Below are 223,799 nucleotides of genomic sequence, written 5' to 3'. Positions count from 1 at the left end.
CGCGATCGCGGACACCCTCCCCGGCATCCGCCTCACCGGCGCGCCCCGGCGGCTGCGGTCGGCCTGGCTGAACGGGATCAAGGAGCTGCGGGTGAGCTACGCGTGAGCCACGCGTAGCCGATCGCCGCTACTTGAACGGCACGTTGATACAGGCCACCCGGTTCCCGGCCATGCCCGCGTGCCCCGCCTGCGTGGCGGTGCCATGCTCGTGGATCACCACCGAGCGCGCCTCACCCGGCCTGAAGTGCCACTTCACCCAGGACTTGGCGCGGGCATCGCCACTGCTGTTGGTGGTGACGCCGAGCCACATCTCATTGTGCGGATTGGCGTACTTGGGGTTCGTGGACGGCTGCTTCGGGTCCTTCATGTTCTGGTAGTGCGGGCCGGACGAGTCGGGTTTGGTCCCGCACGGCCTGGTGTGCACGTGTATCCCGAAGTGGTGGTCCGGTGCGACCCCGCGCAGGGCCAGGAAGACGAACGTGCCGCGCGGCGGCATCCCGTGCTTCCCGTGCATCCCGTGCTCCTGCATCTCGTGGTGCCGCATCTCGCCGTGCCACTTCCCCGGGAGCCGCAGCTCCGCGACGAGCACCACGGCGCTCGTGGGCACGAGGGTCTTGTCGTACGTCACCGCGCCGCTGGTGCCCTGGGCCGCCGAGGCCGGCCGGAACCGCTCCAGGACGAACGCCGTGGGATTCGGCGAAGGGTCGTGCGTGTCGCTCGGCGCGGCGACCGTGGGCGAGATGACGGCCATCGATGCGGCCAGCGCTGCGGCGGCCGCCGTTACCAGGGACATCCTCAGATCCCTCCTTGGTCGGGACCCCCGAGACTTCCTGGCGTTTATACCGCTTTTCCCCACGCTAGACCGGTGCCCCGGACCCTTCAACGCGAGGCGTCGGCCCGTGCGGCGGCCTCCTTCTCATGGGGGACCTCCGCCACCTCGGACGTTTCTCCCGACGCCACGGCGCGCGGCCTTCGCACCAGCGCCCGGGCGCGCTCCCGTACGCCCCGGGCGCCCGCCGACAGCATCTCGGTGACCGGGCCGTTCGCCTCCTCGTCGGGCTTCCGGCCGACCCCGAGCAGCACGTACTGCAGACCGAATCCGGCCGCGACGACGGCCGCGCCGCCGACCGCGTCCAGCACGTAGTGGTTCGCCGTGCCGACGATCACCGCGACCGTGAGCAGCGGGTACAGCATGCCGAGGATCTTCATCCACAGGTACGGCGCCACCAGCGCGATGACCACCCCGCACCACAGCGACCAGCCGACGTGCAGCGACGGCATGGCCGCGTACTGGTTGGACAGCTTGGTGAGCGCGCCGAAGTCCGGATTGCTCAGGTCCTGCGGCCCGTGCGCCGTGTCGACGTACCCGAGGCCCATCAGCCGCGGCGGCGCCAGCGGGTAGAGCCAGAAGCCGACCAGCGCGAGCAGCGTCGCGAACGCGAGCGGGGTGCGGGCCCAGCGGTAGGTGGCCGGGCGGCGCAGATAGAGCCAGCCCAGCAGGGACAGCGGGATGAGGAAGTGGAAGGTGCTGTAGTACCAGTTCATGCCGTCCTTCAGCCACGGGGTGTCCGCGACCAGGCCGTTGAACCAGTGCTCGATGTCGATGTGCAGGAAGCTCTCGATGGACAGCACCTGGTGGCCGTGGCCCTCGGCGACGCTGCGCTCGTCCGGCGCGTGGGCGCGGATCCACGAGTACGCGAAGTAGCCCACGCGGATGAACATCAGCTCCAGCAGCAGGTTCGGCCGGGACAGCGGCCGCCGCACGAAGCGCAGCAGCGGCATCCAGGCGAAGCGGCCCCGGTGCGGCTCCTGGACCGGCGTCGGCTCCGGGCGGTCCCAGCGCGGGGAGGTCCGGGAGACGAACGGCACCAGACAGGCCGCGGCGAGGGCGGCCAGCAGCGGCGCGTTGTAACCGATGTGTCCGGCGATCTTGAGGTCGGGCAGCAGCGCGGTACGGCTCAGCGTCATCACCAGCACCACCAGCACCGGCCACACCAGCCGGTCGGAGGCCCGGCGGCCCACCCGGCCGACGACCGCGAGCAGGATCCAAAGCTGCTGGTACTGCCAGGAGGTGGGCGAGACCGCCAGCGCCACACAGCCGGTGATCGCCGCGGCCAGCAGCAGCTGCCCGTCCCGCGCGTACCGCACCGCGCGCCGCAGCCCGACGACCGCGACCGCCACCGCCAGGACGGCGAGCAGCGCCAGCTCGACCGGCCCCTCGAGCCCGATGCGCAGCAGCAGCCCGTGCAGCGACTGGTTGGCCAGGCTGTCGGCGGGCTCGCCGAGCCCGGCGCCGCCGAGGTGGTGGATCCAGTACGAGGACGAGTCGCGCGGCATGGCCGCCCAGGCCAGCGCGGTGCACGCGGCGAACGTCGCGCCCGCCAGCGCGGCCGAACGCCGCCGCCCCAGGAGCCACATGACGACGCCGAACAGCAGTAGCGCGGGCTGCAGGGCGGCGGCCACACCGATGAGGAAGCCCGCCTGCCGGCCGGAGGTGCGGGGCAGCACGGTGAGCACGACCAACAGCACCGGGATGATGCTGGTCTGACCGAGCGTGAAGGTGCTGCGGACCGGCAGGGACAGCGTCAGCAGGCACAGCGCCAGCGGCGCGGCCAGCAGCGAGGTGCGGCGGGAGACCGGCTTCGGCAGGGCGCGCGCGGCCGTCAGCCCGAGGACGACGACGAGCAGCAGGGTGCCGAACGTCCAGGCGACGCCCAGGCTCTGCTCGGCGGCCCGGGTCAGCGGCTTGAGCACCAGTCCGGAGAACGGGGTTCCGGTAAACGCGTCCCCGTCGTACAGTGAACCGCCCACATGGAGGACGCCCTGCTCGCCGATCCAGGTCTCCAGGTCGGTCAGCCGCTCGTCCGGGGGCAGCCGCAGCACCGCCGCGGCCTGCCGGGCGGCGAGGAGACCGGCCAGCAGCCAGAGGGCGCCGAGCACCATCATCGTCCGTGACGTCCGTGACGTCCGGGCCCCGAGGGCACCGGAGCCCGCCCCCGGTCCCGGGGCACCGCGCAGTCCGCTTCGCTCCCTGTTCGTCACGCCCTGCCGCTCCCCCACTCGCACTCTTCACCTGTTCGGAATGTTCGTGACCTTACTGAGCCTCATTACTCAGACGCTCCACATCCCCGCTTCACCTGACTGTCGGCCACGGTTGGCCGAAAGCTGACAGGCTTTGGCGGGAGTGCGTGTGTACGGAGGGAATCCGCACGGTCCCGGCCAATTTCATCAGGGCTGCGGGGTACGTCGCGAATCCTGATCGGCGGCGTGCTGGAACGTCCCCGGGGTGATACCGAAACACCGTACGAACCAGCGGTGGAAGTGGCTCTGGTCGGCGAACCCCGCCGCGGCCGCCGCCTCCGCCGCCGTACGTCCCGCCACCAGCAGCCCGCGCGCCTGACGCAGCCGCAGCTGGCGCTGGAAGTCACTCGGCGCCATCCCGTACTCCGCCCGGAACGCCCGGTACAGGGCGAACCGGCTGCACCCCGCCACCTCCGCCAGCCGCTCCGCCGAGATCTCCGTCGCGTACTCCTCCTCCAGCAGCTCCCGCGCCCGCCGCGCCGCCCACGCCTGCCCGCCGCCCCCGGACGGCAGCACCCTGCCCCGCACCGGGCGGGTGGCGCTGCGCCACACCATCGCGCCCACGGCCGCGGTCAGCCGCTCGTCGCGGACGAGCGGACCGGCGTCCCCGACCAGCGCGGTGTGCAGCCGTAACAGGGCGCGTCCCAGGACCGGATCGTCCAGCACGGGCTGGTCGAACAGCGGCAGCGGCACCCGCTCGTCCGCGCTGCCCCGCACATCCGACAGGACGCTGCGCACCTCATCGGGACCGATGTGCATGATGCGGTACTTGTAGCCGAGTTCGGCGGCCGCTTCCCCGTCATGCGGATCGTCCGGGTTGAACACCATCACCATCCCCGCCCCGCTGGTGCGCAGCGCGCCCCGGCAGCGGAAGCGCTGCGCGCCGATCTCGGTGACGGCGAAGGAATACGTGTCGTGGCTGTGCGGATGGAAGCGATGGCTGAAGAAGTGCGCGTGCATGGCCTCGACGGACCGCTCCGGGTCACGCCAGTACCGCGCCCAGTCCCCCGGCCCCCCGCCGCCCACCGCTCCTCCTCCACCCATCACCCCATTCTGCCGTCTCGCACCAGCGTTCAATACGGGGCCTCAGGCCGCGGGCGAAGGTGACGGCATGCGATTCGACACCAAGATCGCCGTCATCGTCCGGGACGACCTCGCCGACTGGCAGAAGCTGAACGTGACGGCCTTCCTCTCCAGCGGCCTCTCCCGCGCCACCGACGACATCGTCGGCAAGCCGTACGAAGACGCCTCGGGCAACACGTACCTCCCGATGTTCCGCGAACCGGTCATCGTCTACGCCGCCGACACCTCCGGCCTCTTCCGCGCCCACACCCGCGCCCTCACCCGCGGTCTCCCCACGGCCCTCTTCACGGAGGAGCTGTTCGGCACCGACAACGAGGACGACAACCGCGCCGCGATCCGCACCATCGAGGCCCCCGACCTCAACCTGGCCGGTCTCGCCCTCTACGGCCCGCGCGGCCAGGTGGACAAGGTGACGCGGGGCCTGCGGCCGCACCGGTGAACGGTCACCGAACGACCGAATTATTCGGACAATAGTTTCAAGGGTGAATGCGTGGCTCCGACGCGGCATTCGGGCCCGGGGGCTGGCACTCTGCTTCAGGTGCGATCGCCGTGGTGCACACGGCCGGTCGCCGGTGGCGCCGCGCAGGGGCGCGAGGTCCGGGGGCCGGGGGGGGCTGGCGTGGTAGTTGGGCACACCGTGGGCGACGCGTTCGCCGATCCCCCCGCCGCCTCGCCGCGTCACGTGGCGTGTGTGATGGACGGCAACGGCCGGTGGGCGGCCCAGCGGTCGCTGCCGCGTACGTCGGGTCACCGGGCGGCCGAGACGACCGTGATCGACGTCATCGAGGCGGCCCGGGCCGCGGGCGTGGAGTGGCTGAGCCTGTACGCCTTCTCCACCGAGAACTGGAGCCGGCCGAGTGCCGAGGTCGACTATCTGATGCGGTTGGTGCGCGGAGCGGTGCGCAAGCACGCGCCGCTGCTGCACGCGCGGGGGATCCGCTGCCGTTTCCTCGGGGTGAGCGACCCCAGGATCCCCCGGGCGCTGGCACGCGACTTCGCCGACCTGATGACACTGACCGGCGACAACCGGGGCATGACCTTGACCGTCGCGTTCGATCACGGCGGGCGGGGGGACATCGTCGCGGCCGCGCGGTCACTGATCCGCGCGGGGGTGGCGGCCGAGGCGGTGGACGAGCGGAGTTTCGCCGCCCATCTGCCCTTCCCCGACACCCCCGACGTGGATCTGGTCATCCGGACCTCCGGGGAACAGCGCATCTCCAACTTCATGCTCTGGCAGGTCGCCTACGCGGAATGGGTCTTCCCGGCAGTGCTCTGGCCCGACTTCCGCGCGCCGCACTTCCTCGAATGCCTGCACGCCTACCGGAAGCGCGATCGCCGCTTCGGTGGTGTGCTGCCCGAGCAGAACGGAGTCTTGTGATCGTGACCATCGAGGATGGCGGACACCCCGACAGCGCCCAGGAGCCCTCGTTCGGCGCGGGCTCGGCGTTCCAGGAATACCTCAACGATCCGCGCTGGGCGCTGGCCATGGTCCGGGCGACCGTGCTGGAGGCCGCGCACCCGCAGGTCGGCGCCGCGCTGATCGACAGCTCCACCTTCGTCGTCCACCCGTGGCGGCGGCTGCGCAACACCTTCCGCAGCCTGCAGCGCATGTTCGGTGACGACGAGCAGGTACGGCTCCGGGAGGCGGCACGGCTGAGCCGCCTCCACGCACGGCTCAGCGGAACCGACCCGCGAGGCCGGCCGTACAGCGCGATGGACCCCGCCGTACGGGCCTGGGTGGTGGCGACCATGTTCGAGAGCACCGTGACCATGTGCCGGCTGAGCGGACAGCCTCTCGAACAGCGCGCCATGGAGCGGCTGTACGCCGAGTTCCGGGCGTACCTGGCCGCCATGGGAGACGAGCCCGGCCATCTGCCGCCCGCCCTCTCCGAGTTCTGGCTCTACTACGACCACGTGGTGGCACAGGAGCTGGAGAACACCGAGGCGATGCGGATCATCCTCTACAAGCTGTTCGACCATCTGCCCGCCCCGGCCCTGCTGGGCGGGCTGCCCACGTTGTGGGCCACCGGACGGGCCGTCGTCGGCCCGCTCATCGGGGCGATCACCGTCGCCTCGCTCCCGGAGCCCTTCCGACGGAGTGCCGGGCTGCCCGAGATGCCCGGTGCCCAGACCCTGATGCAGGGGGCCTATCTGACCGTCGGCCTGGCCCGGTTCCTGCCGGACGGCTGGATCCGGGCCGACGCCATCGCCGACCTGCTGGCCCTCTCGCCCGACAGTGACGACCCGCGAGCCCGGGCGGTCACCGCCCTGCACGACAAGATGAGGCGGGCCGGTGCCCTGATCCGGCTCATCACGCCTCTCTCCCCGCAACCGGAACCCGTCCCCCGCACCAGCACCGAACGCAGTGCGGAGGAGTTCTTCCGCGAGGTACTCGACCAGACCGGCGACGGCTACCTGGACTGGCCGGACCTCGCCGCCATGGCCCGCGAACTGTCCACCCGCCTCGACCTGGAGGAGCCCGAGGAAACAAGGCTCTACGCCGCCTGCGCCGACTGGTGGCGCGAACTCCAGACGGCGCTGGACACCGACGGTGACGGCCGCGTCAGCGCCCACGAGTACGCCACGGCCGTCCCCTCCCTGGCCGGGCCCGCCCTGATCAAGGTCGCCGAGGTCCTCTTCGACGCCACGGACAAGGACGGCGACCAGCGCATCGACGCGGACGAATACCGGACGCTGTTCCAGACCGCGTTCCACCGCGACACCGTCGGCACCGGCCGTACCTACACGCGCGGCGCCTTCGTCGGGGACTTCCTGTCGTTCATGGCCGGCCGCCGGCGATCGACCGCCTACGACCCTCTGCTCGCCCAGGCGTGAGCCGCTCAGGCGACCCCGCCCTCGGTCGGGGATGAGGCAGGATGGGCCCATGAGTGTTGTCAAGATCAATGTGCTGACGGTCCCGGAGGAACAGCGGGAGGTCCTGGAGCAGCGCTTCGCCGCACGGGCCGGGACGGTCGAGAACTCCGACGGCTTCGAGTGGTTCGAACTGTTGCGTCCCGTTGAAGGGACTGACACCTACCTCGTCTACACCAGGTGGCGCAGCGAGGAGGACTTCCAGGCGTGGATGGAGGGCCCGATGAAGGCGGCGCACCAGCGCGGCGGCGAGGACGCCCCGAAGCAGAAGCCCGCCGCCTCCGGTTCCACGCTGTGGTCCTTCGAGGTCGTCCAGCAGACCGGACCCAAGCAAGGCTGACACTGGCCCTGCACACGTCGCGAGCCCTCTGAACCTCTACCAGAGGGCTCGCGGTGTCGCGTTGACCGCGATCAGGCGGCTGCGAGTCGCTGCTTGCCGAGTGGTTTCAGGTGTTCGATGCGGTCGGCGAGCTGGCGGGTGTAGCCGGCGATGGCCTCGGCGTTGAACACGCCGTCGCCCTCCCGCCAGTTGCCGCGGTCGTAACAGGGCGGCACGACGACACCGCCCTCGGACGCGCCGAGCCGCCGCACCAGCCGCTGCTCGCGCAGCGCGCCCGCCAGCTTGTAGCACCCGGGCACAGTGCCGTCGCGCGGCGGCCGGAGGCCGAGGTTGGACGGGGCATCGATGACGACAATGCGGCGCATCCGGCCATTCTGGCCGTGCGGTCCGGCACGCTTCAACGGCGCTGTCCGGATCTCATCGGTGAGGGTCAGGGCCCTGGTGCCGCGGAAGGGGCGGGTCATCTAGGGTCAGCTTGTGTACGGGAGTGTCAGCGAGAAGCCGGTGCCCGCCCGCGGGGACGGGCAGCGCATTCTGGTCGTGGACGATGAGTCCAGGATCGCCGAACTGCTCTCGACCACCCTGGAGCTGGCCGGGTATCAGGTCGGCACCGCGGCCACCGGGGGCGAGGCGCTGGACCGGGTGGGGCGGGAGCGGCCGGATCTGGTGATTCTGGATGTGATGCTGCCCGATCTGGACGGGTTCACGGTGTGCCGGCGGATGGTGGCCGCCGACGAGGACCATCCGCCGGTGCTCTTCCTCACCGCCCGCGACTCGCTGGATTCGCTGGTCACCGGGCTCGGCATCGGCGGGAACGACTACGTGACCAAGCCGTTCCGGATCGCCGAGGTGCTGGCCCGGGTGCAGGTGCTGCTGCGCGGGCGGCGGCGGAGGGCGCGGGAGGATGCGCCGCCGCGGTATGCGGATCTGGTGCTGGACGATACGACCCGGCAGGCCCGGCGGGGGCGCCGGGCGCTGGACCTGACGCCCGCCGAGTACCGGCTGTTGCGCTATCTGCTGGTCAACGCCGGGCGGGTGGTGTCCAAGGAGCAGATCGGTGAGCATCTGTGGTTCAAGGACCACCGGAGCTACGGGGACAACGCCATCGAGAAGCTGATCTCCCGGCTGCGGCACAAGGTCGACGAGGACGCCCCGGCGCTGATCCACACCCGTCGTGGCTTCGGCTACTGGCTCGGCCGGATCGCCGCCGTATGAATGACGGCATGAACGACGGCATGAGCGACGGCATGGACGACGACGAGCGCCGGCAGCGGATGGAGGTGCTGCTGCACGAGCTGCGCACCTCGCTGACGACCATCCGCGGCTGGGCCGAACTGCCGTTGCAGGGGCTCAGCGACGACCCCGAACTGATGGTGCGCGCCCTGCGGCGGATCCAGGACGAGGCCGACCATATGCACGAGGGGATCCAGCGGGTGTTTCCCCGCTCGGACGCCTCGTGGAAACGGTCGCCGCGCCTGGAGCCGGTGGATCTGCGGGACGTGGCCGACGAGGCGGTGGCGGACCTGGGGCTGCTCGATCCCGAACGCCCCATCACCCGCGAGAACTCCGGCCGCACGACCCTCGTCGCCGACCACCGGATGCTGCGGCACGCCGCCCGCAATCTGCTGGGCAACGCGCTGCAGCACACCCCCGCCGGGTCCCCGGTGACGGTGGCCGTGCGCGGTCCGGTGCGCGGGCCCGGCGGGGAGCCGCGGGTGGAGCTGTCGGTCGGCGACCAAGGGCCGGGCATGGACCCGCGGGCGATCGCCCGGCTGACCGGGCCGTGTCCCGAGGACGGCCGCGCCGAGCCGGGCGGTGGCCTCGGGCTCACCATCGTGCGGCTGGTGGTCGAACGGCACGGCGGCGAGGTGGCCGTGAGCAGCGGGCCCGGCCGCGGTACGACGGTCACTGTGGCCTTGCCCACAGTCAGCGTTTCGTCAGGCAACTGACCGGGCGGCGTCAGGTCGGGGAGGTTCGCTGGTCATCACGTCCCCGGTGCACACAGCTTCACGCTCCGCTCCTGTCGGAATCCCCCACCCGAGGAGAGACATGACCGAGACGCTGGCAGAGACCACGCCCCAGTCGGAAGAGCCGATTCCGGCGTATCCGATGCCGCGGGCATCCGGCTGCCCCTTCGACCCGCCGCCGACCGCGCAGGCGATGCACGCCGAACGGCCGGTCGCCAAGGTGCGGATGTGGGACGGCAGCACCCCGTGGCTGGTGACCGGGTACGCCGACGGGCGCGCCCTGCTCGCCGACCCGCGCGCCAGCTCCCAGTCCACGCTGCCCGGCTTTCCGCACCCGAACGCGGGCTTCCGCGAGAACGCCTCACGGCGGCGTTCCTTCATCGCCATGGACGATCCCGAGCACGCCCGGATCCGCCGGATGGTCACCGCCCCGTTCGCCATCAAGCGGGTCGAGGCGATGCGGCCCGCCATCCAGAAGATCACCGACGACCTGATCGACGCGATGCTGGCCGGGCCCACCCCGGCCGATCTGGTGCGCTCGCTCGCGCTGCCGCTGCCGTCCCTGGTGATCTGCACGCTGCTGGGGGTGCCGTACGAGGACCACGAGTTCTTCCAGGAGAAGAGCTCGCGCATGATCAACCGGCACTCGTCGGCCGAGGAGATGGTCGCCGCCAGCGACGCGCTGACCGACTATCTGGACGAGCTGATCGGCGTCAAACTCGCCGAGCCCGCCGACGACATGCTCTCCGAGCTGGCCGCCCGGGTCAGGTCCGGTGAGCTGCCCCGGCGCGACGCCGCCTCCATGGGCCTCCTGCTGCTGGTCGCCGGCCATGAGACCACGGCCAACATGATCGCCCTCGGCACCGTCGCGCTGCTGGAGAACCCCGATCAGCTCGCCGTCCTGCGGGAGACCGACGATCCGAAGGTCGTCGCGAAGGCGGTCGAGGAGCTGCTGCGCTACCTGACGATCGTGCACAACGGGCGCAGCCGGGTCGCGCTGGAGGACATCGAGATCGGCGGCGAGACCATCCGCGCCGGGGACGGCATCATCGTCTACACCGGCACCGGCAACCGGGACGCGGAGCTCTTCCCCGAGCCCGACCGGCTGGACATCGGCCGCGACGCCCGCCGCCACATGGCGTTCGGCTTCGGCGTCCACCAGTGCCTGGGCCAGCCGCTCGCCCGGGTGGAGTTGCAGGTCGTCTACGGCACGCTCTACCGCCGCATCCCCACCCTGCGGCTGGCGACCGGCGTCGACCAGCTGTCGTTCAAGCACGACGGCCTGGTGTACGGCGTCTACGAGTTGCCCGTCACATGGACGTCATGAGCACAGGAGTCGAAGGAGCCGAGGGAGTCACCATGCGTGTGGAAGTCGATGTTCCCAAGTGTGTCGCGTCCGGTCAGTGCGTGATGATCGCGCCCGATGTGTTCGACCAGCGGGACGAGGACGGGATGGTCGTGCTGCTGGACGACCGGCCCGGTGCCGAACTGCACGACGACGTACGGGAGTCCGCGATGATCTGCCCGGCGGCGGCGATCCGGGTGGTGGAGCAGGAGTGAGGCGTGTCGTCGTGGTCGGCGCCTCGGCCGCCGGGCTCGCGGCGGCGGAGACGCTGCGCCGGGCGGGGTACGACGGCACCGTCACCCTCGTCGGCGACGAACCGCACGCCCCGTACGACCGGCCGCCGCTGTCCAAGCAGATCCTCGGCGGGCAGTGGGACGCCGGACGGCTCCCGCTGCGCGGACGGGACGAGCTGGACGCGCTCGGGCTCGACCTGCGGCTCGGCGTCGCCGCGACCGGGCTCGACCCGGCCGGGCGTACGGTCGCGCTCGCCGATGGGTCCGAGGTGCCGTACGACGGGCTGGTCGTCGCCACCGGCGTACGGCCGCGCCGACTGCCCGGGGACGGGGGCGCGCATGTGCTGCGCACCCTGGACGACGCGCTGGGCTTGAGGGACCGGCTGACGGCGGGGACGCGGCTGGTGGTGGTCGGCGCCGGGTTCCTCGGCGCGGAGGCGGCCGCCGTCGCGCGCGGGCTGGGCGCGGCGGTGACCCTGCTGGAACCGGCGCCGGTGCCGCTGGCGCCGGCGGTCGGCGAGGACGTCGGCCGGGTGCTGTCCCGGGCGCACCTGGACCACGGGGTGGACCTGCGCACCGGGGTCACGGTGACCGAGGTGACCGGCGACGGGGTGCGGCTGGCTGACGGCGGCCGGGTCGCGGCGGACGAGGTGCTGGTCGCCGTCGGTTCCGTACCCAACACCGAGTGGCTGGAGGGCAGCGGTCTGACCTTGGGCAACGGGCTGGAGTGCGACGAGTTCAGCGCCGCCGCGCCCGGTGTCTACGGGGCGGGGGACGTTGCGTGCTGGCACAACCCGCTGTTCGGTACGGCCATGCGGATCGAGCACCGTACGAACGCCACCGAGCAGGGCATGGCGGCGGCCCGCAATCTGCTCGCCCCGGCGCCGGAGGCGCGGCGGCCGTATCAGCCGGTGCCGTACTTCTGGTCGGACCAGTACGGGATGCGGATCCAGGCGTACGGCCATCTGCGCGGCCATGAGGAGGTGGCCGTGGTGGAAGGATCCCTGGAAGAGGGGGGCGAGGGTGCGTTCCTCGCCGCGTACCGCCGCGGGGACCGGCTGACCGGGGTGCTGGCCGTGGGCATGTCGCCCCGGGTGCTGCGCGACTGGCGGCGGTCGATCGCCGCCGGGGCGCGGTGGGCGGACGCGGTGCGACGGGCCACGACACCGGCGTGACGACCCGCGGGCGGGGCCGGGCGCGGGTCAGACCGCGTCCGGTCCCCGCTCGCCCGTGCGTACGCGCACGAAGTCGTCGACCGGGACGGCCCACACCTTGCCGTCGCCGATCCGCCCGGTGCGGGCGGCGGTCACGATGGCGTCCATGACGGTGTCGGCCTCGGCGTCCTCCACGACCACCTCGATGCGCGCCTTGGGCACGTAGTCGATGCGGTATTCGGCGCCGCGGTAGACCTCGGTGTGGCCGCGCTGCCGTCCGAAGCCGCTGGCCTCGGTGACGGTGAGGCCCTGCACACCGATCTCCAGCAGCGCCGTCTTCACATCGTCCAGCTTGAACGGCTTGACGATCGCGGTGATCAGCTTCATGGGGTCGGGGTCCTGTCGGGGTGATGCGGCGGGCGATGGACGGCGTTCTGTGGCACGCCATGGCCCAGAACCCCGTGATCATAGGCGCTCTCGGCGTGGACGGCGAGGTCGAGTCCGGACCGTTCGTCCTCCTCGGCCGCCCGGAAGCCCATGGTCCGGTCGATGACCTTCCCGATGCCGTACGTCATGACGAACGCGTACGCGCCCACCGCCAGCACCGCCACGATCTGCTTGCCCAGCTGTCCCGCGCCGCCGCCGGACAGCAGCCCGGCCGGGCCGCCGGTCATGGCGGAGGTGGCGAACAGGCCGATCAGCACGGTGCCGACGATCCCGGCCACCAGGTGGACGCCGACGACGTCGAGCGAATCGTCGTAGCCGAAGCGGAACTTCCAGCTCACCGCGTACGAGCAGAGCACCCCGGCCGCGAGCCCGATCAGCAGCGCCCCGGCGACGCCCACGGAACCGCACGACGGGGTGATCGCGACCAGTCCGGCGACCGCGCCGGAGGCGGCGCCGAGGGTGGTGGCGTGGCCGTCGCGGACCTTCTCGACCACCAGCCAGCCCAGCAGCCCGGTGCAGCCCGCCGCCTGGGTGTTGATGAACGCGGCGGCCGCCATGCCGTTCGCGCCCAGCGCGGACCCGGCGTTGAAGCCGAACCATCCGAACCACAGCAGCCCGGCGCCGAGCAGCACCAGCGGCAGGTTGTGCGGCCGCATGGCCTCCTTCTTGAACCCGATCCGCGGCCCGAGCAGCAGCGCCAACGCCAGCCCGGAGGCCCCGCAGTTGACCTCCACGACGGTGCCGCCCGCGAAGTCCAGCGCCTGCAGCTTCTCCAGGATCCAGCCGCCCGGCGCGAACACCCAGTGCGCCACCGGAACGTATACGAGCAGCGTCCACACCGCGACGAACGCAACCCACGCCCCGAACCGGGCCCGGTCCGCGATCGCCCCGCTGATCAGCGCGGCCGTGATGATCGCGAAGGTGAGCTGGAAGGTGGCGTGGAGCAGCGTCGGCACATGCCCGGTCAGGTCCGTCGGCCCGATCCCGCGCATTCCCGCGTGCTCCAGCCCGCCGAGCAGCCCGGCGCCGCCGAGGTCCTTGCCGAAGGCGAGGCTGTAGCCGACGAGCAGCCAGACCACGGTGACGACGGCGATGGAGACGAAGCTCATCATCAGCATGTTCAGCGCGCTCTTCGCCCGCACCATGCCGCCGTAGAACAGGGCGAGCCCGGGTGTCATGAGCAGCACGAGCGCGGTGCTGGCCAGCAGCCACGCGGTGTCGCCGGCGTCGAATCCGGTCGGCATGTCGATATGTCACCTTCCCAGTCGGCATGGAATCGCATCGATGGGTGCTCGATGGCCACCAGGGAAGGTTCACGTCCGGTCGTTACCGCGTGCGTACGGACGTGTTTCCTCGATGTTTCGTGTTGCGTCGGCGTTTCCTCCCGCTCACCGCCTACGCGCTCCGGGTCCGCCGGGCGGCGATGCGGCCCGCCGCGACGTCCACGGCCAGGAACGCGGCCAGCGGAATGCCCAGCAGCGGCAGGTAGTAGCCCACCACGGCGACCCCGACGGCCGACGGGGCCAGGACGTATACCGGCACCTGCCGCCAGGCGCCGCGCGGCAGGGGGCGGCCGAAGGCGCCCGCGCGGCCGCGCTGCCACCACATGCGGTAGCCCCACACGACGAGCAGGATCAGGGAGAGGGCGAGCGCCGCCAGGGCGAGCTGGTTGACGATGCCGAAGAGGACGCCGGTGTGGAGGTCGATGCCCCACCGGCTCAGCTTGGCCAGCAGCGGGTAGTCGGCGAACCGCACGGTGTCGGTGACCTCGCCGGTGGCCGGGGCGACGGCGACCGCGTCCTGCTTCTCCGGCCAGCTGCGCTGGATCTGGCTGACCGTGTACGCGGCGCTCGGCCCTGACGGCGGCACGATCTCCACCGGGTCGCCGAGGCCCTTCGCCCGGGCGGCCCGCAGCACGGCGTCGTAGCCCACGTCGGTGGCGTGGTGCCCACCGTCCGAACCGCCCATGTCCATCCCCGGCATGGCGCCGTGGCCCGCGTGCTCACCGGTGAGCCCGGAGGCCACGGCCGGGGTGGACTGGCCGGCCGCGGCGCGCAGGTCGGTGACGTTCGCCCCGGCGTAGGTGGACCAGGTGAGCCCGGTGGCGGACAGGAAGAACAGCCCCGCCGCCACCCAGACGCCGACGCCGCCGTGCAGGGCGAGGGTGCGGCGGCGGCCGGTGGGGGTGGCGGAGCCGGCGGCGGGGGCGGTGGATTCGGCGGTGGCGCGGCGGTTACGGCGGCGGCGGGCGAACCAGAGCAGCAGCCCGCCACCGGTGATCACCCACAGCCAGCTGGCGGCGAGTTCGCTGTAGAGGCGGCCGCTCTCGCCGAGGTGCAGATCGCGGTGGAACTCGTCGATCCAGGTGCGCAGCGGCAGGGCGCCGGTGCTGCCGTACTGCTCCAGCGCGCCGCGCACCTTCGCGGTGTACGGGTCGACGAAGACGGCGCGGGTGTGGCCCTCCGCGACCCCCTTCACGCCGGACAGCAGCACCCGGGTGGTGCCGGTGTCGTCCGGCGACGGGCGCACCGCGCTGATCGTGCCCTCCGGGTGCGCCTGGCGGGCGGCGTCGATCTGCCGGGAGAGCGGCAGCTTGGTGTCACCGGCCGGGACGCGCAGCTCATGGTCGTACATGAGCTTCTCGGCCTGGTAGGAGCCCGCGTAGAGCAGTCCGGTGGTGGCCGCGATCAGCAGGAACGGGGCGACGAGGACTCCGGCGTAGAAGTGCAGCCGCAGCACCAGGGGGCGCAGCACGGACCAGGCCGAGCGCGCGGGGGCGTCCCGGTCGGCCACGTCGCCGTCGGCGCCGGGGCCGACGGCGGCCGGGGCGACGTGTTCGTCGGTGGACATGGCGGCCCTCCTGGTTCGGGGGTGGTGCGCGGCCTGCTCGTCCAGTAGTCGGGGCCGAGGGGGGTTGAGTTCCGGCGCGTTCTGTGGCCTGCGTCACATGGGTGCGCGTTTTATCAACTTGGGACGAGTTCACACCGTCATCCGAGGTGGATGGCACGATGACCGGCATGACACCCGGCCCGGCCCTCCGCACCACACGTGCCGCGATCTTCGCGGTGGTGTGCGTGGTGATGGCGGCCCTGGGCCATGCGGTGATGTCCGGCGGGACCGTGCCGGGATGGATGCTGGGCGCGGCGTTCCTCGCCACCGCCTCCGCGGCTTGGTGGCTGACGGGGCGCCAGCGCGGCGGCGCGGTCGTGACCGGGGCGACGGTGGGGGCGCAGATGGCGCTGCACCTGCTGTTCCACTTCTCGCAGTCCTCGCGGCTCGCCCAGGCACCCATGGGACACGGCGCGCACGGTGCGCACGGCGGCGGGGGCATGAGCGGCGGCCCCGGCATGAACGGCATGGATGGCATGGCCGGGATGGCCGACGCTCACATGGCGTCGGCGGCGGACGGCATCACCCCCGGCATGCTGCTGGCCCACGCGCTGGCCGCGCTGGTGTGCGGGCTGTGGCTGTGGTGCGGCGAGGCCGCCGCGTTCCGGCTGGGCCGCGCCCTCGCGGCCGCCGTCTTCGTACCGCTGCGCCTGGTCCTGCGGCTGCTCGGCGCGGACGCCCTGCCGCTGCCCACCCGCCGCCTTCCGTGGCGGCCGGGGGCGGGGCGGGCGCTGCGCGCGGCGCTGCTGCACTACGTGGTCGCCCGGAGAGGTCCCCCAGAGGGTCTGGTGCGCATCTGACCCGCCTGTCCCGACCGGTGACGGGCGGAAGCCCATCACTTCCGGAGGACATCAGGCGATGACCCCTGCCCTCGTACAGGATCGCCAGGATCGCGATCAGCAGATCACCGCATGGGCGCTGGCCGCCCGCGACGGCGACGCGGACGCGGTCGAACGCTTCATCCGCGCCACCCGTCTCGACGTCTGGCGCTTCGTCGTGCATCTGAGTGCCGATGTGCACGGCGCCGACGACCTGACCCAGGAGACGTATCTACGGGCGCTGGGCGGGCTGCCCCGCTTCGCCGGGCGCTCGTGCGCACGCACTTGGCTGCTGTCGATCGCCCGCCGCGCGGTCGCCGACCGCTACCGCGCCGCGGCGGTCCGCCCCCGCATCGCCGACACGACCGACTGGCGGACGGTCGCCGAACGGGCGCAGCCCGTCGGGCTGCCCGGCTTCGAGGAGGGCGTGGCCCTGCTCGACCTGCTGGCGACGCTGGACGCCCCGCGCCGCGAGGCGTTCATCCTGACCCAGCTCCTCGGGCTCCCCTACGCCGACGCCGCCTCGGCCACGGGCTGCCCGGTGGGGACCGTACGGTCCCGGGTGTCCCGCGCCCGCGAGCACATGACCGCGCTGCTGCGGATGGCTGACAACTGACCGCTGACAGCCATTCGCTGACCGCTGACCGCTGACAAATTTCACTATCTGTCATCTGCTTTGAGGAGTCTCGCTGATGTCAACCATGCGTACGACGCGCCGCCTCGGTGCCGTGAGCGCCGCCGCGATCGCCGCGACGATCGCCTTCGCCGGTCCCGCGTCCGCCCACGCGGAGGTCACCGCCTCCAACGCCCAGGCGCTGGCCAAGGACGTCGTCCTCACCTTCACGGGCGAGGCCGAGTCGGAGTCCGCCGGCTTCACCGAGGTGCGCGTCGTGCTGCCCGAAGGCATCGCCCCGGGGGATGTCACGCTGGACGAGGCGCCCAAGGGCTGGAAGATGAAGCCCACCAAGGACGGCTACACGATCAGCGGTCCGAAGCTGGCCGTGGGGACGAACGCCGTCCACAAGGTCAAGGTGCGGCAGTTGCCCGACGCGAAATCGCTGGCGTTCAAGACCATCGAGACCTACAGCGACGGCAAGGTCTCCCGGTGGATCGAACTGCCCGGCGACGGCCCGGAACCGGAGGAGCCCGCGCCGGTCCTCGACCTGAAGGCGGCGGCGGCCGGTTCCAAGCCGTCCAAGGCCCCCTCCTCGTCGGACGACGCCTCGGACAAGACGTCTGAGCAGGCGTCCGGCAAGGCGTCCGGCAAGACGGAGCAGAAGGCGGACGAGAAGAAGGACAGCAACGCGGGCGCCGCCACCGCGATCGGCATCAGCATCGGCGTCCTGATCGTCGCGGGCGCGGGCCTATGGGTGTTCAAACAGCGTCGCCAGGCCTGACGCAGCCCGTCAGCCGCTTGCCTCCGTCAGCTGCTTGTAGAAGAAGCTGCAGTCCTCCAGGGAGCCATCCGGGGCGGCGGCATAGTCGGGGACGATGCCGTAGCGGGCCCAGCCGTCGGCGAGGTAGACGTACTCGGCCTTGCTGCCGGTGACGGTGTCCAGCATCAGCAGGGTGACGTCGGCGGCGCGGGCGGCCGACTCCGCGGTGGCCAGCAGCGCCCGGGCCAGGCCCCGGCCACGGGCGGCGCGGTGAACGGCCAGCTTGAGGACCTCGGCGCGGTGCCGTCCGTTGGGCTTGCGGGCCAGGGCCAGGCTGATGGTGCCGACGATGCCGCCCGCGCTCTCCGGGGCTCGGCAGGCCCAGACGAGCAGGCTGCCGTCGGCCACCGCCGGGGCCTGGGCCTGCCACCATGCGGCGGCGTCGTCGTGGCCGAAGGGCGCGAGGAAGCCCATGGAGGCGCCGTCGTCGACGGCGTCGGCCAGGACCTCGGCGAGGCCCTTGACGCTGTCGGGGAACGTCTCGGCGGACAGGAGGTCTATCGGGGGCATGGCGTGCTTCCTCTCCCGGGACCGGCGGGCGGCGCGTCCGGCGCGGTGTCGTGACTGACCGCCGCATCATCGCAGGCACCGGCCGCGCGTGAGCGCGAGGAAGACCGCCGTCCGGAGCGGTGTCCGGGCGGCGGCCGGGAGGGGAGGCGGAGGGCTCAGACGTTGAGCAGCCGCTCCAGGACGTTGCGGTAGCCGCGCATGGCCAGGCGCAGTTCCTCCGTCTCCGCCCTGCTCGCGGTGTTCTCGTGCCAGGCGGCGCGGAGGGTGCGACGGCGTTCGGCGAGGAGATCGACCAGCCGGGCCGAGATCTCTTCGAGGAGAGCGTCCGCCTCTTCCACCGAGCCGCGCGGGGCGTCCACGAAGGCGCTGACCGCGTACCGCAGACGCTGGTTCAGCTTGTCGTGCTCGCTCGTCGGCAGGACGGGGAAGCTGGGGCCGTCCGGGGGACTCGGCTGCTCCATACCGCCGCCCATCGGCTCCCTGGGAGGCGGCACTTCGTGCTTCTCCAGGCCGTGCCGACGGTGGCCGTTGTTGTGCTCGGGGCCGTGGTCCGTCTCCAGGCCGTGGCTCCACTCCGGTCCGTTGTCCGTCATCGTGCACCGGCCTTCCCGATGTGCCAGACGTGGGCCTTCCGGCCGGTCCTGCCGACATGCCCGTGGTGCCCCTGGTGCCCGTCGGACGCGTGATGGGGCGGTTTCACGAGTTCCTCGAAGAAGGGCCGGGCGTGCACCACGGCCTCGCGCAGTTCCTCGGTGTCGGCCCGGCCCTCACGGGCGCGGGCGGCCGTGACGTGGAGCTGCCGGTAGCCCTGCACACAGTCCGCGTGGTGCACGGACAGGGCCGCGACCTGCTCCTCGTAGCGATCGGACGGATAGCCGCGGTCCCGCGCGAGGCGGGCGAGCAGCTGGTCCGCCCCGGCCACCGCGTACTCCGGGGACTCGATGAACTGCTCCTGGGTGCCCACCCATTCGGCCAGGTAGCGCTCGCGCAGCTCACCGGAGAGGGGTTCGGTCCTGAGGTCTCGGTATCGTCGCAGTCGTTCGTCGAGTTCGCGCTCCGCCGCCTTGGTGTCGCCCGCGTGCTCGGCGACGTTCAGGTCGTACTCGGGCCCGAAGTGGCGTCGCAGAGCATTTTTCCTGCCGCTCCCACGCGCACGTACGATGCCCGCGGCGAGCACGGTTGCCAGGACGACCGCAGCGGCAATCACGATGATGATCGCGCCAGTTGACATGGTCTGCTTCTGCCTTCCCGCAGGTGCCCCCCTGTTCGGGGGCTCTGCGACGCCGGGTAGCCCACTGTCCCCGCGCTCAAACTGGGTCATATTCCGATGCGATCGGAGACCGGCCGGTGCCAGGATGCCGGTCATGACCATCAGCCCGTCCTGGGACGTCGCCGCACGGCCCGTCAGCGACCCGGTCGCGGCCACGCTGCTGCGCGAGTACATGACCGACGTGGCCGACCGCTACTACCGGCTCCACGAGGGGCGCGACGCGACGTCCGAGGAGATCGAGCGGGCGCTGCGGGAGATGCCCAGCGACGACCTGGCCCCGCCGGACGGGGTGCTGCTGGTGGCGCGGCACGGCGGCGACGTGGCCGGGTGTGCGGGGCTGCGGCGGCGGGGCGACCACGTCGACCGCACCGCGGAGCTGAAGCGGGTGTTCCTGCGCCCCGGCAAGCGCGGGCTCGGCGGGGGCGCCGCGCTGCTCGCGGCCGTCGAGACGGCCGCGGACGAGCTGGGCGTCGTACGGATCGTGCTGGACACCCGGCGCGATCTGGTCGAGGCGCGGGCGCTGTACGCACGCCACGGCTACCGGGACGTACCGGCGTTCAGCGAGGGGCCGTACGCCGAAGTGTGGATGGCCAAGGACCTCATATGAGGGCCCCGGCCCCGGCAGGAAGCCCGTACGGCTCACCTCGCGCCCGGCGGCTCCCGGCGCCAGGGGCGCTCCTCGTCGGAACCGCACATCTCCCGCGACAGCTCCTCCACCAGCTCGACCAGATCCGTCGGCCGCTCCGGTGACCACCAGTCGCCCAGCAGCTCGGCCAGCGACCTCTCGCGCGCCCGGAAGAGGCGGTCCGCGACCTCCCGGCCCCTGGGGGTCAGGGTCAGGTCGAGCCCGTACCGCACGCCGAGCCCGCGTTCCTCGATCTGGCGCGCCGCGCCGGTGATGGCCCGCAGCGGTACGGGCGTGCGCTGGGCCAGGACGGCGGGTTCGACCGAGCCGTAGTGGCGGATGCGCAGCACCATCCAGCTGGCGGCCGGGAGCAGGTCGAGCCCGGCCCGCTCGGTGATGTCGACGTAGACCTTCCGGCGGCCCTCGCGGCTGCCCAGCAGCGACAGGGCCCGCGCGCATTCGTCGTACGAGGAGCGTTCGACGGGGTTGCTGGCCAGGACCTCGCTGGCCTCGGGCGCGGTGACGCCGCCGCGCAGCGGCTCCTCCCGCAGGAACCAGGCGAGGACGAAGGCGAGCAGCACGACCGGGACGCCGTACAGGAACACGTCGGTGATGGAGGTGGCGTACGCGTGCACCACCGCGGCCCGCTCGCCCTGTGGCAGCCGCCCGAGGGCGTGGTGGTCGGCGGCGAGCCCGGCGGGGGTGACGCCCGGCGGCAGCGACCGCCCGGCGAGCGCGTCGGCGATCTTGGGGGTGAGGTTGCCCGCGAAGATCGAGCCGAAGACGGACACGCCGAAGGAGGCACCGATGGAGCGGAAGAACGTCGCGCCGGAGGTGGCGACGCCGAGGTCCTGGTAGCTCACCGAGTTCTGCACGATCAGCACCAGCACCTGGATGACCAGTCCGAGCCCGCAGCCGAAGACGAAGAAGTAGGCGCTGGTCTCGACGACCCCGCTGGTCTCGCGCAGCTGGTGCAGGAGCAGCAGCCCGATGCCGGTGACGGCGGTGCCCAGGATCGGGAAGACCTTGTAGCGGCCGGTGCGGCTGACGAGTTCGCCGGAGACGGTGGAGCACAGCAGCATGCCGAGGACCATCGGCAGCATATGGACGCCGGAGAGGGTCGGCGAGACGCCCTGGACGACCTGGAGGAAAGTCGGCAGGTAGACCATGCTGCCGAACATCGCGAAGCCGACGACGAAGCCGATGACCGCGCAGAGCGTGAAGGTGCGGCTGTGGAAGAGCTTCAGCGGCAGCACCGGTTCGGCGGCCCGCCGCTCCACCCGCACGAAGGCGATCAGCAGGACGGCGCCGAGCGCCGCGAGCCCGAGGATCTGCCAGGAGCCCCAGCCGTAGGTGACGCCGCCGAGCGAGGCCATCAGCACCAGGGTGGCGGCCACTCCGGCGATGAGGCCGGTGCCGAGGTAGTCGATGGTGTGCGGCGTGCGGCGGACCGGGATGTGCAGGACGGAGGCGATGACGAGGAGCGCGACGATGCCCACGGGGAGGTTGATGTAGAACACCCAGCGCCAGCTGAGCTGGTCGACGAAGAGCCCGCCGAGCAGCGGCCCCAGCACGCTGGTGGCACTGAAGACGGCGCCGAAGAGCCCCTGGTAGCGGCCGCGTTCACGGGGCGGGACGATATCGCCGACGATGGCCATCGACAGCACGATCAGCCCGCCGCCGCCCAGCCCCTGGAGCCCGCGGAAGGCGATCAGCTGCCCCATGTTCTGGGCGAGCCCGCACAGCGCCGAACCGGCCAGGAAGACGACGATCGCGGCCTGGAAGAGCCGCTTGCGCCCGTACTGGTCGCCGAGCTTGCCCCACAGCGGGGTGGCGGCGGTGGAGGCGAGCAGATACGCGGTCACCACCCAGGACAGATGGTCCAGGCCGCCGAGGTCGCTGACGATGGTCGGCAGCGCGGTGGAGACGATGGTCTGGTCGAGCGCCGCGAGCAGCATGCCGAGCAGCAGCGCGCCGATGGCCACCAGGACCGTGCGCTTCGGCCGGCCCTCCTCGGGGCCCGGAACCACGGGGTCCGGGACCGAGGTCGGGCGGCCGGCGTCCTGCGTCATGACGACTCCTCGGACTCCTCGGCTGCTCGCCCTCCCATCCTCACCCCAACCCGTCCTTTATGCCCTGTTACGGTCGGCCGGGCCGGTTCGTCCGTGACGTACCCGGCACGCCTCCTGACGACGAACGCATGCGCGGAAGCCGATCAGATGCACATAATCGCTGCGGATTACAGGGAGGGAAAATTTCGTGACGGCAGATTCCTGCCCGCACTGCTATGCACCGATCCGCGCGAACGGCCGACCCAGCTGTGCGTGCGCCGAACGTGCCACCACCGCGGGCCCGGCGACGACGGGGCCCTTGACCGGCCCGGCAACCGGCCCGGCAACCGGCTCGGCGACCGGCGATACCAGTGCGCAGACCACCGATGACCACACCACCGACCCCCGGGCGGACGGCACCCCGCAGGCCGACGACCAGCCGGGCGCCGTCCGCCCGTACCTCAGGCTCTCCGGCGAAGGCGAAGGCAACGACGAAGGCGAGGGCGACGACACGACCGGAGCCCGCCCGCGCGACGTCGGACGGTTCTTCCGTAAAGCGCGGCGCGAAGCGGAACCCGGGCCGCGGCGCGGCCAGGAGCCCGCACCGCGATCCGGACCGGTGCCCGGCGGGGAGGCGGACGCCGCCGACGAGACCCAGGTGATCGACCGCATCGCGCCGATCACCCCGGTCGACCGCATCACCCCCGGCGGACCCGTCGACCGCACCCGGGTGATCGACCGCATCACCGCGGCGGGCCGCCGGGACAGCGGCGCCAGGAACGACGGACACGGCGACGGGGCCGGCAGCGAGAGCGTCAGCAGCGCCGACGGCGGTGGCGGCCGCCGTCGCAAGAGCCGCCGTAAGCCCGTCGCCACGGCGGTCGCGGGGGCCGCCGCGGTGGTCGTGGCCGGAACGCTGGCCTTCACCACCGGGCTGCTGGGCGGAAACAAGGACAGCAAGCCCAGCGACAGCGCGCTCACCGAGACACAGACCAGCGTCCCGGACGAACCGCCGACCGAGGACGCGGGCACCACCCCGTCCCGCGAGTCGTCGCCGAGCAAGAAGCCCAAGCCCACGCAGTCCCCCGCGAAGCCGCCGAGCACGAGCCGGGACCAGGACCGCGCGGCACCACCGGCGCCCCGCACGCCCGCGGCGCCGCCCACGACCCGCCCGACCCGCGCGCCGAAGCCGGACGAACCCAGCACACCGGACAAGACGCAGCGGCCGACCACGTCGCCGACCGAGGAGCCGCCGAAGAGCCCCGAACCCACCGGTCCGCCGGTACTGCGCGAGGGCGACAGCGGCGCCGAGGTCATCGAGCTGCAGAAGCGGCTGACCCAGCTGCTGCTGTTCATCGGCAACGCGGACGGCGAGTACGACGACGGGGTGAAGGACGCGGTCGCGTCGTACCAGGACCGGTACGACATCAAGGGGGACCCGGAAGGGGTCTACGGCGAGAACACCCGCCGCGACCTCGAATCCCGGACCGACGAGCCGTAGACCTGAAGGGGCCGCGCCGAAAGACACCCCCGGCCCCTGGCGTACGGGCGGGCCGCTTTGTATCGTGGAGGAACAAAGTGGTTCCGCCCGTTTTCCCTGACCGGCGGGCGGGACCGCTTGTGTTCTCTTCCGGCCTGCCCGTCCGCCGCGCCCTGGAGTCCCCATGCCGCTCACCGCCCGCGCCCTGCTGCTCGACATGGACGGCACGCTGGTGAACTCGGACGCCGTGGTCGAGCGCTACTGGCGGATCTGGGCCACCGAACAGGGACTGGACCCCGCCGACGTGCTCCCGGTGGTCCACGGCCGCCAGGCGCACGCCACCATGGCGGCGCTGCTGCCGGACCGGCCCATGGAGCGGAACCTGGCCGACAACCGGTGGATGCTCGAACGGGAGACCACCGACCTCGACGGCATCGTGCCGATCACCGGCGCGCCCGCCTTCATGGCCGCGCTCGCCGGTCTGCCGCACGCCCTGGTCACCTCCGCCGACGACGGCCTGGCCCGGGCCAGGATGGAGGCGGCCGGACTGCCGCTGCCCGCCGCCCTGGTGACGGCGGAGCGGGTCGGGGCGAGCAAGCCGGACCCGGAGGGCTTTCTGAAGGGCGCCGCCGAACTGGGCTTCGCGCCGGGGGACTGCGTGGTCTTCGAGGACTCGGAGGTCGGCATCGCGGCGGGCCGGGCGGCCGGGATGCGCGTGGTCGGCGTCGGCCCGCGGGCCGCGGCCCACGCGCCGGACGCCCACGTGACGGACCTGTCGCGGCTGCGGGTCGAGGCGCTGCCCGGCGAGGGCGGCCTGCGGCTGCACCTCGCGGACTGAGCGCCTCCCACACCCCTCGAAGGACCTCTCAGCGGCTCACGCCGCCACGGCCTCGTACAGGCTGAAGGCGCCCAGCGCCAGCATCACCAGCGCCGCGACCTTGGTGATCAGCCGCAGCGGTACGTGCTTCATCAGGGTGCGGCCGCCCAGGATGCCCAGTCCCGCGACCGCCCACAGCGCCAGCACCGCGCCCACGCCGACCGACAGCGGATCGTCGTAGCGGGCGGCGAGGTTGGCGGTCATGATCTGGGTGAGATCGCCGAACTCGGCGACCAGGATCAGCGAGAAGCCCGCCCCGGCGACCTTCCAGAAGGACTGGTCGGCGGGCTTGCTGACCTCCTCCTCCCCGTCGTCCTTCTTCAGCAGCAGGATCGCCGCGCCACCGAGGAAGAGCACACCGACGACCGCCTGCAGCAGGCGGTGCGGCAGCAGGCCGAGCACGCTGCCCGCCGCGATGGCGATCCCGACGTGGATGGCGAAGGCGGCGGCGACGCCGGCGAAGACGTACGAGGCGCGGTAGCGGGTGCCGAGCATCAGCCCGGCCAGGGCGGTCTTGTCGGGCAGCTCGGCGAGGAAGACGACGCCGAAGACCACGGCGGCGACGGTGAAGCTGAACACGGGCTGGATACCTCATAGGATCGGGCCGCACCGAGGGGCCCTTGGAGAGGGGTCGCTTCGGCACGGCAGCGTCGGACACTGCGGCCGAAGGTCTCGCTGGCGTACGCGGCCCACCTGACCGGCGGTGCCTCGTACGCTCCGGGCGCCGGCCCGCACCTCATGGGGCGGGCAGTATGTCGACGGTCCGGCGAGGAGCTACTCCCCTTCTGCTGCCGACCAGCCTACGGGACGCCTCCGCAGCGCCCTCCCCCGGGTCGCCACCCCGTCGCGCCGCCGGGGTGGAACAGCGGCACACGGCCCCGGAACGGCGGGCGACGGCGACGCCGGGGCGCACTCACCCACCCCTTCACTTCCTGAAGCCCCTTGCGTTGACATGACCGCGTCGCCACTCTGTTACCTGGCGCCTGCCCCACGTCCACCCGGCGCCACCACGATGGCCGCGTTGCCGTGGCCAACGACCCCCCACTCCTAGGGAGTTCGCATGTCGCACATGCACGATCGCCGACGCGTCTACGCGCGTCGCGCCGCCGTCTTCGGTGGCTTCGCCGGGCTGCTGGGCACGCTGGTGCTCAGCGGACCGACCGCCCAGGCGGCCCCGCCCACCCCGCCGAGCGCCGCCACCGCCCGCACCCAGCTGGCCGGGCTGACGGTGAAGGCCGAGGGGTCGTCCGACGGTTACAGCCGGGACAAGTTCCCGCACTGGATCACCCAGAGCGGCTCCTGCAACACCCGGGAGGTGGTCCTCAAGCGCGACGGTACGAACGTCCAGACCGACTCCAGCTGCGCGGCCACCAGCGGCACCTGGAAGTCCGCGTACGACGGCGAGACCTGGACCGCCGCCTCCGACGTGGACATCGACCACGTCATTCCGCTCTCCGAGGCGTGGAAGTCCGGCGCCAGCGGCTGGACCACCGCGCAGCGCCAGGCGCTCGCCAACGACCTGACCCACTCGCAGCTGATAGCCGTGACGGACAACGTCAACCAGGCCAAGGGCGACAAGGACCCGGCCAAGTGGCTGCCGCCGCTCGCCTCGTACCACTGCATGTACGCGCGCATGTGGGTCTCGGTGAAGTACACCTACAAGCTCACCGTCGACTCGGCGGAGAAGTCCGCGCTGAGCGGCATCCTGAACGGCTGCTGACCGGGCGGAACCGCGAAGCCGCCTCCGTCGTTCCGTACCGTACGACGCGTACGGTACGGACGCGGAGCGACGGAGGAGGGCCGGATGGCCGGGCTGCGCCTGGGACCACTGCTGCGGCACGTGGACTGGGAGACGGGGACGGACGCGACCGTCTGGGTGGAGGCCGACCGGCCCTGCGAGGCGGAGGTGCGCTGCGCCGACGGCGCGGGCGGCACGGCCCGCACCTGGCAGATCGCCGGGCATCACTACGCGCTGATCCCGGTCGGCGGGCTGCGGCCGGGCGCCGAGACGGCGTACCGGGTGCTGCTGGACGGCGAGCAGGTGTGGCCGCTGCCGGACTCCCGCTTCCCGGATTCCACGATCCGTACGCCGGACGTGTCCGGCCCCTCCAGCCCCGCGGAGCCCGTGCGGGTCGCCTTCGGCTCCTGCCGGTGGGCCGCGCCGCCGTCCGACGCCTCGCACGACCCGGTGGGCCCCGACGCCCTGGACACCCTCGCGCACACCCTGGCCACCTCGCCGGACGCCCCGCGCCCCGATGTGCTCGTGCTGCTGGGCGATCAGGTGTACGCGGACGAGACGTCCACCGAGACCCGCCGCTGGCTGGCCACCCGCCGCGATCTGTCGGAGCCGCCGGGCGACCAGGTCGCGGACTACGAGGAATACACGCGGCTGTACTACGAGTCCTGGCTCGACCCCGAGGTGCGGTGGCTGCTGTCCACCGTGCCCAGCTGCATGATCTTCGACGATCACGACGTCATAGACGACTGGAACACCAGCGAGGCGTGGCTGAACCGGATGCGCGCCACCCCGTGGTGGCGCGAGCGCATCCTGAGCGGCCTGATGTCGTACTGGGTGCACCAGCACCTGGGCAACCTCTCCCCCGCCGAACTCGCCGCCGACGGCCTGTACGCGGCGGTGCGGGACACCGAGGACGGTACGGAGGCGCTGCGGGCCTTCGCCGCCCGGGCCGACGCCGACCCCGCGTACACCCGGTGGAGCTACCGTCGCGACTTCGGTCCGGTGCGGCTGCTGATGGTCGACACGCGCGGCGCGCGGGTGCTGGGCGAGGGCACCCGGGCCATGGTGGAGGACAAGGAGCTGGCCTGGGTGCGGCAGCAGGCCCTGGAGGGGGCCGGGACGTACGACCACCTCCTGATCGGCACCTCCCTGCCCTGGCTGCTGCCGCACTTCGTGCACGACGTGGAGGCGTGGAACGCCTCGGTGTGCGGCGGCCGGCGCGGGGCGCGCTGGGCGCGCATCGGCGAGGACCTGCGGCAGCGCGGCGACCTGGAGCACTGGGCCGCCTTCCCCGAGTCCTTCGACGCCCTGACCGATGTGATCGCCGAGGTCGGGGAGGGGCCCGGCGCACCCGCCACGATCAGCGTCCTGTCGGGCGATGTGCACCACGCGTACATCGCCGAACCGGACTGGTCCCGCTGGCCGCGCCGCCCGGTCAGCGAGGTCCGCCAGCTGACCTGCTCCCCGGTGCACAACAGCATCCACGCCTCGATCCGCTTCGGGTTCCGCTTCGGCTGGAGCCGGGCGGGCCGCGCCCTGGGCCGCGTCTTCACCCGCCACGGCCGCGTCCCGGCGCCCCGGCTGAGCTGGCGGAAGACCGGCGGCCCCTGGTTCGGCAACCAGCTGATGACCCTGACGCTCCAGGGCAGGGCGGTGCGGCTGCGCCTGGACCAGGCCGTCCAGGCGGCCGGGGCCCCGGAGCCGCGTCTGACCACCCCGTTGCGGACGTCCTGGCCCGAGGGCGGACAGCTTCCGCCGGAGTGATACGGGACACAACGGAGGGGGACGTTCCGCTCCGCGGGTGGAAACCCCCGGGGTGACCGGCATGATGGGCGCGATCCTGCGTCACATCTGCCCCGGGAGTAACACCTTGGCCGGAGAGCCCCACGCCATAGCCATCGTCGGGGCCGGTCCCCGCGGCACCAGCGTGCTGGAGCGCCTCTGTGCCTCCGCGCCGGAGCTGACGCCGGGGACCCGGCTGACCGTGCACATCGTGGACCCCTCCCCGCCCGGCGCCGGGCGGGTGTGGCGGACCGCGCAGCCGGGCGAGTTGCTGATGAACACCGTCGCCTCGCAGGTGACCCTGTTCACCGACGAGAGCGTCGAGTGCGACGGGCCGATACGCACCGGGCCGAGCCTGTACGAATGGGCCACCGGCCACGGCGCCGGCGCCACCGCCCCTTCACCCGGGCCGGACGACTATCCGAGCCGCGCGCTCTACGGCCGCTACCTGGAGTGGGTGTTCGCCGAGGTCGTCCGCACCGCCCCGGCCACCGTCACCGTCCGCCCGCACCCGGCCCGCGCCATCGCCCTGGAGGAGGCGCCGGACGGCACCCAGACCCTGGCCCTCGACGACGGCACGCGCCTCGGCGGCCTGCGCGCCGTCGTCCTGGCCCAGGGCCATCTGCCCCGTACTCCCGACGAGACGGAGCGGCGGCTCGGCGCCCACGCGGCCCGGCACGGGCTGCGCTACTACCCGCCCGCCAACCCCGCCGATGTCGACTTGTCGCCCATCGCGCCCGGGGAGGCCGTACTGCTCCGCGGCCTCGGGCTCAACTTCTTCGACCATATGGCGCTGCTCACCGAGGGCCGCGGCGGTTCGTACACGGCCGCGGCCGAGGAACCGGAAGGGCTGGTCTACCACCCCTCGGGCCGTGAGCCACGGCTGTACGCGGGCTCCCGCCGCGGCATTCCGTACCACGCCCGCGGCGACAACGCGAAAGGTGCGCACGGCCGTCACACCCCGTTGCTGCTGACCCCGGACGTCCTCGAAGACTTCCGCAAGCGGGCGGACTCCGGCGATCCGCCGGACTTCCTCACCGAGGTGTGGCCGCTGGTGGCCAAGGAGGCCGAAACCGTCTACTACGAGGCCCTGCTGTCCCGCCAAGGCCCGGGCGCCCCGGCACGCTTCCGACGTCACTTTCTGGCCACTTCCCCCGGGTCCCCCGAAGAGGCCGCCGTCCTCCTGGAATTCGGCATTCCGGCAACCGGGCGGTGGTGCTGGGAGACGATCTCCCAGCCGCACCGCGAACAAAACTTCACCACGCGTGACGCCTTCCGGCGATGGCTGCTGACGTACGCGCGCGCGGACGCGGCCCACGCCCGGCTCGGCAATGTGACCGGTCCGGTCAAGGCCGCGCTCGACGTCCTGCGCGACCTCCGGAACGAGGTGCGGCTGATCGTCGACCACGCCGGGCTCTCCGGGGTCTCGCGCCGGGCTCATCTCGACCGCTGGTACACCCCGCTGAACGCGTTCCTGTCGATCGGCCCGCCGCGCCGCCGGATCGAGGAGATGGCCGCGCTGATCGAGGCGGGGGTGCTGGAGATCCTGGGTCCAGGTCTGGACGTCACGGCCAAAACACCTGATGGCTCGTCAGGTGGCCCCGGCTTCGCCGCCCGTTCGACCCGGGTCCCCGGCCCCCCGGTCGTCGCCCGGACGCTGATCGAGGCGCGGCTGCCGGAGCCGGATCTGCGCCGCACCGCCGACACGCTGCTGAGCGGACTGCTGCGCTCCGGGCAGTGCCGACCGCACCGGGTGGAGGGCTACGAGACGGGCGGACTGGACGTCACCCCGGCCCCCTTCCGGATCGTGGACGCGCAGGGGCGGCCGCATCCGCGCCGGTTCGCGATCGGAGTGCCGACGGAAGGCGTCCACTGGGTGACCGCGGCGGGGGCGCGCCCCGGCGTGAATTCGGTCACCCTGTGCGACACCGACGCGGTGGCGCGCGCCGTACTGCGCCTCGCGACGACGCCCGAGCCGCGCCGGAACATCGCCCCGATGTGCGCCGTGGGGCTCTGAGGAGCGGCCCCGACACGGCCCCGAAGGCCCGTACCGGGCCCCCACATTGGCAGGAACTTGAACTTGCAACAAAAGATGAGGGGAACCTAACCTGGCGTCCCGTTGTTTCTCCGTCCCCAGGAACAAAAGGAGCAATCCCCTCATGTCTCCCGACACCAATCCCCGCTCACTCGACGGCCTGCTGGACACCGGCAGGCCGTACGCCCTCTCCCTCTTCCGGATCGTCGTCGGCCTGCTCTTCTTCTGCCACGGCGCCTCGTCGCTGCTCGGCTGGATGGGCGGCGTGATGGGCACCGGCAAGACCATCGAGGCGGGCACCTGGCCCGGCTGGTATGCCGCGGTGATCCAGCTCGTCGGCGGCGCCCTGGTGATGCTCGGCCTCGGCACCCGCGTCGCCGCGTTCATCTCCTCCGGCTCGATGGCCTACGCGTACTTCCACGAGCACCAGCCGGAGAAGCTGTGGCCGCTCCAGAACGGCGGCGAGCCGGCGGCCATGTTCTGCTGGGCGTTCCTGCTCATCGTCTTCACCGGCCCGGGCCCCTGGGCGCTGGACCGGATCTTCGGCTCGTCCCGCGCGTCCTCCGCGGCGGCCGGACCGCAGCGTCAGCCGAGCGCGGTCTGACCGACGGGCACCACGTCACGATCCGCTCCGTGACGTGCCCGGACAGCACGAACGGTGAACGTGCCGTGAATCGCACCATGCGGGGCCACGTGCCCCGCATGGCGTGATTCGAACAGCATCGTCACCCCTTACCGGTATCCTCGATCGTCACAGGCGTACGCTGTATGGCTGTACAGGTCGCTCCCGCCCGCCCCGCGCGGACATGGACGCGGCGGCGGGGGAACGGGATCGGGAGAAGAACGTTGTTGGAACATTTGGGGTCGCTGACCAACACCCCATGGATCTACGCAGTCATCGCGGTCTCGGTCCTGCTCGATGTCTTCCTGCCCGTCCTGCCGAGCGGCTTCCTCGTCATCACGGCCGCCACCGCCGCCGCGGGCACCACCGTCGACCCGGTCGGCGTGGTGCGCCAGGCCGACGCGGCCGACTTCCCCGAGATGTTCGCGCTGCTGCTGTGCGCCGCCACCGCCTCCGTCCTCGGCGACATGGTCGCCTACCGGCTGGCCTGGCGCGGCAGCGACCGGCTCGACCGGGCCATCGCCCGCTCCCGCCGACTCACCTCCGCCCAGGAGAAGTTGGGCACCGCGGTGGTGCGCGGCGGCGGAGCACTCGTCGTCATAGCCCGCTTCGCCCCCGCCGGACGGTCGGTCGTCAGCCTGAGCGCGGGCGCGGCACACCGTCGGGTGACGGAATTCCTGCCCTGGTCGATGGTGGCCGGTCTGGCCTGGGCCGCGTACAGCGTGGCGCTCGGCTACGTCGGCGGCCAGTGGCTCGGCGCCAGCTGGCTGGGCACGGCGGTCTCGGTGCTCGCGCTGTTCGCCGCGGGCGCGGGCGCGGCGTATGTGATGCGGCGTCCGGCCGAGGACGAGGCCGGGCAGCTCGCGGTCGCCGCGGCGGGCCCGGTGCCCCCGGTCCCGTAGCGTACGCAAGGTTCCGTAGCGTCATGTCGGGGCCTGCCGGGCATCGCTGAGCGCCGCCGGACGCCGCTGATGCGTCGTCGGGCGCCGTTGTTGCGTCGATTACGGATCACCCGGGGATTGCCGTTACGGTCCTCCCCATGCGACCCACGCGTCCCATGCGTCCCATGCGTCACTTCGTCCCCCCGGTCCCGGCATGCTGAGCCGTGCGGCCGGGATGTTCGCGGCATTCGTCGCCGGTCTCGCGCTGGTCGTCGCTGCCATCCTCGTCGTACGGCAGATCATGACGCCCTCCGAGCCCGAGCTGCCCGTCATCCCGGACGCGCGGCGCCCGACCGTGGAGCGGGCGGCGAAGGTGTGCTCCCCGCTGAGCGTGCCGCTGCTGGCCGCGCAGATCCACGCGGAGAGCGGCTGGCGGCCGGACGCGGACTCCGGGCACGCCCAGGGCATCTCGCAGTTCGCCCCGGACACCTGGAAGGAGTGGGGACGGGACGGCAACGGCGACGGCAAGGCCGACGTCTGGGACCCCCGGGACGCCATCCCCTCCCAGGCGCACTACATGTGCCACCTGTACGACGTGGTCGAGCGGATCCCCGGCGACCGGACGCGGCTCGCCCTGGCCGCGTACAACGCGGGACCGGGCGCGGTGCTCCGGGCGCGCGGCATCCCGACCATCCACGAGACCCGCGGCTATGTGGACCGGATCGTGGGCACGCTGCTGCCCCAGTACCGGAAGAGCGAGGCGCGCTACCAGCGGAGCGAGGCGAAGCGCGACCGCGCCCGCACCGCCTCGCCGTCCGCCTCCGCCCCGCCCTCCCCCAAGGCTCCCTCGCCTCTGCCGGCACGGGTCCGCACGGACTACCCGGCAGCGGCTATGAAGTCCTCCACGGCCCGCACGAGTTCCAGCGGCGTCTCGTCGGCGGGATAGTGCCCCGCTGACGCCAGCTCGACCAGGTCGGCGTTGGCGTACCAGCGCAGCCAGGTCCGGCGCATCACCTCCGCGGTGAGCGCCGGATCATGGGCGCCGACCACCACCCGCACCGGCAGCTGGGAGCCGTCCACCTCCTCGTGGAAGTCCTCCAGCGCCCAGGAGTCCAGCCACGCCCGGAGCGCCTTGGCGTCGCTCTGCTCCAGCGAATGCCGCACCATCAGGTCGAGCCAGGCGTCCGGATGGCGGCTGCCGGTGGTGAGGTCGATGATCGCCCGTCGGCATTCGGGCCGGTCGGCGGCCGACGTGAACAGCTCCCACTGCTCACCCTCCATCGGCACCCCGCTCGCCGGTACGGGAGCCACCCCGACCAGCCGCCGGACGCGGTGCGGGGCCGCCGCCAGCACGCGCTGGACGACGGCGGCGCCCATCGAGTGCCCGAGCAGCGAGAACCGCTCCCACTCCAGATGGTCGGCGAGCGCGAGCAGATCCCGGCCCGCCTCGCTGGTGGTGTACGCGCCGGGGACGTCACGCGCCTCCCCGTAGCCGCGCAGATCGGGCAGTACGTAGGTGAACGCGCGCCGGTCGATGTGCGGCAGCATCGCGGCATAGGCGGCACGGTCCGAGAACCAGCCGTGCACCGCCATGACATGGTGCGGTCCTTCGCCGACGGTCTCATACGGTGGAACGAGGGGTGGAACAAGCGGTCCCATGGCACCTCCGGTCCCAGTCGAATGCGGACACGCGGCGCGCGCCCGCTGGTGGACAACGGTGGCGTCTCGCGCGGAAGTGGGCAAGCCCGGTGCGCATATGCGCTGGGCGTCATCCGTACGGGTCACCCATACGGCTCACCCTGACGGCTCACCCTGGTGGCTCACCCGTACGGCGGGCCGCCCGCGCCGGTCCGCGTGTCCGGTCGTGGCCGCCGGGCCGTCCGTAGTGTCATGGCCGCTGTGGTGGGCGACGAGCGCGGGTCCGACGACGAGGGCGGCAGCGGGACCACGCCTCCGCGCACCGCCGCCTTGCGCACCGCCGCCGTGATCATCGCCGTGGCCGCCGTGTACTACGCGGGCGCCAGGCTCGGTCTGCTGCAGGAGCTGGTACGCGGTCAGGTCACCCCGCTGTGGCCGCCGACCGGGATCGCGCTGACCTGCCTGCTCCTGCTGGGCCCGCGCAGCTGGCCCGGGATCACCCTCGGCGCCCTCGCGGTCAACGCCCCCATCGGCCCCGCGCCCCTCGCCGTCCTCGCGATCGTCGCGGGCAACACCCTGGCCCCGCTGTGCGCGTATCTGCTGCTGCGGCGAGCGGGCTTCCGTACGGAACTGAACCGGCTGCGGGACGCGCTGGCCCTGGTCTTCCTCGGCGCCCTGACCGGAATGCTGATCAGCTCCACGCTGGGCACCGCCGCCCTCGTCCTCGCGAACGCCCTCCCCGCGAGCGCCTTCTGGCCCACCTGGTCGGTGTGGTGGACCGGGGACGCGATGGGCGTCCTGGTGGTCACGCCCCTGCTGCTGGCCGCACGCCGGGCCCGCCTCCCGCGCGGCGTCACCCCGTACCGCCGGCTGGAGGCGGCCGCGCTGCCGCTGGGCACGGCGGCCGTCATGCTGGTGGCCACCCGTACGGCCGCCAGCCTGCTCTTCCTCGTCTTCCCCTTCCTCATCTGGGCGGCCCTGCGCTTCCAGCTCCCCGGCGCCGCGCCCTGCTCGCTCATCGTCACCGTCCTCGCGATCCAGGCCACGGCCGAGGGCGTCGGCCCCTTCGCGGGCCACTCGCTGCTGACCCGGATGGTCACCCTCCAGGCCTTCAACGGCTCCACGACCCTGACCGCGCTCCTCCTCGCGGCGATCATCGCCGAGCGCGACCACACGCGGCGGCAGATCGAGCAGGTGTGCGTCCAACTCGCCGAAACGGTGGTGCGGCTGAGCCCGGGCGAGCGGGAACCGGGCCGGTAGAAGCGGCATCTACGAGTCCGTACGCCTGCGTACGACTGCGTACGACTGCTACCGGTGCCGCGCACCCGGACCGCGAGGGGATCCATGACCACGAAGGCAACCCGCCACCTCTACCTCACCCGGCACGGCGAGGCGACCGAGGACGAGCGCGCGCTGACGGACAACGGCCGCCGCCAGGCCGTCCTGCTCGGCAAGCGGCTCCGGAACGTCCCCCTGACCACCATCCACCACGGCCCGCTCCCCCGCGCCGCCCAGACGGCACACCTGATCGCCGCCCAGCTCGACGGCGTCCCCACGCACGTGTGCGAGCCCGCCGGGGACTACGTCCCGCACACGCCGGAGCGCGACGAACTCCCGCCCGACTCCGCCGACGTGCTCCTCGACTTCGTCCACCGCGTACCGGCGGACGAGCGCGCCGAGGGCCCGCGGCTGGCCCACGAGGCTCTGGAGCGCTTCACGGGCCCGGCGCCCGGCGCCGAGGACCGCCACGAACTGGTCGTCACCCATGCCTTCCTCATCGGCTGGCTCGTCCGCGCCGCGCTCGACGCACCGCCATGGCGCTGGATGGGCCTCAACCACGACAACGCGGCCCTGACCGTCCTCCGCTACCGCCCGGGCTTCCCCGTCTCCCTGCACTGCTACAACGACACCTCCCACCTGCCGGCGTCTCAGCCGGACCGTACGGACCGGAGATGAGCCGGACGAAGGCCGGACCCGTGCTGTAGGGCCCGGCCTTCCGCATCCGAGTCACGTGCAGCCCAGCAACGTGAATAAGGACGGGAATCACGGTACGGCCACCCACCGACAGCCGCCGGAGCCTGTGGACAACCACCCCGACGGGTGCCGGTCGCCCTCCGCTCCAGCACGGCTCCACCGGCGCAGGGCACACTTGCTACGCCTGTTCGGCCCGCGCGCCCGCCTTCCGTTCCGCAATAATGAACACCCGGAGGTAGCCAGTGATCGCCGAGAGCAAGCACAAGGGTGATCCCGCCCCGATCAAGCCGTGGACGCCCCCGCCGCCTCCCCCGCCGGACGGCGATCAGCCGTCGAAACAGAGGTGAGGATCCGTTGACCGATCGGTGGCAGGAACGCCACACCGCACTCCTCGACACCCTCGCCGCGTCGGGGGCGTTGTCACCGGACTGGCGCGGCGCGTTCGAGGTCGTGCCGCGCCACCGATTCATCCCCGCGGACATCTGGGAGCAGAAGGCCACCTGCGTGCCGGTCACGACGGACGATGCCTGGTGGGACCTGGTCTACCGCGACGTACCGATCGTCACCCAGGTGGACGACGGACGGGGCGACGGCCCCGGGCTGGCGACCTCGTCCAACTCCATGCCCACCATGGTGGCCCGGATGCTCGGTGCGCTCGATGTCGCCGCCGGGCACCGCGTACTGGAGATCGGCACCGGCAGCGGGTGGAACGCGGCGCTGCTCGCCGAGCGACTCGGCAGCGCGAACGTCACCTCCGTCGAGGTCGACGAGGCGCTGGCGAAGAGGGCCGCGAAGGTCATCGAGGCGGCGGGTTACCGCCCCGACGTCGTATGGGGCGACGGTGGGCGCGGCTGGGAATCCGCGGCGCCCTACGACCGGATCATCGCCACCTGCGCGGTGCGCCGCATCCCCCACGCCTGGGTGCGGCAGACCACCGTGGGCGGGATCATCGTCGCGCCGCTGGCCGGGGATTTCTGGTCCGGAGCCCTGGTACGGCTCGAGACGACCGCGGGCGGCACGGCCCGCGGCCGGTTCATCGGAGGCGCCAGGTTCATGCCGATGCGCTCCGAACGCCCCCGACCGGACGCCCCCGTGGACAGCGGCACCGGCCGACGCGGCAGCCCCGGCCCACTCCCGCTGGACGCGCCGGCCGACCTGGGCTTCGCCCTCTTCGCGGGCGCGCGGCTGCCGGGCGTGGTCATGGCGGACGGGACGCAGGACGGTACGTACCAGGTGTGGCTCCACGACCGGGAGGGTTCGGCCGCCACCGTCAACGCCCAGGAGACGTGGCAGTACGGTCCCCGCGACCTGTGGCAGGAAGTCACGGCGGTATACGACGACTTCGTCGCCGCCGGAAGCCCGGGCGCCGACGTTTTCGCGCTGACGGTGACCTCCGAGGGCCAGCAGGTGTGGCTGCCCCCTGACTCACAGGGCCGCTGACAGTTCCTCGCGCAGCCCCTCCAGGGCGGTGTGGTCGTCTTCCGTACCGGTGTGCGGGGCGGTGAACCAGCGCGCGTACTCGTCGATCTCGGACAGCCGCCAGTCGAGCGCGAACAGCTCGACCATCGCGGGGTCGGCCTGCAGGCGGTCGCCCGCGCCCGCGGTGAGGAGGTCGGCGTAGTCCCGTTCGCGGGGCGCGAGGGCCAGCGACTCCCAGTCGACCAGCCGCAGCCCGTGGGCGGCCACGACCTGGTTGTCGTTGTGCGGCTCGCCGTGGGTCGGCACCCAGGAGTCCTGGTGGGCGAGGGCGAGGTCCGCGAGTTCGTGGTACCGGCGCGTCCATCGCGCGATCGCGTCAGCGTGGTCGGCGAGCGCGGTGCGGGCCTGCTCCGCCAGCGGCCCGGACGCCCAGGGCCGGGCGGTGCGGGTCCGCAGCGTGTCGGCGAACCCGGGGCCGACGCGCGGGGCCCACCGTGACAGGCCGTCCGGTGGCGCCGCGGCGTGCAATGCGGCCAGTGCGGCGAGGACCGCCCGGACGTGGCCGGGTTCGCGCGCCTCCTCCTCCGTCGGGGTCCGCCCCTCCAGCCACGGCGTCACGCTGAGCACCCCGGCCCCGACGTCGACCGTGAACCGCCCGGACCGGGCGGGCAACGGCGCGCACACCACGTGCAGCCCGGCCCCGGCCAGCGACGCGGCCCCCGCGTAGGCGGCCTCCAGCGACGCGGCGGTGTGTCGGGGCTCCAGTTGGTCCAGCGTGACGAACAGCGTCGTCCCACCACCGGCCACCTGCCAGTGGTGCGCGCCGAACCCCCAGGGCAGGTGGTCCACCTCGGCGGCCTCGGGCAGCCAGTGCGCGGCTACCGCGCGCGCGACCGCGTCGTCACTGATGAAAGAGGGACGGGAAAGCACAAGGTCTCACCCTAGAAACCGCGCGGGCCGCCGTCACCGGATTTTCGGCGGACGACGCCGGGACGGCGTGTGAGGCGGTCTTGCGAGTCACCCCACCACTCCCGAAACTGCTCGCCGAGGGGCACACCGGCAGGGGGAGAGACGCGATGGCGACACGACGAGGACGTAGACGAGCCTTACGCCGCAGGGCCTGGCCCACCGGCGCCGCACTCCTCTTCATCCTGGCCCTGAACTGGGACACGGTGTGGCCGTACGTCGTCGGCGTGACCCTCGTGGCACTGCTCGGTGGTACCGCCTGGTGGCTCCGTACGACGCACCGCACCACGGTCGCCGGACATCGCGCCTGGCAGGCCGAGGAGGAGAACAAGGCGCGCGAGCGCTCCATGTCCGAGGTCGACGCCATGACATGGCAGCGCTTCGAGCGATACGTCGCGGAGCTGTGCCGCCGCGACGGCTGCACCCAGGTCATCGTCTCCGGCAAGTCGGGCGACCTGGGCGCCGACGTCATCGGCCTGATGCCGGACGGCCGGCGGCTGGTGGTCCAGTGCAAGCACTACGCGCCGCACCGCACCGTATCGAGCGGGGACATGCAGAAGTTCCTGGGCACCGCGAAAGCCGAACACGGCGCGGACGTCGCGATCTTCGTCACCACGGCCACCTTCACCCGCGCGGCCCAGGCCCTCGCCACCAAGCACGACATCCTCGCCCTCCACCGCAACCTGCTCGGCGCCTGGGTCAGGGGCTCCACCCTGCAGTCCCTGATCCCCCTCAACGGCGCGGGCAGCGGCGGCCCGCCACGCGGACGCCGGGCGAGGTCACAAGCGTTTCGACGCTGAAGTTCGGCCCGGACGCCCCTCTGCTGAGGCATTGTCAGTGCAGACAGCACAACTTTAGGTTGGCGATCAGATGATGCCGACGAGACAAGGGCGAGGAGGAGTCCGATGCCATGAACAGACGAGGGCTGGACCGCGACGGAGTGATCGCACGCGAAGGCGCACTGGACCGAGTACCGGTAGCGTTCATCCCCATCGTCGATGCCGCACGCACTCATATCGCCGATACGTTCGATCCAACGCGCCTGCACAGCGCCTACCTCTATGGCAGCATCCCCCGCGGCACCGCCACACCCGGCGTCTCCGACCTCGACCTTCAGCTCGCCCTCGATGACGAGCCCACCGAAGCCGACCGCGCTGACGCCAAAACGATCGAGGCCACACTCGACCAGACCTTCCCCCAGATCGATGGCGTCGGAATCCTGCTGACGAGCACGCGGGTCCTGCTCAGCGATCTCGAACGTCACGACGCCGGATTCTTCATCGCCTGCCTCTGCACCCCGCTTCTCGGCCCCGACCTCGCGGAACAACTGCCCCGTTACCGCCCCACGGCCACCCTCGCGCGCGAAACCAACGGCGACCTCGCCCGCGTACTCCCTCGCTGGCGCGCCAAAGCCGCCGAAGCCGTCACGGACGCCGATCGCCGGACCCTCAGCCGTCTCGTCGGCCGTCGCCTCGTCCGCACGGGATTCACCCTGATCATGCCCCGGTGGGGTGGCTGGACCAGCGACCTCGACCAGTCCGCCGAACTCTTCGGCCGCTACTACCCCGAGCGCGTCGAACAGATGCGCATCGCCGCGTCCACCGGCCGCGCGCCCTCCCCCGACCCGGCGGTGCTCGGGATGCTCATCAACGACCTGGGTCCCTGGCTCGCAGCGGAATACACAGCCGTGCACGGCGAGAAAGCCCCACGACCCTGACGGCCCAGACCATGATTGCCTGAGTCGTTGTCCGTACTGGTGGAACAGCCCTAGGTTGGCGGGCAGACGATCCGACTGGGACAAGGACGAGGGGGACTCCGTAACACATGGCTCGCACTCGATGGCAACCGCCGGAGAGCCTCTTCAACGCCGCGAATCGTGTGGTCCGGCCGCTCCTCCGGTCCCGGCTGCATCCGCTCGTGAGCGGTCGGCTCATGCTGCTCACTTACGAGGGCGCCAAGTCCGGGCGCACCTACGCGATTCCGGTGGCCTACTACCGATGGGATCCGGACGAGGTGTGGGCGTTCGGCGCGCGGACCGGCTGGATGAGCAACTTCCGGTCCCCTCGCGCCGTACGTCTGCTGCTGCGTGGCCGCGACGTACGGGCCGAGGCCACGGCCGTCGAGGACCGGGAGCAAGTGGCACGCCTGCTGGAGGAACTCGTCCAGCGCAAGGGCCCCGGCGCGATCCGGGACCCGTACGCCGGGCTGCCCCGTGACCGTCACCCCTGGCACGAGGAGGCGCTGGCCGCGGCGGACCGGCTGCGCATCGCGCGCTTTCGCCTGTCGGCCAAGCCCTGAAGGTCCTCAGGCCCGGTCGAGGCGAAGCCGCTCAGCCCTCGGCAGCCCCGCCACCACCAAGTCGTACGAGTCCTCGATCAGCTCCCGGACCAGCTGGTCCGGAAGGTCGCCATCCACCGTGACCGTGTTCCAGTGGCGCTTGTTCATATGCCACCCCGGCACGATCAGCCCCGGGTGGTCACCCCGCAGCCGAATCGCGACCTCCGGCTCGCACTTCAGATTCACCGTGAGCGGACGCGCGTCCAGGGTCGACAGCGCGAATATCTTGCCGCACACCTTGAAGGCCGAGACCTCCGGCACCCGCGGGAAGGGAAACTCCTCCGCGGCCGCGTTGAAGGACACACAAAAGGACCGCAGCTGCTCGGGGGTCACTCCAGGTCTCCTCGATCTCGAATCTCAACGGATGGCCACGGTGACGGCCTCTGCCCCATCCTCCACCATGTGCATCCACGCATGGATGAGCCCTCAGCGAGCGGCCGTGCAGACTGCTCCGTATGGAGGTCATCGAGGTATTACCGAGCCTGCGCATGCTCCGCTTTCCCGTGGGGGCGGCCTATCTGTGGCGCGACGGCGACGAGCTGACCCTCATCGACACCGGGACGGCCGACTGCGCGGCGGAACTCGAAGGAGCGCTGGACGGTGTGTTGCGGCGGATCGTGCTGACGCATTGGCACGAGGACCACACCGGCTCGGCGGCCGAGTTGGCCGACCGGCACGGAGCGGAGGTGGTGGCGCATCGGCTGGAGGCTCCGGTGATCCGCGGAGAGGAGGTCGGGGCGCCACCGGTGCTGGAGGAGTTCGAGGTGCCGATCAAAGCGGCCCTCCCACCGCTGCCGCCCGCTCCGCCGTGCCGAGTGGACCGCGAGGTCGAGGACGGCGATGTGCTGCCGTTCGGCGGCGGGGCGGTGGTGGTCGCGGTGCCCGGACACACGGACGGCTCGATCGCACTCCACCTGCCCGGACCGAAGGTGCTGTTCACCGGCGACGCGGTCGCCAACGTCGGCCACACCATGCTGGGCGTCTTCAACACCGACCGCGCCCGGGCCATCGAGTCGCTGCACCGACTGGCCGAGCTCGACGCCGACACGGCGGCATTCGGCCACGGCGACCCGATCCCCCACGGCGCGGGGGCGGCCCTGCGAGGAGCGTCGGCCGCAGCCACGTGACGCTCGCGGAATCGGGAAACCCCAAGCCGGGCCCCTTCGGGCCGGGTGAGGGCACTCGTCGTGTCAAGGAAGCGCGACGGCCCTCACCGGATTGAGGGCCGATCGACCGTACCCGCCAGGGCCCCGGGGGTACCGTTCTGAGTGTCTAGGTCAGGACGGAGTTCAGCATGCCACCGAGCAATGAGGAACACATCGGCGCGCGGATCGCGGACTACCGGAAGCTGCGTCAACTCACACAGACCGCCCTCGCGCAACGAGCGTTCCTCTCCCGGGGCACGATCGCCAAGGTGGAACGGGGTCTGGCGCCGGCCACGCCCTCTGTCGTAGCGGCCGTCGCGCGAGTCCTCCAGGTCGACATCGCCGTACTCAACGGGCAGCCGTACATGTCCGAGTTGCAGCAGGATCATCTCGACCGTCTGATCTCCCCATTGTCCGAGGCGCTCGACATGTACGACCTCGGGCCGGACCCCCACGTCGTCCCCAGGCCCATCGACCAGGTAGAGAGCGACGTACGGGCGCTCTGCGACGGGGCCTCAGCCACCGAGTACAAGGTCATCGGCTCGAAGCTGCCTGGTCTGCTCGGCGAACTCACCACCATGGTCAGCCTCCTGTCGCCGGGTGAGGGCTACCGGCGCGCAGCGTCGTCGCTGAGCTGGTGCTACTGGGTCGCCTACGAGTTCGCCTACCGGGTCGGCTACCACGACCTGGCTTCCATCGCACTGGAACGGATGGGCTGGATGGCAGAGCAGGCACAGGACCCGCTGCTGCTCGCCATCCGCCTGAACAAACGGTCGAGCATGCTGCTCCGGCGAGGCAACAATCAGATGTCGCTGCAGGTCATCACCCGCGGCCACCGGCTCATCGACCAGGTCGAGCGGCCTGGATCCGTGGAGGCCCTGGCGGTGGCCGGAAGCCTGCACCTCGCGTCGGCCATCGCGGCCGCGCAAGCGCGCGACGCTGACGCCGTCACCGGATACATGGGCCTCGCCCGCGAGACGGCCAAGAAGATCGGCCGGGACGTGCCGGACGTCTACTGGTCGTCGTTCGGGCTGACCAACGTGCAGCACTTCGACGTCGCGACCAACGTGGAATTGGGCGAACTCGGCGAGGCAGTGAAGCTGTCGAAGAAGCTGCACTTCCCGGACACACATCCGCGGATGCGCGTCGGCCGGTACTACATCGAGATGGCCCGGGCCTACGCACAGATGGGGAAGACAGAACCTGCTGAGCGATTCCTGGTGCGGGCGCGCCGCGTCGCTCCGCAGCAGGCCCGGTATCACCCGCTCATGCGGGAGACGATCGGCGTCCTGGTGCGCCGTCAGCGGCGGGCGCCCGAGTCCCTGTCCTCGTTGGCTGCATGGGTCGGCATGTAGCACCTCCGAGGGGCGCCATTGTTCCGTATCCGGGAACACTGACGACCCCGAAAGTCGACACGATGTGACGGTAAGTGAACAGCACGTTGCATAGAGTCGACCATGACCACCAGAGCCGAGCAGTGGACACCGCCGAACGGGCCAGACCCCGAGGCCTTACCGACAGGCTGGTGGTGGGACGCCGTGCGGGTCGCGGAGGAGGTCGGCGAAGGCGCCCTCGACATCCTCGGCGATCAGTCTGGTGCCGTCACCAAGGACCGCTGCAACACCCTCGACTGGCTCATCGCACCCGGCACGGCAGCGTCCTGGAACCTGCGCGGAGTCGACGTCCTCACCCGAACCGAAGGCGTCGCCACCTACCTCGGCGTGCCCCCGGCAGACCGGCTGACCCGCCCCGGCTCGTACTGGCGGGTCCCGTTCACCCGCGGCCGGTACCTCACCGACCCGCACCTGCTGTACAAGGCACTGGTCAGCATCCTGCTCGCCGAGCCCGGTGAGGGCCAGGAGGGCGACCGGTGATGCCTCAGGTCTGCGCCCGCTGCCAGACGACCACCCGCGAGCCGGTCGTCGTCGCGATCGAGCACGGCGCCAGCGTCGGCGGCCGTACCCTGTACGCCTGCCCCGGCTGCGCGCCCACCTTCCCCAAGCAGCGCAACCCGTTCCCCGTCAGGCGGCAGCAATGACGACCCGCCAGCAGCTCGCCACGACCGCGGCCGACCTCGACCCGGCCACGCTCACCCGCGAACAATTTCCGCCCGAGCCGACGCCCTGGGGCCGGTTCCTCGACCACGCCATGGACTGCGCCGACTGCCGGGAGGGTGAGCGGTGCAGCCCCGGGGACGAGCTGCGCCACGCGGTGCGGGCGGTCCTCACCGCCGCAGCGCCATGACCAGGCAGACAAGCCCCCGCCCCGGACGCGCGCTTTCACGGCCAGCGACCGGGACGGAGACCGTGCACCACCCCACTCACGGAGAGGAAGGCACATGCGTGACATTACTGCGTTACTCGACCGGCTACAGCGGGCCGAGGTCATCGGGACCGTCCTGCGCAACAACCCCGGCATGGACGACGGACTGGCAGCGCGGATCGTCGACGAGGCGGTGAAGTTCGTCGCCGCCGCGGCGGGGGCGCACCAGCATCTCGCCCCGTCCCGGGTCGTGGATGAGGGGTGGCACGCGCTGATCCTGCACACCCGCACGTACCGCCAACTGTGCGAGCGCGTCGGCACCTTCGTCCACCACATCCCGGAGGCACCCGACCCGGAGCAGCGCGACCCCGATGCGCTGACGCGGACCCAGCAGCGCATTGCCGAGGCCGGGTTCCCCGTGGACGACGCGCTGTGGCTGGCGCCCACGGAACAGAGCATCCCGGTCGCGGCCCGCTGCCAGCACTCGGACGACGGCGGGCCGATCGTCATCATCCCCAAGCCCAAGGGCTGACGCGCGTAGGCTGCGGGCCGGAAAGGAGGACACCGATGGAGTGGATCGACCCGAAGTACGCCGAGCTGGTCGCGGCCATGCGACGGGCCGAGGCGGACGCCTCCGAACAGGATCCGTCCGAGGCCCGGCCGGTCCGGGGGTTCATCGTCCCCGACATTGGTCCCGGCCCGCGGCCGCGCTGAGCTGAGCCCCACCCAGCCCTGCCGACGGCGTCTGAATGTCAACTGCCCCGGACCATGATCGCTCCAGGGGCGTTGTTGATGTCAACAGCAGATGTCGAAGACCCCCAACCGACACCGGCTGGGGGTCTTCGCACTGGTGGGCGCAGACGGATTCGAACCGCCGACATCTGCCTTGTAAGGGCAGCGCTCTACCGCTGAGCTATGCGCCCTGGGAGAGCTGTCAGCCTACCTTGTTCGCGGGGTGCCGCCGCAATCCGGTTGCGGCGCCGGTCGTGGCGGCGGTCGTGGCGGGAAGAAGGCCGGCGACGCGAACCGTACCGACCTCTGTGTTCGTCCCTGGTGGGTGGGAGAATGACATTCGGGCCCGGGCGATCCATTGGGAGAGGGAAGTGGCGGCGACACCTGCGCGGCGGTGGTTCGGGGGACGCGGGGAGAGCCAGCGGGCGGAGGCGCAGGCGGCGAAGGATGCCGCGGCGGCCGCGTTCTATGAGCTGGACACCGCGCAGCGGGATCTGCGGATCTCGATAGAGACGATCACGGCGGTGGACGACTCCCCCGCTGCCCGCCGGGCCGCCGCCGACTTCGCGGCGCTCGGGCAGCGGATCGACCAGGTCAGCCATGACTACATCAGCGCGGTGGACGCGCACGACCTGGACCATGACGGTCTGGACGCGGCGGCCGCCGGGCGGGCGCGGGCGGAGCTGACCCGGGCCCGGGACGAGCTGCGGCGGACCAAGGCGGATCTGGACCGGTTCGGGCAGGGGCTGGGGCCGCTGCTGCAGCAGGCCGAGACGCAGCTCGCGCGGCTGGCGCCGGCGGTGGAGCGGGCGCGGCAGGCGCTGCTGGCGGCCACCAACGCGCTGGACGAGGTGCGCGGCTCCGGGCTGCGGGCGGACGATCTGGCGGCGCGGCTGGCGGCGCTGGCGCCCGAGCTGACCAAGCTCAACCAGGGCGCCGGGCAGCACGGCGTGCAGGAGACCATCCGGCGCGCGGACGATGTGCTGCGGCGGGCGGAAGCCGTTCGCGGGGAGGCGGAGCGGCTGCCGGAGCGGGCGGCCGAGATAGACCGGCGGCTGGTGTCGCTGCGGACCCGCGCCCAGGCGATCACCACCCGGGCCGCCGGGGTGGAGCCGGTCCTCAGCGAGCTGCGCCGCCGCTACAGCGCGGCCTGCTGGCAGGACCTGCAGTCGGTGCCCGGGCAGGCGGCGCGGGACGTGGCGCAGGCCGAGGCGAAGCTCGGCGAGGCGCGGACGGCGCGCGAGGAGCAGCGCTGGCCGGACGCCACGGCCCTGCTCAGTACGGTACGGGCGCTGCTGAACAGCACGGACGAGGCGGTGTCGGCGGCCGGGGACCGGTTGCGGCGGCTGGACGAGGTGTCGTTCAACCAGGACAAGGAGATCGAGCGCACCCGGTTCGCGATCCGCGACGCGCAGCGGCTGGCGATGGCCGGGCGCAGTACCCCCGACCCGCGCCACGCCCGCCCGCTGGACGACGCGGTGGGGCGGCTGGAGCGGGCGATCGCGGGGCTGGAGGGGCGGCACCCCGACTGGTGGCACTTCCTCACGGAGACGGAGGCGGTCCGGCAGACCGCCGCCCGGGTCGTGCAGGAGATCCGTGACGACCTCGGGGGCGGGCACTGAGGCCGGTCGCGGCGTACGGGCCGGGAATCGGGGACTGCGGGGTGGTCGGGGTGGTTATGCTCCTGACATGCCTCGCTACGAATACCGCTGCCGCGCCTGCGGGACCACCTTCGAGCTCAACCGGCCCATGGCCGAGTCCTCGGCACCCGCCTCGTGCCCGGACGGGCATGACGACACGGTGAAGCTGCTGTCGACCGTCGCCGTCATGGGCGGCTCGGCCTCCTCCTCGGCACCGGCGGCGCCCGCCGGCGGTGGGGGCGGATGTTGCGGTGGCGGGTGCTGCGGCTGATCCTGGGAGGTACGTCATGGGGGTGCGTAAAACGGCACGCACTCCCGCGTACCCACCGGGTACGGCCTCGCCGGTTAGGAGGCCGACATGGCTACCGGCCGTCCCTCCCCCATCGGTCCGCACCCCGCGGGTTCCGCGCGGCATTTTCCGGAGCGGATCGGCGGGCACACCAAGCTGGATGAGCATCTGCCGGTCGACCACAGCCTGAGCAGGGTCTACCGCCTCGGTGCGGGGCTGATGGGGCTGGTCCTGGTCGCCTTCGGCATCCTCGGCCTGACCGACAACATCGGGTTCTTCGACATCGGCGGCGCGACCGCCGCCGGGCTGAACACCAACGGCGCGCTGAGCGTGCTGTCCATCGCCATCGGGGCGCTGCTGTTCATCGGCATGGTCATCGGGGGCAACTTCGCCTCGACGCTCAACATGGTCCTCGGGCTGCTCTTCCTGCTGAGCGGATTCATCAATCTCGCGGTGCTGGAGACCAGCTTCAACTTCCTGGCCTTCCGGCTGCAGAACGTGCTGTTCAGCTTTGTGGTGGGCCTGATGCTGATGTGGTTCGGGATGTACGGGAGGGTCAGCAGCAAGCTGTCGCACGACAACCCGTACTGGATCTCCCGCCACCCCGAACAGGCCCAGCGCGAGGCCCGGGCGCGCGAGGTCATGGCCGCCCGGCGGCGGGCCGCGGAGGCGGGCGCGGGACAGTCCGTGGCCCCCGGCGAGCCCGCACGGCCCGGGGGCCCAGAGGGAAGGCCGCCCGGGAAGTGGGGGAAGCTGGACCGGGCGCCGGAGGACGCGGCCCCGTCCGGGCCACGCCGCCCCCACCGGCACTGGCCCCGCCGCCACCGCGCCGAGCGGTAGGCCGGCGGCGGCAAGCGGCAGGTCAGCGGCGGGCGACCGGTCAGCGACGGCGAGCCAGGGTCAGGCCATCGGCGATCGTCAGCATGACCGCCTCCATGCGGTCATCGGCCGCCACATGGTCGTTGAAGGACCTGATCGCGGCGCCGCCCCCGGTGGCTTCCGGGTCGACGACGGCCCCGCCGTAGAAGACGTTGTCCGCGACGATCAGCCCGCCCGGGTTCAGCCGCGGCACCAGCTCCTCCCAGTACGGGATGTAGTTGGCCTTGTCCGCGTCCAGGTAGGCGAGGTCGATGTGCGGCTCGGCGGGCATCGCGCGCAGGCTGTCCAGGGCGGGCGCGATCCGCAGGTCGATGCGGTCGGCGACGCCCGCCTTGGCCCACGCCTCCCGGCCGTACGCGGTCCACTCGTCCGATACGTCGAGGGCGACCAGCGTGCCGTCGGCGGGCAGGGCCCGCGCCATGGACAGCGCGGAGAAGCCGGTGAAGGTGCCGACCTCGACGATGTGACGGGCGCCGGTCAGCCGGACGAGGAACGCCAGCAGCGGCCCCTGCTCCTCGGCGGACTGCATCCCGGCGTACTGCGGCAGCTTCGCGTGCGTCACGTCGACCAGTTCGCGCTGCACGGGGTCGAGCGGCGGATTGTGGGCCAGCATGTAGCCGTACAGCTCGCTGGTGATCGGGGTGCTCTTGGTCTCGGCCATGATTCAGTCTCTCTCCATGCGGGTCCGGACCGCTCCCCTATTTCAGGTTCCCAGGTAGCGCAGTACCGCCAGCACGCGGCGGGAGTATCCCGAGCTGCCGGGCAGTTCGAGCTTGTCGAAGATCGCGTTGATGTGCTTCTCGACGGCGCTGCGCGAGACGTGCAGCCGCTGGGCGATCGTGGCGTTGGCGTGGCCCTGGGCCATCGCGTCGAGGACGTCGCGTTCGCGCGGGGTGAGCCGGGCGAGCGGGTCGGTGTGGGTGCTGCGGGACAGCAGCCGGCGGACGACCTCGGGGTCGAACGCGGCGCGGCCCGCGGCGACCCGCTCGAGGGCGTCGAGGAACTCGTCGACCTGGACGACCCGGTCCTTGAGGAGGTAGCCGACGCCCTCGCCCGGGCCGCTCAGCAGCTCGGTCGCGTACCGCTTCTCGACGTACTGCGACAGGACGAGCACGCCGATCGCCGGGTGCCGCCGCCGGATCTCCAGGGCGGCCCGCAGCCCCTCGTCGGTGTGGGTGGGCGGCATGCGGACGTCCACGACGACGGCGTCCACGTCCGGGGTCCGGTCCACGGCCGCGATCAGCGCGGTGCCGTCGCCGACCGCGGTCACCACCTCGTGGCCCTCGTCGGCGAGCAGCCGCACCAGGCCCTCGCGCAGCAGGGTCGAGTCGTCGGCGAGGATTACGCGCAAGGGGGCAGGCATGGCAGCTCCGCGGTGATGGTGGTGGGGCCGCCGGGCGGGCTGGCCACCCGGAGCCGGCCGTCGAGCGCGGCGGCCCGGCGCGCCAGGCCGAGCAGACCGCCGCCCGCCGGGTCGGCGCCTCCGGTGCCGTCGTCGGTGATCTGTACGCGGAGGGTGCCGGCAGGATCATGCGTCAGCGCGACGTCGATACGGGACGCGCCCGAGTGCTTGACCGCGTTCGTCACGGCCTCGGAGACGACGAAGTACGCGACCGTACGGACCGTCGTGCCCGGCTCCGCCGCCAGGCCGTACGCCAGCCGGACCGGGATCGCGGACCGTTCGGCCACCCCCTCCAGCGCCACCCGCAGCCCGGCCTCGTCCAGCGCGGCCGGGTAGACGCGCCACGCCACCTCGCGCAGGTCGCTGAGGGCCTGGCGGCTCTCCTCGTGGGCCTGGACGAGCAGGGCGTGCGCCCGCTCCGCGTCCTGGCTGCGGCGGGCCCGGCCCAGCAGCATGCCGAGCGCGACGAGCCGCTGCTGCACCCCGTCGTGCAGATCGCGTTCGATGCGCCGCCGCTCCTCGTCCACGGCGTCCACCACCCCGGCGCGGCTGGCGGCCAGCTCCTCGATCCGGTGGTGCAGGGCGTCCTGGGGGCTGGGGCCGAGCAGCTGCCGCGCGAGCAGCCCCTCCCAGGACGCGACCGCCACGACGCCCTCGGCGGCGAGGATGAACAGGACCACGCCGCCGATCCCGGTCGTGACCAGGTCGAACCAGTGGTCGCCGCCGAGCACCGGCACGCCCCACAGCAGCAGCGAGCCGAATCCGGCGCCGATCGCGGCCAGCGCCGGGACCACGCCGCCGAGCAGGCCCAGTGCCCAGCGCGTGGCGAGGTAGCGCAGCGCCTGCTCACCGCCGTAGTCGGGGGTGATCTCGGTGCCGAGGAAGCGGGCCAGCTTGCGGCGTTCCGCCTCGGTGAGCCACCGGGCGGTCGCCGTCAGCGGGCGCAGCGCGCGGGTGCGGGCGCGCGGCCGGGGGGTGACGCACAGCAGGACCAGCCCCGTGGCCACGGTGAACAGCAGCTCGGCCACGGCGGTGCCCGCGCCGATCAGCAGCCCGCCCACCAGCCGCAGCCCGCGCCGTAACCACGTCGACCGCGCCTTCCCCATGGACCGCAACGCTAGCCGTCACCGCCCACCCGCACACTGAGGATTTCCGCAGGGTGTGGGTGCGGTGCGGACCCGTACGACCGGGCGGGCCGCCTCATGGTCCGGCGGGGCGCCGATTCCTAGCGTTCCGTGGCATGACCGATCGCATCACCGACTGGGCCACCGGCCTCATGGACGCCCTCGGGGCGCCGGGCGCGGGCGCCGCCATCGCACTGGAGAACCTGTTCCCGCCGCTGCCCAGCGAGGTGATCCTGCCGCTCGCCGGGTTCGCGGCGGGTCAGGGGCGGATGAACCTGTACGCCGCGCTGCTGTGGACCACGGCCGGTTCGGTCCTCGGCGCGCTCGCCCTGTACGGGGTGGGCGCGCTGCTCGGCCGGGACCGGACCCGCGCGATCGCCGCGCGGCTGCCGCTCGTCAAGGCGGCCGATGTCGACCGGACCGAGCGGTGGTTCCAGCGGCACGGCACCAAGGCGGTCTTCTTCGGCCGCATGATCCCGATCTTCCGCAGCATGATCTCGGTACCGGCCGGCATCGAGCGGATGCCGGTCCCGGTCTTCCTCGCCCTCACCACCCTCGGCAGTCTGATCTGGAACGCGGTCTTCGTGCTGGCCGGTTACGCGCTCGGCGACAACTGGCACCGGGTGACGGACTACGTCTCGGTGTACTCCAGGGCCGTGCTGGGCGCCGCCGCGCTCGCGGGGCTCGGCTTCGCCGCCACCCGGTTCGTCAGGCTGATCAGCCCCGGCCGCGGGAAACGGCGCGGATGACCTCGCGGCGGGCCTTGGCCCAGTGGAGGGAGGCGTGTTCGGACAGGGCGCGGGCGATCGCCTCGCCCGCCGCGACGCCCTGTTCCTCGACGGCCGTGACGTGCGGTGCCGTCCAGCCCTCGGTGGCCAGTTCGCCGTGGCCGGGGCGCCAGGCGTGGTCGGCGGCTTCCAGCAGGTCGGCGTCGAGGAGCGAGTCGCCCGCGGTGAGCACCTCGTCCGCGCCGGTGCGGCGCTTGATCTCGGCGACGGCCGCGCTCTTGGTGAGCGGCTTCGGCACGGCGTAGATCTTGCGGCCCTGGAGCGAGACGGTCCAGCCGCGCGGTTCCGCCCACACCTCCAGCTCCTTGACGTACTCGTCGGGCAGCAGCTTCCGCTCGACGACGAGATACGCGAACAGGTCCTCCGCGACCCGCTCCTTGAGCAGCCAGGCCGGGTCGGCGGTGGCGGTGAGGTGGGCGCGGACCTCCTCCAGCGGGGCGCAGCAGTCGGCCAGGGCGCCGCGCACGCCGGCGTGCCACTCGGGGTCGGACTCGCCGTCGACGAGCAGATGGCCACCGTTCGCGCAGATCGCGAAGCGGGGGGCCGGGCCGGGGAGCCGTACGCGCCGGTACTGCTCGCGGGTACGGGTGGTCGTCGGTACGAAGACGGACGTACGGGCCAGCTCCGCCAGCAGCCCGGCCGCGGTCTCCGTCAGGTACGACAGCGGTTTGCCCTCGTACACCTCGACGCACAGCAGCCGGGGCGCCTCGGCATCGGGCATGGTGAGGCCGAGCGCCGCCGCCGAGTAGATCAGCGTACGGTCGAGATCACTTGCCACCAGAACGGTCATCGGGCCGCCTCCACCGCAACTGTCGATATGTTCATCTCGCCGCCACCGCCTTGCCGTCCGCGCCCGTGGCGCCTCGTGTGTAGCGCGGGTGGATCAGCCCCACGCAGGTGTACGGCAGGCCGTCGGTCTCCTCGACCGGCACCCCCCGCTGCTCGGCGAGCAGCCGTACGTGGTCCAGGTCCGCGCCCGCGCCCCGCTTGGCGAGGATCTTCCACGGGACACGGCGCAGCAGCACGCGCGTCGTCTCGCCGACGCCCGGTTTGACGAGGTTGACGTCGTGGATGCCGTACTCCTCACTGATCCGCTCGACGGCCCGCCACCCCTCCCAGGTCGGGGTGCGGTCGGCGGCGGCCAGCTCCTTCGCGTCGGCCGCCACGCCGTCGGCGACCTCCTCGAAGCGGGCCGTGATGGCGTCGAGGAAGGCGCCGGAGAGGTCCACGTCGGCCAGCTCGCGGTAGAACTTCGCGCCGTGGAAGTCGTCCGGCCCGACGAGGTCGGCGCGGAGCACGGTGCGCGATATCAGCCCGGAGACGGTGGAGTTGAGGCACGCGGAGGGGACGAGGAAGTCGTCGCGGGTGCCGTAGGTGTCCACGCAGCGGCCCGGGTCGGCGAGGACCGCGATCCGCGGGTCGAAGTCCGGGTACGGGGCGAGGGCGTCCGACAGCTCGCGGGTGATCGCGCCCTTGCCCGTCCAGCCGTCGACGAACACCACATCGGCCGGGTCGTGGTGGTCGGCCAGCCAGCGCAGCGCGGCGGTGTCGATGCCGCGGCCGCGCACGATGGAGACCGCGTAGTGCGGCAGGTCGAGACCGTGGGCGTGGCGCGCCCAGCTGCGCATCAGCACGCCGACGGGGGTACCGGCCCGGGCGAGCGAGACGAGGACGGGGCGCGGGGAGCGCTCGGCGAGCACGGTCTCGGTGACGGTGCCGACCGCGCGGGCGATCCGGCCCGCGGAGGCCGCGAGCGCGGCCCGGAACAGCTCCTGGTACGCCTCGCTGGGCTGGTACTCGACGGGCAGCGACTCGGCGTAGTGCGCGCCGCCGCTCTGGATGGCCTCCTCGCGCTCCTCGGTGGGGGCTTCGAGGGTGACGTGGGAGAAGTCCTGGAGCAGCCAGCCGACGTCGTCGGGGGCGTAGGACGAGAACGCTGGCCCGCGCAGGGGCTCGGGCGGCGGTTGGGGCATGGAGGCCTGCCGTTCGGGGGCGGGGGCGGGGACGGGAGCGGGGGCTGTGGGGGGCGGTACATGGGAGGGGACGACGGCCAGCAGCAGCCGGTCGGTATGCGCGGCCAGCCGCCCGAGCAGCCCGTCGGGCGCGTGCAGGGCGGGGGTGTCGGCGGCCGAGTCGACGACGGCGACGACCGCGTCGAAGCGGCGTGCGGGGTCGGCGCCGGGCGCCACGTTGTAGGCGTAGCGCGGCCCGGGGCCGTCGGCGGGGGCGTCATGGGCAGGGAAGGTGAGCGCGGTACGGATCGCGTAGCCGGGGTCGTCCACGGCCAGCACGGGCGACCGCGTGGTGGTCGAGAACCGCACCTCGGCCCCGTCGAGCACGTCGTCCAGCGCCCCGGCGAGCCGCAGCGGGGCGTACATCAGCTCCTCGAACCCGAGGACGAGCACGCGGCGGGGCGCGGCACCGGCGGCCCGGTCCGGCGCCCCGGGGGCCTCGGCGGTGTCCACCGCCGAGGCCGGTGCGGGCTCCGGCCCGGCGGGCGCGTGGGTCAGCGCCTCGGCGAGGCGTGACGCCATGGCCGGGAGCGCGGCCTCCAGGCGGGCGCGGTGGGCGGGGGTGAAGCCGTGCCGCCCGCCGTCCGGCAGGCCCGCGGGCCAGCCCAGCTCGACCCGGAGGACCTGCGGGCCGTCCGCGCCCGGGCCCCCGGCCGCCGCCGGGGCCGCCGCCGCTTCCGGCGGGGCCGGGGCGTGGGCGGCTACCAGGGCGCGGCCGCGGGGCAGGACGTCGGGCGGGAGGTGGACCGTGCCCGTCGCGGCGGAGACGAGGTCCACGCGGGCGCCCAGGTCGGAGGCGAAGGCGTCCAGGTGGGCGCGGTCCTCCGGGGAGCGCATGTCGACCAGGGCGACCACCACATAGCGGTCGCGGGGGAAGCGGCGGTGGAGGGCGGCGATGGTGTTGAGGACGGTACGGCCGGTCGAGAACTCGTCGTCCACCAGGACCAGCGGGCCGTCCGTGGCCAGCAGCCGGGGGTCTTCCGGGAGCAGCAGATGGGACGTGGCGTGGCTGTGCTCCTCCTCGAAGCCGCCCACCGTGGGCACACCCGCGACCGGGCGGCGGGTCGAGTGCAGATACGGGGCCAGGGCGAGCCCGTCCGCGACGCTGTGGCCGAGGCCGGTGGCCGTCTCGGCGTAGCCGAGGACGACGGCGCGGGCCGCCGCCTCGTCGCCCAGCAGGGCGCGCACCTCCTGGCCGAGCGCTACGCCCGCGCCGTGGACGGCGGCGGGTCGCTGGGGGACGTGCTTGCCGAGCACGTTCGATACGAGCAGATGCGCCCGCTTGGGGTTGCGCCGCAGGGCGAGGCCGAGCAGCGCGGGCAGCCGCCCGTCGCCGTCGAGCCGTACGCCGAGCCGGTCCGCGACCCACTGTCCCGACCACACCACGCTGTCTGCCTCGTTTCCACTCATAGGGGTCACGCCGTTCGTACGGTCCGCAGGCTCGCGGCCAGCAGCTCCACGAAGCTCACGTCCTCCCGGGCGACGCCGAAGACCTCGGCGCGCTGCAAGGTCCGCTCGGCCCAGGCCCGGTGGGGTTTCACCTCGTTCATCTTGTTGGTGTACGCGGAGCGCAGCACACCGCCCCCGCAGCGCTCGGGTTCGAGGATGTCCACCGCGTCGCTGAACTCCTCGTGGCTGACGACGGACAGGGCGTGCACCGGGGCGACATGGGTGGGGTGGATGCAGGTCTTGCCCTGCAGCCCGTTGGCCCGGTCCAGTTCGATCTCGCGGAGCAGCCCGTCCATGTCGTGCTCGATGAGCGCGGCGCGCAGCGATTCGGCGCGCCCGGAGAAGGGGCTGAGCCGCAACTGCGGTTTGAACATGCGCTCGTGCTGCTTGAAGTACTCCCACACCGGGCCGGTGACGGTGAATCCGGTGCCGTCGGCGCGGCCCAGCATGTTCACCACGTCGCCGATGACGGACGCGACGAGCTGGACGTCGTACGCGGTCATGTCGGGTGCCCGGCGCAGCCCGTACGCGGAGCACAGGTCGGTCACCCCGAGCCGCAGCGCCAGCACCCGCTCCCGGTATTTGTCGACGATCCGGCCGATCCCGGCGAGGGTTTCGGTGCGGGTTTCGCGGTGCATCAGCTCCGGCGACTCCAGGACCGGCATCGCATACAGCCGCCGGTTCCCCAACACCTCGGCCACCTCACGGTTTTCGGCCGATATCAGGGCCTCCAGGAACGGAACTCCGCGCTCCTCGGTGAACTTGGGCAGTACGAATCCGGACAGCAGCCGCACGGCCGGTCCGAGCCGCCGGACGAGGTCGACGATCTGCTCGGGAGCGCGGACCCGGATGAAGAGCAGCGGAAGTTCGGTGGCAACGCCGCGCCCGGCGAGATCGGCGAACTGCCGCACGAGGTTCTCCTCGGCGGCCGGCACCTCGGCGTCGTGGATCGAGTCCTCCAGGCACAGCACCATGGAGACAACGCCACGACCTGCCTGTTTGACGACGTCGTCGGCGAGGGCGGACCGGGTGGCGGGGCTGTAGAGGGTGGCGCCGAGCGCGACGGCGAGGGTCCGGGCCGGTGAGTCGACCGTGAATTCGACGGGCTGCTGATGGAAGAGGCGCGTCCGCGTCTCGTCCGGCAGATGTCCAAAATGCCGCATGTTTCTCCCCGCACTGCCGGTTCCCCACCCGGGCCACACGACCCTCGGGTGGCCGATTATCGTACGTCCGAGCCCGGGTCAAAAGTTCCCCAAGGCCGTGAAAATCACGTAACTCCTATGCGTCGCCCCGGTATCCGGCATGCCCGTCCCGCCACATCCCACCAGCACTTCCCCGCACCCCTGCGTTGTCCCCGCACCGGGCGGGAGGGCAGGATTACGGCCATGACGCACGCGATGCTGAAGGGATCGAACATCCCGCTCGAGGCCACGGCCATACGCGCGGTGCTGCGCTGGACCCCCGGCACGGACGTGCCGGACATCGACGCCTCGGCGCTGCTGCTGGGCGGGGACGACCGCGTGCGCTCGGACGAGGACTTCGTCTTCTACAACCAGCCGCGGCACCCCTCTGGCCTCGTCCGGCACCTGCCCAAGAAGCAGGCGCCCGAGGGACTGACGGACACCATCGAGGCCGATCTGACCGGGCTGGAGCCGGGGGTGCACCGGGTGGTGCTGGCGGCGTCGGCGGACGGCGGCACCTTCGGGCAGGTACGGGATCTGAGCCTGCTGCTGTACGACGCGTCGCCGTCGGCCGCCGAGGAGCCGCTGGCGATCTTCGCGGTGCTGCCGGAGACCGGCAAGGAGGCCGCGCTGATCTGCGGCGAGCTGTACCGCCGGGGAGACAGCTGGAAGTTCCGCGCGCTGGGGCAGGGCTATGAGTCCGGGCTGGTCGGGCTGGCCACGGAGTACGGCATCTCGGTGGACGACGGCGAGGGCGCCGACGCGGACCCGGACCGGAGCACCGGGCAGAGCACGGGCCAGGGCGGCGCGGAGGAGCCGGAGGCCATCGCCACGGCCGAGCCGGGCACCCCGCCGGCCCCGGCCCCGAGCCAGGCCGAGACGACCGCTCTGCCGCCGCCCCAGCCCGTGCCGCAGCCGGACCCCTGGGACCCGCAGGCGACCCAGCCGCTCGCCGCCGGCCAGGGCGCCACCCCGACCGGCGCGACGGGCGACGGCGACTACTACCTGCCGCCGCAACCGCCCGTACCGCCGCAGGCGCCGCCGCACGTCCCGGCACCGGCCTATCCGCAGCCGCCCGCCCAGCCCCCGGCGCAGCCCGCGTACGGATACCCGCAGCAGCCGTCGTACGGATACCCGCAGCCGCCCGCCTACGGCTATCCGCAGCAGGTGCAGCGGACCGGTCCGCCGCCCCCGCCGCCGCTTCCGATGCCGTTCCCGGACCCCAACTTCACCCTGCCGCCGCAGGGGCCGCAGTTCCAGAAGCGCTAGCGGCAACGGCCGGGGCCGCTCCTACACCTTCGACTTGTAGCCGCGGCCCCACTGGAGGCCCCACCCGTACAGCCGGTCCAGCTCCGCCTGGAAGCCGTACACGTACTTCACCTCGCGGCGGACGATGATCTCGCCCTTGACGTTCTCCAGCATCACCACGGCGCAGGAGCGGGCCTGCGGGGCCCGCTCGTCGAGCGCGATCTCCACCCGCGGACCGTTGCTGGGGTACAGCGTGACCATGCCGTGCGTACGGTCGAAGGCGGGGGTGCCGTCGTAGATGTAGACGAAGACGAGCAGACGCTTGATGTCGTCCTTGTGGTCCAGATTGATGTAGATCGTCTCGCCCATGCCGGAGCCGAACCGGTCATCCCCGCTGAGCTTGACGTACGGCGCCTCGTTGAGGTTGCCGAAGAAGTCGCCGAGCGGCTGGACCACGCCCTTGGCGCCGCTCTTCAGCTCGTACATGACGGCCAGGTCCAGGTCGACGTTGACCATGGCGGGCCCCTGGGCCTGCACCACCTGCGGCTTGAACATCTGCAGCGGGTGGCGCAGCAGGCTGGGCCCCTTGCTGTTGAAGTCCGAGGTGCGCATCTGCCAGGACAGGTTGATCCGCAGGTTGCCGCTGGCGGCGCCTTGTTTGGTCAGCGAGATGGTCTGGTGGCGCTTGGTCAGCTCGACCGCGCCGCTCGCGTCGCCGCTGTCGAACTCGCGCCACGCGGACCGCCCCCAGTTGCTCCAGAACGCCATCGTGCGCACCCCACCCTTCGTGGCTCCCACTGCCTCAAAGCCGCTCGACTACGACGGGGCGGCCGGGAGGTCGTACGACCTCGGCCGCCCCGCTGAGAGCGTTCCTCAAACGCCGGTGTGTCACACTCCGGCGGTCAGACTCCGGACGTGACTTCCGTCTTTTCCTCGGATCCGGCTCCGCCGCCCTGTGCATCCCGGCGGTTGCGGATGACCGAGGACCAGTACGAGGCGCCGATGAGGGCGACGCCCACCACGCCGGTGATGACCTCGTTGATCTCGTACTTGATGGTGATCAGCAGGATGGCGGCCAGCGCGCCGATGGCGTAGTGCGCGCCGTGCTCCAGGTAGACGTAGTCGTCCAGGGTGCCCTGGCGGACCAGGTAGACCGTCAGCGAACGGATGTACATCGCGCCGATGCCCAGACCCAGCGCCATCTCGAAGATGTCGTTGGTGATCGCGAAGGCGCCGATCACGCCGTCGAAGGAGAACGAGGCGTCGATGACCTCCAGGTAGAGGAACATGAAGAACGCGGCCTTGCCGGCCAGGCCGACCACCGTGGCGCCGCTGCTGCCGCGACCGCCGCCGTTCAGCTGGGCGGTCTCGGCGGGCTTCTTCTCGTCGGCCTCGTCGTCGTCCGCGCCGTCCTCGTCGTCGTCCTCTTCGAGCTTGTCCTCGAAGAATCCGGAGACCCCGTTGACGATCAAGTACGTCATCAGACCGGCGACCCCGGACAGCAGCACGGTCGCGCTCTTGTCGCCGCCGCCGTGCGCCACGTCGGTGGCGAAGGTGGTGGCGGTGATCAGCAGCACGGCCAGGGCGATGACGACCGAGAAGGTGTCCAGCTTGCCGAGCTTGGACAGCGGCTTCTCCAGCCAGCCCAGCCAGCGGATGTCGCGCTCCTCGAAGATGAAGTCGAGGAAGATCATCAGCAGGAACATCCCACCGAAGGCGGCGATCGCCGGGTGGGCGCCCGTCACCAGGTGTTCGTACTTGTCCTTGTCGTTGATCGCGAGGTTCACGGCCTCGATCGGACCCAGCTTCGCCGTGATGGCGACGATGACCACCGGGAAGACCAGACGCATGCCGAAGACGGCGATGAGAATACCGATGGTCAGGAAGATCTTCTGCCAGAAGGCATTCATCTTCCGCAGGATGCCCGCGTTGATGACCGCGTTGTCGAATGAGAGCGAGATCTCCAGGATCGAGAGGATCCCGACGATCGCGAGCCCCTTCCACCCCCAGAGGACGCCGGCCAAGGCCAGACCGATCACCGTGACGGCGAACGACCAACCAAAGGTTTTGAGGAGCACTGGCAACCCAATCCTTCTGCGTACGGTCTCCCCCGCGCCTTGTTACGCGGCTTTACGAAACGTTGACTCCGAAGTCTAGAGCGATACCCCGGAGGCCTGACGCGTACCCCTGCCCTACCGCACGGAACTTCCACTCGCCGTTGTACCGGTAGACCTCGCCGAAGATCATCGCGGTCTCGCCGGAGGCGTCCTCGGAGAGGTCGTAGCGGGCCAGCTCATTGCCGTCGGCCTGGTTCACCACGCGGATGAACGCGTTGCTGACCTGCCCGAACGTCTGGCGCCTGGCGTCGGCGTCATGGATCGAGACCGGGAAGACGATCTTGTCGACCCGCTCCGGGACCTTGGTGAGGTCGATCAGCAGCGACTCGTCGTCGCCGTCGCCCTCACCGGTGAGGTTGTCGCCGGTGTGCTCCACGGAGCCCTCGGGGCTCTTGAGGTTGTTGTAGAAGACGAAGTACTCATCGCCGAGCACCCGCCCGGACTCGCACAGCAGCGCGCTGGCGTCGAGGTCGAACGGTGCTCCGGTGGTGGAGCGCGCGTCCCAGCCCAGGCCGACGAGCACCTGGGTGAGATTCGGCGCGGCCTTGGAAAGGGAGACATTGCCTCCCTTGGCGAGCGTAACGCCCATGATCCTGGTCCCTCCCCGGGGTAGTGCGTGGTACGACGCGCATCCGGCGCCGCACTCCCGTCTGTGGACTACAGGGGTGCGGCGCCGGACGTGGCGGCCTCGGCGCGCCCGGCCGGCCGGCTCGGAGGATGTCCTGCCGGTCCGGCCGGGCTGCCGGGGCCGATTCAGACGTTGACGCCGAAGTCCTGCGCGATGCCACGCAGACCCGAGGCATAGCCCTGGCCGATGGCACGGAACTTCCACTCCGCCCCGTTCCGGTACAGCTCGCCGAAGACCATGGCGGTCTCGGTGGAGGCGTCCTCGGAGAGGTCGTAGCGGGCCAGCTCGTTGCCGTCGGCCTGGTTCACCACGCGGATGAATGCGTTGCGCACCTGGCCGAAGCTCTGCTGGCGGGTCTCGGCGTCGTAGATCGACACCGGGAAGACGATCTTGGCGACATCGGCCGGAACACCGGCCAGGTTCACCTTGATCTGCTCGTCATCGCCCTCGCCCTCACCGGTGATGTTGTCACCGGTGTGCTCGACGGAGCCGTCGGGGCTCTTGAGGTTGTTGAAGAACACGAAGTTCTGGTCGTTGGCGACCTTGCCCTCGGTGTTGGTGAGCAGGGCACTGGCGTCGAGGTCGAAGTCAGTGCCCGTGGTGGTACGGGCGTCCCAGCCCAGACCGACGACGACCGCGGTCAGGTTAGGGGCTTCCTTGGTCAGCGAGACGTTGCCGCCCTTGCTGAGGCTGACTCCCACGAGTCCTCCCAATAAGGTTCGTCAGGAGCACTGTGTGCCCCTATCTCCATGAGGTTCCCACCAGGATCAACGCGTCGATCCTAGTGAGCGGTTCCCGCCCGATACAGGCTTCCGGCTGCCCGATATCGGCTTCGCGTGCCCGTTACAGGCTTTCGAGGGCCTTGGCGTAGTCGTTCAGGTCCCGGGCGTCGGGCAGCCCGTTGACGACCGTCCAGCGGACCACGCCCTCCTTGTCGATCACGAACGTGCCGCGCACCGCGCAGCCCTTCTCCTCGTCGAAGACGCCGTAGGCGCGGCTGGCCTCGCCGTGCGGCCAGAAGTCCGACAGCAGCGGGTACTCCAGGCCCTCCTTCTCGGCGAAGACCCGCAGGCTGAAGGGCGAGTCGTTGGAGACGGCGAGCAGCTGCACATCGTCGTTGACGAACGTCGGCAGCTCATCGCGGAGCGCGCACAGCTCGCCGGTGCACACGCCGGTGAAGGCGAACGGGTAGAAGAGCAGCACGACGTTCTTCTCGCCGCGGAAGTCGGAGAGCCGGACCGACTCGCCGTGCTGATTCTTCAGCTCGAAGTCCGGGGCCTTCGTACCGACCTCTATGGCCATGGGAGCCATCCCTTCACATCAAAGAATCGACTGATCACGCCCACCCTACGCGCCGAGCCCCCCACCGAAAGGGAACGGCGGGGGGCTCGGTTGTGTAGGTCCTTCGGCCTCAGCGCTTGCCCGAACGGGCGGCCTTCGGAGTGACCAGGCGGCTGCCGGTCCAGTCCTTGCCCGCGTTGAAGCTCTTCGTCTGGGACAGGCCCGCGGTGGTCGCGGCCTCGTTGATGTCGCTCGGCTCGACATAGCCGTCACGGCCGGTCTTGGGCGTCAGCAGCCAGACCGGTGCGCCGTCGTCGATCATCTGGATGGCGTCCACCAGCGCGTCCGTCAGATCGCCGTCGTCCTCCCGGAACCACAGCACAACGGCGTCGGCCACATCGTCGTACTCCTCGTCGACGAGCTCCTGGCCGGTGATCTCCTCGATGGCCTCGCGGAGCTCCTGGTCGACATCGTCGTCGTAGCCGATCTCCTGGACCACCTGTTCGGGCTGAAAACCCAGCCTCGCGGCAGGGTTGGTCCGCTCCTCCGCGTGGTCCGCGGTCGCGCTCACGGATTGCCTCCTGTCATCTTTCATTCACTCTTCGGATCTGGGGACCCCGCGCGCGTACGCGAGGCATGGGGCGTAGTCCACACGGGCCGGGCGGATCGCGCAAGTACCCGGCCAGCGATCCCGCCCAAACGTTGACGTGTCGCCGCAACTCCCATCATGGAGGAACGACACGGAACGGCGCACCGCTGCCCGGATTACCCCGTTATGCCCAGCTTACGTGTGTGTATCGACACCCTACGCCGCCCGGAGCCGAACGGCCGTACGCAGGTGCCCCCGGACGTGGGCGTAAGGTTGCGATTTGGCCGTCGCGATGCCGACCGCACGCCGACCGGTACCGTCCGGCCCGGTGAGCGCCCCATCTCATCAGGTCTTGGTTACCCCTCGGTAGAGGTGACGTATCCCGCAACCGAGGTACACGATGGAGACCGGCGCGACAGCAGCAGAGCACGAATCCATGTGCGTGCACAGCACGACCGAAAAGCGAAGGAATAGCGTGGCTTCCGGATCCGATCGCAACCCGATCATCATTGGCGGCCTTCCCAGCCAGGTCCCGGATTTCGATCCCGAGGAAACCCAGGAATGGCTCGACTCGCTCGACGCAGCCGTCGATGAGCGAGGCCGGGAACGTGCCCGCTACCTGATGCTTCGCCTGATCGAGCGCGCCCGCGAGAAGCGGGTGGCCGTGCCCGAGATGCGCAGCACCGACTACGTCAACACCATCGCCACCAAGGACGAGCCGTTCTTCCCCGGCAACGAGGAGATCGAGCGCAAGATCCTGAACGCGACCCGCTGGAACGCGGCGGTGATGGTCTCCCGTGCCCAGCGCCCGGGCATCGGCGTCGGCGGCCACATCGCCACCTTCGCCTCGTCCGCCTCGCTGTACGACGTGGGCTTCAACCACTTCTTCCGCGGCAAGGACAAGGACAGCGGCGACCAGATCTTCTTCCAGGGGCACGCCTCCCCCGGTATCTACGCCCGTGCTTTCCTGCTCGACCGGCTGTCCGAGGACCACCTGGATGGATTCCGTCAGGAGAAGTCCAAGGCCGGTCACGCGCTGTCCAGCTATCCGCACCCGCGGTCGATGCCGGACTTCTGGGAGTTCCCGACCGTCTCGATGGGTCTCGGCCCGCTCGGCGCGATCTTCCAGGCGCGGATGAACCGCTACATGGAGGCGCGCGGCATCGCCGACACCTCCGACTCCCACGTCTGGGCGTTCCTCGGCGACGGTGAGATGGACGAGCCCGAGTCGCTGGGCCAGCTCTCCCTGGCCGCCCGCGAGGGCCTGGACAACCTGACCTTCGTCGTCAACTGCAACCTGCAGCGGCTCGACGGCCCGGTGCGCGGCAACGGCAAGATCATCCAGGAGCTGGAGTCGCAGTTCCGCGGCGCCGGGTGGAACGTGATCAAGCTGGTGTGGGACCGCAGCTGGGACCCGCTGCTCGCCCAGGACCGCGACGGCCTGCTGGTCAACAAGCTGAACACCACGCCGGACGGCCAGTTCCAGACGTACGCCACCGAGACCGGCGCGTACATCCGCGACCACTTCTTCGGTGACGACCAGCGGCTGCGCAAGATGGTCGAGCACATGACCGACGACCAGATCCTGCACCTGGGCCGCGGCGGTCATGACCACAAGAAGATCTACGCGGCGTACGCGGCGGCCAAGGCCCACAAGGGCCAGCCGACCGTGATCCTCGCCCAGACCGTCAAGGGCTGGACGCTCGGCCCGAACTTCGAGGGCCGCAACGCGACCCACCAGATGAAGAAGCTGACGGTCGACGACCTCAAGGGCTTCCGCGACCGGCTGCACCTGCCGATCCCGGACAAGGAGCTGGAGTCCGGCGTTCCGCCGTACTACCACCCGGGTCCGGACTCCGAGGAGCTCCAGTACATGCACGACCGCCGCAAGGCGCTGGGCGGCTACACGCCGACCCGCGTGGTGCGCGCGAAGCCGCTGCAGCTCCCCGGCGACAAGGCCTACGCGGCGGTCAAGAAGGGCTCCGGCCAGCAGCAGATCGCCACCACCATGGCCTTCGTCCGGCTGCTGAAGGACCTCATGCGGGACAAGGAGATCGGCAAGCGCTTCGTGCCGATCGCCCCCGACGAGTACCGCACCTTCGGCATGGACTCGCTCTTCCCGTCGGCCAAGATCTACAACCCGCTGGGCCAGCAGTACGAGTCCGTGGACCGCGAGCTGCTGCTCGCCTACAAGGAGTCGCCGACCGGGCAGATGCTGCACGACGGCATCTCCGAGGCGGGCTGCACGGCCTCGCTGATCGCGGCCGGTTCGGCGTACGCCACGCACGGCGAACCGCTGATCCCGGTCTATGTCTTCTACTCGATGTTCGGCTTCCAGCGCACGGGCGACCAGTTCTGGCAGATGGCCGACCAGCTCGCGCGCGGTTTCGTACTGGGCGCGACCGCCGGCCGTACGACGCTGACCGGTGAGGGACTCCAGCACGCGGACGGCCACTCCCAGCTGCTGGCCTCGACCAACCCGGCCGTCGTCGCGTACGACCCGGCGTTCGGCTTCGAGATCGCCCACATCGTGCAGGACGGTCTGCGCCGGATGTACGGCGAGAACAGTGAGGACGTCTTCTACTACCTCACCGTCTACAACGAGCCGATCAAGCACCCGGCCGAGCCCGAGAACGTCGACCGCGAGGGCATCCTCAAGGGCCTGTACCGCTTCAAGCAGGGCGAGTCGGGCACCCACCCGGCCCAGATCCTCGCCTCCGGCGTGGCGGTCCCGTGGGCCGTGGAGGCCCAGCGGATGCTGGCCGAGGACTGGGACGTCCGAGCCGACGTCTGGTCCGCCACCTCCTGGAACGAGCTGCGCCGCGACGCGGTGGAGGCCGAGGAGCACAACCTGCTCCACCCGGAGGAGGAGCAGCGCGTCCCCTTCGTCACCCGCAAGCTCAGCGACGTGGAGGGCCCGAAGGTCGCCGTGTCCGACTGGATGCGCGCCGTCCCGGACCAGATCGCCCGCTGGGTGCCGGGCACGTACCAGTCGCTCGGCGCCGACGGCTTCGGCTTCGCCGACACGCGCGGCGCGGCGCGGCGCTTCTTCCACATCGACGCCGAGTCGATCGTGCTGGGCGTGCTGACGGAGCTGGCGAAGGACGGCAAGATCGACCGCTCGGTGCTGAAGCAGGCCATCGACCGCTATCAGCTCCTGGACGTCACCGCGGCCGACCCGGGCCCCGCGGGCGGCGACGCGTAAGCGACACGCGACGGCGGTAAGCGAAGCGCCGGGCGAGCTGGTCCCCAGCCCGCCCGGCGCTTTCGTGTCCCTACCGCTCCCAGATCTTGAAGGCCCGGACCTGGTAGGCCGTTTCGGGGGCCCAGGAGCCGGTGGGGTAGGTGCGGAATTCGCCCGTCTCGGCGCACTCCGCGCTCTGGTACGCCGTCACCGGCCGCCCCGTGCGGTTGGCCAGGGACGCGGCCGAGGCGCCCCGCGGCAGGGGCACGCAGCTCTCGATGTCGGTGTCGGCGAGTTCATGGACCTGGCGCGCCCCCGTGAAGGCCGTCTTGTGCCAGAGGCACAGCTGCCCGGTGGCACAGCTCCCGAGCCGGGGCCCGGGCGCCGCGTCAGCGGAGGCAGAGGCGGAGGCAGAGGCAGAGGCGGAGACAGGGGCCAGGACACAGGCCAGGGCGAGGGTCGCCGTGGCGAGGACGGTCGTGCGCATGTGGATCACTCCCCGTGTGGAAATGCGGCAATACGAACGGGAGCCAGCCTGTAGGCCGGCTCCCGTCCCCACCACGGGGTCGATCAAGGTCCACCCGGATAGGGGGCTTGACCCTGAGGGGTCAGATGTGCACGCCCCCGCCGCCCGCTTCCGCGTTGTCCCCGCGCTTGGTGAGCACCGCGACCAGCGCCGCGGCCACCGAGACGATGGAGGCGACGGTGAAGGCGAGCCCCATCCCCGACACGAACGTGTCATGCGCGACGTTCGTGATCTTCCCGAGGATCTCCGGCGGGGTGCCCTTGGGCGCGGGCGTGATGCCGACCGCGACCGCGTCGGACGCCTTGGACGCCTGCTCCGGCTTCATGGGCGGCAGTCCGGCCTCGGCCCACTTGTCCGGCAGGGTGTCGTCCACCTTGCCCGCCATGATCGCGCCGAGAACGGCCGTACCGAGGCTGCCGCCGACCTGCATAGCGGCCTGCTGGAGACCGCCCGCGACACCGGCGTGCTCAAGGGGCGCGTTGCCGACGATGACCTCGGTGGCGCCGACCATCACGGGGCCGAGACCGAAGCCGAGGAGGGCGAACCACACGGACATCTCGAGCGTGCCGGTGCCGACCTCCAGCCGGGAGAGCCCGAACATGGCGACGGCGGTGAGCGCCATGGCCCCCACCAGCGGCACCCGCGGCCCGAGCTTGGTGATCAGCGCTCCGGCGATCGGCGAGGAGACGATCATCGTGGCGGTCAGCGGCAGCAGGTGCAGACCGCTGTTGACCGGCGTCATGCCGTGCACGTTCTGCAGGTAGAAGGTGACGAAGAACAGACCGCCCATGAAGCCGAAGGCCATGAGCACCATCAGCACGGTCCCGGCGCTCAGCGGCACCGAGCGGAAGATGGACAGCGGCAGCAGCGGCTCGCGGGTCTTGTTCTCCCAGAACACGAAGACGACGAAGAGGACGGCCGCCAGGCCGAGGAACCCGAGCGTCCTGGAGCTCCCCCACTGCCAGTCGCTGGCCTTGATGAGCGCCCAGATCAGGCAGAACATGGCGCCGGACAGCAGCACGATGCCGGGGATGTCGAAGGACCGCGGGGCGTTCTCGGCCCTGTGGTCCACGAGGAGGACCAGGCCGAGGACGAGGGCGAGGATGCCCACGGGCAGGTTGATGAAGAAGACGGACTGCCAGTTGACGTGCTCGACGAGCAGCCCGCCGACGATGGGTCCGGCGGCGGTGGAGGCGCCGATCACGGCGCCCCAGATGCCGATCGCCATGTTGAGTTTCTCGGCGGGGAACGTAGCGCGCAGCAGACCGAGCGCCGCGGGCATCAGCAGCGCTCCGCACAGGCCCTGCAGCACGCGGAAGCCCACGACGAGTGCCACATCGCTGGAGAAGCCGATGGCGGCGGAGGCGGCCGCGAAGCCGACGACGCCGATGAGGAAGGTCTGCCGGTGGCCGAAGCGGTCGCCCAGCTTGCCCGCGGTGATCAGCGCAACCGCGAGGGCCAGCAGATAGCCGTTGGTGATCCACTGGACGTCGGCGAGCGAGGCGCCGAGGTCCTTCTGGATGGCCGGGTTGGCGATGGCGACGATCGTGCCGTCGAGGGCGACCATCGTCACACCGATCGCGACGGTGAAGAGCGTCAGCCAGGGGTGGCCCCGCAGCCCCTTCGGGGGATCCGATATGGGAGGTTCCGGCGCCGTATCGGCGACGGTGGTCTCAGACGTCATGCTCGGAGGCTAATGTCAGCGTCTGACAATTGACAAACTGATTCATCAGCTGGTCTCTGTCGTATCGGCCACAGGTATGGTGGCCTGCCCAAACGCGACAGAAAGCGAGCACGAGAGGTGACAGCGGACGAGGCGGTGGCACCGCCACCGACCGGACTGCGCGAACGCAAGAAGCAGCGGACCCGCAGCGCGCTGGTGCGCTCGGCGCTGGACCTGTTCACCTGTCAGGGGTACGACCACACGACGGTGGACGAGATCGCGGAGTCGGTGGACGTCTCGCAGCGCACCTTCTTCCGCTACTTCGCCAACAAGGAGCAAGTGGCCTTCGCCACCCAGGACTCGGCGGAGTCGCACTTCTTCGCGGCGCTGTGCGCACGCCCCGCCCACGAGGCCCCGCTGGCCGCCCTGCGCAACGCGGTCCTCGACGCGTGGAGCACCATCGGGGACTCCATCGAGCAGCTGGTTCCGGCCGAACTCCACATGCGGATGTACCGGGTGATCGAGTCGACGCCCGCGCTGCTCGCCGTCCATCTGCGCCGCACCGCCGAGCTGGAGGAGCGGATCGCCTCGGAGATCGCCCGCCGCGAGGGCCTCGACGTCTCCGTGGATCCCCGGCCGCGACTGCTGACCGCGATGTTCGGCGGCGTGATCCAGATCGCGGGGAAGCTGTGGGGGGAGGGCGACGACGACTCCACGGACACCCTGCGGGACATCACCGCGTTTCACCTGGATCATGTGGGTCCGGCCCTCGCCGAGAACTGGCGCACCGACCAGTAAAGCCGACAAGCATCACTAAAGGCATCAAATCCGACATAAGTTTCCGTCAAAATCACGCTCTCAAACGTGATGTAAATCACGGTATTTGGCACCTGTGGGCGCGCTTCTCCTAGGGTGTCCCGCGGTGACTTCCTTCTCGGAGCTCGGTTCTCCCTCCCCCGGTTCCACCGCCTGGCGCGCTCTGCTCGCCCTGGCGGTGGTGTTCGTCCTGCTCGCCACCACCGGCTGGACGGCCATACGGAGCCACAGAGAAGGCACGGACCCGCTCTCCGTGTCGGTCAACGCCTGGCGCCACGGCTCCCTCGACGGTCACCGGCTGCCCGATCCGTACGCGTCGCCGCGCTTCCTGGGCCGCTGGCTGGACTCGCTCACCAAGACCCAGCGCGACCGCCTCGTCCACCGCTATCCGCTGGTCGTCGGCAACCTCAACGGCGCTCCGGCGCGGCTGCGCTATCGCGCCAACCGGATCGCGCTGACCCAGGCCCGGGACATCGAGCGCCGGCGGATGCACGACAACGAGCTGACCCCACTCGGACGCCATGACGCCGGGCGGCGGATGCACCGGTACGAGGACCTGCTGAGCGGGAAGCGGCAGATCCTCTCGTTCGACCCCGCGGGCGCCGGGCGGGCCGCCGAGGTCTTCGGCGACCTCACCCACGCCCGCCGCGTCTCGGTCGTGGTGCCCGGTGTGGACACCAACATCCTGACGTTCCAGAAGTCCGACCGCCCGTACACCGCCACCGTCGGCATGGCCCGCGCGCTCTACCACAACGAGCGCGCCGAGGCCCCGGGCACCCACACCGCCGTGATCGCCTGGGCCGACTACACCTCCCCGGCCGGCATCGGCATGGACGCGGCCACCGGCAAGCTCGCCGCCCAGGGCGCACTGCGGCTGCGCGCGCTGGTGGGCGCGCTGCCCGCACCGGCCCGCGTGTCGCTGATGTGCCACAGCTACGGCTCGGTGGTGTGCGGGGTCGCCGCCCGCGATCTGCCGTCCAAGGTCACCGACATCGCGGTGGCGGGCAGCCCCGGCATGCGCGCCGACCGCGCCTCGGAGCTGGGCAGCGGCCGCCGGGTGTGGGCGATGCGGGACTCCGGCGACTGGATCCAGGACATCCCGCACCTGGAGGTCGGCGGCCTCGGCCACGGCGCCGACCCGCTCTCCTCCGGCTTCGGGGCCCGCGTCCTGTCGGCCGCCGGGGCCCAGGGACACGCCGGGTACTTCACCCCCGGCACCACCAGCCTCGACAACTTCGCCCGGGTCGGGGTCGGCCGGGTCAAGACGGTGAGCTGTAGGGACGGTGCCGCGTGCACCGCGGGACTGAGCTGACCCGCCGATGAGCGCGCGACCAGCGGGCGGCGGGCATCCCAAATCCACGCACGGGCCTCGGGGAGGACGTTTGACGCGCGTAGCGCCCAAGGGGGGACGGGCGGGCCACCGCCGCATACGATGAGCCGCATGGGTGATGTGCTGGCCGGTTTTCAGACCGTCTGGGAGTTCGACACCGACTCCGTGCTCATCCGCTTCGAACGGGGGATCCGCACGCCGAAGCTGCTCCAGGCGCTCGGCGAACGGCACATCCCCTACGAAGCGCTGTCCGCGGTCGATCTCGCTCCCGGTAAACGCGGAACGGTGGTACTGCGCGCGGTGCCCAGACCCGGCGCCGATCCACTGATGGACGTCGCCGACGGGCAGCTGAAGGAGGGGTACGACCCGTACCGCCTGGTGCTGCCCGCCGAGCGCGCGTCCCTCGCCGAGTACTACGCCGAGGAGCTACGGGGCGCGCTCGGGCCCGGCGCGGGCACCGCCGCCGAGTCCCATCTGGTGGCGGCGCCCCCGGCGCCGCTGTCCTTCAAGGCGTACGACGGCAAGGCGTCCTTCGACGGCAAGGCGGTGTCCTTCCGCTGGTTCTGGACCGGCGCGTCCTCGGCGAAGTGGAAGGCCGGGGACCAGCGGTTCCGGATCGACGAGCTGGCCGGGGTGGAGTGGCGCTCGCCCGAGAACCGGGGCTCGGGCGGCGCCGCCGCGAAGGCGCCGGGCACGGCACCGGCGGAGGATCCGGAGGCGCCGGGACCGGACGCGGCGGGCAAGGGCACGACCGGGAAGGGTTCCGGCGCCAGGGGCTCGGCCCCCAAGAGCGGTGGCCACGGCCATCTGCGGCTGGTGCCGCGCGGCGCCGAGGACCACCCCGCGGGCCGACCCGACCACGATCCGGCCGCCGTGGTGTTCGGGATGGGGTACGGGCTCGTCCACGAGTCCCTGCCCTTCGCCGCCGCCGTACTGGAGGCCGTACGGGCGTCCGCCCCCGCGCCGAGCGCCGAGTGCTCCCCCGCGCCCGCCCGCGCCCCGGCCGCCCCGGCGCGCCGCGACCCGGCCGACATCGCCGACCGCATCCGCCACCTCGGCGAGCTGCACACGGCGGGGCTGCTGACGGACGAGGAGTTCAGCGCGAAGAAGGCCGAGCTGCTGGCGGAGCTGTAGCTCCATGGAGCGGTGGGCGGGTGCCGTGAAGGGGGGATGCGGGGCCGAACGAGCCCCTACCCAGGTATGAGCCGCAAATGGGCTCCCCGGTATGACGTACGCCAGGGGTGCCGACTCTACGCTGAGGCGACCATGTCCTCACCCTCGTCCGCCTCCCCGGCCACGGCATCCGTCGGTACCGCGTCCACCGCGTCCACCGCGCACGAGAGCCTGCCCGCGGCCGCCCGGCGGCAGGCGGGCGGCCTCGCCCGGGCCCTGGTGACCCCCAGCTATCCGGCGACCCCGCTGCTCGCGGGCTCCTCCCGGCGCTGGCGGCGGAGGGCGCCGTACGCCGTCGCGATGCTCCTCACCGCGATCCTGGTCCCGGTCGCCGCCCAACTCCTGTCCAACGACTACGGGGTGAGCGGCGGGCTCGCCACCCTGCTCGGGCTGGCCCAGACCACACCGCTGCTGCTGGCGGTCACCCGGCCCCTCCAGGCGTGGTGGCTCGTCTTCCTCGCCGATGTGACGACCGCGCTGGTGGTGCTGGGCACCTCCGACCTCCACCACCGCGTCTGGCCCTGGCAGCCGCCCGCCATCGTCGGCTATCTCTTCCTCCTCCTCGCCCTCGCGCTGCGCGAACCGCGCCGCACCCTGGTGGCGGTGTGGCTGGTCACCGGGGGCGCCGGGCTCTTCCTCGGCATGGTGTTCGAGACCAAGAGCGACGGCAGCAACGTGCTGCTGTTCGTGCTCAGCGGCGTGGTGCTGCTGGTCGGCGGCGCGCTGCGGGAGCGCGGCGACGTCCAGCGGCGGCTGGCGGAGCAGGAGACCATCAGCGAGGCCGAGCGGGCCCACCGCACGCTGCTGGAGGAGCGCGCCCGCATAGCCCGCGAACTGCACGACGTCGTCGCCCACCACATGTCGGTGATCACGGTCCAGGCGGACAGCGCCCCGTACCGGATCGGCGGGCTGCCGCCCGAGGCGGAGCGGGAGTTCGGCACCATCGCCGCCACCGCCCGCGAATCCCTCGCCGAGATGCGGCGGCTGCTGGGCGTGCTGCGCAGCGAGGAGACGCGCGGCGAGCGCACCCCGCAGCCGGGTCTGCGCCAGGTGCCGCAGCTGGTCGAGGCGACGGTACGGGCCGGGATACCCACCGAGCTGTCCATCGGCGACGACGTGGCGGGCCTCGGCGCGCTGCCGCAGGCCGTGGACCTGTCCGCGTACCGGATCGTGCAGGAGGCGCTGGCCAACGTCGTACGGCACGCCCCGGGCGCCGCCACCCGCGTCTCGGTCTCGACGGCCGAGGACGGCTCCGGGCTCACCCTCCTCATCGTCAACGGCCCCCCGGCCGAGGCCCCCGCCAGGCCCCTGGAGACCAGCGGCACCGGCCACGGTCTGGTGGGGATGGTCGAACGCGTCCGCCTCGTCGACGGCATGCTCGACACCGGCCCGCTGCCGGACGGCGGCTTCCGGGTGGCGGCCCGGCTCCCCCTCGTAGACCCGGACAGACCGGAAGAAACGGACTCATGACCATCCGAGTGATCATCGTCGACGACCAGGCCATGGTCCGGGCGGGCTTCGCCGCGCTGCTCGCCGCGCAGAGCGACATCGACGTGGTCGGCGAGGCCCCGGACGGACGCCAGGGGGTGGACGTCAGCCGCAACACCCACCCCGACGTCGTCCTCATGGACGTCCGCATGCCCGAGATGGACGGCCTGGAGGCCGCCCGCCGCCTCCTCGAACCACCCCGCGGCGTCACCCACCGCCCGAAGGTGCTCATGCTCACCACCTTCGACGTGGACGACTACGTCTACGAGGCCCTGCGCGCCGGCGCCAGCGGCTTCCTCCTCAAGGACGCCCCACCGGCCGACCTGATCTCGGCGGTCCGCGTCGTCGCCGCGGGCGAGGCCCTCCTCGCCCCCTCCGTCACCCGCCGCCTGATCGCCGAATTCGCCCGCCAGCGCCCGGCCCCCCGCCGCAACAGCTCCGAGCTGCGGCGCAGCGGCCTCACCCCGCGGGAGACCGAGGTCCTGGAGCTGATCGCGCGGGGCCTGTCCAACCAGGAGATAGCGGAGTCGCTGGTCCTCGCCGAACAGACGGTCAAAACCCACATAGGCCGGGTCCTGGCCAAACTCGGCCTCCGCGACCGCGCCCAAGCGGTGATCTTCGCGTACGAGTCGGGCCTGGTCACCCCGGGCAGCGGCTGACGCCGCCACCGCGTACGCCGCCCCAGGACGTGGCCCCGGCCGGTCTGCCGCCCTCCCGGCGGGGATGGGGGAGGATGATCCGCGCGGCGAGGTCATCGGGGGGAGCCGATCATGGGAATGTCCAGCTTCTGGGCGGTGGGCGCGCTCGCCGCGGAGGACATCGCGGAGCTGGCGCGGCGGGCGGCGCCGGCGATCGCGGCCGCGGCGGCCCGGCCGTCCGCGGTGGCGGCCTGGGGGCGCTGGGAGCGGGACGCCGCGCGGGGTGGCGGGGCGGTGCCGGTGTGGCGGCCCGACGGCTGCAACACCGAGGAGGCGCTGCGTCTGTACGACATGGTCAACGACTCCGCCTTCGACGCCATGGACTCGAACCACGAGCTGCACGTGATGGAGTGGTGGGACCGCTTCGATCCCGGCATCGAGCCGTACATCGCGTCCGTTCGCAAGGACAACCCGGTGGCGGCCCTCTTCCACGGCCTCGGCCCGGCCCGGGCGGCGGCGTTGCCGGGCTGGGCGGGTGATGTGGTGCTCACGTCCGACGAGGTACGCCGCCTGCTGCCCGCGGTCGAGGGGGCGCTCGCCGTGACGGGGGCGGAGCGCGCCCGGGTGCTGGCCCGGATCGACGACTGGCCGGGCGACAAGGAGCCCGAGGAACTCCTCGACGGGCCGCTGCGGGCGTGGCGGAACGCGGCCGGGGCCGGGGCGGGGCTGCTGGCGGCGCGCATCTGGTTCTGAGACCTCCGGCTCTCGGGGCCGGCGCGCGCGAGCCCCCGGGCACCCCCTACCCCGGTATGACACCCGACTTGGCACCGGAGGTTGACGCCCCGGCACCCGTCCGCTCCCTACCTTTCCCTCCGCCACCGACCGGAAGAGGGAACCCGCCGCCATGTCCCAGACGCTACGCACCAGGCACTACGCCCGGCGCCTGATCACAGCGGCGCTCACCATCACCGTCATGGCGGGAACGGCCGGCTGGACCGTGGCGCACGAGGAGCAGGCCATCACGGGGCCGCCGCCGGGGACCGGGCGGTGGCTGGCCGATCATTCGATGGGCGGGCGCGAGCTGCCGGACCCGGAGAGCACGTCGCCCGCCCGCATCGCCCGGTTCTTCGACGGGCTCGGCCACGCGCAGCGGCAGGCGCTGGTCATCCGGCACCCCGACGTCGTGGGCAACCTCGACGGGGCGCCGCCCGCGCTGCGTTACGCGGCCAACGCGCGGGCCCTCCGGGCGGCGCGGGACGCGGAGCGGAAGGCGGATCCGGACAGCGCGCTGGCCGAGCGGTACGACGCGCTGCTCGCGCCGGGGCGGCAGATCCTGGCCTTCGATCCGCGCGGGCGCGGACAGGTGGCCGAGGTGTTCGGGGACCTGGCGACGGCGCGGCGTACCGCGGTCGTCGTACCGGGGTCGGACATCGATCTGGCCACCTTCGACCGTACGCACGACCGTTACGGCGCCCCCGCCGGAATGGCGAAGTCGCTGCGGGCGCAGCTGGCCCGGGACGCGCCGGGGACCCGTACCGCCGTGGTGGCGTGGGTGGGGTACACCACCCCGGTCGGGCTCGGGCCGGACGCGGCGACCAGCCGGCTGGCGAAGGCCGGGGCGCCGCGGCTGGACCGCTTCCTGGCGGGGCTGGCGGTGACCACGGCGGGGACCGCCGACGCGCCGCCCACCGTGTTCTGCCACAGCTACGGCTCGGTCGTGTGCGGGGTGGCGGCGGCCGCGATGGACCGTACCCGGGTGTCCGACCTGGTGGCGTTGGGCAGCCCCGGCATGGGCGTGGACGACGCCGATGAGCTGGGCACGGAGGCGCGGGTGTGGGCGGCGCGGGACGGCTCCGACTGGATACGGCGGGTCACCGGCTACGACTTCATGGGGCTCGGCCACGGCGAGGACCCCACCGCCTCCGCCTTCGGCGCCCGCGTCGTGTCCGCCGACCACGCCCACGGCCACACCGGCTACTTCGCCCCGGGCACGGACTCGCTGCGCAACTTCGCGCGGATCGTCCTCGGGGACTTCGGCGCGGTGCGCTGCGGCCACCCCGCGCGGGACCAGGACTGCCGCCATGACCTCGTATGAGAGCAAGGCCCATGAAGCCTATTGAGGCGCCCGCCAGTTGCTCTCCGCCGGCCCCGGGCGGCCATCGGCGTAGATATTGATCTTGTAGTCGAGGATGTCGATCGTGCTCTCCAGCTCGGCGATCCGTTCCAGGACCTTCGCCCGGTGCGCGGTCAACAGTGCCTCCCGTTCGGCGAAGGTGTGCTCGCCCGCCCGTACCAACTCGGCGTAGTGGACCATGTCCGCCACCGGCATTCCTGTCAGCCGCAGCTTGCCGACGAGGTCGAGCCAGTCGAGGTCGCGGTTGGTGAAGCGGCGCTGGCCGGTGTGGGTGCGGTCCACGTGCGGCATCAGCCCGATCCGCTCGTACCAGCGCAGGGTGTGCGCCGTGAGCCCGGTGTGCTCGGCGACCTCGCTGATCGTGTACCGGTCCTGCCCGGTCGGCCGGGGATGCGGGCGGCGCCCCACGCACGCGCGCGGCCTCGCCTGCGCCGGAGCCCGTTCCAGGTCCTGCTCGATCACGGTCATGCTGATACACCCTCTCGCCGTCGCCGATGCGCGAAGCCCATCGACCATCTCAACGCTATGGGCTTCGAGTGCGCTCCAAGCAAGCGAAGATTTGGCGGAATCTTGGTCGGCGATAGGCTCGGGCCCCATGGAGAGCCTGCGGATGATCGAGAACTGGCCGGTCCCGACGGCGGCGGCCGCCGTCGTACGCGCGGACGGCACCATGGCCGGATCGTACGGTCCGGTCGGCCACAGATTCCCGCTGGCCTCGGTGACCAAGCCGCTCGCCGCGTACGCCGTGCTGGTCGCGGTCGAGGAGGGCGCGGTCGAGCTGGACGAGGCGGCCGGGCCCGAGGGCGCCACGGTGCGCCATCTGCTCGCCCACACCTCCGGGCTCGCCTTCGACGAGCACCGGACCGTGGCCGCGCCCGGCAACCGGCGGCTGTACTCCAACGCCGGGTTCGAGGTGCTCGGCGACCACATCGCCAAGGCGACGGACATCCCCTTCGGCGAATATCTGCGCCAGGCCGTCCTGGAGCCGCTGGGCATGACCGCGACCGAGCTGACCGGCTCGCCCGCCAAGGACGGCGTCTCGTCCGTCGACGACCTGGTCCGCTTCGCCGCCGAGCTGCAGGCGCCCCGGCTGCTGGCGGCCGAGACGGTGGCGGAGGCGACGTCCGTCGTGCATCCGGGGCTGACCGGGGTGCTGCCGGGTTACGGGCACCAGAAGCCGAACGACTGGGGTCTCGGCTTCGAGATACGCGACGGCAAGTCGCCGCACTGGACGGGGGCTTCGTCCTCGCCCCGCACCTTCGGCCATTTCGGCCAGTCCGGAACGTTCCTGTGGGTCGACCCGGACGCGCGGGCGGCGTGCGTCACCCTGACGGACCGGGCGTTCGGGCCGTGGGCGATCGAGGTCTGGCCCGCGCTGACCGACGCGATCCTGGCCGAGCTGGCCTGAGCCTCGGGAACGGGGCGGGGCCGGCGAAGAGCCCGCGCTAGCGCCGCGTCAGTCAAGGTTTGCCCGGTAGCGAGGCGTCCTGGTGCGGTCAGCTGCAAGGCGCCGGATCGGCCTCGTGGGGGCACCTCCCGGACGGAGTCTGGGGGCGGGCCTACTCGGTCGATTCGGCAACGCCGCAGATGGCCGTGCCAGGGCGGTGAGCGGGGTGAACCTTGGCTGACGCGGCGCTAGCCGTAGACCGGCTCCGCCCGCATCTCCCACACCAGCAGCTCCGCCGCCCCCACCCCACACGCCTCCAGGTCCCGCGCGTCCGTGACCCGGGCCGCGTCGCCCGCCGCGAGGGTTTCGCCGCCCACGCGCGCCTCGCCCCGCACCACATGCGCGTATACCCACGGCGCGTCCGGCAGCGCGGTGCGCTCGCCGTCGCCGAGGCGGCGTACGTGCAGCACCGCTTCGGCGCGGGACAGGGCGTACGGGGTGCCGTCGGCGATGCCGCGGACGACCTCGTACGCGGGCTCGGCGCCGACCGCGCCGGAGGCCAGCCACATCTGGACGAAGGTGAGCGGCGCCGCGGACTCGTTGCGCTCGCGGTGGCGCACGCCGCTGCCCGCGCTGAGCCGCTGGACGTCGCCGGGGCGGACCACGGTCCGGTGGCCGGTGGAGTCCTCGTGGGTGAGTTCGCCGTCGACGACCCAGGTCACGATCTCCAGATCGCGGTGGGGGTGTTCGGCGAAGCCCGCACCGGGGGCGAGGTGTTCCTCGTTGCAGGCGACGAGGAGCCCGAACCGCACGTTGTCCGGGTCGTAGTGTCCAGAGAAGGAAAAGGCGTGGCGCGTCTCGACGCCCGCTCCGTCCCCTCCCGGATACCGTGCTCCGGACCGCTGTACCCACATCATCCGGTCCACGGTAGTGCGCCCCGGACCGGCCCGCTCCTGCCCCCGTCCCTACCCCCGCGTAGCCTCCCGCCCCCAGCGTTCACCCTCCGATAAGGCAGTCTTGTCCTCGTGCCTGAACCAGCCGCGAATACCCCGCATCCGCACAGTGCCACCCTGCGCCGCCTGGAGAAGTCGTCCGGGAAGCTGGCCGCCGCCGCCATCACGCGCATGGACGAGCAGCTGCCGTGGTACCGGGCGATGCCACCGGAGAACCGCTCGTGGATCGGGCTGGTGGCGCAGGCGGGCATCGCGGCCTTCACGGAGTGGTTCCGGCATCCGGAGGCGCCGCAGGCGATCAGCACCGATGTGTTCGGTACGGCGCCGCGCGAGCTGACCCGGGCGATCACGCTGCGGCAGACGGTGGAGATGGTCCGTACGACCATCGAGGTCATGGAGTCGGCGATCGACGAGGTGGCGGCTCCCGGCGACGAGGCGGTGCTGCGCGAGGCGCTGCTGGTGTACGCGCGGGAGATCGCCTTCGCGACCGCCCAGGTGTACGCGCAGGCGGCCGAGGCGCGGGGCGCCTGGGACGCCCGGCTGGAGTCGCTGGTGGTGAACGCGGTGCTGTCCGGGGAGGCCGACGAGGGCGCGCTGTCCCGGGCGGCGGCGCTCGGCTGGAACTCGCCCGAGCATGTGTGCGTGGTGCTGGGAACGGCGCCCGACGGGGACAGCGAGCTGACCGTGGAGGCGATCCGGCGGGCCTCCCGCCACGCCAAGCTGCAGGTGCTCACCGGGGTGCTCGGCAACCGGCTGGTGGTGGTGGCGGGCGGCTCGGACAATCCGCTGCAGTCAGCGAAGGCCCTGATCGGGCCGTTCGCCTCGGGGCCGGTGGTGGCCGGTCCCGTGGTGTCGGACCTGCTGGCGGCGACCCGCTCGGCGGCGGCCGCCGCGGCCGGCCTGAAGGCGTGTACGGCCTGGCCGGACGCCCCGCGTCCGGTGCTGGCGGACGATCTGCTTCCGGAACGCGCGATGGCCGGGGACCCGGCCGCCCGTGCCCAGCTGGTGGAGGAGATCTACAGACCGCTGGAGGAAGCGGGCTCGGCCCTGCTGGAGACGCTGAGTGTGTACCTGGAGCAGGCGAGCAGTCTGGAAGGCGCCGCCCGGATGCTTTTTGTTCATCCCAACACCGTTCGCTACCGGCTACGACGTGTGACCGACGTCACCGGCTGGTCACCATCCGACGTCCGGTCGGCCTTCACGCTACGGATAGCCCTGATCCTCGGACGTCTTGCCGACGGGGACATATTTCCGTAGCTGTTTGTTGGACCCCAACAATTCCCTTGACCGTTCTTCGTCCTTGTCCTCACGGGCGGGCGGGACCACCCACAAGAGAGAGTGTGAGAGTGCTCGTACTCGTCGCTCCCGGCCAGGGCGCCCAAAAGCCCGGCTTCCTGACTCCCTGGCTCGACCTCCCCGGCGTCACCGAACGCCTGCGGTGGTGGTCGGCCGTGTCCGGCCTGGACCTGGTCCACTACGGGACCGAGGCCGATGAGGAGGAGATCCGCGACACCGCGGTGGCCCAGCCGCTGCTGGTGGCCGCCGGACTCGTCTCCGCCCAGGCGCTGTTCGCCGACGGCCAGCACCGCGTCCGGGACGTGGTCGGCGCCGCCGCGGGCCACAGCGTGGGCGAGATCACCGCGGCCGCCGCCACCGGTGTGCTCAGCCACGAGGCCGCCATGGTCCTGGTGCGCCACCGCGGTCTGGCGATGGCCGAGGCCGCGGGCCGCGCCGAGACCGGCATGGCCGCCATACTGGGTGGTGAGCAGGAGACCGTCGTCGCGCACCTCGACAAGCTCGGACTGACCCCGGCCAACGTCAACGGCGCCGGGCAGATCGTCGCCGCGGGCACCGCCGGGCAGCTGGCGGCGCTGGCCGAGGACAAGCCGGAGGGCGTGCGCCGCGTCGTTCCCCTGAAGGTGGCCGGGGCGTTCCACACCGACCACATGGCCCCGGCGGTGGCCACGCTGGAGAGCCTGGTCGCGGGCGTACCGATCGCCGATCCGGGTACCGCGTACGTCTCCAACCGGGACGGTGAGGTCGTGGCGTCCGGCGCCGAGGTGATCCAGCGCATGGTCGCCCAGGTGTCCAACCCGGTCCGCTGGGACCTGTGCATGGAGACGTTCCAGAAGCTGGGCGTCACCGCGATGATCGAGGTGGCGCCGGGCGGGACGCTCACCGGCATCGCCAAGCGGGCCCTGCCGGGCGTGGCGACCCTGGCACTCAAGACTCCGGACGACCTCGACGCGGCACGCGCGCTGATCGCCGAGCACGCCGTACCCGCCGCCGACACCCCGGCCGTATAGCCGAATAGGAGTTCCGAGAGCATGACCGCGAAGATCAGGCCCAGCAAGGGCGCCCCGTACGCGCGCATTCTCGGCGTCGGCGGCTACCGCCCCACCCGGGTGGTGCCGAACGAGGAGATCCTGAAGCACATCGACTCCTCGGACGAGTGGATCCGTTCCCGCTCGGGCATCGCCACCCGCCACTGGGCCGGTCCGGACGAGACGGTCGCCCAGATGTCCGTCGAGGCGGGCGGGAAGGCCATCGCCGACGCGGGGCTGACGCCCGAGCAGATCGGCGGCGTGATCGTCTCGACGGTCTCGCACCTGAAGCAGACCCCCGCGGTCGCCACCGAGATCGCCCATCTGCTGGGCACCGGCAAGCCCGCCGCGTTCGACATCTCCGCGGGCTGCGCGGGCTTCGGCTACGGGCTGACCCTGGCCAAGGGCATGGTCACCGATGGCACGGCGGACTACGTGCTGGTCATCGGCGTGGAGCGGCTTTCGGACCTGACCGACCTGGAGGACCGGGCGACGGCCTTCCTGTTCGGCGACGGCGCGGGCGCCGTGGTCGTCGGCCCGTCCAAGGAGCCCGCGATCGGCCCGACCGTCTGGGGCTCGGAGGGCGACAAGTCCGACACCATCGCCCAGACGCTGCCCTGGGACGTCTACCGCGACCACTCCGCCGAGGAGGTGCGCTTCCCGGCGCTGCGCCAGGAGGGCCAGGCGGTCTTCCGCTGGGCGGTGTACGAGATGGCGAAGGTCGCCCAGCAGGCCTTGGACGACGCGGGAGTCAGCGCGGACGACCTGGACGCGTTCATCCCCCACCAGGCCAACATGCGGATCATCGACTCGATGATCAAAACCCTCAAGCTGCCGGAGCACGTCACGGTCGCCCGTGACGTGGAGACCACCGGCAACACCTCCGCCGCCTCCATTCCGCTCGCCATGGAGCGGCTGTTGGCGACGGGGCAGGCGAAGAGCGGCGACACCGCGCTCGTCATCGGCTTCGGGGCGGGTCTCGTCTACGCAGCGACGGTCGTTACCCTCCCATAGGCTCTCTAGCCCAGATCCACGCAGCCCCGGACGAGTCGGGCGCTGCTCACCCATCGCAACACACCGAAGAAGGAGCGCCGCAATGGCCGCCACGCAGGAGCAGATCCTCGAAGGTCTCGCCGAGATCGTCAACGAGATCGCCGGTATCCCGGCCGAGGACGTCGCGCTGGACAAGTCCTTCACCGACGACCTGGACGTCGACTCGCTGTCCATGGTCGAGGTCGTCGTCGCCGCCGAAGAGCGCTTCGACGTGAAGATCCCGGACGACGACGTCAAGAACCTGAAGACCGTCGGCGACGCCGTCGACTACATCCTGAAGCACCAGGGCTGAGCGAAGCGTCTGTCGCCACCCGTGCGGTGGCGGAGGTCCAGCACCTGCTACGTAGGAGTGAAGAATTCCTGTGAACTCGACCAATCACACCGTGGTCGTCACCGGTGTTGGTGCCACGACGCCGCTGGGTGGCGACGCCTCATCGACCTGGGAAGCACTGCTCGCCGGTCGCTCCGGCATCAGCCTCATGGAGCAGGACTGGGCAGCCGACCTGCCGGTCCGGATCGCCGCGAGCATCGCGGTGGACCCCGGCACCGTCCTGCCCCGCCCGCAGGCGCGCAAGCTCGACCGGTCGGCTCAGTTCGCGCTGATCGCGGCCCGTGAGGCATGGGCCGACGCGGGCTTCACCGGCAAGGCCGGCGAGGACCCGGCGGTCGACCCGGACCGGCTGGGCGCGGTCGTCGCCTCCGGCATCGGCGGCGTGACGACCCTGCTCGACCAGTACGACGTGCTGCGCGAGAAGGGCGTCCGCAAGGTCTCCCCGCACACCGTGCCGATGCTGATGCCCAACGGCCCGGCGGCCAACGTCGGCCTGGAGGTCGGCGCCCGGGCCGGTGTGCACACCCCGGTCAGCGCGTGCGCGTCCGGCGCCGAGGCCATCGGCTACGCCATCGAGATGATCCGCAGCGGCCGCGCCGACGTGGTCGTCGCGGGCGGCACCGAGGCGTCCATCCACCCGCTGCCCATCGTCGCCTTCGGCAACATGATGGCGATGTCCAAGAACAACGACGACCCGCAGGGCGCCTCGCGTCCCTTCGACGTCAACCGCAACGGCTTCGTGATGGGCGAGGGCTCGGGCGTCATCGTCCTGGAGTCCGCGGAGCACGCCGCCGCGCGCGGTGCCCGGGTGTACGCGGAGGCCGTCGGCCAGGGCATCTCGGCCGACTCCCACCACATCACCCAGCCGGAGCCGTCCGGCAACGGCATCGCGCACGCGCTGCAGAACCTGCTGCAGAGCAGCGATCTGAAGCCCGCCGAGATCGCGCACATCAACGCGCACGCGACCTCGACGCCGCAGGGCGACGTGGCCGAGCTCAAGGCGCTGCGCAAGGTCTTCGGCGACGACGTGGACCACATGGCGATCTCCGCCACCAAGTCCATGACGGGACATCTGCTGGGCGGCACCGGCGGTGTGGAGACGGTGGCCAGCGTGCTCGCGCTGTACCACCGGACCGCCCCGCCGACGATCAACATCGACGAGCTGGACCCGGAGGCGGACGCGGACATCGTGCGCGGCGAGTCTCGGTCGCTGCCGGGCGAGGGCCCGATCGTGGCGCTGAACGACTCGTTCGGCTTCGGCGGCCACAACGTGGTGCTGGCCTTCCGCACCGTCTGAGGCGGCGATACGGGTGAAGGGCGTGCTTCCGGCTCCGGCCGGGGGCACGCCCTTCGCGTATCAGCCCTTGCCGCCGTGGGTGCTGTCGGTGCCGTCCGTGCTGTCGGTGCCGTCCGTGCCGTCGAAGCTGGCGAAGTACGAGGCGATCATGTCCTCGTCGCCGTGACCCTGCTCGACGGCGCGCCGGAACCGCTCCGCGCCCGCGGCCGCCAGGTCCATCCGTACGCCGGACCGCTCCCCCGCCTCGACGATCAGCCGGGCGTCCTTCTCCGCGGTCCTGGCCGCGAAGCTGGGTGCGAGGTCGCCGCTGCGCAACAGGCCCGCCTTGGCGTGCAGATAGCCGTTGTCCAGCGGTCCGCCCGCGATGGCGTCGAAGAAGCCCTGCGGCTCCACGCCGAGCCCCTCGGCGAGGGCGAGCGCTTCGGCGGTGCCGTGGGTGATGGCGAGGACCCAGCTGTTGATGACGAGCTTGAGCCGGGTGGCCGCGCCCTCCTCCCCGGTCTCGCCGACCCAGACCGTACGGCTGCCGATCGCGTCGAAGACCGGCGCCGCGGCGGTGCGGGCGGCGGGCGGACCGGCGGCGAGGACCACGAGCTGGCCGCTCTCGGCGGGCTGCTTGGTGCCCAGGACGGGCGAGTCGAGGAGGATCAGGTCCCGCTCGCGGGCGAACGCGGCGAGCGTGTCGAGCCCGTCGAGGCCCGCGGTGGTGGCCTGGGCCCACACCGTGCCGGGGCGCAAGGCCGGGGCGGCCTGGCGCATCGTCTCCAGGGCGGCCGGGCCGTCGTGCAGGATCGTCAGGACGACATCGGCGCCGTCCACGGACTGCGCGGGGGTGTCGGTGACGCGTACGCCGTCGGGCTCAAGCGGTTCGGCCTTGGCGCGGGTGCGGTTCCACGCGCGGACGTCGAGCCCGGCGCGGGCGAGGTTGCGCGCCATACCGGAGCCCATGATGCCGGTGCCGAGGACCGCGACGGAGGTTGCTGCCGGGAGTTGTTCGGTCATCCCGTCACGCTAGCGGGGTGTCTCCTGCGTCAGACGACCTGGTGCAGCCAGCGGACGGGGGCGCCCTCACCCGCGTAGCGGAACGGCTCCAGCTCGTCGTCCCACGGCTTGCCGAGCAACTTGGCGATCTCCGCCTGCAGATCGCCCTCGCCCCGGGCGGAGCGGGCCAGCGCGGCGCGCAGCCGGTCCTCGGGGATCAGGATGTCGCCGTGCATGCCGGTGACGGCGTGGAAGATGCCCAGTTCGGGGGTGGAGCTGTAGCGCTCGCCCTCGGCGGTGGCACAGGGCTCGGCGGTCACCTCGAAGCGCAGCAGATGCCAGCCGCGCAGCGCGGAGGCCAGCTTGGAGGCCGTGCCGACCTGGCCCTGCCAGGAGAACTCGGCGCGCCAGGTGCCGTTGGCGGCGGGCTGTTTGATCCAGTCGAGGGTGACGCGCACACCGAGTACGCCCGCGACGGCCCATTCGACGTGCGGGCACAGCGCGCGCGGAGCGGAGTGCACATACAGAACTCCACGTGTCGTCACCGGGGCCTCCTGTGCGGTTCGAGGTGCGCCTTCCCCAGCGGCCTCGCGCCCGTACCGGTCACGCCCGGGACAGCACACGACATTCTGCCCTAATGATCACCCTCGCACCAGTCCCGAGGTTACCTGCGGTGAAATTTTTCGGGCAGAATTCTCTAGAAAAGGGACAGGATGTGACGCAACGTAATGTGACGGTATCGCAACGCGCTTCATGGTGCTGGGCTGCGGCCCAACTGCCACAAGAAAAACGTACCGCGCGGACCGGCCACAGGAGTGACGTACCGTCGGTACCGGATAGATATCACCCAACAGTCGGAGGGGGAACAGCCATGCGGGCCAGCGCACCACGCCGGAAGCAGCGGACCACCGTGCGTACCGGTGTCGCCCTGCTCACGACGGCCGCGGTCATGAGCACGGCAGGCTGTTTCGACAGCTCCGACGACCCCTCCCGGAACGGGCCGAGCCGCGGCGGCAAGGGTCACGCCGAGGGCCCGGCGTGGAACACCCGCCCCAGCTCCATCGCCTCCCTGGGCGACTCCATCACCCGCGGCTTCGACGCCTGCTCGGTGCTCTCCGACTGCCCCAAGGTCTCCTGGTCCACCGGCACGAATGTGAACAGCCTCGCCCAGCGGCTGCGCTCGGGCGCGCGCAGCTGGAACTACGCCAAGACCGGCGCGCTCATGGCCGATCTGCCCGGCCAGATGCAGGCGGCGGCCACGCGCAAGCCGCAGCTGGTGACCGTGATGATCGGCTCCAACGACGCCTGCCGGGACTCGGTCGCCGCCATGACCCCCACCGACCAGTTCCGCTCCACCTTCGCCTCGGCCCTCACCCGGCTGCGCCGCGAGGTGCCGAAGACGCAGGTGTACGTCGCGAGCGTCCCGGATCTGAAGCGGCTGTGGTCGCAGGGGCGGAAGAACGTGCTGGGGCGGCAGATCTGGAAGCTGGGCATCTGCCCGTCGATGCTGAAGGACTCCGACGCGATGGACGCGGCCTCGACGGAGCGGCGGCAGCAGGTCGACAAGCGGGTGGACGACTACAACCGGGTGCTGAAGGACGTATGCGGGAAGGACCCGCTGTGCCGCTACGACGACGCGGTGCACAACTATCGCTTCACCGAGCGCGAGTTGAGCAAGTGGGACTGGTTCCACCCCAGCAAGGCGGGTCAGCAGCGGCTGGCCGCGATGGCCTACCGCCGCATCACCAGTCCCTAGACCCCCTCAGCCCCCTCTAGGACACGCTCACCGGTGCCGTGAGGCGGAGGTCGGCCACGCTGCGGCCCGCTTCCGCCGTGTACGGGCCCGGGATCAGCCGCCAGGCGCCCGCCGCCTCGTCCCAGATCTCCGCCGCGCGGCGCCGTACCGGGATCGCCACCTCCACGGTCTCCCCCGGTCCGGCCTCCGCGGCCGCGAAGCCCGCCAGGCACCGGGCGGGGCGGTCCTCGGAGCCGCCGGTCGGCGGGGCCAGATAGAGCTGCACCACTTCCCTGCCCGGCCGGGAGCCCACGTTCCGCACCCGGACCGTGACCGTGCCCAGATCGCCCGCCGCATCACCCGCCGCATCACCCGCGGGAGTGAAGGCCACCGCCTCGTACGCCCAGTCGGTGTACCCGAGGCCGTGCCCGAACCAGTACGCCGGAGCGGCGCCCTTCTGCCGCTCCCACGCCCGGTAGCCGATGAAGACGCCCTCGTCGTAGGAGAGTTGGCCGCCGCTGGGCGTCACCTGGCTCACCGGCGCGTCCGTCAGCCGGACCGGCCAGGTCGTCGGGAGGCGGCCGCCGGGCTCCTCGGCGCCGAGGAGGACGTCCGCGAGGGCGGCGCCCGCCTCCTGGCCCGGGAACCAGCCGAGGAGGACCGCGGCGACGTCCTCACGCCAGGGCATCTCCACGGGCGAGCCCGCGTTGACGACCACCACGGTCGGGGTGCCGGTGGCGGCGACGCGGCGCACCAGCTCGTCCTGACGGCCCGGCAGCCGCAGGTCCGTACGGTCGAAGCCCTCGCTCTCGACGCTCTCCGTGGTGGCGACCACGACCACGGCGGTGTCGGCCTCGGCGGCCGCGGCGACGGCCTCCTCGATCAGCTCCCGCGGATCGCGCTCCGGGGCGCGGTGCACCAAGCTGAAGCAGACGGCCTGCCAGTTCGCCTCGTCCGACTTGGCGACCGCGCTGGTGAGGCTGACCTCGACCGGTTCGCCCGCCGTCAGCTCGGCCTGCCCGCGCGGCACGGGCGAGCCGAAGAACGCCTCGAACGGGTCCTCGGCCTCCTCCATGGCCTGGTGCCCGTCGAACAGCACCTCATCGCCGACGACCAGCCGGAAGCCGCCGAGGCCCCGGGTGCCGAAGGAGTGCGCGCCGCTCTCGCGCGGGGTGAAGGTGCCGGTGACCTCGACGGTGTGCAGCTCCTCGTACGCGACCCCCTCGGGGAAGTCGCCGAGCCACTGCACTTGGCCGCTGGGCAGCCGGGACTCGCCCAGCACCCGCCCGTCCTCGTCCCGGACGACGGCGCGCAGCGCGAAGCCCTGCGCGGCGGGGGCGAGTTCGTCGGTGGGGTCGGCGCCCACGGCGTAGCCCAGCCGGACATCGGCGGGCAGCGCGGCGCGCAGCCCGTCCAGCGGGGAGACCACATGGTCGGGGAAGACCAGCGCCGAGCCGCCGCCGAGCACCCGGGCGTCCCGCGCGGCGGCGCCGATGAGCGCCAGGGACCGTATGCCGGAGGGCCCGCCGGGCCGCAGCGGCAGCACCGCCGCCTCGCCCTCCCCGGCCGGCTCGTTCCGCAGCAGCACGAAGGAGCGCCGGGCGATCTCGCGGGCGAGCGCGTCGCCGTCGACCGGCCCGGGCCGGTCGGCGGGGGCGACGGCGGGCTCCGCTCCGTCCAGGGCGCCGACCCGGGCGGCCAGGGTCAGCACCCGGCGCACCGCGTCGTCGACGTCCCGTTCGGCCACCCGGCCGTCGCGCACGGCGGCTGCCAGCGCCTCACCGTAGACGGTCTGCGGGCCGGGCATGGCGACGTCGAGCCCGCCCGTCAGGGCTCCGGCGGTGTCGCGGGCGGCCGTCCAGTCGGAGACGATGAAGCCGTCGAACCCCCACTCGCCGCGCAGCACGCCCTGCTGCAGGGCGCGGTGCTCGGTCATCGTGGCGCCGTTGACCCCGTTGTAGGCGGCCATCACACCCCACGGGCGGGCGTCCTTGACGATGGCTTCGAACGGCGCGAGATACAGCTCGCGCAACGCCCGCGCGCCCACCTGGTTGTCGACGGTGAAGCGCTCGGTCTCCGCGTCGTTGGCGACGAAGTGCTTGACGGTGGTGCCCACCCCGCCGTCCTGGACGCCGCGCACATAGCCGGTGCCGATCGCGCCGGTGAGATACGGATCCTCGCTGTACGCCTCGAAGTGGCGGCCGCCCAGCGGCGAACGGTGCAGATTGACGGTCGGGGCGAGCAGCACGTCCACCCCCTTGCGCCGGGCCTCCTGGGCCAGCAGCCGCCCCGCGCGGCGGGCCAGGGCGGGGTCCCAGGTGGCGGCGAGGGCGGTGGGGCTGGGCAGGGCGATGGAGGGGTCGTCGGCGGTCCAGTGGACGCCCCGGACGCCGATCGGGCCGTCCGACATCACCAGGGAGCGCAGGCCGATGGCGGGGACGGCGGGCAGGGACCACATGTCCTGCCCGGCGAGCAGCCGGGTCTTGGTCTCCAGATCGAGCGCGCCGAGCGCCTTCTCGACCACACCGCTCACGCCCGCACTGATCGCATCTGCCATGGCTCGGCCTCCTCAACGGGTCCGTCGTCGGGGCCATCCTGGACCCGTTTACCTGTATCCAGGTAGGCACCGTTATTGTTTCGTTATCAAATCTGCTCTACGGTACTCCCATGGAGAAGCTGGAGAAGCTGGGCGACGACGCGCCGACCCGGCGCGGGCAGGAGCGGCGCGCGGAGATCGTCCGCTGCGCCCTCGAAGTCATCGCCGAGCGCGGCTACCGGGGCGCCACCCTGAGCGCGGTGGCCGAGCGCGCCGGGCTCACCCAGCAGGGGCTGCTGCACTACTTCCCCACCAAGGACGCCCTGCTCATCGCCGTGCTGGCCGAGCGCGACCAGTGGGACACCGGCGCCGCGCGCCGCGACGGCGGCGGCGCCTGGCCGCTGGAACTGCTCGCCTCCCTGGTGGAGTACAACGCGATGCGTCCCGGCATCGTGCAGACCTTCTCCGCGCTGCTGGGCGAGAGCGTCACCGAGGACCACCCCGCGCGCGACTGGTTCACCCGCCGCTACGACCGGGTGCGCGCCGACATGGCGGACACCCTGCGCCGCGAGTGCGGCGACCGGCTGGCCGGCGGGCTCACCCCCGAGAGCGCCGCGCCACTGCTGGTCGCGGTGCTGGACGGGCTGCAGTTCCAGTGGCTGCACGATCCGGACGCGGTGGACATGCCCGCCCTCTTCCGCACCTTCGTCTCGCTGCTGCGGCAGGGAGACGATGAGGAGACGGCATAGCGTCAGCCGGCGGGAGCCGGGCAGGTGTACCGCTCCCCGGGCCCCCACTTCTTGCGGATGTCCGTCGCGGTGACCGCCCCGCACAGCAGCGCGGACCGCGGGGCTCCCTCGGGCGCGCCGTGCAGGATGGCCACCAGCTTGTCGGCGGTCAGCCGCCCGCCCCCGGCCACGCCATGGGCGTCGATCCGGCCGGTCGCCCCGTTGAAACCGCTGCTGCCCAGGCCCTGGTAGAGGACGGCCTGCACCAGCGCCCGGTCCAGCCGCCCGTCCCGCTTCCCGCTGCCCACCCAGGCCTCGTCGATGGCCTGGGACAGATAGCACAGGGCGTCCCAGGCCAGCGGGGAGTGCCCGTCGAGCCGCATCGCCCGGGCCAGCGCCCCGCGTTCGCGGCCGTACTGCGCGTCGTACGCCCGCAGATACGCCTGGGCGCTCTTCGCCCGGACGCGCGACGGCTCGCCGTGCGAGACGTAGTACAGGTTCAGCCCCTGGAAGATCGCCCAGGGATTCTGGCCCAGCAGCAGCGCGTTGGTGACGTCGTCGCCGCCGAGCACGCTGACGGCCGGGCAGCCGTCGGCCATCCGGCCGTACTCGGACAGGAAGGTGACGAACTGGCTGCCGCGGGCCGTCCAGACGACGCCCGTCGGCTCATCGCCGCCCGCCACCCGGCACACCCGCTCCGCGAAGTCCTCCATCGTGTCGTACGACCGCCCGGCCGGTCCGGTGGCGCCCCCGCCCGTCCCCAGCAGCAGCGTCTCGACCGGACCCGGCCGGTACTCGGCGCGGAACGAACGGGCCAGCCCGGCGCTGTACGGATCCTTCGGATCGGCGACCAGCATCACCCGGCGCGCCTTCACCGGGGCGCGGCCGGGCCGGGTCACCATCGCCGCCTCCCGCACGAACGCCGCCATGACCTGGGCGGCACGGGAGTCGACGGGCGCGAGCTGGTAGTAGTGCGGGCCCTGGGCGAGCAGGGAGTCGGCCGTGCCGGAGGTGCCGATCATGGGGATGCCGGCCGCGTCCAGCTTGCGGATCGCGGAGTAGGTGGAGCCGCGGCTCTGGCCGAGGCCGACGGCGCCGACGATCGACGGATCGCGCCGGGCCAGCTGGACGATGGAGTCGGCGACGGCCGGGGCGTCCTCGAAGAGATGGCCCGCGTTGGCCACCAGCACCCGCACCGGAACCCGGTCCTCCGAGGTCAGTGCCAGGGCGTTGACATGGGCCTGGGCGAGCGCGATCCCGCGCAGCTCGGGCAGGGTTCCGCCGCGCACCGGGTCGTCCGCGCCCGCGCCGCCGCTGAACGGGCCGATGTAGACGACGGTGCGGTAGCGCGGCGATGCCGCCTCGCGGCGGCGCATCGCGGCGTCGACCTCGCCGTTCTGCCGGTCTATCTGCCCCAGCACCTCACTGACCTGCCGCTCGTGGGTGCCCTGGGCGAACCGCTGGGTGCCCGTCGTCACCCCGACGCACTGGCCGTCCTTGCCCAGGAAGGTCTGGCCCGCGCAAGAGTCGTCGCCCCCGCCCCAGTAGGGCCGGTAGAGACCGCCGGCCACCAGCCCCAGCGTGATCAGCGCGATCAGCGCCACCCCGGCGATCTCGGTGCGCGGGCCCCAGCGGCGGGACGGCACGACCAGGGTGGGGCGGCGGCCGAGCCAGTACGACGCCCGCTCGTCGTCCTCCGGGCCCTCGCTCACCGGCACCACGATCCCGGTGGGCTGGCCCGCGCGCATGCCCTGCCGCTCGACCAGCTCCAGCTCGGCGCCCGCGTGGGCCAGGTCGGCCGCCTCGATGTCCGGGATGCGGGACGCCAGCGAACGCGCCCCCGCCGCGATCGCGATCACCGACGTACAGCGCAGATCCTCGACGGCGGAGCGCAGTTCGCGTAAGAAACGCTGCACCCGCGAGTCCAGCGCCCCGGCCTCCTCGAAGAGCAGCACGAACCGGGTGGTGCGGCGCATCCGCCACGGGTTGAAGCGGCGGCGGCGCACCGCCCCGTCCAGGTCGGCGAGCAGCGCGTGCATCAGCACCCGGTCCAGGCGCTCGGGGTCGCTGCCCTCGCCGCCGGGCACGTGGTCGAGCGCGGAGCGGAAGAAGTCGGTGGGCGGGGTGCCGCGCTGCAGCCGCGCCCACTCCGCGTACCAGCGGCGGTGGCGGCCGCGGCCGAGCATCCGGCGGGTGGCCCGGATGCCGAACAGCCGGCGAGGCAGGGTCTGGCACAGCGGCCCGGCCACGAAGTTCCACAGCAGCTCCGCGACCGAGCCGCCGCTGGCGTGGTCCCGGCCGCCGATCCGCCACAGCGTGTTGGCCGTGCGCGACCAGCGGCGGTGTTCGTCGTAGCAGTGGTTGCGCAGATCGCGGTGGCGGTGCTCGACGGGCCCGTCGATGGCCGGGGCCGTGACCACCGAGTGCAGCAGCCGGTAGCCCGGCAGCCGCAGCTGCCCGGTGTCCACCGGCATGGACTCGGCGAGCTGCAGCGCGATCTGCTCGAACAGCTCCAGCGGCGGCGGATCGGCGCCGGGCGGGAGCGCCGGTACGTACGCGTGCGGCGCCAGCACCTCGCTGCGGCCGCGCAGCCGCGACCGCAGCCCTCCCACGATCCTCCGGCCGGCCCGCCCGGCGCCCTCTTCCGTCAACAGCACCACCGGCACCCTGCTGCGGCTGCGCCGCTGCTGGATGACCAGCTTGTCGAACGCCTCGACGAAGCGCTCGACCCCGGGATACGCCGGGATGCGGTCCTGTGGGTCCCCCGTCGTCATCGTCCCCGTTCCCCCTCTCCTGCCCGCCCCGTGACAAAGGCGGTGGAAACGAGGGTTATCCCCCGCGGAGAAGGGGCTCATGCGCGGCGGCAGGGGGCGGGTCTCACATCTCGCGCGCCTCCAGCGTGATCGCACGCTCCCCCACGGCCGCGGTGCGCGGAAGCGGAACGAGCTGCTGGCGGACCTCGAGCCGCAGCAGGCTGCTCTCCACGTACGCCGGGCCCGGCACGAACCGCCCGGCCGATGGCTCCTCCACCGACCAGCGGTGCGTCAGCCCGTCACAGAGCGCCGCACCGCCCCCGATCCCCCGCCGCTCCTGGCCCTGGGTGAGCGTGACGAGGATGTCGGCGCGCGGGATGTCCACGCCGTCGCCCAGGCAGCGGTACGTCCCCGCCAGGGCGACGGTCCCGGTGCTGCCCACGTATCCGACGCGGTCCACGGTGACGTTGTCGCCCCACGGCAGCGGCAGGCTCCGCTGCCCCGTCTGCGGCATCCCGGGGAGCCCCGCGGCTCCGGCGGACGGCACGGCGGGGGACGGGGCCGCGTGGGCGGCGGGGGTGAGGGGGACGGCGATGAGCAGGCCGGTGACGGCACCGAGGAAGCGGCGACGGTTGCGCATGGGGTACGTACCTCCGTGAGCGGGGGGATTTCCCTGTGGGGGACGAAGTCCCTGTTACAGCTATCCGGCGCGCGATGCGGCCCGCGGGAACCTCACCCCCGGGCGGCGTGTCCGATACCGCTGGGCGGGTGCTCCCGCGACGGCGGGTTGACCGCCGCCCCGGTCAGCCGCCGGGCCCAGCGGGTGCAGTGCGTGCCCGCCAGGAGGAGGAAGGACGTGGGCAGGAAGACCGCGTCCGAGACGATCATCATGGCGGACAGGAAGGGGATGCCGAGGACGACGGCGATCGCCAGGTGCTCCAGCATCATCGCCGCCAGCAGGGCGTTCTTCAGCCGCCGGTAGCCGAGCAGGAAGGGGAAGGCCACCTGCACGATGACCGTCCCGTAGGTCAGCGCGAAGACCGCGAGCATGCTGTGGGTGAGCGGTCCCACGACGGCGGGCCACGGCATGAAGTAGTCCAGGTGGAGGGCGTAGTACAGCCCGCTGCCCTCCTGCCACCGGAGGCCCTGGACCTTGTACCAGCCCGCCGTCCCGTAGATGAAGCAGACCTGGACCGCGATCACCAGCATCGCGCAGTTGTGCAGCATCGCCGTGGCCGCGTCGAGCAGGTCGCGCGCCTGGCGCCCCCAGGACCACCGGTGCGCCGCGTACCACACGCCGTGGGCCGCCCAGAACGCCCACAGGACCGCCGCCCACGCGGTGTGCGGGAAGCCGTCGGACACCCACAGCAGCAGCACCCCGAGCGCCTGCCACAGCGCGACCCCGGCCCGGTCGTACACCGGTTTCCCGTGCCACCGGGCCCGGGCACGGCGGTATGCGTCGAGCGACCAGACCGCCCCGCAGCGGGTGAACGCCAGGTACAGGGCCATGACCCGCATCGCGTTGTCCCCGGCGTCACCCAGATAGGTGTTACGGCTCTCGATCGACAGCACCGCCACCAGGAACACCACGGACGTGCCCCGGGTACGCCAGCCCAGCATCAGCAGGAGGGCGGCCACGATCGCGCCGTGGTAGACGAGTTCGAACCACCAGTGGCCACCGGACCACAGCAGCACGCTGAACCGGTGGTCCTCCTCGATGACACGGGCCGCCATGTCCGGCGCCCAGGGGCTGCGGTCGCCGTACAGCAGCCGCCGGTTCGGCCACTCCCGTAGCAGGAAGGCGGCGGCGATGCCGCCGAGCCCGATGCGGAGCAGGGCGGCCTGGTAGGGGGCGTGGGTGCGGGCGGCGAAGGTGATCAGCCGGGCCAGTCGGTTCACTCACAGTCCCCTGTGGTCGTCGTCCGTCACCGGCCACCAGGGCAGGGTGCGGTGGGTGGTGTCGCGCCCGGGCGGGCGCGCGCTCCAGTGCGGAGGCGGGATGAGCGCGGACCGGCTGCGCATCTGCAGTGCGATGATCCGCTCGCCGTGGGCGCCCTGGCCGCTGTGCGCGAGGCGACTCAGAGCGATCCGCTTGAGGTATTCGGCGGCGAGCGCGCCCCGTGCGTCGGTCGGCGCCTCCCGCCGGTTGTGCGTGTCCCGGTAGAAGTCCCAGGCGCGGCGCAGCAGGTTCTGGTCCGCGTGGCTCGGCAGCAGGCTGTGCCGTACGCCCGCGATGTCCTGGGCCGTGAGGCTCGTCCACCGTCCCGTACGGCGCACCCCGGTTCCGCCCGCGGTCAGCGCCCGGGCCTCGACGCGGATGTTCGCCTGGAGCGGCTGGGGCGCGAACAGCTGCCAGTCCTGGGTGAATTCGGGGTAGACGTGCCCATCGATGGTGTGTGCGTACGCCCGCTGCACCGGACTTGGCGGCGCGATGCTCAGGAACACCAGGGCCAGGTGCCAGAGCGCCGCGCCGAGCAGCACGACGGCGGTCACCGCCAGCAGCGCGAGGGAGGGACCGGACCAGGTGTGACCGGGGTCGCCCGGCCCCTCCTCCAGCACGGGCGCCCGGGGCGCACAGACCCTGGCGGTCGCATGCCGCCCGGCGTCTCCGTCCCCGGGCCGCCCGGCAGGGGCCTTGGTGGGCTGTTCCATCATGCTCCGCTCACCGCGACCGGATACCGATGCCGCTATCCGCGGATGTTGAGGCAGTTCGCCCCGATGCCGCGAGGCGCGTTGGGAGCAGCCGCCGGGACGCTGAACGCGGCGAGGGACATGCCGCCGCCCCCGCTGCCGCTGCCGCCGCTGCTGCCGCTGGCCCCGCTACTGCTCCCACTGCTGCCACTACTCCCGCTGGCCCCGCTACTGCTCCCGCTACTCCCACTGCTGCCGCTGCTCCCACTACTCCCACTGCTGCCGCTGCTCCCACTACTCCCGCTACTCCCACTGCTGCCACTACTCCCGCTACTCCCACTGCTGCCGCTGCTCCCACTACTCCCGCTGCTCCCACTGCTGCCGCTGCTCCCACTACTCCCACTGCTCCCGCTGGTGCCCCCGGTGGCCAGGCCTCCGAATCGGCTGTCGCAGTCGTTGTCCTGCGTCGAGCCGCCACGGATGAAGGCGCGGAACAGGTCGCCGGGGTTCGGGCCCTGCTGCGCCCGAGTGGAATGGGTGCCACCGTCCTGATGGACGCCGCCGAAGGCGACAGCCGCCGCAACACACGCACTCAGGACGACCGTTCGCAGTACTCTCTTCATCTGACCGCCTCTCTCGATGAAACCTTCGCCGTCAGCGGCGCAGCCTGCCCGGGGGTGGAACGCGGTCGTGGCACCGACACGATCACGTCCGCCAAATGGCCCGTAGCAGAGAGGTCAGCGTTCGATAACCATTCGACGCAGGACCATTGACACCCCTGACGCCCGGTGATTACCGTCACGCCAGGATTTCGAACGAGTGACGAAATATCGAACACCGCGAAGGGTCAGAGCCTTGCGCATCACCGGAATCAGCACGCACGTCGTCGGCACCCCCTGGCGCAATCTCACCTACGTGCAGGTCCACACCGATGAGGGCATCACCGGCGTCGGCGAGACCCGCATGCTCGGCCACACCGATGCGCTCCTCGGCTATCTGCACGAGGCCGAGAAGAACCACATCGCCGGGTCGGACCCGTTCGCGGTGGAGGACCTGGTGCGCCGGATGAAGTACGGCGACTACGGCCGGGCGGGCGAGATCGTGATGTCCGGGATCGCCTGTGTCGAGATGGCCTGCTGGGACATCAAGGGCAAGGCGCTCGGGGTGCCGGTCTGGCAGCTGCTCGGCGGCAAGGTGACCGACAAGGTCAAGGCGTACGCGAACGGCTGGTACACGGTCGAGCGCACCCCCGAGGCGTTCCACAAGGCGGCCACCACGGTGGTCGAGCGCGGCTACCGGGCGCTGAAGCTGGACCCGTTCGGCACCGGCCACTTCGAGCTGGACCACGCCGAGACGCTGCATTCGATCTCGCTGGTCGAGGCGGTGCGGGACGCGATCGGGCCCGACGCGGAGCTGCTGGTGGAAATGCACGGGCGGTTCAGCCCGTCCACCGCCGTGCGCATCGCGGGCGAGCTGGAGCGGTTCCGGCCGTCGTGGCTGGAGGAGCCGGTGCCGCCGGAGAACCTGAAGGCGCTGGCGAAGGTCACGGAGAAGACGAACCTGCCGATCGCGACGGGTGAGCGCATCCACGACCGGATCGAGTTCCGCGAGCTGTTCGAGTCGCAGGCCGCCGACATCATCCAGCCGGACGTCGGCCACATCGGCGGCATCCTGGAGACCCGCAAGCTGGCCGCGACCGCCGAGACGCACTACGTGCTGGTCGCGCCGCACAACGTCGGCGGCTCGGTGCTGACCGCCGCCTCCCTCCAGGTCGCGGGCTGCACCCCGAACTTCAAGATCCTGGAGCACTTCAACGACTTCGCCGACGCGGAGATCAAGAAGGTGGTCAAGGGCGCGCCGCAGGTCGTGGACGGCTACTTCGAGCTGTCGCACGAGCCGGGCCTCGGCGTCGAGCTGGACACCGACGCGGCGGCCGAATTCCCGCAGCAGCAGGCCCGTTTCGACCTGTGGGCCGAGGGCTGGGAGAAGCGGGACCCGAAGGGCTTGAAGCGGTGACCGCGCTCGTCCTCGACGCGCCCGGCGCGTTCCACCTTGAGCAGACCGCCCCGGCCGAGGCCGGGCCCGGGGACGCGCTGGTGCGGGTCCACGCGTCCGGGATCTGCGGCAGCGACCGGGAGGTGTACGAGGGGAACCGGCCCGAGGGGTACGTGCGGTATCCCGTCACCCCCGGCCATGAGTGGTCCGGGACGGTCGAGGCGGTCGGCGCGGGCGTACCCGAAGCGCTCGTCGGCCGGAAGGTCGTCGGCGAGGGGTTCCGCAACTGCCAAGTGTGCGACCGCTGTCACGCCGGGGAGACCACGCTGTGCACGGCGGGGTACGAGGAGACCGGCTTCACCCAGCCGGGGGCGATGGCCACCACCCTGACCCTGCCCGCCCGGCTGCTGCACCCGCTGTCCGACGACGCCGATCTGACCGCGGCCGCCCTGCTGGAGCCCGCCGCGTGCATCGCCGCCGCCGCGCTCAAGGCCAACGCGCAGCCAGGCCAGCGGGTCGCGGTGGTGGGCACCGGGACGCTCGGCATGATCGCCGTGCAGTTCCTGGCCGCCGTCTCCCCCGCCGAGCTGCTGGTGGTCGGGACCCGGCCGGACCGGGAGCAACTGTCGCTGTCCTTCGGGGCCACGGCCTTCGTCACGAACGACCGGCTGGAGGACGTCCGGGGCGGCTTCGACATCGTTATCGAGACCGCCGGGTCCGCCCCCGCCGCCCGTACCTCCGCCGCCCTGCTGCGGCGCGGCGGCCGGCTGGTGCTCACCGGCATCCCGGCGGCGGGCACGGCGGACGGGCTCGACCCGACCGACCTGGTCGTCCGGCAGATCGAGGTGCAGACCGTGTTCGGGGCCGCGCCGGACGCGTGGGCGCACGCGGTGCGGGTCTTCGACGCGGGGCTGCTGACGCTGCTGCCCCTGGTGACGCACGAACTGCCGCTCACCGACTTCGCCACCGCCATCGAGCTGGTGGGGAGCGGTGATCCGAAGGTGGGCAAGGTGCTGCTGCGACCCGCGTGATCCCTTCCGAATCTCCCCCCGGGGAACACCTTCGCTCCCCGAAAACCTGAACGGTCCTCAAAGACGAGGGCTTCACCTAGTCCTTACGGCGATACAAGGAGCACCGTGACGACCGCCGCCTCAGCCCTTCCCTCCGGCCCCCGCCGTCCCGCCGACGCCGCCCTCGCCCCGCTCGGCCACGCGGCGCCCGCGCCCGACCCCGCCGACGCCTCCGCGCACTCCTTCCCCGACGGCGGCACCTGGCGCACCGAGATCCCGTCCGTCGAGGGCCCGGAGGCGCTGGCCACCGTGTTCAAGGAGGCCGGGCGGCTCGACGTACCGATCCACCGGATCAGCCAGGGCAGCGGCGTGTGGATGCTCACCGACGCCGAGATCACCGAGATGGTGGAGTCCTGCGCGGAGCGCAACGCCGAGCTGTGCCTGTTCACCGGGCCGCGCGGCACATGGGACATCGGCGGCGCCACCCGCTCCGACTCCGGTGGCGGCGGCCTGCGGGCCCGCGGCCACGACGCGGTCGCCGGATGCGTGGAGGACGCCCTGCGGGCCGCCTCGCTCGGGGTGAAGTGCCTGCTGGTCGCCGACGAGGGCGTGCTGTGGCTGCTGCACCAGCTGCGCGAGCGGGGGGAGTTGCCCGCGGACACCACCTTCAAGCTGTCCGCGCTGATCGGCCCGGTCAACCCGGCCTCGTTCGCGGTGTACGAGCAGCTGGGCGCCGACTCGATCAACATCCCCTCCGATCTGACGCTGGAACACCTCACCGAGATCCGCCGGGTCTCCCGCGCCCCGATGGACTTCTACATCGAGGCGCCGGACGACCTCGGGGGGTACGTACGGCTCTACGACGCGGCCGAGTTGATCCGCCGCGGCGCCCCCATCTATCTGAAATTCGGGCTCAGCAAGTCTCCGGGGATCTACCCCTACGGCGCGCAACTGCGGGACGTGGCGCTGAACAGCGCGCGCGAGCGGGTGCGCCGCGGCCGGCTCGTGCTCGATCTGCTCGCCCGGCTGGGCGCGGACGGCGGACTGTCGCCGCTGGGCTCCCGGTTGCCGGGTCCGCTGCGGCGCTTCCCCGTCACGGACGCGTCCGACGCCGCCACCGGCGCGGCACCCCAGAAGTCCTGAGCAATGACGCCCCAGGGAAGGACCCCATCACCATGCGTACGGTAAGAGGCGCACGAGTCGCGGCGATAGGCGCCGGCCTCCTCGCGCTCTCACTGACCGCCACGGCCTGTGGCCAGGAAGCGGTCGGTGGCAGTCGGTACAAGAGCAAGGAAAAGGGAGGGACGATCGGCATCGCGATGCCGACCAAGTCCTCCGAGCGGTGGATCACCGACGGCCGCAACGTGGCCAAGCAGTTCCAGGCGGCGGGCTACAAGACGGACCTGCAGTTCGGGGAGGACGACGTCCGCACCCAGGTCGCCCAGCTCGAAAACATGATCACCAAGGGTCACCGGCTGCTGGTGATCGCGCCGATCAACGGCGGAGCGCTCAACGACGTCCTGAAGCAGGCCCATGACGCCAACATCCCGGTGATCTCCTACGACCGGCTGCTCCTGGGCACGAAGAACGTCGACTACTACGCGACCTTCGACAACGAGAAGGTCGGCAGGCTCCAGGGCCAGTACATCGTCGACAAGCTGGGGCTGGCCAAGGGCCGCAAGGGCCCGTTCAACATCGAGCTGTTCGCCGGCTCCTCGGACGACAACAACACCCGGTACTTCTACAACGGCGCGATGAGCGTGCTCAAGCCGTACATGGACAAGGGCGAGCTGGTCGTCCGCTCCAAGCAGACCAGCCTCAACCAGCTCTACACCGAGAAGTGGAGCGGAAGCGCCGCCCAGGACCGCATGGAGGACCTGCTCAACAAGTCGTACAGCACCGACGACGTCGACGCCGTCCTCTCGCCGTACGACGGCATGTCCATCGGCATCCTGTCGGCGCTCAAGAGCGCCGGCTACGGCACGAAGGCCAAGCCGTTCCCGGTGGTGACCGGGCAGGACGCGGAGCTGGCCTCCGTGAAGTCCATCATCCGGGGCCAGCAGACGCAGACCATCTACAAGGACCTGCGCAAGCTGGCGAAGGCGACCGTGCAGATAGCCAAGGCGGAGCTGACCGGCGGCAAGGCCCCGATCAACGACACCAAGTCGTACGACAACGGCAAGAAGGTCGTGCCGACCTATCTGCTCAACCCGGTCAGCATCGACAAGTCCAACACCCAAGTGCTGGTGGACCAGGGTTACTACACCGCGTCACAGCTGAAGTAGGGCGGGGTACGGACTATGAGCACCATTCTCGAACTGCGCTCCATCACCAAGACCTTCCCCGGTGTCAAAGCCCTCTCCGACGTCAACCTCCGGGTGCGCGAAGGCGAGATCCACGCCCTGTGCGGGGAGAACGGCGCCGGCAAGTCCACCCTGATGAAGGTGGTCAGCGGCGTCCATCCGCACGGCAGCTACGAAGGCGAGATCCTCTTCGAGGGCGAGCCGTGCGCGTTCAAGGACATCCGCGCGAGCGAACAGCGCGGCATCGTCATCATCCACCAGGAACTCGCGCTGATCCCGTACCTGTCCATCGCCGAGAACATCTTCCTCGGCAATGAACACGCCACCCGCGGTCTGATCAGCTGGAACGAAACCCTCAAGCACGCCAACGCGCTGCTGAAGCGGGTGGGCCTGACGGATTCGCCGCAGACCCGGGTCACCGACATCGGCGTGGGCAAGCAGCAGCTCGTGGAGATCGCCAAGGCGCTCTCCAAGGAGGTGAAGCTGCTCATCCTGGACGAGCCGACCGCGGCGCTGAACGACGAGGACAGCGGCAAACTCCTGGATCTGCTGCTGGAGTTCAAGGCCCAGGGCATCTCCTCGATCATCATCTCCCACAAGCTGAACGAGATCCGCAGGGTCGCCGACTCCGTCACCATCCTGCGTGACGGCCAGACCATCGAGACCCTGTCGGTCCGGGAGACCCCGGAGTCCGAGCCGGAGGTCTCCGAGGACCGCATCATCCGCGGCATGGTCGGCCGCGACCTCGACCACCGCTTCCCCGAGCGCACCCCGTACGAGGGGAAGGACGCCTCCCAGGTGGCCATGGCCATCGAGGACTGGACCGTGCACCACCCCATCGACCAGCAGCGCAAGGTCGTGGACAGGGTGTCCCTGAACGTGCGGCGCGGCGAGATCGTGGGCATCGCCGGACTGATGGGCGCGGGCCGCACCGAGCTGGCCATGAGCGTGTTCGGCCGGACCTACGGGCGCTACGCGGGCGGCCGGGTCCTCCGCGACGGCCAGGAGGTCCGCACCCGTACCGTGCCGGAGGCGATCGACCACGGCATCGCGTACGTCACCGAGGACCGCAAGACTTTCGGCCTCAACCTCGAGGACACCATCAGCCGCAACGTCTCGCTCTCCTCGCTCGGCAAGGTGGCGCGCCGCGGTCTGGTCAACGAGCACGAGGAGTCCCGGGTCGCCGAGCGGTTCCGCAAGACGATGAACATCAAGGCACCCACGGTCTTCGAGCGGGTCGGCCGGCTCAGCGGCGGCAACCAGCAGAAGGTCGTGCTCAGTAAGTGGATCTTCGCAGGTCCCGAGGTGCTCATCCTCGACGAGCCGACCCGCGGCATCGACGTCGGGGCCAAGTACGAGATCTACACGGTCATCAACGACCTGGCGGCGCAGGGCAAGGCCGTCGTCTTCATCTCCTCCGAGCTGGGCGAGCTGCTGGGGATGTGCGACCGGATCTACACGATGGCGGCCGGACGGCTGACCGGAGAGGTGCCCCGGGCCGAGGCGACCCAGGAAGTACTGATGCGCCACATGACCAGGGACAGGGACAGAGGAGACGAAGGATGAGCACGGCCACCCAGAAGACCGAGAGCCCGGCCCCACCGCCGGCCGAGGGCTCCAAGAGCATCGGGACGCTGCTGCTCCAGGGCATGCGGACCAACATGCGGCAGTACGGGATGCTGGTCGCGCTCGCCCTGATCATCGTCATCTTCCAGATCTGGTCGGACGACATCCTGCTGCGGCCGGGCAACGTCACCAGCCTGGTGCAGCAGAACGGCTACATCCTCATCCTCGCGATCGGCATGATGATCGTGATCATCGCGGGGCACATCGACCTGTCGGTCGGATCACTCGTCGCCTTCGTCGGCGCGGCCGCCGGCGCGATGATGATCAAACACGATATGCCGTGGGGCCTCGCGGTCGTCCTCTGTCTGCTCCTCGGCGCCGCCGCCGGTGCGTGGCAGGGCTTCTGGATCGCGTACATCGGCATCCCGTCCTTCATCGTCACCCTGGCCGGAATGCTGGCCTTCCGCGGCGGCACCCAGATCCTGCTGGACGGGCAGTCCCTGTCGCCGTTCCCCGACAGCTTCGAGAAGCTGAGCACCGGGTTCATCCCGGAGATGGGCCCGTACACGCAGTACCACAACCCCACCATGGTGATCGGCCTCATCGTCTGCGCCGCCGCCGTCTGGCAGGAGTGGCGCGGCCGGCAGCAGCGGGCGGCCTATGAGCTGGACGTGGCGCCGCTCGGGCTGTTCTTCGTCAAGTGCGCCGCGATCGTGGCCGCCGTGATGGCCTTCACCATGACGCTGTCCAGCTGGCACGGGGCGCCGTACGGGCTGCTGATCCTGGCCGGCCTCTTCGTGATCTTCAGCTTCGTGATGCGCAACACCGTCATCGGGCGCCATGTGTACGCCCTCGGCGGCAACCAGCCGGCGGCCAAGCTGTCGGGTGTCCGGGACAAGCGCGTCACCTTCATGGTGTTCGTCAACATGGGCATCCTGTCCGCGCTCGCCGGTCTGGTCTTCGCCGCCCGGCTCGGCTCCGCCACCCCCAGCGCGGGCCTCAACTTCGAACTGGAGGCCATCGCCGCGGCGTTCATCGGCGGCGCGTCGGCCAGCGGCGGTGTCGGCACGGTGCTGGGCGCCATCATCGGTGGTCTGGTGCTCGGTGTGCTCAACAACGGCATGTCGCTGGTGGGCATCGGCACCGACTACCAGCAGGTCATCAAGGGACTGGTGCTGCTGGCGGCGGTCGGCTTCGACGTCTGGAACAAGCGCCGGGTCGGTTCGTAGTACGTCATCCAACTACTTCTTGTGGAGCCGCACATGACGCACCAAACGAGCACGAGCAGACGCACGGTCATCACTGCCGCCGCGGCCACCGCCGCGGTGGCGGCCACCGGGACCGGCACCGCCTTCGCGAAGAACCGATCCGACGGTGAGGGACACGGGGGACACGCGGTGAAGGAACACTTCGGCACGCTGGCCGACGGCACCGAGGTCGACCGCTGGACGATCGAGAACGGCCGCACCCGGCTGTCCGTACTGAGCTACGGGGGCGTCGTCCAGACCCTGGAGATCCCCGACCGGCACGGCCGCCGCGCCAACGTCTCGCTGGGCTTCTCCGACCTCGACTCCTACGTGGCCAGCAGCCCGTACTTCGGCGCCCTCATCGGCCGCTACGGCAACCGCATCGCCCGCGGCACGTTCACCCTCGACGGCGAGAAGTACCAGCTGCCGATCAACGACGGCCCCAACAGCCTGCACGGCGGCGACAAGGGCTTCGACAAGCGGGTCTGGTCCGTCGAGCCCTTCCGCAAGGGCTCGGGCGTCGGCCTCACCCTCCGCCGGGTCAGCCCCGACGGCGAGATGGGCTACCCCGGCACACTCACCGTGCGCGTCGACTACACCCTGACCGCGGAGGGCGACTTCCGCATCGACTACGAGGCCACCACCGACAAGGCCACCGTCGTCAACCTCACCAACCACACCTACTACAACCTGGCCGGGGAGGGCTCGGGGTCCATCTACGACCACCGCCTCCAGATCGCCGCGTCCCGCTACACCCCGGTCGACAAGACCCTCATCCCGACCGGCGAGCTGGCCAAGGTCGCCGGAACCCCGTTCGACTTCCGCCGCGCCAAGGACATCGGCCGGGACATCCGGGAGGCCCATCAGCAGGTGCTGTACGGGCAGGGCATCGACCACAACTTCGCGCTCGACAAGGGCCTCACCCGCCACCCCGAGCACATCGTGACGGTCACCGAGCCGGAGTCGGGCCGGGTGATGAAGATCGCGACGATCGAGCCGGGCGTGCAGTTCTACACGGGTAACTTCCTGACCGGCACCTTCGCCGGAACGTCCGGCCAGGTCTACCGGCAGGGCGACGGCTTCTGCCTGGAGACCCAGCACTTCCCGGACTCCCCCAACCAGCCCGGCTTCCCCTCCACCGTGCTCCGCCCGGGCCACACCTACCGCTCCACGACGGTGCACTCCTTCTCGACCCGCTGAGCCCCGGGTCCGCCTCACCTCCCGCTCCGTGCGAACCCGGGGCGGGAGGTTCGTCGTTTCCCCTCCCTTTCCGAGAGGCCCCGCATGCGACCGATACGCACGCTCCTCGCCCTGGCCCTGGCCACCCTCCCGCTGACCCAGACCGCCCCGGCAACCGCCCAGGACCGTGCCCCCACCGTCGAAGAACAGCGCCTCGACAAGGCCGTCCCCCAGGAGATCCTGCGCCGCAGCGGCTTCGACGACGTGGCGCCGGACTTCGCGCGCGACCTGGCGAACGTGCGGTCGTACGCGCAGGCCGAGCGGGTCGTCGCCCGTGAGGGCCGGGCGTTGTGGCGGCGTGCGGTGGACCGGGTGCAGGGGCGGGGGCCCGCCGGTGGCGATCTGAGCCGGGACGACGACCGCCCCCTGTACTGGGCACGGCTCGGGATGACCCGCGCCCTCGGCGAGTGGCGGCCGGGCTTCCCGCTGCCCGAGGCACGCCGCGCCGCGCTGCTCCAGTCCCTCGAACGCGGCTCCCGAGGGCAGGACTCCCTCGACCTCCCCGCGGGCAAGCACATCAAGCGCGTCGTCGTCACCGGCTTCGACCCGTTCCAGCTGGACGCCGACGTACGCCGCTCCAACCCCTCCGGCGCGGCGGCGCTCGCGCTGGACGGCACGACGATCCGTACGGCCGACGGCCCCACGCGCGTCGAGACGGCCGTCTTCCCCGTCCGCTGGGCGGACTTCGCCGACGGCACGGTCGAACGCACCCTGCTGCCGGTGTTCCGCCCCGGCCCGCGCCGGGTGGACGCCTTCATGACGGTGAGCCAGGGCCGGGTGGGCCGCTTCGACGTCGAGCGCACCAACGGCGCCTGGCGCGGCGGCGTCCCGGACAACGCCAACGTCTCCCGCACCGAGACCGTCCCCGTCCCGGCGGATGTGCCGACCCCGCAACCGCAGCCCCAGTGGACGACCACGACCCTGCCCTACCAGCGGATCGTCGCGGCGGACACCGGGCCCGTGCCCGTGTACGACAACACCAGCGTCACCGAGATCCCGGCGGGCGCCACCGCCCCGGTGGTCCGCCCCGACGGCCCGACGCCCGGCTCGACGGCCCGCGCGGGCGGTGGCGGCGACTACCTCTCCAACGAGATCGCCTACCGCGCCACCCTGCTGCGCGACGCCGTCGGCCTGAAGGTCCCGGGCGGCCATCTCCACACCCCGGTCCTCCAGTTCGGCCCGGACAACACCGACCCGTCGACGGGCCGGATCACCGACCCGGACTTCGTCCGCAACCGCCAGGCCATCACCGCCCAGGTCCGCACGGTGCTCACCGTGGTCGCGGCCACGGCGCCCCACTGACACCCGCAGGACGAGGGATGTCTCCAGTTTTCCGTGAGTACGGCAACCATTCACCTCCCGGAGCCCTCTCCCTGCACGACCCTTCGGCGTGACTCGATGGAGGATTTGTGCACAAAAGGACCAGAGGCGTGGTGGGCGTGGCCGTAGGCGCCGCCGTGACCGCCACCATGGCCGCCGCGGCCAATGCCGTGGCACCCGACGGGCCTGACCGGAACCAGTCCGCCACGGCCGCCGCCACGGCGGCGAAGACCCCGGGCGACATCGACCACGACGGCTACGCAGACCTCGGCGTGGGCGCGCCCGACGGCACCGTCTCCGGGAAATCCAAGGCGGGCTATGTGGGCGTGACCTACGGAGCCCGGGCCGGTGTCGACACATCTCGGCACAGCACGCTGTCGCAGGCCGGCACGGGGGTTCCCGGCACCCCCGAGGCGGGAGACCACTTCGGCTCGGCCGTCGTACGCGGCGATGTGGACGGCGACGGGTACACGGACCTGATCGTCGCCGCGAACTACGAGGCCATCGGTACCACCAAGCGGGCCGGTTCCGTCACGGTCGCCTTCGGCGCCGAGGGCGGCCTCTCCGGCGACGCCATCGCCTTCCACGCGCCGACCGCCACCGCCAACGGGCTGTTCGGCGACCGGATGGCCGTGGGCGACTACAACCACGACGGCCGTGACGACATCGCCATTTCCGACGGCGAAAAGGTGCAGCTCGTCAACGGCGCGGCAAACCTGCGCAAGACGGCCACCCCGAAGATGTCCAGCGTCACCCCGCCCGGCGGCGGAGTGGGCGTCGAGCACCTGTCCTCCGGCGACATCAACGGGGACGGCTACGCCGACCTGGTCACCGTCGCCTACCAGGACGACCCCGCCGACGAGGGCACGCTCGGCGTGCTGCCCGGCTCGTCCGGTGGCGTGAAGAGCACGCCGCTGGGCGAGGACGTCCCGCTGCCGTTCGCCTCGTACCGGGCCGTGGTGGGCGACATCAACGGCGACGGCAAGGACGACGTCCTCACGGACACCGGCTTCACCGACGGCCCGGACGACGCACGCCTGCGCACGTTCCCGGGCACCGCCTCCGGGCTCGACACCACCCACCCGGTGATCTGGAAGGGCAAGCATCAGGACGGCATCGCCTCCCGGCTCACCGACATCAACGGCGACGGCCACGACGACCTCGTGGTCGGCGACACCGGAGCCGAGGCCCCCGGCGGCTACAACGACGCCGGCGCCATCACCGTGCTCAAGGGCACCAAGGACTGGCTGACCGACGCGGGCGCGCAGACCTTCTCCCTCGACACCGAGGGCGTCCCCGGCTCCATGACCGGCGGCGACTGGTTCGGCGACGCCGTCGCACCGGCCGACTACAACGGCGACGGCAAGCCCGACCTGGCCATCGGAGTCCCCAACCGCACCGAGGGTGCGGGCGCGGTAGCCCTCTTGTACGCGGGCCCGGACGGCCTCACCGCCAAGGGCTCCGCCCTCATCGGCCCCCGTGACCTCGGCGCCCCGGCCACCGACGCCGCCTTCGGCAAGGAACTGTCCGACCCCGCGACGAAGTAACACCACGCCGCGGTCGGACACCGGCGGCCCGGCCCACCCGGACCGGGCCGCCCGCGCCGACGCCGCTACGAGCCGTTGAGGGCGTCCGCAGCGGTGTCGCCGCGGGTGGGGATCCGGTCCTCTCCCGTCAGGTCGCGGACCAGCAGGGTCGCGCCCGCAACCGCGCCCGGCATGAGGATGACGGAGACCAGGGGGACCAGGAAGAGCAGGGCGAGGGGGAGGCCGAAGCCCACGGTGAGGAGGCGGCGGCCGCGGAGCATGCGGCGGCGCTCCGCGAGCAGCACGCCGCGCCGCAGCAGCGCGACCGAGGTCAGCTCCTCGGCGAGGAAGAAGCCGGTCACGCAGAGGGCGAGGGCGGGGATCACGGTCTGGCCGACGACCGGGATGAAGCCGAGCGCGAAGAAGAGCACGCTCCACAGGGTGACGCGGATGAGCAGGGCGATGGCCTCGCGGAGGCCTGTCCACAGCTCCTGCCAGGTCGACAGGCCGGAGTCGGGGGCCTCGCCGCCCTCGGAGCGGTCGACTTCCTTGGAGAGGGATTCGTAGAAGGGCTGGCCGACCAGGAGCGTGACCGCGGTGAACGTGATCACCGCGAGGAAGAGGCAGGCGGCGGCGAAGAGGAGCGCGAGGGCGCCGCGGAAGACACCGAGCCAGGGTGAGGACCAGTCGTCGGCGAAGGGCGTGGCCCACGCGATGACGTCGTCGGTCCAGTAGAAGAGCACGACGAGCGCCGCCGCGTAGCCGACGAGGGTGATGAGGGCCGGGAGCATCCCGATCCCCCACCACCGTCCGTGCTGGGCCACCCAGCGTTGGCCCTTCACCAGATAGCCGATGCCCACTCCAAGATCGCGCATGGGCGAAAGCCTACTGGGCTACCGGGGCGCGTAGATGACGCCCATCTTGTCGATCTCCTCACCGGCGCGGCCGGTGAAGCCCACGATCTGCCAGCCGTCGGGAGCGGTGTAGGTGGCGGTGTCGGAGGTGGGCGTGCCGGTGGCCAGGGTGCGGCCCGTGTCGGTGGTGAAGGCGGCGGAGAAGAGGCGGGTGCGGCCGTCCTTCTGGCCCCGGGTGAGGGTGACGGAGGTGAGGTGTTCGGCGGGGCCGAGGGTGAGGGTGGCGGGGGTGCCGCCGCTGCCGCCGTGGCTGAGGGTCGTACCGTCGGACAGGGTCAGGGACACGCCGTCCAGGCGGGAGCCGCCGCGCAGGGTGAGGGTGCGGGGCGCGGGGGTGGCGGGCAGGTCGTCGGCGTCGTTGAAGGCGGTGCCGTGCGGCCCGCCGAACTGGTCCCCCGCGCGCAGCGTGGGGGCTGCCTTCCAGGAGAAGTCCACGGTGTGCGGGTAGTGGTCGGACAGCGGCTTGCGGTCGGCGTCGAGGAAGGCGGTGTTCTCGTTGTTGTAGCGGGTGGCGGTGAGGGAGAGGAGCGGGCCGGAGCGGTAGAGGACCTTGTCGACGACCTCGCAGGTGTTGGTGACGTTGTCCGGGTCGCACACGAGCGCGTCGGACCCGGCGGGCGGGGCCGAGCCGCCGCGGACGAGGTTCACCCAGGCGTCGGTGAGGCCGTTGCGGGTGGCGAGGTCGCGGATGTTGTCGGCGGCGCGGGTGTAGCGGGTGTTGGTGTCACCCATGACGAGCACCGCGTTGCCGGCCGAGTTGGCGGTGATGAAGTCGGAGAGCTGGGTGATGTTGGCGCGGCGGGCGGCGAGGTCGGGGTCGGTGGTCCCCGCGTTGGTGTGCACGTTGTACAGGTCCAGGTAGGCGCCTTCGGCGAGCCGCACCCGGGCCAGGGTGAAGCCCTTGGGGGTGAGGCAGTCGGTGCCGTTGCACTTGGTCCACTTGACCCGCTCGAAGTCGTCGTACGGCAGGTCGGAGAGGGTGTTGAGGCCGTCGCCGAAGGCCGCGCCACCGCTGGTGGGGGTGCGGTACGGGTGGTCGTCACCGGCGTAGAGCGCGGCGTGGTAGTTGAAGTCCTCCTGGACGTTGACGATGTCGTACGGGCCCAGGCGGGGCGAGATCAGCGGGGTGTTCTTCGCGGGGTGGCCGGAGGACAGGCCCTCGGGGAGTCCGGCCACGTTGTACGTCAGGACGTTGAACGAGCCGGAGGGGGCGGGGGCCACGGGGGCGGGCGCGCCGGTGTCCGCCGCGGCGGGAGTGGCGGCGAGCGTGCCCGCGCAGGTGGCGAGTGCCGCCGCGGCCGCGACGGCCAGGCGTCCGATGAGTCTCACGAACGTGTCCTCTCAGGGAGTGGTACGAGGGGTCGGAGCTTGCCGGTGCCCGATGTTGTCGGAGCCGTGGTCGGTGGTGTGGGAGTCGATGTCCACCCGGCCCGTGGTGGCGTCCGCGTCCTGCGCGGAGACCACGGACAGGCCCCCGAGCGCGAGGGTCGCGGCCACGCCCGCGGCGACGGCCGTCAGGCGACGCCGACGGTGGCCGGTGCCGGTGGTCGTGTCCGTCGTGAAGTGGTGGTCACCCACGGAGTTCATGAAGGAGCCCTCTCGGTCGGAGGATCCCCACCCGGAGGGGCAATCGCTTGCGGGAGCGCGCGGCAAGCAGGCAGGTCACTGGGCCGGTGGAGATCGTCAAAGGGGTGGCTCTGACGGTGGCGGAATGCGCTGCCCGGGCCCGGTGTGGTCAGGACCGCCCCAGCAGACGACAGCCATCACAGAAGAAGCTAGTAAGCGCTTGTCGGGGATGTCAACACCACTGGCCCATAAGGGAGTTGGCGATAAGAAGAGTTGACGCGCGGAGACTTTGCCGAACTGACAGGCGTCCCACAGAAACCGTCCCTACTTTCCGTGCCCATGACAGATTCATCTCCCGCCCCCATCGGGCGACGCAGAGTACTGATCGCCGGAAGCGCCGCCGCGGCGGCCATCGGAGTCGGCGCCGGGACCGCCGCCGCACGCCCCGAAACGACCGCCACCGGGGCCACCGCCCCGGCCCCGGCGGCCAATGCGATCTGCACGCTCACCAAGCAGCTGACCGAGGGCCCGTACTACCTCGACCACGCCCTCGTACGGGCCGATGTCGGCGAGGACAAGCCGGGCGTACCCCTGCAGCTCGCGCTCACCGTCGTCGACCGCGACACCTGCGCACCGCTGAACAAGGCGCTCGTGGAGATCTGGTACTGCGACGCGCTCGGCGAATACTCCGGCTTCGTCGGCAACAACGGCCACCAGGAGCCGGACAACGGGACGTTCCTGCGCGGCGGTGTGCTCACCGGCACCGACGGCGTGGCCAAGCTGACCGGCATCTACCCCGGCTGGTACCGCGGCCGCTGCGTTCACATCCACGTCAAGGTGCACACGGGCGTCACCCTCACCGCCGACGGCTCGTTCACCGGCGGCAACGAGATCCACACCGGTCAGCTCTTCTTCGACGAGAAGATCACCCAGGCGGTCGCCAAGGTGAGCCCGTATTCCACCAACACCGTCCCCCGTACCCCGCTGTCCTCGGACGGCATCTACGGCAACGGCGGCACCGCCGCCGGGCTGATGGCCGTGACGGCGCTCGGCAGCACACCCTCGGCCGGATACCGCGGCACCCTCACCCTGGGCATCGACTCGGACGCCTGACCGGCGCGGGGCGGCGGAGTCGTCACGCGCGTGGGTCGTGACGGCTCCGCCGCCGGGCGGGCCGGGCCCGCTACCGCGCCACCGCGTACGAGGAGCGCTCGGCGGCCGGGGACAGGCCGGTGGCGAAGGTGTCGACGGCCAGGGCCGTGCGCAGGCAGAGGGTCAGGGCGCGGGCCCGGGCGTGGGCGATGCCGTCCGGGGAGCGGTGGTCGGTGAGATCGGTGAGGCCGCCGCGCCGGGCCGACTCGTCGAAGGACGCCCGCAGGGTGGCGTCCGGGATCGGGGCGCCGCTGTCCAGGGCGTCGGCGAGGGCGGTCAGTCGGGCGTCGAAGAGGGCCGCGATCTCGGCGGCCTCCGGCACGGCGTCGGCCTCGCCGCGCGGCTGCGCGGCGTACAGCTGCGACGCGCACCGGCTCAGCTCCGCGATCGACCGCTGGATGGACTCGATCTCGGCGGCGCTCCAGCGGGCGCGGTGACCGCGCGGTTCGTGGCGGACCGCGGCGACCGCGGCCTCCAGCCGCTCGCGGGTGTGGCGGCTGCGGGAGCGCAGCGCGTCGATGTCCTCGTGCCGCACCACGCCCGGCTCGGTCAGCCCGCCGACCAGCACGTTCAGCAGCCGCCGCTGTACGTCCGTCCACGCGGCGACCAGCGAGGACAGCCGGTCGTGGTGGTACGTGGGCAGGACGACGAAGACGAGGAGCCCGATCATCGCGCCGAGGAGGGTGTCCGCGGGGCGGCCCCAGGCGATGAGGTCGGAGGCCTTGCCCAGCCGGGTGATGAGGACGACGAGCCAGGCGGTGATGAAGAAGTTCAGCACCAGCTGGCCGACGCGCAGGGTGAGGAAGACGCACAGGGCGAGCACCACCGCGGCGACGACCAGCCGGTCCGGGGTCCACCAGACGGGCCGCAGGGCGGCCCAGGCGGCGAGGCCGCCGAGGATCGAGCCGATGGGGCGGGCCCAGCCTCGGGCGAAGGTGTGCCCGTAGTCGGGGAACAGCACCAGCATGGTGGTGAGCGCCGCCCAGAATCCGTGGCCCGGCAGGCCGTGGCCCCAGAAGTCGCCGAGGGCGCGGCCCGCCGCCTCACCGGCCGTGGTGCCGATGGCGACGCGCAGGGCGTGCGGGAACAGCGGGTCGCCGGGGCGCGCCGCGGACCACAGCCGCCGGAACCCGGCGCGGGCGGGGTGTTCGGCGGGGAACAGGGCCAGGACGGGGTGCGTACCGCCGGAAGCCTCCGCGTCGGCCCACAGGCCGGCCAGCCGCCCGGCCTCCTCCAGTGACGGCAGCAGCTCCTCGGCGATCGGGCCGCGCCAGGTCTCCAGGGCCCGTGCGACGTCCGGTGCGAGGGGCTCCGGGCGGGAGGTGCGCAGGGCGCGCGCCACGGAGTCGAGCGCTTCGGCGATCTCCCCGCGGGGGGCCTTCGGGGTGTCGGAGACCAGCAGCAGGGCGCGCCGGATCCGTTCGGCCTCGACGAGCAGTCCGTAGAGCGGTGCCGCGCCGGAGCGGGCGAAGCGCGGCAGCAGATCAAGCGCCCTGCGGGCGGCGGTGAAGGGCGCCGGGGCGGGGTAGCCGCCGGTCCCCTCGGTCCGCGCGTACGCCGCCAGCGAGGCGTAGAGCGCGGCCAGCGCCTTGCGCTGCGCGGGGTGGCGCCGCCCGTACGGGGGCAGCAGCTGGGCGGCGAGGGTCAGGGCCGCGCCCGCGGCCATCCAGCGCACCATCACGAGCCCCGCCCCGACCGTGGCGGCGAGATCGGCGGTGATCAGGCAGCCGATGACGACGAGACAGGCGCGGATGCCGGGCGCCACGCCCAGCGCCCGCCACAGACCGGCCAGGTACGAGAGGACCGCGAGGACGATCAGGAAGTACCAGCCGGCCTGGTGCAGCCAGACACCGGCGAGGGCGGCGAGCGAGAAGCCCGCGCCGAACGCGAACGCGTTCACCGCCCGGTGCCGGACCGGCGCCAGCAGGGTGCCGATGCCGCAGATGAAGGTGCCCACCGACATCATGACCCAGGCCAGCGGATCGCCGGTCAGGGCGCCGAGCACCGCCGCGGCGATGACCGCCAGGACCGCGCGTGCGATCGCGGCGGGCTCCGAGGACACGCGTTCCATGGTCAGCGCGGCCCGGAAGCTGCGGCCGACCGCCGATGTCCACCCCTGTATCTCGTCCTGTATCTCGCGCACCGTACTCATATAGGTGCACTATACAAGTTAATTGCGGCCTACCCCAAACGGATCATGTTCCAGGACATCGGCTCCAGGGTGGCGCGCAGCACGCCGTCCGCGAGGGCCGTGCCCTGACCCGGATGCGGGGTGACGCGCTCGGGCTCGGCCAGGGTGTTGCGGGCCTCCGGGTCGGCGTCGGCCAGCACGCTGTGCTCGACGACCCGGGCGGGCGCCATCCCGTGCAGCGCCACCTCCAGCGGGAGCGGCCGGTGCTGGTCGCGGTTGACGGCGAAGACGGTGACCTCGCCGGTCTCCTCGTTCCGCACGGCCGTGGCGTGCAGCAGCGGCACCTCCCCGTACCGCGCCGTCTCGTGCGCGGGGCTGTCGACCGCGACCTGGAGCACCCGGCCGCGGCCGTACGCCGAGGCCTGGGCGAAGGGGAAGAAGGTGGTCTGGCGCCAGGCCGGGCCGCCCGGTTCGGTCAGGATCGGGGCGATGACGTTGACGAGCTGGGCGAGGCAGGCGACCGTCACGCGGTCGGCGTGGCGCAGCAGCGCGATGAGGAGCGAGCCGAAGACGACGGCGTCGGTGACGGAGTAGTTGTCCTCCAGCAGCCGCGGCGTCTCCTCCCAGTTGGGCGGCTCGGCGTTCGCGAAGCGGCTCTGGTACCAGACGTTCCACTCGTCGAAGGAGAGGTTGATCTTCTTCTTCGACTTCAGCCGGGCGCCCACGTGGTCGCAGGTCGCGACGACGTTCTCGATGAAGGACTCCATGTCGACGGCGGAGGCGAGGAAGGAGTCGCGGTCGCCGTCGTGCTCCTCGTAGTAGGCGTGCAGGGAGATGTAGTCGACCAGGTCGTAGGTGTGCTGCAGGACCGTGGCCTCCCAGGCGGCGAAGGTCGGCATGGCCTGGTTGGAGCTGCCGCAGGCGACGAGTTCGACATCCGGGTCGATCTGGCGCATGGCGCGGGCGGTCTCGGCGGCCAGCCGGCCGTACTCCTCCGCGGTCTTGTGGCCGGTCTGCCAGGGGCCGTCCATCTCGTTGCCCAGACACCACAGCCGGATGGCGTACGGGTCCTTGTCGCCATGGCCGGCGCGGCGGTCGGACAGGGCGGTGCCGGACGGGTGGTTGGCGTATTCCTGCAGCTCCAGGGCCTCGGCGACACCGCGGGTGCCGAGATTGAGCGCCATCATGGGCTCGCCGCCGACCTTGCGGACGAAGTCGACGTACTCGGAGATCCCGAAGCGGTTGGTCTCGGTCGAGCGCCACGCGAGGTCCAGGCGGCGGGGGCGCTCGTCGGCGGGGCCGGTGCCGTCCTCCCACTTGTAGCCGGAGACGAAGTTGCCGCCGGGGTAGCGCAGGGCGGTGACTCCGAGTTCACGGATCAGCGCGAGGACGTCGGTGCGCAGCCCGGCCTCGTCGGCGGCGGGGTGCCCGGGTTCGTAGATCCCGGTGTAGACGCAGCGGCCGAGGTGCTCGACGAACGAGCCGAAGAGACGGGGGTCGACGTCGCCGACGGCGAAGGCGGGGTCGAGGGTGAACCGGGCGGGGGCGGTCGACTGCATGGCGGCGCCTCTCTGCTGCTCTGTTCGATATGCTGTTCTGTTCGAAATACTGGATTGCGATCGCATATCCGAACGAGACGGTAAGAGCTGACCGCCCCGGCGTCAACGCCCCCGCCGGGCACGAGCGCGGTGTCTCAGTACGCGGCCGGCCAGCCGCCGCTCCAGCTCAGCAGGTTGACGCCGAGCTTGGCGGTGCCGTTGTCCTGGCCGTCGTAGTAGTGGTAGACGAGCAGGTCGCCGTCGCTGTCGCTCATGATCGACTGCCCGCCGGGGCCGATGTAGCGGCCGTGGGACTCCAGGACCGGGGAGCCGCCGTTGTTCATCATGTTCACCCCGTTCTTGTCGTAGTACGGCCCGGTGGGCTTGGTGGCGCGGCCGACCTTGATCTTGTACGTGGAGCCGGCGCCCGCGCAGCAGGTGTCGTAGGACGCGAACAGGTAGTAGTAGCCGTTGCGCTTGACGACGGACGGCCCCTCGACCGCCTTGGTGCCGGTGGGCCGGGAGGCGATGCCGTAGACGGTCTTGTCGCCCGTGTACTGCTTGCCGGTGCCCGGGTCGAGGCGGATCATCTTCAGCCCCGACCACCACGACCCGAAGGACAGCCACCACTTCCCGTCGTCGTCCACGAAGAGGTTCGGGTCGATGGCGTTGTAGTCGCTGCCGGCGGTCGTGGAGTGGACGATGCCGTAGTCGGTCCAGGTGCCGGCCCGGCCGCTGGCCGAAGTGGCTAAGCCGATGGCGGACTTGCTGGAGCCGAAGGACGAGACGGCGTAGTACATCAGGTACTTGCCGCCGTGGTACGAGATGTCCGGGGCCCAGGGGTCGTTGCCCGAGGAGTACGTCTTCCACCAGGACGGCGGGGAGTTGAAGGCGTTCCCGGAGCGGCTGAAGGCGATCCGGTCGGTGGAGGTGCGGGCCTCCAGCCCGCCGTGGGTGGAGTAGAGCAGATAGGTGCCGTCGGCGGCGCGGAGCATCGTCGGGTCGTGGACGGTGATGTCGCCCGTCACCCGGCCCGGGTTCGGATAGGCGGAGGCGCTGGCCGGGAGCAGGGCGAGCAGGAGTGCGGCGGGCAGGGCGAGCCATCTGGTGCGGTGACGCGTTGTCATGCGGCGGTTCTCCTTCGTGTCACGTCGTCGGTGCTCTGTTCTTGACGCTCACTCTTGACCGGGGTGGGGGCCGCCTCTAGCGTGCGGCCGACGTTACGGAAACGTTCCGGAAGTTTTCGGAGCCTGGGAAGGGAAGTTTTCGTGATCAAGACGGTCCGTACCGCTCTCGTCGGCGCGCTCGCCGCCGCCCTGATCCCTCTGGCCATGCCGTCCGCCGCCGCTGAGCAACCTTCCACCCCCGGCGCGGATTTCGGAAGACCCCTCCAGCCGATCGATGGCTTCGGTTTCTCGGAAGCCTTTCAGCGCGCCGATCTGATGCGGGGCGCGGGCGGGCTCACCCCCGAGCACCGGCGGGAGGTGCTGGACCTGCTGCTGAACCGGCGCACCGGCGCGGGGCTCAGCATCCTGCGGCTCGGCATCGGCTCGTCCTCGGACGAGGTCTACGACCACATGAAGTCCATCCAGCCCACCGACCCCGGCGGCCCGGACGCCCCGCCGGCTTACGAGTGGGACGGCAAGGACGGTGGCCAGGTGTGGCTGGCCAAGGAGGCGAAACGGTACGGCGTCCAGCGCTTCTACGCCGACGCCTGGAGCGCGCCCGGCTACATGAAGACGAACGGAACGGACGCGAACGGAGGCACGCTGAAGCCGGAATGGCGGCGCGCCTACGCCGACTACCTGGTGCAGTACGCGAAGTTCTACCGCCAGGAGGGCATCCGGATCACCGACCTCGGCTTCACCAACGAGCCGGATCTCACCACGTCCTACGCCTCCATGCGGTTCACGCCGAAGGAGGCGGCCGAGACCGTGAAGGCGCTCGGCCCGGCGGTCCGGCGCGCCGGGATCGGCCTGGTGTGCTGCGACGCGGCCGGATGGGACCAGCAGGCCGAGTACAGCGCGGCGATCGAGGCGGACCCGCAGGCGTCGCGGTACGTCGGCACGCACACCGGACACCCGTACGTCACGCCCTCGGACCAGCCGCTGCCGACGACCCGGCGCACCTGGATGTCCGAGTGGAGCCCCAACGGCACGACGTGGAACGAGGCGTGGGACGACGGCAGCAGCTATGACGGGCTCGCCGTCGCCGAGGCGATCCACACCACGCTCGCGGACGCGCGGGCGAGCGCGTACGTGTACTGGTTCGGCGCCTCGGTGGGGGCGACGCGGGGGCTGATCCAGCTCGACGGCGCGGACTACCACGTCTCCAAGCGGCTGTGGGCGCTCGCCGCGTACAGCCGCTTCGTACGGCCGGGAGCGGTGCGGGTGGCGGCGTCGGCCGGGGCCGCCGCGGCGGACGGCGTGAAGGTGACGGCCTTCCGGAACCGGGACGGGGGCCGGGTGCTGGAGATCCTGAACACCGGCCGGGAGACGGTCCGCACGGACTTCGCGGTGGGCGGCGGACGGGGGCACGGCGCGGTGTACCGGACGGACGAGACGCATTCGCTGAGCCGGGTCGGCGCGGCGGTGGTGCGGGGCGGCGCGCTGGATGCGGAGCTTCCGCCGCGCTCCCTGACCACGGTGGTCCTGCCGTGACGTGCTTCCCGGCCTGAAGTCCGGGAATTCCCCAGCGTTAGGCGTTCGTTAGCGGTGCGTCAGCACCCAGGCCGTAGGTTGGCCGCGTGAACTTCCAAGAGAAGCTTGAGGACGCCCGGCAACGTTTTTTCCCGATACGTCTTCCGGGGAGCAATAGCGGTGCCGGCCTCTGCGTTGATGAAGCGACCTTCCGCGAAGCGGTAACGGAGATATACGCCGACGTCTTCCCCGAACGGGATGCCTACCCGTACAACCCGAAATCCCCCGAACTCGTCCAGGAATACAGCAGGCTCCATGCGGAGCGCATCCTCATCGAGAACTCGGAAGGGAAGGTGGTGGGCTGGCTCAAGGGCCGGATGGAAGACCCCACCACCTTCTACCTGGGCACGAGCGGCCTCCTGCCGGAGTACCGCGTCCAGCGCCTCGCGGCCCTGGTCTACTCCAGGCTGCTGGAGTACCTGGAGGACCTGGGCTACGAGCGGGTGACGTCACAGCACCACCCGCACAATCGCGCCGCCATGATTCTCCAGCTCAAGTACGGCTTCGCCTTCGAGGGCATGAGCCTGGACGAGCGGTGGGGGCCGATGGTGAAGATGGTCTACTTCTTCGACAGGGACCGCCGTGCGGAATTCGAGAGGCGATTCGGGTTCGAGCAGTACCCGAAGGGGCCGTGATCCCGGCATGCCCCCGTTGCCGCTCGCCATCTCATCGAGGACACCGTGCACGTAACCTATCTGCTCGCCACCGGCAGCAACTCCATCTACGACGGAAAGCATGACCAAGGCGGCCGCTATCACACCTACGGTCAGCACAGCTTCGTCCTGGATCTGATCGGAGTCATGAGCAAGGACGGGCACGAGGTCCGTCTCGTGGTCGACGACCTCCGCAGATTCGCGCTCACCTCGCAGGTCCGGAAACTGGACTCCGTATCCGTGTCCGTGACGGACGAGATCGGCCCTTCGGACAAGACCGACCTTCTCCTGGTCGACGAGGTGTCCGACGAGATGCTGCGCATCTTCCCCGATGACATCCCCGCGTTCAGGATCGTCCATCACGCCGGCCGCCGCTCCTCGGACTACCTGGTGTCGCGCTGTTCGCGCTTCCTGTGCATGACGGAGAACGCTCTCGCCCTGCAACAGGCGTACCTGCCGCCGGGCCGGGCGGTACTCGCCCACCAGGGCGTGGACCTGGACCGCTTCCCCGCGACCCCGGACAAGAGCCGGGCGGCCCGACCGCGCGTCCTTGTCTACGGCCGGATGGATTCGGGGCGTGAGGCGGTCATGGGCAAGGTCATGGAGAACCTCGACCGGGAAAAGCTCCTCGTGTACGCGGCGGGTGACGGACCGGGGTTCTGGGACATCAGCGACGGCTTCGGCAGCGAGATCATCCTCATCAACCACGTGCCGTGCCATTCGATACCGAACCTGCTGGCCGAGATGGATGTCGTCATCTCACTCGGCCGAGGCGCGATGGAGGCCATGGCGACCGGCATACCCACCATCTGCGCGGGCTACGGCTACGCCGGTCTGATCACGGAGGACACCATAGGTTCCCTCCTGCGGTACAACCTCACCGGCGCGTACAGCGATCACGACGCCGCGTCCGTCATGGAGGACGTCCACGCCGCCTTGCACAGCGATCGCCGAGCCGTCCGGAAACTCGCCGAGACACACCTGTCGGCCGACGCCTTCACTCACCGCGTATGCGAGTTGTACGCGCAGGCCGCCGGATGACGGACGGCCGGCCGCCCGGACTCTTCGGCGCCCGCAACCCCCGGTTCTATTTCGTGGGCCAGGTCGTCTCCCAGGTCGGGACCAATATGCAGATCGTGGCACTGGGCTGGTTCACCTACCAGCTCAGCCGCGACGAGCTGGTTCTCGGCATCGTCACGGCGGCACCGATTTTCACGATGCTTCTGATCGGCCCGGTCGGAGGCCTGGTCGCGGATCGCTTCCCCGCCCGCCGGGTGCTGCTGTGCACCCATGCCCTGCTCGCGCTCTTCGCGCTGGCACTGGGGCTGCTGGCCGAACACGGCTCGATCGCGGTGTGGCAGCTCATCGTCAGCGCCCTGTGCGTGGGGGCCGTGAACGCGATCGGCCTGCCCACGGCGCAGGTGTTCGTCTCGGAGATCGCCGGAGACGCGATGCTCCGGCAGGCGGTCACCCTCAACAACGTGATCCTGGATCTGTCGCTGATCGTCGGGTCGGCGGCGGTGGGACCCGTGATGGGAATGCTGGGGCTGGGCGGAGTGATCCTGCTGAACGCCGCGTCCTATCTGACCGTCATCGTGGCCCTGCTCCTGGTCCGCCCGGCGGAGCTGCACACCCGTCGGCAGGCGCCGAAGGACCGCACCCAGTTGTGGCGGGCGTGGGTGTACCTCTGGGCCCGGCCCGGCCTCGCGCTTCTGATCGTCATCATCGCCACGGTGGGCGTGTTCGGAACCAGCCTGCCCTCACTGCTGCTCCTGCTCACATCGAGCGAACTGAACGAGGAGGCGGGCGCCTACGGTGTGCTGCTGGCCGTGATCTCGGTGGGATCGCTCCTGGGCGCCTGGATGATGTGGCGCACCAAGGTCGTCCTGGGCACGGTCCTCGCGGGCAGTGTTCTCCTCGGCGTTCTGGAGATCGTCACCTCGGTCATGCCCACGGTGGTCACGCTCGGCCTGGTGCTCCTGCCGCTCGGCATGGTGTCCCTCGTCCTCCGGGCGGGGCTGCTCAGCCTGGCGCAGCTCCAGACGAGGCCGGATTACCGCGGCCGCGTCATGGCCATCTTCCAGTTGGTCTACCGCTCCGGCTGGCTGCTCGGCACCCTGCTGACCAGTTGGCTGGCCGGAGTGCTGGGTCCGCGACCCGTGATCGGTCTCGGCGGAGCCGGTGTCACCCTCGGCGTGACGCTGATCATCATGATCATGGTGACGTTCGGGGTCATGTCGGTCTCCTTCACCGCGGCCCGCCCTCCGCGGCTCCACGTCGAACTCCCGCAGCCGCCCGAAGGCCGCCATCGGCGCCGCCCCCGCCATGCGATAGCCGATTGAGGCGGGGGCGTTCGCCGCCTCGTGGCGTATCGAACGCCCCCGCCTCGGCGCTGCGCGGGAATCGCCGGGTCCTCAGTCCTCGAAGGCGACGATCATCTTGCCGATGTTCTCGCCGCGGAGCATGCCGAGGAAGGCGTCCACCGCGTTGTCCACGCCCTTGACGACGGTCTCGCGGTAGTGCAGCTTGCCCTCCCGCACCCAGGCGCCGACCTCCTCGAAGAACTGCGGCTGGAGGTGGTTGTGGTCGTTGACCAGCATGCCCTGCATGCGCAGCCGCTTGCCGATGATGAGCGCGAGGTTGCGCGGAGCGGCGGGCGGCTCGGTCACGTTGTACTGCGCGATCATGCCGCAGACGGTGATGCGGCCGTGCACCTTGAGGCTGCTGAGAGCGGCCTCCAGGTGGTCGCCGCCGACGTTGTCGAAGTAGACGTCGATGCCGTCGGGGGCGGCCTCCTTCAGCTGCTCGGCGACCGGGCCGTTCTTGTAGTTGAACGCCGCGTCGAAGCCGTACTCGTCGAGCAGCAGCCGCACCTTCTCGTCCGAGCCCGCACTGCCGATGACCCGCGAGGCGCCCTTGAGCTTGGCGATCTGGCCGACCTCGCTGCCGACCGCGCCCGCCGCGCCGGAGACGAACACCGCGTCGCCCTCCTTGAACGACGCGACCTCCAGCAGGCCCGAGTAGGCGGTGAGGCCCGTCATGCCGAGCACACCGAGGTACGCGGTGAGCGGGGCGACCTGCGGGTCCGCCTTCACCGCGCGCTTGCCGTCCACCACCGCGTACTCGCGCCAGCCGCTGAAGTGCAGGACGTGGTCGCCGACCGCGAGGCCGTCCGCGTTCGAGGCGATCACCTTGCCGACCGCACCGCCCTCCATCGGCTGGTCCAGCTTGAACGGCGGCACATATGACTTCACGTCGTTCATCCGGCCGCGCATGTACGGGTCCACCGACATGTACAGGTTGCGGACCAGCACCTGGCCCGGTCCCGGCTCGGCCACCGGTACCTCGCGCAGCGCGAAGTCCTCCGGCTTCGGCCAGCCCTCGGGACGGGCGACGAGGTGCCATTCACGGCCGGTGGCGGGGATCGCGGACATGGAAGTGCCTCCTCTTAATTACTTCACTACCTTAAACAATCATGGGCCTCGATATTTCATGTTGTCAAGCAAACGGGTAGCCTGAGGGGCATGACGTCCCCCATCGACCCGTTGACCCTCGAGGTCGTCGAGCTGATCGGCACCATCGTGGCCCGCTATCACGAGGAGTACGAGGAAGCCGCCGCCAAGCACGCCCTCACCGGTGCCCAGGCGCGCGTCCTCGGGCTGCTCTCCCGGGGGCCGACGCCCATGCGGCGCATAGCGCAGCAGCTCAAGTGCGAGCCGTCGAACGTCACCGGCATCGTGGACCGCCTGGAGTCCCGCGGCCTGGCCGAGCGCCGCCTCGACCCCGCCGACCGCCGCGTCAAGCTCGCCGCCGCGACGGAGGCGGGCCGCGAGACCGCCGAGCGGCTGCGCGGTTCCCTGGACTTCGCCCGCGAGCCGCTGGCCGGGCTGTCGGCGCAGGAGCGCACGGTACTGCGGGACCTGCTGCAACGGATGGTGTGCGTCACACCGTAGTCCGCCCCTACCCGCCCGGGGCCGGAGCCCCCGGTGGCGCTCCGGTCAGGCGCACCACCACAGGAAACGGGTGCAGGTCGGCGACGGGCCGGAGGTCGGGGCCACCGGCGAGGGCGGGGGCGGGTGCGTGGGGTCCGGGCCCTGGGCCGGAGTCGTGTTCCCGGGGGCAGGGGTGTTCGGGGACGGCGCGGTCGGGTCGGCGGATGAGGGCGCGTCACCGTCGGAGGCGGGCGCGTGCTCGGGCCCGGGAGTGGCTTCCTCGGACGGGGGAGCCGTGCGTTCGCCGCCCGGCCTCGGACCGGAGGACGCCGTACGGTCCGCCGCCGGGCGCTCGGGCCGCTCCGGGGACGGCTTCGGCGCCGGGGCGCGCCAGTAGCCCTCGGTGGCCAGCTCCGCCACGAAGACCGCGGCGAGCACAGGACCCAGCACCGCGGCCATGATCAGCACGCGGCGGCCCCGCCCCCGGCGGGCACGGCGGCCGCGGGTGCGGGGCTTCGGCTTTCGGCGGGAGGTGCGCGGATCGTTCATTTCGCCGGTGAGGTTATGTGACCTGCCCGGAGCGCGGGGGCCGCCGGCTGTGAGGATCTTGTGCGGAGAGCCGTCGGGTCCGGCGGTGTACGGCCCCGCTCAGCCCGCGAACGCCGGCTGCGCCAGCCCACGCCCCGCGTCCGGGATGACCAGCACCGACCCCGCCAGCGGCGGGGCGGCGGCGCCGAGGCCGACGCGGGCCGAGGAGACGTACAGGTCGCTGAGTCCGGTGCCGCCGAAGGCGCATGCGGTGGGGCGGGGGAAGGGCAGCGGGATCACCCGATCGAGTGTGCCGTCGGGGGTGTAGCGGCGGACCGCGCCGCCGTCCCAGAGGGCGACCCAGACGCAGCCGTCGGCGTCCACGCAGAGCCCGTCCGGGTAGCCCGCGCCGTCCTCGATGTGGGCGAGGGGGCGGCGGCCGGTGACGCCCTCGCCCGTGACGTCGAAGACGTCGACGCGGCGGGTCGGGGAGTCGACGTAGTACATGAGGCGGCCGTCCGGGCTCCAGCCGGTGCCGTTGCTGACCGCCACGTCCGGCAGGATCTCCGCCACGGAGCCGTCGGAGCCGATACGGGACAGGGTGCCGCCGCCCGCCGCCTCGTCGTAGCGCATCGTGCCCGCCCACAGCGAACCGTCCGGGGCGACGGCCGCGTCGTTGCCCCGGCGGCCGGGAACGGCGTCCCGGACCAGCCAGCGGAAGCCGTTCACGGCAGAGTCGTACAGCCCGATGCCGTCGCGCAGGTTGACCACCAGCCCGCCGCCTACCCGCGGCTTCGCCGCGCCGACGTGCTGCTCGGTGGCCAGGGTGGTGTGCCGCCCGGTGGCCGGGTCGTAGGTGTGGACGCGGGCGGAGAGGATGTCCACCCAGATCAGCCGCCCGGCCGCCGGGTCCCAGGTCGGGCCCTCGCCCAGTTCGGCGGTCGCCCGGACCGCCACGTCCCAAGTCCGGCCGCTCATATGCCGCGTCCCCTCCGGTGTCCCAGGCGGACGGACAGCTCGCCCGCGCCCTTGGCCGCCAGTTCCTCCAGCTCCGTCTGGCGCTCCTCGCTCCAGCGGATCGTCGGCACCGAGATGGACAGCGCCGCCACCACCTTGCCCGCCGAGTCCCGCACCGGTGCGGCCACGCAGCTCACATCGGGGTTGGACTCCTGCCGCTCGACCGCGACGCCGCGCTCCCGCACGGCGGCCAGGTGGCGGTGCAGCTCGGCCGGGGACGTGATGCTGTTGTCCGTCATGGCGATCAGCGGCCGGTCCTCGGGGAACCGGGCGGTCAGCTCGTCCTCCGGGAGGGAGGCGAGCAGCATCTTGCCGACCGAGGTGCAGTGCGCGGGCAGCTTGCGGCCCGCGGCAGAGACCATGCGCACGGCGTGCGTGGAGTCGACCTTGGCGATGTAGATGACGTCCGTGCCCTCCAGAATGGCCACATGGACGGTCTCGTCACAGGTCTCGGCGACGCTCCGGGCCACCTGCCGGCCCTCGGCGGCCAGGTCGAGCTGTTCCGCGTACCGGCTGCCGAGCTGGTACGGGCGCACACCGAGCCGGTAGCGGCCGGGCTGGTCGGGCACATGGACCAAATAGGAGCGAGCGGCCAGAGTGGTCACCAGCTCATGGACGGTGGTCCGGGGCAGTCCGAGGCGGCGGGTGATCTCGGGGGCGGAGAGTGTGCCGTCGCCGTCGAGGAACAGCTCGAGAATGTCCAGAGCCCGGGTCACCGCGGGCACGAGGCGTCCCATGTGGTTCGCCCACCCCTTCTGGTCCAGATGGCAAGTGTTCGAGATTCCGGCCGCTGGCCGGTATCGCGAACACAGATTACGCGTTGGCCACTTCCTCCGGCAATGGTTGCGCAAAGACCCTGAAGATCACTGACAAGAGTGCCAGGGTCCCGGGGCCGCTACCCGCTAGGGGGTGGACGGCAGCAGGTCGCCGCGGAGCCGCTGCGCCCGCAGCACCAGCTCCAGTTCGAAGCGGCGGTCCGGATCCTCCACCTCGTCGCCCCACAGCTCCCTGATCTGGCGGAGCCGATAGCGCACGGTCTGCGGATGCACCCCCAGCCGGTCCGCGATCTCCGGCGCGCCGCCCCGCGTCTCCAGCCACGCCAGCAGCGTCTCGGCCAGGCGCCGCCCCTGGGCGGGGCCGCACCCGGCGAGCGGGGCGAGACGGCGGCGGGCCAGGGCGTCGATCAGCTCCTCCGGCGGCAGCAGCACCAGCGCCTCGGTGTGCTCGGTGCAGTGCAGCACCTCCCCGGCGGGCAGCAGTCCGCGCTCCATCAGCCGGACCGCGGCCGCCGCCCAGCGCAGCGACTTGGCGGCCTCGGCGAGCGGTACGGGCGGGCCGACCGCGCCCGACCACCCGGCGGTGGCGCGGCGCAGCAGCTCGGGGCGGCCCGCCTCCTCGGGGTCGGGGAGCACCATGCGCGGCTGTTCGCACTCCATGTCGAGGAGGACGTCCCGGCCCACGGCGGGGGCCAGCGCCTCGCGCGCGGGGCGCAGCAGTACGGCGACGGCGACCCGCTCGGGCAGCGGCCAGCCGATGCGGGCGGCCCGTTCGGCGAGGGCGTCGGCGTCGTCGGGGCTCTTGCGGGGGCGTTCGGTGAGCAGCAGGTCGAGCAGCCGGCGCTGGAGCCGCAGCCGCTCCCCCGCCTGGCGCGCGGCGGCCTCGGCGTAGCCGCGCATGGACTCGGCGACCAGCCCGTCCAGATACTCGAAGCCGGACTCGGCGAGTTCGTACATGGCGGGCGCGGGGATCTCGACCTGCTGGCCGATCTCGGCGAGGCGGCGCCAGGCGAGCCGTACGCCGAGCCGGTACATGGCCTGGAGGGAGTCGAGGCTGCGGCCGTGCTGCACCTGGCCGCGGCCGAACTCCTGGAAGACCTGGGGGTGTTCGCGGGGCCCGCCGGAGCCGTCCGACACGTAGCCGACGAAGTGTTCGAGGGCGCGCCGGATGCCCACCAGCGCCACCGGTTCGCCACTCTCGTCCGGGACGATGGTCAGGTTCGGGTACTCGCGGCGGATCTCGCGGAAGATGTCCTCGGCGAGGACCGGCACCTCGTCCAGGGCGAGCCGGGCGAAGTGGCGCACCCGCGACCGGGGCACCTCCCGCCAGGCGGAGCGTAACGGCGACGCCATCCCCGTCTCCCCTACCGCTTCTCCGCCGAGGTCGCGGGGGAGCCGGAATGCGACGAGGTCGGGAAGGTGACGAGGGGGACGTTCGGCTGGTCGGGTGTGACGCTGAGCAGGGCGACGATGCCGAACGCGGCGCCGACCGCGAGGGCGGCGGAGAGGACGCAGGTCACGGCGGCGGCGAGCAGTCTGGGCATGGCGCGGTGAGCCCCTTCCGTATGGCGTGCGCACCGGCCCGGCCCGGCAACTCACCAGCATGGAAGGAGGATTGACACCCCGTCAACCCTGCGCTTACGGTCCCGGCCTTAAGACTCGCCGGTAATATCCGGCCGCATCGAGACGGAGTGCCTGCCATGCGCCGCTCGGTACCACCCACTTCATCCGCTTTCTGGCCGCTGTCGCTGGTCCCGCTCGGGCTCGGCGTCTTCCTGCTCGTCCTCGCGCCCCTGCTGACCTGGTACGTCGAACCGCGTGCGAAACGCACCCCGATCGACACCGATGTGACCACGGTGTTCACCGGCCCGGGCAGCTACTTCGACACAGGCGACGTCAAGGAGCGGCGGGGGCAGAAGCTGACCATCACCCGCCGGGTGCTGGGCGACGTCCACGACAGCGACCGCACGGGCCGCGCCGTCTGGGACGTGTCGACGACGGTCGACACCCCGCGCACCCTGCCGCTGCGGGATCCGCGCCGGGCCTTCCAGTGGAAGACCGAGCGCTGGGTCACCGACCGCCGCACCAACGAGCCGGTGCACTGCTGCGGCGAGGCGCCAGGGCCGTTCCAGGGGGACGCCTACCTGAAGTTCCCGTTCGATGTGAAGAAGCGGACGTACCGCTGGTGGGACAGCACGCTGGGCGATACCGTCCCGCTCCGCTTCGCCGGTACCGCGAAGATCCAGGGGTACGAGGGCTACCGCTTCACCGGCACCGTGCGGCCCACCCGGACCGGCACCCGCCAGGTGCCCGGGCGGCTGGTCGGGCGGGCGAAGCAGAGCCAGGTGCAGGCCGAGGAGTGGTACGCCAACACCGGCATCGAGCTGGTGGCCGACCGCCGCACCGGCCGGATCATCTACGCCGGGATCTCGCCCAAGGTCACCCTGCGCGCGCCCGGCGGCGACCGGGACCGGGTGACGCTGCTGCGTGGCGAGGGGCTGGCGTTCACCGAGGCCACCCAGCGCGGCCAGGTGAAGCTGGCCAGGGACGACAACCGCAGGCTGAAGCTGGTCGGCGAGACGGCGCCGCTGGCCGCAGGGATCGCCGGGGCGGTGCTGACCGTGGCGGGAGTGGTGCTGGTGGTGCGGGGGAGGCGGGCACGCGTGAGTGATACTGCGCGAAGTGATGAAGCGTCAGCGGCCGGGGGCGGTCAATTTGTCACGCCGGTGAGTAGCCGGGGCGAACGAGGAAGCGAAAACTGACCACCCCACGAGCATCACGCCATCGCACACCCCCGGTTCGGCACGTCTCCTCCCGCAGTCTTCCCACGAAGTCTCCGCACCCTGAGGCGAGTTGGAGCACCCCGCCATGCCCCAGCACGTACGACCGTCCCCCGCCGCGCCCCATGAATCCACCGCGGAGGCCATCGCGCCGCTGCCGCACCGGATCGTCTTCCTCGCCCGCCGCGACCTCGGCAATCCGGCGGCCGGTGGCTCCGAGCTGCTGGTGGACCGGATCGCCGAGGGGCTGACCGCCCACGGCCACCAGGTCACCGTGGTGTGCGGCGGGCCCGCCGGCACCCGCGGCTACCAGGTGGTGTCCGCGGGCGGCAACGGGCGCACCCTCGGCGAGCTGGGCCACTTCCTGCGCACCCCGCACACCCTCGCCCACCGGGTCGGCCCCTGCGACCTGCTGGTCGAGGTGTGCAACGGACTGCCCTACCTCGCCCCGCTCTGGCATCGCGGCCCCACCCTGTGCCTGGTCAACCACGTGCACACCGACCTCTGGAAGCTGCGCTTCCGGGGCCCGGCCGCCCGGCTCGGCAGGCGCCTCGAACACTGGGCGCTCACCGGCACCCACCGCGGCAACCTCATGGTGGCCGTCTCCGACTCCACCGCCGCCGGCTTACGCTCCCTCGGCGTGGACCGGACCCGGATCCGGGTGGTGCACAACGGCGTCGAGGAACCGGGGCCCCTGCTGCCCACGTCCCGTGAGCCGCTGTTCCTCGCGATGGGGCGGCTGGTCGAGTACAAGCGCGTCGACCTGCTGCTGCGGCTGTGGGAACGGGTGCGGCCGGTCACCGGCGGACGGCTCGTCATCGTCGGCGACGGCCCCGAACGGGCCCGGCTGGAGGCGATGGCCGGTCCCGGGGTCACCTTCACCGGCCATGTCACCGAGGAGGAGAAGCACCGGCTGCTGTGCCAGGCGTGGCTGCTGCTGCACCCCTCCCTGATCGAGGGCTGGGGCCTGGTGGTGATGGAGGCGGCCACCCGTGGCACGCCCACGCTCGGCTTCGACATCCCCGGGCTGCGCGACTCCGTCGACGACGGGGTGACGGGTGTGCTGGCGCGCGGCGAGAGTTCGTTCGCCGCCGCCTGGTGTGCGCTCGCGCTCGGCCCGGAGCGGCGCCGGGCGCTGGGCCGGGCGGCGCGGCTGCGCGCGGAGCGGTTCCGGTGGAGCGCGACGGTACGGGGCTTCCGGGCCGTCGCCGCCGAGGCCTACCTGTCGGCGCCACCGCCGCTCCCCTCCGTCTCGTCGTCATCCAGACCCTGGCGGTGAGCGGCTGTGCGGGACCCCTCCATCCGTCGCTCCGTCGCCCTCTTCCGCGCCTTCCTGCGGGAGCAGACCGACCCCGAACGCTGCTACCGGCTCCTCGCGCGGGACGCCGCACAGCAGTTGGCCCGGTACGCCGGGCCGCTGCGCGGGCGGGTGGTGGTCGACGTGGGCGGCGGCAGCGGCCACTTCACCGAGGAGTTCCGGCGCCGTGGCGCCCACGCCTACCTCTTCGAGCCGGACACCGGTGAGCTGACCGCCCGGGGACGCCCGCCCGCCGGAGCCGTCCTCGCCGACGGGTATCTGCTGCCGCTCGCGGACGGCGTGGCCGACATGACGTTCTCCTCCAATGTGCTGGAGCACGTGGCCGATCCGTACACCTTCCTCAGCGAGCTGGTGCGGGTCACCCGCCCCGGCGGACTGATCTACGTCTCGTACACCAACTGGCTATCCCCCTGGGGCGGCCACGAGTGGGCGCCCTGGCACTATCTGGGCGCCGAGCGGGCCCGGGCCCGCTACCGGCGCCGCACCGGCCGGGCCGCCAAGCACACGCTCGGCGAAAACCTCTTCCCCCTCCACATCGGCCCCGTCCTGCGCCACGTCCGCGGCCGCGCGGACGTGTCCGTGGTCTCGGCGCGCTCCCGCTACTGGCCGTTCCTCACCGAGGCGGTCACGCGTGTGCCGGGGCTGCGGGAGGTCGCGACGTGGAATCTCCTCCTGATCCTTAGGCGGTCGCCATGACCCAGGTCGTCCCGTCCCCGCCCCAGGTGCGCGCCCCGGCCGCCCCGCCGCCGCCCGCGCCCGGTGAACGGCCGCGCGGGCGGCGCTGGCTGCTGGCGTTCTGGGCCGCCGTCCTGGTCGCGTTCCTCGCGCCCTCGCCCGGCAGGATGTCCTTCGACACCAAGCTGCCGGTCGTCCTCGACCCGTTCGGCTTCCTCGCCGACCTCGGATCGTTGTGGCACGACCGGGCGGGCTTCGGCGGGATCGCGGACCAGTACGTCGGCTACGCGTTCCCGATGCTGCCGTACTACGCCCTCGCCCACCTCCTCCACATCCCGGTGTGGTTCGCCGAGCGGCTGTGGATGTCCCTCATCGTCACGGCCGCGTTCTGGGGCGCGCTGCGGCTGGCGGAGCGGCTGCGCGTCGGGAGCCCGGCGGGCCGGCTGCTGGGCGCGGCGGGGTACGCGCTGTGGCCGGTGTTCACCATCGTCGTCGGCTCCACCTCCGCGGCCGCGCTCCCCGGCGCGCTGCTGCCGTGGGTCGTGCTGCCGCTCACCAACCCGGCCGGCCGCCCCCGTATCGCCGCCGCCCGCTCCGCGCTGCTCGTGCCCTGCATGGGCGGCGTCAACGCCGCCTCCACGCTGGCCTCGCTGCTGCCGGTCGCGCTGTATCTGCTCAGCCGCCCCGCCGGGCGGCGGCAGCGGGCGCTGCTGGGGTGGTGGATCCCGGGGGTGCTGCTGGCCACGCTGTGGTGGGTCGTACCGCTGCTGCTGCTCGGGGTGTACGGCGAGAACTTCCTGCCGTACATCGAACAGGCCGACACCACCACCGCCACCATGGCCGCCACCGAGACGCTGCGCGGCGCGGGCAACTGGGTGGCGTATCTGCACTTCGGCGAGGCGTGGCTGCCCGGCGGCTGGACCGTGGCCGCGTCCGTCGTCGCCGTCCTCGGCTCCGGGCTGGCCGCCGCGCTGGGGCTGGCCGGGCTCGCGCGGCGGGATCTGCCCGAGCGGCGATGGCTGCTGCTCGTCGTGCTGTCCGTCGCGCTGATCACCCTCGCCGGGTACGGGGGGACGCTCGGCGGGCCGTTCCACGAGGCGGTGCGGGGGTGGCTGGACGGGTGGCTGCGGCCGTTCCGCAACGTCTACAAGTTCCAGGCCGGGCTGGCCCTGGCGCTGGCCCTGGGGCTGACGCACGTGGTGGGCGTGGCGGCCACCGGAACGGTCGGCACCGCCGGGGACACCGCGGTTGCCCGGCCGCGCTGGTTCCGCGGTCGCCGCTTCCTCCCCGCCGTCCTGGCCCTGCTGCTCCTCCCCGCCCTCGCCTGGCCGTATCTCAACGGAACGGTCCTCCAGCCGGGCCGCTTCAGCGCGCTGCCCTCCCACTGGAAGAAGACCGCCGACTGGCTCGACGCACACGCCGCCCAAAGCCGCGCCCTCGTCGTCCCCGCCACCGCGCACGGCCTCTACACCTGGGGCAGCCCCATCGACCAGCCGCTCGACGTGCTCGCGAAATCCCGCTGGGCACAACGCGACTTCGTGCCCTTCGGCACCGCCGGATCGCGGCGGGCGCTGGACGCGGTCGAGCAGGCGCTGCTCAGCGGCGGCGAGGTGCCGGGGCTACGGGACTTCCTCGCCCGGGCCGGACTCCACGAGGTCGTCGTGCGCAACGACCTCGACCCGGACCAGCTCGGCTACGTACCGCCGCAGACCGTCGCCCGCACCCTGGAGGCCTCCGGCTACCGCAAGGTCGCCGGGTTCGGGCCGCTCATGACCGGTGGCCGGATCGCGGCCGACACCCCGGTGCAGGTGCAAGGGCTGTTCCCGCGCCGCCAGGCCGTCGAGATCTACCAGCCCGAAGGGGTACGGCGGCCGGGCGCGGTGGCGGCCAAGCCGGTGTCGGCGACCGCCGCCGTCAGCGGCGGCCCCGAATCGCTGCTCCAGCTCTCCGCCGACCCCTCGATGGCCGACCGCCCCACCGTCCTCACCGGCGACCGCCACCCCGGCACCGGCACCCCCGCCCTGCAGGCGGTCGGCGACGGCATGCGGCGCGCCGACACCCGCTTCGGGCTCGTCAACTCCAACACCTCGTACACGTACACCGCCGACGAACGGAACCCGTCCGGCAGCCTCACCGACCCGGGCGGCACACCGCGCCAGATCCTGCCGAAGAAGGGCACCGCCCACCAGACGACCGCCACGCTGCGCGGGGCGCTCTCGGTGACCGCCTCCAGCAGCGGCAACTGGCTGTTCCAGCTGCCCCAGTACGACCCCGTGGGCGCCTTCGACGGCAACCCGGACACGGCGTGGGCGGAGGGCAGCGCGGGCAAGCCGGTGGGTCAGTGGCTGCGTATCGAGTTCGCGCAGACGCTGCGCCTGCCGGACTCCATCCAGCTGACCCCGCTGCCCGGCGACGGCCTGCGCGCCGCGCCCACCTCCGTACGCGTCGAGACCGGCAACGGGTCCGCGGACAGCCCGCTCCAGCCGCACGGCACCCCGCAGTCCGTCAAGGTCCCCTCCGGTCCGGCGAAGTGGCTGAAGATCACCATCACCGGTTCGCAGACGCCCAGGCCCGGCCTTTCGGGGGCCGGGTTCTCCGAGGTGTCCGTACCGGGTGTGCAGGTCACGCGGTTGCTGTCGCTTCCGGCCGACGCGGAGCGGAGCAAGGCCCCGGCCGAGGTGGTCTCGCTGCACCGGTCCGCCGACCCGGGGGGCCTCGCGCCCGCGTCGGCGGAGGTCGGGCTGCACCGCCAGTTCCGCACCGGGAGCGGCGGTACGTACGCCATCGCGGGCCAGGCCCTGGCCGTGCCCGGTGGCGCGCTCGACGCCCTGCTGAACCGGGCGGGTGCCAAGGGGCCGCGGATCGAGATCACCGCCGACTCCACCAGCCGCACCGGCACCGCGCTCAGCGCACGCAACCTCCTCGACGGCGACCTCACGACGGCGTGGATCGCGGGCGACTCCCCCGTGCTGCATCTGCGCTGGCCGGAAAAGAGACGCGTCAGCGAGCTCGTCCTCGCGGCGGCCGGCGGGCTCTCCACCCGCCCCGAGGAAGTGCTCATCAACTCCCCCGACGGCGCCGCCACCGCCGGAGTCGACGCCAACGGCTGGGTCCGCTTCCCGGCGTTCACCACCGACCGGCTCGACATCACCATCAGCAAGACCGCGCCCTTGACCTTGCACAACCCGGTCGCCGGGCAGGAGTTGCAGCTCCCGGTGGGACTGACCGAGGTCGGCCTCCCCGAACTGGGGGACATACCGCGCGTCACCCAGCCCTTGCCGAAGGCCCGTTTCTCCCTGCCGTGCGGCCAGGGCCCGGCGCTGGCGGTGGACGGCACCCTGCACGCCACCAAGGTGTCCGGGCCGGTACGGGACCTGACGGAACGGCGGCCGGTGAAGGTCGAGCTGTGCGGTGACGAGGCCAAGGGCGGCAAGCTGCGGCTGGACGCGGGGCGCCACACCGTCGAGGCGGGCGACGCGGGCCCGCTGGCCCTGACCGATGTGACCCTGACCCGCGGCAAGCCCGCCACCGCCGCGTTGGAGACCCGTACCGTCACAGCCAAGGACTGGTCGGGCGACCGCAGAACGGTCGAGGTGGCCCCGGGCCAGGCCGTCTACCTCCAGACGTACGAGAACCACAACGACGGCTGGAAGGCCACGCTGAACGGCCACCCCCTCACCCCGCTGCGCGTCGACGGCTGGCAGCAGGCGTTCCTCGTCCCGGCGGGCCAGGGCGGCACGGTGACGCTCACGTACGAGCCCGCGAAGACGTACCACGCGGCCCTCATCGGCGGCGCGGCCGCGCTCCTGGTGCTCGCCGGCCTGGCGTTCGCGCGGCGCCGCGAGCCCGAGCCGGAGGTGGCGGAGGCTTCGGTGCCACCGGGGCCGGGCTGGGTGCTCGGCACGGTCGCCCTGACGGCGGTGATGATCGCCGTGGCGGGCTGGCTCGCCCTGGCCGTCCCGCTCCTGGCGCTCCTGGCCTGGTACCGCCCCAACTGGCTGCCCCCCACGGCCCTCGCGGCGATGGCCGCCGCGACGGTGGTGGCGGCGACGGGCGCGGGCGAACCGGCGGCGTCGGGCGAGGGCGCGTTCAGCGGTGCGGCCCAGGCTCTGGCACTCGTGGCCCTGACGGCGGCGGTGGTGACGCTGCCGTCCCGGGCCGCCGGGCACGCGGGCGTCCCCGCCCCCGACGCCCCGCCGCCACCGCCGCCTGGTGACCCCGGTTCGCACAATGCCCGGCCGTCGGCCGAAGGTGAGGGCCGATGACCGCGGTCGAGCGGAGTGCGGGCAGCGGCTCCGGCGCGCCCGCGTACGGGCAGGCGGCGGACCGCGCGCGGCGGATCCCGTTCCCCACCGTCGACGAGATCTCCCGGCACTGTCTGCAGGACGACGAACCCGAGACCGTGCACATCGAGGTGCATCTGCCGGGGCGGCCCGAGCCCGACCGGCTGCGGGCCGCCTTCCGGGAGGCGTTGCGGCGGCATCCGCGGATTCTGGTGCGGGAGACGCCCGGGCGGTGGTGGCGACGGCGGTACGAGTGGGAGGTGACCGACGGCCCGGACGTGGAGCCGGTGAGCTTTCCGCCGTGCGCGGCCGACGCCCTCACCCGGGCCCGGGAGCGGGCACTCGCGGTGTGCCCGCCGCTGACGGCGTCGCCTCCGGTGCGGCTGGAGGTGGTGACCGAACCGGACCGTACCGGCTGTGTGCTGGTCCTCACCGTCAACCACACCGCGCTCGACGGACCGTCGTGCCTGCGGGTGCTCGCCACCGCCGCCACCCTGTACGGCGGCGGTGCCGCCCGAGCGACGCCACCCACCGCGCCCCCGCCGCCCGCAGTGGCCCCGGCGCCCCCAGTGGCCCCGGCGCCCCCAGTGGCCCCGGCGCCCCCAGTGGCCCCGGCGCCCCCAGTGGCCCCGGCGCCCCCAGTGGCCGGGGCCCCGCCCGCGCGGGGGCTCGCCCGGCCCGTACGGATCGCCAGGGACACCCACACGCCCCGCACCGGCAACGCGATGCTGCTCTCCGAACTGCCCGTACCGCCCCGCCCGCCCGGCGCCCCCGGCCCCGCGCCGCGCCCCACCGTCAACGACCAGCTCCTCGTCGCCACCTGCCTGATGGCGGCCCGCTGGAACACGTTGCACGGCCGCTCGCCCGACCCCGTACGGATCACCATGCCCGTGGACGACCGGCCGCGCGGCGCGTCCGAGATGGCCATCGGCAACGGCACCCGGCTCGTGGAGGTCGGCTTCGGACCCGAGGAGCGGGCGGAGTCGCGGCTGCTGACCCGGGAGACGCCCGATCCGGCGGCGGTGGCGCGGCTGCTGCGCCGCACCGCGGCCCGCACCCGGGCGCTGAAGGCCGCGCCGGGGGCGCAGCTGGGGGTGGCGGGGACACTGCTCACGCTGCCCGCCGTACCGGTCGGGCTGCGGGCCGCCGTGACGCGGGGGCTGCGGCGGGCGGCCGGCCCGTGGACGTCCACCACGCTGCTGAGCAACATCGGCCGCATCCCGTACGCACTCGACTTCGGCGAGGCGGGCGAGGCCACCGCCGTCTGGTTCTCGGCCCCGGCCCGTATGCCCCGCGGGCTGACGGTGACGACGGCCTCGACCGGCGGGCGGCTGCATGTGACGCTGCGCTGGTCGCGGGCGCTGCTGGACGACGCGGCGGGAGCGGGGCTCGCGGGCCTGTTCCAGCGCGCGCTGGCGGCCACCGCACGAGCACACGCGGAAGGCACCGCGTGAGCCCGGCGCTCCGGGAGTTCTACGAGAACCCGGCCGTGCCCGTCGCGTCCGGCCCGGACCGCAGCCGCCGCCAGGCGCGGATGCTGGCACAGGCGCTCGACGCCGCGGGTCGCGACGAGGCCGCCACCATCCTCGACATCGGCTGTGGCGACGGCACCGCGGCCGCCACCGCCCTCCCCCTCCTGCGGGGCCACCGCCTCATCGGCGTCGACTGGTCGCAGGACGCGCTGCGCCGCGCCGCGCGACGGCTGCCCGCCGTCGTACGGGGCGAACTCGGCCACGGAGGGCTGCCGTTCGCCGACGGGAGCGCCGACGCGTGCGTGTTCAGCGAGGTGGTCGAGCATCTGGTCGACCCGGACGCGGCGCTGGACGAACTGCGCCGCGTGCTGCGCCCCGGCGGCCATCTGCTGCTGTCCACGCCCAACCTGGCCGCCTGGTACAACCGCGGGCTGCTGCTGGCCGGGGTGCAGCCGGTGTTCTCGGAGGTCAGCCTGCGGGGCATCCACGGCCGCCCCGGCCGCGAGGTCGTCGGCCATCTGCGGCTGTACACGGCGCGGGCGCTGCGCGGGTTCCTCACCGCGTCCGGGTTCGAGGTGGTACGGCTCGCGGGGGCGCCGTTCCACGGCGTACCGCGGGGCTTGCGGCCACTGGACCGGGCCGCCTGCCGGGTGCCGTCGCTGGCGTCGATCCTGCTGGTGCACGCGCGGCGGAGGGAGGGCGCATGGGATGGGGCGTGATGGCGGCGCTGCTCGCGAACGTCGCGTACAGCACCGGTTTCGTCCTGGAGAAGCGCGCCCTGTCGGCGCTGCCGCCACTGAGCACGAACCGCCCGGCGCGGCTGCTGCGGCTGCTGCTGGGGAGCCCGCTGTGGCTGGCGGGCTCGGCGGCGCTCGCGGCGGGGTTCGCCGCCCAGCTGGTGGTGTACCGCACGTTGCCGATCGCGGCCGCGCAGGGCCTGTTCGTGTCCGGTCTGGTGCTGCTCCTGCTGCTGTCCTCGCGGGTGCTGGGCGAGCGGACCAGTGGCCGCGAACGGGCCGGGATCGGGCTGATCCTGTGCGCGCTGGTGATGGTGGTGGCCTCACTGCGGGGCAGTGGTGACGTCAGCCGCACCGCCACCGGCAACGGGACCCTGCTCGCCATCTGCGTCCCCTCCCTGGCGGCGGGGGTGTGGCTGTACGGCGCGACCGAGTGGCGCGCCCGCCGCCCCGGGCGTCGGCCGCCGACCGGAGTGGAGTACGGGGTGGCGGTCGGGCTGCTGTACGGGGTCAGCTCGCTCACCATCAAGGGCGTGTCCGGGCTGCTGACGACGGACGGCCTCGGTTCGCTGGCGCTCACGCTGCTGCGCGGCCCGTATCCGTATCTGCTGCTGTTCACCGGCGCGGCGGGCCTGGTGCTGTCGCAGACCGCGCTGCAGCGCTGCCGCGCGTCGCTGATCGTGCCGGTGTGCACGACGGTGACCTGTGTGTTCACGGTGGCGTGCGGGACGGTCGCGTTCGGCGAGCCACTGCCGCACGAGCCGTGGCGGCTCGCGCTGCGGCTCGGCGGGACGGCGCTGGCGGTGTGCGTCCTGCTGACCCTCCCCCGCCACGACGCCGCCCGCCCTGATCCGGTACGCGAAGGAAGTGAACGATGACCCCCGACGACCCGATCCTGAAGATCCTGGCCTGCCCGCTCGACAAGGGCCCGCTGACCCTGCTGCTGCCCGAGGACGTCCTGTACAACCCGCGGCTGCGCCGCCGCTACCCGATCGTGGACGGCGTCCCGCAGCTGCTGCCGTCGTCGGGGGAACGCGTCCCGGACGAGGAACACGAACGGCTGGCGAAGCGCCTCACACCCTGAGCCGGGCGGTACCCCGTACGCCACGATGGAGCCATGGACTCCGCACTCGACCCGTCAGCCGACGCCTTCCCCACCCCCTTCCCCTTCGTCCTCGTCCTGCTGCGCCGCATGGCCGACTACCAGCCGGGCCTGGTCGAGGACGCGCTGCGCGAACTGGGCCACGGACGTGCCGTGATGCGCGAGGCCAACCGCCGCTGGCAGGCGATGCAGCGCTCACCGCGGCGGCGCCCCGCCGTCGCCCGCTACCGCTCGGTGCTGGGCCCGCCCGAGACCACCGCGCGGCGCCGCATCGGCGATCTGACGTGCGACGCGCTGAGCTGGCCGGTCCCGCTGTGGCCGGATCTGCGGTTCGAGGTGCTGACCGCGCCGGGCGGGGCGGTGTGGAACGAGTGGCTGGTACGCGCCCCCGGCGCCCCCGCGCCCGCCCTGCGCACGGCCGCCGACCTCGCCCCCTGGTCCTGCACGGTGGACGACGTGGCGCGCGCCTTCCCGCCCGCGCGGCCGATGGAGGGCTCTGCCCCGACCCGCTCCCGGCTGGCCTTCGACGCCCCGGCCGACGCCGAAAACGGTGAACTCCGCCACTATGTGGCGGAGTTCACCTGGGGACTGCTGCAGCGGGTGGAGGACGTCAGGCCAGCTTCGCCGTCAGCGTGATCTCCGTACCGGCGAGCGCCTGGCTCACCGGGCAGTTCTTCTTCGCGTCCTCGGCGGCCGCCGTGAACCCGGCCTCGTCGAGCCCCTCGACCGTGCCCTCCACCGTGAGGTGGATACCGGTGATGCCGGTGCCCGGCTGGAAGGTGACGTCGGCCTGGGTGGTGAGCCGGGTGGGCGGGTTACCGGCCTGGGTCAGGCCGTGCGACAGCGCCATGGAGAAGCAGCTGGAGTGCGCGGCGGCGATCAGCTCCTCCGGGCTGGTCTTGCCGTTCGCCTGCTCGGCGCGCGACGGCCAGGAAACCGGCTGCTCGCCGATCCCGGACGAGTCGAAGGTGACCGTCCCCTTGCCCTCGGCCAGATTGCCCTGCCAGACGGTGTGCGCGGTACGCGTCGTAGCCATGCTCGCTGTTCCCTGCTTCCTCTGCTCGGTGGCGTACGGAACCTCGTACGGAACTTACGGGACCTGCGCCTACGAGCCTACGTTCCACGCCATGAGGGCCGGACGCCCGTGCTCGGTTCCCAGTCGACTCACGGTCGCGGTCTCCAGCCGGAAGAGCGCTCCCGCGGACGGCGGCAGGCCGAGGCGGCGAGCGGTGAGCACCCGCAGCACATGCCCGTGCGCCACCAGGACGACGTCGCCGCCGTCCGCGCGCAGCTCGGGCTCGATCCTGGCCAGCACCCGGTCGACCCGCGCCCCGACCTCCTCGGGCGACTCCCCGGGGTGGTCGGCGCCGCCGGAGGCGACCCCGTCGGTCCACAGCTCCCAGCCGGGCCGGGTCTCGTGGATCTCGGCGGTGGTGATGCCCTCGTACCCCCCGTAATCCCATTCGTGCAGGTCAGCATCGATGTCCACGTCGGTGAGCCCGGCGAGCCGCGCGGTATCCACGGCCCGCCCGAGCGGGCTCACCAAGGTGAGCCCGATCTTCCGGCCCGCCAGCAGCGGGCGCAGCGCCCGGGCCTGCTCCTCACCGCGCGCCGTCAGCGGCAGATCGGTCCAGCTGGTGTGCTTCCCGGTCCGGCTCCACTCGGTCTCACCGTGCCGGATCAGCACCAGCTCAGCCACCGTCGGCGGCCTTCGACTCACCGGCGGGGGTGGCGACGGAGGCCCGGACCGCGTCCATGTCCAGGTCCCGGGCCTGCCCGATGACGTCTTCCAAGGCCTGCTCGGGCAGCGCGCCGGGCTGGGAGAAGACGGCGATGTTGTCGCGCACGATCATCAGCGTGGGGATCGACTGGATGTCGAACGCGCCCGCCAGCTCGGGCTGCGCCTCGGTGTCGACCTTCGCGAAGATCAGGTCGGAGTGGCGCTCAGCGGCCTTCTCGTACACCGGTGCGAACATCCGGCAGGGGCCGCACCAGGAGGCCCAGAAGTCGATCAGCACGAAATCGCTGCCGGAGACGATCTCGTCGAAGTTGTCCTTGGTGAGTTCCACAGTGCTCGTGCCCATGCGTCCGTAACCCCGAGCCCGCCCCCGATATTCCCTCCGCAAGCCGGCGCCCCTCCCCTCGCCCGCTCCCGAGGGTTGGTGCGCTCGGTGCCCTGGGGCCGTCTTGTCGTGCGAGGTGGTTGGGCCGCCCCGGCCGGCGTTCAGTTGTGAGGTCTGGCATGGCGAGGGCGGTAGAGGTTCAGCACTCCGAGCCCGTGCGGTGGTCCAGGACGGTCCTGTGGACGGGGCTGGTCATCGGGTGTGCCCGGGTCGGTGGGGCGTGGGATGGGGGTGCCGTGGAACGGCTCGCGTTGTTGGGGAAAGCCGGCGGCGCATTTGCCGGGGCAGGCGTAGACGGTGTGGCCGCGGACGCTCGCGCCGTGCCCGATCCCAACGATGACCGGCTCGCTGGTCGTCTCCTGGCAGCGGGCGCAGATCTGGGGCATCTCTCCGATCCGGGTGCGGTACGGCCAGGCGGGCACGAGAGGAGATCACTACTCTGCATGAGTGCTTTCCTACAACGAGTTGACTTCACCTGAGCGTGAGCTGTGGGACGCGTTCCCCGAGGGGCGGCGGGTGGACCTGCGTACGGGCACGCCGGAGGAGGACCAGGTCGCGGACGGCGGACGGTGGGGGCCCGAGCGGACGGTGCGGGCAGCGGTGGTCACCGCGTTGTTGCTGGGCGCCAACACCGGGCAACCGGGTGCGGTGGCGCGTCTGAGGCTCACCGGGGCACGGATATCCGGACGTCTGGACCTGGCCGGCGCGCAGATCGCCCACGCCCTCTGGCTGGAGGCATGCTGGTTCGAGGAGGCAGTGAATCTCCTCGGTGCGTCGACGCAGACCCTCGTGTTCACGGGCAGCCGGATACCCGGCATCGAGGCCGATTCGGCCCGCGTCGAGGGCAACTTCTCCCTGCGGCACTCCGTGGTCGAGGGCGGCGCCCCCACACCCTTCAATCGCTTGAGCACCGCCCTTTCGCTCACCGATGCCCGGGTGAACGGCGGACTACTCCTCAACGGGGCCGAGTTGATCGCACCGGACGGGTGGGCCCTGTCGGCCGGTGGACTGGCGATGGAAGGGGGCGTCTTTTGCCGAAACGGGTTCGTCGCCTACGGGGAAGTCCGACTGATGGGGGCGCGGTTGCCGGGCACTCTGGTCATGCAGGGCGCCCGGCTGGAAGGCCCCGGCCCACGCGGCGTGGCCCTCACCCTCGACAACGCCATGGCCTCGTCGCTCAAGTTCTCCGAGGGATTCACCGCGAACGGCACGGTACGGCTGCGCGGCACCCAGGTCACGGACAACGTGACCTTCGACGGAGCCGTCCTGAACGGCACGCTCACCGACGATGGAAACGCCCCGGCCCTGGTCGCCATGCACCTGCAAGCCGTAGACCTCGATCTCACCCTCGCCCGACCCCCGTCCGGCACCCTCGATCTGCGGGGCGCCCAGGTGTCGTACCTCCACGAGAACGAGCACAGCTGGCCGGAGAGAGTGGAACTGGACGGCTTCGTCTACGGCTCCATCAAGACGGCGGACGCGAACGACGAGCGACACGAGGCCGTGGGCGACCGTGAGTCCGTGACCCGACGCGTGGCATGGATACGCAGCAGCCCGGGCTACAACCCACAACCGTACGAGCAGTTGGCGGCCTGGTACCGCAAGGCCGGGCACGACGACGACGCCCGCCGCGTCCTCCTCGCCAAGCAACGCCACCGGCGCCGCGCCCTGTCCCCGGCAGCCCGCGCATGGGGCCATCTCCTCGACGTGACCGTCGGCTACGGCTACCGCCCCTGGCTGGCCGGCATCTGGCTCCTCGCACTGATCCTGCTGGGCACGCTGTCCTTCGGCACTGACTCCCCCAACCCGGTCAAACAAGGCGAAGGCGCCCCGTTCCAGCCCTTCGTCTACACACTCGACCTCTTGATCCCCATCGGGGGTCTGGGCCAGCGCACGACCTGGTACTGGTCGAACGACAGCCTCCAGTGGCTGGCCTACCTGCTGATCGCCTTCGGCTGGTTGCTGACGACCGCCGTCATCGCGGGTGTCACCCGCACCCTCCAGAAAAACTAGCGGTCGACAGCCGAGCCCAGGCGTGATCAAAACGCCCCATCCGGGCCCCCGAAATCGGTTGTCCCAAGCCCACCGAACACTGATCGTCGTCCAGAACGCCCACCCACCCCACCCCCGGAGGACACACCACCATGACCACCGAACGCGTCGGCCCACCCCTCATCGCGGGGGAACGCGAAACACTGCGCGGCTTCCTCGACTTCCACCGCGCCACGCTCGCCATGAAGTGCGACGACCTCTCCGACGAGGAGCTGCGGCAACAGTCGATGCCACCGTCGACGCTGTCGCTGCTCGGCCTCGTCCGCCACATGGCCGAGGTGGAGCGCACCTGGTTCCGCATCGTCGTCAACCGCGAGGACATCCCGCTGGTCTGGTCCGACCGGCGCGACTACCAGGTGGCGTACGACGCCACGACGGCCACCCGCACGGAGGCGTTCGACGCCTGGCAGCGCGAGGTGGAGCACGCGCGCCGCATCGAGCGGGAGGCCGAGTCGCTGGATGTCGTCGTGCACAGCGAGCGCTGGGGCAAGGACGTGACGCTGCGCCTGGTGATGACCCATGTGCTGCTGGAGTACGCCCGGCACAACGGCCACGCCGACTTCCTCCGCGAGGGCGTCGACGGAACGGTAGGCGCCTGACGAGGAGACTTACTGAGGCCGCTGCCGGAGGACGCAGAACTCGTTACCTTCGGGATCCGCCAATACCACCCACGATTGTTCCCCCTGGCCGATATCGACACGCTGTGCGCCGTGAGCCACCAGACGAGCCACCTCGGCGTCCTGGTCGTCGGGCCTGAAGTCGAGATGCAGTCGGCTCTTGGCCTTCTTGGCCTCCTCGAGCCGGACGAAGTCCAGCCCCGGCAGACGGTCCGGCGCCGGGCGGATCTCGAACTCCTCGTCGGAGGAGTGGACCACAACCCAGCCAAGGGCCTCGGCCCACCACTGCCCCAAGGCCACCGGATCCGTCGAGTGAACAATGACCTGTTCCCATTCCAAAGCCATCCGCCGAGCCTAGCCATGCCGGACTTCGGACGACACGCATTTAAGGAGGCATGCGGTTCACCGAAGGGCGCGGCCCCGCCGCTCCTGTGAGAAAGCCCCTCCTCCGTTCCGGCGCTCGGCCCGCTGCGTTACCGTAACCGCGATCGGAAAGGGAACACGGGGGTCCGCAGTGGAGCTGGTGGAGCATATAGCGGCAGTACGGGACGGATCGGGCGATCCCGCCGCAATGGTGGGCGAGTTCCGGCGTACCGCGGTACTGGTGCCGCTGGTCGACGACGACTTCATGACGGCGACGTACGGCGGGATCCACTGGATCTACGCCTTTACGGACGAATTCGCCCTGTCGCGCTTCGCCGAGGCCCGCGGCGCGGCGCGCGAGGAGTGGGAGTTCGCGTCCGTGCTGGGGGCCCGGCTGCTGGATGTGATGGTCCCCGCGCTGGACGGTCCGGCGGGGGTCGCCCTCGACGTGGCCGACGAGGACGGCTCGATGATGTTCCCGCCGGTGAAGGGGATCGTGCCGGACGAGGTGGCGGTGGACCTCACCGAAACCGAAGCCGCGGAGATCCGGGCCGAAACCGGCCCGGACACCACCCCGGGGACTCCCCGATGAGCGGCGGCGGAAACGCCGACTTCAAGGTCACCCAGGAGTCCGTCAACCTCATCACCAAGGGCCTGCGCTCCGCGATCGGCGAGCTGAAAGATGTGGGCAGCTCCACCGGCGCCCTCCAGGGCAGTGGCTTCGGCGACATGACGATGTCGAAGACGGAGGCCGGTGGCGGCGGTCTGGCCGACGCGTTCGAGGGGTTCTGCGACCGCTGGGAGTGGGGCGTACGGGCGCTGATCCAGGACGCCAACGCACTCGCCGACCGGCTGGGGATCGCGGCGGGCGCGTCCTGGGAGGAGGACCAGTACTGGGGCGGCACGTTCAAGGTGGCCGTGAACGCCCTGTCCCCCACCGGCAATCCGCACGCCACCGAGGAAGAGATCGCCAAGCAGAGCTGGGGCGACGTCCTCATGCCCGACGCGCCCGACTACAGCGCCGAGTCCTGGAAGCAGGCGGGCGCCGAGATGGGCCAGACCTGGAAGGACACCGGCCGCAGCCTGGTGACCGAGGGGTACGGCGGTTTCCAGACCGGCCTGGTGAACGAAGCGGCGGGCATCGACGACCAGCGGTTCGACCAGGCCGTGGACGACACGTTCGGCCCCTCCCCCGAGGAACGCGCCCAAGCCCAGGCACAGGCGCAAGCACAACAGCAACAACCAGGTCAGGGCGGCGGGGGTGAGCACTGATGGGGCTCGGTGACTTCGTACCGGACGGGGTCGAGGACTGGGTCGAGGACCGGGTCGAGGACGTCGGCGACGGCATCGAGAGCGCCGGCAGCTGGACCGCGGACCGCTTGGACGACGCCGGCTGGGAGAGCGGCGCGGAGTGGGTCCGCGACAAGAGCGCCACCGCCGCCGACGCGCTCGGCGCCGACGTGGACGAGTGGCAGCTCGACCAGACCGACGACCCCAAGAAGCTGGTCCACGGCGACCCCGGCAAGCTGCGGTCCACCGCCGAGCACCTGACCGACTTCGCGAAGGCGTTCAACAACGTCGGCCGCGGCCTCAAGGGCGTCGACCCCGACCAGCTCATGAAGGGCGTGTTCGCCAACGCCTTCTACAGCAAGGTCTCGGTCGAGCCGAAGAAGTGGTACAAGGCCGCCGACGCCTGCGAGAAGGCGAGCGGCGCGCTGAGCAGCTTCGCCGCCACGGTCGAGTGGGCGCAAGCGCAGGCGCAGCTGGCCATCGACAAGTACAAGGCGGCGAAGAAGGCGTCCGACGACGCCCGCTCGGCGCACAACAGCAAGGTGGACGCGTACAACACGGCCGCGTGGAAGTACAACCTCCTCCCCGCCGACCAGCGCGATCCGAGCACGCTGCCGGACAAGCCCGGCGCGTTCCACGACCCGGGCACCGAGGGCATCAAGGCGGCGGAGGACATCCTCAAAGAGGCCCGGCGGCAGCGCAACGAGGCGCACGACGCGGCCAAGAAGTCGGTGGAGAAGGCCCGTGACGAGGCGCCCGCGAAGCCGTCGTACAGCGAGCAGGTCTCGGACGGGTTCGAGGGGCTGAAGCTGGACGCCTCGCATCTGGCGGGCGGCATCATCAAGGGCACGGCGGGTGTGGTGAACTTCGCCCGCCAGGTGAACCCGATGGACCCGTACAACCTCACCCACCCCGCCGAGTACGTCACCAACCTCAACAGCACCGCGGCCGGTCTGGTCCAGATGGCCAACAACCCGGGCGGCGCGCTGAAGGGCATGTACGACTCCTTCACCAAGGACCCGGCGGAGGGCATCGGACGGCTGCTGCCCGAGCTGATCGGCACCAAGGGGCTGGGCGCGGCCAAGGGGGCCGTCACCGCCGCCAAGACCGCCAAGACCGCCGAGACCGCCGCGGCCGCGAGCAAGGTGGAGTCGGGGCTCGCGCATCTGGCGAAGGACGGCCACTCGCCGCACTCCATCCCGAACGCCGCCAAGACCCCCGGGCCCACCGACCCGGTGGACCTGGCCACCGGCCGGATGTATCTGCCGCAGACGGATGTGTCGCTGCCGGGTGTGCTGCCGCTGATGTTCACCCGGCAGGGGATGTCCGGCTACCGGGCGGGCCGCTGGTTCGGCCCGTCGTGGGCGTGCACCGCCGATCAGCGGCTGGAGATCGGTCCCGCGGGCGTGGTCTTCGTCCAGCAGGACGGGCTGCTGCTGGACTACCCGCATCCGGCGCCCGGCGTGCCGACGCTGCCGAAGGCGGGCCCGCGCTGGCCGCTGGAGCGCACCCCCGAGGGCGACTTCACGGTCACCGACCCGGGCACCGGCCACGTGCGGTATTTCACCGGCCCGGCGGACGGCGGCGACGGAGACGCGCCGCTGGCGGAGATCGGCGACCGCAACGGGCACCGGCTGACGTTCGAGTACGGCGCGGACGGCGCCCCGGCCGCCATCGTCCACAGCGGCGGCTACCACCTGAAGCTGACCACGCGGGACGGCCGGATCACCGCCCTGCACCTGGCGGGCGGCGCCCCGGACGGCTCGGACCAGGAGCTGGTGCGGTACGGCTACACCGACGGCGATCTCACCGAGGTCATCAACTCCTCCGGCCGCCCGACGCGGTTCGCCTACGACGACGAGCGCCGGATCATCGCGTGGACGGACACCAACGGCCACGCCTACGACTACGTCTACGACAACCGCGACCGGGTGATCGCCGAGGGCGGCACCGAGGGCCACTTCGCGGCCCGCCTCCACTACGGCGCGCCCGACCCCGCCACCGGTCACCGGGTCACCACGGTCACCTCCGCCGAGGGGCACACCAGCCGCTATGTGGTGAACGAGCGGTCCCAGATCGTGGCCGTGACGGACGGCGCGGGCCATACGGTCCGCACCGAGCAGAATCGTTTCGGCAGGGTGCTGTCCCGTACCGATCCGCTCGGCCGGACCGTCCGTTACGCCTACGACGCGGCGGGCCGCCCGGTCCTCATGGTCACCCCCGACGGCCACCGCGCCGAGGCCACCTACAACGACCTGGGCCTCCCGGTGGAGATCACCGCGGCCGACGGCACGGTCCGGCGCCACGCGTACGACGAGCGCGGCAACCGCACCGCCTCCACCGACCCCATGGGGCAGACCACGCGCTACACGTACGACGCGCGCGGCCACCTGTCCACGGTCACCGACCCGCTCGGCGCGACCACCCGGGTGCGCTGCGACGCGGCCGGGCTGCCGGTGGAGATCACCGACCCGCTGGGCGCCGTCACCGTCTACCGCCGGGACGCCTTCGGCCGCCCCACCGCCGTCGTCGATCCGCTCGGCGCGACCACCCGCCTGGAGTGGACGACCGAGGGCAGGCTGGCCCGGCACATCGCCCCGGACGGCGCCGAGCAGCGCTGGGTGTACGACGGCGAGGGCAACTGCACGTCCCATGTGGACGCGGGCGGCGGGGAGACCTCGTACGAATACGCCCACTTCGACCAGCTCGTCGCCCAGACCGGACCGGACGGGGCGCGCTACGAGTTCACCCACGACAAGGAGCTGCGGCTCACCCGGGTCACCAATCCGCAGGGGCTCACCTGGGATTACACGTACGACCCGGCGGGGCGGCTGCTCTCCGAGTCGGACTTCGACGGCCGGACCCTGGAGTACACGTACGACGCCGCCGGGTCGCTGGTCTCCCGTACCAACCCACTCGGCCAGACGGTCTCCTTCGAGCGCGACCCCGTCGGCCGCGTCGTGCGCAAGGACGCCGATGGCCGGTCCACCACCTTCTCCTACGACCCGGGCGGGCGGCTGGCGACGGCCTTCGGCCCGGACGCGGAGGCGGTGTTCCGGCGGGACCGGGCGGGGCGGCTCACCTCCGAGGTGGTGGGCGGCCGCGCGCTGACCCACGCCCACGACGCGCTGGGCCGCCGTACCCGCCGTACCACTCCATCCGGCGCCACCTCGACCTTCGCGTACGACGCGGCGGGCCACCGCACGACCCTCACCTCCTGCGGCCACACCCTCGCCTTCGCCCGCGACGCCATCGGGCGGGAGGTCGGCCGCCACATCGGCGACGGCCTCACCATCGCCCAGATCTGGGACCCGGCGGGACGGCTGGCCGAACAGACCGTCACCGGCCCGTCCGCCCAGCCGCTCCAGCACCGCGCGTACCACTACCGCGCCGACGGCCACCTGATCGGCATCGACGACCAGCTCGGCGGCGCCCGCCGCTTCGACGTCGACGCGGGCGGCCGCGTCACCGCCGTCCACGCCAGGAACTGGACCGAGACCTACGCCTACGACGGCGCGGGCAACCAGACCTACGCCGCCTGGCCGGAGAAGCTCCCCGGCGGCGCCGACGCCACCGGCCACCGCGCCTACGACGGCACCCGCATCACCCGCGCCGGACGGGTCCGCTACGAACACGACGCGGCGGGCCGCATCACCCTGCGGCAGAAGAACCGGCTGTCGAAGAAGCCCGACACCTGGCGCTACTCCTGGGACGCCGAGGACCGCCTCACCTCCGTCACCACCCCCGACGGCACGGTCTGGCGCTACCTCTACGACCCGCTCGGCCGCCGCATCGCCAAGCTCCGGCTCGGCGAGGACGGCGAAACGGCCGTGGAGCGCGTCGACTTCACCTGGGACGGCTTCACCCTGGTCGAGCAGACCACCACCGCCCCCGGGCTGCCCGACCCGGTGACCCTCACCTGGGACCACGACGGCGCCCGCCCGGTCGCCCAGACCGAGCGCATCACCGACGCCACCACCCAGGCCGAGATCGACCAGCGCTTCTTCGGCATCGTCACCGACCTGGTGGGCACGCCCAGCGAACTCGTCGACGAATCCGGCGAGATCGCCTGGCGCACCCGCACCACGCTGTGGGGCACCACCACCTGGTCCCGGCACAGCAGCGCGTACACCCCGCTGCGCTTCCCCGGCCAGTACTACGACCCGGAGACCGGCCTCCACTACAACCACCACCGGTACTACGACCCGGAGACGGCCCGCTACACCACCCCGGACCCGCTGGGCCTGGAGGCAGCGGCCAACGCCGCCACGTACGTCCCCAACCCGCACGCGGCCATCGACCCGCTGGGCCTGTGCCCCAAGCTCCCCCACGAACAGCCCCCGTCCGGCGCCTTCGGTCCGGCCCCCGAACCCTGGGCCCGCCCGGACGGCGACGCCGTGCTCAGCGGCCACGGCGGCATCGCCCCGGGCGACGGCGCCGCGGCCACCGTGCCCGAGGGCACGTACCTGCACATGTACAGCCGGCACGGCGAAACCATCTCGGACTCCCTGGGCAACCAGATCGAGATCGGCAATCCCAAGGCCGTGGAGGTGTACGGTCCCGGGGAGAAACTGCCGGACTACATCCTGTCTCCCCCGGAGGGCCTGAAGATCATGGGCTCGCCCACGACGGTGGCGAGCGACACCCGTCTCTCCCACCTGCTCCAGCCGAACATGGGACGCGTGCACTGGGCCGCGTGCCGCTGGGTCCCCGACGTCCTGTAACCCTCTCTCCACTGGAAGGAATCGTCACCTTGTCCCGGTTCGAGGACCTGTCCCCGTACGCGTACACCCCCGGCATCGGGGTGCCACCGGGGGTCGAGGCGTTCACCGTCGGCTGGCTGGAGAAGCAGGACGACTTCCCGCGCGGCGACGTGCCGGCGGCCTTCGTCGAATCCCTCGGGGTGCTCTGCCGGGACGACTCCCAGAACGCCATGCGCGGCCTGTTCCCCTGCACGCTCCCGCACCCGGAGGGGAAGCCCGCGTACCCGGTCGCCATCGAGGTCGGCGGCCGGCGGGTCACCCTCGGCGCCGCGGAGATCAGGGTGGTGGCCGAGGACGGCAGGTGGCTGATCGCCCCGAACCTCGTCCACCATTACATCACCGCGCACGCCTACCTTCCGCCCGCGGAGTTCATCGAAGCGGTGACGGCGCGGCGCACCGCCCCCAGGATGTAGCCGGGCCGTGGAGGCCCCGGCTCAGCCCTCCAGGCCCGCCCCCAGCAGGCGGCCCACCGGCTGCCCACATCTGATTTTTCTTTGATCGGCGGTGAGCCCACACCGCAGCGGGCCCGCACCGCAGCGGGCCCGCGACGGCCACTCTCTCCTCAGACGTCCCCGTCGTAGTCGGCCCCGAGGGTCACCTCCCGCCACGTCTCGAACCCGGCCCGCAGGGTGTCCAGCCTGGCGGTGGCGATGTCGTACGCCGACCTGCCCAGCAGCAGCCGCAGCGGCGGCTCCTCGGCCCGGACCGCCCCGATGATCGCCTCGGCGGCGCGGACCGGATCGCCGGGCTGACGGCCGTACGTGGCCAGGGTGGCCGCGCGCCGGGCGCCCGCGGTCTCGGCGTAGTCGTCGAGGACGGTCGCCGACTGGCGCATCGAAGGACCGGACCAGTTCGTACGGAAGCCACCCGGCTCGACGATCGTCACCTTGATGCCCAGCGGGGCGACCTCGGCCGCCAGCGACTCGGAAAGCCCCTCCACGGCGAACTTGGTGGCGTGGTAGTAGCCGGTGGCGCCGAAGGCGGCCAGCCCGCCGACCGAGGAGACGTTCACGATGTGGCCGCGGCGGCGGGCGCGCATACCGGGCAGGACGGCCCGGGTGACATCGGCCAACCCGAAGACGTTGGTGTCGAACAGGGCACGGATCTCGTGGTCCTCGCCCTCCTCGACGGCGGCGAGATAGCCGTATCCGGCGTTGTTGACCAGCACATCGATGCGTCCGAAGGTGGCCTCCGCCTCCTTGACGGCCTCCGCGGCCCTGCCGGTGTCGGTGACGTCGAGCGCGAGCGCCAGAGCGCGGTCCTCGTGCCGGGCGACCAGGTCCGCCACCGTGCCCGGATCGCGGGCGGTGACGACGGCACGCCCGCCCCCTTCGAGGACGGCGGTGGCGAGAGCGCGGCCGAGGCCGGTGGAGCAGCCGGTGATGAACCAAACGGAGTCGTTGGCGCTCATGTGAAGAAGTCTTTCCTTTCTGGAATGTCCCCGGCAGTGAGACTGCCGAGCAGGGACAGCGCGTGTTCGGAGGGGCTGCCCGGTGCGGCCTGGTAGACGACCAGCTGCTGGCCGGGGGCGCCGTTCACGGTCAGCGACTCGTAATCCAGCGTCAGCTCGCCGACCACGGGATGCCGGAAACGCTTGGTCTCATGCGCCTTCTGGCGAATGTCATGACGGGCCCACAACCGCCGGAACGCCTCGCTGCGCAACGACAGTTCGCCGACCACCTCGATCAGCTGAGGGTCGTCGTAGTCGGTGCCGACGGCCGCCCGCAGCCCGGCGACCGTGCTGACGGCCACCCGCTCCCACTCCGGGTAGAAGTCCTCGGCGTCCGGGTCGAGGAACACCAGCCGCAGCAGATCCCCGCTGTGGGCGTGCCCATCGAACAGGGCCCGGCCCAGGGGGTTGTGGGCGAGCACGGTCAGACGGCGCCCCAGCACCACGGCCGGGGTCCGGTGCCAGCCCTCCATCATCCGCAACAGCACCGGGCTGACCCGCTCCTCCCATACGCCCTCCCGTACGCCCTCCCGTGCGCCTTTCCGGCGCCGCGCGGGCGCGGGCCGCGCGAGCTGATGCAGATGCGCCACCGCGTCCTCCTCCAGCCCCAGCACCCGGGCCAGCGCGTCGACCACCTGTGCCGACGGATGCCGCTCCCGGCCCTGCTCCAGCCGTACGTAGTAGTCGGTGCTCACCCCGGCGAGCATCGCCACCTCTTCCCGCCGCAGCCCGGCCACCCGACGCCGCACGCCGGCCGGCAGACCCAGTTCCTCGGGGCTCAGCAGCTCACGGCGGGCGCGCAGGAACTGCCCGAGCAGGTTCTCGCTGTCCACGCTCTCCATGGATTCGACGCTACGCCGGGGCGGCGGCGTACGGGGCGCCGGAAGGTGGCCGTAATCCTCCTAGGATCACGCCGTCCGGGTGGATCGCGGCCTGGAGCGGTACGGAAGCTGCGGAAACCCTGGACCCATGACCGAACGAAACCACCCCCACCTCCCTCTGTCCGGCCGCATCGCGGTGATCACGGGCGCCACCAGCGGAATCGGCGCTGCCACCGCCCGCCGCCTGGTGGCCGACGGCGCACACGTCGCCCTCCTGGGCCGCCGCGAAGACCGCCTGAAGGCCCTGGCCGACGAACTACGCGGGGACGGCCCCGGCGCGGCCCTCCCCCTGGCCGTGGACCTGACCGCCCCCGAGGCCCTCACCGCCGCCGCGGACACGATCCACAGCACGCTCGGCCGCGTCGACCTCGTCGTGGCCAACGCCGGCGTGATGCTCGGCGCCCCCTTCGAAACCGCGGCCACGGACGAATGGGACCGCATGCTCGACACCAACCTGCGCGCCCTGCTGCACACCGCCCGCGCCTTCACCGACGACCTCATCGCCACCGCCGCCGACGGCCACCCAGCGGACCTCGTCCACATCGGCTCGGTGGCCGGACACCTTCTGTACCCCAACTGGTCCGTCTACTCCGCCACCAAGGCCGCCGTAGCCCACCTGACCCGCAACCTGCGCGCCGAACTCGGCCCGCGCGACGTCCGCGTGAAGAACGTCGAACCGGGCGTCACGGTCACCGAGCTGGGCAACGACATGAGCGACCCGCGGATGCGCACAACCCTCACCGGAATGCGCACCACCCTCACCCCCCTCACCGCCGAGGACATAGCGGAAGCGATCGCCTTCGCGGTCGCGGCCCCACCACATGTGAACATCGCCGAGTTGGTGGTGGTCCCCGTACAACAGGGCTGACACCGCCGCCCCCGGCCGCAACCTGGACGGTCGGCTGGACGTCTTCGCCCGGGACTCCGAGGGCATCGTCAAGCACATTTGGCAGACCACCCCGGAAAACACCGCGTGGTCGGACTGGAACTCGCTCGGGACGCCCTGAGCAGCGGCACCAAGCCGTCACCGTCGGTTCTTCAGCGCTGCTGCCCTGGGGTGAGCCGCCCGGCGCTGCGGTAGGTGGAGATGCCCAGGGCCAGCAGCCACCAGCTGAAGATCGCACCCATCAGGGCGGTGGTGCCCCAGCCGTTCGCCGCGTAGAAGTGCGCGGGGGTGTTGCCGAAGAACAGGGACGGTACGAACGCCAGGTTCACACCCGCCAGGAGGTACGCCGAGCGGCTGGTCCACCGCGGGAGCAGCTTCGTGCGGGAGACGACGTAGCCCACCGCGGTCAGGAAGAACGCCAGCATGAGGCGGGAGATCGAACCGTAGAGGATGTACGTGCCGCTGACGGCCACGGTCGGATCGATCCGGCGGTCGGCGGCGATGACCGCACCGGCCTCCAGGCCGTGGGAGACCAGGGTGACCGTCAGATAGACGAGCCCCGTGGCGAGGGCCATCGAGCCGACCCACTCATACGCGGGGCTCACACACTTGACCAGTTCACGGAAGGCCGTCACGAACACGAGCAGGAACGCGAGCGCCACGATCCCGATCAGCAGCCTGGCCAGGACGTTCGAGTCCGGTGGCGGCCCGGAGTAGATGAAGTACAGGGGCACTTCGATGATGATGGCGGCCGCGGCGGCGATGCCCGCGATGCCGGTCACGCGTCTGGCAAAGGTCTCGTTCATGAGTGCCCCCGGGTTGTCCCTGTGGGTGGATCCCTCGTCCATCCATCTGCTGACGAGGTCAATCCTGCCGATCAGGACACGCGGCGTCGGTGGGCCTGAACACCGGATCAGGGGTGGCCCTGCCGACACCCCTGGGTTCCTTCCGGGGTGCGGTCAGTTCGCCGTCGACGACGGTGACCTCGCGGCTCCCGCAGACGCCTTCCGGACTGGGATAGTGGGCCCATGACCGACGCGTACGAGCGGATGATGGCGGCCAACCAGTCGAACTGGGACGCCCGGACCCCCGTCCACCTCGCCAGCCGGTTCTACGGGATCGACGGGGCCGGCGGGGAGCCGGACCCGTCCCGCTGGTTCGCCTCATGGGAGTGGGACGACCTCGGCGAGCTGGCCGGACGCGACGTACTGCACCTGCAGTGCCACCTCGGCACGGAGACGATCGCCTTCGCGCAGCGCGGGGCACGTGCCGTCGGTCTCGACTTCTCCGCGGCGTCCGTGGAGGCGGCGACCGGCATCGCGGCGCGGGCGGGCTTCGACGTGACGTATGTGCGGGCCAATGTGTACGACGCCGTGGAAGCGCTCGGCGGGCGGCAGTTCGATGTCGTCTACACCGGCAAGGGTGCCCTGTGCTACCTCCCCGACCTGGACCGCTGGGCCGGTGTCGTCGCCAACCTGCTGCGCCCCGGCGGCCGCCTGTACGTCGTGGAGTTCCATCCGCTCCTCAACTCCCTGGGCCCGAAGCCCGCCCCCGACGAGGGCCCCGACCTCCTGCTCCGGCACGACTACCTGGGCGGCGGGGGCCACGTACACCGCGACGCGACGCACACGTACACCGACGGCCCGGCCGTCGAGGGCGCGACCGACAGCTACGAGTGGATGCATGGGCTGGACGAGGTCGTCAACGCCCTGGTCGGGGCGGGCCTGAGCGTCCGGCGGCTGCGCGAGTCACCTGAACTGCCCTGGCCCCGCTGGCCCCACATGACCCGCACCTCGTCCGGCTGGTGGCAGCTGCCGGAGCCGCGGATCCCCCTGCTGTACGGGCTTTTGGCATCCCGTTGAGCGATGGGCGGCGTCCACCGCGCCCTGGCGATGTCAGTGGTGCCTGGCAGACTCGGGCCGTCCCCGATCCGGAAGGCAGACGATGACCGGTACAGCCTCCCCCGAGCACTACGCGCCCCGCTGGGACAACGACAGCCGCCCGGCCCCGCCCTCCGTAGGCGGCGAACGGGAGACCCTGAGCGCCGTCCTGGACTGGCAACGGGCGACCTTCGAGCTCAAGTGCGCCGGCCTGCCTCCGGAGCGGCTGTCCGAACGGGCGGTGCCGCCGTCCGGCCTGTCCCTGCACGGCATCGTGCGGCATCTGGCCGGCGTCGAGCGCTGGTGGTTCCGTATCCAGTTCGCCGGTGAGAACGTCCCGATGCTCTACTACTCCGACGACGAGCCCGACCAGGACTTCGACAGCCTGGACGGCGACGTCGACGAAGCGTTCGCCGTCTGGCGGGCGGAGTGCGAGCGCTCCAGGCACATCACGGCCGCCGCCGCGTCCCTGGAGGAAACCGGGATCCGCAAGCGCACCGGCGAGCCGGTCTCACTGCGACGGATCATGGTGGACCTGATCGCTGAGTACGCACGGCACAACGGGCACGCCGATCTCCTGCGCGAGCGCATCGACGGCTCCACCGGGATGTGACCGGACCGGAGCCGCCGCGCAGCCGGCGCCGTGCCGATTCCTCGGTGAAGTTCCCGGCGACGACGGCGCACGCCCATGACGATCCGCCCGCCGGGTCGGCGCTTCTTCGGCGCCGTCCCCGGCACCGGGCACCTCAGCGGTTGATCAGTTCTGCGAATCGCTGGGTGTTGATGTTGCCGCCGGAGGCGATGATGCCGATCCTGCGCGGAAGACCTTCGAGACGCCCGGCCATGAGGGCGGCCAGAGGGGTGGCGCCGCTGGGTTCGAGGACGATCTTCAGGCGCTCGAAGGCGAACCGCATGGCGTCGACGATGTCCTCGTCACCGACGAGGGCGATCGCGTCGACCAGGCGCTGGTTGATGGGGAAGGTGATCTCGCCGGGCGTGGGCAGGGCTTGGCCGTCGGCGATGGTGCGGGGCACGGGGATGGTGACGCGCGCGCCGCTGTCCAGCGAGCGCTTGGTGTCGTCGCCTTCCTCGGGTTCGACGCCGATGACCTTGACGCCGGGGCGAAGCGCCTTGGCGGCCGTGGCGCTTCCGGCGATGAGGCCACCGCCGCCGACGGGTACGACGAGGGCGTCGAGGTCGCCTGTCTCCTCGAAGAGTTCGAGGGCAGCGGTGCCCTGTCCGGCGATGACATGAGGGTGGTCGTAGGGCGGGATGAGGGCCAGGCCGCGTTCCTCGGCCAGGGCTTCGCCGAGGGCGGTGCGGTCCTGGGTGTAGCGGTCGTAGGTGACGATCTCCGCGCCGTAGCCGGCGGTGGCCTCCAACTTGGAGCGCGGGGCGTCCTCGGGCATGAGGATGACCGCGGTGGTGCCCAGTTCGCGGGCGGCCAGGGCGGTGGCCTGGGCGTGGTTGCCGGAGGAGTAGGCGGCGACGCCCTTGGCCAGCTGCTCGGCGGGCAGTTGGGCGACGGCGTTGTAGGCGCCGCGGAACTTGAAGGCGCCGACGCGCTGGAAGTTCTCGCACTTGATGAACACCTCGGCGCCGACCCGGGCGTTCAGGGTGCGGGAGGTGAGGACGGGCGTGCGGTGGGCGATCCCGTCGAGGCGCGCGGCGGCCTCACGGACGTCGTCGAAGGAAACGGGCGGTGCAGCGGCCATGGTGAATCCCCTTGCGGTGGTGAGAAGTCGAACCGCGTGCTGAGGATCGCCGAGTCTAGCCTATTCGTCTAGATCTGTAATAGCAGTCCAGAAAGCCCTCCTTGGACGTGACGCCAGATGGCACCGCTTGGCGCCACCGAGGTGCCACCCGGCGCCATTCCGCGCCACCAAAGGCGCGCGGACACGCATGGCGCCACCATGACTCAGACTGACTCCATTGCATTTCCGCAGGTCAAGGGCGTCACGCCCACATCCATCCCCCGCGCGACACCATTCGGGCTTGTGCATGGCGCCACAGTGGTGCCACTATGACGTCATGGACCTCACGCCGTATGTCGACACCCTCCGCCGCGAACTCGCGGTGGCTGCCGAAGCCGGCGGGGAAGATGCCCGCGAGCTGGCCGAGCGGCTCACCGCTCCTCTGGAGTCGGCGACCCGTCTGACCATGCTCAATGTGCTCTCCGCCGCGATGGACGAGATCACCCGCGAGCTCGCCCCCGGCTCGGTCGACGTACGGCTGCGCGGGCTCGACCCCGACTTCGTGGTGACGCCGCCGCCCACCGACGGTGGCTCCATGGAATCGGCGGCCGCGCCCGTCGAACCGCCCAAGGCACCGGCGCCCGCCGACGGCGACGAGGGCGGCACCGCCCGCGTCAATCTGCGGCTGCCGACCCACCTCAAGGCGCGCGCCGAGGAGGCCGCGAGCCGCGAGGGCCTGTCGGTCAACGCATGGCTGGTGCGGGCCGTATCGGCCGCGGTCGACGGCGGCTCGCGGCCGCATACGACGCAGAAGTCCCGCACCGTCGGACAGAGCTTCACGGGCTGGGTGCGCTAACCGCACCCGCACCCACGCTCACGCTCACCGCTCACGCCCCAAAAGAACGGCACTTCACCCACACCACGTCCCACCAGCGGGGACGCCCCAAGGACTCACGAGGACGGGACAGCCATGCCTTCTTTCGACACTCCCGAACCGATTTCGGTCGACGCGCACATCGGCGCCGGTTCCCTCCGGATCACCGCGAGCGACCGCCCCGACACCGTCGTCGAGGTACACCCCGGCAGCTCGAAGCGGGACAAGGACGTGCGGGCCGCCGAGCAGACCGAGGTCACGTACGCGAACGGCGTCCTGACCGTCAGGACGAAGGAACGCCGCCTCATCGGGCCCTCCGGCGCCGTCGACGTGGCGATCGACCTGCCCACGGGGTCGCGCGTCGACGTGACCGGATCCTGGATCAACATGCTCGGCGAGGGCCGGCTCGGCGAGACCCGGGTCAAGACCTCGGCCGGTGACGTCCGCCTCGACGCGACCGGGCCGCTCCACCTGACCGTCTCCCACGGCTCGATCACCGTCGACCGGGTCGAGGGCACGACCGAGCTCACCACCAGCTCCGGCAGCATGCGCGTCGGCACCCTCGACGGCCCCGCCGTCCTGAAGAACTCGCACGGCACCACGTCCGTCGCCGCCGTGACCGGCGATCTGCGGGTGAGCGGCGCCCACGGCGACATCGACATCGAGCGTGCCGAGAGCTCGGTCACCGCCACCACCGCCTACGGCGCGCTGCGCCTCGCCGACGTCGCCTCCGGCACCGTCCAGGCGGAGACCTCCTACGGCGCCATCGAGGTCGGCGTCCGCAAGGGCACCGCCGCCTGGCTCGACCTCAGCTCCGAGCGCGGGCAGGTGCGCAACGCGCTCGCCGACGCCGAGCCCCCGGAGGAGACCGAGGACACCGTCAAGGTCCGTGCCCGGACCCGCTGGGGCAACATCGACGTGCGCCGCACCCGGCGCTGAGCACCGGCCCCTCCCAGCTCGCCCACTTTCCCAGTCCCTTCAGCCTTCGAACGGGAGGGCTCCATGCCTTCATCTGTCATGCCCACATCCAAAACTGCCGCCTCCCCCGCAGCCTCCGCCGCCGTCTCGACCGTCGGCCTGCGCAAGTCGTACGGCGACAAGACCGTCCTCGACGGCATCGATCTGCGCATCCCCGCCGGTTCCGTATTCGCGCTGCTCGGGCCGAACGGCGCCGGTAAGACCACCACCGTGCAGATCCTGTCCACGCTCATCGCCGCCGACGGCGGCCAGGCCCAGGTCGCCGGGCACGACGTCGCGACCTCGCCCGACGGGGTGCGCGCCGCGATCGGCGTCACCGGGCAGTTCGCCGCGCTCGACGACCTGCTCACCGCCGAGGAGAACCTGCTCCTCATGGCCGACCTGCTGCGCCTCGACAAGCGCGAGGGCAGGAAGCGCGCCAGGGAACTGCTGGAGCGGTTCGACATCGCGGACGTCGCCGGCAACCGGGCCGCGACCTTCTCCGGCGGTATGCGGCGCCGGCTCGACATCGCCATGACGCTGGTCGGCGACCCGAAGGTGATCTTCCTGGACGAGCCGACGACCGGGCTCGACCCGCGCAGCCGCCGCACCATGTGGGAGACCGTGCGCTCGCTGGTCGCGAGCGGGGTCACCGTCTTCCTCACCACCCAATACCTCGAAGAGGCCGACCAGTTGGCGGACCGGATCGCCGTGCTCGACTGCGGCCGGATCGTCGCCGAGGGCACCGCCGACGAGCTCAAGGCGCGGATCCCCGGCAGTCACGTACGACTGCGGTTCGCCGAGACCGAGGAGTACGAGCGCGCGACGGCCGCCCTCTCCGGCGCGGCCCGCGACGACGAGAACCTCGCCCTGCGCGTGCCCAGCGACGCCGGCATGGAGGCGCTGCGCGCCCTGTTCGACCGGCTCGACGCGGCCGGGATCCGGGCCGCCGACTTCTCCGTCCACACCCCCGACCTCGACGACGTGTTCCTCGCCCTGACCGGCGACGGCAGCACCGGCACCGCTCTTCACGTCAAGGAGACCCTGCGATGAGCACCCTCACCTACGCCGTGCACGACTCGATGACGATGCTGCGGCGCAACCTGAAGCACGCCCTGCGCTATCCCGCCGTGTCCCTGGGCCCGGCCATGATGCCCATCCTGATGCTGCTGCTGTTCGTGTACGCCTTCGGGGACTCGATCGGCGCCGGCATGGGCGGCGGCCGGGACGCGTATCTGGAGTATCTGACGCCCGGCGTCATCATCATGGGCGTGGCGGCCGGTGCCATGTCGACCTCGATCGCGGTCTGCCAGGACATGACCGAGGGCATCATCAACCGCTTCCGCACCATGAACATCACGCGCTCGTCGTTCATGACGGGCCATGTCGTCGGCAGCGTCATCACGACGGTGGTGAGCCTGGTCCTGGTGGTGGGCGTGGCGCTCGCGCTCGGCTTCCGCCCGGACGCGAACCCGCTGGAGTGGCTGGCGGCGGCCGGGCTGATCACGGCGATCGCGTTCGCGGTGGCCTGGCTGTCGGCGGCGCTCGGCCTGATCTCCAAGACGGTGGAGTCCGCGAGCAACAAGCCGCTGCTCATCCAGTTCCTGCCGTTCCTCGGCTCGGCGTTCGTGCCGGCCGGCTCGATGGCCCCGGGCCTGCGCTGGTTCGCCCAGAACCAGCCGTTCACCCCGATGACCGAGACACTGCGCGGCCTGCTCACCGGTTCTCAGATCGGCAACAGCGGCTGGATCTCGCTCGCCTGGTGCGTCGGCATCACCCTGGTCGGCTACGTCTGGTCGCGCTCGCTGTTCAACAGCACCACCAAGCGCTGAGAGCCCGGCTTCCGCCTCGGCCGCTCCCGTACCCGCCGCCCGCGCCTGCCGCAGACCCGATCCGGGTCTGCGGCAGTTGGCGTGGTTCGGTCGCGCGGGGTCAGGGCTTGAGGAGTGCTTTGATGGCGCGGCGCTCGTCCATGGCCTTGTAGCCCTCGGCGACCTGCTCCAGGGGCAGGGCGAGGTCGAAGACCTTGCCCGGGTCGATCCGGCCCGACAGGACGTACTCGATCAGCTCGGGCAGATAGCGGCGCACCGGAGCGGGGCCGCCGCGCAGGCCGACCTGGGAGAAGAACAGCTCCTGACCGTCGACGGCGACTCCGTGGGGGACGCCGACGAAGCCGACGTTGCCGCCCGGCCGCGCCGAGTGCAGCGCCTGCCCCATGGCCTCGGCGGTACCGACGCACTCAAGCACCGCGTCGGCGCCGATCCCGCCGGTGAGGTCCTTGATCCGCGCGATGCCTTCCTCGCCGCGCTCGGTGACGATGTCGGTGGCGCCGAACTCGCGGGCGAGCTTCTGGCGGGACTCGTGGCGGCTCATCGCGATGATCCGCTCCGCGCCCATCTCCTTCGCCGCGATCACCGCGCACAGGCCGACCGCTCCGTCGCCGACGACGACGGCGGTGGAGCCGGGCCGGACCTCGGCGGCGTCGGCGGCCCACCAGCCGGTGCCCATCACGTCGGAGACGGCCAGCAGGCCGGGCCAGAACTCCTCGCCCGGCACCTCGTCGGTGGCGACCAGGGTGCCCTGGGCGTTGGGGATGCGCACGTAATCGGCCTGACAGGTGCCCATGAACTCGCGGTTCAGGCAGCTGGACTGGAAGCCGTTGCGGCAGTTGGCGCAGGTGTTGTCCGAGGTCGCGAACGAGCCGACGACGAACTGGCCCGGCCTGACCGAGGTGACGTCGCTGCCGACCTCTTCCACGAAGCCGACGTACTCATGCCCCATCGGGTGTGCCTCGTCGGTCGGTTCCACGCCGCGGTAGGGCCACAGGTCGGAGCCGCAGACACAGGTGACGGCCGTGCGGATGATCGCGTCGGTGGGCTTGAGGATCTTGGGGTCGTCGAGGGTCTCGAAGCGCACATCGCCGGGGGCGTGGATGACTGCTCCGCGCATGGGGGAAACGTCCTTACGTGCTCAGGATGGGCGCTGGTGCCCGAGTGCGGTTGCGTACCGGGGGCGAGAGGGGCGGCACCGCCGTGGGTGCCGTCGCGTCCCGGACGGGCACTTCCGGGTGCGGCGCCGTGGCGCCGCGGGCTGTGAAGTGCCGCGCCGTCCAGGTAAGCGGATTTCCGCGCGGGCAGCGAGATACCGGTGAGAGGTGTACTGCCAGTACACCCCTCCCGCGGCGCGCAGGCCGTACGGTCGAGGTGTGGACAACCGTGATGAGGTCCGCGAGTTCCTCACCTCGCGGCGAGCGAAGATCACCCCCGAGCGGGCCGGCCTGCCCGCCGGGAGCAGGAGGCGCGTGCCGGGGCTGCGCAGGAGCGAGGTCGCGACCCTGGCCGACATGAGCGTCGAGTACTACGCGAAACTCGAGCGGGGCAACCTCGCCGGCGTCTCACCGGCCGTCCTCGAAGCCGTCGCCCGCTCCCTGCAGCTGGACGATGCCGAACGTGCCTATCTCCTGCATCTTGCGCAGGCCGCCGACGGCTCCGACGCCCTCACCCGCCCCCGTCGCCGTACCACCCCGCAGTGGACGCCGCACCGCAGCCTGCAATGGACGCTGGACGCGATCACGGCCGGGCCCGCGTTCGTGCGCAATGCCCGCATGGACGTCCTCGCCACCAACCAGCTCGCCCGCGCCTTTTACGCCGACCTCTACGCCACGCCCCGCAATCACGCGAACCTCGCCCGGTTCAACTTCCTCGATCCCGCATCCCGGCGCTTCTACCCCGACTGGGACCTCTTCGCCGACATGGCGGTGGCCATCCTGCGCACCGAGGCCGGCCGCAACCCCCACGACAAGGACCTGCACGACCTCGTCGGCGAGCTGTCCACCCGCAGCGAGGAGTTCCGCGCCCGCTGGGGCGCCCACAACGTGCGCCGTCACGGCACCGGCACCAAGCGGTTCCACCACTCGGCCATCGGCGACCTCACGCTCGCCTACGAGGGCCTGGACATGGCCGCCGAACCCGGCCTCACCCTCACCATCTACACCGCCGAACCCGGATCCCCCTCGGAAGAGGGCCTGCGCCTGCTCGCCACCTGGGCCGCCACCCAGGACTCCGGCTCACCCGCGCGGCAATCCACCGGCTGAGGCGCCACCACCGCGCACTGGCTTACGCGACGCCACCGGAGACCAGCTCGGCCAGATGGTGCAGCGAGGTCCCCACGATGCAGACGACGCGGCGAGGCGGAACTCGTCGGCGATGCCCCGCCGGCCCGGAACCTATGTGATCTGCCCGGCTGCCCACTCGGCCCATTCGCGGCGCATGGCGTTGAACCGCAGGCCGTATTCCAGAACGATCCGGCCGTAGGACGAGAGGTTGTCGTCGTCCCAGTCGATGGACTCGGCCAGGCGCCGCAGGCTCTCCTCCCCCTGGGCCGACATGTCGGCCAGTTCGGCGAGATAGGTCTGCGCCTGGCCGGGAGTCAGCACTCCGAGGAAGAACACGCGCAGCAGGATTTCGCTGCGGGTGTTCCGCTGTGGCGTGGTCTCGGTCAGCCATCGCCGGAGCTCGGCCATCCCCTCCTCGGTGAGGGCGTACTCCTTGCGGCCTCTCGGCCCCTCGGCGGCCACGGTGATCAGCCCGCCGCGCGCCAGCTTGGTCAGCTCTGTGTAGATCTGGCTCTGGGTCGCCGGCCAGACGGTGGCCAGCGAGGTGTCGAACAGTTTCAGCAGGTCATAGCCACTGGCGGGCCGGTCGGAGAGAAGCCCCAGCAAGGCATGTCGAAGGCTCATGCGCCCACTCTACATTCCAGCATTGACATGTCACTATAGGAAGGTCTAGCTTCCACATGTCAGAAGTGGAATGACAAACAGACCGAACGGGGAGTCACCGATGTCGTATCTGCGCACCTTCCTCCCATGGATCGTCTTCGCCGTGCTCCCGTCCGGCCAGTGGAGGTGGGCCGCACTGGCCGCCCTGGTGATCGCGGTGGCGGTGACCGTTCAGCAGCGCCGGACCGGCGCCGGATTCGACAGCCTGATCATCGAGGTGAGCTCGGCGGCCTTCTTCGCGGTCCTGGCCGTGATCGCCTTCGCCGACCCGCACTCGGCCGTGCACGACTACTCGGCGGCCGCGTCGTCCGGCACACTGGCGGTCGTCGCGGGGGTCTCGCTGGCCGTCGGCAAGCCGTTCACGCTGGGCATCGCCAAGCGCACCACGCCCCGTGAGGTCTGGCACCTCAAGCCCTTCATCCGGGCCAACGCCGTCATCACCGCCGTGTGGACCGCCGCCTTCGCCGTGACTGCCGTCGTGCTCGCCGTCGTCGCGCACACCGGCAACGGCCACTCCACTCCGGCCACCCTCATCCAGGTCGCCGGGTTCGTGATCCCGATGGTGTTCACGATCCGCTACGTCGCCACCGCTCAGGCCAGGGCCGGCGCCGCGTGAAACAGAAACGCCGTACGACCTCGGGTAGGGGCTCGCCCCGCCTGAGCGGGTACGACGTCACCTGGCCCCGGCCATCCCGAAGGACGTGGCGAATGCCTTCGGCACGGGCGGGCAGGGGTCGACGTTCGTCGCAGACCTGCCCTCCTCCGTGGGGAGTTCCCTCCCGGGATCGACCGATGGGCGCTTTGAGCGCACGCGGCAGAACGCCCGCCCTCAGCCGAACGCGGCCAGGGAGACCGGCTGCCACTCGCGCCAGGTGCTCAGACGCTCCTCGTAGAGACCGGCGACATCGGTGAAGGACTTGCCGAGGAGGATCCTCAGTGGGGGCCGCTCCGCGTCGACGATCCGAAGAATCGCCTCGCGGGTCGCGCGCGGGTCGCCGACCTCGAAATCCGGTGCGGTGGCCGTGTGGACTTCGGTGTAGTCCGGGTGCCGCTCACTGTGCTGCGCCCCGCGGGCCAGCCAGTCGGTGGCATAGGGGCCGGGCTCGACGTTCGTGATGTGAACGCCGAAGGCCGCCACTTCCTGCGCCAGCGACTCCGACAACCCCTCAAGAGCCCATTTCGAGGCGTGGTACGCGCCGATGCCGGGGAACGCCCGTACGCCGCCCTCGCTGGTCACTTGCAGGATCCTGCCCGATCGCTGCGCCCGCATGAGGGGCAACACGGCCTGCGTGACCCACACCGCGCCGAAGAAATTGGTCTCCATCTGGGCCCGGAGTTCGTCCTCGTTCACCTCCTCGACCATGCCGAAATGCCCGTAGCCGGCGTTGTTGACCGCGATGTCCAGCGAACCGAAATGCGAGTGGGCACGCCGCACTGCCTCGTGCACCGCGGCACGGTCGGTGACGTCGAGCCGCACCGGCAGCACCGCGTCCCCGTACCGCTCGACCAGAGGGGTCAGCCGGCTGACATCCCGAGCCGTCGCCGCGACACGATCTCCGCGTTCGAGCGCGGCGTCCGCCCACTCGCGGCCGAACCCCCTCGAGCTGCCCGTGATGAACCACGTCTTCGCCATGATCGGTACTCCCTGTGGATGGATCGCCTGCTTAGCCACTCCATCGTGCTGCCGGTCAAGGTATTCCACCAGCGAAGGTCTCGCATGGAAGACATGCGGCTTCGGAATACGTCAGAATGACCGCATGGCCGAGCTATCCCTCACTGGTCTCCGCGTCGTCCAGGCCGTGGTCGACACAGGATCGTTCACCGCCGCGGCCGACGCGCTCGGGTACACCCAGTCAGCGGTGTCCCGTCAGGTGGCGGCCATGGAAGCCGCCGCCGGCGCACCGCTGTTCGTCCGGGGCGCCCGCGGGGTGACCCCCTCCCCCGCGGGCATGGTGCTCGCCCGCCGAGCCGCGACGGTCCTCAACGAGATCGACGCTGTCAGCACGGACCTCGCCGGGCTGAAGGACCACGTCACCGGACGAGTCGCCATCGCGGCCTTCTCCTCGGCCGCCGCCGTGCTCGTCCCCCGCACACTGGCCCGCCTCCGAAACGACCACCCGGGACTGATCGTCGAGTTCGGCGAGGCGTCCTCGCCCACGCAGCTCCGCCAACTCCGTGCCCATCGCATCGACGTCGCGGTGATCGGCGTGGGACCGGACCTGCCCGCCTACGACTTCGAGGGGCTGCGCCGCGAACTGCTCTTCGACGGCAGCCTCCTGCTCGCCGTCCCCGCGCACCACCGGTTCGCCGGCCGTGGAACCATCCCGGTGACCGAGCTGAGGGACGAACCCTGGATCGTCGGCAAGGGCCTCCGTGACGACCCCCAGTTCGGCGCCTGGCCAACCCTCGACCGCCCGCGCATCGCCTATGCCGCCCGCGAATGGCCCACTCGCCTCGGCCTGGTCGCCACTGGCCTCGGCATCGCCGTACTCCCCGAAGTGGCCGCCGCCTCGGTCCCCACCGGCGTCCGCACCGTCCGCGTCGACGACCCCGCCTGGCTCGGCCGGGCGATCGTCGCCGTCACGATCCGAGACCGCTCTCCCGAGGTGACGGCCACCGTGGGGGCGCTGCGCCACGAGGCCGCGCAGCTTCGCACGGCGCCATGACCCACCGCGGCGTCATCATGGGCCAGCGCCGGTGCACCGTGGAGGAAGCCTTCGGCATCCTGCGCTCCGCCTCCCAGCACCGCAACATCAAACTCCGCAACCTGTGCACCGAACTGATCACCGACGTCAGCGGATCAACGGCTTTTCGCGGCCGTCTGCGCGTCTCAGTGCGGTGTGGCACCGGAGAAATCCGGACCGCGCCTCGCGCCCGTGCGCTAATGTCCCGACATCGATCAGAAACGAACGCAAGTTCTGCAAGGGGTGGGGTATATGGGCATGGTCGTGCGCACCGGACCGGGCAGACGCACCAGAGCGGCGGGCGCGGTGTTCGCCACCGCGTTGCTGTGTGCCGGCGCGGCGGGCTGTGGCGCGGAGAAGGCCGATGGGGAGAAGTCCGGTGCGAAGGAGCCGCGCATGGCGCCCGCGGCGGCCGTGCGGGCGGCGGCGGAAAAGACCGAGAAGCTCACCTCGATGAGCTACCGGATGTCCGGCAGGACCCCCGAGGACGGCCGCTTCGAGGGCGAAGGAGCTATGGCCTTCAACCCGCCCGCGATGCGGATGAAGACGCGCTCGCTCGGCCAAGGCGCGGACACGTCGGTGGAGTTCCGGCTCACCGGAGGCAAACTGTACCTCGGTGGCGATGCCATCAAGGGCGGGCTCGACGAGGAGTCCTCCTCCCAACTCGACGGCAAGAGCTGGCTCGCGACCGACGCCTCGGCCCTGGGCAAGGGCGGCTCCGGCGCGGCGGGACAGGGCGCCCTCACCGACCGGGCCGACAAGAACCCGGCCGAGGAGTCCACCTTCCTCTCCGGCGCCGACAACGTGCGACGGGTCGGCACCGAGACCATCGGCGGTGTCCGGACCACCCACTACCGCGGCACGGTCTCCCTCGCCCAGATGCGCGCGAGCCTCAAGGACGAGGACGCCGCGACCCGCAAGCGCCGTGAGAAGAGCCTGCGGCAGTACGAGGAGCTGGGCGTCGACCGCCTGGCCATGGACATGTGGATCGACCAGGAGAGCCGCACGAAGCGGTTCCGCACGCGCGGCAAGGGCGACAGCGGCCCGCTCGACATCACGGTCACCTTCATGGACATCAACAAGCCGGTCACGGTGCAGGCCCCGCCCGCGAGCGACACCTTCGACCTGGCCGAACTGGCCCGGGGTCTGGAGGACTGACTCCCGGCTCTCGGGGCCCGGCACTCGGAGGGTAGGCGTACGCCAGCGGTCGTGTGGGACGTGTCGCCTTGAGGGGACGGTGGTGGCCGTCAGGGGGTGCGGGGCTTCCCCTGGGCGTACAGCCACTTGTTGAACAGCGGGCCGAGGTTCTTCCCGGACTCCCGTTCCGCGAGGCGCCGGAACTGGGCGGTGGTGCCGTGTCCGTGGCGGTGCTGTACGGCCCAGGCGCGCAGGACGCGGAAGAAGACCCGGTCGCCGACGGCGGTGCGCAGGGCGTGCAGGGCCATGGCGCCGCGGTTGTAGACGGGGCGGCCGAAGATCTTGGCGCCGCTGCCGGGGTTGCCGGGCGGGAACGCCCACAGGGGATCGCCGGCGGGAGTGGCGTACAGGTCGTCGAAGCTCTCCTGGGCGCCGGCGCCGCCGTGCTGCTCCTCGTAGAGCCACTCGGCGTAACTGGCAAAGCCCTCGTTGAGCCAGATGTCCTTCCAGGAGGTGAGGGAGACGGAGTCGCCGAACCACTGGTGGGCGTTCTCGTGGACCAGGGTGCCCAGGTCGGGGGCGCTGCCGTAGAGGGGCCGGGTCTGGGTCTCCAGTGCGTAGCCGACATCGGGCGCGTGGTCGACGATGGAGCCGGCGGCGTGGTACGGGTAGGGCCCGAACAGCTTGCTCTCCCACTCCAGCACGGACGGCAGCTTCTTCAGCACGGGTGCGGCGGCGGTGGCCTCGCGCGGGTCGACGGCGTCGTAGACCTTGATGCCGCTACGGGTCGTGTACTGCTTGACCTTGAACTTCCCGACGGTCGCGGTGGCGAGGTAGGCGGCCATGGGCTCGGTCTGCCGCCAGCGGAAGGTGGTCTTCCCCTTGCGGGTGCTCCGGCCGAGCAGGACGCCGTTGGAGACGGCGGTACGGCCCTTGGGGACGGTGATCGTGATGTCGTACGACGACTTGTCCAGCGGGTGGTTGTTGGCGGGGAACCAGGTCATGGCGCCCTGGGGTTCACCGGCGACGAACGCGCCGTCGTCGGTGGGGATCCAGCCGTCGAGGGAGCCGTCAGGGTCGGTGACCGGGGCGGGCCTGCCCTGGTAGGTGACGGTGACGCGGAACCTCTGCCCCTTGTGCAGGGCGCGCCGGGGCGTGACGACGAGTTCCTGACCGCTGCGCTTGTACGCCGCCCTGGCCCGGCCGACGGTCAGACCGGTGATCCTCAGGCCCTTGAAGTCGAGATCGAAACGGGCCAGGCGCTGGCCGGCGCGGGCGGTGAGGACCGCCTTGCCGGTGAGGTGACGGCCCGTCGGGTCGTAACCGAGCGTCAGTCCGTAGTGCGAGACGTGGTAACCGCCATTGCCTGCGAGCGGGAAGTACGGGTCGCCGACGCCGGGAGCGCCCGCCCGTCCGGCAGCGGTGGCGGGCCCGGCCGCCGCGAGCAGGGCCGCCACGGCGACGGGGACGGTGGCGGCGACGGCGCCGCGGCCGAGGACGGCGGTGCGTATGCGGGGTTGGGTCACGTGCGCGCTCCTTGGGGGGGTGGCGTGTGCTCAAAGAATCCTCAGAGTAGGCAATCGGACCCCCGGCTCACCCCCCATTCGGGTCACGTCACCTCACGCCATGCTGCTTGCCTCCGACGAGGCAGGCCGTGGACGGCCCGACTTCTTCGAAGGCGGCGACGGTCTGGCCCGCGACCTCGACGCGGGCCAGACCGTGGTCATCCCTGGTGCGGGACACCTCGCCCCGCTGGAACACCCCGCAGTGTTCTGCCCCCTGCGTCCCTTGGCGCGCCCATCTCTGCCGACGTGACTATGTGAGATCGACGAGGAGTGCGTCGAGTGCACTCTTCAGGGCCTCGGAGTTGGCCGGGTCGAACCAGGTGGTGCGGATGCGTTCGTTGTTTCCGTTCGGGGTCTCGTGGTCGGCTGCGAGTTGGTGCAGGGAACGGGTCTCATCCCTCAGAGCGCGACCGACACCCTGGAAGAGGCTGCGAACGTAGCGGTCCGCGTCCTCGGAGGCGATGCCGTTTTCGGCGGCCCACGACGTGAGAGTGGCGAGGTACCAGTAGTGGGTGGTGAGCGTTCCCGTCAGCGCGGAGAAGACGTTGAAGGCGGCCTCGTCCGCAACGGGAAGCACCCCGCCCAGGCGCTCGAAGAGGGAGTTCACCTCCGGGTGCGAGGGGTACACCACCGTGACGGAGCGGCGTTCGCGGATGGCCGGCAGGGGGATGGCCCGGGTCAGCGGGGCGCCGGTGGCGAGTGTCCGTCGCAGGTCGTCGTTGCCGACGCCGGCCATGACGTTGACCACGATCTTGTCGTCGTCCACCCTCACAGCGGTCAGGGCATCGTGCCGGTCTTGGCGCCGTACGGCGATGATCACTAACTCGGAGCGGTCCACCACCTCCTGGTTGTCGGCGCACACCTGTACGCCCTCGTACCGCTCGGACAGCTCCGTGGCCGTGTCGGCGCCCCGGGGGGAGAGAAACACCTCCGGCAGCTCGTCACCCCCATGACGCAGGCCCATCACGATGGCCCGGCCGATCTCGCCCACTCCGATGATCCCGATGCGTTTCATGGTGTCGTCCTCCATGGTGTGTGGTGGTCGTGCCCCGGGTCCGGTGGTGCCGGTGTCACACCGGTCGAGGCCGTCTCCACAGCAGTGCGACCGTCAGGACCCCTGCCAGACAGGGAGCCATCCCGGCCCAGCCCAGCGCCGGAGGCAGGCCGGTGGCGCCGGAGGTGTCCTTGGTGAGCAGCCCGGTCAGCCCGAAGCTCGTGCCGAGCACGAACATCGCGGTCGTGGCGAGGCGGGCCCACCGCTTGCCCGCCTTGACCGCCCGGATCGTCCAGAGCCAGGCGAAGACACCGAGCGCCCCGACGACGGACAACAGGCCCAGGTAGGTGGTGACGGCCGTATCGATCCGCGTCCGGCTGTACGTGGGATAGCCGGCCCGGATGTGGTCGGCCAGCAGATGGGTGGTGGCATGGTCGACGAACGGGCAGACGGCGGCGACGGCGGTCAGGGCGAGCCCGATCCACATCACCACCAGGAGCGTGCGGCGCCGCCGTGCCGAACCTGCTGCGGTCATTCCTGCTGCCATCTCAACTCTCCCGTCCCGGCATACGTGCCGGTTTGATGAAAAGGGTTCTCTCCGGCCCGGTCAGCCGTACATCGCCACGCGGTGGAGAGCCGCGAGCGCGTCGTCGATGGGATGGGGCTGCGGCTTGCCGGAGGAGTCGAGCCTGTTCCACCTCTGCAGGTTCACCGCGACGGCCATCTGCCGCTTGCCGTCGGCTCTGGTCATGGCGAGCGCGCCTGCACCCCAGACCGTGCCGCCGTGGCCCCAGAAGGTGCCCTGGCCGGGGGCCTCCATCGGGTGCAGGCCGAGGCCGTAGGCGATCGTCTTTCCCTCCTGGGAGACGACCGGGACGGTGCGTTGCATCTGCGCCGGCGACGACGGGCTGACGATCTCGCCGGCCAGCAGCATGCCGAAGAAGCGGTTGAGGTCCGCGACGGTCGATATCAGCGAGGCCGCCGGCCCCACCCATGACATGTCGTAGACGCTGTAGTCACGCGGCGGGTCGATCATGCCGAACCACGCCTCGTAGATCTGCGAGTGCGGCCCGTCGACGTACGGCTCGGTGGGGAGTCCGGTGTCCCGGAGCCCGGCGCGCTCGATGACGTTCCGGGTGATGTACCGCTCGGCCGTAGTGCCGGTGACCTGTTCCAGCAGTGCGCCGAGGAGCAGGTAGTTGGTGTTGGAGTACACCCCCGGAGCGCCGCCCGGGGTGCCTACGGCAGGTGCGGCGACTCCCATGTCGATCAGTTCGGTGGGGTGAAACCGCGTGAGCCGGTTGTCGTCCAGGCTCTGGGGCCCGGTGTCCGCGAGGGCGGGGAACGTCTTGAGGGAGGGGTATGCGTAGGGGAGGTACTCGGCGAGGCCGCTGGTGTGGTTGATCAACATCCGCACCGTGATCGCGTCACCGCGCGCTCCGGGAACCAGCCGCGGGAGGTACCGGCCGGTCGGCGCGTCGAGACCGATCTGACCGCTCTCGACCTGCTGCAGAACCGCGGCGGCGGTGAAGGTCTTGGTGATGCTGCCGACGCGGTGCCGCATGTCGGCGGTGGCGGGGCGACCGGTGGCGACATCGGCGACCCCGGCGGCGCCGCGCCAGACCTGGTCGCCGTCACGCACTTCGGCGAACAGGCCCGGCATCCCGGCGCGGTGGACGTTTTCCATGGCGGCGTTCAGCTCCGCGGGATCCAGCGGGTTCCTCACGACTGCGTCCTTTCGTCATCCCCGGGGGCCCGGGTAACAAGGCACGAGTTCGCACGCCGGCCCACCTCCTGCCGGGCCGCTCGACACGCCCATGTCCTCATTATGCACGCGGTGCGTGCAACGCCAAGTGCATAGGTTAGGCTGAGAACCGGCGAGAGGGGTGAGATGACAGGCCGAAGGCGCTGGTCGACCGAGGAGATCCTGGACGCGGCGGCGGAGTTGCTGCGCACGGGCGACGCCGAGTCGTTCAGCGTGCGTAAGCTCGCCGCGTCGCTCGGGACCGATTCCTCCAGCCTCTACCGGCACTTCCGCAGCAAGACCGAACTGCTGCGCGCGGTCGCCGACCGGATCCTCCTGGCCGCCATGGACGGCTACCAGCCCGAGGGCGACTGGAAGCAACGCATCACCGCACTGGCCCTGCGCGTCAGAGAGGCCTTCGGCCGGCAACCCCAGCTCGCCGCGGTCTGGGGACGCTACGCGTCAAGCGGCACCGGTTCCCGGCTGGTCATGGAAGAGGTGCTGCAGGCTCTGCGTGCTTCGGGACTGCCCGACGAGGAGATCCCGGCGCGCTACCACCGGATCGTGGTCCTCCTCGCCGCATTGATCGCCTCCGAGGCCGGGGTCAGCACCATTACCCCCCAGGAGTACGAACAGGCCATGGAGCTGTTTCGCGTCGCGGTCCTCGGCGCCGACCCCGAACGCTTCCCGGCCCTGGCCCACTTCGCCCGCGACGTCCGCCCCCTGGGAGCGGACCGCCGCGCTGCGTTCGAAGAGATCCTCGCCGCCCAACTCGCCCACATCGAGGCCGCGATCTGCCGGAGCTAGCCGACCGGCTCGAGAGTGTCGGCAAACGGCGGCGGCCTGGCTGAACGTGCGGAGGCCGGCGCCCTTGCGGGTACAGCCGGTGGTGTTCTCGTTGGTGCCGCGCTGCCACAGGCTCCGTGGCTTACAGGCCTGGTGTTCGGCCAACTCCCGGCCCCGGTGGTGGAATACCGAGGAGACTCCCGGTGAGGCGCGGGGTGACCTGCTCGGCTTCGATACCGTCCGGCAGCCCAACGATGGTCGTGTGCCCATCACGAGGTCGCCCCCAGTGGCCGGGGACCGTGCGGTCCTCAACCTCGGCTGCGAGTGGGCCTGCCCGCGACCCGGTCGGCGAGAGTTCGCATCGCACAGGCTCAGGTCACCTGGAGCGACTGAGTCCGGGCCGGTCCAGGTGCGCGGTGGGCGCGGCGGTAGGCCAGTGGGGACAGGCCGAGGTGGGTGTGGAAGTGCTTGCGCAGCGCGACGGGGTCCCCGAAGCCGCAGGCTGTGGCGATGCGCGCGACGGTCAGGTCGCTGGACTCCAGCAGGCGGCGCGCCTGGGCCAGCCGGCTTTGCACCAGCCATTGGAGGGGGCTCGTGCCCACCTCGGCGCGGAACCGCCGGGTGAACGTGCGCTCGCTCATGTGGGCGTGGCGGGCCATGTCCTGCAACGTGACCGGTTCGGCCAGCCGGCTCAGTGCCCACTGGCGGGTGGCCGAGGTGGAACGGTCGGCATCCTTCGGCACCGGGTGCTCGATGAACTGTGCCTGTCCGCCCTCGCGCCACGGAGCCACCACGCATCGCCGCGCCGCGGCGCCGGCCACCGTCGCGCCGTGGTCCCTGCGGACCAAGTGGACGAACAGGTCGATGCCGGCTGCCCCACCGGCAGCTGTCAGGATGCGGCCGTTGTCGACGAACAGCACGTCCGGATCGACCTCGACGTCGGGGAACCGCCGGGTGAACTGGCCGCACAGCGCCCAATGGGTGGTGGCCCGGAGTCCGTCCAGCAGACCGGCCGCCGCGAGCAGGAATGACGAGGTGCACAGGCTGACGATGCGGGCCTCGGGCCTGATCCGGGCGAAGGCCGCGGCGACCCGGGCGGGCAACTCGCCGGTGGCGAGCAGATGTTCGTCGGGCTCCTGGGTGGCGATCACTATGGTGTCCGCGTCCTCCAGGAGTGACTCGTCGTCGTCGACGACGATCCGGAAGCCCTCGTTCGTGTGGACCGGCCGGCCGCCGAGCGAGCAGGTCGTCACGGAATAGAGCCGTGCCCCGGTCGGATCGAGGGCCTCGTTGAGCACCCGGGCCGGGATACCCAGGTCCATCGGCATGACCCCGTCGAGGGCGAGAACGGCAACACGATGCGGCATGGCTGGAATGGTACGACAGGTGGCTGTCCAGCCACTCACGGAGTCTCTGAGCATCGACGAGGCTGAAGCACGTGCCCGGGCTCCCGGCCCGGACTGAAGGACATGCGAAGCGGATATGAGCGAGGAAAGTATGAGCGAGCAGACGATGCGCGCGGTCACCATCGAGGAGTTCGGCGGGCCGCACGTGCTGACCGCCGGCCGGGTCGCGCGCCCCGAGCCGCTGCCGACAGAGGTGCTGGTGCGCGTGCACGCCGCCGGAATCAACCCGGTGGACTGGAAGACCCGCGCGGGTCACGGTATGGCCGGGCTGCAGACGCTGCCGCTGATCCTCGGCTGGGATGTCTCCGGCGTCGTCGAGGAGGTCGGCTTCGGGGTCACCACCCTCGTACCCGGCGACGAGGTCTACGCCATGCCGTGGTTCCCGCGCCCGGCCGGCGGGTACGCCGAGTTCGTCACGGCACCGTCCCGCCAGTTCGCCCGCAAGCCGGCCTCGCTCTCGCACGTCGAGGCCGCGGCTCTGCCGCTCGCGGCGCTCACCGCCTGGCAGGCCCTGGTCGACACGGCGCGCGTCACCACCGGGCAGCGGGTGCTGGTGCACGCCGCGGCCGGCGGCGTGGGGCACTTGGCGGTGCAGTTCGCCAAGCACCTTGGCGCCGAGGTGATCGCGACCGCCCGCGAGCCCCGGCACACCTGGCTCAAGGAACTGGGCGCGGACGAGACGATTGACTACACCCGGCAGCGGTTCGAGGAGGCCACGGGCAAGGTCGATGTCGTCATCGACCTGGTCGGAGCCGCGGACGGCACCGACGTGCGTTCGGTGTCGGTGACCCGGCGAGGCGGCCTGGTCATCTCCATCCCGGGCGGTGTCTCGGGCACTCTGGCCGCCGCTGCCGGGCAGGCGGGTGTGCGCACCAGCCCGCTGCTGGTCGAGCCGGACGCCGCCGCCCTGACCACCGTCGCCGGCCTGGTCGACTCCGGCGCGGTCCGGGTCGAGGTCGAACGCACCTTCGCCCTGGAGCAGGCCGCCGAGGCGCACCGGCTGGGTGAGACCAACCGCACCCGCGGCAAGCTCGTCCTGGAGGTGACGCGGTGACGTCGACAACCGCACTCGTCGTCGGGGGCACCGGGACCATGGGCGCCCGAGTCGTCCGCGCCCTCGCCGCACGGCCCGGCACCGTCGTACGCGTGCTGACGCGCGACCCGTCCTCGGACCGGGCCCGTGCCCTTGTCGAGGACACCCCCGGTGACGTTCGGCCGGTCCGCGGTGACCTGGACGACGAGCAGTCCCTGAAGTCCGCCTTCCACGGCGTCGACCAGGTCTTCTGCAACACCGACTTCTTCGCCACGACCAGCCCCCAGCAGGAGTGCGCCCAGGGTCTGCGGGCGCTGCACGCGGCGCAGGAGGCCGGGGTGGACCGGTTCGTCTGGTCGTCACTGGACAACGCCGCCATCCTCACCGACGGGCGTATCCCGGTCCCGCACTACGACGCGAAGGCCGCGGTGGAGGCATACATCGCGCTGCACCGCTCCGAAGAGGCCATGCGGCAGGAGACCGACGGCTGGTACTCGCGGCACGTGGCCGTCCTGGTGACGGCACCGTACTTCGAGAACCTGTACGGCCTGGCGCCGCGCCGGACCCGGCTGCCCGACGGCCGCGAGGGTCTCCTGTTCGCCCTGCCGCTCGGCAAGGACGGCCGCTGGCCCCTGATCGCGCTCGACGACATCGCCTTCTTCGCCCGCCACCAGCTCGACCACTGGGACGACTGGGGCGGCCGGACCCTGCGCATCGCCGCCGACGCCCTCACCGGCGACCAGATCGCGGCAGCGTTCGAGAGGACGACCGGAATACCGAGTGCCTACCAGGCGGTGGACCTCGACGAGTTCAGCCGGTCCCTCCCGGGGATCGGCCATGACTTGGCCGCGATGTTCGCGTTCTTCCAGGACCGCGACCTTCTCTCCCGGGACCGGGACCTGCAGGCCCTGCGCGCCCTGCACCCCGAACTCGCCACCTTCGGCGACTGGTTGGCCACCACTGGGTGGGACGGCACCGCCGGGGGATGACGACGCGGCGGCACCGCACTCCGCTCTCCGCTCTCCGCTCTCCTTCGACACCGCCTTGCCGGTCCGGGGCGGCACCGGCAGCGGTCGAAAATGATCTTTGCTCTTGAAGAGGACATTGATGCAGAACGTCATGCGGGCGCATTCCCTGCCCGCGCATTCGATCACCCGCTCCTCCGCCGCCGAACTCATCGCAGCTGTGCGCGCGGCCGCCGAGAACATCGGATTCGAAGCCGCTGTCGCGGTCACAGACGCAGGCGGCCATCTGAAGGCGTTCGAACGTGCCGACGACGCACCGTTCCTCGCCGCCGAGGTCGCCGTCGACAAGGCGTGGACGGCAGCCTCCTACCGCAGCGCCACCCACGTCTGGAATTCCTACCTGGCCGATCCCGAGGTCGCCCCTCTCGCCCATCATCCTCGGCTCATGGGCGTCGGCGGCGGCTATCCCGTCATCGAGCTCGGCGAGGTCATCGGCGCTTTGGGCGTCTCCGGCGGCAGTGCCGAGCAGGACCGGCAGGCCGCGGAAGCCGCACTGCGAGCGCTGGGGTTCGAAATCCCCGCCTGAGCCACGTACGCGCCCGACCGGCGTCAGTCCCGCCGGCATACGACGGCTGATCACCCGTCTCACCGACCGCCGGCCCACACCCGTCGAGCACATCCTGCACTGGTCCACCTGGCGTCGAAGGCGAAAACACCAAGCCCGCACCATCCACTACGAACGACGCGGACACAGCGCCTGACCTGGCCATCAGGCACGGCAAGCACCGTTGCCGCGGTACCCGGGACTTTCCCGCCGGAAGAGGTCGCCACCGTCGCCTCCTCCTACCGCGGATACGAGGCACTGCGCGCCGGCTTCGCGCACTACCGCACCCTCCTCGAGGACGGCCGCGTCAACCGGGCCTGGCACGAAACCGGAGGAACCCTTCCCATGCCCGTACTCGCCGTCGGCGGCGAGCACAGCACAGGCGCCCGACTCGCCGACAGTCTGGACACGGCCGGCCCGCACCTGACCGGTGCGGTGATTCCGGGCAGTGGCCACTTCGTGCCCGAGGAACGTCCCGATGACCCAGGCGCCGGTCGGGTGGGCTGTGACGCCCAGGACATTGCAGCGGCCAGGGAAGCGGGTGCCCTCCGGCCGCGCAGGCCGGAGGGCGGGTTGCGTGCGGTGTCAGTCGCCTCTGGTGGCGGCGGCACGAGCACGACATCGCTCAGTCGATCGTCCGGGACAGAAGCTAGAACGTGCGGTTCAGGCGGAGCGACAGGTAGCAGCCGCCGGCACGGCCGTCGGTGTCGTCGCCCACCGTCACGGGCTGCCCCGCTCTGACGATTTGCGAGGTGTTCTTCGGGCGGGTGTTCTTGCACTGCCCCTTGGCATCGCCGCCGTCGTCGCCGTACCACTGCACCTCAAGGATGATGTCCGAGCGACCGGACAGGGCGAAGGTGAGGTTGCACCAGCCCGCTCGGCCGTCGGTGTCCACCCGGATGGGGTCGGCGAACGTCCTAAGGGAGGAGTCGATCGGGATCGTTTTCGGGCCCCCGTTCTGGCGCTGGGTGTCGTCGCTGCCGGGCTCTGCCTCCCAGGTGTAGGTGGCGGTCAGGCCCGCGAGAGAGTTCGACGGGTCGTAGAGGCCGAAGGCCAGCTGACAGCCGCCCGCGCGGTCGTCGGTGTCCAGGCGGATGGGGGTACTCCAGTCGGCCGCGCTGAACCACCGCTCCGGCGGGTTCGTCGGCCCGTCGCACTGGCCGTTCCCGTCGGGGTAGAAACGAACGCCCAGCTCGGGCGCGGCACTGGCCGAGGACGACGAGGCGCTGGCTGACGTGGCCGACAGGCCGGTCACCATCAGCATGCCGACTGCCAGCGCGGAGGCTAATCGGGCCGATCTCCTGCCCAGCTTCAGCTTTCTCACGTGTGTCTCCCAGGATGTCTTCGCTTGATCCGGAAAAGGTGCCGAACCGTTCCACGAGCGTGAATGACCATCACTGCATTGCCGATTGGCGCGATGGAACAGAGAAGAACAGAGGAAACGCGAGGTGCGTCAGACGGTGGAAGGCGGAATGAGCCCCTCCAAACCGAGGCGCCGCGCCGACAGCGCGCGGCGGCAACGGCAAGAGTATCCAGGGCACATCAGGCCAACCAGCAGGCCGATATCGGCCATACCTGGCCGGTATCAGCCTGCTGGCGCGCAGCTAGGACGAAGACGGAGCCTGACCGTTTTGCCGCGGTGGAACCATAGGGCCGCAATCCCAAGCCTGGTGTGCGGATGGTGGGCAGGTCGTCGTGGACGCCGTCGTCCGGCCGACACGCCGGACGACGGTCCGGACGATGCCCTCTGAGAACGACGTCGGACCGGACTGCGGGAGTGCTCGGGGCGGCGGGCGGTGGCCCGGGGGTGGCTGCCGCGCCGACGCATCCGCCGTCAGGGGGTGCGGGGCTTCCCCTGGGCATACAGCCACTTGTTGGACAGCGGGCCGAGGTTCTTCCCGGACTCCCGTTCCGCGAGGCGCCGGAACTGGGCGGTGGTGCCGTGTCCGTGGCGGTGCTGTACGGCCCAGGCGCGCAGGACGCGGAAGAAGACCCGGTCGCCGACGGCGGTGCGCAGGGCGTGCAGGGCCATGGCGCCGCGGTTGTAGACGGGGCGGCCGAAGATCTTGGCGCCGCTGCCGGGGTTGCCGGGAGGGACGCCCACAGGGGATCGCCGGCGGGAGTGGCGTACAGGCCTGCCGCAGGACAGCCACCCACGGTCGCGTGACGCCTTGGGTTCGAGATGTCCGCAGGCCTGCGCCTACAGTGACGCCACGGGCGAGGAGGACGGGACGACAACACGGCCTTCCCGTCCTCGCAGGCCAGAAGGATTCTGCCCGCGTAGCGCGTGGTGGGGCGGGTGGGACTCGAACCCGATCCGGTGACCCATCTCACCTGCGGTTTTACCGGAGAACCGGACATCTCCATCCGATTCAATCCTGCTGCACCCCTCCTCACGGGGTGATCACCGCAGAGCCGCGGCTGCTTGACGTTGCGACACAGAGGCGGCCGCTGATCGACGGCGTGGATGTCTTGCGTCGAACCGCGTCAGGTCCGGCTCGCCCCGGACCGAGACCACCGCGGCGTTCAGACCCGGCTATATCTGGCGGCGGATCCGCTCGCCGATCCGCCGCGTGGCGCGGAGGAGTGCTCGCTCGATCCGGTCACCGGCGGCGCGTGACTCCAAGTCAGCGAGGCTGTGGTCGAGGTCGATCGTGATACGGGCTGAGCCATGGTCCACATCCTGGCGGGCATCGGGTAACCCGCTCCCGCCTACCAGCGCAAGATGGCACCGTCAGCTGAGCGAGGGCGAGTCCGTCCACTCCCTGCGCCGCCAGGAGCACTACGCCCGCTACCGGGCCCACAGCGCGGCAGTCGCGGGCGCCGGGCGTGGTTACCGGCGAGCGCGAGGGTGAGCGCGCCCATCCCGTGGTAGCTCAGGTTGGATGTCAGGATGTCCCTGCGCCGCGTTCCGCCGCGGACGCGCGCGATGTTCCGGGCCAGCCCGATGGCGACCTCCACGCCGAGCGTCCTGCAGGTGACCACTGCGACGAAGTCCTCCGGGCGTCCCACGGCGTGGCACAGGCGGTCCATCAGCTCCATCTGGACGTGGGGCTGGACGGCGGCGGCGCCGCCGAACGTGGGATTCTGACGTGCCGTCATCGGCCGCAGAAGCGCATTGGGGCTGCCTCGCGCTGCTTCGCCATGCCTCCCTATGCCTCCCGGCACGCGCCTCTTGACCTGGGCCGTTCGGTGACGGGGGCGATGACGCCGAGCCCAGGCACGCTCGGTTGGATGCCTGCGGCACGGGCCTCGCACACCGGGCAGCCATCGACGATTCGCGGCGGGTGCGGGGTGACCATGTCACCGGGCCGGAGGCCGGGCACGCCCCCGTGGAAGCACCGGACGGGCGGCGGCTGGCTGGGGTTCGACGGCATGGGGTGCTCCGTGGGACGAGGCAGGTCAGACCCCGGGCGCACGGCGGCGCCCGGGGCGAGGAGGAGAACGGGCGCCGGGAAGGGCGGGCCCGGCCGGGACGGTCAGCCGAAGATGAAGTCGAGGTTCCCCTCGATCCGGCTCGATCCAGCGCGGTGAGGCACTGCATCTCAGACCCCAAGCGGACGGCCGGCCGGTGATGATCAGTGGACGCCGACAAACCCGTACGATATCTTGTACAAGTCGAGAGGAGGCAGCCATGCCCATCACCGCCAGCGAGGCGCGCCAGAACCTGTTCCCGCTGATCGAGCAGGTCAACGAGGACCACGCCCCGGTCCACATCACCTCCCGCAAGGGGAACGCCATCCTGATGTCCGAAGAGGACTTCACCTCCTGGACAGAGACGGTGCACCTCCTGCGCTCCCCCAAGAACGCCCGCCGCCTGCTCGACTCCATCGCCGAGGCCGAGGCCGGCCAGACTCAGCAGCGTGAGCTGATCGACCCCGACACGGGACAGGCGTGAAGATCTCGTTCACGTCACACGCCTGGGAGGACTACACCTACTGGGCCGAAAACGATCGCAAGACGGTGAAGCGCGTCAACAAACTGATCCGCGACACGTTGCGCGACCCCTTCAAGGGCATCGGCAAACCGGAGCCGCTGAAGGGCGACCTCTCGGGTTATTGGTCCCGGCGGATCGACGACACGCACCGGCTCGTGTACAAGCCGACCGACGACGAGTTGATCATCGTCCAGGCCCGGTACCACTACTGATCACGCGCTCCGCCGGGGCGGGGCAGGACACAGTCGGCTGGTGGCACCCGGACCGCTGGCGGAGGCGCCTGACCCGTCGCGACGGGTCGCGTACGGATAAGGCGGGGCACCTGCGGAAATGGGTTGGCCGGCAAGGACCGAGCGTCCTGGGTGAGTTCCTGCGGGGCGCAGCATACAAGTTCGGTGGCGGCGCGGTGACCCTGCTCGTCCCCGGCGGGAGACCCGCCAGGGACGCTCCGATGGCGGGGCCCGCCACTTGCTCACGTCAGCGCAGACGCCCACACCCCCGACGATCACCAACGGTCACTCGCGTGGCCCCAGGGGAATCCGGCGACAATACGAGAGCCCCACGGCTGGCGTCGTCCTCAATTTCCCCTTGAGGAGGACGCACAGCCGGCTTTCAGACGACCAGGACCCGGCGCCCGCGCGTGTGACCAGCACGGCTGTCGACGTGCGCCGCCGCGGCCTCGGCGAGCGTGTACGACTTCTCTACCGGGATGTGGAGCTTCCCCCGCGAGATGAGGCCGACGGCCTCGGTGAGCGCATCCGGCACGCTCCCGGCCACGCCGGAGAATCGGACACCGAGCTCCGGCGCACCGAGATCGGCGATGGAGATCACCTTCTGCGGATCCCCGGTCAGCTCGACGAGCTCGCGGATCACGCCCGAGCCGGCCAAGTCGAGAGCCGCGTCGACATGGCCGAGCCGCCGCACCCGCTCGACCCAGCCCTCGCCGTACGTCGTGGCGAGGGCACCCAGGCTACGCACATAGTCCTGGTTCGCGGCCCCAGCCGTGCCGATCACCGTGATGCCGCGGTCGCGGGCGATCTGCAGCACCGCCGATCCGACTCCCCCGGACGCGCCGCTGACCAGCAGCGTCTGCCCGGACCGCACACCAACCTCCCGGATGATGCGCAATGCGGTCTCCACCACGGAGGGGTATCCGGCCGCCTCTTCGAACGTCAGCCCCTCGGGCATACGGACCCAGGCCGACAGCACGGCGAACTCGGCATAGGTACTTGAGCCTTCACCGAACACGCGGTCGCCGACCTCGACCCCTTCGACACCCTCGCCGATCTCGTCCACCACCCCGGAGGCGTCCAGCCCGACACCGGAGGGCAACTCGATCGGATGGGCCCCCAGGACCTGGCCTTCACGGACCCTCCAGTCGACGGGGTTCACGCCCGCCGCCCGCACGGCGATGCGTACCTGACCGGGGCCCACGTGGGGCTCCTCGGCGTCGATGAGTTGCAGAACGTCCGGACCGCCGAACTCGGCGAAGCTCACTTTCTTCATGCGGCCGACCGTAACACTAACGGTTAGTTTTTAGTAACTGCTTCATTTTCGCTCCTGGTAGCGTTAGGGAATGACCGTGCCGACCGGACGCCGTGAACGCAAGAAGGCCGCGACCCGCCAGAAGATCGCTGACACCGCCCTGCGGCTCTTCCTGGAACGCGGGTATGACGCAGTGGGCATCCGTGACGTGGCCGCCGAGGCCGACGTGGCCGTCACCACGCTCTTCTCCCACTTCGCCTCGAAAGAGGCCCTGGTGTTCGAGCAGGACGAAGACTTCGAGCAACGCCTCGCACAGGCGGTCACCGGCCGGGCGCCACACGAGCCGCTCATCCCCGCGCTGCGCCGCGAGATCCAGGCCCTGGTGCGACATTGCACGGCGGACAGCGCCGCCCCGATCTGGCGCATGATCGACGCATCACCCGCTCTGCGGGAGTACGAGGAGTCGATGAGGCTGCGCCACGCGGAGTCACTGGCAACGGCCATCGCCGCCGATCGCGATCTGTCACAGACCACGACGGCCTGCCGGACGATCGCGAGGTTCGTGATCGACGCTTATTCACTGGCCCGCGAGGCGGCCGATCCGGATACCGCGGTGGACGAGATCTTCCGGATGATCGAGGCGGCCTGGGAGGTCGCCCACCCCTCCGGCAGCTCCGTCGGCACGGCCGGACCGTAGTCAGGACTCGACCCCGGCGGCGCCGTTTCGCCGAACGAGGCGAGTTCTACGACGGTGATGTCGGAGCGGGCGCCCACGCGGACCGGTGGGCCCCAAGCGCCCACGCGCCGGGCGCGTGCTTGCGGACGTTGGTCAGCGCCTCGCGCAGGACGCGGTAGGCGGTGCGCCCGACCACCGGTGAGGCGAGGGCCGGGTCGCCGTCCTCGATCAGCTCGGTCGGTGTGCCCACCGCCATCGACTCGGCGACCAGGTCGGCGAAGCCCTCCACCGAAGGCGTCTGATCGCCCTCGGGCGTGGTGCGCAGGATGCCGACCAGGTCCCGCAGTTCCTCCAGGGCCTGGCAGCCCGCGGCGCGCAGTTCCTCCGCCGCCTGCCGGGTCCCTCATCCGGTGCCGTCACCCGCAGGGCTCCGGCCTGCAGCACCATCAGGCTCACCCGGTGCGTGACGACGTCGTGCATCTCCCCGGCGAGCCGCGCGCGTTCCTCGGCGCGGGCCTGTCCGGCGAGCAGGTGCCGTTCCCGCTCGGCTCGCTCGGCGCGCTCGACCAGGGCGAGGACCATCCGGCGGCGGGCATCGAAGTACAGCGCCAGCACAGGCCCGACCGCGGTGCGCAGCAGCCCGATCGTCATAACGGTGACCGACGGCTCCCAGGGCCGCATGATGACGAGGGTGAAGGCGGCGAGCACGAGGAACGCCGTGCGGCGGTTCTGTTGGCAGAAGAACGGGCCGATCGGCCGGGCCGCACAGGCGCGCGTTTGCCTCACCGATCTGAGGCAAACGCCTCACGCAATCCGCCATCCCAATTGCGTTTGCGCAGGTCAGATCGATTTTCTTGGTGGGGCGGGTGGGACTCGAACCCACGGCCGACGGATTATGAGTCCGCTGCTCTAACCGGCTGAGCTACCGCCCCGTAACGGCGCGTCGTGCACATCTGTGCGCGCCGTCTGCCGCAGCATAGCCGCTCATACGATCTGTTGCTTCGGCGGGCCGATGTTGGGCGCCCGCATGCCTTGGATCGGCCCGGGATCAGGGGGTGAGCAGGGCATGTACGGGGGATGCGGGCATGAAAAAGGACCCCGTGAGGGGCCCTCTTCCGTGCTGCTCCCCCGACTGGACTCGAACCAGTAACCCTCCGGTTAACAGCCGAATGCTCTGCCAATTGAGCTACAGGGGACCGAGCTCCCCCGACTGGACTCGAACCAGTAACCTGCCGGTTAACAGCCGGCTGCTCTGCCAATTGAGCTACAGGGGATTGCTCCGTGTGCCTCGACCGCGCCACCGTCCGGGGTTCCCGGAGGGCGTGCGTTCGCTGCGACACATACATTAGCGCAAGCAGGGGGGTGGTCCGCCAATCGGTATGCCCGTGGGTGATCGGAGGGTGATCTGCGGCGCGTGCGGGTAGACGTGCGGCACGACTCCGGGGTCCGAGACGAAGGACAACCAGAAGGGCAGGTCGATGCGCTACCGGCTGACGTTCATGAGCGGGTTGGCTGTGGGTTACGTGTTCGGCACGCGAGCCGGCCGCGAGAGGTATGAGCAGTTGCGTGCGTGCACGCAGCGGTTCGTGCGGAACCCGGCCGTCCGTAACACCGCCGAGTCGGCCGCGCTGGGCGGCCGGGAGGCCGCCACCAAGGCGCTCGGCAAGGTACGGCCGCTGCGGGACAAGATCACGCAGCGGGAGTCACGCTCCGCGGCGGAGGAGGACGACTGGGGCACCAGCAACACCTAGCCACCGCGGTGGCATGATCTGGTCCATGGGGATAGTCGCCGGGTTGGACAGTTCGTCCGAGAGCACACGGATCGTCGTCTGCGATACGGATACGGGTGCCGTACTCAAGCAGGGGTACGCGCCACACCCGGCGCCGTCCTCCGGCGGAACGCCCAATGACGTGGACCCGCAGGCGTGGTTGCTGTCCCTGGGGGAGGCCGCCGAGGGCGGGCTGCTGGAGGGGGTGCAGGCCATCGGCGTCTCGGCGCAGCAGCACGGGCTGCTGGCGCTGGACGGGAGCGGGGCGCTGGTGCGTCCCGCGCAGATGGGCAACGACCGGCGGGTGCAGGCCGCGGCCGCCGATCTGATCGAGACGCTGGGCGGGCGGGCGGCGTGGGCCCAGGCCGTGGGCGCGGTGCCGACCGCCGCCCAGTCGGTGGCGAAGCTGCGCTGGATGGCGCGGTCGGAGCCGGACGCGGCGCGCCGGGTGGCCGAGGTGCTGCAGCCGCACGACTGGCTGGTGTGGCAGCTGCTCGGGCGGCCGCTGCGGCGTACGACGGACCGCGGTACGGCCTCCGGCACCGGCTACTGGTCGGCGGCGGCCGGCGCCTGGCGGCCGGATCTGGTCGAGCTGGCGCTCGGCCATCAGGTGCGGCTGCCGGAGGTCATCGGACCGGCCCAGCCCGCCGGGCAGACGCCGGAGGGGCTGCTGATATCGGCCGGTACGGGCGAGACCATGGCCGCGGCCTTCGGTCTTGGCGTGGGGGTCGGCGACGCGGTGATCTCGCTGGGCGCCTCGGGTTCGGTCTTCTCCATCCACCACGAGGCGCTGGCCGACCACACCGGCACGATCCTGTCGTACGCCGACGCCACCGGCATGCATCTGCCCGTCGTGCACACGCTCAACGCGGTGCGGGCGCTGCGCGGTACGGCGGAGCTGCTGGGCACGGACCTGGAGGGGCTGTCGGCGCTCGCGCTGAACTCCACCCCCGGGTCGTACGGGATGGTGATGCTGCCGTATCTGGAGGGCGAGCGGACCCCGTACCTGCCGCATACCGCCGGGACCCTGACCGGGCTGCGGCGCGAGTCCATGAAGCCGGAGCATCTGGCGCGGGCCGCGTTCGAGGGCATGCTGTGCGGGCTCGCCGACGCGCTCGACATCCTGCGGGGGCGCGGGGTCGGGGTGCGACGGGTGTTCCTGCTGGGCCCGGCGGCCGATCTCCAGGCGGTACGGGCGATCGCGCCCGCGCTGCTGGGCGCGCAGATCGTGGTGCCGCAGCCGGCCGACTACGCCGCGCTGGGCGCCGCCCGGCAGGCCGCGTGGGCGCTGGGCGCCGCGCAGGGGACGCTGTCCCCGCACGAGCCGCCGCGCTGGCCCGCGGCCGCCAGCCAGGTCTTCGAGCCGGGCGACGATCTGGCGGTGGGGCAGGCGGTGCGGCAGCAGTACGTGGCGGTACGGGAGCAGACGCATCCGGGGGCGTTCGAGGCCGGGGCAGGGGCCGGGGCCGGGGCCGGCTAGGGCGGGTGATTCGGGGCGGGGCTTTCAGTCCAGGTAGCCGCGGAGCTGGTCGGCGAAGGCGTGGTCGCGGAGCTTGTTGAGGGTCTTGGACTCGATCTGACGGATGCGTTCCCGGGTGACGCCGAAGATCCGGCCGATCTCCTCCAGCGTGCGGGGGCGGCCGTCGGCCAGTCCGTACCGCAGCTGGACGACCTTGCGCTCGCGCTCGCCGAGCGTCGACAGCACGGCCTCCAGATGCTCGCGGAGCAGCAGGAACGCCGCGGACTCGACCGGCGAGGCGGCGTCGCCGTCCTCGATGAGGTCGCCGAGCGCGACATCGTCCTCCTCCCCGACCGGCGCGTGCAGCGACACCGGCTCCTGGGCGAGGCGCAGCACCTCGCCCACCCGCTCCGGGGTGAGGTCGAGCTGGAGCGCGACCTCCTCGGGGGTGGGTTCGTAGCCGCGCTCCTGCAGCATCCGGCGCTGCACCCGGACGACCCGGTTGATCAGCTCGACGACATGGACCGGCACCCGGATGGTCCGGGCCTGGTCGGCGAGGGCGCGGGACATCGCCTGGCGGATCCACCAGGTCGCGTACGTCGAGAACTTGTACCCGCGGGCGTAGTCGAACTTCTCGACCGCGCGGATCAGGCCAAGATTGCCCTCCTGGACGAGGTCGAGCATCGTCAGGCCGCGGCCCACATAGCGCTTGGCGACGGAGACGACGAGGCGCAGGTTGGCCTCGATCAGCCGGCGCTTGGCCATCCTGCCCAGGACCACCAACCGGTCGAGGTCGAGGGCGAGTTGGCTGTCGAGGTCGGGGGCGGAGGCGAGCTTCTCCTCGGCGAACAGGCCCGCCTCGACCCGGCGGGCCAGTTCGACCTCCTCGGCGGCGGAGAGGAGCGGAATCCGGCCGATTTCGCGCAGATATTGGCGGAAGAGGTCGGAGGAGGGGCCGGTGGTCTCGGGGCGGGCGGGGCGGTCGGCGGGGCCGCTGTCCGCCTCGGCCTCGACTTCGGCTTCGGCGTCCGGCTCGGTGTCTGGTTCGGCGTCCGGTTCGGGGAGCTGGGCCGCGCCCGGTTCGGGGTTCTGCTCGGCGTCCGGTTCAGGGGCTGGGCCGCTGCGTGGAGTCGTGGCCGGTTCGGTGCGCTGGGGGTCGGCGGCACCCGGGGCCTCCGGGGCGAGGGCCGCGCCGGGGGGCGCGGGTGGTTCCGGCGGTCCCACGGCCGACGGGGCCGGGGACTGCGGCGGCGCCATGGAGGCCGCGTCGGTGAGGGTCTGGGTCTGCACGGGGGCGACCTCCAGGGTGATCGCTGCTGAGGCGGCAGAACGATCGGGTACGGACGCGCCGGCCACGCCGCCGTCCGTCCCGTACATCATGAGCGGATCTGCGGGGGATCCCGGCCTACCCGGCCAACACCGCCGCGCTCCGAGGACTCAGGCACCGCAACCCAGTGTGGAGTACGACATACGCCCGCCACGAGGGGCGTGCGGGCACTTTTTACGCAGCGGCCGGTGACCGACCGGTTACGCGACGTCCGCGGCGCCCGGCTACGACCCCGGCCGCGGCCCGGTCAGAGCGCCGCGACGCCCTGGGTCTGGAGGGACTGGGCGTACTGCTGGAGGACCCACAGCTCGTTCTGGACGGCGGCCAGATGGGCCGGGTCGGCGCGCTGCCCCAGGCGCTGCAGGGTGCCCTGGACCTCCCTGACGCGGTGGTTGACGGCGGCCTGCCGGACCCGGACCAGCTGCTCGCCCGCGTACGCCTCGTCCGCCTCGCGGCGGGTGTGGAGGGGCTCCACGGCCAGCTCGGTGACCATGGCGCGAACCGTGTCGTCGGGGGCGGCCTCGCGGACGCGGCGCAGATAATCGCTGTCGGCGCCCTCCGCGCCGCCCGCGTCCTCGATGGCGCGGCGCACGGCGGCGTAGGGCGGGGCGGTGAACTCGTCCTCGCCGTAGGCGTCGAAGGCCGGAGAGACCAGCTCGGGGCGCTGGAGGGCCAGCTTCAGCAGCTCGCGCTCGACCCGGTGGGCGGGGCTGCGGAGGTTCAGCGCGGGGCCCCGGGGCCCGGACGGAGCGGCCTGGCCCTGGGCCTGGCCGGGGCCGCCCGGGCCGCCGGGCCCGCCGGGGGCCGCGCCCCGGCGGCCGCGCTGGTCGGGGCGCTGGTCGACGCCCCGGCTGCGGTCCCGCGCCCACCGGGCCAGCTGGCTGACGCGCTGCACGACGAACTGGGTGTCCAGGATGCCCAGCAGACCCGCGAGATGAACGGCCGACTCGTGCTGGATGGAGCTGTTCTTGATGCCCGCGACGACCGGCGCGGCCTCGTCCAGGGCGGCGGCGCGGCCCACCGCCGTGTCGAGGTTGTGGCGGGCGACGATCTGCCGGATGGCGAACTCGAAGAGCTGGGTGCGGCTCTCGACCAGCTCCTTGACCGCGTCGTCGCCGTGCGCGAGCCGCAGCTCGCAGGGGTCCATCCCGCCCGGGGTGATCGCGATGTAGGTCTCGGCGGCGAACTTCTGGTCGTCCTCGAAGGCACGCAGGGCGGCCTTCTGGCCCGCCGCGTCGCCGTCGAAGGTGAAGACGACCTCGGCGCCGGAGTTGTCCATCAGCAGCCGCCGGAGGATCTTGATGTGGTCGCCGCCGAAGGAGGTGCCGCAGGTGGCGATGGCGGTGGTGACACCGGCCAGATGGCAGGCCATGACGTCGGTGTACCCCTCGACGACCACGGCGCGGCTGGTCTTGGCGATGTCCTTCTTGGCGAGGTCGATCCCGTACAGGACGTGGGACTTCTTGTAGAGCGGGGTTTCGGGGGTGTTGAGGTATTTGGGGCCGTTGTCGTCGTCGCGGAGCTTGCGGGCGCCGAAGCCGACGACCTCGCCGGTGATGTCGCGGATGGGCCACATCAGGCGGCCGCGGAAGCGGTCGATGGGGTTGCGGCGGCTCTCCTGGGCGAGGCCGGAGGTGAGGAGCTCCTGGTCGGTGAAGCCGCGGCCGCGCAGGAAGCGGACGAGGTGGTCCCAGCCCGCCGGGCTGTAGCCGACGCCGAAGTGCTGGGCGGCGGCCTGGTCGAAGCCGCGCTCGGCGAGGAACTTGCGGCCGATCTCCGCCTCGGGGCTGTCCAACTGCTCGACGTAGAACTGGGCGGCCGCCCGGTGCGCCTCGACCAGGCGGGTGCGCTCGCCCTGCTGGCGGCCGGGGGTGGCGCTGCCCTGCTCGTACCGCAGGGTGATCCCGGCCTGGGAGGCGAGCCGCTCGATCGTCTCGGCGAAGGAGAGGTGGTCGATCTTCATGACGAAGTCGACGGTGTCGCCGCCCTCCTGGCAGCCGAAGCAGTAGTACAGCCCCTTGCTGGGGCTGATCTGGAAGGACGGTGACTTCTCGTCGTGAAAGGGGCAGAGCCCCTTGAGATTGCCACCGCCCGCGTTCCGCAGCTGGAGATATTCGGATACGACGGCGTCGATCGGGACCGCGTCCCGCACCGCCTTTACGTCGTCATCGTTGATCCGGCCTGCCACGCGTGAATTCTACGGCCGGGGTCCGACACCGGTGTCCGTCACCTGTCCGTCCCGGGTCGGGCCCCCGGCGCGCTGGGGAGTCCTACGGCAGCAGGGAGCCGAGCGGGACGGACGGGTCGGCGAGGGCGCCCGGGTCGGGCCGGGCGCCGGTGCGGATGAGCTGCTGGATGGGCTCGGTGACGTCCCACACGTTCACGTTCATGCCCGCCAGCAGGCGGCCGTCGCTCAGCCAGAAGGCGACGAACTGCCGCTTGCCGACGTCGCCCCGGATCAGGACCTGGTCGTACGAGCCGGGCGGCGCGTAGCCGGAGTACTCCAGCCCGACGTCGTACTGGTCGGAGAAGAAGTACGGCACCCGGTCGTACGAGACGTCCTGGCCGAGCATGGCGCGGGCGGCGGCCGGGCCGCCGTTCAGCGCGTTGGCCCAGTGCTCGACGCGCAGCCGGGCGCCGGGTGGGAGGGCGGTGCGCACCGGGGTGCCTTCGAGGAAGGCGAGCGGGGCGGAGGCGGCGTCGCCCGTCGCGAAGATGTCCGGGTCGCTGGTGCGCAGCGCGGCGTCGACGGCGATGCCGCCGCCCGACGCCCGGTCCACCACGTCCAGCCCGGCGGCCTCGGCGAGGGCGGTGCGCGGGGCGGCGCCGATGGCGGCCAGCACGCTGTGGCAGGGGTGCTCCTCGCCGTCGTCGGTGAGGGCGGCGAGGACCATGCCGTCCTGACCGGTGATCTCGGTGAGCGTGGCGCCGAAGTGGAAGCGGACGCCGTGCTCGCTGTGCAGGTCGGCGAAGAGGGCGCCCAGCTCGGGGCCGAGGACGGAGTGGAGCGGGGTCGGCTCGGGCTCGACGATGGTCACCTCGGCGCCGTAACCGCGGGCTGCGGCCGCGACCTCCAGGCCGATCCAGCCCGCGCCCGCGATGACCAGCTGTCCGTTGTCGCGGCCGAGGGTGGTGAGGACGCCCTTCAGCCGCTCGGCGTGGGCGAGGCGGCGCAGGTGGTGGACCCCGGCCAGGCCGGTGCCGGGGATGTCCAGGCGGCGCGGCTCGGCGCCGGTGGCCAGCAGCAGCCGGTCGTAGTGGATCCGGGTGCCGTCGCCGAGGGTCACGGCCTTGGCGGCGCGGTCCAGGTGGGTGGCGGGCTGGCCGAGGTGGAGTTCGACGTCGGCCTGGGCGTACCAGGCGGGTTCATGGACGAAGACGCTGTCGCGCTCCTGGCTGCCGGTGAGGAAGCCCTTGGACAGCGGCGGACGCTCATAGGGGTGGTCGCGCTCGTCACAGATAAGGATCACCCGGCCGGTGAATCCCTCCGAACGGAGGGTTTCCGCGGCTTTCGCCCCGGCCAGGCCCCCTCCGACGATGACGAACGTCTGGTGTGCGTCGACCACTTGTTTTCCTCCTCGCTGCCGGGCGGTGCCTCTGCGTTTGCTTCTACCCCGGTCGCGTCGACCAGTCGCATCAGCCGGAACCTTTGGCCGGAGCCTTGGCCGGAGCTTGGCTTTGGCCTAAGCCTTGGCCATGGGAAGCCTCCGGGGAGCCTCCCGCACCAAGCGGAGCCGGGGGAAGGGGGCCGCGCGGAGTGGCGGGAACGGGTCATGGGGACGGGCGGGGTGGCGTGTACCAGGTGCGGTCGTACGCGATCAGATGCGACCACATGCGGTCACGCGCAGGTCATGCACGGTCGTACATGGTCGTACGTGGTTCTACGGGTCATACGTGGCGTACCGAGCGCGGGACCGTCAGGCGGGCGTGGAGGGAGCGGGCCGAGGCGTCCGTCAGGGCGGCGATCTGGTCCACGATCGCGCGCAGCCGCCCCGTGTCGTCGCCCGCCGCGTCGGCCGCGTCGAACAGGGCGCGGAACTGCGGGTCGAGCCCGTCCGGGGCGCGGGCGATCAGCGCCTTGCCGAGTTCGGCGATCACGACGCGCTGGTCGGCGCGGACCAGTTCCTGGTCGGCGCGCTGGATGACGTAACGGTCGGCCACTGCCTTGAGCACCGCGCACTCCAGCCGGGCCGTGCGCGGCACCACCAGCTCGGCGCGGTAGCGGGTGAACCGGCCCGTGCCGTACGCCGCCCGGGTGGCGGCCTCGGCGGCGAGGCAGAAGCGGCCGATCAGCTGGCTCGTGGCGTCCTTGAGGCGGGCTTGGGCGACGGACGTGCCGTCGTAGCCGTGCGGCCACCACTCCTGGTCGAGCAGCCGGTCCAGCGCCTCGGCCAGCTCCTCCGCCTCGGCGCCCGGCGCGTAACGGGCGGCGGCGACCGCGAACACCTCGCGCCGCTCGGGCTCGGCGAGCAGGCTGTTCGGGTCGAGATGGCCCGCGTGCAGGCCGTCCTCGACGTCGTGCACCGAATACGCCACATCGTCCGCCCAGTCCATGACCTGGGCCTCGAACGGGGTACGCCGCTCGGGCGCGCCACGCCGGAACCAGGCGAAGACCGGGAGGTCGTCCTCGTACACCCCGAACTTCGGCGAGTCCGGGTCGCGGGGGTGACCGCCGCGCGGCCAGGGGTATTTGGTCGCCGCGTCCAGGGCCGCCCGGGTGAGGTTGAGGCCGACGCTGACCGGTTCGCCGGTCTCCGCGTCGGGGACGAACCGCTTCGGTTCGAGCCGGGCCAGCAGCCGCAGCGACTGGGCGTTCCCCTCGAAGCCGCCGCAGTCGCGGGCCACCTCGTTGAGGGCCTGCTCGCCGTTGTGACCGAAGGGCGGATGGCCGAGGTCATGGGCGAGGCAGGCCATCTCCACCAGATCCGGATCGCAGCCCAGGGCGGCCCCCAGCTCCCGGCCCACCTGGGCGCACTCGAGGGAGTGGGTCAGACGGGTGCGGGGCGTGGCGTCCCACGCCGGGGTGCGGGCGGTGCCGCCGAGGTCCGCGTCGGTGGCCGGGGCCGCGGGCACGACCTGCGTCTTTCCGGCCAGCCTGCGCAGCGCGGCCGAGTGCAGCACCCGGGCCCGGTCCCGCTGGAACGCGGTCCGGCCGGGCCGCTTGTCGGGCTCCTGGACCCAGCGCTCCAGGTCCGCCGCGTCATAGCCGGGGGTCGTGGGTGCGGTGGTGCGGTGTGCGGTGCGATCTGTCGTACGACCTGCTCTGCGGCTCATACACCGACAGTAACCGCCCGGTACGACAGCGGAGCGCCGGCGAGGGCCTGTTCGTACCGGTGGAGCACCAGCCGGGCGACGGCCGGGTGGGCGCCGAGCGGGGCCGCCGCGATGCCGGGAGCGGCGTCCGCGCACTGGGTGGCGAAGCGGCCGGGGGCGGTGAAGTACGAGGCCACGGCGATGTTGCGGGGGTGGTGGTGCGGGTGGCTGTGCCGGGTGGAGGTGAGGGTGCGTACGGCGTCGGCCACCGTGGGGGCGGCGGCGGAGGCGTACGCCGGGACGACCGGCACGCCGTCGAGCCGGGCGCTGAGCAGGGCGGCCGTGGCGGCGGCGTCGACGGCCGCGTCGGGGTCGCGGGAACCGGCGGCGGCGAGGACGACGGCCTGGATGGTCTTCGGGTGGTGCGGGGTTCGGTGCTGCCGGGCGGCCTCGCTCAGGCGCGCGTGCAGGGCCTCGGCGAGGAGTGGGTGGGGGCCGAGGGGTGCGGCGATGCGTGTGGTGAGGTGGCCGGCCCTCGCGGCCGCCTCCGGAAGGTCCACCTTGACGTGATGGCCACGGCCGAGCAGCAGCGGTACGAGGACGGCTTCGCCGCGGAGTGCCTCGAGGGTGTCTGCGAGGAGCGGTCGGTTCAGCTCGATGTGCCCGAGCCGTACGGGTATGTCGGGCCGCAGGGCCCGGACCGCGTTCACGAGCGCCGTCACCGTGCGTAGCGCCGCCGGGTCCCGGCTGCCGTGCGCCACGGCGACCAGCGTCGGGGGACGCGCGCCGGTGGGGCAGCCGGAGGGGCGGGGGCGGAGCAACGCTGTCATGACGCGACTGTGGCAGGGGCGTGTTGCGCCGTCGTTGCGCGGCCGTGACGGGTGATTGCGGCGACTTCACGGTGGGGTGCGGTGCTGGGTGCGGGGTTGGGGTGCGGGGTTGGGGTGCGGGGTTGGGGTGCGGGGTTGGGGTGCGGGGTTGGGGTGCGGGGTTGGGGTGCGGGGTTGGGGTGCGGGTGACCCCGCACCCCTCCCGTCGTACGGCGGCCAGCCGGGGTCAGTGGTGCCAGGCTTGGCCGTTGGTGTTGTGGATCATGCGCTGGAGGACCTTCAGGGCGGCGACGTAGTCCTCGTCGGGGATGCCGTCGTGGATGCGCTCCCGCATCGTCACCTGGTGTTCCGCCGCCCGGGCCTGTAGTACGCGGCCCTCGGGGGTCAGGTGGAGGGCTTCGGCGGTGGTGGTCAGCAGGCCGCGCTCCAGGAGGGCGTCGATCTCGGACTCCAGGGCGGCGCCCACGTCCAGATAGCCCTGGAGGACGGCCCGCACCTCGGCACGGGTACGGCCGTCCTCGCCGCCGTCGCGGACCTGGTTCAGCACCCACCACTGGGGCTGGCTGAGGCCGAATTCCGAAAGCCCTTCGCGGATGTAGGTGACGACCGCCTTGGAGGCGGCCCAGCTCCAGTAGCCGATGGGCTGGCGGATCAGTTCGTCGTCGCTGTGTGAGTACTCCATGCGGACGAACGTAGAAGTTGAACCAAGGTTGAAGTCAAGACGCCTCGAGTTCCTTCAGGTACGCCGCGCGTGTCTCCTCGTCCAGGAAGGAGGCCCGGAAGGAGTTGCGGGCCAGGGTGCGCAGCGTCGCCTGGTCGAGCCCGAGGGCGTCCCGTACGGCGGTGAAGTTGTCCTCCGCGTAGCCGCCGAAGTAGGAGGGGTCGTCGGAGTTGACGGTCACCAGCAGGCCGGCGTCGAGCATCGCGGGGAGGGGGTGGTCGGCGAGGTGGCCGACGACGCGGAGGCGGACGTTGGAGAGGGGGCAGACGGTCAGCGGCACCTGGTCGGCGACGAGGCGCGCGACCAGGGTCTCGTCCTCCAGGCAGCGGACGCCGTGGTCGACGCGGTCGACGCCGAGGATGTCCAGCGCCTCCCAGACGTACGCGGGCGGGCCCTCCTCGCCCGCGTGCGCGACGCACTTCAGCCCGGCCTCGCGGGCCAGCGCGTACACCTCGCGGAACTTCGACGGCGGGTGGCCGACCTCGGCCGAGTCGAGGCCGACGGCGGTGATCCGGTCGAGGTAGGGGCGGGCGGATTCGAAGGTGGCCAGGGCCGATTCGGCGGTCTCGTCCCGCAGGAAGCACATGATCAGGCGGGTGGTGATGCCATGGGTGCGGGGCGCGGCGTCGAGGGCGCGGGTGAGGCCGCGGATGACGGTGCCGATGTCGACACCGCGGGCGGTGTGCGCCTGGGGGTCGAAGAAGATCTCGGCGTGCCGGACGCCCTGCTCGCGGGCGCGGGCGAGGTAGGCGTTGGTGAGGTCGGCGAAGTCGTCCTCGGTGCGGAGGACGGTCATGAGGGCGTAGTAGAGGTTGAGGAAGTCCTGGAGGTCGGTGAAGGAGTACGCGGCGCGCAGCTCGTCCTGGGTGGCGTAGGGCAGCTCGATGCCGTTGCGCTCGGCGAGCGCGAAGGCGAGTTCGGGCTCCAGAGTGCCCTCGATGTGGAGGTGGAGTTCGGCTTTGGGGAGCGGCGGCACGGCTGGGATCACCTGCTGGTTTCGCTGGTACGGAACGACTCCCCAAGGCTATGCGGGGTGGGGCACATCGCTCGTTCGGGGTAATGCGAACGAATAACGGATACGAGTCACGCACCGTCGCTGCGGTGAGGCCGAGAGTACGCTCCGTAGCAGATGGAGGATGCAGTGACCGCGATATTGGAGCGGCCGATGACCACAGACACACCGGACGCCGAGGAGCCCCTGAAGGGGTTCGACGATCTGCTCCGGACCACGGAGGAACTGGACACGCCGGACGGCTTCAAGGCCGAGCTCATCAGGGGGAAGATCGTCGTGTCGCCGTGGTCGGGGCTGCAGTACCTGTGGCCGATGCGGGAACTTCGGCTGCGGCTGGAACCCCATGCCCCCAAGGGGCATATCGCGGAGACGTCGCCCTTCCTCTTCACCTTCCCGTCCGCCGAGCGGGCGTTCGGCCCAGATCTTTTCGTCGCGGCCGGCAGCGCTTTCCGGGGCGTCCAGGGACGGCATGCCGACAGTGAGGCGCTGTCCCTCGTCGCCGAGTTGACCTCCGTCTCCACGCGCGACGTGGACTGGCGGGAGAAGCTCGAGGTCTACGGTCGCCATGTGCCGGTGTATCTCGTGCTCGACATGCAGGCCGAGGAGGTCACCGCCTTCTGGGACCCGTCGGACCACGGCTACCGGGCCCACATGACCGTCCCCTTCGGCAAGCCGCTGCCCATCCCCGCTCCGTTCGACTTCGAGTTGGAGACGGACATCTTCCTGACCTCCGAGGAGCCCGAAGAGGACGACGCCGCCGAATAGCCCGGCGCAACCGCCGCGCCCCTTGGCCGCGTCACACAGCGCGATGGTGCTGGTGGGGCCAAGGGGAGGCGGGCATGTTCAGGTGGGTACGGCGGCGGTTGCCGCGGACGCGGGGTGGGTGGCGGCGGGCGTTTCAGGTCGCCGTGCTCGTCAGCGTGCTGGCGCTGCTGCCCGCGACCTGGCTGCGGCTGAGCACCGGCGGGCGGGTGGGGATGGCGGTCGGGGGCGCGCCCTCGGCGCCGGTGGGCGTGGTGTTCGGGGCCGGGTTGTGGAACGGGGAGCCGTCGCCATATCTGGCGCACCGGCTGGACGCGGCCGTCGCGCTGTACCGGGACGGGAAGGTACGGGCGCTGCTGGTCACCGGGGACAACAGCCGCGACGACTACGACGAGCCGAACGCGATGCGCGCCTATCTGGTGAAGCGGGGCGTGCCGGACCGGCGGATCGTCAGTGACTTCGCGGGCTTCGACACCTGGGACTCGTGCAGCCGGGCCCGGCGCGTGTTCGGGGTGCACCGGGCGGTGCTGGTGAGCAAGGGGTTCCACATCCGCCGGGCGGTGGCGCTGTGCGGGGCGGCGGGGATCGACGCGTACGGGGTCGCGGTGGACGAGCCGCACGACGCGACGTGGGGCTTCGGCGGGCTGCGGGAGACCGTGGCGGCGGGCAAGGCGGCGCTCGACGCCACGTTCCGGCCCGACCCGCACTTTCTGGGGCCGCGGGAGCGGGGTATCAGCGATGCGTTGGCGGATGACAGATAACAGATAACAGGTAGCGGGTAGCGGGTAACAGATTTTGATTTCTGTTAGTCGATTGTCGTTTCCGCTACCACCCACGCCAGATAGTCCTCGCTGCCCTGCGTGATCGGCGTCGCGATCACTTCCGGCGTCTCGTAGTCGTGCGCCTCGCGGATGTGCGCCTCCAGCTCGTCGTACCGCGCGGCGGTCGTCTTGAACAGCACCTGCCACTCGGCGGCGGTCTCGACGACGTCCTGCCACCGGTAGACGGAGGTCACCGGCTGGCTGATCTGCGCGCAGGCCGCCAGCCGGGCCTCCACGGCGCCGCGCGCCAGCGCCTCCGCCTTCTCGGGGGTGTCGGTGGTCGTCAGGACGGTCAGGTAGTCGGCCACGGCTGCCTCTCTCCACGTCGCCGGGTTGTGTTTCGCGGGGTGCGAACTGGCGCGCATCACGCTAGCCGGTGACGATTGAGGGAACCCGGTGACCATCAGAGCAGGCCGATCGAGGGGCACTCATGGATGACCTCACCGCGCTCGCGCGCCACCATCTGGACCAGGCGAAGGCCGATCCGCACGGGCGCAGCGCCCATCTGTTCCTGCACGACGGGCCGCTGCGGCAAAGCGTGATCGCGATGGTCTCCGGTTGTGAGCTGGACGAGCACAACGCTCCCCCGGCGGCGAGTCTGCACGTGCTGCACGGTCATGTGCGGCTGACCGGCAGCGGGGTGCGGACGGATCTGATCGCCGGGCAGGTGGAGCGCATTCCGCATGAGCGGCACGGGCTGCTCGCGCTGGAGGACTCGGTGGTGCTGCTGACCGCCGTGACCGCCACGGTGGGCTGTCCCACCCCCACCCAGGACGCGGCGACCGCCTGAGGGGCCCGCGGCCCGGGAGCGCGCCGCCCCGACGTCGTACCGCGCTGACGCCGGGGCGGGGACAGGGCCCCGGTGCGCTGCACGTCGCACCGGGGCTCATCGTGCGGTCAGCCGATGACCGGGGCCAGGTCGATCCGGTCGAGGTTCGGGGCGTACGCGCCCGGGTTGGCGAAGGTGACCGTATTGGCGCCCTTGGCGAGGTCGACGGGGACGGTCAGGGTCCAGTAGTCGTCCCAGCTCCAGGTGTTCTTGAACATCACGCGCCGGGGCTTCCCCTGGCCGATCGTGATGTCCGCGCCGCGCGAGACGATGTCGGTGTTGTACGCGTGGCCGTTGTCGCGCCGCTCGTTGTTGGCGTAGCGGACCGCCATCAGGTAGCGGCCGGCGGAAGGGGCCTGGACGGTGAGGGTGGCGGTGTTGGACGCGCCGTTGCCGAGCCAGCCGACGTAGGCGCCGCCCGAGGCGTGCGCGCCGGACTCGGGCTTGGCGGTGCCGGACAGTGCGGCGCTCTCCGCCTCGTATCCGCGCACGCCCGCCGTGTCGTCGCCCGCGCCCGTGACGTCCAGGGAACTGAGCCGTACGGCGGCGGGGCCGGCCGGGGTGGCGGTGATGCGGTTGTTGCCTGCGGTCAGGAAGAGCCGCTGGGAGGTGGCCGTGGTCGCTCCGTGCGCGGTGAGCTTGAGCGGGCCGCCGGTCGCGCGGGGGGTCACCGTGTAGTAGCCCTCGCGGGGTGCGTAGACGTCGAAGACGGCGCCGTCGCGGCCGTCCAGGACCAGCGCGCCGGTGCCGGTGCCGCTCGCCGAGCGGTAGTCGTAGGACGGGCTGCCGGTGGTGTCCGCGAGCGTGGCCTCGTACGCGGCGGAGGGCTCGGTGGCGGCCGTGAGGTCGATGCGGTCGAGGGTCACCTCGGCGGTGTCATGGGCCAGGGCGATCTCGTGACGGCCCGCGGAGAGCCGGAGGGTGGTGTTCTCGAGGCCCCGGTAGGTCCAGTTCTCGGTGGAGGGGTAGGTGACGGTGCGGGCCGCGCCGCCGTCGACCGTGAGGCGCTGGGTGGCGGGGCCACCGCTGTGGTTGCCGTAGAGGACCGCCAGGTCGTAGTCGCCGGAGCGGGGCACGTCCACGGTGAAGGCGACCTTGCTGGTGTCCTGGTTGAGGGAGCCGACGTCCTTGGTGCCGGAGGCGGCGTAGCCGTTGGCGTCGGTGACGGTGCCCTGCGTGAAGACCTTGCCCGCCGTGATCGCCGCGTCCTCCGCCTCGTACGCCGCGTGCCACGGCGCCCGCACGGGCCGCGGGGTGCCGCTGCCCGCCGGGGTGAGCACGATCCGGTACGCGGACATGCGGTCCATCGTGGTGAGCGGCACCGTGACCGAGCCGTCGCGCCCGACCGTCAGCTTCGTCCGGGCGAGGGTGCGGGGCGCGGCGTGCGCGCCCTCGTAGCCGGACCAGGCGGCCTCCGACACGGTGGCGGTGACCTGGCGGCCGAAGACCTTCGGGTCGACATGGCCGATCGTCACGTTGGCGTCGCCCGCCGCCCCGCCGACCAGCACCTGCGCCTGGCGTTTGGCGGTGTCGTAGGAGGCGAGGCCCTGGAGGGTGTCGACGGCGTTGGAGCTGGGCGGGGTGACCTTGACGGTCCGGCCGGTCATGGTGGCGTACCAGCGGAAGAACCACCACGCTCCGTTGGGGATGGAGGACTGGGCGACGCTGCCGGAGAGGTTGCCCGCGGCGTCCCAGTACGCCTGGTCGGCATAGACCTTGTTGCGCTCGAACATGGAGACCCACTGGACGAGTTGCCCGGGGACGGACAGGTCCCGGCGGTTGGCGTACTCGTCGATGTTGACCGGGCGCGGTGTGATCCCCGCGCGCTTCTCCAGGGCGCGGTAGTCGTCGTAATGGCTCTGGAAGTCGCGCAGGGAGTCCGGCCCCAGCTCATGCCAGGTGGTGACCTCGGGCAGCACCTTCTCCTTCTTCGCCCAGGTCAGGAAGTCACCCATCAGGCGGGAGTGGTACGAGGACTCGTTGGGGCCCGCGATGCGGGCGTCCGGGTCGATGGCGCGGATGCGGTCGTGGACGGTCTTCCAGTCGCGGAAGAAGCGGTCGCGGTTCTTCTCGTACGTGGCCTGGTCGGCGACGCCGAGCTTGTACCAGATCTGGTCGGGCTCGTTGAACGGGACGTAGACGAAGTGCTCGCTGTTGGGGGCGTCGGCGATGTCGCGCACGACCTTGTCGACCTTGGTGAGGTAGTCGTCGATGCCCAGGTCCTCGTACGGCCACTTCGCGTAGATGTCCTGCATCATCACCAGGACGTCGCCGCCGCCGTTGCGGAAGAACGACTTCGAGACGGTGACGGCGTCGCCGTTCGGGTGCTGGGCGCCGCCCTCCGGCTTCTGGGTGATGGTCGTGAGCTTCAGCGGCGCGAGGGCGGCGTCGGTCGGCACGCCGTCGTCGCTGAGGCCGTACAGCGAGCCGTTGGCGCCGTGCAGGACGGGGCCCTCGGGGGCGGCGAGGTCGACGGCGAGGGGCTGGGCGGCTTTCGGGGCGGCCGCGGGGGTGTCGGCGTCGGCGGGGACGGCCGCCGTGAGGAGTGCGGCGGCGAGGGCGGTGGCGGTGGTGGCCGTTCGTATCCGGTATCCGGTGGATCTGCCGGACCTGCCGGACCTGCCGGACCTGCCGGACCTGCCGGAACTACTGGGCCTGCTGGACGTGCTCATGCGCGGGGGACCTCCGAGGGTTGGTTCGGCGGTGACGGATCCGGCGGTGGGCCGGAGCTTTCGCGGACGATCAGCAGCGGTACGGAGACGGGGCGCGGCGCGACCGGTTCGGCGTCCTCCAGCAGCCCGTACAACCGGCCGAAGGCGGCCCGGCCCAGGCCCGTGAAGTCGAGCCGTACCGTCGTCAGGGCGGGGGTGAGGAACGCGGAGTGCGGGGCGTCGTCGAAACCGGCCACGCTCACCTCGCCCGGGATCGCCCGGCCCGCCTCGTGCAGCGCCCGGATCACCCCGAGGGCGAGGTCGTCGTTGCCGCACAGGATCGCGGTGACGGACGGGTCGCGGGCCAGCCGCCGCCCCGCCCGGTAGCCGCCCGCCGGGTCCCAGCTTCCGGCCAGTGGGCGCGGCTCCGGCGCCCCGGCCGCGCGCAGCGCGTCCCGCCAGCCCGCGGTGCGCTGGCCGGTGCGGCGGGTGCTGGAGGGGATGGCGACGTAGTGCACCGTCTCGTGGCCGAGGTCCAGCAGATGGCGGGTGACGGTGCCGGCCGCCGCGCGGTCGTCCGTCCACACCCAGGGGCGGTGCCCGGCGGGCGGCCGGGAGGGGGTCTCGACGACGCCCACGACCGGGAGTTCGGCGGGCACGGCGGCCAGTGCCCGGACCCCGGCGGTGTCGTACGCCATCACGATCAGCCCGCCGCCGGTGTCGGCGGCCCGCCGCACCTCGGCCCGGACGTCGGCCACGGTCTCGGACTCCAGGACGCCGATGGCGACGGTGTAACCGGCGGCGCGGGCCGCCTCCTCGATGCCCTGGAGGGTGGCGGCGTAGCCGTAGTGCGTGGTGTTCGCGGTCAGCACGGTGACCGACCGGGTCCGTCCGCTGGCCAGGGCGAGCGCGGTGGCGCTGCGGCGGAAGCCGAGCGCCTGGATCGCGGCGAGGACGCGTTCGCGGGTGGCCGGTTTGACGCTCGGATGGTCGTTGATCACCCGGGAGACGGTCTGGTACGAGACCCCCGCGGCGGTGGCGACATCGCGGATACCGGGCCGCTTGCCGCCTCTTGTGTGACCGGTCACATGCACGCCAGGATTGTGACCGGTCACACAGGGGGCGTCAAGGGACGCGTCGCGGGCGCGGATGCGCGTCAAGTGGCCGCCGACGGAAGGGGCGTGGCGTGCGGGAGACGTTCACCTGGGGCCATTCGGCGCTCACGGCCGCGTTCGCGACCGGGCCGGACGGGGTGCTCCGGCTGATGCGGCTGGGGCCACCGGACGAGGCCGCTCCGCCGGACGAGGCCACTCCACCGGACGACGCCGCCCCGCTGCCGGTGGTGGAGGTGCTGGCGCTCGGCTACGGCAGCGAGTGGTCGGGGCAGCGCGGCATCGAGACGGCGCTCGGCGCGCGGCTGCGGTACCGCGGCCACCGGACCGGGACGGACCGGAGCGGGACGAACCGGAGCGGGACGAACCGGGCCGAGACGGGCGAACGCGGCTGGCACCGGCTGACGCTCGATCTCCACGACCCCGGCTCCGGCCTCACCGCCGAGGTCCGCCTCTCCTCACCCGACGGCCTGCCCGTACTGCGCTCCGAGGTGCGGCTGACCAACGAGGGCACCGATCCGCTCGTCGTCCAGGCCGTCCCCGGCCTCGTCCTCGGCGGCCTCCCCTCCCCCGACGCCCTCGACGTGCACTGGGCGCACAACGAGTGGCTGGCCGAATGCCGTTGGGCCGCCGTACCGCTGCGCGAGCGGGTCGTGGACATGTCGCGGAACGCCCACGGCCGCGACAGCCGCGCCGCCCTCGTCCTCGGCGGTGTCGGCAGCTGGCCCACCGACGGCCATCTGCCGATGGGCGCCCTGACCGAGCGCGCCACCGGCCGGGCCTGGCTCTGGCAGATCGAGTCGCCGGTGGGGTGGCGGTGGGAAGCCGGGGAGCGGGCCCACGGGACGTACGTGGCGCTCGGCGGCCCGACCGACGCCGAGCACCAGTGGCGCGAACGGCTCGAACCCGGCACGTCGTTCACCACCGTCCCGGCCGCCCTCGCGCTCGCCGGCCGGGGCGGTTTCGACGCGGCGATGGCCCACCTCACCGCGTACCGCCGGGCCGTCCGGCGCCCGCATCCCGACCACACCGCCCTGCCCGTGGTGTTCAACGACTACATGAACACCCTGATGGGCGACCCCACCACCGAGCGGCTGCTGCCCCTGATCGACGCCGCCGCCCGGGCCGGGGCCGAGTACTTCTGTATCGACGCGGGCTGGTACGACGACACCGGCGCCTGGTGGGACGGCGTCGGCGCCTGGCAGCCCTCCACCCGCCGCTTCCCCGGCGGGCTTCAGGTCGTCCTCGACCGCATCCGCTCCCTCGGCATGGTCCCCGGGCTGTGGCTGGAGCCCGAAGTCGTCGGCGTCCGCAGCCCGGTGGCCGCCGAGCTGCCGGACGACGCCTTCTTCCAGCGCGACGGCGTACGCCTCACCGAAGACGGCCGGCACCACCTCGACCTGCGCCACCCGGCCGCACGCCGCCACCTCGACACGGCCATCGACCGCATCGTCGGCGACTGGGGCGTCGGCTACCTCAAGCTCGACTACAACATCAGCATTGCCCCGGGCACGGACTGGGATCCGGAACACGGCCATGCCGCCCCCGGTGCGGGCCTGCTCGCCCACGCCCGCGCCTACCAGCGCTGGCTGGCCGCCGTGCTCGACCGCCACCCCGCCCTCGTCATCGAGAACTGCGCCTCGGGCGGTATGCGCATGGACGGCTCCTCACTCGCCCTCACTCAGCTCCAGTCCACCAGCGACCAGCAGGACCCGCTCCGCTACCCGCCCATCGCCGCCGCCGCGCCGACCGCGGTGCCGCCGGAGCAGGGCGCGGTGTGGGCGTACCCGCAGCCCGGTTTCACCGACGACGAGATCCGCTTCACGCTGACCGGTGCGCTGCTGGGCCGGGTCCATCTCTCGGGCCACCTCGACCGGATGACACCGGCCCAACTGGACCTCGTACGCGACGCCCTCGCGGCGTACCGGCAGGTGCGCCCCGACCTGCCCTCCGCCGTCCCCTTCTGGCCGCTGGGGCTGCCGGGCTGGGAGGACGCTTGGGTGGCGCTGGGGCTGCGTACCGGTGGCGGCCGGTCCGGACGGACGTACGTCGCCCTCTGGCGCCGGGGCGACGCGGCGCCCGAACGGACCGTGCCGCTCCCCCACTTGGCGGGCGGCGCGCTCCGTATCGACCACCTCCACCCGGCCGCCGCTTCGGGTGCGACGTGGTCCCCGGAGCGCGCCGAACTCACCGTCGCGCTCCCCCACGCCCCCGCGGCGCTCCTGCTCCGTCTGACCGCCGTCGACGAGGACGACTAGCAGAAGCAACCGGACGTCTGCACAAGGGAGTTAGCATCGCCGCATGTCCTCCGTTCTCCTTGTGGGCCTCGATCCGCAACTGGCACCCGGCGCGGACGCGGCCGCCGTTTCCTCCCTCATCGACACCGACATGGCCCGCCTGCGCGAGCGCGGCGTCGACACCGCCACGGCGCTGATCCCGCTCGACGAGTCCACCGAGTCCACGCTCGTCGGCGCGCTGGCCGAACGACCGTGGGACGTCGTCGTCATCGGAGGCGGCATCCGTAAGCCGGCGGAGCTGGTGACGCTGTTCGAGAAGGTCGTGAACCTGGTACGGCAGCACGCGCCCCAGGCGGCGATCGCGTTCAACACCAACCCCGGCGACAGCACGGAGGCCGCGCTGCGCTGGCTGTGAGGGCGCCGCCGGTCAGGCGGCGGGGCGCCGCAGGGCGCGCAGCACTTCGGCGTCGCTCGCCGGGCGTGCGGTGCGCAGCATGCGGCGCAGTTCGTCCCGGTCGGCCGGGCCGCTCGTGCCGTACGCGGTCACCGTGAGCAGCATCCCGTCGCGGTGCGCCGACAGGACCATCTCGACGCCCCCGCCGCCGAGGTGCCGGGTCATCTCCGTGATGCCGTCGCCACCCCGCCCGCTGTCGCGGGTCACCATGAACGCCACGTCGGCCGCGCTCGGGACGTACGGGAGGTAGTGGACCCGGAAGCCGTCGACCGTCAGGTTCCCGTTGCCCTCGTCCACGCGGTATCCGGCGGGCGCGTCGGGCAGCAGCAGCTCCTGGCGGGCCAGCGAGGTGCCGGACATCAGGCCCCGCATCTCCTTCTCCTGCTGGGACTTGTGCGTGACGGCCGTGCCGTACGCCACCACCCCGAGCACCGCCACTCCGGAGATCAGGCGGACCGTCACCCCAGCGATGAACAGCGCCGCCACCAGCGCGTACGGCACCCCGCACAGCGCGGCGCGCTGAGCGGGCCCGCCCACGTGCAGCGCACCGGAGTGCCAGGCCCCGATGCCCGCCGCGAGCCCGACCGTGCCGCCGAGGAACACCGTCATGGCCCAGCCGAGCCGTCCGCCCGCCGTACGGCACGGCCGCACCACATGGCCCACCGGGGCCACGCCCACCGCGAGCACGCTGACCATGGCGGCCGCGCCGATCGCGACCGCCGGCAGCCGGTCCACGTCGAGTCCGAGCCCGTGACCGAAGCCGATGCGGTAGGCGCGCGGCACCACCAGTGCCCCGGCCGCCCACACCAGCCCCAGATACAGGGCGAGATGCGTCCATCGTTTCCCCGTGGCCTTCACGCCTCGATCATGTCAGGACGCCCGCACCGGGCACCTGAGCACCCCTACCTACTTCAGTCGCTGCCGCCCCCGCCACCGCCGCCGCAGGAGTGGTGGCCGCCGCCGCAGGAGTGGTGGCCGCCACCGCAGGAGTGGTGGCCGCCGCCGAGGTCCATGATCCCGTCATTGTCCGAGTCGAGAGCCCCGCCCAGGTGGAGCAGACGGCGGGTGAGGCCGGGGGCCGACGGGATCCCCTCGCTGACGTTACGGCGCAGCGCACCCTTCGGCAGGGCGGCGGGGCCCTCGAAGACGTGCCCGGGGAACGCGCCGCTCCGCTCGGCCGCCCCCAGATGCCACTTGCCCGCACGGGTGAGGCGCAGGCGCCTGGGGGTGAGCAGGCCGCAGGAGACCATGCGGCGTTCGATCTCCTCCACCTCGGGCCCGGTCTCGATGGCTTCCAGCAGGTGTCGCGTGCGCCGGGAGACGTATCGGCACAGCTCGGCCACCGCGTGCTCGAAGGGGTGACCGTCAGGGTCACCGGCTCCGTCCAGGGTGTGCACACGGGAACTGCGGATCCGCACGATGCCGCGCTCGTGCAGCGCGACGAGGGCGACTTCCATCATGCGCCGCGGCCCGCCGGCCAGATAGGCGACGTCGTAGAGATCCAGCGTCCGCGGTGCGGGATCGGTGGTGCGCCGGAAAATGAGCTTCATCGGAATGCCCCCTTCCATCCCAACTGATTCCTTGTCGTCAGTTTTGTCCGGGCAGTGAGGTGACGAACCGTGATCACACCAGTTCAGAGGGAGATTTGAAGTTCACCACCCTCGGCTCATTTGCCTAAAGCTGTTAGGCAAATACATAATCACTTATGCCCCAGCGACAGACTGAGATGACGACCACCCCCATCACCCCTGAACTCCTGCGCGGCGCCCTCGATCTGGAGCGCACCGCGCACGGGCTGCTGCCGCACCGGCTGCCCGCCCGGGCCCGCGCGCAGTGCGCCGATGGGCAGTTGGCCATGGCTGAGGCCCAGCCGTCCGGCGTGCGGCTGGTGTTCCGTACCCGGGCCACCGCCGTCGAGCTGGACGCGCTCCGCACCAAGATGGCCTACCGGGGCGCCCCGCCCCGCCCGGACGGGGTGTACGACCTGCGTATCGACGGCCATTTGGCGGGGCGGGCCAGTGTGACCGGCGGCAAGGTCCGGACGATGGACATGACCACCGGGGCGGTGGACACCGCGCCGGGTCCGGTCGGCACCGTACGGTTCTCCGGGCTGCCCGACCGCATGAAGGACGTCGAGATCTGGTTGCCGTACAACGAGATCACTGAGCTGGTCGCCCTGCGCACGGACGCCGCCGTCGAGGCCGTGCCGGACGGGGGCCGCAGGGTGTGGCTGCACCACGGCAGTTCCCTCAGCCACGGCTCCGACGCCGAGAGCCCCAGTACGACCTGGCCCGCGCTGGCCGCCTCACTGGGCGGCGTGGAGCTGATCAACCTCGGGCTGGGCGGCAGCGCCCTGCTCGACCCGTTCACCGCCCGCGCGATGCGGGACACTCCGGCGGATCTGATCAGCGTCAAGATCGGCATCAATCTGGTCAACGCCGATCTGATGCGGCTGCGCGCCTTCGGCCCGGCGGTGCACGGCTTCCTCGACACCCTCCGCGAGGGGCACCCGACCACGCCGCTGCTGGTCGTCTCCGCCACGTACTGCCCCATCCACGAGGACACCCCCGGCCCGAGCGCCCCGGACTTCACCCGTCTCATCGAGGGGAGGCTCCAGTTCCGGGCCACGGGCGACCCCGCGGAGCGCGCGGCGGGGAAGCTGACGCTCACCGTCGTACGGGACGAGCTGGCCCGCATCGTGCGGCAGCGGGCCGCCGACGACCCCCACCTTCACTACCTGGACGGACGCGACCTCTATGGCGAGGCCGACTTCGCCGAGCTGCCGCTGCCCGACCAACTGCACCCGGACGCGGCCGCCCACCGCCGCATCGGCGAACGCTTCGCCGACGCAGCGTTCGGCACCGGCGGTCCCTTTACCGCCGCGCTTGGGTGAGGACGGCGAACACGCCCCGGCTCTCGCCGCCGTCCGGCAGCCGCCACGGGGCGGTGACCTGCCCCTGCGCCTCGGGCGCCCGCCGGTCCGCTTCGAGGACGCGCGTCACGTCGAGGGTCAGCCGCCCCTCCGCCACCGCGAGGCGGGTGCCGTCCGGCCCGTTGGTGACGGACGCGGCGCCCACCGCGTCCGGAACGTCGGCCGCCTGGACGGCGACGGACGGGTCGGGGGTGTCGGACACGCTCTGCATCTGCGGCTCGGCGCGGCCCTGGAGGAGCGCGAACAGCTGGGCGACGAGGACCGGGTCATGGGTCCCGTCGTACACCCACCGCCGCCCCAGCACCCCGTGCTCCGACGTGCCGACGAGGGCCTGTTCGGCCCCGGCGAGCGGGGCGGCGCGGTAGCTGAGCGGCAGGTGATACCAGACGGGGCGGTCCCCGGAATCGTCCCTGACCACCATGAACTCGATCCCCACCTCACCCTGCGGGTCATCGAGCCGGAAGCCCCCGACCCTGGACAGCTCCGGCTCACGGCCCGCGCCGAGGTACCACGGCTGGCGGGGAAGCCAGGGCGTCAGAAGCTCCAGCTTGGTGGGGCGCATGGTGGTTTTGTGGATGACAGCCATGCCTCGTGAACCCTCCCCGACGGCGTGGTGTTCCCCATGACAGCCATCAGCCGGGGTCCGGCATCCCGATCCCCCGGCCGCGGCGGAGGCGCTCCACGGGCACCGATATCGGGCCTGCACCATGTCCAGCTTGCGATCCCCCCCGGGTGCGGAAGACCGCTGCCGTGAATTCTGGGGAGGCGTTCTCGGTATGACAGAACTCGAGAAGCCGCCCGTGCTGGCAGCTCGCGGAGGGTGCTGGTTCCGGGGTGGGGGCCTGGAGGTTCACCTGGGCGTCGAAGAGGACTTCCACCCGAACAGGAAGGCGCATCCAGGCATCCTTGTGACCTCGATCCATGAGCTCGCCAAGCGGCTGGAAGACAAGGGAATCAGCGTCACCTGGGATGACGACTTCCCCGGACACGACCGCTTCTACACGTTCGACAAGCTGGGCAACCGGCTGGAATTCCTTGAACCCGTCCGCGCTTGCTGACGGGCCTGCTGCCTCATCACCCAGCCGGCCACTCAGCTCTTGTGTCAGCCGCTGAGTGATGACGCGAGCCACACCGGGCTCGGATGCCTCAGCTCAGCGGGAGTTCCGCGAGCATGACGGCGAAGACCGGGGAGTCCGGGAAGGGCTGTTGTTCGCCCACCTTCCGGAAGCCCCAGGACTCGTACAGGACCTGCACCCGGGGGTGCTCGACGTCCACGAGCAGGACGACGAGATCCTCGGCGCGCTTGTCCAGCAGCGCGCGGGTCAGTCGTTCGGACACGCCCTGCTTCCGCCACTTCGGGGTCACGGCCAGCTCGGAGTACGAGAAGGTCAGGTCCCTCTCCGGCGCCGGGTCGAGGTGCTCGCGCCACCACTCGCGACCGGGGGTGCCCGGGGCGCCGTAGGCGAAACCCACGGCCTCGTCGCCGTCGTACGCGATCACGCAGGCGAACCCCGGACGGCCGCCCCAGTGGTCCACGAACCAGGGGAAACGCTGATTGAACTCGTCATCCATCGCGTCCGCATAGGCGTCGTTGTGCAGATCGATCAGCGTCTGGCGGATCTCCGGGAGATCGGCGTGGGTGAAGTGGCGGACGTCCAGATCGGCGGCGCTCAAGCTCGGCTCCATTCGGTTCGGTAGCGGTCGCCCCACTCCCGGGCAACGCTCGCGTCAGGGGCGAGAGTGATCAGGTCGCGGTAGTAATCGCCGAGAAGAGAGCGCATGCGTCCGGGGATCGGGTGCCCGGTCATCAGCTCAAAGACGGTGGAGGCGGTCGCGCACGCCTGGTCGATGTCGCGCTGGTGGAGCTGGGTCAGGGCGAGCCGCGCGGTGGCCAGGGCGCGGTTGCGGCGGAACTCCTTGGGGATACCCGCCAGGGCCTGGTGGGAGGCGGCCTCGGCCTCCGCGGGTTCGCCGATCTCATCCCGGACGATGGCCGTGAGGGCCATCAGCTCGCCAGGTCCGTAGAAGGCGGTCCAGCTCGGGCGGGGATCATCCAGGGACGCCTTGCCCAGGGCCTCCTGGGCGCATCCGAGGGAACGTAAGGCGGCCTGACGGTCGCCAAGCTTGGCGTGGGCGAGCGCCGTCCGGGCGTGCGCCAGAGAGCCGTAGAACGGGTCCCGTCGGGCGATGGCCGTCGCCTGCGCCGCATAGCCGGAGTCGACGGCCTCGGTGTACTCACCACGATGGTGGGCGAGAACGGAGTACATGTTCCAGGCTTCCAGCTCGACGACGGAGTCCTTGGCCATCCCGGCCAGACAGAGCGCCCGGTCCAGCAGGCCCCGGGCCCGTTCGGTGCGCTTGTCGTCGATGGCGGACCAGGCTGCCCTGCACGTGTAGTCGGCGGCCACGCCGAACAGCCTCTGACGGATGCGCTGGGAGGCACCCAACTGCTGCTTCTCCAGCGCCTCGGCCGCCCCGGCGAGGGCCGTGCGCTCCAGCTCGTCGTGCCCTCCCCGTGCGGCGTCCAGCGCCACCAGGTCGTCCAAGCCGGAGCGGAGCCGGATCACGTCCGAGGTGCCTACGGAGTGCTGTGCGACGAGGGGTACGACGACCGCGGCCGTCGTACCGGTGGTTGCGGTCAGGAAGTGCCTACGCCTCACGGGCTCCTCCGGTTCTGCGGCGGGGCGTTTTCGGGCCGGTGGGACGAATCCCAGTTCCTCGGCCGTACATCCGAATACTGCCTCTAACGCCGCCCGCTGCCGAGAGTGCGGCCAGCCGGTTTTTCCGGTCAGCCAATGACGGACCGTCCGGTCACTCACCGTGCCCTCGTGACCGTTGCGGTGCAGGTGAGTGTTCACCGCGTCGGCCAATTCGTTCTGCGTGAGCCCGCTCTCGAGCATGGCGCTGTTGAGGCGTCCGTTCCCCTCCATGTACCCACCGTAGCCACTCAAGCCCCCTCGGTGAGGTGAGTTGGCCGACAATTTCCGCTTGGGCGGTTTGCATATCTGGGCGGCATTTCCTCCTCCCGTGCGGCGGGCCGTCGTTCACTCGGGCAAGGCCGTTCACTTCGCACTTACCGAGGTCCTGATGACCGTGACCGCCACACCTCGCCCCAAGGGGCACCCCGGATATTCACAGACGATGCGCCGCGTACCGGAGAGCGCGGAAGCCGCCCGCAGGCTCGTGCGTACCGCGCTGGCCGCCTGGGGTCAGGAGAACCTGATCGAGGACGCCGTGCTGGTGATCACCGAGTTGGTCTCCAACTCCGTCAACCACGCCCGGCTGGAGTCGATCCGGGTCGTCATCACCCGGCCGTCCGAGGACGTCATCCGGCTCGGCGTCGCGGACCGGGCCCGGTCCGTGCCCCTCCTGCGGACAGACTCGAACGGCGACGACACCAGGGGCCGTGGCCTGCTGATCGTCGACGCCCTCACCGAGCGATGGGGAACGGAGCTGTACCGCTGGGGGAAGCAGGTCTGGGCCGAGATGAAGTGCGAGGCGGCCGAGTGAAGAACGGGAAGGTGTGGGTGGGCGACCGGGTCCACGACGAGGACACCGGCCGGGACGCGATCGTCTCGGACGTACGAGGGGGCCGGACGTACATCCTGCGGGCGCTTGCCGGGGGCAGGGAGTGGACCTCCGAGAACCCCGAGCGGCTGACGGTGACCGTACCGCTCCAGCTCGAACCCGATCACCAGGGCCGGTTGTGAACCTCGCCACGGAGGGGAGCTTGCCCCTTTCTACCGCGTGACCGGAGAAGCCGATGAGCCGCCGGGGGTGGCGCCGACGAGCAGGGCGACCAGTCGCTCCGTCTGTGCACGGGGGTCCGGGCCGCCCGCCCAGCTGGTCATGAGGAGGTGGTGGACGGTTCCGACGAGGGCGAGGGCGACCGAGGCGGTGTCGGTGCCGTCCGGGAGGCGTCCGAGCCGCCGTTCGGCGTCCAGGTAGGTGGTGATCGCGTTCTGGATCGCGGTGAAGCCCGGTGCACCGGCCTCCAGGGCCCGGCGAATCCGGAGGGAGGCGGCGGGGCGGGTCATGGCCAGGCCGGCGACGGCTGGGTCCAGGGAGTTCAGGAGTGCAAGCGCGACCGTGACGAGGTTGTCCGCCACGGTGGCCTGACCTGCTCGCGCGGGGAGTCCACCGGCCTGTCGTGCGGTGCGGGCGAACCGATCCAGGACCAGCTCGGCGACGAATTCGTCCAGGCCGTCGAAATGCGCGTGCAGCAGTCCCTTGGCGCAGCCCGCCTCGCCGGTGATGGCTCTGCTGGTCAGAGCGGCCGGGCCCTCGCGGGCCAGGACCTGCTCCGCGGCGTCGAAGAGCCGCTCGCGAAGGTCGGGGATCGCTACTCCACGCGGGGACATGGGCCTCTCCTGGGATGGGGCATATGGCATCGCGGCCCACTCCGGCGCATAACCGATCGCCAGTATGGGCGCTTGCCCATACTGTATGGGCAAGCGCCCATACTAGTTCTGGCAAAGCACCACGTCCCGCAGGAGGCCCCGAACATGCGACACATCGTCAACGCCGACCAGGCTCAGGCGTGGAACGGGTACGAGGGCGACCACTGGGCCCGAAACCAGGATCGGTGGGACGCCGTGAACGACGGCTTCAACGAACCCCTGCTCGCCGCCGCCGCGATCCAGGAGCACGACCTCGTCCTGGACATCGGCTGCGGGACCGGGTGCACCACCCGCCTGGCCGCGCACCGAGCCCGAAACGGCCAAGCTCTGGGCCTGGATCTGTCGGCACCCATGCTGGCGCGCGCCCACGAGACCGCGCGGCGAGAAGACATCCCCAACGTGATCTTCGAACAAGGAGACGCCCAGACCTACGCCTTCGAGCCAGGAGCGTTCGACGTCGCGATCAGCCGCTTCGGAGTGATGTTCTTCGCCGACCCCGTCGCCGCGTTCACCAACATCCGGCGCGCCTTGCGGCCCGGTGGCCGCGCGGCGTACATCTGCGCGGCCGGGGCCGAAGGCAACGACTGGCTCCAGGCCGTCGCCGCACTGCGCGGCATCCTGCCCGTCGGAGAGTTCGGCGCACCCGGAAGCCCGGGAATGTTCGCCCTGGCGGACCCGGACCGCACCGGCGCGATACTGTCCGCCGCCGGCTTCGAGCACATCGAGGCCGTGCGCGTGGACGCCTACGGGACGTGGGGGCGGGACGCAGCCGACGCGGCCGCCTTTCTGCTGGCCTCCGGCCCCGGGCGCCATCTGACCAGCCAGGTCGGACCGGAGAGCCGGGACCGCGCCCGCCAGGCACTCACCGACATTCTCCGCCCCTACGAGGAGGACCGCGCGGTGCGACTGCGCACCCCTGCCTGGCTGTTCACCGCCAACCGCCCGAAGTCGCCGGACCCGGTCAGGACAGCCACTGGTCGTAGCCCAGCTTGATCACCAGGGAGACCACGACCAGCACCAGGATTCCGCGGACGAAGCCGCTGCCCCGCTTCAGGGCCATGCGCGCGCCCACCATGCCGCCCGCCAGGTTGAAACAGGCCAGGAGCGCGGCCAGGCCCCACAGCACCGTGCCCTGGGAGCCGAAGGTGACCAGGGCGCCCACGTTCGTGCAGACGTTGACGACCTTCGCGGTGGCCGAGGACGTGACCAGGTCCGTCCCCAGCGTCGCGGCCAGGGCGATGACCAGGAAGGTGCCGGTGCCCGGGCCGATCAGGCCGTCGTAGAAGCCGATGCCGAGGCCCACGCCCAGCACCGCGGCGAGCACGCGGTGGCGGGACAGCGGGCCGGTGAGGGCGGGGGCGGTGCCGAAGGCGGGGCGGAGGAGGACGAACGCGAGGACCGCCAGCAGGACGACCATGATGAGCGGGCGCAGGACGGCGCCGTCGATGCCGGAGGCGAGGGAGGCACCGGCGAGGGAGCCGATGGCGGCCGCGACGCCGATGCGTACCGCGATCCGGACATCCACCGGGGCCTTGCGGGTGTACGTGACGGCGGCGCCCGCCGTACCGCAGATGGCGATCGCCTTGTTGGTGCCGAGGATGTACGTGGGCTGGAAGCCCGGCAGCCCGACCAGCAGGGCGGGGAGCAGCAGCAGTCCCCCGCCTCCCACCACGGCGTCGATCCAGCCGGCCGCCCCGGCGGCCAGACAGAGCAGGAGCAACGTCGTCAGCGGTATATCAGGCATGGTCAGGAGCCTATGGGCCGCGCCTGGCGGGTCCGGCGGGAGGGCTGGCCGGGGGCCCGAGGGGGCCCGATGGGGCCGCGTTTACCGCATGTTCGGGCCGCTGTGAAGGCGTGATCCGTCACGGGTGAGAGTTTGGCAACTACCAGACGCAACTGATCAGTTGATGAGTAGTATCTGCCCGGTTCATGGCCGTGTCCCGGATGGAGGTGTCCTAAGTGCTATCGGGGACGGTGGCCGTCATCGTGGCCTTGTCCGTCGTTGTGGTGCTGGTGTTGCTCCTGGGGCTGATGTGGGTCTCCAGACTGCGCAGAGCCCTCGCCCGGGCCCGGGCGGCGACGGAGCGGGAGCGGGCCGTCGCCGAGCAGGAACGCGCGACCGCCGAGCGGGAGCGGGCGCGCGCCGCCGAGCGCGCCGAGGAGATCGCCCGGCTGGCGGCCGTACGGACGGAACTGGACGAGGCGGCCCGCCGGGAGCGGATGCTGCGCGACTCCGTCCAGGCCTCGTTCGAGTCCGTGGCCCGGAACATGCACGCCATGTCGACCGTGCAGCAGCAGGTCCTCGACGGCCTGGAGCAGCATGTGGCCGACGCGCGGCTGATGGCCGAGGTGATGAAGGCCGACCACGCCGCCGCGCAGATGACCCGCAAGGCGCAGACCCTGCTGGTGATGTGCGGGATCTGGCCCGCCCGGCGGGAGACCCGGCCGGTGACGCTCTTCGACTGCGTGCGCGGCGCACAGTCGCGGATCGTGGAGTTCGGGCGGGTGGAGGTGCACGGCGGGCAGACGCTGTACGCGGTGGCACCGGCCGTCGAAGGGCTGATGCACGCGGTCGCCGAACTGCTGGAGAACGCGACGGTGTTCTCCCCGTCCCGCACCCAGGTGGCCGTCTCCGTCCGGGAGGTGGCGGCGGGCGCGGTCATCGAGATCGACGACGCGGGGCTCGGAATGCCGCCGGACGTCCTGGAACAGGCCACCGGACAGCTGCGCGAGGGTCTGGACCTGGCCCAGCTGGGAGCGGTCCCACGGCTGGGGCTCGCCTGTGTGGGGCGCTGGTCGCGGGAGCTGGGCTTCGGCGTCGAGCTGTCGACCGCCTCGGCGTACGGCGGGACCCGGGTCGTGGTCTTCGTACCGCACCGGCTGCTGACCGAGCCGGTGGACAGCGCCCCGGAGACGGACGCCGAGCCGGTGGTCATCGAGCCGGTGATGGCGGAGCCCGCCGACGCGGATCCGGCCACGGCGAGGGACGCCCCCGCGGCGGCGGGCGGCGGCGGCCTTCCGCAGCGCCGCAACCGGCGCCGTACGACCCCGCCTACGACCCCGCGTACGGCCGCCCCGGGCGCCGAGGACGTCCCACAAGCCGCCGCGGACACCGACCCGTGGACCCCCGAGGCCGCCCGGGCCTCCATCGCGAGCGTGGTGTCCGGCACCCGCCGCGGGCGGGCCGAGGCCGCGGACGCCGATCGGGTGCGCGTTCCTGATCACGACCGGGACCGGGACCGAGAAGATCACGAGGACCGAGAAGGAGGCCGGTAGTGGCCGGAACCATATCCAGGCTGCCCGACGTTGGATGGATGCTGCGTCCTTTGACCCAGATTCCGGGGGTGCGGCACGCCGTCGTCGTCTCGGAGGACGGTCTGCGCATGGGGCACGGCTCCGCCGAGGGACTGACGGGAGAGGTCTCCGAACTGGGCGTCGCCGAGGCCGAGTCGCTGGCCGCGGCCTGCGCGGCGCTGACGGTGACCAGCCAGTCCACGGTGTCGCTGCTCTTCGGCGAGGAGGCGGGGGTGAGACAGCTGATGATCGAGTCGGACGGCGGCTTCGTACTGTTCACCTCGGCCGGTCAGGGCGCCTCGCTGGGGGTGGCCACCGGCACGGAGGCGGATGTCGGCCTGGTGGCCCAGCAGATGCAAGTGCTGGTGGCGAGAATCGGCGCCCATCTGAGCAGCCGGCCACGGGAGCAGATCACCGCGCCATGACCGAGCCCGGGGAGGAACGAACCACGGCCGCGGTGCGCCCGTACGTGATCACACGCGGGCGTGCGGGTTCCTCACGGGATGCTCTGCCGCTGGAGACGCTGGTGCAGGCCTCCGGAAGCGCCCTGCCCCCGACCCTTCAGCCCGAGTACCGGCGGATCGTCCGCCGCTGTGAGGGGCTGCTGTCGGTGGCGGAGGTCGCCGCTCACCTCGGTCAGCCACCGGCCGTGGTGCAGGTGCTGCTCGCCGATCTCATCGACTGGGGGCACATCGTGGCGCGCCCGCCCATCCGGGTGGCCGAGCGCGCCGATATGGACTTGCTGAGGAAGGTGCTCGATGGGCTTGAAAGCAAGCTCTGAGATCTCGATGCCCGACACCGGCCGCACGGACGGCGCGAACGGTGTGGAGGGCGCGAACGGCGTGGACGACGACATGGATGACACCCACGGCATGAACGGCACGGACACCGCGGAGAGCGCGGACGACATGGACGACGCGACGGTCATGTACGTGCAGTCCAGCGTGTCCGGCGCGGCGAAGATCCTGGTCGTCGGGCCGATGGGGGTCGGCAAGACCACGCTGATCGGCACGGTCTCGGAGATCAAGCCGCTGTCCACCGAGGCGACCATGAGCCGGGCGGGCGCCCGGCTGGACACGCCGGTGCGGCCGACGAAGTCCACCACCACCGTCGCGCTGGACTTCGGGCGGATCACGCTGGGCGGCGAGTTGGTCCTGTACCTCTTCGGCACCCCCGGCCAGCAGCGTTTCCTGCCCGCGTGGAAGGACCTGGCGCGTGGCGCCCTGGGCGCGCTCGCGCTGGTCGACACCCGCGATCTGGAGGCGTCCTTCGACGCCATCGGCCATCTGGAGGACCTGGACGTTCCGTTCTCGGTGGCCGTCAACTCCTTCCCGGACAGCGTGCTGCACAGCGAGGACGATCTGCGCTCGGCGCTCGATCTGCTCCCCCACACCCCGCTGGTCATCTGTGACGCGCGCGAGCACAGGTCGTCGGTCAAGGCGCTGATCTCGCTGGTGAGCCATCTCATCGAGTCCGTCACGGAGGCGACATGACGGCGGCGGGCGCGGCCGGTACGGCGATGCAGCGGGTGCCGCTGCACGGGACGGCGCTGGACGGGCCGCTGACCGAGCTGTACGAGCGGATGCGCCGCGACCACGGCAATGTGGTGCCGGTCGAGATCGCGCCCGGGATCGAGGCGTGGCTCGTCATCGGCCACCGCGAGCTGCTCCATCTCACCCGTGACGAGCAGTACTTCTCGCACGATCCGCGCCGCTGGACCCCGCTGCGCGACGGCCGGGTGCCGGCCGATTCGCCGCTGATGCCGCTGGTGGGCTGGCGGCCCGCGCTGCTGTTCGCGGACGGTGTGCAGCACCGCCGGATGCGTTCGGCGGTGGCCGACGCGCTGGGCCGGGTGAACGGGCACGAGCTGATCCGTACGGTGCGGGCCACCGCGGAGCGGCTGGTCGCCGGGTTCGCCGATCAGCACCGGGCCGACCTGGTGGCGCAGTACGCGCGCGTCCTGCCGCTGCAGGTGGTCACCGAGCTGCTGGGGCTTGACGAGGAGAGCGGGCCGCGGCTGGTCGAGACGCTGACCACGATCGTCGCCCCGACCGTGGCCGCCACCGGCGCCAACAAGCGGATGGGCCGCATCCTGCTGGAGCTGATCGCCTGGAAGAAGCAGCGGCCGGGCGCGGATCTCACCTCCTGGCTGCTGGAGCACCCGGTCGGGCTGAGCGACGAGGAAGTGCTGCACAACCTGGTGGTGATCATCGTCGCGGGAAACAACACCACCGTGAACTGGATCGCCTCCACCACGCAGATCCTGCTCACCGATCCCGCGTTCCGCTCCTCGCTGACCCGCGGCCATCTCACCGTGGACGACGCGCTGGACCTGGTGCTGTGGCGCCAGCCGCCGACCCAGAACTTCCCCGGCCGCTACGCCACCCGCGATCTGCGCCTCGGCGGGCAGAACATCCGTGCCGGGGACATGCTGATCCTGGGGCTGGCCGGGGCGAACGCCGATCCGGAGGTGCTGCCGGAGGACGGCCGCCCGGTGGTCGGCAACCGCTCGCACCTCGCGTTCGGCGCGGGCCCGCACACCTGCCCGGCGCAGGATCCGGCCCGGCTGATCACCCGTACCGCCGTGGACACGCTCCGCCACCGGCTGCCCGATCTGGAGATCGCGGTGCCGGAGGAGCAGCTTCCGTGGATCACCTCGCCCTGGTCCAAGGGGCTGGCCAAGCTGCCCGTGCGGTTCTCCGCACCGCAGCTCGCCGCCGACGCCCCGGCCCCGCCATCGCCCCACCAGTGGCCCCCCGCGCCCGACTCGCCTCCAGGAGACCGCAGATGACCGACGGCCGCTGCCCCGTACCGCACGACACCCCCGTACCGCACGACGGCCCCGCGCCGCACCGGCTGGCCCCCGACGACCAGCACGCGGTCAACACCGGGTTACGCGCACGCGGGGCGGCGGTCCCGGTCCTGCTGCCCGGTGACGTACCGGCGTACGCCGTCACCCGGCACGAGGAGCTGAAGTCCTTCCTCACCCACCCCGACGTGGCCAAGAACGCCTGCCACTTCGCCGCCCTGCGGAGCGGTGAGATCCCGGCCGGCTGGCCGATGCTGACCTTCGCCACCGTGCGGGGCATGACCACCGCCGACGGCGACGACCACAAGCGGCTGCGGTCCCTGGTGACCCGGGCGTTCACGCCGCGCCGGATGGAGGCGCTGCGCCCGGTCGTCCACGAGCTGACCGGCACGCTGCTGGACCGGCTGGCCGAGGCCGCCGCCGCGGACCCGGACGGGGTGGCGGATCTGCGCCGCCACTTCGCGCTGCCGCTGCCGATGAGCGTGATCTCCCGGCTGCTGGGCGTCGACGAGGCGTACCAGGACCGGCTGCACGAGCTGTCCAACGAGATCGTCTCCACCGCCACCGCCCCCGAGCGGGTCCCGGAGGCCAACCGCGAGATGGTGGCCATCCTCGGCCAGGTGGCCGCGGCCCGGATAAAGGACCCGGGGGACGACCTGACCAGCGCGCTCATCGCGACACGGGCGGAGGACGGGGACCGGCTCAGCGAGGAGGAGCTGATCGGCACCCTGCTCCTGACGATCATCGCCGGGCACGAGACCACCCTCAATCTGATCACCAACGCCGTACGGGCGCTGTGCAACCACCGCGACCAGCTGGAGCTGGTCCGCTCCGGGGCCGCGACCTGGGACGATGTGGTCGAGGAGACCCTGCGGTACGACAGCCCGGTGAGCCACTTCCCGTTCCGCTACCCGACCCGGGACCTGCCCGTCGGCGACGCGGTGATCCCGAAGGGCACGCCCGTGCTCGCCTCGTACACCTCCGCCGGGCGCGACGAGCGGGAGTACGGGCCGGACGCGGACCGCTTCGTCGTGACCCGGGCGGCGCGGCATCTGTCCTTCGGCCACGGCGCCCACTTCTGCCTGGGCGCCCCGCTGGCCCGGATGGAGGCCGTGATCGCGCTCGAAGGGCTCTTCACCCGCTTCCCCGGCCTCGACCTGGCGGTCCCGGACGATCAGCTCGTGCCGCACCGGAGCTTCGTCGGCAACAGCCCGCAGAAGCTGCCGATCACGCTCGGGTAGGGCTCACAGCCACCGGGGCGGCGCGCTGAGGGCAGCGTTGCGTCCGGGAAACGATGATGATGCGGTCGGGAAACAGCGCTCCCGCACGCTTCCTGGCATGACGAAGAGCGCACCGAAGACCAAGACTGCCACCCCCACGATCGTGCTCGTCGGGCACGGCATGGTCGGCCAGCGCTTCCTGGAGGCCCTGGCCGACCGGGGTGTGACGAGCCGCGCCCGGGTCGTGGTGCTGTGCGAGGAGCCCCGGCCCGCGTACGACCGGGTGCAGCTGACCTCGTACTTCTCCGGCCGGACCGCGGACGATCTGTCCATGGTCGAGGACGGCTTCATGGAGCGGCACGGCATCGAGCTGCACCTCGGCGACCCGGCCGAGGCCATCGACCGGGCGGCGCGCACGGTCACCGCGCGCTCCGGGCTCACCGTCACGTACGACACGCTCGTGCTGGCCACCGGCTCGTACCCGTTCGTGCCGCCGGTGCCCGGCAAGGACAGCGCGGGCTGCTTCGTCTACCGCACGGTCGAGGATCTGCTCGCGATCGAGGAGTACGCCAAGGACCGGGCGACCGGCACCGTGGTCGGCGGCGGGCTGCTCGGCCTGGAGGCGGCGGGCGCGCTCAAGGGGCTCGGGCTGACCACGCACATCGTGGAGTTCAACGCGCGGCTGATGGCGCTCCAGGTGGACGAGGGCGGCGGCGCCGCGCTGCGCCGCACCGTCGAGGACATGGGGCTGATCGTGCACACCGGTGTCGGCGGCAAGGAGATCACCGCCGACTCCAACGGCGCGGTGACCGCCATGGCGCTCTCGGACGGCTCGTCCATCGACACCGACCTGGTGATCTTCTCGGCCGGGGTGCGCCCGCGCGACCAGCTCGCCCGCGACTGCGGGCTGGACGTCGGCGAGCGCGGCGGCATCACGGTCGACGAGCGGTGCCGCACCAGCGATCCGGCGGTGTACGCGATCGGCGAATGCGCGCTGGCCGCCGACGGGCGGGTGTACGGGCTGGTCGCACCCGGGTACGAGATGGCGCAGACCGTCGCCGACGACCTGGCCGCGGTGAGCTGCGAGGGCTTCACCGGCGCCGACACCTCCACCAAGCTCAAGCTGCTCGGCGTGGACGTGGCGTCCTTCGGCGACGCCCACGGCAGCGCCGACGGCTGTCTCGACGTCGTCTACTCCGACGCCCGCGCGGGCGTCTACAAGAAGCTGGTGATCGGCGCGGGCGGCGAACTGCTCGGCGGGGTGCTGGTCGGCGACGCCGAGTCGTACGGGATGCTGCGGCCGCTGACCGGTTCCGTGCCGCCCGTCGCCCCCGAGCAGCTGGTGCTGCCCGCGGGGCTGGGCGCGCCCGCCGCGCTCGGCCCGTCCGCGCTCCCGGACGACGCGGTCATCTGCAGCTGCCACAACGTCACCAAGGGCTCGATCCGTTCGGCGGTCACCGATCACGAGTGCGCCACCGTGCCCGAGGTGAAGAAGTGCACCAAGGCGGGCACCGGCTGCGGAAGCTGCGTCAAGACGCTCACCACGCTCGTCAACGACGAGCTGGAGGCGAGCGGGATCAGCGTCGACAAGGGGCTGTGCGGCTGCTTCGGGTACACCCGCGCCGAGCTGTACGAGATCGTCCGCACCCTGCGCATCACCACCTACGCGCAGCTGCTGGAGGGCCACGGCCGCGAGGAGGCGCGCAGCGGCGACGGCTGCGAGGTGTGCAAGCCGGCCGTCGGCTCGATCATCGCCTCGCTCGCCCCGACGCTGGGCGCCAGCGGCTACGTCCTGGACGGTGAACAGGCCGCCCTCCAGGACACCAACGACCACTTCCTGGCCAACCTCCAGCGCAACGGGTCGTATTCGATCGTGCCCCGCATCCCCGGCGGTGAGATCACCCCCGAAAAGCTGATCGTGATCGGCGAGATCGCCCGGGACTTCGGCCTCTACACGAAGATCACCGGCGGTCAGCGGATCGACCTGTTCGGCGCCCGGGTCGACCAGCTCCCGGTGATCTGGGCCAAGCTGGTGGACGCCGGGTTCGAGTCCGGGCACGCGTACGGCAAGGCGCTGCGCACCGTGAAGTCCTGCGTGGGCCAGACCTGGTGCCGCTACGGCGTCCAGGACTCGGTGCGCATGGCCATCGACCTGGAGTTGCGCTACCGGGGCCTGCGCTCCCCGCACAAGCTGAAGTCGGCCGTCTCCGGCTGCGCCCGCGAATGCGCCGAGGCGCGCGGCAAGGACTTCGGCGTCATCGCCACCGCGGCCGGCTGGAACCTGTACGTCGGCGGCAACGGCGGCGCCGAGCCGCGCCACGCCGATCTGCTCGCCCAGGACCTGAACGACGAGGAGCTGATCCGGCTCATCGACCGCTTCCTGATGTTCTACATCCGCACCGCCGACCGGCTGGAGCGCACCTCGGCCTGGCTGGAGCGCATCGAGGGCGGCCTGGACCACGTACGGGACGTGGTGGTCCACGACTCGCTGGGGCTGTGCGCCGAACTGGAGGCGCTGATGGCCGACCATGTGGCGGGCTACCGCGACGAATGGGCCGAGACCATCAACGACCCGGAGCGGCTGCGGCGGTTCGTCTCCTTCGTCAACGCGCCCGAATCACCCGACCCGACGGTCGCCTTCGTCCCCGAGCGCGACCAGGTCAAGCCGGACCTGACGCTGCTGTCCGGCCCCAACATCCCCGTCCGTACCGCACGCACTCTCGAAGGGACCTCGAGCCGATGACCATGGCGCCCGAGCGGATCGACCTCCGCGTGGAACTCCTCATCGACCAGCGGTGGTTCGCGGTCTGCGACCTCACCGACCTCATCCCGGGCCGCGGCGTGGCCGCCCTGCTGCCGGACGGCAGCCAGGTGGCGGTCTTCCTGGACCGGGCGGGCCGCCCGTACGCGATCGACAACCGCGATCCGTTCACCGGCGCGTACGTCCTCTCCCGGGGGCTGCTGGGCTCGGCGGACGGGCGGCCGTTCGTGGCCTCGCCGCTGCTCAAGCAGCGCTTCGACCTGGAGACGGGGCGGTGCCTGGACGATGAGACGGTCACCGTCCAGGCCTACGCCACACGGACCAGTGACGTGGTGTCAGCGCAGGTCGCGTGAGACCAGCATCCCGCACTGGACGGGATCGCTCGCGCAACCGGCCGTCCCCGCGGCGAACACGCCCTTCGTCCCGGGGACGCCCGCGATACCGAGCACCGAGGACATCTCGCTCTTCCCGGTGACGTCGGCCGGCAGCTTCTCGGTCGCCCATGCGGTACCGGTCCAGCGGGACAGCACGGAGTGGGGGTCGCCCGGGGTCCAGCCGGCGATCCACAGCCGCCCGGCACCGTCCGCGCCCAGGGCGTTCGCCTCCTCGACGGGGAGCGCGGGCAGCGACTGCCAGCCGCTGCCCGTCCAGCGGGTGGCCATGGTGGCCGCGGGCCTGTCCTCGTTGGTCTTGCCGACCAGGTAGACCGAGTTACGGCCGGTGGCCACGGCGTGGCCGGACGTCCAGCCGGTCGGCGACCCGGTGGGGGTGGGCACCTCGCGGACCGTCCAGCCGCTGCCGTTCCAGTGGTACAGCAGCGGTGCGGACACCGTGCCGGTGACGGCGTCGGCGGTGACCCAGACGTCGTCCGGGCCGGTGCCGGTGATCTCCGAGGGGCGCACGTCCCCGCCGCCGGGTGCGGCGGGGAGCGACACCTTCTGCCATGCGGAGCCGGTCCAGCGCTCCAGGTAGCCGGTGTCGGCGCCGCTGTCCGGATCCCAGGTGAAGCCGGTCAGCCAGGCGGCCTTCTTGCCGAAAGTGGCGATGTCGGCGACGAAGCCGAGCGACCCCTCGGGCGCGGCGGGGTGGTCGGTCTTGTTCCACCGCTTCCCGTCCCAGTGCTGGAGCACGAGGGAGGTGTTGTCGTCCAGCGTGCCGGCCGCCCAGGCGTCGTCGGGCGCGGAGGCGGCGACCTCCTCCAGCCGCGCGGCCCTGCCACCGGTGGAGGCGGCGGGCACGTCCGTCCACGCGGTGCCGTTCCAGTGCCTGATCAGCGGGGTGGACCCGGCGGGGCCGTCCGTCGTCCGGCCCACGGTCCAGGCGTCCCCGGCGCCGGTCGAGGCGACGTCCCAGAACTCCCGCGAGGCGGTCTCGCTCAGCGGCGTCCGCAGCTTCCACGGGGTGGCGGCGCCCGGCGCGGCGTTCGCCGGGGTGCCGAGGGCGCCGAGGGTGCCGAGCGCGACCGCGCACACCGCGACCGCCGTGCGCAGCCATCTGCTGCGCGTGCCGGTCCGGCCGGTCACCGGGCAGCCTTCAGCTGCCGGTCCGTCCACTCCGCCTTCACCGTCGCGGTGTAGTTGACCACCGTGCCCGCCGTGAGCCCCGCCTCGGCGGCCTTCGCGTTCGGCTTGGTCAGCGTCTGCCGGTCGGCCAGCAGGGCGCCGGTCGCCGGGTCCACGATCAGCTCCGACCGCACGGCCCCGTACATGGGCCCCTCGATCGCGGGCAGGGCGAAGCCGACCCCCTTGCGGCCCAGCGGGTCGGTCACCTCGCCGAGCGACCGGATGCCCGGCAGACCCGCGATGACGCGGTACGCGGCGGCCCGGACCCCGGGCTTCACCGGCAGGGTGATCAGCCCGGCCGCCTGCTGCCACATCCACTCGGTGCGGTCCTCGATCTCGCTCCCGCCGTCCTCCGTGTACAGATCCGCCAGCGACTCCTTCAGCTTCGCGGCGTCGCCGGGGAGTTTCCGCAGGTCCGCGTAGGTCACATTGCGCGCTCCGAGAGCGGCGATCTCGTCACCGAGGTTGGTCCGGTCCACCGTCGGCCGCTTCCTGCCCCGGTTCTCCATCCGCAGCGCCAGCTTGCCGCCGCCCTCCTCGGCGGCGAGCGTCACCTCCTTCGGCAGCCCGGCGGCCCGCCAGCGCTCCCGGTCCCGGGCGGTGCGGGGTTCGACGGCGGCGTCGAGCCCCCTGATCTCCAGGCTCTCCGTGCCGGTCCGTACCCCGACGGACCGCTGCCCCCGCTCGGAGTCGACGACCGCGAAGGTCTGCCCGGAGTGCTCGACGACGCCGGTCCAGGCCGATCGTGTGGTGGTCTGCCAGTACGTGCCTTCCTCGGCGGGACGATCCGCCCGGGCGGCCACGTTCAGCAACGCGAGACGGCCGTTCTCGGGGGTGTGCCGGGGGCCGTCGGTCCCGGGCCCGGCGGTGGCCCGGGGGCCGTCCACGCCCTGGGTGCCCTGGGGCAGGGCCGCCACGACCACCCCGGCCGCCACCGCCGCCGCCACCGCGACGGGCAGCGCCCAGCGCCAGGTGAACGGCCGTGCGGAGCGGCGGGTTTCCGGCACCTCGGGCGCACTGGCCAGGATGGTGATCAGGTCGTGCCGGGCGCGTGCGGAACCGGCCAGCTGGTCCGGGTCCAGCTCCGGGGGCCGCGCGTCCGCCAGCGTCTTCATGACATCGGGCCGCATGCGTGCCATGTCAGTGCTCCTTCACTGTTGCTTTCGGGTGGGCGTCGCGAGAGAACCCGACCGCGTCCACGGCCCGCTCCAGCCGCCGCCGGGCCCGGTGCAGCCGGACCGAGAAGGTGGCGGTGGTACAGCCGAGGACGCGAGCGGCCTGTTTCGGGCCCAGCCCGTGCCAGGCGACCAGCGTCAGCAGCTCACGGTCGGCGGCGGACAGCCCCGCCAGAGCCTGCAGCGCCGCCGCGCGTTCGGTCACATCGGCGGCCACGTCGCCGACCCGGGCGCCCGAGGTGATCAGGCGCTGCGCCTCCTCGGCGGCCAGCGCGTACTGCCTGCCGTCGCGGCGCCGCAGCTCACGGGTCAGATTGCGGGCCACGCCGAGCAGCCATGGCAGCGGCGGCGTGGGAATGTCCCGCATCCGGCGCCAGGCGACGGTGAAGGTCTCGCTGGTGATGTCCTCACCGACCTGCCGTCCCACCAGGCCGGCGGCGTAGGCCAGCACACGGGGGTGGCACTCCTCGTACAGGTCCCGGAAGCGTTGGGCGTCGGTCACGCGCCGTCTCCTCATCTTGGCTCTCTCACCTGGGAATGGCGGGGAGCCGCGATTTCTTACAGGCACGTTTTTTCAGGCGCATCTTTCAGGCGCATCTTTCAGGCGCGTTTTTCAGGCGCGATCGCCTGGACGGCGGGACGGCGTCCCGTCCGGGCCGCCCAGGCGGACAGCGGGGCCCTCAGCCCGTGGTGCAGGCCGCGCCGTTGAGGGTGAACGCGGCGGGCGCGGCGTTGGCGCCGGACCAGGTGCCGTTGAAGCCGAACGACACCGAGCCACCGGCCCCGATCGTGGCGTTGTACGGGGCGTTCGCGGCCGTCACCTGGGCGCCGGACTGGGTGACGGTGGCGTTCCACGCGGACGTCACCCGCTGGCCCGAGGGGTAGGCCCAGGCCACCTGCCAGCCGTTGACCGGGCTCGATCCGGTGTTCTTGACGGTGACGTTCGCGGTGAAGCCGGTGTTCCACTGGCTGGTGACGGTGTAGCCGACCGTGCAGCCGGTCGTGGGGTCGGGACCGGGGTCGCCGGGGTCGCCGCCGTCGCCGGTCCAGCCGAGGGATTCGGCGATGCCGTAGTAGGCGGGTTTGGGCCGGTAGCCCTCGTCGTACGGGGTAGCGGCGCCCTGGCCGTCGAAGACGTCCGGGATCCAGGAGTCGGAGTCGGTGAAGCCCCAGACGGTGACGCCCTGGCAGCGGGAGACGGCCAGGCAGGCGTCGGTGACCGTCCGGTAGTCGGCCTTCTGCTGGGCCAGCTTGGCTTCGGTGGCCGGGAGCGTCATCCGGATGTCGAGTTCGGTGACGGCCACGTCGACGCCGAGGTCGGCGAAGCGCTGCAGATTGGCCTTCATCGTCGACGGCACCTGGCCGAGGATCAGATGGCCCTGGAAGCCGACGCCGGTGTTGTAGTCGTTGTTGACTTCTCCCCCCTTGAACGAGGGGGATCCTCACAGCTTGCGCCGTGAGGTTTTCTGCTTCGTCGCCGACTGCCCGCCCGGAGTGCTCCGTTGAGGTCTTACACCGGCTCCACAGACAGACACGGCCAGCCCGGCCGACTTAAGGTTGCGTGCCGCGTTCACGTCGCGGTCGTGCGTGGCGCCGCAGACGCACGTCCAGATCCGGACGTTCAGCGGCATCCTGTCCCGCAAGGCGCCGCAGACGGAGCACAGCTTCGAGCTGGGGAACCAGCGGTCGACGGCGATCACCTCACGTCCGTACCACTGGGCCTTGTACTCAAGCATCATGCGGAACTGCGTCCACGCCGCATCCGAGATGGCGCGGGCCAGCGTGGGATTCTTCAACAGACTCCGCACGGTCAGATCCTCGATCACGATCGTTTGGTTCTCACGAACGAGCCGAGTAGTGACCTTGTGCAGGTGGTCACGCCTGCGATCGGCGATGCGGGCGTGGATCCTGGCGACCTTCCGTCGCGCCTTGGCCCGGTTCGCTCCCTCGCCCTTGTCCTTGCGGGAAAGCTCCCGTTGAGCCCTGGCCAGCCGGGCACGGTCACGGCGCTCATGCCTCGGGTTGGCGATCTTCTCTCCGGTCGACAGGGTCAGCAGGTGGCCAAGACCCGCGTCCACACCAACCGCCGTACCGGTGACCGAAAGCGGCTTCACGGACGAGTCCTCGACCAGCACCGACACAAACCAGCGGCCCGCACTGTCCTGCGAGACGGTCACCGTGGACGGCTCCGCGCCCTCCGGAAGCGGGCGGGACCACACGATGTCCAGCGGGTCCTTCATCTTCGCCAGGGTCAGCTTCCCGGCACGGAAACGGAACGCGGAAGAGGTGTACTCGGCCGAGCGGCGGGACTTCTTCTTCGTTTTGAAGCGCGGATACCTGCCCCGCTTCTCCCAGAAGCTGACGAACGCGCCCTGCAAATGCCGAAGGCACTGCTGGAGCGGCACGGAAGAAACCCCGTTGAGGAACGCCAGCTCCTCGGACTTCTTCACGCCGTCAGCATGGCCGAGGTGGCGTTGTAGTTGACCCGCTCCTGGCGCAAGGTCCACCCCTCGGTCCGCGCCGCAAGAGCGAGGTTGTAGACCTTGCGCACGCAGCCGAAGGTGCGCGACAGCTCCCCTGCCTGCGCATCCGTCGGATAGAAGCGGTACTTGTACGCTCGCTTCACGTAACCGGCCATAGCTCACAAACTAGCACAACAACTTGTGACATTCTGTGGCCAGTCGGGCTGGAAGACGAATCGCCGTGGCGGCGATTCGTTTTCCCTGCTAGCGGGCGACCTGGGTGGTGACGTGGTTGGTCATGATGGTGCGCAGCTCGGTGTTGGAGAACGAGCCGTTGGCCAGCCAGTTCGGCATCTGGCTGTGCCAGACCAAGGTGTGGTGGCCGTACACCTTCTGGCTGTTGGCCTGGGCGAACGAGACGAGGCGGTCGGCGGCGGCCCAGTTGAACTGGCCGCGGTTCGGCTCGACCGAGCCCCACTTCATGGCGTTCTCGGCGGTCACACTGGAGAACTCGCTCTTGGCGATGTTCGCGTAGGTGCCGTCGCCGAGCCGTCCGTCGTTGACGGCCGTGCCGACGAAACGGCCGGTGCGGGCGGCGACTTCGCGCAGCGTGGGGTTGGCGGCGTGGGCGTCGGCCGGGGCGGCGAGGCCGAAGGCGAGCGCCGCGGAAACCGCCGCCAGTGCGGTGGCGTGGGCTCTGCGTAAGCTCAGGAGCTGGAGCTTCATGGGAGGGTCCCTCTCTTCTCTTCACGTCTGATCCGGTTTTCCGGAAGACTTCTGCAAGGTTCCGAGGGTGCGACCGGAAAGTTAGAGGCGGGCGTGATGCCCGTCAACGGAGGAGGCGGAAATGGCTACGGAGAGCGCGGGCCCCGACGGCGGCACCAAGCCGAAGGTGACGATCACCGCCATCGCCCAGGAGGCCGGGGTGTCCGTCCCCACGGTCTCGCGGGTCGTCAACGGACGGTCGGACGTCTCCCCCGAGACCCGGGCCCGGGTCGAGGACCTGCTACGCCTCCACGGCTACCGCCGCCGCCACACCGCCCCCGGCGACCGCGCCGCCCTCGTCGACCTGGTCTTCAACGACCTCGACAGCCCCTGGGCCGTGGAGATCATCCGCGGAGTGGAGGAGATCGCGCACCAGGACGGGGTCGGTACGGTCGTCTCCGCCATCCACGGGCGGGCGGGCTCGGCCCGGCAGTGGCTGAAGAACCTGCGGGCCCGCGCCTCGGACGGGGTGATCCTGGTGACGTCCGTCCTGGAGCCGGTGGTCCACGCCGAGCTGCGGCGCCTGAACGTCCCCATCGTGGTCGTCGACCCGGCGGGCTCCCCCGCCCTCGACGCCCCGACCATCGGCGCGACCAACTGGGCGGGCGGCATGGCCGCCACCGAACACCTGCTGGGCCTCGGACACCGCAGGATCGGCCTCATCGCGGGCCCGCCCCGGCTGCTGTGCAGCCGGGCGCGGCTGGACGGGCACCGGGCGGCCCTGGAGGCGGCGGGTGTTCCGTTCGATCAGGCTCTTGTCGCACAGGGGGACTTCTACCACGAATCCGGTTTCCACGGCTGCGACCAGCTCATGGCCTCCCCCACCCCGCCCACCGCCGTCTTCGCCTCCAGCGACCAGATGGCCCTGGGCGCCATCGAGGCCCTGCGGAGGCGGGGACTGCGGGTGCCGGAGGATGTGAGCGTGGTCGGCTTCGACGACCTCCCCGAGGTCCGCTGGTCCGCCCCACCCCTGACGACGGTGCGCCAGCCCCTGGCTGACATGGGCAAGCTGGCGGCCCGCACGGTGCTGCGGCAGGCCCGGGGCGAGGAGATCGACTCGCCCCGCGTGGAGCTGGCGACCCAGCTGATGGTCCGCGCCAGCACCGCCCCACCGACCGCCGGTTGATTCCCCACCCCGCCCCTCCCCGAACCCGGGGCTCCGCCCCGGACCCTGGCCCCGGGCGGACGGCTCCGCCGGCCTCGCTCGCGGCGGGCCGGACACCCGGCGGGGCGGCGGGCCCTCCGCCCGGATCCGGCCCCGAGCCCGGCGGGCGCCGGCAGTTCAGGGCCTGAGGCAGAGCCCACGCAGGGGCCCCGGCAGAGCCCTGGCCGGGGTTCGTGTCGCAACCCCGGCCCGGGAGCCCGACAAGGCTCGAGGACGGACCCCGCAGCGAGGCCTGAGACGCACCCCCTGCAGAGACCCGGGAGGCAGGGGCCCGGGCGGGGGCCGGACAGGAGGCTGCACCCCAGGACCCCCGCGGCAGGGCCCGGGCAGGGCTGCAGCGCGCCCATCCCGGTAGGCAGCCCGGCTCCCCCGTAGCGGGGGCCGCACAGACCCGGGCCGGGGGCAGGACAGGGGGCTGCGCGCCAGGGTCCCCCGCGGCAGGGCCCGGGCAGGGCTGCAGCGCGCCCATCCCGGTGGACAGCCCGGCTCCCCCGTAGCGGGGGCCGCACAGACCCGGGCCGGGCGCAGGACAGGGGGCTGCGCGCCAGGGTCCCCCGCGGCAGGGCCCGGGCAGGGCTGCAGCGCGCCCATCCCGGTGGACAGCCCGGCTCCCCCGTAG

The 223,799-nt window shown here is 71.7% G+C and carries 216 protein-coding genes, 4 tRNA genes and 6 pseudogenes (1 of these 226 running past the window's edge); 128 read left to right on the top strand and 98 right to left on the bottom strand.

The window, feature by feature from the left end; genetic code table 11:
- Window positions 1-106, top strand: the 3' end of a protein-coding gene (locus tag ACFZCY_RS06190) for a cytochrome P450 (protein WP_391169856.1). 1,127 nt of this gene lie to the left of the window's left edge; the window shows 106 of its 1,233 coding nt (coding positions 1,128-1,233); its start codon lies off the left edge, out of view; the stop codon is at window positions 104-106.
- A gap of 21 nt (window positions 107-127) precedes the next feature.
- On the opposite strand, the gene ACFZCY_RS06185 is transcribed toward ACFZCY_RS06190, so the two are convergent.
- The 3 genes from ACFZCY_RS06185 to ACFZCY_RS06175 all read right to left on the bottom strand — a co-directional run bounded on the left by ACFZCY_RS06185 (window position 128) and on the right by ACFZCY_RS06175 (window position 4,125).
- Window positions 128-793, bottom strand: coding sequence for a superoxide dismutase family protein (locus ACFZCY_RS06185; RefSeq protein WP_391169855.1), 666 nt, complete (start codon window positions 791-793; stop codon window positions 128-130).
- 86 nt (window positions 794-879) lie between these two features.
- The gene (locus tag ACFZCY_RS06180; RefSeq protein ID WP_391170372.1) at window positions 880-2,943 is read right to left on the bottom strand and encodes a phosphatase PAP2 family protein; all 2,064 of its coding nucleotides are present in this window, start codon (window positions 2,941-2,943) and stop codon (window positions 880-882) included.
- A 285-nt stretch (window positions 2,944-3,228) separates the two neighbouring features.
- Window positions 3,229-4,125, bottom strand: a complete 897-nt coding sequence (locus ACFZCY_RS06175) for an AraC family ligand binding domain-containing protein (RefSeq protein ID WP_391169854.1) — start codon at window positions 4,123-4,125, stop codon at window positions 3,229-3,231.
- A gap of 67 nt (window positions 4,126-4,192) precedes the next feature.
- Between ACFZCY_RS06175 and ACFZCY_RS06170 the strand changes: the two genes are divergently transcribed.
- From ACFZCY_RS06170 to ACFZCY_RS06155, 4 genes are all read left to right on the top strand, one after another.
- The gene (locus ACFZCY_RS06170; protein ID WP_391169853.1) at window positions 4,193-4,603 is read left to right on the top strand and encodes a DUF2000 family protein; all 411 of its coding nucleotides are present in this window, start codon (window positions 4,193-4,195) and stop codon (window positions 4,601-4,603) included.
- A gap of 180 nt (window positions 4,604-4,783) precedes the next feature.
- Window positions 4,784-5,542 carry a polyprenyl diphosphate synthase gene (gene uppS / locus ACFZCY_RS06165; protein ID WP_391169852.1) on the top strand — a complete coding sequence of 253 codons (759 nt, stop codon included), beginning with the start codon at window positions 4,784-4,786 and terminating at the stop codon, window positions 5,540-5,542.
- A gap of 2 nt (window positions 5,543-5,544) precedes the next feature.
- On the top strand, window positions 5,545-6,999 hold the full coding sequence (locus ACFZCY_RS06160; RefSeq protein ID WP_391169851.1) for an oxygenase MpaB family protein: 1,455 nt from the start codon (window positions 5,545-5,547) through the stop codon (window positions 6,997-6,999).
- Between the two features lie 49 nt (window positions 7,000-7,048).
- A complete protein-coding gene (locus ACFZCY_RS06155; RefSeq protein ID WP_391169850.1) occupies window positions 7,049-7,375 on the top strand; it encodes an antibiotic biosynthesis monooxygenase in 327 nt (108 codons plus the stop codon).
- A 113-nt stretch (window positions 7,376-7,488) separates the two neighbouring features.
- Here the strand turns inward: ACFZCY_RS06155 and ACFZCY_RS06150 are convergent.
- A pseudogene (locus ACFZCY_RS06150) lies at window positions 7,489-7,740 on the bottom strand (arginase family protein); the annotation flags it as partial.
- A 112-nt stretch (window positions 7,741-7,852) separates the two neighbouring features.
- Here ACFZCY_RS06150 and ACFZCY_RS06145 point away from each other — a divergent pair.
- From ACFZCY_RS06145 to ACFZCY_RS06125, 5 genes are all read left to right on the top strand, one after another.
- Window positions 7,853-8,590 carry a response regulator gene (locus tag ACFZCY_RS06145; protein ID WP_391169849.1) on the top strand — a complete coding sequence of 246 codons (738 nt, stop codon included), beginning with the start codon at window positions 7,853-7,855 and terminating at the stop codon, window positions 8,588-8,590.
- 8 nt (window positions 8,591-8,598) lie between these two features.
- Window positions 8,599-9,324 carry an ATP-binding protein gene (locus tag ACFZCY_RS06140; protein ID WP_391169848.1) on the top strand — a complete coding sequence of 242 codons (726 nt, stop codon included), beginning with the start codon at window positions 8,599-8,601 and terminating at the stop codon, window positions 9,322-9,324.
- Window positions 9,325-9,424: 100 nt separating this feature from the next.
- Entirely contained in the window at window positions 9,425-10,669 is a 1,245-nt protein-coding gene (locus ACFZCY_RS06135; RefSeq protein ID WP_391169847.1) for a cytochrome P450, read from the top strand.
- Between the two features lie 32 nt (window positions 10,670-10,701).
- Window positions 10,702-10,902 carry a 4Fe-4S domain-containing protein gene (locus ACFZCY_RS06130; RefSeq protein ID WP_391169846.1) on the top strand — a complete coding sequence of 67 codons (201 nt, stop codon included), beginning with the start codon at window positions 10,702-10,704 and terminating at the stop codon, window positions 10,900-10,902.
- Window positions 10,899-12,095, top strand: coding sequence for an FAD-dependent oxidoreductase (locus tag ACFZCY_RS06125; protein ID WP_391169845.1), 1,197 nt, complete (start codon window positions 10,899-10,901; stop codon window positions 12,093-12,095). The genes ACFZCY_RS06130 and ACFZCY_RS06125 overlap by 4 nt, the downstream gene beginning before the upstream one ends.
- A gap of 27 nt (window positions 12,096-12,122) precedes the next feature.
- Here ACFZCY_RS06125 and ACFZCY_RS06120 read toward each other — a convergent pair whose 3' ends face one another.
- The 3 genes from ACFZCY_RS06120 to ACFZCY_RS06110 form a co-directional block, all read right to left on the bottom strand.
- Entirely contained in the window at window positions 12,123-12,461 is a 339-nt protein-coding gene (locus tag ACFZCY_RS06120; RefSeq protein ID WP_391169844.1) for a P-II family nitrogen regulator, read from the bottom strand.
- Window positions 12,458-13,765, bottom strand: a complete 1,308-nt coding sequence (locus ACFZCY_RS06115) for an ammonium transporter (RefSeq protein WP_391169843.1) — start codon at window positions 13,763-13,765, stop codon at window positions 12,458-12,460. Before ACFZCY_RS06115 ends, ACFZCY_RS06120 begins: the two co-directional genes overlap by 4 nt.
- Before the next feature lie 151 nt (window positions 13,766-13,916).
- Window positions 13,917-15,371 carry a PepSY domain-containing protein gene (locus ACFZCY_RS06110; RefSeq protein ID WP_391169842.1) on the bottom strand — a complete coding sequence of 485 codons (1,455 nt, stop codon included), beginning with the start codon at window positions 15,369-15,371 and terminating at the stop codon, window positions 13,917-13,919.
- 158 nt (window positions 15,372-15,529) lie between these two features.
- Between ACFZCY_RS06110 and ACFZCY_RS06105 the strand changes: the two genes are divergently transcribed.
- From ACFZCY_RS06105 to ACFZCY_RS06095, 3 genes are all read left to right on the top strand, one after another.
- On the top strand, window positions 15,530-16,210 hold the full coding sequence (locus tag ACFZCY_RS06105) for a hypothetical protein (protein ID WP_391169841.1): 681 nt from the start codon (window positions 15,530-15,532) through the stop codon (window positions 16,208-16,210).
- Window positions 16,211-16,268: 58 nt separating this feature from the next.
- On the top strand, window positions 16,269-16,844 hold the full coding sequence (locus ACFZCY_RS06100; RefSeq protein ID WP_391169840.1) for a sigma-70 family RNA polymerase sigma factor: 576 nt from the start codon (window positions 16,269-16,271) through the stop codon (window positions 16,842-16,844).
- A gap of 76 nt (window positions 16,845-16,920) precedes the next feature.
- Window positions 16,921-17,625 carry a DUF1775 domain-containing protein gene (locus ACFZCY_RS06095; RefSeq protein WP_391169839.1) on the top strand — a complete coding sequence of 235 codons (705 nt, stop codon included), beginning with the start codon at window positions 16,921-16,923 and terminating at the stop codon, window positions 17,623-17,625.
- A gap of 9 nt (window positions 17,626-17,634) precedes the next feature.
- Here the strand turns inward: ACFZCY_RS06095 and ACFZCY_RS06090 are convergent, their stop codons facing one another.
- The 3 genes from ACFZCY_RS06090 to ACFZCY_RS06080 all read right to left on the bottom strand — a co-directional run bounded on the left by ACFZCY_RS06090 (window position 17,635) and on the right by ACFZCY_RS06080 (window position 19,405).
- On the bottom strand, window positions 17,635-18,174 hold the full coding sequence (locus tag ACFZCY_RS06090; RefSeq protein ID WP_391169838.1) for a GNAT family N-acetyltransferase: 540 nt from the start codon (window positions 18,172-18,174) through the stop codon (window positions 17,635-17,637).
- Window positions 18,175-18,329: 155 nt separating this feature from the next.
- The gene (locus ACFZCY_RS06085; RefSeq protein WP_391169837.1) at window positions 18,330-18,767 is read right to left on the bottom strand and encodes a hypothetical protein; all 438 of its coding nucleotides are present in this window, start codon (window positions 18,765-18,767) and stop codon (window positions 18,330-18,332) included.
- Entirely contained in the window at window positions 18,764-19,405 is a 642-nt protein-coding gene (locus tag ACFZCY_RS06080) for a hypothetical protein (protein WP_391169836.1), read from the bottom strand. The genes ACFZCY_RS06085 and ACFZCY_RS06080 overlap by 4 nt, the downstream gene beginning before the upstream one ends.
- Window positions 19,406-19,529: 124 nt before the next feature.
- Here ACFZCY_RS06080 and ACFZCY_RS06075 point away from each other — a divergent pair, with 124 nt between their 5' ends.
- The gene (locus tag ACFZCY_RS06075) at window positions 19,530-20,051 is read left to right on the top strand and encodes a GNAT family N-acetyltransferase (protein WP_391169835.1); all 522 of its coding nucleotides are present in this window, start codon (window positions 19,530-19,532) and stop codon (window positions 20,049-20,051) included.
- A 32-nt stretch (window positions 20,052-20,083) separates the two neighbouring features.
- Here the strand turns inward: ACFZCY_RS06075 and ACFZCY_RS06070 are convergent, their stop codons facing one another.
- Window positions 20,084-22,141, bottom strand: a complete 2,058-nt coding sequence (locus ACFZCY_RS06070; protein WP_391169834.1) for a DHA2 family efflux MFS transporter permease subunit — start codon at window positions 22,139-22,141, stop codon at window positions 20,084-20,086.
- Window positions 22,142-22,439: 298 nt separating this feature from the next.
- Between ACFZCY_RS06070 and ACFZCY_RS06065 the strand changes: the two genes are divergently transcribed.
- Together ACFZCY_RS06065 and ACFZCY_RS06060 are read left to right on the top strand one after the other, a co-directional pair.
- Window positions 22,440-23,621, top strand: a complete 1,182-nt coding sequence (locus ACFZCY_RS06065) for a peptidoglycan-binding protein (RefSeq protein WP_391169833.1) — start codon at window positions 22,440-22,442, stop codon at window positions 23,619-23,621.
- A 163-nt stretch (window positions 23,622-23,784) separates the two neighbouring features.
- The gene (locus ACFZCY_RS06060; RefSeq protein WP_391169832.1) at window positions 23,785-24,438 is read left to right on the top strand and encodes an HAD-IA family hydrolase; all 654 of its coding nucleotides are present in this window, start codon (window positions 23,785-23,787) and stop codon (window positions 24,436-24,438) included.
- Between the two features lie 36 nt (window positions 24,439-24,474).
- On the opposite strand, the gene ACFZCY_RS06055 is transcribed toward ACFZCY_RS06060, so the two are convergent.
- Complete coding sequence (locus ACFZCY_RS06055) at window positions 24,475-25,056, bottom strand: TMEM165/GDT1 family protein (protein ID WP_391169831.1); 582 nt, start codon at window positions 25,054-25,056, stop codon at window positions 24,475-24,477.
- A gap of 481 nt (window positions 25,057-25,537) precedes the next feature.
- Here ACFZCY_RS06055 and ACFZCY_RS06050 point away from each other — a divergent pair, with 481 nt between their 5' ends.
- The 6 genes from ACFZCY_RS06050 (at window position 25,538) to ACFZCY_RS06025 (ending at window position 32,481) form a co-directional block, all read left to right on the top strand.
- On the top strand, window positions 25,538-26,197 hold the full coding sequence (locus ACFZCY_RS06050; protein ID WP_391169830.1) for a DUF1524 domain-containing protein: 660 nt from the start codon (window positions 25,538-25,540) through the stop codon (window positions 26,195-26,197).
- A gap of 84 nt (window positions 26,198-26,281) precedes the next feature.
- Entirely contained in the window at window positions 26,282-27,979 is a 1,698-nt protein-coding gene (locus tag ACFZCY_RS06045; protein ID WP_391169829.1) for an alkaline phosphatase D family protein, read from the top strand.
- A gap of 64 nt (window positions 27,980-28,043) precedes the next feature.
- On the top strand, window positions 28,044-30,014 hold the full coding sequence (locus ACFZCY_RS06040; RefSeq protein ID WP_391170370.1) for an FAD/NAD(P)-binding protein: 1,971 nt from the start codon (window positions 28,044-28,046) through the stop codon (window positions 30,012-30,014).
- Between the two features lie 142 nt (window positions 30,015-30,156).
- Window positions 30,157-30,636, top strand: a complete 480-nt coding sequence (locus ACFZCY_RS06035) for a DoxX family membrane protein (protein ID WP_391169828.1) — start codon at window positions 30,157-30,159, stop codon at window positions 30,634-30,636.
- A gap of 242 nt (window positions 30,637-30,878) precedes the next feature.
- Window positions 30,879-31,556 carry a VTT domain-containing protein gene (locus ACFZCY_RS06030; protein WP_391169827.1) on the top strand — a complete coding sequence of 226 codons (678 nt, stop codon included), beginning with the start codon at window positions 30,879-30,881 and terminating at the stop codon, window positions 31,554-31,556.
- A gap of 193 nt (window positions 31,557-31,749) precedes the next feature.
- The gene (locus ACFZCY_RS06025; protein ID WP_391169826.1) at window positions 31,750-32,481 is read left to right on the top strand and encodes a transglycosylase SLT domain-containing protein; all 732 of its coding nucleotides are present in this window, start codon (window positions 31,750-31,752) and stop codon (window positions 32,479-32,481) included.
- On the opposite strand, the gene ACFZCY_RS06020 is transcribed toward ACFZCY_RS06025, so the two are convergent.
- Window positions 32,412-33,194, bottom strand: coding sequence for an alpha/beta fold hydrolase (locus ACFZCY_RS06020; RefSeq protein WP_391169825.1), 783 nt, complete (start codon window positions 33,192-33,194; stop codon window positions 32,412-32,414). The two genes, ACFZCY_RS06025 and ACFZCY_RS06020, sit on opposite strands and share 70 nt — an antisense overlap.
- Before the next feature lie 231 nt (window positions 33,195-33,425).
- Here ACFZCY_RS06020 and ACFZCY_RS06015 point away from each other — a divergent pair, with 231 nt between their 5' ends.
- The 3 genes from ACFZCY_RS06015 to ACFZCY_RS06005 all read left to right on the top strand — a co-directional run bounded on the left by ACFZCY_RS06015 (window position 33,426) and on the right by ACFZCY_RS06005 (window position 36,587).
- Window positions 33,426-34,433 (top strand): MASE1 domain-containing protein, encoded by a 1,008-nt coding sequence (locus ACFZCY_RS06015; protein ID WP_391169824.1) that lies wholly within the window; start codon window positions 33,426-33,428, stop codon window positions 34,431-34,433.
- A gap of 84 nt (window positions 34,434-34,517) precedes the next feature.
- On the top strand, window positions 34,518-35,129 hold the full coding sequence (locus tag ACFZCY_RS06010) for a histidine phosphatase family protein (RefSeq protein ID WP_391169823.1): 612 nt from the start codon (window positions 34,518-34,520) through the stop codon (window positions 35,127-35,129).
- Between the two features lie 372 nt (window positions 35,130-35,501).
- A complete protein-coding gene (locus ACFZCY_RS06005) occupies window positions 35,502-36,587 on the top strand; it encodes a methyltransferase domain-containing protein (protein WP_391169822.1) in 1,086 nt (361 codons plus the stop codon).
- Here ACFZCY_RS06005 and ACFZCY_RS06000 read toward each other — a convergent pair.
- Window positions 36,573-37,496 (bottom strand): phosphotransferase, encoded by a 924-nt coding sequence (locus ACFZCY_RS06000; RefSeq protein WP_391169821.1) that lies wholly within the window; start codon window positions 37,494-37,496, stop codon window positions 36,573-36,575. The two genes, ACFZCY_RS06005 and ACFZCY_RS06000, sit on opposite strands and share 15 nt — an antisense overlap.
- Window positions 37,497-37,642: 146 nt before the next feature.
- On the opposite strand from ACFZCY_RS06000, the gene ACFZCY_RS05995 reads away from it, so the two are divergent.
- From ACFZCY_RS05995 to ACFZCY_RS05985, 3 genes are all read left to right on the top strand, one after another.
- The gene (locus ACFZCY_RS05995; RefSeq protein WP_391169820.1) at window positions 37,643-38,332 is read left to right on the top strand and encodes a restriction endonuclease; all 690 of its coding nucleotides are present in this window, start codon (window positions 37,643-37,645) and stop codon (window positions 38,330-38,332) included.
- Window positions 38,333-38,442: 110 nt separating this feature from the next.
- Complete coding sequence (locus ACFZCY_RS05990; RefSeq protein ID WP_391169819.1) at window positions 38,443-39,249, top strand: nucleotidyltransferase domain-containing protein; 807 nt, start codon at window positions 38,443-38,445, stop codon at window positions 39,247-39,249.
- A gap of 200 nt (window positions 39,250-39,449) precedes the next feature.
- Entirely contained in the window at window positions 39,450-39,830 is a 381-nt protein-coding gene (locus ACFZCY_RS05985; RefSeq protein ID WP_391169818.1) for a hypothetical protein, read from the top strand.
- A 6-nt stretch (window positions 39,831-39,836) separates the two neighbouring features.
- On the opposite strand, the gene ACFZCY_RS05980 is transcribed toward ACFZCY_RS05985, so the two are convergent.
- A complete protein-coding gene (locus tag ACFZCY_RS05980) occupies window positions 39,837-40,202 on the bottom strand; it encodes an MmcQ/YjbR family DNA-binding protein (RefSeq protein WP_391169817.1) in 366 nt (121 codons plus the stop codon).
- Between the two features lie 122 nt (window positions 40,203-40,324).
- On the opposite strand from ACFZCY_RS05980, the gene ACFZCY_RS05975 reads away from it, so the two are divergent.
- From ACFZCY_RS05975 to ACFZCY_RS05945, 7 genes are all read left to right on the top strand, one after another.
- Window positions 40,325-40,996, top strand: a complete 672-nt coding sequence (locus ACFZCY_RS05975; protein ID WP_391169816.1) for an MBL fold metallo-hydrolase — start codon at window positions 40,325-40,327, stop codon at window positions 40,994-40,996.
- Between the two features lie 167 nt (window positions 40,997-41,163).
- A complete protein-coding gene (locus tag ACFZCY_RS05970) occupies window positions 41,164-42,369 on the top strand; it encodes a helix-turn-helix domain-containing protein (protein ID WP_391169815.1) in 1,206 nt (401 codons plus the stop codon).
- A 102-nt stretch (window positions 42,370-42,471) separates the two neighbouring features.
- Window positions 42,472-42,888 carry a hypothetical protein gene (locus tag ACFZCY_RS05965; RefSeq protein WP_391169814.1) on the top strand — a complete coding sequence of 139 codons (417 nt, stop codon included), beginning with the start codon at window positions 42,472-42,474 and terminating at the stop codon, window positions 42,886-42,888.
- Window positions 42,888-43,052 carry a hypothetical protein gene (locus ACFZCY_RS05960; protein WP_391169813.1) on the top strand — a complete coding sequence of 55 codons (165 nt, stop codon included), beginning with the start codon at window positions 42,888-42,890 and terminating at the stop codon, window positions 43,050-43,052. The genes ACFZCY_RS05965 and ACFZCY_RS05960 overlap by 1 nt, the downstream gene beginning before the upstream one ends.
- Window positions 43,049-43,258 (top strand): hypothetical protein, encoded by a 210-nt coding sequence (locus tag ACFZCY_RS05955; RefSeq protein ID WP_391169812.1) that lies wholly within the window; start codon window positions 43,049-43,051, stop codon window positions 43,256-43,258. Before ACFZCY_RS05960 ends, ACFZCY_RS05955 begins: the two co-directional genes overlap by 4 nt.
- Before the next feature lie 94 nt (window positions 43,259-43,352).
- Window positions 43,353-43,808, top strand: a complete 456-nt coding sequence (locus ACFZCY_RS05950) for a glycine-rich domain-containing protein (protein ID WP_391169811.1) — start codon at window positions 43,353-43,355, stop codon at window positions 43,806-43,808.
- A 35-nt stretch (window positions 43,809-43,843) separates the two neighbouring features.
- On the top strand, window positions 43,844-43,990 hold the full coding sequence (locus tag ACFZCY_RS05945) for a hypothetical protein (protein WP_391169810.1): 147 nt from the start codon (window positions 43,844-43,846) through the stop codon (window positions 43,988-43,990).
- A gap of 134 nt (window positions 43,991-44,124) precedes the next feature.
- Here ACFZCY_RS05945 and ACFZCY_RS05940 read toward each other — a convergent pair.
- A tRNA-Val gene (locus ACFZCY_RS05940) sits at window positions 44,125-44,199 on the bottom strand.
- Between the two features lie 180 nt (window positions 44,200-44,379).
- Between ACFZCY_RS05940 and ACFZCY_RS05935 the strand changes: the two genes are divergently transcribed.
- From ACFZCY_RS05935 to ACFZCY_RS05925, 3 genes are all read left to right on the top strand, one after another.
- A complete protein-coding gene (locus ACFZCY_RS05935; protein WP_391169809.1) occupies window positions 44,380-45,630 on the top strand; it encodes a hypothetical protein in 1,251 nt (416 codons plus the stop codon).
- 67 nt (window positions 45,631-45,697) lie between these two features.
- Complete coding sequence (locus ACFZCY_RS05930) at window positions 45,698-45,919, top strand: zinc ribbon domain-containing protein (RefSeq protein WP_079038385.1); 222 nt, start codon at window positions 45,698-45,700, stop codon at window positions 45,917-45,919.
- Window positions 45,920-46,006: 87 nt separating this feature from the next.
- Complete coding sequence (locus ACFZCY_RS05925; protein ID WP_391169808.1) at window positions 46,007-46,777, top strand: DUF4383 domain-containing protein; 771 nt, start codon at window positions 46,007-46,009, stop codon at window positions 46,775-46,777.
- Between the two features lie 40 nt (window positions 46,778-46,817).
- On the opposite strand, the gene ACFZCY_RS05920 is transcribed toward ACFZCY_RS05925, so the two are convergent.
- Genes ACFZCY_RS05920 through ACFZCY_RS05910 form a run of 3 tightly spaced genes read right to left on the bottom strand, consistent with a single transcriptional unit; the run spans window position 46,818 to window position 49,324 of the window.
- Window positions 46,818-47,477, bottom strand: coding sequence for a class I SAM-dependent methyltransferase (locus ACFZCY_RS05920; protein ID WP_391169807.1), 660 nt, complete (start codon window positions 47,475-47,477; stop codon window positions 46,818-46,820).
- A gap of 42 nt (window positions 47,478-47,519) precedes the next feature.
- Window positions 47,520-48,179 (bottom strand): response regulator, encoded by a 660-nt coding sequence (locus ACFZCY_RS05915; protein WP_391169806.1) that lies wholly within the window; start codon window positions 48,177-48,179, stop codon window positions 47,520-47,522.
- Complete coding sequence (locus tag ACFZCY_RS05910) at window positions 48,158-49,324, bottom strand: histidine kinase (RefSeq protein WP_391169805.1); 1,167 nt, start codon at window positions 49,322-49,324, stop codon at window positions 48,158-48,160. The genes ACFZCY_RS05915 and ACFZCY_RS05910 overlap by 22 nt, the downstream gene beginning before the upstream one ends.
- A 134-nt stretch (window positions 49,325-49,458) precedes the next feature.
- Between ACFZCY_RS05910 and ACFZCY_RS05905 the strand changes: the two genes are divergently transcribed.
- A complete protein-coding gene (locus tag ACFZCY_RS05905) occupies window positions 49,459-50,091 on the top strand; it encodes a VTT domain-containing protein (RefSeq protein WP_391169804.1) in 633 nt (210 codons plus the stop codon).
- Here ACFZCY_RS05905 and ACFZCY_RS05900 read toward each other — a convergent pair.
- The 3 genes from ACFZCY_RS05900 to ACFZCY_RS05890 are packed head-to-tail and all read right to left on the bottom strand — an operon-like array spanning window position 50,060 to window position 54,754.
- Window positions 50,060-50,920 (bottom strand): HAD family hydrolase, encoded by an 861-nt coding sequence (locus ACFZCY_RS05900; RefSeq protein WP_391169803.1) that lies wholly within the window; start codon window positions 50,918-50,920, stop codon window positions 50,060-50,062. The genes ACFZCY_RS05905 and ACFZCY_RS05900 overlap by 32 nt on opposite strands.
- Window positions 50,921-50,951: 31 nt before the next feature.
- A complete protein-coding gene (locus ACFZCY_RS05895; RefSeq protein ID WP_391169802.1) occupies window positions 50,952-53,552 on the bottom strand; it encodes a phosphoribosyltransferase domain-containing protein in 2,601 nt (866 codons plus the stop codon).
- Window positions 53,553-53,557: 5 nt separating this feature from the next.
- Window positions 53,558-54,754: an HpcH/HpaI aldolase/citrate lyase family protein gene (locus tag ACFZCY_RS05890; RefSeq protein ID WP_391169801.1), complete on the bottom strand. Its 1,197-nt coding sequence runs from the start codon at window positions 54,752-54,754 to the stop codon at window positions 53,558-53,560.
- A 222-nt stretch (window positions 54,755-54,976) separates the two neighbouring features.
- On the opposite strand from ACFZCY_RS05890, the gene ACFZCY_RS05885 reads away from it, so the two are divergent.
- Window positions 54,977-56,041 (top strand): TerD family protein, encoded by a 1,065-nt coding sequence (locus ACFZCY_RS05885; protein WP_391169800.1) that lies wholly within the window; start codon window positions 54,977-54,979, stop codon window positions 56,039-56,041.
- Between the two features lie 21 nt (window positions 56,042-56,062).
- On the opposite strand, the gene ACFZCY_RS05880 is transcribed toward ACFZCY_RS05885, so the two are convergent.
- The 6 genes from ACFZCY_RS05880 to ACFZCY_RS05855 all read right to left on the bottom strand — a co-directional run bounded on the left by ACFZCY_RS05880 (window position 56,063) and on the right by ACFZCY_RS05855 (window position 60,617).
- Window positions 56,063-56,788 (bottom strand): TerD family protein, encoded by a 726-nt coding sequence (locus ACFZCY_RS05880; RefSeq protein ID WP_361474617.1) that lies wholly within the window; start codon window positions 56,786-56,788, stop codon window positions 56,063-56,065.
- A 134-nt stretch (window positions 56,789-56,922) separates the two neighbouring features.
- Complete coding sequence (locus ACFZCY_RS05875) at window positions 56,923-58,098, bottom strand: DUF475 domain-containing protein (RefSeq protein WP_391169799.1); 1,176 nt, start codon at window positions 58,096-58,098, stop codon at window positions 56,923-56,925.
- Window positions 58,099-58,150: 52 nt separating this feature from the next.
- Window positions 58,151-58,726: a TerD family protein gene (locus ACFZCY_RS05870; protein WP_055550598.1), complete on the bottom strand. Its 576-nt coding sequence runs from the start codon at window positions 58,724-58,726 to the stop codon at window positions 58,151-58,153.
- A 164-nt stretch (window positions 58,727-58,890) separates the two neighbouring features.
- Window positions 58,891-59,466: a TerD family protein gene (locus ACFZCY_RS05865; protein ID WP_055550596.1), complete on the bottom strand. Its 576-nt coding sequence runs from the start codon at window positions 59,464-59,466 to the stop codon at window positions 58,891-58,893.
- A 142-nt stretch (window positions 59,467-59,608) separates the two neighbouring features.
- Complete coding sequence (locus ACFZCY_RS05860) at window positions 59,609-60,067, bottom strand: peroxiredoxin (RefSeq protein ID WP_055550594.1); 459 nt, start codon at window positions 60,065-60,067, stop codon at window positions 59,609-59,611.
- A gap of 109 nt (window positions 60,068-60,176) precedes the next feature.
- A complete protein-coding gene (locus ACFZCY_RS05855) occupies window positions 60,177-60,617 on the bottom strand; it encodes a DUF3052 domain-containing protein (protein WP_009718270.1) in 441 nt (146 codons plus the stop codon).
- Window positions 60,618-61,110: 493 nt separating this feature from the next.
- Here ACFZCY_RS05855 and aceE point away from each other — a divergent pair, with 493 nt between their 5' ends.
- Window positions 61,111-63,840 carry a pyruvate dehydrogenase (acetyl-transferring), homodimeric type gene (gene aceE / locus ACFZCY_RS05850; protein ID WP_391169798.1) on the top strand — a complete coding sequence of 910 codons (2,730 nt, stop codon included), beginning with the start codon at window positions 61,111-61,113 and terminating at the stop codon, window positions 63,838-63,840.
- A 70-nt stretch (window positions 63,841-63,910) separates the two neighbouring features.
- On the opposite strand, the gene ACFZCY_RS05845 is transcribed toward aceE, so the two are convergent.
- Together ACFZCY_RS05845 and ACFZCY_RS05840 are read right to left on the bottom strand one after the other, a co-directional pair.
- On the bottom strand, window positions 63,911-64,306 hold the full coding sequence (locus tag ACFZCY_RS05845; RefSeq protein ID WP_391169797.1) for a peptidase inhibitor family I36 protein: 396 nt from the start codon (window positions 64,304-64,306) through the stop codon (window positions 63,911-63,913).
- Between the two features lie 121 nt (window positions 64,307-64,427).
- Window positions 64,428-66,029, bottom strand: a complete 1,602-nt coding sequence (locus ACFZCY_RS05840) for a DHA2 family efflux MFS transporter permease subunit (protein WP_391169796.1) — start codon at window positions 66,027-66,029, stop codon at window positions 64,428-64,430.
- 117 nt (window positions 66,030-66,146) lie between these two features.
- Between ACFZCY_RS05840 and ACFZCY_RS05835 the strand changes: the two genes are divergently transcribed.
- The 7 genes from ACFZCY_RS05835 (at window position 66,147) to ACFZCY_RS05805 (ending at window position 73,548) form a co-directional block, all read left to right on the top strand.
- Complete coding sequence (locus ACFZCY_RS05835; RefSeq protein WP_391169795.1) at window positions 66,147-66,806, top strand: TetR family transcriptional regulator; 660 nt, start codon at window positions 66,147-66,149, stop codon at window positions 66,804-66,806.
- A gap of 124 nt (window positions 66,807-66,930) precedes the next feature.
- On the top strand, window positions 66,931-68,136 hold the full coding sequence (locus ACFZCY_RS05830; protein WP_391169794.1) for an alpha/beta hydrolase: 1,206 nt from the start codon (window positions 66,931-66,933) through the stop codon (window positions 68,134-68,136).
- 129 nt (window positions 68,137-68,265) lie between these two features.
- A complete protein-coding gene (locus tag ACFZCY_RS05825) occupies window positions 68,266-69,288 on the top strand; it encodes a DUF4429 domain-containing protein (RefSeq protein WP_391169793.1) in 1,023 nt (340 codons plus the stop codon).
- 132 nt (window positions 69,289-69,420) lie between these two features.
- Window positions 69,421-70,797, top strand: a complete 1,377-nt coding sequence (locus ACFZCY_RS05820; protein ID WP_391169792.1) for a histidine kinase — start codon at window positions 69,421-69,423, stop codon at window positions 70,795-70,797.
- A complete protein-coding gene (locus ACFZCY_RS05815) occupies window positions 70,794-71,474 on the top strand; it encodes a response regulator (protein ID WP_391169791.1) in 681 nt (226 codons plus the stop codon). The genes ACFZCY_RS05820 and ACFZCY_RS05815 overlap by 4 nt, the downstream gene beginning before the upstream one ends.
- Before the next feature lie 111 nt (window positions 71,475-71,585).
- Window positions 71,586-72,206 carry a hypothetical protein gene (locus tag ACFZCY_RS05810; RefSeq protein WP_391169790.1) on the top strand — a complete coding sequence of 207 codons (621 nt, stop codon included), beginning with the start codon at window positions 71,586-71,588 and terminating at the stop codon, window positions 72,204-72,206.
- Window positions 72,207-72,357: 151 nt separating this feature from the next.
- On the top strand, window positions 72,358-73,548 hold the full coding sequence (locus tag ACFZCY_RS05805) for an alpha/beta hydrolase (RefSeq protein WP_391169789.1): 1,191 nt from the start codon (window positions 72,358-72,360) through the stop codon (window positions 73,546-73,548).
- 18 nt (window positions 73,549-73,566) lie between these two features.
- Here ACFZCY_RS05805 and ACFZCY_RS05800 read toward each other — a convergent pair whose 3' ends face one another.
- The gene (locus ACFZCY_RS05800; RefSeq protein ID WP_391169788.1) at window positions 73,567-74,055 is read right to left on the bottom strand and encodes a MerR family transcriptional regulator; all 489 of its coding nucleotides are present in this window, start codon (window positions 74,053-74,055) and stop codon (window positions 73,567-73,569) included.
- A gap of 127 nt (window positions 74,056-74,182) precedes the next feature.
- Between ACFZCY_RS05800 and ACFZCY_RS05795 the strand changes: the two genes are divergently transcribed.
- A complete protein-coding gene (locus ACFZCY_RS05795; RefSeq protein WP_391169787.1) occupies window positions 74,183-74,995 on the top strand; it encodes a serine hydrolase in 813 nt (270 codons plus the stop codon).
- A 227-nt stretch (window positions 74,996-75,222) separates the two neighbouring features.
- Here the strand turns inward: ACFZCY_RS05795 and ACFZCY_RS05790 are convergent, their stop codons facing one another.
- Complete coding sequence (locus ACFZCY_RS05790) at window positions 75,223-75,888, bottom strand: pirin family protein (protein ID WP_391170368.1); 666 nt, start codon at window positions 75,886-75,888, stop codon at window positions 75,223-75,225.
- A gap of 111 nt (window positions 75,889-75,999) precedes the next feature.
- On the opposite strand from ACFZCY_RS05790, the gene ACFZCY_RS05785 reads away from it, so the two are divergent.
- The 5 genes from ACFZCY_RS05785 (at window position 76,000) to fabF (ending at window position 80,932) form a co-directional block, all read left to right on the top strand.
- Window positions 76,000-77,184: a CdaR family transcriptional regulator gene (locus ACFZCY_RS05785; protein WP_055550570.1), complete on the top strand. Its 1,185-nt coding sequence runs from the start codon at window positions 76,000-76,002 to the stop codon at window positions 77,182-77,184.
- A gap of 89 nt (window positions 77,185-77,273) precedes the next feature.
- Entirely contained in the window at window positions 77,274-78,233 is a 960-nt protein-coding gene (locus tag ACFZCY_RS05780; protein WP_391169786.1) for an acyltransferase domain-containing protein, read from the top strand.
- A gap of 21 nt (window positions 78,234-78,254) precedes the next feature.
- Window positions 78,255-79,265, top strand: coding sequence for a beta-ketoacyl-ACP synthase 3 (locus tag ACFZCY_RS05775; RefSeq protein ID WP_391169785.1), 1,011 nt, complete (start codon window positions 78,255-78,257; stop codon window positions 79,263-79,265).
- Between the two features lie 82 nt (window positions 79,266-79,347).
- A complete protein-coding gene (locus tag ACFZCY_RS05770) occupies window positions 79,348-79,596 on the top strand; it encodes an acyl carrier protein (RefSeq protein WP_009718247.1) in 249 nt (82 codons plus the stop codon).
- Between the two features lie 70 nt (window positions 79,597-79,666).
- Entirely contained in the window at window positions 79,667-80,932 is a 1,266-nt protein-coding gene (fabF, locus tag ACFZCY_RS05765) for a beta-ketoacyl-ACP synthase II (RefSeq protein ID WP_391169784.1), read from the top strand.
- Between the two features lie 60 nt (window positions 80,933-80,992).
- On the opposite strand, the gene ACFZCY_RS05760 is transcribed toward fabF, so the two are convergent.
- Both ACFZCY_RS05760 and ACFZCY_RS05755 read right to left on the bottom strand, forming a co-directional pair.
- Complete coding sequence (locus ACFZCY_RS05760) at window positions 80,993-81,934, bottom strand: NAD(P)-binding domain-containing protein (protein ID WP_391169783.1); 942 nt, start codon at window positions 81,932-81,934, stop codon at window positions 80,993-80,995.
- Window positions 81,935-81,963: 29 nt separating this feature from the next.
- Window positions 81,964-82,458: a DUF3145 family protein gene (locus tag ACFZCY_RS05755; protein WP_391169782.1), complete on the bottom strand. Its 495-nt coding sequence runs from the start codon at window positions 82,456-82,458 to the stop codon at window positions 81,964-81,966.
- 326 nt (window positions 82,459-82,784) lie between these two features.
- Here ACFZCY_RS05755 and ACFZCY_RS05750 point away from each other — a divergent pair, with 326 nt between their 5' ends.
- Complete coding sequence (locus tag ACFZCY_RS05750) at window positions 82,785-83,669, top strand: SGNH/GDSL hydrolase family protein (protein ID WP_391169781.1); 885 nt, start codon at window positions 82,785-82,787, stop codon at window positions 83,667-83,669.
- Between the two features lie 16 nt (window positions 83,670-83,685).
- On the opposite strand, the gene ACFZCY_RS05745 is transcribed toward ACFZCY_RS05750, so the two are convergent.
- Entirely contained in the window at window positions 83,686-86,205 is a 2,520-nt protein-coding gene (locus tag ACFZCY_RS05745; protein ID WP_391169780.1) for a glycoside hydrolase family 3 C-terminal domain-containing protein, read from the bottom strand.
- A 110-nt stretch (window positions 86,206-86,315) separates the two neighbouring features.
- On the opposite strand from ACFZCY_RS05745, the gene ACFZCY_RS05740 reads away from it, so the two are divergent.
- Window positions 86,316-86,933, top strand: coding sequence for a TetR family transcriptional regulator (locus ACFZCY_RS05740; RefSeq protein WP_391169778.1), 618 nt, complete (start codon window positions 86,316-86,318; stop codon window positions 86,931-86,933).
- A gap of 2 nt (window positions 86,934-86,935) precedes the next feature.
- Here ACFZCY_RS05740 and ACFZCY_RS05735 read toward each other — a convergent pair whose 3' ends face one another.
- From ACFZCY_RS05735 to ACFZCY_RS05720, 4 genes are all read right to left on the bottom strand, one after another.
- Window positions 86,936-89,686, bottom strand: coding sequence for an ABC transporter substrate-binding protein (locus tag ACFZCY_RS05735; RefSeq protein WP_391169776.1), 2,751 nt, complete (start codon window positions 89,684-89,686; stop codon window positions 86,936-86,938).
- Between the two features lie 103 nt (window positions 89,687-89,789).
- Window positions 89,790-90,305 carry a DUF6299 family protein gene (locus ACFZCY_RS05730; protein WP_391169774.1) on the bottom strand — a complete coding sequence of 172 codons (516 nt, stop codon included), beginning with the start codon at window positions 90,303-90,305 and terminating at the stop codon, window positions 89,790-89,792.
- 92 nt (window positions 90,306-90,397) lie between these two features.
- Entirely contained in the window at window positions 90,398-91,564 is a 1,167-nt protein-coding gene (locus ACFZCY_RS05725; RefSeq protein WP_391169772.1) for an HTTM domain-containing protein, read from the bottom strand.
- Complete coding sequence (locus ACFZCY_RS05720; protein ID WP_391169770.1) at window positions 91,565-92,320, bottom strand: DUF5819 family protein; 756 nt, start codon at window positions 92,318-92,320, stop codon at window positions 91,565-91,567.
- Between the two features lie 527 nt (window positions 92,321-92,847).
- On the opposite strand from ACFZCY_RS05720, the gene ACFZCY_RS05715 reads away from it, so the two are divergent.
- From ACFZCY_RS05715 to ACFZCY_RS05670, 10 genes are all read left to right on the top strand, one after another.
- Window positions 92,848-93,069 (top strand): hypothetical protein, encoded by a 222-nt coding sequence (locus ACFZCY_RS05715; RefSeq protein ID WP_391169768.1) that lies wholly within the window; start codon window positions 92,848-92,850, stop codon window positions 93,067-93,069.
- An 82-nt stretch (window positions 93,070-93,151) separates the two neighbouring features.
- Complete coding sequence (locus ACFZCY_RS05710) at window positions 93,152-94,312, top strand: enolase C-terminal domain-like protein (protein WP_391169766.1); 1,161 nt, start codon at window positions 93,152-93,154, stop codon at window positions 94,310-94,312.
- Window positions 94,309-95,322, top strand: a complete 1,014-nt coding sequence (locus ACFZCY_RS05705) for an alcohol dehydrogenase catalytic domain-containing protein (RefSeq protein WP_391169764.1) — start codon at window positions 94,309-94,311, stop codon at window positions 95,320-95,322. Before ACFZCY_RS05710 ends, ACFZCY_RS05705 begins: the two co-directional genes overlap by 4 nt.
- Window positions 95,323-95,427: 105 nt before the next feature.
- On the top strand, window positions 95,428-96,444 hold the full coding sequence (locus ACFZCY_RS05700) for a hypothetical protein (RefSeq protein ID WP_391169762.1): 1,017 nt from the start codon (window positions 95,428-95,430) through the stop codon (window positions 96,442-96,444).
- Window positions 96,445-96,476: 32 nt separating this feature from the next.
- The gene (gene chvE, locus ACFZCY_RS05695) at window positions 96,477-97,586 is read left to right on the top strand and encodes a multiple monosaccharide ABC transporter substrate-binding protein (RefSeq protein ID WP_391169760.1); all 1,110 of its coding nucleotides are present in this window, start codon (window positions 96,477-96,479) and stop codon (window positions 97,584-97,586) included.
- 15 nt (window positions 97,587-97,601) lie between these two features.
- On the top strand, window positions 97,602-99,170 hold the full coding sequence (gene mmsA, locus ACFZCY_RS05690) for a multiple monosaccharide ABC transporter ATP-binding protein (protein WP_391169758.1): 1,569 nt from the start codon (window positions 97,602-97,604) through the stop codon (window positions 99,168-99,170).
- Window positions 99,167-100,399, top strand: a complete 1,233-nt coding sequence (mmsB, locus tag ACFZCY_RS05685) for a multiple monosaccharide ABC transporter permease (RefSeq protein ID WP_055550537.1) — start codon at window positions 99,167-99,169, stop codon at window positions 100,397-100,399. The genes mmsA and mmsB overlap by 4 nt, the downstream gene beginning before the upstream one ends.
- A 33-nt stretch (window positions 100,400-100,432) precedes the next feature.
- Window positions 100,433-101,617 carry a galactose-1-epimerase gene (locus ACFZCY_RS05680; RefSeq protein ID WP_391169755.1) on the top strand — a complete coding sequence of 395 codons (1,185 nt, stop codon included), beginning with the start codon at window positions 100,433-100,435 and terminating at the stop codon, window positions 101,615-101,617.
- Window positions 101,618-101,701: 84 nt separating this feature from the next.
- Window positions 101,702-102,958, top strand: a complete 1,257-nt coding sequence (locus tag ACFZCY_RS05675) for a pyroglutamyl peptidase (RefSeq protein WP_391169753.1) — start codon at window positions 101,702-101,704, stop codon at window positions 102,956-102,958.
- A gap of 131 nt (window positions 102,959-103,089) precedes the next feature.
- Entirely contained in the window at window positions 103,090-104,523 is a 1,434-nt protein-coding gene (locus ACFZCY_RS05670; protein WP_391169751.1) for an FG-GAP-like repeat-containing protein, read from the top strand.
- A 65-nt stretch (window positions 104,524-104,588) separates the two neighbouring features.
- On the opposite strand, the gene ACFZCY_RS05665 is transcribed toward ACFZCY_RS05670, so the two are convergent.
- Genes ACFZCY_RS05665 through ACFZCY_RS05655 form a run of 3 tightly spaced genes read right to left on the bottom strand, consistent with a single transcriptional unit; the run spans window position 104,589 to window position 107,003 of the window.
- Window positions 104,589-105,377, bottom strand: a complete 789-nt coding sequence (locus ACFZCY_RS05665) for an EI24 domain-containing protein (protein WP_391169749.1) — start codon at window positions 105,375-105,377, stop codon at window positions 104,589-104,591.
- A gap of 18 nt (window positions 105,378-105,395) precedes the next feature.
- Complete coding sequence (locus tag ACFZCY_RS05660) at window positions 105,396-106,745, bottom strand: jacalin-like lectin (RefSeq protein ID WP_391169747.1); 1,350 nt, start codon at window positions 106,743-106,745, stop codon at window positions 105,396-105,398.
- A 12-nt stretch (window positions 106,746-106,757) separates the two neighbouring features.
- Window positions 106,758-107,003, bottom strand: coding sequence for a hypothetical protein (locus ACFZCY_RS05655; protein ID WP_391169745.1), 246 nt, complete (start codon window positions 107,001-107,003; stop codon window positions 106,758-106,760).
- Window positions 107,004-107,321: 318 nt separating this feature from the next.
- On the opposite strand from ACFZCY_RS05655, the gene ACFZCY_RS05650 reads away from it, so the two are divergent.
- Window positions 107,322-108,095, top strand: a complete 774-nt coding sequence (locus tag ACFZCY_RS05650) for an intradiol ring-cleavage dioxygenase (protein WP_391169743.1) — start codon at window positions 107,322-107,324, stop codon at window positions 108,093-108,095.
- 70 nt (window positions 108,096-108,165) lie between these two features.
- Here ACFZCY_RS05650 and ACFZCY_RS05645 read toward each other — a convergent pair whose 3' ends face one another.
- From ACFZCY_RS05645 to ACFZCY_RS05635, 3 genes are all read right to left on the bottom strand, one after another.
- Entirely contained in the window at window positions 108,166-110,286 is a 2,121-nt protein-coding gene (locus ACFZCY_RS05645) for an FUSC family protein (RefSeq protein WP_391169740.1), read from the bottom strand.
- Window positions 110,287-110,315: 29 nt separating this feature from the next.
- Window positions 110,316-111,824 carry an alpha-L-arabinofuranosidase C-terminal domain-containing protein gene (locus tag ACFZCY_RS05640; protein ID WP_391169738.1) on the bottom strand — a complete coding sequence of 503 codons (1,509 nt, stop codon included), beginning with the start codon at window positions 111,822-111,824 and terminating at the stop codon, window positions 110,316-110,318.
- A 134-nt stretch (window positions 111,825-111,958) separates the two neighbouring features.
- The gene (locus ACFZCY_RS05635; protein ID WP_391169736.1) at window positions 111,959-112,930 is read right to left on the bottom strand and encodes a family 43 glycosylhydrolase; all 972 of its coding nucleotides are present in this window, start codon (window positions 112,928-112,930) and stop codon (window positions 111,959-111,961) included.
- 141 nt (window positions 112,931-113,071) lie between these two features.
- Between ACFZCY_RS05635 and ACFZCY_RS05630 the strand changes: the two genes are divergently transcribed.
- From ACFZCY_RS05630 to ACFZCY_RS05615, 4 genes are all read left to right on the top strand, one after another.
- Entirely contained in the window at window positions 113,072-114,463 is a 1,392-nt protein-coding gene (locus tag ACFZCY_RS05630) for a glycoside hydrolase (protein ID WP_391169734.1), read from the top strand.
- Window positions 114,464-114,549: 86 nt separating this feature from the next.
- Window positions 114,550-115,137: a GNAT family N-acetyltransferase gene (locus ACFZCY_RS05625; protein ID WP_391169732.1), complete on the top strand. Its 588-nt coding sequence runs from the start codon at window positions 114,550-114,552 to the stop codon at window positions 115,135-115,137.
- A 45-nt stretch (window positions 115,138-115,182) separates the two neighbouring features.
- On the top strand, window positions 115,183-116,196 hold the full coding sequence (locus tag ACFZCY_RS05620) for a hypothetical protein (RefSeq protein WP_391169730.1): 1,014 nt from the start codon (window positions 115,183-115,185) through the stop codon (window positions 116,194-116,196).
- On the top strand, window positions 116,166-117,497 hold the full coding sequence (locus tag ACFZCY_RS05615) for an MFS transporter (protein WP_391169728.1): 1,332 nt from the start codon (window positions 116,166-116,168) through the stop codon (window positions 117,495-117,497). Before ACFZCY_RS05620 ends, ACFZCY_RS05615 begins: the two co-directional genes overlap by 31 nt.
- Before the next feature lie 72 nt (window positions 117,498-117,569).
- Here the strand turns inward: ACFZCY_RS05615 and ACFZCY_RS05610 are convergent, their stop codons facing one another.
- Window positions 117,570-118,589, bottom strand: a complete 1,020-nt coding sequence (locus ACFZCY_RS05610) for a zinc-binding dehydrogenase (protein WP_391169726.1) — start codon at window positions 118,587-118,589, stop codon at window positions 117,570-117,572.
- Between the two features lie 90 nt (window positions 118,590-118,679).
- Between ACFZCY_RS05610 and ACFZCY_RS05605 the strand changes: the two genes are divergently transcribed.
- Window positions 118,680-119,108, top strand: a complete 429-nt coding sequence (locus ACFZCY_RS05605) for a MarR family transcriptional regulator (RefSeq protein WP_391169723.1) — start codon at window positions 118,680-118,682, stop codon at window positions 119,106-119,108.
- Between the two features lie 45 nt (window positions 119,109-119,153).
- Here the strand turns inward: ACFZCY_RS05605 and ACFZCY_RS05600 are convergent, their stop codons facing one another.
- The 5 genes from ACFZCY_RS05600 to ACFZCY_RS05580 form a co-directional block, all read right to left on the bottom strand.
- Window positions 119,154-119,636: a hypothetical protein gene (locus ACFZCY_RS05600; RefSeq protein ID WP_391169721.1), complete on the bottom strand. Its 483-nt coding sequence runs from the start codon at window positions 119,634-119,636 to the stop codon at window positions 119,154-119,156.
- A 99-nt stretch (window positions 119,637-119,735) separates the two neighbouring features.
- Window positions 119,736-120,593 (bottom strand): SMP-30/gluconolactonase/LRE family protein, encoded by an 858-nt coding sequence (locus ACFZCY_RS05595; RefSeq protein ID WP_391169719.1) that lies wholly within the window; start codon window positions 120,591-120,593, stop codon window positions 119,736-119,738.
- Entirely contained in the window at window positions 120,590-121,369 is a 780-nt protein-coding gene (locus ACFZCY_RS05590; RefSeq protein WP_391169717.1) for an IclR family transcriptional regulator C-terminal domain-containing protein, read from the bottom strand. Before ACFZCY_RS05590 ends, ACFZCY_RS05595 begins: the two co-directional genes overlap by 4 nt.
- 165 nt (window positions 121,370-121,534) lie before the next feature.
- The gene (locus ACFZCY_RS05585) at window positions 121,535-122,761 is read right to left on the bottom strand and encodes a helix-turn-helix domain-containing protein (protein WP_391169715.1); all 1,227 of its coding nucleotides are present in this window, start codon (window positions 122,759-122,761) and stop codon (window positions 121,535-121,537) included.
- An 11-nt stretch (window positions 122,762-122,772) separates the two neighbouring features.
- Complete coding sequence (locus ACFZCY_RS05580) at window positions 122,773-122,952, bottom strand: hypothetical protein (RefSeq protein ID WP_391169713.1); 180 nt, start codon at window positions 122,950-122,952, stop codon at window positions 122,773-122,775.
- A gap of 156 nt (window positions 122,953-123,108) precedes the next feature.
- On the opposite strand from ACFZCY_RS05580, the gene ACFZCY_RS05575 reads away from it, so the two are divergent.
- The 9 genes from ACFZCY_RS05575 (at window position 123,109) to ACFZCY_RS05535 (ending at window position 134,411) form a co-directional block, all read left to right on the top strand.
- Window positions 123,109-124,170, top strand: coding sequence for a porin PorA family protein (locus ACFZCY_RS05575; protein WP_391169711.1), 1,062 nt, complete (start codon window positions 123,109-123,111; stop codon window positions 124,168-124,170).
- Between the two features lie 106 nt (window positions 124,171-124,276).
- On the top strand, window positions 124,277-125,467 hold the full coding sequence (locus ACFZCY_RS05570) for a glycosyltransferase (protein ID WP_391169709.1): 1,191 nt from the start codon (window positions 124,277-124,279) through the stop codon (window positions 125,465-125,467).
- Window positions 125,468-125,473: 6 nt separating this feature from the next.
- Window positions 125,474-126,202 (top strand): methyltransferase domain-containing protein, encoded by a 729-nt coding sequence (locus ACFZCY_RS05565; protein ID WP_391169707.1) that lies wholly within the window; start codon window positions 125,474-125,476, stop codon window positions 126,200-126,202.
- Entirely contained in the window at window positions 126,199-130,446 is a 4,248-nt protein-coding gene (locus ACFZCY_RS05560; RefSeq protein ID WP_391169705.1) for an alpha-(1->3)-arabinofuranosyltransferase family protein, read from the top strand. Before ACFZCY_RS05565 ends, ACFZCY_RS05560 begins: the two co-directional genes overlap by 4 nt.
- A complete protein-coding gene (locus tag ACFZCY_RS05555; RefSeq protein ID WP_391169702.1) occupies window positions 130,443-131,918 on the top strand; it encodes a condensation protein in 1,476 nt (491 codons plus the stop codon). Before ACFZCY_RS05560 ends, ACFZCY_RS05555 begins: the two co-directional genes overlap by 4 nt.
- Entirely contained in the window at window positions 131,915-132,655 is a 741-nt protein-coding gene (locus tag ACFZCY_RS05550) for a methyltransferase domain-containing protein (RefSeq protein WP_391169700.1), read from the top strand. Before ACFZCY_RS05555 ends, ACFZCY_RS05550 begins: the two co-directional genes overlap by 4 nt.
- Entirely contained in the window at window positions 132,640-133,551 is a 912-nt protein-coding gene (locus ACFZCY_RS05545; RefSeq protein ID WP_391169698.1) for a hypothetical protein, read from the top strand. Before ACFZCY_RS05550 ends, ACFZCY_RS05545 begins: the two co-directional genes overlap by 16 nt.
- Window positions 133,548-133,757 carry a Trm112 family protein gene (locus ACFZCY_RS05540; RefSeq protein ID WP_179934081.1) on the top strand — a complete coding sequence of 70 codons (210 nt, stop codon included), beginning with the start codon at window positions 133,548-133,550 and terminating at the stop codon, window positions 133,755-133,757. Before ACFZCY_RS05545 ends, ACFZCY_RS05540 begins: the two co-directional genes overlap by 4 nt.
- A 33-nt stretch (window positions 133,758-133,790) precedes the next feature.
- Window positions 133,791-134,411 carry a hypothetical protein gene (locus ACFZCY_RS05535; protein ID WP_391169696.1) on the top strand — a complete coding sequence of 207 codons (621 nt, stop codon included), beginning with the start codon at window positions 133,791-133,793 and terminating at the stop codon, window positions 134,409-134,411.
- Here the strand turns inward: ACFZCY_RS05535 and ACFZCY_RS05530 are convergent.
- The 3 genes from ACFZCY_RS05530 to trxA all read right to left on the bottom strand — a co-directional run bounded on the left by ACFZCY_RS05530 (window position 134,386) and on the right by trxA (window position 135,859).
- Window positions 134,386-134,811 (bottom strand): OsmC family protein, encoded by a 426-nt coding sequence (locus ACFZCY_RS05530; RefSeq protein WP_055550499.1) that lies wholly within the window; start codon window positions 134,809-134,811, stop codon window positions 134,386-134,388. The genes ACFZCY_RS05535 and ACFZCY_RS05530 overlap by 26 nt on opposite strands.
- Window positions 134,812-134,880: 69 nt before the next feature.
- Complete coding sequence (locus ACFZCY_RS05525) at window positions 134,881-135,474, bottom strand: histidine phosphatase family protein (RefSeq protein WP_391169693.1); 594 nt, start codon at window positions 135,472-135,474, stop codon at window positions 134,881-134,883.
- Window positions 135,467-135,859: a thioredoxin gene (gene trxA, locus ACFZCY_RS05520; RefSeq protein WP_391169691.1), complete on the bottom strand. Its 393-nt coding sequence runs from the start codon at window positions 135,857-135,859 to the stop codon at window positions 135,467-135,469. Before trxA ends, ACFZCY_RS05525 begins: the two co-directional genes overlap by 8 nt.
- A gap of 486 nt (window positions 135,860-136,345) precedes the next feature.
- Here trxA and ACFZCY_RS05515 point away from each other — a divergent pair, with 486 nt between their 5' ends.
- Window positions 136,346-137,911, top strand: a complete 1,566-nt coding sequence (locus ACFZCY_RS05515) for an oxidoreductase (RefSeq protein WP_391169688.1) — start codon at window positions 136,346-136,348, stop codon at window positions 137,909-137,911.
- 131 nt (window positions 137,912-138,042) lie between these two features.
- Window positions 138,043-138,549, top strand: a complete 507-nt coding sequence (locus ACFZCY_RS05510) for a DUF664 domain-containing protein (protein ID WP_391169686.1) — start codon at window positions 138,043-138,045, stop codon at window positions 138,547-138,549.
- Window positions 138,550-138,558: 9 nt separating this feature from the next.
- On the opposite strand, the gene ACFZCY_RS05505 is transcribed toward ACFZCY_RS05510, so the two are convergent.
- Complete coding sequence (locus ACFZCY_RS05505; RefSeq protein WP_391169684.1) at window positions 138,559-138,912, bottom strand: VOC family protein; 354 nt, start codon at window positions 138,910-138,912, stop codon at window positions 138,559-138,561.
- A gap of 169 nt (window positions 138,913-139,081) precedes the next feature.
- Between ACFZCY_RS05505 and ACFZCY_RS05500 the strand changes: the two genes are divergently transcribed.
- Genes ACFZCY_RS05500 through ACFZCY_RS05485 form a run of 4 tightly spaced genes read left to right on the top strand, consistent with a single transcriptional unit; the run spans window position 139,082 to window position 145,396 of the window.
- Window positions 139,082-139,522, top strand: coding sequence for an SseB family protein (locus tag ACFZCY_RS05500; protein ID WP_391169682.1), 441 nt, complete (start codon window positions 139,082-139,084; stop codon window positions 139,520-139,522).
- On the top strand, window positions 139,519-140,202 hold the full coding sequence (locus tag ACFZCY_RS05495) for a hypothetical protein (RefSeq protein ID WP_391169680.1): 684 nt from the start codon (window positions 139,519-139,521) through the stop codon (window positions 140,200-140,202). Before ACFZCY_RS05500 ends, ACFZCY_RS05495 begins: the two co-directional genes overlap by 4 nt.
- Window positions 140,202-144,944: a putative T7SS-secreted protein gene (locus ACFZCY_RS05490; RefSeq protein WP_391169678.1), complete on the top strand. Its 4,743-nt coding sequence runs from the start codon at window positions 140,202-140,204 to the stop codon at window positions 144,942-144,944. The genes ACFZCY_RS05495 and ACFZCY_RS05490 overlap by 1 nt, the downstream gene beginning before the upstream one ends.
- A 29-nt stretch (window positions 144,945-144,973) precedes the next feature.
- A complete protein-coding gene (locus tag ACFZCY_RS05485) occupies window positions 144,974-145,396 on the top strand; it encodes a hypothetical protein (RefSeq protein WP_391169676.1) in 423 nt (140 codons plus the stop codon).
- Window positions 145,397-145,545: 149 nt separating this feature from the next.
- Here ACFZCY_RS05485 and ACFZCY_RS05480 read toward each other — a convergent pair whose 3' ends face one another.
- Both ACFZCY_RS05480 and ACFZCY_RS05475 read right to left on the bottom strand, forming a co-directional pair.
- A complete protein-coding gene (locus tag ACFZCY_RS05480; protein ID WP_391169674.1) occupies window positions 145,546-146,394 on the bottom strand; it encodes an oxidoreductase in 849 nt (282 codons plus the stop codon).
- The gene (locus ACFZCY_RS05475; protein WP_391169672.1) at window positions 146,391-147,275 is read right to left on the bottom strand and encodes a helix-turn-helix domain-containing protein; all 885 of its coding nucleotides are present in this window, start codon (window positions 147,273-147,275) and stop codon (window positions 146,391-146,393) included. Before ACFZCY_RS05475 ends, ACFZCY_RS05480 begins: the two co-directional genes overlap by 4 nt.
- A 127-nt stretch (window positions 147,276-147,402) precedes the next feature.
- On the opposite strand from ACFZCY_RS05475, the gene ACFZCY_RS05470 reads away from it, so the two are divergent.
- Entirely contained in the window at window positions 147,403-148,182 is a 780-nt protein-coding gene (locus tag ACFZCY_RS05470) for an SDR family NAD(P)-dependent oxidoreductase (RefSeq protein ID WP_391169669.1), read from the top strand.
- 170 nt (window positions 148,183-148,352) lie between these two features.
- Here the strand turns inward: ACFZCY_RS05470 and ACFZCY_RS05465 are convergent, their stop codons facing one another.
- Complete coding sequence (locus ACFZCY_RS05465; RefSeq protein ID WP_391169667.1) at window positions 148,353-149,006, bottom strand: hypothetical protein; 654 nt, start codon at window positions 149,004-149,006, stop codon at window positions 148,353-148,355.
- 222 nt (window positions 149,007-149,228) lie between these two features.
- Here ACFZCY_RS05465 and ACFZCY_RS05460 point away from each other — a divergent pair, with 222 nt between their 5' ends.
- Window positions 149,229-150,062: a methyltransferase gene (locus tag ACFZCY_RS05460; RefSeq protein WP_391169665.1), complete on the top strand. Its 834-nt coding sequence runs from the start codon at window positions 149,229-149,231 to the stop codon at window positions 150,060-150,062.
- 82 nt (window positions 150,063-150,144) lie between these two features.
- Entirely contained in the window at window positions 150,145-150,693 is a 549-nt protein-coding gene (locus ACFZCY_RS05455) for a DUF664 domain-containing protein (RefSeq protein ID WP_391169663.1), read from the top strand.
- 133 nt (window positions 150,694-150,826) lie between these two features.
- Here ACFZCY_RS05455 and ACFZCY_RS05450 read toward each other — a convergent pair whose 3' ends face one another.
- A complete protein-coding gene (locus ACFZCY_RS05450) occupies window positions 150,827-151,795 on the bottom strand; it encodes a threo-3-hydroxy-L-aspartate ammonia-lyase (RefSeq protein ID WP_391169661.1) in 969 nt (322 codons plus the stop codon).
- A gap of 316 nt (window positions 151,796-152,111) precedes the next feature.
- Between ACFZCY_RS05450 and ACFZCY_RS05445 the strand changes: the two genes are divergently transcribed.
- From ACFZCY_RS05445 to ACFZCY_RS05430, 4 genes are all read left to right on the top strand, one after another.
- Window positions 152,112-152,630 (top strand): toxin-antitoxin system HicB family antitoxin, encoded by a 519-nt coding sequence (locus ACFZCY_RS05445; protein ID WP_391169659.1) that lies wholly within the window; start codon window positions 152,112-152,114, stop codon window positions 152,628-152,630.
- Between the two features lie 114 nt (window positions 152,631-152,744).
- Window positions 152,745-153,587, top strand: coding sequence for a DUF4097 family beta strand repeat-containing protein (locus tag ACFZCY_RS05440; protein ID WP_391169657.1), 843 nt, complete (start codon window positions 152,745-152,747; stop codon window positions 153,585-153,587).
- A gap of 78 nt (window positions 153,588-153,665) precedes the next feature.
- Window positions 153,666-154,658 (top strand): ATP-binding cassette domain-containing protein, encoded by a 993-nt coding sequence (locus ACFZCY_RS05435; protein ID WP_391169655.1) that lies wholly within the window; start codon window positions 153,666-153,668, stop codon window positions 154,656-154,658.
- A complete protein-coding gene (locus tag ACFZCY_RS05430) occupies window positions 154,655-155,437 on the top strand; it encodes an ABC transporter permease (RefSeq protein ID WP_391169653.1) in 783 nt (260 codons plus the stop codon). The genes ACFZCY_RS05435 and ACFZCY_RS05430 overlap by 4 nt, the downstream gene beginning before the upstream one ends.
- A gap of 100 nt (window positions 155,438-155,537) precedes the next feature.
- Here the strand turns inward: ACFZCY_RS05430 and ACFZCY_RS05425 are convergent, their stop codons facing one another.
- Window positions 155,538-156,554 (bottom strand): zinc-binding dehydrogenase, encoded by a 1,017-nt coding sequence (locus tag ACFZCY_RS05425; protein WP_391169651.1) that lies wholly within the window; start codon window positions 156,552-156,554, stop codon window positions 155,538-155,540.
- Window positions 156,555-156,810: 256 nt separating this feature from the next.
- Between ACFZCY_RS05425 and ACFZCY_RS05420 the strand changes: the two genes are divergently transcribed.
- Window positions 156,811-157,698: a helix-turn-helix domain-containing protein gene (locus tag ACFZCY_RS05420; protein ID WP_391169649.1), complete on the top strand. Its 888-nt coding sequence runs from the start codon at window positions 156,811-156,813 to the stop codon at window positions 157,696-157,698.
- Between the two features lie 132 nt (window positions 157,699-157,830).
- Here the strand turns inward: ACFZCY_RS05420 and ACFZCY_RS05415 are convergent, their stop codons facing one another.
- Window positions 157,831-158,343: a helix-turn-helix transcriptional regulator gene (locus tag ACFZCY_RS05415; RefSeq protein WP_391169647.1), complete on the bottom strand. Its 513-nt coding sequence runs from the start codon at window positions 158,341-158,343 to the stop codon at window positions 157,831-157,833.
- A 100-nt stretch (window positions 158,344-158,443) separates the two neighbouring features.
- Between ACFZCY_RS05415 and ACFZCY_RS05410 the strand changes: the two genes are divergently transcribed.
- Window positions 158,444-158,998, top strand: coding sequence for a hypothetical protein (locus ACFZCY_RS05410; RefSeq protein WP_391169644.1), 555 nt, complete (start codon window positions 158,444-158,446; stop codon window positions 158,996-158,998).
- A gap of 213 nt (window positions 158,999-159,211) precedes the next feature.
- On the opposite strand, the gene ACFZCY_RS05405 is transcribed toward ACFZCY_RS05410, so the two are convergent.
- Entirely contained in the window at window positions 159,212-160,015 is an 804-nt protein-coding gene (locus ACFZCY_RS05405; RefSeq protein ID WP_391169642.1) for an SDR family NAD(P)-dependent oxidoreductase, read from the bottom strand.
- Between the two features lie 124 nt (window positions 160,016-160,139).
- On the opposite strand from ACFZCY_RS05405, the gene ACFZCY_RS05400 reads away from it, so the two are divergent.
- The 3 genes and pseudogenes from ACFZCY_RS05400 to ACFZCY_RS05390 all read left to right on the top strand — a co-directional run bounded on the left by ACFZCY_RS05400 (window position 160,140) and on the right by ACFZCY_RS05390 (window position 162,224).
- Complete coding sequence (locus ACFZCY_RS05400; RefSeq protein WP_391169640.1) at window positions 160,140-161,048, top strand: LysR substrate-binding domain-containing protein; 909 nt, start codon at window positions 160,140-160,142, stop codon at window positions 161,046-161,048.
- Window positions 161,045-161,155 (top strand): annotated as a pseudogene (locus tag ACFZCY_RS05395) (ANTAR domain-containing protein); the annotation flags it as partial. The gene ACFZCY_RS05400 and the pseudogene ACFZCY_RS05395, both read left to right, overlap by 4 nt.
- Window positions 161,156-161,318: 163 nt before the next feature.
- The gene (locus ACFZCY_RS05390) at window positions 161,319-162,224 is read left to right on the top strand and encodes a DUF1396 domain-containing protein (protein ID WP_391169637.1); all 906 of its coding nucleotides are present in this window, start codon (window positions 161,319-161,321) and stop codon (window positions 162,222-162,224) included.
- A gap of 89 nt (window positions 162,225-162,313) precedes the next feature.
- Here ACFZCY_RS05390 and ACFZCY_RS05385 read toward each other — a convergent pair whose 3' ends face one another.
- Window positions 162,314-163,729, bottom strand: a complete 1,416-nt coding sequence (locus ACFZCY_RS05385) for a M1 family aminopeptidase (RefSeq protein ID WP_391169635.1) — start codon at window positions 163,727-163,729, stop codon at window positions 162,314-162,316.
- 100 nt (window positions 163,730-163,829) lie between these two features.
- Between ACFZCY_RS05385 and ACFZCY_RS05380 the strand changes: the two genes are divergently transcribed.
- On the top strand, window positions 163,830-164,018 hold the full coding sequence (locus ACFZCY_RS05380; RefSeq protein ID WP_391169633.1) for a hypothetical protein: 189 nt from the start codon (window positions 163,830-163,832) through the stop codon (window positions 164,016-164,018).
- Here ACFZCY_RS05380 and ACFZCY_RS05375 read toward each other — a convergent pair whose 3' ends face one another.
- The 3 genes from ACFZCY_RS05375 to ACFZCY_RS05365 form a co-directional block, all read right to left on the bottom strand.
- Complete coding sequence (locus ACFZCY_RS05375) at window positions 164,019-164,783, bottom strand: NAD(P)-binding domain-containing protein (RefSeq protein WP_391169631.1); 765 nt, start codon at window positions 164,781-164,783, stop codon at window positions 164,019-164,021.
- Window positions 164,784-164,838: 55 nt separating this feature from the next.
- Complete coding sequence (locus tag ACFZCY_RS05370; RefSeq protein ID WP_391169629.1) at window positions 164,839-165,297, bottom strand: hypothetical protein; 459 nt, start codon at window positions 165,295-165,297, stop codon at window positions 164,839-164,841.
- A 72-nt stretch (window positions 165,298-165,369) separates the two neighbouring features.
- On the bottom strand, window positions 165,370-166,488 hold the full coding sequence (locus ACFZCY_RS05365) for a serine hydrolase (protein WP_391169627.1): 1,119 nt from the start codon (window positions 166,486-166,488) through the stop codon (window positions 165,370-165,372).
- Between the two features lie 165 nt (window positions 166,489-166,653).
- Between ACFZCY_RS05365 and ACFZCY_RS05360 the strand changes: the two genes are divergently transcribed.
- Window positions 166,654-167,313 (top strand): TetR family transcriptional regulator, encoded by a 660-nt coding sequence (locus tag ACFZCY_RS05360; protein ID WP_391169624.1) that lies wholly within the window; start codon window positions 166,654-166,656, stop codon window positions 167,311-167,313.
- Window positions 167,314-167,663: 350 nt separating this feature from the next.
- On the opposite strand, the gene ACFZCY_RS05355 is transcribed toward ACFZCY_RS05360, so the two are convergent.
- A complete protein-coding gene (locus tag ACFZCY_RS05355) occupies window positions 167,664-168,659 on the bottom strand; it encodes a helix-turn-helix domain-containing protein (protein WP_391169622.1) in 996 nt (331 codons plus the stop codon).
- Window positions 168,660-168,789: 130 nt separating this feature from the next.
- On the opposite strand from ACFZCY_RS05355, the gene ACFZCY_RS05350 reads away from it, so the two are divergent.
- From ACFZCY_RS05350 to ACFZCY_RS05340, 3 genes are all read left to right on the top strand, one after another.
- Window positions 168,790-169,752, top strand: coding sequence for a zinc-binding dehydrogenase (locus tag ACFZCY_RS05350; RefSeq protein WP_391170366.1), 963 nt, complete (start codon window positions 168,790-168,792; stop codon window positions 169,750-169,752).
- On the top strand, window positions 169,749-170,720 hold the full coding sequence (locus ACFZCY_RS05345) for an NmrA family NAD(P)-binding protein (RefSeq protein ID WP_391169620.1): 972 nt from the start codon (window positions 169,749-169,751) through the stop codon (window positions 170,718-170,720). Before ACFZCY_RS05350 ends, ACFZCY_RS05345 begins: the two co-directional genes overlap by 4 nt.
- 118 nt (window positions 170,721-170,838) lie before the next feature.
- Window positions 170,839-171,282, top strand: coding sequence for a heme-binding protein (locus tag ACFZCY_RS05340; RefSeq protein WP_391169617.1), 444 nt, complete (start codon window positions 170,839-170,841; stop codon window positions 171,280-171,282).
- Between the two features lie 667 nt (window positions 171,283-171,949).
- Here ACFZCY_RS05340 and ACFZCY_RS05335 read toward each other — a convergent pair.
- Together ACFZCY_RS05335 and ACFZCY_RS05330 are read right to left on the bottom strand one after the other, a co-directional pair.
- Complete coding sequence (locus ACFZCY_RS05335) at window positions 171,950-172,624, bottom strand: hypothetical protein (RefSeq protein WP_391169615.1); 675 nt, start codon at window positions 172,622-172,624, stop codon at window positions 171,950-171,952.
- A 510-nt stretch (window positions 172,625-173,134) separates the two neighbouring features.
- Window positions 173,135-173,433, bottom strand: a pseudogene (locus tag ACFZCY_RS05330) (M1 family peptidase); the annotation flags it as partial.
- 1,501 nt (window positions 173,434-174,934) lie between these two features.
- Here ACFZCY_RS05330 and ACFZCY_RS05325 point away from each other — a divergent pair.
- Window positions 174,935-175,198: a type II toxin-antitoxin system prevent-host-death family antitoxin gene (locus ACFZCY_RS05325; RefSeq protein WP_391169613.1), complete on the top strand. Its 264-nt coding sequence runs from the start codon at window positions 174,935-174,937 to the stop codon at window positions 175,196-175,198.
- Window positions 175,195-175,449: a Txe/YoeB family addiction module toxin gene (locus ACFZCY_RS05320; protein WP_391169611.1), complete on the top strand. Its 255-nt coding sequence runs from the start codon at window positions 175,195-175,197 to the stop codon at window positions 175,447-175,449. The genes ACFZCY_RS05325 and ACFZCY_RS05320 overlap by 4 nt, the downstream gene beginning before the upstream one ends.
- A gap of 400 nt (window positions 175,450-175,849) precedes the next feature.
- Here ACFZCY_RS05320 and ACFZCY_RS05315 read toward each other — a convergent pair whose 3' ends face one another.
- On the bottom strand, window positions 175,850-176,743 hold the full coding sequence (locus tag ACFZCY_RS05315; protein ID WP_391169609.1) for an alcohol dehydrogenase catalytic domain-containing protein: 894 nt from the start codon (window positions 176,741-176,743) through the stop codon (window positions 175,850-175,852).
- 70 nt (window positions 176,744-176,813) lie between these two features.
- Between ACFZCY_RS05315 and ACFZCY_RS05310 the strand changes: the two genes are divergently transcribed.
- Entirely contained in the window at window positions 176,814-177,419 is a 606-nt protein-coding gene (locus ACFZCY_RS05310; RefSeq protein WP_391169607.1) for a TetR family transcriptional regulator, read from the top strand.
- Window positions 177,420-177,465: 46 nt separating this feature from the next.
- On the opposite strand, the gene ACFZCY_RS05305 is transcribed toward ACFZCY_RS05310, so the two are convergent.
- The 5 genes from ACFZCY_RS05305 to ACFZCY_RS05285 all read right to left on the bottom strand — a co-directional run bounded on the left by ACFZCY_RS05305 (window position 177,466) and on the right by ACFZCY_RS05285 (window position 178,672).
- Window positions 177,466-177,687: a hypothetical protein gene (locus tag ACFZCY_RS05305; RefSeq protein WP_391170452.1), complete on the bottom strand. Its 222-nt coding sequence runs from the start codon at window positions 177,685-177,687 to the stop codon at window positions 177,466-177,468.
- Complete coding sequence (locus ACFZCY_RS05300) at window positions 177,627-177,878, bottom strand: hypothetical protein (protein WP_391170364.1); 252 nt, start codon at window positions 177,876-177,878, stop codon at window positions 177,627-177,629. Before ACFZCY_RS05300 ends, ACFZCY_RS05305 begins: the two co-directional genes overlap by 61 nt.
- A gap of 375 nt (window positions 177,879-178,253) precedes the next feature.
- Window positions 178,254-178,330: transfer RNA gene (locus ACFZCY_RS05295), tRNA-Ile, on the bottom strand.
- Between the two features lie 191 nt (window positions 178,331-178,521).
- Window positions 178,522-178,594 (bottom strand) — tRNA-Asn (locus ACFZCY_RS05290).
- A gap of 5 nt (window positions 178,595-178,599) precedes the next feature.
- A tRNA-Asn gene (locus ACFZCY_RS05285) sits at window positions 178,600-178,672 on the bottom strand.
- A 204-nt stretch (window positions 178,673-178,876) separates the two neighbouring features.
- Here ACFZCY_RS05285 and ACFZCY_RS05280 point away from each other — a divergent pair.
- Window positions 178,877-179,149, top strand: a complete 273-nt coding sequence (locus ACFZCY_RS05280; RefSeq protein WP_055550281.1) for a hypothetical protein — start codon at window positions 178,877-178,879, stop codon at window positions 179,147-179,149.
- 25 nt (window positions 179,150-179,174) lie between these two features.
- Entirely contained in the window at window positions 179,175-180,647 is a 1,473-nt protein-coding gene (locus tag ACFZCY_RS05275) for an FGGY family carbohydrate kinase (RefSeq protein ID WP_391169604.1), read from the top strand.
- A gap of 24 nt (window positions 180,648-180,671) precedes the next feature.
- Here the strand turns inward: ACFZCY_RS05275 and ACFZCY_RS05270 are convergent, their stop codons facing one another.
- From ACFZCY_RS05270 to ACFZCY_RS05240, 7 genes are all read right to left on the bottom strand, one after another.
- Window positions 180,672-182,006 (bottom strand): sigma-70 family RNA polymerase sigma factor, encoded by a 1,335-nt coding sequence (locus ACFZCY_RS05270; RefSeq protein ID WP_391169602.1) that lies wholly within the window; start codon window positions 182,004-182,006, stop codon window positions 180,672-180,674.
- 194 nt (window positions 182,007-182,200) lie between these two features.
- On the bottom strand, window positions 182,201-184,141 hold the full coding sequence (gene dnaG, locus ACFZCY_RS05265; protein WP_391169600.1) for a DNA primase: 1,941 nt from the start codon (window positions 184,139-184,141) through the stop codon (window positions 182,201-182,203).
- Window positions 184,142-184,223: 82 nt separating this feature from the next.
- Window positions 184,224-185,519 carry an FAD-dependent oxidoreductase gene (locus tag ACFZCY_RS05260; protein WP_391169598.1) on the bottom strand — a complete coding sequence of 432 codons (1,296 nt, stop codon included), beginning with the start codon at window positions 185,517-185,519 and terminating at the stop codon, window positions 184,224-184,226.
- A gap of 322 nt (window positions 185,520-185,841) precedes the next feature.
- Window positions 185,842-187,227, bottom strand: a complete 1,386-nt coding sequence (locus ACFZCY_RS05255; protein WP_391169595.1) for a deoxyguanosinetriphosphate triphosphohydrolase — start codon at window positions 187,225-187,227, stop codon at window positions 185,842-185,844.
- Window positions 187,224-188,036 (bottom strand): CbiX/SirB N-terminal domain-containing protein, encoded by an 813-nt coding sequence (locus ACFZCY_RS05250; protein ID WP_391169593.1) that lies wholly within the window; start codon window positions 188,034-188,036, stop codon window positions 187,224-187,226. The genes ACFZCY_RS05255 and ACFZCY_RS05250 overlap by 4 nt, the downstream gene beginning before the upstream one ends.
- Before the next feature lie 226 nt (window positions 188,037-188,262).
- Window positions 188,263-188,718, bottom strand: a complete 456-nt coding sequence (locus ACFZCY_RS05245) for a MarR family winged helix-turn-helix transcriptional regulator (protein WP_391169591.1) — start codon at window positions 188,716-188,718, stop codon at window positions 188,263-188,265.
- A 34-nt stretch (window positions 188,719-188,752) separates the two neighbouring features.
- On the bottom strand, window positions 188,753-189,733 hold the full coding sequence (locus ACFZCY_RS05240; RefSeq protein WP_391169589.1) for an adenosine deaminase: 981 nt from the start codon (window positions 189,731-189,733) through the stop codon (window positions 188,753-188,755).
- A gap of 189 nt (window positions 189,734-189,922) precedes the next feature.
- Here ACFZCY_RS05240 and ACFZCY_RS05235 point away from each other — a divergent pair, with 189 nt between their 5' ends.
- Complete coding sequence (locus ACFZCY_RS05235; protein ID WP_391169587.1) at window positions 189,923-190,534, top strand: Uma2 family endonuclease; 612 nt, start codon at window positions 189,923-189,925, stop codon at window positions 190,532-190,534.
- A 74-nt stretch (window positions 190,535-190,608) separates the two neighbouring features.
- Window positions 190,609-191,292 carry an ElyC/SanA/YdcF family protein gene (locus ACFZCY_RS05230; protein ID WP_391169585.1) on the top strand — a complete coding sequence of 228 codons (684 nt, stop codon included), beginning with the start codon at window positions 190,609-190,611 and terminating at the stop codon, window positions 191,290-191,292.
- Window positions 191,293-191,336: 44 nt separating this feature from the next.
- Here the strand turns inward: ACFZCY_RS05230 and cutA are convergent, their stop codons facing one another.
- Window positions 191,337-191,660, bottom strand: a complete 324-nt coding sequence (gene cutA, locus ACFZCY_RS05225) for a divalent-cation tolerance protein CutA (protein ID WP_361480859.1) — start codon at window positions 191,658-191,660, stop codon at window positions 191,337-191,339.
- A gap of 122 nt (window positions 191,661-191,782) precedes the next feature.
- Between cutA and ACFZCY_RS05220 the strand changes: the two genes are divergently transcribed.
- On the top strand, window positions 191,783-192,142 hold the full coding sequence (locus ACFZCY_RS05220; protein ID WP_361480862.1) for a cupin: 360 nt from the start codon (window positions 191,783-191,785) through the stop codon (window positions 192,140-192,142).
- A 107-nt stretch (window positions 192,143-192,249) separates the two neighbouring features.
- On the opposite strand, the gene ACFZCY_RS05215 is transcribed toward ACFZCY_RS05220, so the two are convergent.
- Entirely contained in the window at window positions 192,250-194,853 is a 2,604-nt protein-coding gene (locus ACFZCY_RS05215; protein ID WP_391169582.1) for a CBM35 domain-containing protein, read from the bottom strand.
- Entirely contained in the window at window positions 194,850-195,920 is a 1,071-nt protein-coding gene (locus tag ACFZCY_RS05210) for a substrate-binding domain-containing protein (protein WP_391170362.1), read from the bottom strand. Before ACFZCY_RS05210 ends, ACFZCY_RS05215 begins: the two co-directional genes overlap by 4 nt.
- Window positions 195,921-196,018: 98 nt before the next feature.
- Between ACFZCY_RS05210 and ACFZCY_RS05205 the strand changes: the two genes are divergently transcribed.
- Window positions 196,019-198,202, top strand: coding sequence for an alpha-galactosidase (locus tag ACFZCY_RS05205; protein ID WP_391169579.1), 2,184 nt, complete (start codon window positions 196,019-196,021; stop codon window positions 198,200-198,202).
- Window positions 198,203-198,245: 43 nt separating this feature from the next.
- Window positions 198,246-198,596, top strand: coding sequence for a hypothetical protein (locus tag ACFZCY_RS05200; RefSeq protein WP_391169577.1), 351 nt, complete (start codon window positions 198,246-198,248; stop codon window positions 198,594-198,596).
- A gap of 12 nt (window positions 198,597-198,608) precedes the next feature.
- Here ACFZCY_RS05200 and ACFZCY_RS05195 read toward each other — a convergent pair whose 3' ends face one another.
- Window positions 198,609-199,493: a hypothetical protein gene (locus ACFZCY_RS05195; RefSeq protein WP_391169575.1), complete on the bottom strand. Its 885-nt coding sequence runs from the start codon at window positions 199,491-199,493 to the stop codon at window positions 198,609-198,611.
- A 53-nt stretch (window positions 199,494-199,546) separates the two neighbouring features.
- Window positions 199,547-200,185, bottom strand: coding sequence for a TIGR04222 domain-containing membrane protein (locus tag ACFZCY_RS05190; RefSeq protein ID WP_391169573.1), 639 nt, complete (start codon window positions 200,183-200,185; stop codon window positions 199,547-199,549).
- A 176-nt stretch (window positions 200,186-200,361) separates the two neighbouring features.
- On the opposite strand from ACFZCY_RS05190, the gene ACFZCY_RS05185 reads away from it, so the two are divergent.
- Window positions 200,362-201,528, top strand: coding sequence for a GDSL-type esterase/lipase family protein (locus ACFZCY_RS05185; RefSeq protein ID WP_391169571.1), 1,167 nt, complete (start codon window positions 200,362-200,364; stop codon window positions 201,526-201,528).
- Here the strand turns inward: ACFZCY_RS05185 and ACFZCY_RS05180 are convergent.
- Window positions 201,509-202,153, bottom strand: a complete 645-nt coding sequence (locus ACFZCY_RS05180; protein ID WP_391169569.1) for a 1,4-alpha-glucan branching protein — start codon at window positions 202,151-202,153, stop codon at window positions 201,509-201,511. The two genes, ACFZCY_RS05185 and ACFZCY_RS05180, sit on opposite strands and share 20 nt — an antisense overlap.
- A gap of 36 nt (window positions 202,154-202,189) precedes the next feature.
- Between ACFZCY_RS05180 and ACFZCY_RS05175 the strand changes: the two are divergent.
- Window positions 202,190-202,625 (top strand): annotated as a pseudogene (locus tag ACFZCY_RS05175) (glyoxalase).
- An 88-nt stretch (window positions 202,626-202,713) separates the two neighbouring features.
- Here ACFZCY_RS05175 and ACFZCY_RS05170 read toward each other — a convergent pair.
- Window positions 202,714-203,253 (bottom strand): GNAT family N-acetyltransferase, encoded by a 540-nt coding sequence (locus tag ACFZCY_RS05170; RefSeq protein WP_391169567.1) that lies wholly within the window; start codon window positions 203,251-203,253, stop codon window positions 202,714-202,716.
- Window positions 203,238-204,227, bottom strand: coding sequence for an XRE family transcriptional regulator (locus ACFZCY_RS05165; protein WP_391169565.1), 990 nt, complete (start codon window positions 204,225-204,227; stop codon window positions 203,238-203,240). Before ACFZCY_RS05165 ends, ACFZCY_RS05170 begins: the two co-directional genes overlap by 16 nt.
- A gap of 427 nt (window positions 204,228-204,654) precedes the next feature.
- Between ACFZCY_RS05165 and ACFZCY_RS05160 the strand changes: the two genes are divergently transcribed.
- Together ACFZCY_RS05160 and ACFZCY_RS05155 are read left to right on the top strand one after the other, a co-directional pair.
- Window positions 204,655-205,077, top strand: coding sequence for an ATP-binding protein (locus ACFZCY_RS05160; RefSeq protein ID WP_391169563.1), 423 nt, complete (start codon window positions 204,655-204,657; stop codon window positions 205,075-205,077).
- A complete protein-coding gene (locus ACFZCY_RS05155) occupies window positions 205,074-205,277 on the top strand; it encodes a hypothetical protein (RefSeq protein ID WP_391169561.1) in 204 nt (67 codons plus the stop codon). The genes ACFZCY_RS05160 and ACFZCY_RS05155 overlap by 4 nt, the downstream gene beginning before the upstream one ends.
- 30 nt (window positions 205,278-205,307) lie before the next feature.
- Here the strand turns inward: ACFZCY_RS05155 and ACFZCY_RS05150 are convergent, their stop codons facing one another.
- Window positions 205,308-205,928 (bottom strand): TetR family transcriptional regulator, encoded by a 621-nt coding sequence (locus tag ACFZCY_RS05150; RefSeq protein WP_391169559.1) that lies wholly within the window; start codon window positions 205,926-205,928, stop codon window positions 205,308-205,310.
- A 144-nt stretch (window positions 205,929-206,072) separates the two neighbouring features.
- On the opposite strand from ACFZCY_RS05150, the gene ACFZCY_RS05145 reads away from it, so the two are divergent.
- On the top strand, window positions 206,073-206,960 hold the full coding sequence (locus tag ACFZCY_RS05145) for a methyltransferase domain-containing protein (RefSeq protein ID WP_391169557.1): 888 nt from the start codon (window positions 206,073-206,075) through the stop codon (window positions 206,958-206,960).
- On the opposite strand, the gene ACFZCY_RS05140 is transcribed toward ACFZCY_RS05145, so the two are convergent.
- Complete coding sequence (locus ACFZCY_RS05140) at window positions 206,929-207,711, bottom strand: TSUP family transporter (RefSeq protein WP_391169555.1); 783 nt, start codon at window positions 207,709-207,711, stop codon at window positions 206,929-206,931. The genes ACFZCY_RS05145 and ACFZCY_RS05140 overlap by 32 nt on opposite strands.
- A gap of 215 nt (window positions 207,712-207,926) precedes the next feature.
- On the opposite strand from ACFZCY_RS05140, the gene ACFZCY_RS05135 reads away from it, so the two are divergent.
- The 8 genes from ACFZCY_RS05135 (at window position 207,927) to nirD (ending at window position 216,404) form a co-directional block, all read left to right on the top strand.
- Window positions 207,927-209,243, top strand: coding sequence for an ATP-binding protein (locus ACFZCY_RS05135; RefSeq protein WP_391169553.1), 1,317 nt, complete (start codon window positions 207,927-207,929; stop codon window positions 209,241-209,243).
- On the top strand, window positions 209,243-209,686 hold the full coding sequence (locus ACFZCY_RS05130) for a roadblock/LC7 domain-containing protein (RefSeq protein WP_391169551.1): 444 nt from the start codon (window positions 209,243-209,245) through the stop codon (window positions 209,684-209,686). Before ACFZCY_RS05135 ends, ACFZCY_RS05130 begins: the two co-directional genes overlap by 1 nt.
- Complete coding sequence (locus ACFZCY_RS05125; RefSeq protein ID WP_391169548.1) at window positions 209,683-210,042, top strand: DUF742 domain-containing protein; 360 nt, start codon at window positions 209,683-209,685, stop codon at window positions 210,040-210,042. Before ACFZCY_RS05130 ends, ACFZCY_RS05125 begins: the two co-directional genes overlap by 4 nt.
- Complete coding sequence (locus tag ACFZCY_RS05120; protein WP_391169546.1) at window positions 210,026-210,754, top strand: ATP/GTP-binding protein; 729 nt, start codon at window positions 210,026-210,028, stop codon at window positions 210,752-210,754. The genes ACFZCY_RS05125 and ACFZCY_RS05120 overlap by 17 nt, the downstream gene beginning before the upstream one ends.
- On the top strand, window positions 210,751-212,052 hold the full coding sequence (locus ACFZCY_RS05115; protein WP_391169544.1) for a cytochrome P450: 1,302 nt from the start codon (window positions 210,751-210,753) through the stop codon (window positions 212,050-212,052). The genes ACFZCY_RS05120 and ACFZCY_RS05115 overlap by 4 nt, the downstream gene beginning before the upstream one ends.
- Window positions 212,049-213,311 (top strand): cytochrome P450, encoded by a 1,263-nt coding sequence (locus tag ACFZCY_RS05110; RefSeq protein WP_391169542.1) that lies wholly within the window; start codon window positions 212,049-212,051, stop codon window positions 213,309-213,311. The genes ACFZCY_RS05115 and ACFZCY_RS05110 overlap by 4 nt, the downstream gene beginning before the upstream one ends.
- A 97-nt stretch (window positions 213,312-213,408) precedes the next feature.
- Complete coding sequence (nirB, locus tag ACFZCY_RS05105) at window positions 213,409-216,033, top strand: nitrite reductase large subunit NirB (RefSeq protein ID WP_391169540.1); 2,625 nt, start codon at window positions 213,409-213,411, stop codon at window positions 216,031-216,033.
- A complete protein-coding gene (nirD, locus tag ACFZCY_RS05100) occupies window positions 216,030-216,404 on the top strand; it encodes a nitrite reductase small subunit NirD (RefSeq protein WP_391169538.1) in 375 nt (124 codons plus the stop codon). The genes nirB and nirD overlap by 4 nt, the downstream gene beginning before the upstream one ends.
- Here nirD and ACFZCY_RS05095 read toward each other — a convergent pair.
- The 6 genes and pseudogenes from ACFZCY_RS05095 to ACFZCY_RS05070 form a co-directional block, all read right to left on the bottom strand.
- Complete coding sequence (locus ACFZCY_RS05095; protein WP_391169536.1) at window positions 216,387-217,574, bottom strand: hypothetical protein; 1,188 nt, start codon at window positions 217,572-217,574, stop codon at window positions 216,387-216,389. The two genes, nirD and ACFZCY_RS05095, sit on opposite strands and share 18 nt — an antisense overlap.
- A complete protein-coding gene (locus ACFZCY_RS05090; RefSeq protein WP_391169534.1) occupies window positions 217,571-218,752 on the bottom strand; it encodes a CU044_5270 family protein in 1,182 nt (393 codons plus the stop codon). Before ACFZCY_RS05090 ends, ACFZCY_RS05095 begins: the two co-directional genes overlap by 4 nt.
- 1 nt (window position 218,753) lies before the next feature.
- Window positions 218,754-219,290: a sigma-70 family RNA polymerase sigma factor gene (locus tag ACFZCY_RS05085; protein ID WP_391169532.1), complete on the bottom strand. Its 537-nt coding sequence runs from the start codon at window positions 219,288-219,290 to the stop codon at window positions 218,754-218,756.
- Between the two features lie 178 nt (window positions 219,291-219,468).
- Window positions 219,469-220,182: pseudogene (locus tag ACFZCY_RS05080) on the bottom strand (cellulose binding domain-containing protein); the annotation flags it as partial.
- Window positions 220,183-220,230: 48 nt separating this feature from the next.
- A pseudogene (locus ACFZCY_RS05075) lies at window positions 220,231-221,426 on the bottom strand (RNA-guided endonuclease InsQ/TnpB family protein).
- An 88-nt stretch (window positions 221,427-221,514) separates the two neighbouring features.
- Entirely contained in the window at window positions 221,515-221,976 is a 462-nt protein-coding gene (locus ACFZCY_RS05070; protein ID WP_391169530.1) for an endo-1,4-beta-xylanase, read from the bottom strand.
- A gap of 121 nt (window positions 221,977-222,097) precedes the next feature.
- On the opposite strand from ACFZCY_RS05070, the gene ACFZCY_RS05065 reads away from it, so the two are divergent.
- Window positions 222,098-223,141 carry a substrate-binding domain-containing protein gene (locus tag ACFZCY_RS05065; RefSeq protein ID WP_391169528.1) on the top strand — a complete coding sequence of 348 codons (1,044 nt, stop codon included), beginning with the start codon at window positions 222,098-222,100 and terminating at the stop codon, window positions 223,139-223,141.
- Window positions 223,142-223,799 lie beyond the last annotated feature (658 nt).

The sequence above is a fragment of the Streptomyces sp. NPDC007983 genome (assembly GCF_042958345.1).
GTDB lineage: Bacteria > Actinomycetota > Actinomycetes > Streptomycetales > Streptomycetaceae > Streptomyces.
This window is presented reverse-complemented; position numbering and strand designations above follow the sequence as displayed.

Coding starts and splice junctions, on each gene's coding strand:
- ACFZCY_RS06185 (WP_391169855.1), bottom strand. CDS start 793: ATGTCCCTGGTAACGGCGGCCGCCGCAGCGCTGGCCGCATCGATGGCC.
- ACFZCY_RS06180 (WP_391170372.1), bottom strand. CDS start 2,943: ATGGTGCTCGGCGCCCTCTGGCTGCTGGCCGGTCTCCTCGCCGCCCGG.
- ACFZCY_RS06175 (WP_391169854.1), bottom strand. CDS start 4,125: ATGGGTGGAGGAGGAGCGGTGGGCGGCGGGGGGCCGGGGGACTGGGCG.
- ACFZCY_RS06170 (WP_391169853.1), top strand. CDS start 4,193: ATGCGATTCGACACCAAGATCGCCGTCATCGTCCGGGACGACCTCGCC.
- ACFZCY_RS06155 (WP_391169850.1), top strand. CDS start 7,049: ATGAGTGTTGTCAAGATCAATGTGCTGACGGTCCCGGAGGAACAGCGG.
- ACFZCY_RS06140 (WP_391169848.1), top strand. CDS start 8,599: ATGAACGACGGCATGAGCGACGGCATGGACGACGACGAGCGCCGGCAG.
- ACFZCY_RS06135 (WP_391169847.1), top strand. CDS start 9,425: ATGACCGAGACGCTGGCAGAGACCACGCCCCAGTCGGAAGAGCCGATT.
- ACFZCY_RS06130 (WP_391169846.1), top strand. CDS start 10,702: ATGCGTGTGGAAGTCGATGTTCCCAAGTGTGTCGCGTCCGGTCAGTGC.
- ACFZCY_RS06120 (WP_391169844.1), bottom strand. CDS start 12,461: ATGAAGCTGATCACCGCGATCGTCAAGCCGTTCAAGCTGGACGATGTG.
- ACFZCY_RS06115 (WP_391169843.1), bottom strand. CDS start 13,765: ATGCCGACCGGATTCGACGCCGGCGACACCGCGTGGCTGCTGGCCAGC.
- ACFZCY_RS06110 (WP_391169842.1), bottom strand. CDS start 15,371: ATGTCCACCGACGAACACGTCGCCCCGGCCGCCGTCGGCCCCGGCGCC.
- ACFZCY_RS06105 (WP_391169841.1), top strand. CDS start 15,530: ATGACCGGCATGACACCCGGCCCGGCCCTCCGCACCACACGTGCCGCG.
- ACFZCY_RS06100 (WP_391169840.1), top strand. CDS start 16,269: ATGACCCCTGCCCTCGTACAGGATCGCCAGGATCGCGATCAGCAGATC.
- ACFZCY_RS06095 (WP_391169839.1), top strand. CDS start 16,921: ATGTCAACCATGCGTACGACGCGCCGCCTCGGTGCCGTGAGCGCCGCC.
- ACFZCY_RS06090 (WP_391169838.1), bottom strand. CDS start 18,174: ATGCCCCCGATAGACCTCCTGTCCGCCGAGACGTTCCCCGACAGCGTC.
- ACFZCY_RS06085 (WP_391169837.1), bottom strand. CDS start 18,767: ATGACGGACAACGGACCGGAGTGGAGCCACGGCCTGGAGACGGACCAC.
- ACFZCY_RS06080 (WP_391169836.1), bottom strand. CDS start 19,405: ATGTCAACTGGCGCGATCATCATCGTGATTGCCGCTGCGGTCGTCCTG.
- ACFZCY_RS06075 (WP_391169835.1), top strand. CDS start 19,530: ATGCCGGTCATGACCATCAGCCCGTCCTGGGACGTCGCCGCACGGCCC.
- ACFZCY_RS06070 (WP_391169834.1), bottom strand. CDS start 22,141: ATGACGCAGGACGCCGGCCGCCCGACCTCGGTCCCGGACCCCGTGGTT.
- ACFZCY_RS06060 (WP_391169832.1), top strand. CDS start 23,785: ATGCCGCTCACCGCCCGCGCCCTGCTGCTCGACATGGACGGCACGCTG.
- ACFZCY_RS06050 (WP_391169830.1), top strand. CDS start 25,538: ATGTCGCACATGCACGATCGCCGACGCGTCTACGCGCGTCGCGCCGCC.
- ACFZCY_RS06045 (WP_391169829.1), top strand. CDS start 26,282: ATGGCCGGGCTGCGCCTGGGACCACTGCTGCGGCACGTGGACTGGGAG.
- ACFZCY_RS06040 (WP_391170370.1), top strand. CDS start 28,044: ATGGGCGCGATCCTGCGTCACATCTGCCCCGGGAGTAACACCTTGGCC.
- ACFZCY_RS06035 (WP_391169828.1), top strand. CDS start 30,157: ATGTCTCCCGACACCAATCCCCGCTCACTCGACGGCCTGCTGGACACC.
- ACFZCY_RS06025 (WP_391169826.1), top strand. CDS start 31,750: ATGCTGAGCCGTGCGGCCGGGATGTTCGCGGCATTCGTCGCCGGTCTC.
- ACFZCY_RS06020 (WP_391169825.1), bottom strand. CDS start 33,194: ATGGGACCGCTTGTTCCACCCCTCGTTCCACCGTATGAGACCGTCGGC.
- ACFZCY_RS06015 (WP_391169824.1), top strand. CDS start 33,426: ATGGCCGCTGTGGTGGGCGACGAGCGCGGGTCCGACGACGAGGGCGGC.
- ACFZCY_RS06010 (WP_391169823.1), top strand. CDS start 34,518: ATGACCACGAAGGCAACCCGCCACCTCTACCTCACCCGGCACGGCGAG.
- ACFZCY_RS05995 (WP_391169820.1), top strand. CDS start 37,643: ATGGCGACACGACGAGGACGTAGACGAGCCTTACGCCGCAGGGCCTGG.
- ACFZCY_RS05990 (WP_391169819.1), top strand. CDS start 38,443: ATGAACAGACGAGGGCTGGACCGCGACGGAGTGATCGCACGCGAAGGC.
- ACFZCY_RS05975 (WP_391169816.1), top strand. CDS start 40,325: ATGGAGGTCATCGAGGTATTACCGAGCCTGCGCATGCTCCGCTTTCCC.
- ACFZCY_RS05970 (WP_391169815.1), top strand. CDS start 41,164: ATGCCACCGAGCAATGAGGAACACATCGGCGCGCGGATCGCGGACTAC.
- ACFZCY_RS05965 (WP_391169814.1), top strand. CDS start 42,472: ATGACCACCAGAGCCGAGCAGTGGACACCGCCGAACGGGCCAGACCCC.
- ACFZCY_RS05960 (WP_391169813.1), top strand. CDS start 42,888: ATGCCTCAGGTCTGCGCCCGCTGCCAGACGACCACCCGCGAGCCGGTC.
- ACFZCY_RS05955 (WP_391169812.1), top strand. CDS start 43,049: ATGACGACCCGCCAGCAGCTCGCCACGACCGCGGCCGACCTCGACCCG.
- ACFZCY_RS05950 (WP_391169811.1), top strand. CDS start 43,353: ATGCGTGACATTACTGCGTTACTCGACCGGCTACAGCGGGCCGAGGTC.
- ACFZCY_RS05945 (WP_391169810.1), top strand. CDS start 43,844: ATGGAGTGGATCGACCCGAAGTACGCCGAGCTGGTCGCGGCCATGCGA.
- ACFZCY_RS05930 (WP_079038385.1), top strand. CDS start 45,698: ATGCCTCGCTACGAATACCGCTGCCGCGCCTGCGGGACCACCTTCGAG.
- ACFZCY_RS05925 (WP_391169808.1), top strand. CDS start 46,007: ATGGCTACCGGCCGTCCCTCCCCCATCGGTCCGCACCCCGCGGGTTCC.
- ACFZCY_RS05920 (WP_391169807.1), bottom strand. CDS start 47,477: ATGGCCGAGACCAAGAGCACCCCGATCACCAGCGAGCTGTACGGCTAC.
- ACFZCY_RS05915 (WP_391169806.1), bottom strand. CDS start 48,179: ATGCCTGCCCCCTTGCGCGTAATCCTCGCCGACGACTCGACCCTGCTG.
- ACFZCY_RS05910 (WP_391169805.1), bottom strand. CDS start 49,324: ATGGGGAAGGCGCGGTCGACGTGGTTACGGCGCGGGCTGCGGCTGGTG.
- ACFZCY_RS05905 (WP_391169804.1), top strand. CDS start 49,459: ATGACCGATCGCATCACCGACTGGGCCACCGGCCTCATGGACGCCCTC.
- ACFZCY_RS05900 (WP_391169803.1), bottom strand. CDS start 50,920: ATGACCGTTCTGGTGGCAAGTGATCTCGACCGTACGCTGATCTACTCG.
- ACFZCY_RS05895 (WP_391169802.1), bottom strand. CDS start 53,552: ATGAGTGGAAACGAGGCAGACAGCGTGGTGTGGTCGGGACAGTGGGTC.
- ACFZCY_RS05890 (WP_391169801.1), bottom strand. CDS start 54,754: ATGCGGCATTTTGGACATCTGCCGGACGAGACGCGGACGCGCCTCTTC.
- ACFZCY_RS05885 (WP_391169800.1), top strand. CDS start 54,977: ATGACGCACGCGATGCTGAAGGGATCGAACATCCCGCTCGAGGCCACG.
- ACFZCY_RS05880 (WP_361474617.1), bottom strand. CDS start 56,788: ATGGCGTTCTGGAGCAACTGGGGGCGGTCCGCGTGGCGCGAGTTCGAC.
- ACFZCY_RS05870 (WP_055550598.1), bottom strand. CDS start 58,726: ATGGGCGTTACGCTCGCCAAGGGAGGCAATGTCTCCCTTTCCAAGGCC.
- ACFZCY_RS05860 (WP_055550594.1), bottom strand. CDS start 60,067: ATGGCCATAGAGGTCGGTACGAAGGCCCCGGACTTCGAGCTGAAGAAT.
- ACFZCY_RS05845 (WP_391169797.1), bottom strand. CDS start 64,306: ATGCGCACGACCGTCCTCGCCACGGCGACCCTCGCCCTGGCCTGTGTC.
- ACFZCY_RS05840 (WP_391169796.1), bottom strand. CDS start 66,029: ATGACGTCTGAGACCACCGTCGCCGATACGGCGCCGGAACCTCCCATA.
- ACFZCY_RS05825 (WP_391169793.1), top strand. CDS start 68,266: ATGGGTGATGTGCTGGCCGGTTTTCAGACCGTCTGGGAGTTCGACACC.
- ACFZCY_RS05820 (WP_391169792.1), top strand. CDS start 69,421: ATGTCCTCACCCTCGTCCGCCTCCCCGGCCACGGCATCCGTCGGTACC.
- ACFZCY_RS05815 (WP_391169791.1), top strand. CDS start 70,794: ATGACCATCCGAGTGATCATCGTCGACGACCAGGCCATGGTCCGGGCG.
- ACFZCY_RS05810 (WP_391169790.1), top strand. CDS start 71,586: ATGGGAATGTCCAGCTTCTGGGCGGTGGGCGCGCTCGCCGCGGAGGAC.
- ACFZCY_RS05805 (WP_391169789.1), top strand. CDS start 72,358: ATGTCCCAGACGCTACGCACCAGGCACTACGCCCGGCGCCTGATCACA.
- ACFZCY_RS05800 (WP_391169788.1), bottom strand. CDS start 74,055: ATGACCGTGATCGAGCAGGACCTGGAACGGGCTCCGGCGCAGGCGAGG.
- ACFZCY_RS05795 (WP_391169787.1), top strand. CDS start 74,183: ATGGAGAGCCTGCGGATGATCGAGAACTGGCCGGTCCCGACGGCGGCG.
- ACFZCY_RS05790 (WP_391170368.1), bottom strand. CDS start 75,888: ATGTGGGTACAGCGGTCCGGAGCACGGTATCCGGGAGGGGACGGAGCG.
- ACFZCY_RS05775 (WP_391169785.1), top strand. CDS start 78,255: ATGACCGCGAAGATCAGGCCCAGCAAGGGCGCCCCGTACGCGCGCATT.
- ACFZCY_RS05770 (WP_009718247.1), top strand. CDS start 79,348: ATGGCCGCCACGCAGGAGCAGATCCTCGAAGGTCTCGCCGAGATCGTC.
- ACFZCY_RS05760 (WP_391169783.1), bottom strand. CDS start 81,934: ATGACCGAACAACTCCCGGCAGCAACCTCCGTCGCGGTCCTCGGCACC.
- ACFZCY_RS05750 (WP_391169781.1), top strand. CDS start 82,785: ATGCGGGCCAGCGCACCACGCCGGAAGCAGCGGACCACCGTGCGTACC.
- ACFZCY_RS05745 (WP_391169780.1), bottom strand. CDS start 86,205: ATGGCAGATGCGATCAGTGCGGGCGTGAGCGGTGTGGTCGAGAAGGCG.
- ACFZCY_RS05740 (WP_391169778.1), top strand. CDS start 86,316: ATGGAGAAGCTGGAGAAGCTGGGCGACGACGCGCCGACCCGGCGCGGG.
- ACFZCY_RS05735 (WP_391169776.1), bottom strand. CDS start 89,686: ATGACGACGGGGGACCCACAGGACCGCATCCCGGCGTATCCCGGGGTC.
- ACFZCY_RS05730 (WP_391169774.1), bottom strand. CDS start 90,305: ATGCGCAACCGTCGCCGCTTCCTCGGTGCCGTCACCGGCCTGCTCATC.
- ACFZCY_RS05720 (WP_391169770.1), bottom strand. CDS start 92,320: ATGATGGAACAGCCCACCAAGGCCCCTGCCGGGCGGCCCGGGGACGGA.
- ACFZCY_RS05715 (WP_391169768.1), top strand. CDS start 92,848: ATGGACGCCGCCGAAGGCGACAGCCGCCGCAACACACGCACTCAGGAC.
- chvE (WP_391169760.1), top strand. CDS start 96,477: ATGCGTACGGTAAGAGGCGCACGAGTCGCGGCGATAGGCGCCGGCCTC.
- mmsA (WP_391169758.1), top strand. CDS start 97,602: ATGAGCACCATTCTCGAACTGCGCTCCATCACCAAGACCTTCCCCGGT.
- mmsB (WP_055550537.1), top strand. CDS start 99,167: ATGAGCACGGCCACCCAGAAGACCGAGAGCCCGGCCCCACCGCCGGCC.
- ACFZCY_RS05680 (WP_391169755.1), top strand. CDS start 100,433: ATGACGCACCAAACGAGCACGAGCAGACGCACGGTCATCACTGCCGCC.
- ACFZCY_RS05675 (WP_391169753.1), top strand. CDS start 101,702: ATGCGACCGATACGCACGCTCCTCGCCCTGGCCCTGGCCACCCTCCCG.
- ACFZCY_RS05665 (WP_391169749.1), bottom strand. CDS start 105,377: ATGCGCGATCTTGGAGTGGGCATCGGCTATCTGGTGAAGGGCCAACGC.
- ACFZCY_RS05655 (WP_391169745.1), bottom strand. CDS start 107,003: ATGAACTCCGTGGGTGACCACCACTTCACGACGGACACGACCACCGGC.
- ACFZCY_RS05650 (WP_391169743.1), top strand. CDS start 107,322: ATGACAGATTCATCTCCCGCCCCCATCGGGCGACGCAGAGTACTGATC.
- ACFZCY_RS05645 (WP_391169740.1), bottom strand. CDS start 110,286: ATGAGTACGGTGCGCGAGATACAGGACGAGATACAGGGGTGGACATCG.
- ACFZCY_RS05640 (WP_391169738.1), bottom strand. CDS start 111,824: ATGCAGTCGACCGCCCCCGCCCGGTTCACCCTCGACCCCGCCTTCGCC.
- ACFZCY_RS05635 (WP_391169736.1), bottom strand. CDS start 112,930: ATGACAACGCGTCACCGCACCAGATGGCTCGCCCTGCCCGCCGCACTC.
- ACFZCY_RS05615 (WP_391169728.1), top strand. CDS start 116,166: ATGCGAGTTGTACGCGCAGGCCGCCGGATGACGGACGGCCGGCCGCCC.
- ACFZCY_RS05610 (WP_391169726.1), bottom strand. CDS start 118,589: ATGTCCGCGATCCCCGCCACCGGCCGTGAATGGCACCTCGTCGCCCGT.
- ACFZCY_RS05605 (WP_391169723.1), top strand. CDS start 118,680: ATGACGTCCCCCATCGACCCGTTGACCCTCGAGGTCGTCGAGCTGATC.
- ACFZCY_RS05600 (WP_391169721.1), bottom strand. CDS start 119,636: ATGAACGATCCGCGCACCTCCCGCCGAAAGCCGAAGCCCCGCACCCGC.
- ACFZCY_RS05595 (WP_391169719.1), bottom strand. CDS start 120,593: ATGAGCGGCCGGACTTGGGACGTGGCGGTCCGGGCGACCGCCGAACTG.
- ACFZCY_RS05590 (WP_391169717.1), bottom strand. CDS start 121,369: ATGGGACGCCTCGTGCCCGCGGTGACCCGGGCTCTGGACATTCTCGAG.
- ACFZCY_RS05585 (WP_391169715.1), bottom strand. CDS start 122,761: ATGGCGTCGCCGTTACGCTCCGCCTGGCGGGAGGTGCCCCGGTCGCGG.
- ACFZCY_RS05580 (WP_391169713.1), bottom strand. CDS start 122,952: ATGCCCAGACTGCTCGCCGCCGCCGTGACCTGCGTCCTCTCCGCCGCC.
- ACFZCY_RS05575 (WP_391169711.1), top strand. CDS start 123,109: ATGCGCCGCTCGGTACCACCCACTTCATCCGCTTTCTGGCCGCTGTCG.
- ACFZCY_RS05570 (WP_391169709.1), top strand. CDS start 124,277: ATGCCCCAGCACGTACGACCGTCCCCCGCCGCGCCCCATGAATCCACC.
- ACFZCY_RS05560 (WP_391169705.1), top strand. CDS start 126,199: ATGACCCAGGTCGTCCCGTCCCCGCCCCAGGTGCGCGCCCCGGCCGCC.
- ACFZCY_RS05555 (WP_391169702.1), top strand. CDS start 130,443: ATGACCGCGGTCGAGCGGAGTGCGGGCAGCGGCTCCGGCGCGCCCGCG.
- ACFZCY_RS05545 (WP_391169698.1), top strand. CDS start 132,640: ATGGGATGGGGCGTGATGGCGGCGCTGCTCGCGAACGTCGCGTACAGC.
- ACFZCY_RS05540 (WP_179934081.1), top strand. CDS start 133,548: ATGACCCCCGACGACCCGATCCTGAAGATCCTGGCCTGCCCGCTCGAC.
- ACFZCY_RS05535 (WP_391169696.1), top strand. CDS start 133,791: ATGGACTCCGCACTCGACCCGTCAGCCGACGCCTTCCCCACCCCCTTC.
- ACFZCY_RS05530 (WP_055550499.1), bottom strand. CDS start 134,811: ATGGCTACGACGCGTACCGCGCACACCGTCTGGCAGGGCAATCTGGCC.
- trxA (WP_391169691.1), bottom strand. CDS start 135,859: ATGGGCACGAGCACTGTGGAACTCACCAAGGACAACTTCGACGAGATC.
- ACFZCY_RS05510 (WP_391169686.1), top strand. CDS start 138,043: ATGACCACCGAACGCGTCGGCCCACCCCTCATCGCGGGGGAACGCGAA.
- ACFZCY_RS05505 (WP_391169684.1), bottom strand. CDS start 138,912: ATGGCTTTGGAATGGGAACAGGTCATTGTTCACTCGACGGATCCGGTG.
- ACFZCY_RS05495 (WP_391169680.1), top strand. CDS start 139,519: ATGAGCGGCGGCGGAAACGCCGACTTCAAGGTCACCCAGGAGTCCGTC.
- ACFZCY_RS05490 (WP_391169678.1), top strand. CDS start 140,202: ATGGGGCTCGGTGACTTCGTACCGGACGGGGTCGAGGACTGGGTCGAG.
- ACFZCY_RS05480 (WP_391169674.1), bottom strand. CDS start 146,394: ATGAGCGCCAACGACTCCGTTTGGTTCATCACCGGCTGCTCCACCGGC.
- ACFZCY_RS05475 (WP_391169672.1), bottom strand. CDS start 147,275: ATGGAGAGCGTGGACAGCGAGAACCTGCTCGGGCAGTTCCTGCGCGCC.
- ACFZCY_RS05470 (WP_391169669.1), top strand. CDS start 147,403: ATGACCGAACGAAACCACCCCCACCTCCCTCTGTCCGGCCGCATCGCG.
- ACFZCY_RS05465 (WP_391169667.1), bottom strand. CDS start 149,006: ATGAACGAGACCTTTGCCAGACGCGTGACCGGCATCGCGGGCATCGCC.
- ACFZCY_RS05460 (WP_391169665.1), top strand. CDS start 149,229: ATGACCGACGCGTACGAGCGGATGATGGCGGCCAACCAGTCGAACTGG.
- ACFZCY_RS05455 (WP_391169663.1), top strand. CDS start 150,145: ATGACCGGTACAGCCTCCCCCGAGCACTACGCGCCCCGCTGGGACAAC.
- ACFZCY_RS05450 (WP_391169661.1), bottom strand. CDS start 151,795: ATGGCCGCTGCACCGCCCGTTTCCTTCGACGACGTCCGTGAGGCCGCC.
- ACFZCY_RS05445 (WP_391169659.1), top strand. CDS start 152,112: ATGGACCTCACGCCGTATGTCGACACCCTCCGCCGCGAACTCGCGGTG.
- ACFZCY_RS05440 (WP_391169657.1), top strand. CDS start 152,745: ATGCCTTCTTTCGACACTCCCGAACCGATTTCGGTCGACGCGCACATC.
- ACFZCY_RS05435 (WP_391169655.1), top strand. CDS start 153,666: ATGCCCACATCCAAAACTGCCGCCTCCCCCGCAGCCTCCGCCGCCGTC.
- ACFZCY_RS05430 (WP_391169653.1), top strand. CDS start 154,655: ATGAGCACCCTCACCTACGCCGTGCACGACTCGATGACGATGCTGCGG.
- ACFZCY_RS05425 (WP_391169651.1), bottom strand. CDS start 156,554: ATGCGCGGAGCAGTCATCCACGCCCCCGGCGATGTGCGCTTCGAGACC.
- ACFZCY_RS05415 (WP_391169647.1), bottom strand. CDS start 158,343: ATGAGCCTTCGACATGCCTTGCTGGGGCTTCTCTCCGACCGGCCCGCC.
- ACFZCY_RS05410 (WP_391169644.1), top strand. CDS start 158,444: ATGTCGTATCTGCGCACCTTCCTCCCATGGATCGTCTTCGCCGTGCTC.
- ACFZCY_RS05405 (WP_391169642.1), bottom strand. CDS start 160,015: ATGGCGAAGACGTGGTTCATCACGGGCAGCTCGAGGGGGTTCGGCCGC.
- ACFZCY_RS05400 (WP_391169640.1), top strand. CDS start 160,140: ATGGCCGAGCTATCCCTCACTGGTCTCCGCGTCGTCCAGGCCGTGGTC.
- ACFZCY_RS05390 (WP_391169637.1), top strand. CDS start 161,319: ATGGGCATGGTCGTGCGCACCGGACCGGGCAGACGCACCAGAGCGGCG.
- ACFZCY_RS05380 (WP_391169633.1), top strand. CDS start 163,830: ATGCTGCTTGCCTCCGACGAGGCAGGCCGTGGACGGCCCGACTTCTTC.
- ACFZCY_RS05375 (WP_391169631.1), bottom strand. CDS start 164,783: ATGAAACGCATCGGGATCATCGGAGTGGGCGAGATCGGCCGGGCCATC.
- ACFZCY_RS05370 (WP_391169629.1), bottom strand. CDS start 165,297: ATGACCGCAGCAGGTTCGGCACGGCGGCGCCGCACGCTCCTGGTGGTG.
- ACFZCY_RS05360 (WP_391169624.1), top strand. CDS start 166,654: ATGACAGGCCGAAGGCGCTGGTCGACCGAGGAGATCCTGGACGCGGCG.
- ACFZCY_RS05355 (WP_391169622.1), bottom strand. CDS start 168,659: ATGCCGCATCGTGTTGCCGTTCTCGCCCTCGACGGGGTCATGCCGATG.
- ACFZCY_RS05350 (WP_391170366.1), top strand. CDS start 168,790: ATGAGCGAGCAGACGATGCGCGCGGTCACCATCGAGGAGTTCGGCGGG.
- ACFZCY_RS05340 (WP_391169617.1), top strand. CDS start 170,839: ATGCAGAACGTCATGCGGGCGCATTCCCTGCCCGCGCATTCGATCACC.
- ACFZCY_RS05325 (WP_391169613.1), top strand. CDS start 174,935: ATGCCCATCACCGCCAGCGAGGCGCGCCAGAACCTGTTCCCGCTGATC.
- ACFZCY_RS05315 (WP_391169609.1), bottom strand. CDS start 176,743: ATGAAGAAAGTGAGCTTCGCCGAGTTCGGCGGTCCGGACGTTCTGCAA.
- ACFZCY_RS05310 (WP_391169607.1), top strand. CDS start 176,814: ATGACCGTGCCGACCGGACGCCGTGAACGCAAGAAGGCCGCGACCCGC.
- ACFZCY_RS05300 (WP_391170364.1), bottom strand. CDS start 177,878: ATGCACGACGTCGTCACGCACCGGGTGAGCCTGATGGTGCTGCAGGCC.
- ACFZCY_RS05280 (WP_055550281.1), top strand. CDS start 178,877: ATGCGCTACCGGCTGACGTTCATGAGCGGGTTGGCTGTGGGTTACGTG.
- ACFZCY_RS05275 (WP_391169604.1), top strand. CDS start 179,175: ATGGGGATAGTCGCCGGGTTGGACAGTTCGTCCGAGAGCACACGGATC.
- ACFZCY_RS05270 (WP_391169602.1), bottom strand. CDS start 182,006: ATGATGTACGGGACGGACGGCGGCGTGGCCGGCGCGTCCGTACCCGAT.
- ACFZCY_RS05255 (WP_391169595.1), bottom strand. CDS start 187,227: ATGAGCCGCAGAGCAGGTCGTACGACAGATCGCACCGCACACCGCACC.
- ACFZCY_RS05250 (WP_391169593.1), bottom strand. CDS start 188,036: ATGACAGCGTTGCTCCGCCCCCGCCCCTCCGGCTGCCCCACCGGCGCG.
- ACFZCY_RS05245 (WP_391169591.1), bottom strand. CDS start 188,718: ATGGAGTACTCACACAGCGACGACGAACTGATCCGCCAGCCCATCGGC.
- ACFZCY_RS05235 (WP_391169587.1), top strand. CDS start 189,923: ATGACCACAGACACACCGGACGCCGAGGAGCCCCTGAAGGGGTTCGAC.
- ACFZCY_RS05230 (WP_391169585.1), top strand. CDS start 190,609: ATGTTCAGGTGGGTACGGCGGCGGTTGCCGCGGACGCGGGGTGGGTGG.
- ACFZCY_RS05220 (WP_361480862.1), top strand. CDS start 191,783: ATGGATGACCTCACCGCGCTCGCGCGCCACCATCTGGACCAGGCGAAG.
- ACFZCY_RS05215 (WP_391169582.1), bottom strand. CDS start 194,853: ATGAGCACGTCCAGCAGGCCCAGTAGTTCCGGCAGGTCCGGCAGGTCC.
- ACFZCY_RS05200 (WP_391169577.1), top strand. CDS start 198,246: ATGTCCTCCGTTCTCCTTGTGGGCCTCGATCCGCAACTGGCACCCGGC.
- ACFZCY_RS05190 (WP_391169573.1), bottom strand. CDS start 200,185: ATGAAGCTCATTTTCCGGCGCACCACCGATCCCGCACCGCGGACGCTG.
- ACFZCY_RS05185 (WP_391169571.1), top strand. CDS start 200,362: ATGACGACCACCCCCATCACCCCTGAACTCCTGCGCGGCGCCCTCGAT.
- ACFZCY_RS05180 (WP_391169569.1), bottom strand. CDS start 202,153: ATGGCTGTCATCCACAAAACCACCATGCGCCCCACCAAGCTGGAGCTT.
- ACFZCY_RS05170 (WP_391169567.1), bottom strand. CDS start 203,253: ATGGAGCCGAGCTTGAGCGCCGCCGATCTGGACGTCCGCCACTTCACC.
- ACFZCY_RS05160 (WP_391169563.1), top strand. CDS start 204,655: ATGACCGTGACCGCCACACCTCGCCCCAAGGGGCACCCCGGATATTCA.
- ACFZCY_RS05150 (WP_391169559.1), bottom strand. CDS start 205,928: ATGTCCCCGCGTGGAGTAGCGATCCCCGACCTTCGCGAGCGGCTCTTC.
- ACFZCY_RS05145 (WP_391169557.1), top strand. CDS start 206,073: ATGCGACACATCGTCAACGCCGACCAGGCTCAGGCGTGGAACGGGTAC.
- ACFZCY_RS05140 (WP_391169555.1), bottom strand. CDS start 207,711: ATGCCTGATATACCGCTGACGACGTTGCTCCTGCTCTGTCTGGCCGCC.
- ACFZCY_RS05125 (WP_391169548.1), top strand. CDS start 209,683: ATGACCGAGCCCGGGGAGGAACGAACCACGGCCGCGGTGCGCCCGTAC.
- ACFZCY_RS05115 (WP_391169544.1), top strand. CDS start 210,751: ATGACGGCGGCGGGCGCGGCCGGTACGGCGATGCAGCGGGTGCCGCTG.
- ACFZCY_RS05110 (WP_391169542.1), top strand. CDS start 212,049: ATGACCGACGGCCGCTGCCCCGTACCGCACGACACCCCCGTACCGCAC.
- nirB (WP_391169540.1), top strand. CDS start 213,409: ATGACGAAGAGCGCACCGAAGACCAAGACTGCCACCCCCACGATCGTG.
- nirD (WP_391169538.1), top strand. CDS start 216,030: ATGACCATGGCGCCCGAGCGGATCGACCTCCGCGTGGAACTCCTCATC.
- ACFZCY_RS05090 (WP_391169534.1), bottom strand. CDS start 218,752: ATGGCACGCATGCGGCCCGATGTCATGAAGACGCTGGCGGACGCGCGG.
- ACFZCY_RS05070 (WP_391169530.1), bottom strand. CDS start 221,976: ATGAAGCTCCAGCTCCTGAGCTTACGCAGAGCCCACGCCACCGCACTG.
- ACFZCY_RS05065 (WP_391169528.1), top strand. CDS start 222,098: ATGGCTACGGAGAGCGCGGGCCCCGACGGCGGCACCAAGCCGAAGGTG.